The sequence below is a fragment of the Krasilnikovia sp. MM14-A1259 genome (assembly GCF_047159535.1).
In the GTDB taxonomy this organism is placed as follows: domain Bacteria; phylum Actinomycetota; class Actinomycetes; order Mycobacteriales; family Micromonosporaceae; genus Actinoplanes.
The window spans coordinates 1,262,159-1,488,463 of record NZ_BAAGAJ010000002.1 but is presented as its reverse complement, the minus strand read 5'-3'; the positions used below and the strand labels follow the sequence as shown (position 1 = coordinate 1,488,463).

Here is a 226,305-nt window from a genome sequence, read left to right as displayed (position 1 = left end):
TCGCGGGCCACCGCGGCGGCCAGCGCGGGCCCGTGGTCGCGTTCGACGAGGGACAGGGCCAGGTCGATGCCGGAGGCGATGCCGGCGCTGGTGCTCACCGGGCCGTCGTGGACGTACAGGACCGCGTCCTGCACCCGGGCGTCGGGATAATGCATGCGCAACAGGTCGATCACGGACCAGTGCGTGGTGCACCGGCGGCCGGCCAGCAGCCCGGCCTCGGCCAGCGCCGCCGCACCGGTGCACACCGAGGCGACCCGCGTGCCGGCGCGGACGGCCGCCTGCAACCAGGGCACGACCGCCGCCGGGACCAGCGGGTGCTCCGGCGTCGGGGGCCGCAGCCGGGGGCCCGGGACCAGGATCAGGTCCCCGGGGCCGGTGGCGGGCAGCGGGCCCAGACCGGCCAGCCGCAGTCCCTGGGCGGAGGCCAGCTCGCCGGGTTGCGCGGCCACGAACTCCAGCCGGTAACCGGCGCCGTGGTGCGCGGCGGCGTCGAAGACCTGTACCGGACCGCCGAGGTCCAGCAGGTTCACCTCCGGCAGCACCAGCACGACCACCCGGCCGGTACTCCTGTCATCGCTGCTCACGATGGCCACGGTAGGCGTACCGGTGATCGTTGCGCGAGGGTTGTGCGGGTCACCCACCGGACGGATCCGGCACTGCCGGCGCCGTCGTGGCCGACACGGGCTGCGACGGCGAATCGCGAATATGTGCAGATGGCTACCGCCCGGTAACACGGGTGGGTAGCGTGGCGCCTAGCGGGGTCCCGGAGGCGCCCAGCGTCTTCGCGGTCTGGTAGCCGTACCCGGTCAAGGGGGTAAGCCGTGACCACGACGCAGGGCAAGCCGGCCGACGTCTCGGAGAAGCAGGCCCGGCAGGTCGCCGAGGCCGCCCGCGAGGCCGAGTGGCGCAAGCCGAGTTTCGGCAAGGAACTGTTCCTCGGGCGGTTCCCGCTCGACCTGATCGATCCGTGGCCCACAGTGGCGTCCCGGCCGGACGCCGACGACTACCTCGCTCGGCTGGAGACCTACCTGCGCTCGGGGGTGGACGGCGCCCGCATCGAACGCGACGCCCGCATCCCCGACGAGGTGTTCCACGGCCTCGCCGGGCTCGGCGCGTTCGGCATGAAGATCGACAAGGAGTACGGCGGGCTCGGCCTGCCGAACCTGCACTACTGCAAGGCGCTGACGCTGGTCGGCTCGATCAGCCCCGCGGTCGCCGCGTTGCTGTCCGCGCACCAGTCGATCGGCGTCCCGCAGCCACTGAAGATCTTCGGCACGCCCGCGCAGAAGAAGGCGTTCCTGCCGCGGCTGGCGGCGGGCGAGGTGTCCGCGTTCCTGCTCACCGAGCCGGATGTCGGCTCGGACCCGGCGCGCCTGGGCACGGTCGCCGAGCCGGTCGAGGGCGGCTTCCGGCTCAACGGGCTGAAGCTGTGGGCCACCAACGGCACGATCGCCACCCTGCTGGTCGTGATGGCCCGGGTGCCGGACAAGGGCATCACCGCGTTCGTCGTGGAGGGTGACGCACCGGGGATCACGGTGGAACGGCGCAACGCGTTCCTCGGCCTGCGTGGCCTGGAGAACAGCGTGACCCGCTTCCACGACGTGTTCGTGCCCGAGGAGAACGTCATCGGCGGGCTCGGCAAGGGCCTCAAGATCGCGCTCACGACGCTGAACACGGGCCGGCTCTCGCTGCCCGCGATGTGCGTCGGCGCGGGCAAGTGGTCGCTCAACGTGGCGCGCCAGTGGTCCGCGGAGCGGGTGCAATGGGGCCGCCCGGTCGGGCAGCACGAGGCGGTCGCCAAGAAGATCGCGTTCATCGCCGCGACGACGTACGCGATGGAGTCGATGCTGGACCTGTGCTGCGTGATCGCCGACGACGACCGCAACGACATCCGCATCGAGGCCGCCCTGGTCAAACTGTTCGCCAGCGAGATGGCCTGGCAGATCGCCGACGAGCTGATCCAGATCCGCGGCGGCCGCGGCTACGAGACGGCCGAGTCGCTGGGCGCCCGCGGCGAACGCGCGGCCGAGGTCGAGCAGGTCCTGCGCGACCTGCGGATCAACCGCATCTTCGAGGGTTCCACGGAGATCATGCACCTGCTCATCGCGCGGGAGGCGGTCGACGCGCACCTGTCGGTCGCGGGCGACATCATCGACCCGGAGGCTGGGCTCGGCCGCAAGGCCCGCGCGGGCGCCCGCGCCGGGGCGTTCTACGCGCGGTGGCTGCCGACGCTGGCGGTCGGCCGCGGCCAGGTCCCGACCGGGTACGGCCGGTTCGGCCCGCTCGCCGCACACATGCGATACGTCGAAAGAGCCTCACGCAAGCTCGCCCGGTCCACGTTCTACGGGATGTCGCGCTGGCAGGCGAAGCTGGAACGCAAGCAGGGGTTCCTCGCGCGCATCGTCGACATCGGAGCTGAGCTTTTCGCCATGTCCGCGGTGTGTGTGCGCGCCCGCGCCGAACGGCAGGTCCACCCCGAGGGCGTCGAGCTGGCCGACCTGTTCTGCCGGCAGTCGCGCCTACGGGCGGAGGCGCTGTTCGCCGAGCTGTGGGACAACACGGACGCGCGGGACGTACGGGTGGCCCGGCGGGTGCTGGACGGGCGGTACGCGTTCCTGGAGGACGGCATCGTCACGCCGCAGTCCGACGCCGCCTGGGTGGCCGCCTGGGAGCCGGGGCCCGCCACGGTGGACGACGTGCGGCGGCGCATTCCGCCGCCCGCCTGAGCGTGGTCAGTGGGGTGCGGTGGGGTGGCGCGGCTCGTACAGGCCGATCGCGCCGCCGCCCGGCAGGGGGATCGAGGTGAGCAGCCCCCAGCCCCGGTCGTGGATCTCCGCGGGCATGTCCACGCCGCGGCCCCGCAGCTCCGCCACGGTGGCGGCGACGTCGTCGCACATCAGGTAGAGCTCGCACTGCGCCACCGCCCCGGCAGGCGGTGCCGTCCCGGTCGGATGGACGGCCACCTCGGCGGGTGGCAGGGCGAAGATGAGCCAGCCGCCCCCGGCGTCGACCGCGGTGAGGCCGAGCCGGTCGCGCAGGAATGCGCGGTCCTGCTCCGCCGCCGTGCTGAACAGGACCGCATGGGTGCCCGTGATCATGGCGTCCTCCCAGTCAATATCGTCGCCACAGGGTCCGGGCGAACACCAGCAGATGCTGCTCGATCCACGGTGTGACGAGGATGGCCAGCGGCCGACGCCGGCCGTCGGGATCCTCGCCGACCAGGACCTCGGCGTCGTAGTCACCGATCTTGGCCGGCCACACCCCGTCGCCGCCCGGATCCTCGGCGAAGCTGATCTCGTCGACGATGACCTGCGTGGTGCACAGGATCGCGAGCGGCGTGACCGCGCCGCGCGGCTCCACCGCGACCACCGCCGCCACCTCGGTGTCGCCGAGCAGCCCCCGCATGAGCGCCATCATGCGCCCGGTCACGCGCAAGCGCTCCCGTACGGTCGGCCAGAGTTCCCGGTCGCCGGCCTCCAGGCCGATCGCCGATACCGAACCACACATCAGGTCCTCAGGGGGCGGCGGTGTGCGTGGCATCCACGGCGTCGCGCAGGGTGCCCGCCAGCTCCACGGCGTCGGCGTGGGCCCAGAAATGCAGGTAAAACAGGTGCGGACGGTCCCGCAACATGTGGTGGTGCAGCTCGACCACGCCGATCCCGCCGCCGCGCAACGCCCGGATGACCGCCTGCACCTCACCCGCGCGCATGGCGATGTCCCCGTTGACCGCGGCGCCCCCGCCGCCGGTCGGCTGGAACCCGAGCACGGTCGTCGGCCCCATGCCCGGGGCGAGCACCCGGTCGTGGTCGGTGATGATCTCGTGGCGGGCGATGGTGAAGCGGTAGATCCCGCCGTCCCACACGCCGCTGCGGCCCAGCGTCCGATCGAGCGCGGCGGCGTCGAGATCACCGGGGGTGGTGTCGGGCGGCAGCGCGGCCGGGGTGCCGGTGTCATCCAGCGCCGCGCGTACCGCGCGGGCGGCGCCCACCGCATCGCCCAGGGCATGGACGTGCGTCCACCACAACTGCGGCTCGTGCGCCAGCAGATGCTTGTGAATCGCGGTCTGTTCCAGCCCGGCGCCCTGAACCAGATCGGTCACCACCGGCAGCTCGGCCTCGGTCACCACCAGATCGCCCATCACCAGTACGCGGCCGTCACGGTAGCGGGAGAACGCCGCGTACGAGCTCAGCGACAGCGCCGGGCGGACGGTCACGCCGTGGGAGATCACGGTCAGGTCCCGCCGGGGGAACGACGTCCGGTAGACGCGGCCGTCGTCGAGGAGCTTGCCTGGGCGGCCCAGCGCCTGTGCCACCGGCGCCCAGTCCGCCTCGGTCGTCGGCACCGGCCACATGCGACGGACGTACCCATGGTCGTCCTCGGTGCCGGCGGCCCAGGCCGGCGCCCCGGCGGTCAGTGCACCCGCGCCTGCGGGCAGCGCCAGCCCCATCTGGAGCAGGCGACGTCGTGTGGTCTGCATCTGCCACCTCCCTGAACGTCGGCACTGTAACCACGCGCGCGTGGCCGGCGTCCGGCAAACGACAGGGGTTCACGCTTGCGCGTGCTACCCGGCGGTGACGAGGATCCGGCCCCACAGGCCGGTGGAGTCGTGGAAGCTCCGGACCCGGGCGAGGAGCCGGTCGGTGACGATCTCACCGCGCGAGACCAGCAGCAGGCCGAGGGCGGAGTGGATGTCGTCGGCGAGTTCGGCGCCGATGGCCAGCTCGTCCGCGGTGACCTCGCGGACGGCCTGGCGGGGCAGGGCGACTCCGGCGTGCGCGGCAAGCGCGGCGATCAGGTCGGGGCCGTGGGTCTTGCGCATGGTGAGCGTGGCGAGAGCCAGGTCGGCGGGGGTGCCGCGGTGGATGAGCGCGTCGTACTCGCGGATCGCCTGCAGGACCAGCGCGCCGCTCGGTGCGTCGGCGGACAGCGGCCGGATCGGGTCGCGGTCGGTGCGGAGCTGGTGCTGGATGATGGTCCGGACCGGGGTCAGGCCGGGCACGTGGGCCAGGACGGCGGCGGCGCGGCCGAACAGGTCGGCCAGGACGTGGGCTTCGGCGTCGTCGTGCGGGATTCCGGTGATGACCGCGTCCGCCGTGGACTCGGGGAGCGCGACCGCGCCGACCATGGTCAGTTCGGCGGCCAGCTCGATCTGCCACGCCTGCGGCACGTCGAGGGTGGCGCAGACGTCGGCGGCGATGCGGCGCATCCGGTGTGCGCGTTCGACCAGGGCGGGTTGGGCCTGGACGAGCGTGGCCAGCAGAGCTTGGACGCTGCCCTCCAGGACGGCCTGGGCCTTGCGGGGGTCCGTGCGGATGGTGGCCCGGTGCTGGACCGTGGCGGCGGCGACGGTGTTGTGCAGCTCGATCGGCGGGCAGGGTTTGAGCAGCAGTTCGAAGACACGGCCCTGGTTGATCGCGGCGACCGTGTCGGGCAGGTCGACTTCGTCGGCGAGCAGCACCCGCGTGGTGTGCGGTGACACGGCGTACGCCCGCTCCAGCACGGTGATGCCGCCGACGGTGGGCATGTCCATGTCGGCGATGAACACCTCGAACGGGTCGGCTGCCGCGTCGGCGAGCCGCCCGAGGGCCTCGCCGGGGTCGGTGGTGGTGGTGACCTGGTAGCGGGTGTGCAGCATGCGTTCCAGCTCGTTCAGCACGCGGGGGTCATCGTCGAGGCACAGGACGCGGGACCGAGTGGTCATCGAGCGGGCTCTCCTTCGCTGGTGGTTCGCCATGGCATGGAGCCGCCGCGCGGCTTTGGGTTTCCATCGGCGATCTCGGCGCGGCGACTCAGCGACCCGGCACGTGAGGGGAATTACTTAAGGTAGCCAATCCTGCGCGCCGAACACTCGGGCACGGTCGCGAGTGGATCGGTCAGACCGAACATGTGTACGAGCCTGTAGGGGGCGTGCCCCGCTAGGCGGTCGCCTGACGGGCGTACGGATCTTCGAGCTCGGCCGGTGGCCGGCTGGACTCGCGCATGATGAGCGCGGTGTGCAGGAGCTGGCGGGGGTGCTGGTTCTCGCCCCGGATCGCGGAGACGAGGAAGTCGCCCGCAATCCGTCCCTTGGCGGCGATGGGCTGGCGCACCGTGGTCAGCCGGGGTCGTGTCCACTGTGCTTCCGGCAGGTCGTCGAAGCCCGTGACGGAGACGTCGCCGGGCACGTCGAGCCCGAGGTCGCGCAGGGCGTCGACCGCGCCGAACGCCATCTGGTCGGCCAGCACGATCAGCGCGGTCGGCCGGGGCTGCGCGGCCATGATGGCCCGGGCGGCGCGGTAGCCGTCCATCCGGGTGCAGGGCGCCTCGGTGATCGTGATGTCGCGCGGACTCATGCCGACCGTACGCAGTGCGTCCTCGATCCCGGCGATCCGGCGGACCATGGGGTCGCGGTACGTCCGGGCGGGCTGGTCGGAGCGGTGCTCGATGCTCAGCACCGCGATCCGCCGGTGTCCGAGGTCGAGCAGGTGCTGGGTGACGTGGCGGGCGCCGTCACGGTCGTCGACGTCGACGCTGGCGGCGCCGTCGGGCGCATCGCTGTCGACCAGCACGTACGGCAGGGCGCGGCGGGTCAGTTCGGCGATCTCGCCGCGGTCGGAGTCGAGTCCACAGACGACGAAGCCGTCGACCGCCGCGTGCCGGATCACCTTGATCAGGGAGTCGCCGACGGGCGGCATGAGCTGCAATGACATTCCCTCGCGGGTGCACACCTGCCCGATGCCCATGAGGAAGCGGGCGTAGTACGGGTTCTCCATCGCCTTGGGGATGTCGTGGGGGAGCAGCACGCCCAGGCACTGGGTCCGGCGGTTGTGCGCCGTCCGGCTGGACGGGGGAGGGGTGTAGGCCAGGTCCCGGGCCGCGGCGAGGATGCGCTCGCGGGTGGCGGTGGAGACCCGGGTGGGGTCGTTGAAGGCGAACGACACCGCGGAGCGCGACACCCCGGCGGCGGCGGCCACGTCACTGGAGGTGGCTCGGCCCCGGCCGGCGCGTGCATCCTTCGCTGCCAATGCGGCCCCCTCGGCGTGTACTGCGCTCACGCTATCACTCACGCAGTGTGAAGTTTAGTAAACGGTTACTGCCGTCCTGCACTGTTTAGCACGGATTTTGAGCGACCGCGAGCGTGGTTCGGATCCACCGAAGGGTTGAGCACCGGTCCGGAACGCCGGTGAGAAGATCTCGTTAAGAAACAGTTACCTAACACGTTTTACTTGCGTGTTAGCGTGACTCCGGTCACCAGCCGCCGGACGGCGGCGATCCCACCCCTTAGGCCATGACATCCCTCCCCCGGGGCCATGGCACGAGAACCGACAGGAGATCCGATGCGCATTCGTAGCGTCGGTATGATCGCCACCGCCCTGGCCGTGGCGCTCACTGCCGCGGCGTGCGGCGGCAACGACAAGAGCAGCACCAGCAGCGACAACAAGGCCGCGACCGACCCCAAGTCGCTCAACGCCTCGCTGACCTGGTGGGACACCTCGGACCCGAAGAACGAGGCGCCCGCGTTCCAGGAGCTGATCAAGAAGTTCAACGTCGAGTACCCGAACGTCAAGATCGACTACCAGTCGGTGCCGTTCGCCGACGCGCAGAACAAGTTCAAGACGGCCGCCGGCGCCAAGACGGGCGCCCCGGACATCCTGCGCGCCGAGGTCGCCTGGGTGCCCGAGCTCGCCTCGCTGGGCTACCTGTACAACCTGGACGGCTCGGACCTGCTCAAGGACGAGAGCGACTTCCTGCCGACCCCGCTGTCCGCGGACAAGTACGAGGGCAAGACGTACGGCGTCCCGCAGGTCACCGACTCGCTCGCGCTGCTCTACAACAAGAAGATGTTCGCCGCCGCGGGCATCACCGCCGCCCCGAAGACCTGGGCCGAGGTCAAGACTGCGGCCGCGACGATCAAGTCGAAGACCGGCAAGCAGGCGCTGTTCATCAACTCGGGTGGCTACTTCCTGCTGCCGTTCATCTACGGCGAGGGCGGCGACCTGGTCGACGCCGGCGCCAAGAAGATCACCGTGAACAGCCCGCAGGCCGTCGCCGGCGTCAAGATCGCCCAGGACCTGGTCAAGGACGGCACCGCCGTCAAGCCCCCGGCCAACGACGCCTACGGCAACATGATGACCCTGTTCAAGGAGCAGAAGGTCGCCATGATCATCAACGGGCCGTGGGAAGTCAACAACATCAAGGACGCCCCGACCTTCGGCGGCCTCGACAACCTCGGCATCGCGCCGGTTCCCGGCGGCAGCGCCAAGGCCGCGGGCCCGGTCGGTGGCCACAACTACACGATCTGGTCGGGCATGCCGAAGGAGAAGGTCGCGGCCGCGGTCGCCTTCGTCAAGTTCATGTCCTCGGCGGAGTCGCAGGCGTTCATCGCCGGCAAGCTCGGCCTGCTGCCCACCCGCAAGTCCGCGTACGACCTGCCGGGTGTGAAGGACAACGCCACCGTCGCCGCGTTCAAGCCGGTGATCGACGCTGCGGTCGCCCGGCCCTGGATCCCCGAGGGCGGCCAGTTCTTCGACCCGATGGACAAGATGGCCGTCGAGGTGCTGGTGCAGAACAAGGACCCGAAGGCCTCGCTGGACGCGGTCGCCAAGACCTACAAGTCCGAGGTCGTCAAGGACTACAGCAACTGATCGATGGATCGTCTGGCCGCCGGCCCTCGGGTCGGCGGCCAGCCGCGTCGGAGCCTTCCCCCGGAAGTGGAGCAGCGATGAGCACCGCAACGGTCGGACGCCGCACCCCGACCCCCGAGCCGGTCCGCGAGCCGGCCCAGCCGGGGCGGCTGCGGCGTAGCTGGGACAAGCACTGGTACGCCTGGGCGATGGTCACGCCCGTGGTGGTCGTGCTCGGCGTCCTGGTCTTCTACCCCCTCGCCCGGGGGATCTACCTGTCCTTCACGGACCTCACCGAGGCCAATCAGCAGCGCGAGCTGTGCACCCCGTCGATCACCGGGGACCTGAGCTGCCAGGCGAACCCGCACGCCTGGAAGTTCGTCGGGCTCGACAACTACATCAAGGTGCTCACCGGCGAGATCGGCCACTTCTGGCCGCAGTTCTGGACCACCATCATCTGGACCATCACCTGTGTGGTCTTCACGTACGGCATCGGGCTGGGCCTGGCGGTGCTGCTGAACCGGCCGATGCGCGGGCGCAGCTTCTACCGGGTGGCGCTGATCCTGCCGTGGGCGGTGCCCGGCTTCGTCAGCGCGTTCTCCTGGCGATTCATGTTCAACCAGCAGTTCGGGGTGGTCAACGCGCTGCTCAAGGTGCTGGGCATGGATCCGGTGACCTGGTTCGACAACAAGTGGACCGCGCTGTCCACCGCGATCGTCACGAACATCTGGCTCGGCGTACCGTTCATGATCGTGTCGCTGCTCGGCGGCCTGACCGCGATCCCCGCCGAGCTGTACGAGGCGGCCACGATCGACGGCGCCACCGGCTGGCAGAAGTTCCGCAACGTCACCCTGCCCGGGCTGCGCCCGGTCAGCATGACCGTCCTGCTGCTCGGCACGATCTGGACGTTCAACATGTTCCCGATCATCTACCTGGTCACCGGGGGCCAGCCCGCCGGGGAGACCGAGATCCTGGTGACCGGCGCCTACCGGGCCGCGTTCGAGGGCATCCGCAACTACTCGCTCGCCTCGACCTACGGCGTGCTGATCCTGTCCATCCTGCTCGTGTTCTCGGTGTTCTACCGGCGGGCGCTGCGCAAGCAAGGCGAGGTGTGGTGACATGTCCGTGCAGGGACAAGCCAAGCGCAAACCGATGAACCGCCGCTCACCACTGGCATCGCTCGCGATGCACGCCACGCTGATCATCGCCACGCTGATTGCGATCTTCCCGATCGCGTGGGTGGTGCTGTCGTCGTTCAAGCCCGGCGTGTACATCCAGACCAGCGAGCTCAGCCTCATCAAGGAACCCACGCTCGACAACTACAAGTACGTGCTCACCGAGACGATGTTCCCCCGGTGGGCGCTCAACTCGCTGATCGTCGCGGTCGCCACCACAGCGATCGGCGTGCTGATGTCGGCCACCACCGGGTACGCGCTGTCGCGGTTCAACTTCCCCGGCCGCCGCCAGCTGCTGCTGGTGTTCCTGGTGACCCAGATGTTCCCGGTCTCCATCCTGATCGTGCCGATCTACGTGATCATGGCGAGCCTCGGCCTGATCAACACGCTCGGCTCGCTGATCATCGCGTACCTGACGATCGCGGTGCCGTTCTGCTCGTGGATGCTCAAGGGCTACTTCGACTCGATCTCCACCGAGCTGGACGAGGCGGCGCACCTCGACGGGTGCGGGCCGTTCGCCACGTTCTGGCGGGTCATCCTGCCGCTGGCCCGGCCCGGCATCGCGGTGACCGCGTTCTTCTCCTTCCTCACCGCGTGGGGCGAGGTCGCCTACGCCACCGCGTTCATCCAGGAGAAGACGAAGTTCACCCTCGGGTACGGCCTGCAGCAGTTCGTCCCGAAGTTCAATCCGCAGTGGGAGTACCTGACGGCGTCCGCGGTGATGATCACCGTGCCGGCGGCCGTGGTGTTCTTCTTCGCCCAGCGCCACCTCGTGTCGGGGCTGACCGCGGGCGCGGTCAAGGGCTGAACACGAGCGGCTCTGCCGCTCCGCCGATGCGGTACCGGCCCGCCAGCCGGTACCGCATCGTTGTCTCCGTCCACCGCGGCGGGCGGCGCCTCCATCACGGCGCGCTCAACGTCGTCTCCCGTGTCCGCCGGGACTTCGGCGTGCCGGTCCGGTTGGCTGTTCTCTTCGACACCCCGATGGTCGCCGCCCGGGCCGAGGGAGCTCCAGCGGCTGTCGGCCGAGACGAAGGAGCAACCGTGAGCGAACCCGTGACCGTACGCGAGGCCACCGCCGCCGACTGGCCCGCCGTGGCCGACCTGGTGAACCACTACATCGCCACCACGACGGTGAACTTCCGCACGGAAGCGCAGACCCCGCAGGACTGGACCGCCGACTGGACGCAGTATCGCGAACGTTATCCGTGGCTGGTCGCCACGGACGCCGGGCGGGTCGTCGGAGTGGCGTACGCCGGTCCGTGGAAGGCGCGCGACGCGTACGACTGGTGCGCGGAGGTCACCGGGTACGTCGCGGACGACATGCGGGGTCGCCGGGTCGGTCACGCGTTGTACCGCAGCCTGCTCGCGGTGCTGGACGCGCAGGGATTCCGTACGCAGATCGCGGTGCTCGGGTTGCCCAACGACCCCAGCGCGGGTTTCCACGAGTCGTTCGGGTTCCGCCACGTCGGCACGCTCGCCGGGGTCGGTTTCAAGAACGCCACCTGGCTCGACGTCGGCTTCTGGCAGCGCTCGGCCGCGGCGACCGGACAGGCTCCCGGGCCGCTGCTGCCGTGCGCCGAGGTCCTGAAGGACGTGCTGGATGGCATCGGCCGAAATGGAACTGGTACGTGAGCTGGTCGCGCTGACCTCGCCGCACTGCGCAGCGCCCCGGCGGCCATTACGCGGTCAGTGTCGCCCAGACGACCTTGCCGTCGCGCGACGGCAGCGCCCCCCAACTCGTCGCGATGTTGTCGATCAACAACATGCCCCGGCCACGTTCCCGGTCGGCCGGGGCCTGCGGGATCATCCGGGGCATCTCCGGTGAACCGTCGCGGACCGCGATGTGCACCTTGCGGTCGCGGTGGCGCAGCTCCAGCACGATCATCGTGCCGGCGTGTTCGACCGCGTTGGTGACGAGTTCGCTGACGATCAGGCAGGCCGGGCCGACCAGGTGCGGCAGGCCCCATTTCGCGCACGCGTCCGTGGCCAGGTCGCGTGCGTGCCGTACCGCGCCGGTGACCGGCAGCAGGTGATCGATGACCCGCTGCGTCACCGGCGGTCCTTCGGCGATCGCCAGCCGGGCGGCATCGAGGCTGGAATGAACGGCCAGTACGCCGTACCGTCCGCCCTGCAGGCGGGCGGCGACCTCCGGTGGCGCGCACAGCAGTACCGCGGTGCCGGGCCAGGTGGCGGCCTGGCGGGCCACCGCGGTGAACACCGACAACGAGGTCGCTCCGGCGTCCTGCATGTCGGAAAGGTCGACCAGCAGTGCCCCCGGCTGCTCCGCGAGGCATTTCATCAGGGTCTGACGAAGTCTCGACGCGCCGGGCATGTCGAGGCGGCCGTGCACCGTCACGACGGCGTACTGCTCGCCCTCGTCCACGATCCAATCCAACGGCGCGCTCATCGCGTGCACCTTTCGTCTGGTTTCACGATGCCCGCCGGTCCTGAAGATGCCCGATCGGAACCGGCGTAAACCCGAAACGCGCCGGGATTGTCGGACTTCTCGGCGTGCCGGAGGACCCGGATTTCCCCCGACATTCCGGTGCCTCCGTTACGAACGGCACCGACCGGGTACGGGCGTTCGGGTACGGCACATACCGTGCCCTTTCTAGATCATCTGGGTGACCCGTGGAGCGATACTGTGGTGAACATGCCTGCACGTGGGAAGGCAGAGCACCGGGACATGATCGCGGTGGGTGCCTCCGCAGGCGGGGTCGAGGCGTTGCGGGCTCTGGTCGCTGGCCTGCCCGCGGGCTTTCCCGGCGTGGTGCTGGTCGTTCTGCACGTGCCCCGCGATGCACCGAGCGCGTTGCCGGCCATCCTGAGTCGCAGCGGCCCGCTGCCCGCCGCGGCCGCGATCGACGGCGAGGAGCTGGTCCCCAGCCGCATCTACGTCGCCCAGAACGATCATCATCTGCTGGTGCTGGACGGCCGGATCCGGCTGACCCGGGGCCCGGCGGAGAACGGCCACCGTCCCGCGGTCGATCCGCTGTTCCGGTCGGTCGCCCGGGCGGCCGGGCGGCGCGCGGTCGGGGTGGTGCTCTCCGGCTCGCGGGACGACGGTGCCGCCGGTTTGGCGAGCATCTCCGCGCACGGCGGCGCGGTCGTGGTCCAGGACCCGGAGGACGCCCTGTACCCGTGGATGCCGAGGGCCGCTCTCGCGCAGGTGCCGTCCGGGCTCGTGGCTACCGCCGACGAGATCGGCCCCCTGCTGGCCCGCCTCACCGCCCTGGACCTCGCCGGTACGCCGGCCTCCGCGGCCGCCGACGACGTCCTGCTCAACGCCGAGGTCGCCATGTCCGATCTCGAACCGGTGACCACCGACGAGCTGGAACCCGCGTCCGGGTACGGCTGTCCCGCCTGCGGCGGCGCACTGTTCCAGATCTCCACCGATGTGGCACCCCGGTACCGCTGCCGCATCGGGCATGCCTGGTCACCGGAGAGCCTGCTCGACGAACAGGCCATCGCGCTCGAGGGTGCACTCTGGATGGCGTTGCGGGCACTGGAGGAGAAGTCCGCCCTGAGCCGGCGCATGGCCCGCAGCCGTACCCCCCGGCACACCGCCACGGGCGCCCGCTTTCACGACATCGCCGCGGACGCCGAGGCGGCCGGGGAGACCATCCGCCGGCTGATCTCCCAGCTGGGCTCCGTGGCAACACCACCGGTGGAGGCCGAGTCCGCAGGTGCGGCGCCGGGCTACGGTAGCGTCGCCGCGATGGCTGCCCGACCACCTGGGAGACTGGATGGAACCCGCTGATCCGCATTTCGAGGCGCTGCTGATCTACCTCAGGGAGTCGCGTAGTTTCGACTTCACGGGCTACAAGCGGTCCAGTCTCACGCGGCGTGTGAATCGGCGGATGAGCCAGGTCGGCGTCGACGACTACCAGGACTATCTGGACTACCTGCAGGTCCACCCGGACGAGTTCACGGCCCTGTTCAACACCATCCTGATCAACCTCACGGGTTTCTTCCGTGACACCGAGGCGTGGGACTTCCTGCGCGACGAGGTGCTGGGGAACCTGGTCGCGGCCAAGCCGGCGGACTCGGTGATCAGGGTCTGGACCGCGGGCTGTGCTTCCGGCGAGGAGGCGTACACCCTGGCCATGACGCTGGCCGAGATCCTTGGACCGGAGGCGTTCCGGGACCGGGTGAAGATCTACGCCACGGACGTCGACGAGGAGCAGCTCAACGAGGCCCGCCAGGCGACGTACGGCGAGCGGGAGATGAAGGCCGTGCCGCCGCAGCTCGTGGATCGCTACTTCGAGCCGGTCGGCCAGCGGTACACGTTTCGCCAGGACCTGCGCCGTTCCGTGATATTCGGCCGTAATGATCTCGTGCAGGACGCCCCGATCTCCCGGCTCGACCTGCTGACCTGCCGCAACACGCTGATGTACTTCAACACCGAGACGCAGGCCAGGATCCTCGGCCGGTTCCATTTCGCCCTCGCCGACCAGGGCGTGCTGTTCCTCGGCAAGGCCGAGATGCTGTTGAGCCACGGCAACCTGTTCACCCCGATCGACCTGAAGCGGCGGGTGTTCCGCCGCGTGCCCCGGCCCGCACCGGTTCCGGGCACGATCTTCACGGACCCGCCGCAGCCGTCCCCCACCCCGACGACCGGGCTCGATCGGCTGCGCAACGAGGCGTTCGCGGCCAGCCCCCCGGCCCAGCTCGTGCTCACCTCGGACGGTCTGGTCGCGTTGCCCAACCGGCAGCTGGAGAAACTGTTCGGCGTCACGTCGCGCGACATCGGCCGCCCGTTTCGCGACCTGGATCTCTCCTACCGGCCGGTGGAGCTGCGCAGCTACATCGAGCAGGCCCAGGTCGAGCGGCGCACGTTGCGGGTCACCGAGGTCGAGTTCCGGCGCGGCAACGAAACCACGAACCTCGAGGTGCAGATCAGCCCGCTCAGCGACGGCAGCGGCAGCCTGCTCGGCGTCAATCTCGTCTTCCACGACGTCACCGCGGCGCGGCAGCTGCAGGAGGACCTGGAGCACGCGAATCAGCAGCTGGAGGCGGCGTACGAGGAGCTGCAGTCCACGGTCGAGGAGCTGGAGACGACCAACGAGGAACTGCATTCGACGGTGGAGGAGCTGGAGACCACCAACGAGGAACTGCAGTCCACCAACGAGGAACTGGAGACGATGAACGAGGAGCTGCAGTCCACCAACGACGAGCTGCAGAGCATCAACGACCAGCTACGGATCAACACCAGCAAGCTGGACGAGGCGAACGGGTTCCTGGAGGCCGTGCTGACCAGCCTGCGCGCCGGGGTCGCGGTCGTCGACGAGAATCTGCGGATCCGGATGTGGAACCGCCGCGCCGAGGATCTCTGGGGTCTGCGTTCCAGCGAGGCCGTCGGGCAGCACTTCCTCAATCTGGACATCGGTCTGCCGTTCGAGACCCTGCGGACACCGCTGCGCGCGGCGCTCGCGTCCGGCGGCGAGTCCGGGGAGGTCATCGTCGATGCGGTCAACCGGCGGGGCCGTGCCGTCGTCGTCCGCGTCGCCTGCACCCCGTTGGCGATCCGCGACGGCGTCATCGCCGGGGGCGCCATCATCGCCATGGAGACCGAGGACGGAACGTTGCCGAACGCGTCCGACACCGACGCCGACGAACACCGCCGGGGGAGGCTCCCGGCGTCGTAGCCCGTTCGTGGTGGTGATTCCGGATCGTCTCGCTTCGTGTTTCGGATAGCGGAACGCGGCGGTGCCGCGTGACGATCGGGGTGTGACGGCGCTCGGTTGCATGGTGCAGCAGATCGGCGGCAGGTTGCTGGTGCGGCTGTCCGGTGAACTGTCGGTGTCCACAGTCCCGCAGGTCCGCGCCGAACTGCTGAAGGCGCTGGCGGAGCAGCCGGACGCGGTGGTGGCGGATCTGTCCGATCTGGTGGTGCGCGAGCCGTACGCGGTGTCGGTGTTCGCGGCGGTGGTCCGCGAGGCCGCGATGTGGCCGGACACCCCGCTGCTGGTGTGCGTCCCGGACAGGGAGACGGCGCGGCTGCTCACCCGGCGCGGCGACGGCCGGGTGCCGGTGTTCGAGTCGGTCGAGCAGGCCCTGTCGGTGCCGGCCCGGCGCCGGATGACGTTGATCTGTGACACGCTGCTGCCGGTTGCGGACTCCGCGTGCCGGGCGCGGCAGCTGGCCACCGAGGCGTGCGCGCGCTGGGGGCTGCCGCACCTGATCGGCCCGGCGCGTCTGATCGCGGGGGAGCTGGCCACCAACGCGGCCGTGCACGCGGGCACGTTCGCGGCGGTCCGGTTCATGATCGCCCGCCATTTCCTGCTGATCAGCATGCGGGACGGTTCGCCGGTCGAGCCGCGCCTGGGCTGGGCGCCGCCGGAGGATCCGGGCGCCGGGCGGGGCCTGCTGCTGGTGGACGCGACCGCCCACCGGTGGGGCTGGCACGTGCGCGACGACGGCAAGGTGGTGTGGGCCAGCCTGCGTACCCGGAAGACCGCCACCGGCTGAGGCGAGCAGCATGGTCCTGCTTGGCCTGTTCCGGCCGCCCTCACTCGGAAAGCAGCGCGTTAGGGTACTTCGCCCTATTTACATCTATCGAGCACCCGGGCACTCTGGGTGAGGCCCCGTCGCCGTGGCCGACCATAGCTCTCCCGGCTCATCGATCACCTGGGGGTGTCATGAGGCGCGACCAGCCACCGTTCCTGCTGTCCTGTCCCGACCGTGCCGGTGCCGCCCGGGCCGGCGAGCCGTCGGTCACCGTGGTCGGTGATTTCGACACCGGCCTGGCCGAGGTGGCCGTTTCGGGCCGCTGGGACGCCGGCCTGAAGACCACCGTGGCCGAGGTGCTGTGCGCCTGTCTGGTCGCCGAGCCTGCCGGAGTCATCGTCGATCTGCACGATCTGTCGGACCCGGCCGGGGCCAGCGCCGCCCTGTGGGGCGCGGCCCGGCTCTGGGGCGCCCAGACGCCGCCGGCGGTGCCCGTGGTGGTGTGCCTGCCCACCGCGGCGCCGCTGGCCGCGATCCTCACCCGCTGCGGTGCCCGGTGGCACCTGCCGGTCTTCGGGTCGGTGCCGGAGGCCCGAGCCGTCCTGAAAGCCCGGGCCGCCCGGCCGGACCGGCTGGTTCTGCACCTGGCCCCGGATGTCGACGCCCTGCCTCTGGTCGCGCAGACACTCGGCGAGGCGTGCGCCGCGTGGCGGGCGACAGCGCTGTACCGCACGGCCTCCGCGGTGCTCACCGAACTGGTCGCCAACGCCATCGAGCACGCGGGCACCGGCATCGATGTCGCGGTCACCCGCCGACCGGCGGGGCTGCACCTGGCCGTCCACGACCGCGACCCGCGGTTCCCGCGCGGGCCCGGCGACGTGGCCGGTGATCCGGGCGATCCCGGCCGCCGCGGCTACGGGCTACGCCTGGTCCACACCACGACGGCCGCCTGGGGCGCGGTGCCCGCCCGTACGGGGAAGATCGTGTGGGCGACCCTCACCGCGGCCGACGCCAACGCATCCGGCCCGCGGCGGCGTGCCCGGACACCTCATCCGGCGAGCTGACGCCCCGGCGATCACTGCACCGCGTCGAGCGCCTGCGCCAGGTCAGCCCACAGGTCCGCGGGGTCCTCCAGCCCCACGGACAGGCGCAGCACGCCGCCGTCCGGCTTGGCCTCGGCCGCCACGGGCCGGTGCGTGAGCGACGCCGGGTGCTGGATCAGCGAGTCGACACCGCCCAGGGACACGGCGTGGGTGATGAGCCGGCACCCAGCGGCGACGCGCGCTGCAGCGGCGTACCCGCCGGCGACCTCGAACGCCAGCACGGCGCCCGGGCCGCTGAGCTGGCGCCCCACCAGACCCGCCGGGTCGCACTCCGGGCGGCCGGGGTAGAAGACCCGGCTGACCGACGGGTGCCCGGCGAGACGGCCGGCCAGCTTGCCCGCCCCCTCCTGCTGGGCCCGCATCCGGACCGGCAGGGTCTGCAGCCCGCGGTGCAGCAGGTACGCCGCGAGCGGGTGCAGCAGTCCGCCGGTGACCGCGCGGACCCGGCGCAGCCGGGCGGCCCATTCCGGCCCGCAGGCCACGACGCCGCCCATGACGTCGCCGTGCCCGCCGATGAACTTGGTGGCCGAGTGCAGCACGAGCGCCGCGCCGTGGCGGGCGGGCTGCTGCAGCACCGGCGTGGCGAACGTGTTGTCCACCAGCAGCGGCACGTCACCGGCCTGCGCGTGCAGGGCGGCCAGGTCGACCATCTCCAGGGTCGGGTTGGCCGGGGTCTCCACGATGATCAGCCCGGTGTCCGGGCGCACCGCGGCGGCGACCGTCTCCGGCGTCGCCCAGCTCACCTCGGTGCCGAGCAGCCCCGAGTCGAGCAGGTGGTCGGTGCCGCCGTACAGCGGGCGGACGCCGACCACGTGGCGCTGCCCTGCGGCGGCCGCGGCGAGCAGGCAGGCGGTCACCGCCGCCATGCCGGAGCCGAACGCCACCGCCTCGTCGACGCCTTCCAGCTCCGCGAGCGCGGCCTCGAAACGACGCACGGTCGGGTTCGCCAGCCGCTGGTAGACCAGGCTGTCGCCGGGCACCTCGCGGCCGCCGGTGGCCAGCGCCTCGTACGCGTCGCCGCCCGACTCAACATCCGCCAGCGGGTACGTGGTGGACAGGTCGATCGGCAGGGCGTGGACGCCGAGTTCGGCAAGATCGGCGCGGCCGGCGTGGACGGCCCGGGTGTCGAGGCTGCTCTCCATGGCGCAAGGGTGCGTACCGTTCGGCACGCGGACAACAGTTCCGAATTTTATTCGGCACAGGTGGGTTGGTGCTGCAGAATGATTCGGAACACTCGGATCGGGGAGGTCACCATGGCGAACGAAATGCGGCGCGCCCCTGGGCCTGCGCAACGCCCCGCGCCCAGCGGTCTGGACGAGCTCGACCGCCGCCTCGTGGCCCTGCTGGCCGAGGACGGCCGGACACCCAACGCCACGCTCGCCGCCGAACTGGGCGTGGCGCCGTCCACGTGTCTGACCCGGCTGCGGTCGCTGCGCGAGCGCGGCGTGCTGCGCGGCTTCCACGCCGACGTCGACCTCGCGAGGGTGGGGCTGCCGATCCAGGCGATGGTGTCGGTGCGCCTCGCCGTGCACCACCGCGACCGGGTGGCCACGTTCCGGGCCGTGGCGCCGGGGCTGCCGGGCGTGGTCGCGGTCTACCACGTCACCGGGCAGGTCGACTACCTGCTGCACGTGGCGGTGGCCGACCCGGACGCGTTGCGCGATTTCGTGCTCGACCACGTGGTGAGCCGCCCGGAGGTGGCGCATGCCGAGACCAGCCTGATCTTCGAGCACGTCCGGGGCACGGCGGTGGGCCACGCCGGCTGATGGCTCAGGCCGCGGCCAGCAGCGCGACCAGGAAGTCCGCCTCCGGTGTGAACGGGCGCAGGTCCCAGCTGCTGAGCAGCAGCTCGGGCGTGAGCCCGGCCGTCGCGGCGTCGGCCAGGAACGTGTCGAAGCCGTATCCGCGGCCGGCCCCGAATCCGGCCACCACCCGCCCGTCGCCGCGCAGATGCCGCCGCAGCCGGTGCAGGATCTCCGCCCGGGTGGAGGGCGCCACGAACGTCATCACGTTGCCGGCGCAGACGATGACGTCGAAGCCGTCCGGGACGCCCGCGCCCGGCAGGTCCAACTCCGCGAGGTCGCCGACCAGCCACCGCGGCCCGGGATGCTCGGCCTCGGCGACCGCGATCAGGTCGGGGTCCAGGTCCACGCCGACGACGTCGTGCCCCGCGTCGGCCAGGAAACCGCCCACCCGGCCGGTGCCGCAGCCGGCATCGAGGATCCGGGCGCCGCGCGGCACCATCGCGTCGATCATCCGGGCCTCGCCGGCCAGGTCGGCGCCGCGCGCGGCCATGTCCCGGAACCGCTGGATGTACCACTGGGAGTGGCCGGGATTCTCGGCGACCATGCGCAGCCAGAGGTTCTCCTCGGCCATCGGTTCGTCCTTTCCGTCAGGGTGCTTCGGCGACTTCCTCGATCCAGCCGAGCGCGGCGATCGCGGTGGGGAACCCGCACGTGGTGATCGCCCCGAGCGCGACCGCGCGTACCTCGTCGAGGCTCGCGCCGGCCTGCAACGCCTTGCGGACGTTGGAGCGGACCGCGCCCTGCGCCTCGGCGCCGATGGCCGTCGCGAGCTTGAGCAGCCGGTCGGTGCGCTCGTCGAACGGGCTGCGCTCGCGCACCGCCGCGGCCACCGCGCCCTGAGCGTCGGCGACCTCCGGGAAGCGCTCCAGGAACCGGGTGTAGACACCGGGCAGGTAGTCGGACATGGGCCCTCCGCCGCATGATCGGGTCGACGCACTCACCGTAACCAGCCCGGGCCGCGGGCGGGCCCGCGGCCCGGAACTCACGCCGCGGTGGGCCGCGGCCGGGAAACTCAGCGCCGCGCGGCGTCGCGGACCAGCGCCGGTGCCGCCTGCGGCGCCGGGGCCGGTCCCCGCCGGGCGCGGTACACGACGTACGGCCGCCACAGGTACGCCAGCGGCGCGGACCACACGTGCACCAGCCGGGTGAACGGCCACAGCGCGAGGAACAGGAACCCGCCGATCGCGTGCAGCTGGTACACCAGGGGCGCCCCGGCCATCAGCTCGGTGTGCGGCTGGAACCAGAAGATCCCCCGGAACCATACCGCGATGGTCTCCCGGTAGTCGTAGCCGTCGCCGAGCAGGTTGGTGGCGACCGTGGCGGTCATGCCGAGCGTGACCATGGCGGCCAGGGCGGCGTAGAGCACCTTGTCCATGCGGGTGGTGACCCGGCGGACCCGGCCGTTGACGAAGCGCCGGGCGATCAGCAGCGCCAGCCCGACGACCAACATCGTCCCGGTCACGGTGCCGCCCCACACCGCGGTCGTGTGGTAGACGTGCTCGCTGATGCCGACCTTCTCGGTCACCGCGGCCGGGACCAGCAGGCCCATCGCATGCCCGCCGATGACCCCGAACGCGCCCAGGTGGAACAACGGGGCGCCAAGGCGCAGGATCCGGCTCTCCAGCAGTTGGCTGGTGTGGCTCGTCCATCCGAACTGGTCGTGACGCCACCGCCACACGTGCCCGGCGACGAAGACGGCGAGGCACAGGTAGGGCAGGACGATCCAGATGAGCGTGTTCATCGTGTTGCCTCCGACGCGGAGCATGCGGGATAGGGGGCGAGCGTGGCGCCATCCAGGTCGGGGCCGTAGCCGAGGGAGTCCAGTCCGACGGTTTCCACCGGAGGGCCGTCGATGGCGAGGGCGGCGACGGCGTCACGGTCGGCCTCGGTGAGCGCGGGCAGCACGGCCGCGACCGCGTCCAGCAGCAGCCGGTACGGGCTGCCCGACCCGGTCAACGCGGCCCGCAGCAGTTCGATGCCCTGCCGATGCTGGCGCAGCGGTGCCTCCCCGTCGCCGGGACCCGCCGTGGCGGCGAACTCCAGCACCACCGGCAGCAGATCGGGCAGTTCGCCGTCGGCCAGCCGCAGCCCGTGGGCGCGGTACCGCTGCTTGAGCATCAGCAGCGCCAGCCCGCGGCGGCGGGTGTCACCGTGCAGGTAGTACGTGAGGTACAGCCCGGAGCGGCGGCGCAGGTCGAACGTCTGCACGTAGTGGCGCTGCACCTCGATCGGCGCGGTGCCGAGCTGCCAGTCCAGGAACTCGCCGATCCCGGCGCGCACCAGATCGTGTTCGATCTCCGCGGCGGCAGCCCGCAGCTGCAGGCCCGCGTCGAGCAGCTCGGCGTCCGGATAGGTGAGCAGCAGCGACACCAGCTGGAAGATCCGGGCGCGGTCGGCAGGGCAGGCGCTCCCGTTGGGGCGCTCCTTCGCCATCGGCTCGGTGCGGCCGCTCATGGGGTCCCTCCCACGGGGTTGATGGTCAGCCCGCGGCGTCCGTCGGGGCGCTTCGAGAACAGGCCCGGTCGTCCCGGATGCACCTGGTCACCGCCGACCAGGTGGAAACTCTCCACCGTGGCCTGCTGCGACATCCCGGGGCCGCCCTCGCACTCCAGGGAGCATCCGGGCGCGGCGGCGGCCTGCGCTTCCAGAGCGGCGGCGTCCTTGTGGTGCGCGGGCGGGATGACGTACCGCTCGTCGTACTTGGCGATGGCGAGCAGCCGGTACATCGCCTCGACCTGGTCGCCGCTCATGCCGATGCCGTCGAGCAGTTCCTGCGCCACCGTGCCGTCCAGGGTGCGGGCCCGCATGTACGAGCGCATCGCGGCCAGCTTCATCAGTACGCCCGCCACCGCCTCCGCGTCGCCCGCGGTGAACAGCTCCGCCAGGTACTCGACGGGGATACGCAGTTCGCGGATCGTGTGGAAGACGTCGTCGGCGTCGGTGTCGTCGCGGCCGGCCGCGCCGACCGCGTCCAGCACGGGCGACAGCGGCGGCACGTACCAGACCATCGGCAGCGTGCGGTATTCCGGGTGCAACGGCAGCGCGATCTTGTATTCGCTGATCAGCCGCCACACCGGCGAGCGCTGCGCCGCGTCGATCCACTCCTGCGGCAGCCCCGAGTCCAGGGCCGCCTGCTGCACGGCCGGATCGTGCGGGTCGAGGAACACCGCCCGCTGCGCGTCCAGCAGGTCCTTCTCATCCGGTACGGACGCGGCGGCCAGCACGGCGTCCTCGTCGTACAGAACGATGCCCAGATAGCGCAGCCGCCCGACGCAGGTCTCCGAGCAGATGGTGGGCTGCCCGGCCTCGATGCGCGGGAAGCAGAACGTGCACTTCTCCGCCTTGCCGGTGGCGTGGTTGACGTACACCTTCTTGTACGGGCACGCCGACACGCACATCCGCCAGCCCCGGCACCGGTCCTGGTCGACCAGCACGATGCCGTCCTCTTCGCGCTTGTACATCGCCCCGGACGGGCACGCGGACACGCACGCCGGGTTGAGGCAGTGCTCGCAGATGCGCGGCAGGTGGAACATGAACGTCTTCTCGAACTCGAACTTCACCCGCGCCGCCGCGTCGGCCGGCATCCGGGCGATGTTCGGGTCGGTGCCCGCGTGCTCGTGGGCCCCGCCGAGGCTGTCCTCCCAGTTGGCGCCCCACGTGACCGCCATCGGCTCCCCGGTCAGCGCGGAGTGGGGCCGCTTGACCGGGGTGTCCTTCAGACCGGCGGGCGCGTTGACCAGGATGTCCTTGTCGAACGTCGCCGGCTCGTAGTAGTCGTCCAGGCTGGGCAGATCCGGGTTCGCGAAGATCCGGCTGAGCCGCTTGAGGCGGCCACCGGAACGCAACGTCAGCCGCCCCTTGCCGTCGAGCTTCCAGCCGCCGTGCCAGCGGTCCTGGTCCTCGTAGTGCTTCGGGTAGCCGATGCCCGGCTTCGTCTCGACGTTGTTGAACCAGACGTACTCGGTGCCCTCCCGGTTCGTCCAGGTCTGCTTGCACGTCACCGAGCAGGTGTGGCAGCCGATGCACTTGTCCAGGTTCATCACCATGGCGACCTGCGCGCGGATCCGCATCAGTACTCCACCTCCTGCGTGCGGCGGCGGATCACGGTGATCTCGTCGCGCTGGCTGCCGATCGGGCCGTAGTAGTTGAACGCGTACGTGAACTGGGCGTGCCCGCCCGCCAGATGCGTCGGTTTGATCAGCAGCCGGGTCATCGAGTTGTGGTAGCCGCCGCGGCGGCCGCTCTTCTCCGCCTTGGGGACGTTCACGGTGCGCTCGGGGGAGTGGTACTGGAACACCGTGCCCTCGGGCATCCGGTGGCTGACCACGGCGCGGGCCACCACGACCCCGTTGCGGTTGTGCGCCTCGATCCAGTCGTTGTCGCGTACCCCGACCTTCGCGGCGTCCTCGACGCTCATCCAGATCACCGGGCCGCCGCGCGACAGCGCCAGCATCAGCTCGTTGTCGTGGTACATCGAGTGGATGGACCACTTGGCGTGCGGCGTCAGGAACCGTACGGTCACCCCGCCGTCGACCAGCTCGCCCGGCTTGCCGAAGTGGCGCGCCATGTTCAGCGGCGGCCGGAACGCGGGCAACTGCTCGCCCAGCTCCGCCACCCAGTCGTGCTCGACGAAGAAGTGCTGCCGTCCGGTGATGGTGTGCCACGGCTTGAGCCGTTCCACATTGAGCGTGAACGGCGAGTACCGGCGCCCGCCCTTCTCCGACCCGGACCATTCCGGGCTGGTGAACACGGGCTGCGGCGCGTCCTGCGTGTCCGGGTACGTGATCCGGTCGCTCTCGTGCCCGGCGATCAGGTCCACGAACGGCTGCCCGGTGCGCTTCTCCAGCTCGGCGAACCCGGCCGCGGCCAGCGCGCCGTTCGTGGTGCCGGACAGCGCCAGGATCGCCTCGCACATCCGGTCCGCGGTGGCCAGCGACGGCCGCCCGGCGCACGGGCCCTCGGTGATCACCCCGTTCTGGTGGCGCAGGTACTCCAGTTCCGCGGTGACGTCCACGGTGATCGCCTTGGTGGTGGTGCCGAGCTTGTCGAGCAGCGGCCCGACCGCGCGCATCTTCGCGCCGATCAGCGTGTAGTCACGTTCGATCTCGACCAGCTTCGGCATCGTCTTTCCGGGCTCAGGCGCGCACTCGCCGGCCTTCCAGTCCCGGACCCGGCCGCCGGGCGTGGCCAGTTCGTCCGGGGTGTCGTGCTGCAGCGGCGCGGCCAGCACGTCGCGGCGCACCCCCAGGTGGGTCATTGCCAGCGCGCTGACCTTGTCGGCCAGGGCCAGGAACGTGTCGTAGTCGGTGTGCGCGTCGCCGGGCGGTTCGACCGCCGGGCTGAACGCGTGCACGAAGGGGTGCATGTCCGTGGTGGAGATGTCGTGCTTCTCGTACCAGGTGGCGGCGGGCAGCACGAGGTCCGAGTGCAGGCCGGTGTTGGTCATCCGGAAGTCCAGCGCGGTCAGCAGGTCGAGCTTGCCGACCGGCGCCTCGTCGCGCCACGCCACGTCGCGGGGCCGGTGGTCCGGGTCGCATTCCTCCGCGGTCGCGGACGACTCGATGCCCAGCAGATGCCGCATGAAGTACTCGTTGCCCTTGCCGGACGAACCGAGCAGGTTGGCCCGCCACAGCGTCAGGCAGCGGGGGAAGTTCGCCGGGTCGTCCGGGTCCTCCGCAACCCCCTTGAGCGTCCCGGCCTGCAGCTCGGCCACGATGTGCTCGCTGACCGTACGGCCCGCCGCGGCGGCCTCGTCGGTCAGGTCGAGCGGGTTGCGGTTGAACGCCGGGTGCCCTGGGCTCCAGCCCATCCGTTGTGCGGCGGCGACCGTGTCCGCGAACGACATGCCCGCGAACCGGCCGGTGCCCAGCGGCGACGAAAGCTCGTCGGCCGGGACCCGTTCGTAGCGCCACTGGTCGGTGTGCAGATACCAGAACGGGGTGCTGGCCTGGTGCCGGGTCGGCCGCTGCCAGTCGAACGCGAACGACAGGTGCTGCTGCCCGGTGACCGGCCGCGCCTTCTCCTGCCCGACGTAGTGCGCCCACCCGCCGCCGTTGACCCCCTGGCAGCCGGTCAGCGTGACCAGCGCGATGAACGCCCGGTACGTCATGTCGGAGTGGAACCATTGGTTCGCCCCAGCCCCCAGCGCGATCATCGAACGGCCCTTGCTGCGTTCGGCGTTGCGGGCGAACTCGCGGCCGATCCGCGTGGCCAGCGCCGCCGGTACGCCGGTGATGCGCTCCTGCCAGGCCGGAGTGTTCGGGGCGTCCGCGTCGTCGTACCCGGACGGCCACTGCCCGGGCAGGTCGCCGCGGCGTACCCCGTACTGGGCCATGAGCAGGTCGAAGACCGACGTGACCAGGTGCCCGCCGAGGTGCACGACCGGCACGCCGCGGCGGATCGTGGCCCCGCCCTCGGTGTCGCCGACGTCGAAGCGGGCCAGGTCCACCTCCACGGCCTCGTCGGCCTGGCCGAGCAGGCCCAGCGCGGGGACCACGTCGCCGAGGTCGAGGTTCCAGCGGCCCGGTTCGCCGTACCGGAAACCGAGCGAACCGTTGGGGACGACCGGCAGGCCGGTGCGCTCGTCGATCAGGACGGTCTTGTGTGTCCCTTCGTCCGCGCCCAGGTCCGCGGCCGTGAGGAAGCGGTCCGCCGCCCACCCGCCGTCGGCGGTCTCCCGAAGCGTGACCAGGAACGGCAGGTCGGTGTACCGGCGCACGTAGTCCACGAAGTACGGCACCTCGCGGTCGCGGAAGAACTCGGTCAGCACGACGTGGCCCATCGCCATGGCGAGGGCGCCGTCCGTACCCGGGTGCGGGGCCAGCCAGTCGTCGGCGAACTTGACGTTGTCGGCGTAGTCCGGGCTGACCGCGACCACCTTCGTGCCGCGGTAGCGGGCCTCGGCCAGGAAATGCGCGTCCGGCGTGCGTGTCACCGGGATGTTGGAACCCCACATCACCAGGTACGTGGCGTTCCACCAGTCGCCGGCCTCGGGCACGTCGGTCTGGTCGCCCCAGATCTGCGGGGAGGCGATCGGCAGGTCGGCGTACCAGTCGTAGAAGCTGAGCAGGGTGCCGCCGAGCAACGAGTGGTAGCGGGTGCCGGCCGCGAACGACGCCATCGACATCGCCGGGATCGGCGAGAACCCGACGACCCGGTCCGGACCGTACGTCTTGGTGGTGTAGACGTGCGCGGCGGCCATCATCGTGATGGCCTCGTCCCAGGTGGCGCGCACGAATCCGCCGCGGCCCCGCTGCGACTTGTACGCGCGCGCCTTCAGCGGGTTCTCCACGATCTCCGCCCACGCGAGCACCGGGTCGCCGAGCCGCTCGTGCGCCTCCCGGAACATCTCCGCCAGCACCCCGCGGATGTACGGGTGACGGACCCGCGAGGGCGAGTACTCGTACCAGGAGAACGAGGCGCCGCGGGGGCAGCCGCGCGGCTCGTAGTCCGGCGAGTCCGGGCCCGTCGTCGGGTAGTCCGTCGCCTGGTGCTCCCAGGTGATCAGGCCGTCCTTGACGAACACGTTCCACGAGCAGGAGCCGGTGCAGTTGACCCCGTGCGTGGAGCGGACCACCCGGTCGTAGCGCCAGCGGTCGCGGTAGAACGCCTCCCACCCGCCGTCGCCGACCTGGTGCAGCGTACGGCCGTGGTCGCCGACCGTCTCCTTGGTCAGGAACCGGCGGGCGGACAGCAGCGGTGCAGCCCCGGGCACCTGGTCCGTGGCGGGCTGGGGTTGACGGTGCGGTGACACGGGGGGCGCTCCTCGGCCTGACGCTCGACGGCCCGTGCGGGCGTCGGTATCGCGCGGCTGCGCGGTACGAGACCCAGCCTCCGCAGCACTGATCTTTCTGACGGGAGGCAGCGGTCCCGAGCTTGCCGGGACCAAAGTCCCGCCGTGCCCGGCCGAGGAAAACACCCCGTGATCCGCCCCACATTCCGGATCCGCCAGGGGCCGAAGGTCCCTATCCGTTGCGGTTTACGCCGCCGAAGACTGGACCGTGCCGAGAGCAGAGAGGGGGACGTGCATGCCGCAGCATCGGGAGCCGGCCGGGTACGGTACGGCCCGGCCGGCTCCCGCAACGGTGCGGGCGCCACGTCACGCCGCCGCCGACCGGCCGTTCATCGTCATCTGGGAGGCCACCCAGGCGTGCCCGCTGGCCTGCCGGCACTGCCGCGCCTCGGCGCGACCCTGGCGCGACGTCGCTGAGCTGAGCACGGATGAGGCAACCGACCTGATGGCCCAGGTCGCCGCGTTCGGGGATCCGCCGCCGCTGTTCGTCATCACCGGCGGCGACCCGTTCCAGCGCCCCGACCTGATGACCCTCGTACGCCGCGGCAGCGAGCTGGGACTGCCGGTGTCGGTGTCGCCGTCCGGCACACCGACACTCACCCGGACCGCGCTCGCCGACCTCCACGATGCGGGCGCCCGCGCGATCTCGTTGAGCGTCGACGCCGCCGGGCCGGTGGCGCACGACGCGTTCCGCGGCGTCGCCGGGGTGTACGCGGTGACCGCCCGCGCCTGGAAGGACGCGATCGACCTCGGACTCAAGGTGCAGATCAACACCACGGTCACCCGCGACAACGTCGCCGACCTGCCGGACATCGCGGCGCAGGTACGCGACCGCGGCGTTCTGCTGTGGAGCGTCTTCTTCCTCGTACCCACCGGCCGCGGCCGCACATTGCACGAGCTCGACGCGCAGCAGACCGAGGACGTGCTGCACCTGCTCTACGACATCGGCCTGACCGTGCCGGTCAAGACCACCGAGGCGCACCACTTCCGCCGGGTCTACCTGCAACGCAGCATTCTCGACCGCCGCGGCGTGGCCCCCGAACACGTGCTGCACTTGGGACCGCTGTACCACCGGCTCCGGCGCCGGCTCGACGAACTCGGGCTGCTGCGCGCAACCCGGCGGGCGCGCGGCGACCACCGCTGCAGGTCAGCGCCGGAAACGGATTCGTCTTCGTCTCCCACCGCGGCGACGTGCATCCCAGCGGCTTCCTGCCGGTCTCGGCGGGCAACGTACGGAACCGGCGGCTCACCGACATCTACCGCACCGCACCGATGTTCAGCGCGCTGCGTGACCCCGGGCGGCTGCGCGGCCGGTGCGGCTCCTGCGAGTTCCGTACGGTGTGCGGTGGCTCCCGGGCCCGCGCGTACGCGGTCACCGGCGAGATCTACGCCGAGGAACCGGCCTGCGCGTACAAGCCCGGCTCGTTCCCGTTCCCCGACGACGTGGCGGCGTTGCTGCCTACCTGATCACCGGCGGCCGGCCGTTCCGCGTCGGCCGCCGCACCCATCGAGGAGGACGCGATGAGCTCCCAGACCACGGCGCCGGTACGGCGCGGCGGCCGTCCGAACGACGACCTGCCCCTCGTGTATTCGTGCTCCGGATGTTCCAGCGCCGCGCAACTGGCCAACGCGCTCGCGATCCGCCTCGACCGGCTCGGCGCGGCCGAGATGTCGTGCATCGCCGGGCTGGGCGGCGACGTCCCGTCACTGCTGCGCGTGGCGCGTTCCGGGCGCCCGATCCTGGCCCTGGACGGCTGCCCCCTGGTCTGCGTCACCGCGACCCTGCGGCGGCACGGGCTGGACGCCGACCGGCACGTCGTGCTCAGCGATCACGGTGTCCGCAAACGCCGGCACGCCGACTTCGACGAGGGCGACGTCGACCGGCTGTTGCCCGTGGTCGCCGAGGCCGCTGCCGCGCTGGTTGCGCCCGCGCCGGGAAATGCGATCTGAAATACGTTGCCGTCATCGCCTGTTCCGCTTACTGTTTCTGTCACCAGGCAAGACCAACACCTTTGAACGGCAAGGAGCCTTCGATGTCACGGCACACCTCGATCGACCCCCAGCGCGCGGCGCTGTGTGGCGAGGTTGGCGTGTCCGTGCCGAAGCGGGCCGCCAACCCGTACGAAAGCATGCAAACCTACCTGGGATTACGGCGAACGCAACGCTGAGCCACCGCGTTCACTCGCCGCCCTCCCAGCCGGGACCGGGCGGCTTTTCTTTTCCACCCTTATGGGCGTAGCTCAATTCGGTAGAGCAGCGGTCTCCAACACCGTGTGTTGTGGGTGCGATTCCTGCCGCCCGTGCGACACCCCGGCAATGCCGGCGGTCACGAAATTTGAGAATTCCACAGTGGATGGCATAACGAAGATGCCCTCGGCCGTGCGTGGTATAGCGCCGCTCTCGGCCGCGGGTGATCCGGAGCGAGGGAGCTGGGAAACCCGCCTGCTTTGGGAGCAGGACATGCCGGGTTCGATTCCCGGGCTCCGGACTTTCGGGCCGCACGTCACAGGTGTGCGGCGCTGCTCGGCAGGCAGCGCGTGCGGGGTTCGATACCCCGGCGGTCCACGCCAAGGCAACACTTTTCGGGCCGTTGGAGTAGCGGTTATCTCGCCTGACTCTCGATCAGGAGATCACGGGTTCGAATCCCGTACGGCCTACTCGCGCAACCGGTGGGGGCTCAGCTAGGCTGCCTGGCTTTGACCCAGGTCGGGAAGGTTCGAATCCTTCGCCCCCAGCAGATGTCCCTTTCTCGCCGTCGTAGCTCAGACCTGGTCAGAGCGCGGTCCTGGTACGACCGAGGTCACCGGTTCGAATCCGGCCGACGACTCCACGCCAGTGCAGCACGACCGGTGGTGCACCGCTCTCGTAACGCGGAGGTAGGCGGTTCGAGTCCGCCCGCTGGCTCTCTCGCCCGGCTGGGCAAATTGGCAAAGCCGCCGCATTCAAAATGTGGAGTATCTCGGGGTTCGAATCCCCGGCCGGGTACGTCATACGGGCTCGTAGCTCATCAGGTAGAGCGCCGCTCTTGCACAGCGGAGGTGGCCGGTTCGAGTCCGGCCGGGTCCACGCAGCAGCCGGCCGCCCGTACGCGGGTGTCCGACGATGTCCCGTTAGCTCAGTGGTCAGAGCGTCCGCCTGTCGAGCGGAGGGCCGCCGGTTCGAGTCCGGTACGGGGCGCCGAGGGAGGATGGCCGAGAGGCTTAAGGCACCGGCTTGCTAAGCCGGAGACGAGCAATCGTCCGCGGGTTCGAATCCCGCTCCTTCCGCACATTTTCGGGCTGTGGCGCAGCTTGGTAGCGCACCGGTCTGGGGGACCGGGGGTCGTCGGTTCGAATCCGGCCAGCCCGACTGTGGAGGAGCCAGCCGACGTGGTGACGGCACCCCGTTCGAAGCGGGACGAGCTCATGGGCCTTGGCGGTTCGACTCCGCCCTCCTCCGCGCAAATCTGGAAGGTGACCGGCCGGGCGAGGAGCACCGTTGGAAGCGGTGTACGACGCGACATGCGTCGCCGGGGTTCGAGTCCCCGACCTTCCGCGCACACGCGCGCCGCTAGCTGAGTGGTTTAGCACCGCACTCTTAATGCGGGGAGCAGGGTTCGATCCCCTGGCGGCGTACCAACCCCCGGCGGCTCGACGGACGAGCGGCGGCCTCCTAAGCCGACGGGTGCCAGTTCGACTCTGGCCCGGGGGAAGAACATTGGCCGCCCGCGCCTGACTGGACGGGCTCCGGACTTTTACTCCGGACTGTGGGGGTTCGAGTCCCTCGGGCGGCACTGCGGGGAGGAGCACCGGTCGTGCTCAACGGCCTCATAAGCCGAGTCAGGTGGGTTCGACTCCCACCCCCGCTCCCGCTCGGGTAGCTCAGCAGGAAGAGCGCCACCTCGACATGGTGGAGGTCGCCGGTTCGATCCCGGCCCGGAGCACACGAACGCGCGTTCGGCTATGGGTAGGCTCCCGGCCTTTCAAGCAGGGGGAACGGGTTCGAGTCCCGTACGCGCGACTGACCCGGCCCGCACGACATGTGCGGCCGGGCGTAGTTGCCCTGATAGCTCAAGGGCACACAGCATGTTCTGGCCCGTGTAGCTCAGTGGGAGAGCGCCGTCGTCACAAGGCGGTTGTCCCAGGTTCGAATCCTGGTGCGGGTACTGGCCCTTCGGGGCCGCAAGTGTGGCTGTAGCTCAGTGGCAGAGCGCCAGGTTGTGGCCCTGGAGGCGCCGGTTCAACTCCGGCCAGTCACCCCATGCGGGCGCGCCGACGCGGGAGAGTCGGGCCTGCCTGTAAAGCAGGTGCCTTGCTGAGCGGGTTCGAATCCCGCCGCCCGCACCACCTCCGCCCCGTGCCACGGGACGGACGTCGTTAGTTCGCCGCTCTCCGACGGGGGCGGCACCCGCCCTCGTAGCTCAGCGGACAGAGCACCGGGTTCCGAACCCGGGGGCCGCTGGTTCGAACCCAGCCGGGGGTACGCCATGCCCGAATGCCCGAGAGGTAAGGGGCCCGCCTGCAAAGCGGGTGTTCGCCGGTTCGAGTCCGGCTTCGGGTTCTGCCTTCGTCATGCCATCCGCTGTGGGATCAGACGCAGACGGGCGCTGGAGCCCTCCGCCCCTCATAAGGGCGGTCCGCTCGGTTCGAGCCCGAGGTCTGCGACGACGTGGTCCTGCGAATGGGGCCGCGGGCCGGTGCGTTCCCTGTCCGGGAGCTCGTGCCCGGCTACCGTCGCGGGGTGCATGATGATCCGGCGGTGCGCCGTTACCACGACGAGGTCGACGGGCCCGAGGTCGAGCTTCCGCGTGGTGACGTCACCGAGGGTGTGGTCCGGGTGGGCGGCACTGTCCGCCGGCCGTTTCAGCCCCAGAGCCTCGCGGTCGCCGGCTACCTCGACCATCTCGAACGGGCCGGGTTCCCCGCGAGCCCGCGCTATCTCGGGCGCGACAACAAGGGTCGTGACGTCCTGACGTACCTGGAAGGGGACGTTCCGGGGGACCCGCCGCAGCGATGGGCTGCCGATGACGGCCTGCTGGCGAGCGTCGCGCGCCTGGTGCGGCGGCTGCACGAGGCGTCGTGGGGGTACGCGGCGGATCGTCACTTCGCGGCGCCGGCGGGCTCGGCCTGGGGCCGTGATCTCGTGCGGGTCGAGGTGCCGATCGAGGACCCGACGCCCGAGCTGGTGTCGCACGGCGATGTCACCCCGCAGAACGTCGCGGTACGCGGGGGCGTGGCGGTTGGCCTTCTCGACTTCGACCTGGCCGGTCCGACCGGCCGCCTGCTGGATGTCTACAACACCGCCATGCACTGGGTGCCGCTGCGGCCTCCGGAGGACATCTGGCCGGCCTGGCGCGGCCTGGTCGATCAAGCGGCGCGGCTGCGGCTGTTCGCCGATGCGTACGGGCTGTCTGCCGGGCAGCGTGCCGCTCTTCCGGAGTTGGGCATCGTCCGGGCGGAGGTGAGCTGGTTACGCATGAAGGCTGCCGCGGAGCAGCTGGGCGGCGGCTGGGCGCGGATGTGGGCCGACGGGGTCGGAGACGCGATCCGCCGACGCCAGGCATGGCTCACCGCGCGACGAGGCGACTTCGCCGTCGTCCTGCGCTGACCGTACGGACGGCGGGGTCAGCTCACCTGGGTCTCGGCGGTCAGCCATGCCAGATAGGCCGGGTTGCCGGCCGTGACCGGAATGCACAGGATTTCGGGCACATCGTAGCTGTGGCGTTCCCGGATGTGCGCCTCCAGGGCGGCGTACCGGGCGGTCGGTGTCTTGAAGGTGATCCGCCACTCCTCGGCGGTCTCGACCGCACCCTCCCACCGATAGGTGCTGGTGACCGGGCTGCCGACCTGGGCGCAGGCCGCCACCCGGGCCTCGACTGCGCTACGGGCCAGCACGTCGGCTGCCTCGCGGGTGTCCGTGGTGGTCACTACCTGGCAGTACTCGAGCTCGGCCACGTCCGCCCTTCCGTCGTGGGGTGGTGGGGCGAGCCTAGCCACCGCCGAGGCCACCCGGCGCGCAACAGCTCACCCCTCGTGGAGGATGCCCTGTCACCCGAACGGGCCTTTGCTTGGCGACGGGACGCGCTCCGCTGCGCACCGCGGCGGGCCACGGCGACGGCGTTCGATGGAGGTGGGCATCGTGAGCGAGGCCAGTGGCGCGGGGGCGGCACCGCCCGCGACCGGCAGCGGCAGCGGCAGCGGCGAGCATTGGCGCATCTGGGCGGGCGCCGCGACAGCGCTGGTGATCGGCGGCGTACTCGTCGCCGCGATCATCGGGACGGCCAGGACATCGCCGCGGATTCCGGTGTCCGCCGCCGCCGATCTCGGCGTCTGCCCGGCGACGCAGGTCGCCGAGCAGGTACTCCCGACCGTCGTGACGATCTCCGCGGCCAACGGCCGGGCCGCCGGCACCGGATCCGGCGAAGTGATCCGCAGCGACGGCCACATCCTCACGAACAACCACGTGATCGCTCTGGCCGCCGACGGGGGCGAGGTCAGCGTGCTGTTCAACGACGGCCGGTCGGTGCCGGCCGTGATCACGGGCCGCGACCCCCGGACCGACCTGGCGGTGATCAAGGTCGACGGTCAGCCGCCGTTGCCGGTCATCGCGTACGGCTCCTCCAAGGAGGTCGTGGTCGGTCAGCCGGTGGTCGTGCTCGGCGCGCCGCTCGGCCTGTCGAACACGGTCACCTCGGGCATCGTCAGCGCCCTCGACCGCACCATCGAGGTACCGGCGGAGCAGGGCCAGTCCGCCCTGCTGGTGTCGTCGGTGCAGACCGACGCCGCCATCAACCCGGGTAACAGCGGCGGCGCCATGGTCGACTGCGCCGGCCAGCTCATCGGCGTTCCCTCGGCGGGCGCCACCGTGCCGGACTCCGGTGGGGGCAGCATCGGCCTCGGCTTCGCCATCCCGGTCGACCTCGCGAAAGCCGTCTCCGACGAGATCATCGCGACGGGGAAGGTCACCCACGCGTACTTCGGGTTCAGCCTCGTGACCGTGCCGCCCGCCGCGCCGGGAGCACAGCCGCGCGGTGCCTACGTCCGGTCGGTGGTGCCCGGCGCACCCGCAGCCCAGGCGGGGCTGCGCCCGGGCGACGTCATCACCGCCGCCGACGGTCAGCCGGTCCTCACCACCGACGACATCGCCGCGCTGACGCTGACCAGGAACCCGGGCGACCAGGTCGTCCTCACCTACACCCGCGCCGGTAAGCAGATCCAGGCGACCGTGACCCTCGCGGCTGCCCCCTGATCACGCGGCGTCGACCACGGCCCGTACGGCGGGGCAGCGCTGCCGCAGCAGGCGTTCCAGCCGGCCGTGCAGGGTGCTGCGGGCGGCGGGACAGCCGCGGCAGGCGCCGGCCAGCCGTACGGTGACCACGCCGTCGCGTACGTCGACGAGGTCGATGCGGCCGCCGTGCGAGCGGGCGAAGCGGCCGACCGGCCCGTCGAGCAGGTCCCGCACCACGGCGCGCAGGCCGGCGTCGCCGTCCGGGCCGGGCGTGACCCGCCACCCGGCGGGATCGTCCAGGGCGGCGTGGATCGCGGTCCGGATTCGCGGGCCCTCCGTGGACCAGTGGCGGCCCGGGGCCAGCCGGGTGAGCACCGCGGCCGGCTCCAGCCGGATGTCCGTGAGCGTGCCGTCGGCCCGCAACGCCGCCAGCGGCGCGGGGACGGCGGCGGGCGCACCGGCACCCGGCAGGACGCCGGCCGGGACGATCCAGCGCACCCGGCCCGGCTCGCCGGGACACCGCTGCGGGTGAAGCGGAACCATGTCAGCCGCCCAGCAGGACGGTCACGGCGCGGGCCACGTACGCCAACAGCCAGGCCGTCGCGGTGAGGTAGGCGAACGCCACCACCGGCCACCGCCACGTGCCGGTCTCGCGCCGGATGACCCCGACGGTGGCCATGCACTGCAGGGCGAACGCGAAGTACACCAGCAGCGCCGCGAGTGTGGGCGGCCCGAACACCGGCTGCCCGGCACGCGGGCCGTCGCGGTAGGTCACGGCGCGCAGCGCCGTACCCGGATCCTCCGGGTCCTGGGCTGCGGTGACCTGGCCGAGGGTGGCGACGAACGTCTCGCGGGCCGCCTGGGCCGACAGCACGCCCACGGTGATCCGCCAGTCGAAGCCCAGGGGATCGAAGACCGGCGCGACCAGCCGGCCGAGCCCGGCGGCATAGCTGTGGTCGACCACATACGCCGCCCGGTCGGCGGGGCGCACACCGGCCGCCCGCAACTCGGCGTTCGAGTGCAGCGGCAGGTTCAGCAGCAGCCACAGCGCGACCGCGGTAAACACGATGACGGTCGAGCACTTACGGACGAACGCCCGCGCCGGCTGCCACACCGCCAGCAGCACCGACCGGGGCGCGGGCAGCCGGTACGGCGGCATCTCCAGATGGAACGGTGCCGGATCGCCGTGACGGTCGCCGAGCTTCTTGAACGCCCACGCCGCGAGCATCGCCGACACCGCGCCGAGCAGGTACATGCCGAACATGACCAGCCCCTGTACCCCGAACGGCCCGACCCGCGCCGACGGGTCGACCAGCAGGCCGATCAGCAGCACGTACACCGGCAGCCGCGCCGAGCAGGTCACCAGCGGTGCCGCCATCATCGTGGCGATGCGGTCCCGGGCGGACGGCAGCGTCCGGGTGGCCATGATCCCGGGGACCGCGCAGGCGAACGAGGACAGCAGCGCCACGAACGCGCGCCCCTCCAGCCCGGCGCGCGCCATCACCCGGTCCATCAGGAACGCGGCGCGGGACAGGTATCCCACGCTTTCCAGCACGGCGATCAGCAGGAACAGCAGCATGATCTGCGGGACGAAGACGAGTACCCCGCCGACGCCGCCGATCAGCGCATCCCCGAGCAGGCCCGACAGCCACGGATTGCCGACGTGCGCCGCCACCCAGCCCGACGCCTGGGCGAACAGTGCCTCGATCGCGGTCTGAGCCGGGGCGGCCACGGTGAAGACGGTCTGGAAGAACACCGTCATCACCGCGAAGAACACCACCACGCCCCAGACCGGGTGCAGCACGACCGCGTCGATGCGATCGGTGATGCGGTGACGCTGTGCCGCGCGGTATCCGGCGTACGCCAGGACCGACTCCGCCCAGGCGTCGCGTTCGCCGGGGTCCTGTGGTGGCGGCAGCACCGGCACCGGCCAGTCCCGCCAGCCGGACAGCAGCGCGCGCAGCGGTGCGATGCCCTGGCGGCGGTGACCGATCACCGCGACGACCGGCACCCCGAGGGCCTGGCCGAGCGCGTCGGCGTCGACCGCGCCGTGGCGGCGGGCCAGTTCGTCGGTGAACGTCAGCACCACACACGTCGGTAGCCCGCGGGCCAGCACCTGGGCGGCGAACCCCAGCGACCGCCGCAACGTCGTCGCATCGACCAGCAGCAGCAACGCGTCCGGGCGCGGCGCGCCGTCGGTGCCGCCGTCGAGGACGTCGACCATGACCTGCTCGTCCAGGCTGACCGGATCCAGCCCGTACGCGCCCGGCAGGTCCTCGACCACGAAACGGTCCCCGCCCGCCCGGCAGACTCCGACGGAGCGGGACACGGTCACCCCGGGATAGTTTCCCGTCCGTGCGTGGCGCCCGGTCAGGGCGCTGAACACACTGGACTTGCCGGCGTTCGGGGCGCCGACCAGCGCCACGCGCGCCGCGTGCACCGAGCCGGGCAGCCGGCCGCCGCCGTCGTGACAGGAGACGCTCACCGGGAGACCTCGACGACCTGTACGCACGACGCCTGCGCCCGGCGCAGGCAGATCTCGTAGTCCTTCACCCGGTAGACCACGGGATCGCGCAACGGTGCCCGGCGTACCACCTGCACCTCCGTGCCGGTGGTGAAGCCGAGGTCCATCAGCCGCCGGGCGGTCACCGCGGAGCCGGGCACCCGGACGGACGCCACCCGCGCGCGGGCGCCCGGAGGCAGGTCGGCCAACGTCTGCCGTTCCGAATCGTTGCGCCCCGTACCCGTCATGTGGCCCTCCGCCTCGCACCCGTATCCCTCGTGGATAAGGGCAGGCTAAGCTCACGAAACCGGGAGCGGAGGTGACCTTGTACCCGATTTGGCGGGCCTCGGCGCCGCCCTCAGCCGGCGGCGGCGAACAGCGGCGTGCTCAAGTAGCGTTCGCCGCCGTCGGGCAGCACGACCACGACCGTGCGTCCCTCGTGTACGGCCCGGCGCGCGACCGTCGTCGCGGCGTGCAGCGCGGCACCGCCGGACACCCCGGCGAGCAGCCCTTCGGTACGGGCGAGCCGTCGCGCGGCCGCCCGAGCGTGGCCGACGTCGACCAGCACGACCTCGTCGTACACGGTGGGGTCGAGCACCTCGGGTACGAACCCGGCGCCGATGCCCTGGATGCCGTGCGGGCCGGGGGCCCCGCCGGACAGCACCGGTGACTCGGCCGGCTCGACGGCCACCACGTGCAGGTCCGGGTTCTTCTCCTTCAGCACCTGGCCGACCCCGGTGATGGTGCCGCCGGTGCCGACGCCGGCGACGAGCACGTCGACGTCGCCGCCGGTGTCGTCCCAGATCTCCCGTGCGGTGGTGTGCCGGTGCGCGTCGGGATTGGCCGGGTTGTCGAACTGGCGGGGCAGGAACGCCCGCTGTTCGTCGGCGATCTGCCAGGCCCGGCGTACCGCCCCGGACATCCCCTCGGCGGCCGGGGTTAGCACGAGGCGCGCGCCGTACGCGGTGAGCAGGGCACGCCGTTCCGCGCTCATGCTCTCCGGCATGGTCAGCGTCAGCGCGTAGCCGCGGGCGGCGGCCACGACCGCCAGTCCGATACCGGTGTTGCCGCTGGTCGCCTCCACGATCGCGGTGCCGGGGATGAGTTCACCGCTGCGTTCGGCGGCGTCGATCATGGCCACCGCGATCCGGTCCTTCACGCTGCCGCCCGGATTGTGCGACTCGAGCTTGGCCAGCAGGCGGACCGGCAGGTCCGGGTCGAAGCGGGACAACTGCACCAGCGGGGTGCGGCCGATCAGTTCAGTGGCGTCGCGGAAGATCACGTCAGAGCTCCTGGGCGGGTGCCGGCGCGGCGCCGGGGACGGACATGGGTTCGGACCCGGGCCACGGCGGCCGGTGCGCGCAGCCGCGCACCGGCCGGGACGTCCGCCAGCACCAGGCAGTGCGCGCCGATCTCGGCGTCGTCGCCGATGTGCAGCGGCCCGAGCACGGTGGCGCCGACGCCGAGGACGACCCTGTCGCCGACGCTGGGGTGGCGCCGGGCACGGCCGGTGTCGCGCCACCAGCCGCGCCCGCCGAGCGTGACCCGGTGGTACATCGTCACGTCGTCGCCGACGCGGGCGGTCTCCCCGATGACGACCGCGGCGCCGTGGTCGATGAACAGCCGCCGCCCGATCGTGGCTCCGGGGTGGATCTCGACGCCGGTGACCAGCCGGGTGAACTGCGAGAGCGCCCGCGGCAGCAGCGGCAGGCCCCGGCGGTGCAGGCGGTGGGCCAGGCGGTGCGACCACAGTGCCCACAGCCCGGGATACAGCCACGCTTCGATCTTGAGAGCGCCCCGCAGGGCAGGGTCGCGCCGGCATGCGGCGCGCACGTCGTCCAGCACGTGTCCTCCACGCAGGTATCGCGACGTTCGGAGGGCCGACGGTACGGACGCATAACCCCGCCGGACAGGGTCCGTCGCCCCGGCGCGCTGCGCGCCGTGATCGGGTAACGTGCGCGGTGGTCCTGAGTACCAGCGACAAGCCCCGGCTGGCTGGTCGGCAACCCTCCATCCGCGGCGGGGTGCCTCCGGGGACGACCTGGCCCTGCCGCAGCGGCGGGGCAAGCGCGGATCGGCCTGCGCCGGTCCCTGGACACCACGCGGAGTCGACGTGTACCCAACTTCGGTCCACCCCCTGTTGCCGCAGCCCACCGACCTCGACCCACCGGCGCCGACACCCGCACACCCGCTGGCGGTGCTGGGCGGTGACGTGCGGGTCCGGGTCACCGACGGGCGCCTGCTTCCGTACGCGAATCTGGACGTCGCCGCCACCGCCCCGTGTGCCGCGGTGGCGGCCGAGGCGGTCGCCCGGCTGCTGCCGACGTACGCCAGCGTCCACCGCGGGGCCGGGGCCCTGTCCCGGCACTGCACCCGTGCGTACGAGCAGGCCCGCGCCACGGTGGCGCGGTACGTCGGCTGCCGCGCCGGTGACCAGGTGGTCTTCACCCGCAACAGCACGGATGCGTTGAACCTGCTCGCCCACGCCGTGCCGCGCGGTGCCGACGTGCTCACGTTCGTCGGCGAGCATCACGCCAACCTGCTGCCGTGGCGCCGGGCGATCCGTCTGCCGCTGCCCGGTACGCCGGACGACGCGGTCGCCGCGGTGGACCGGGCGCTGCGCCGGCACGGTCCGGCGCTGGTGGCGGTCACCGCGACCAGCAACGTCACCGGCGAGGTGTGGCCGGTCGCCGAGATCGCCCGGGTGGCACGCCGGTACGGCGCCCGCGTGGTCGTCGACGCCGCGCAGCTCGCGGCGCACGGCCCGGTGAGCCTGGCCGCGCTCGGCGCCGACTACGTCGTCCTGTCCGGCCACAAGCTGTACGCGCCGTTCGGTGCGGGAGTGCTGGCCGGGCGCGCCGACTGGCTCGACGACGCCGAGCCGTACCTGCGCGGCGGCGGTGCCACCCGGCACGTGGACGCCGACGCGACGGTTCAGTGGACCGGTGGCCCCGCGCGGCACGAGGCCGGCACGCCGAACCTGGTCGGGGCCGTGGCGCTGGCTGCGGTGTGTGCGGCACTGACGGAGACCTGCTGGGCGGGCCTTGCCCGGCACGAGCAGCGGCTGCTGGATCGGCTGGACGCGGGGCTGGCGGGTGTCGCGGGCGTGCAGCGGCTGGCCCTGTTCGGTCCGGGGCATCCACGGACGGGCATCGTGAGCTTCGTCGTCGCCGGGCTGGAGTCCGCCGAGGTGGCCCGGCGCCTGGCCGACGACCACGGCATCGGGGTTCGTGACGGCCTGTTCTGCGCGCATCCGCTGACCCGTCATCTGCTCGCGGCGGTTCCCGCCGCAGCGACGCCCGCCGCGCCGCCGACGACCGCGGTGCGGGTGAGCATCGGCGCCGGGACCACAGTGGAGCATGTCGACCGGCTCGTCGCCGCATTGGCACAGATCGCCGCGCGCCCTGGCGGCCGGTGCACACAGTCGTTCGGCGCCCGCTAGGGACCAACGGCCTCTGGTGTACGGGACCGCCCGGCGGGTATGCCCTGTAGGTGTCGATCGGGCATTCACATCGACGTGATCTGCCGTTCGAATCCGTCCCGGCCGGTCACGGTCGACGCCCCGCCGCCCGCGACGGGCGGCGGGGCCGGGATGCCACGCCGTACCACGGAGGGGACCGAGGTGCCCGTTGACGATGCCATCCCCGTGCAGCGGTTCGAAGTGGTCGCGGCCGACCCCCAGGAGGTTGTCGAGATAACCCTCAATGCCTGCGCCGGCGCCCGGGTCAGGATCTTCGGTGACGCCGGGACGTTCTTCTACCGGCAGCACACCACGGTGGCCGGTCCGATGGGGATGAGCGCGATCGCCAGCCAGATCGGCGTTCACCTGGACTGCCCGTTCCTCGACCACCTGGTCTTTCTCACCGCCGACCGCGGCCAGGCCGGCTTCCGCACCGGGACCGGCCAGGCAACGCTGGGTCCGGGTGACACTCTTGCCTATCCGGTGGCGGAACCGTTCACCGCGACCGCCGGCGACTTCGACGGCCGGGTGCTGACGCTGGAACTTCCGGTCGGGCCGGTCGCGACGCGGGCCGGGCTGGACCCCGAACGGTTCCGGTTCGCCTCGATGAACCCGGTCACCCCCGCACTCGGCCGCCATTTCCGCGCCACCATGCGGTACCTGCACACGGCGTTGCTGGCCAGGGAGTCGGCTCTGGCCAACCCGCTCGTGCTGACCGGCGCGATCGATGCCGCCGCGGCCGCGGCGCTGGCGGCGTTCCCGCACACACCCCACCACCATGGGCGGCAATGGATCCGGTCGGGCGCGGTACGCCGCGCGGTGGAGTTCATCGACGCCAATCCGGCCCGGCCGCTGACCCTGGCCGACATCGCGGAGGCGGCCGGGACCAGCGTCCGCGCCCTTCAGGCCGGGTTCAGCCGGCACCTCGACACCACACCCATGCTCTACCTGCGCCGGGTCCGGCTCGCCCACGCCCACCGCGACCTGCAGTGCGCCGATCCCGACACGGGCGTGGCGCAGGTGGCCCGCCGGTGGGGGTTCGGCCACCTCGGACGCTTCGCCGCCTACTACCGCACCGCATACGGGCAGTCACCCCGGCTCACGATGCGGCGCTGAGTGCTTCCGAGGGCCCGTCCGACCATGCGCCGAGGAGGGATGCCCGATGGGATCGGCAGCCGGTGACACCGTTCCGGTGCGCCGTTTCGATCTGGTGGCCACCGATCCACAGCTGGCCGTCGCGCTCGTACGAGACCTCTACGCCGACGCCCGGTTGCGGATCTCCGGGGATGAGCGCACGTTCTTTCACCGGCACCGCAGCGCGATCGCCGGGCCGTTGACGGCCGACACGGTCGACTCCGGGATCGACCTCGACGCCGACTTCCCGTCGTTCGACCACCTGTGTTTCATCACGCCGCTCCGTGGGCGCGTCGGCTTCCGCACCGGCGGCGGCTACACCGAGATCGGCCGGGGTGAGAGCCTCGCCTATCCGGTGGCGGAGCCGTTCACGGTGATCGCCCGCAATGCCGCCAGCCAGATCCTGCGGCTGCCCGTCGCCCCGGTCGCGGCCCACGCCGGGGTGGACCCGGACCGGTTCCGGTTCACCTCCCGGAGCCCCGTGACACCCGCACTGGGTCGCCACTTCCGCGCGACGATGCGCTTCCTGCACCAGGTGCTGGGCGCTCCGGACAGCGTCCTGGCCGACCCTGTGCTGCTGGCCGCCGCGATCGACCTGATCGCCGTGACTGCCCTGGCCACCTACCCGCACACGAGTGTCGAGCCGACCGAGCGGCCGCGGGTCCAGGCTGCCGCGGTCCGCCGCGCGGTGGAGTTCATCGACGCCAATCCGGCCCGGCCGCTGACGCTGGCCGACATCGCCGCCGCGGCCGGGAGCAGCATCCCCGCCATCCAGCGCGGTTTCCGCCGCCAGTTGGACACCACGGCACTGCTCTACCTGCGCCGGGCCCGCATCGCGCACGCCGACCGCGCTCTCGCGGCCCGCCGCGAGTCACGGTGACGCGGCGGGCTCGGCGACGCGCCCGGCCCGGGCCGGGGGTGGTTCAGGCGGCCACGGAGTTGCGGTGCAGCCGGACCTGCCAGACGTCCGGCCCGGTTTGCAACCACTGGGCTGCCACCTGCCCGGCGTAGCGGGCGTCGATCTCGGCGAGCAACGGCCGCGGGGCATGCGGGGCCACCAGGACGAGCGCGCCGTCGTCCGGCAGCGCGTCCAGCGCGGCGAGGACCCGGGCGTGGCGTTCACCGTGCGGGATGTCGCGGACGTCGAGCCGCGGATCGATCGTCAGGACCTCCGCGGACGCTTGCGCCGCACCGGCGGCGTCCCCGCCGCACCCGCAGCTGCCGCCGCAGCCGCCGGGTTCCGTCTCGCCGTGACCGCCGATCAGGTCGTGCATCCCGTCGAGGAGCCGGGCCAGATCGACCGCCGGGGCGGAGACCAGCAGCGGAACGATCAGGTCGTTCTCCTTGGCGAGGTGGGCGATGAACAGCACCTGCAGGGCGCGGGCGGTGGCTGCCGCGGCCACCGCGGAACTGGTCGCCTCCAGCTCCTCGACCAGTGCGGTGATGGCGCGGTGCTCGGCGATCATGCCCTCCACCAGCAGACGGCCACCGGGTTCGTCCGCGGCCGCCGGGTACAGCGCGGCCTCCTCCGCGTACGCGTGGGGCAGCAGCTCGTCGTGCAGCCAGGTCGCCAGCGCGTTGCGCCGCTGCCAGACGTCGCGCAGGGTGCCGAACTCGGCAGTGCGGAGCAGGTCGACGACGTGGCCCGTCAAGGTGGCCGCCAACTGGGCGTGGTGGCGCACGACCGCGTGGGCGGCGCGCTGGTCGGCGGTCTGGTCCGGCTGTGACATGGAACCCTCCACTGGTTTTGACGTCGTTTGACGTTATAACGTTAAGCACCATGGAAACCCAGCGGAAAGGCCCCGACGGGGAGACGATCAACACTCACCGGTACCGGGCCCTGGGCTCGGACAGCCGGGTGGAGATCCTGGGCCTGGTCCGCGCCGCGTCCGGCGGTCTCACCGCCGCCGACGTGGCCGCACACACCGGGCAGCACCTGTCCACCACCCGCACCCACCTCGACCGGCTGGTCGACGCGGGGCTGCTGGTCAAGGCGCGCGCCAGCGGCGGGGCACCGGGCCGACCGGCCTGGCGCTACCGCGCCACCGCCGCGGATCCCGCTCCGGCGCCGTACCGGTCACTGGCGGCCGCGCTGCTCGACCACCTGCCCGCCGCGTCCGGCGGGGATGTCCGCGAGGCAGCCGCCCGCGTGGGCCAGGACTGGGGGCGGCAGCTCGCTACCGCTGGCCCGCCCCAGCCCGGCCCGGTGGAGGCGGTCACCGCGGTGCTCGGCGGGCTCGGCTTCGACCCGGACCGGGCACCCGGGCAGCCGCAGGGCGCCGTCGAGCTGCACCTGCGTACGTGTCCTTTCCTGGAGCTGGTCGGGCAGAACCCGGATGCGATGTGCGGCCTGCACCTCGGCGTGGTCCGCGGGGTCCTGGCCCACCACGGTGTCGGCGCCGACGATGCGGTCCTGGAGCCCTTCGGCGCCGCGCACGCCTGCGTGGTCCGCCTGCCCGGGTCGTCGCCGGCCCCGGCCGCCGAGGCCGGCTGATGAACGCCGCACCGCGCCCGCGCCACCCCGGCGCCCCGGCGGCAGGCTCGATCCGGCGGCCGGTTGCGCCTGCGCCGGGCCCGGTCCCGCGGCCGGTTGCGCCCGGCTCGGACCGGCGGCCGGTCGCCTGGCGGCTGCCCGTGCTGGCGGGCGGCGGCCTGTCGCTGGCCGTGGGCCTGTACACCGCCCTGCTGCTGCTCGCATTCCCCGTGCCCGCGCCGTCGGTGCCGGTGGAGCGCGTGCACGGCCCGGTCATGGTGTTCGGTTTCGTCGGCACCCTGATCGCGCTGGAGCGCGCGGTCGCGCTCGGTGCCCGCTGGGCGCTGCTCGCGCCGGCCTGCTCCGTGGCCGGCGCCGCCCTGCTGGTGATCGCCGGCCCGGGGCCGGCCGGACACGGGCTGCTGATGCTGGCCGCCGTGCTCCTGCTGGGCATCTACCGCGCCCTGTGGCAGCGGCAGCCGGGGGCCGCGCTGCTCGCCCAGGCGGCCGGGGCGTTCGCCTGGTACGCGGTCACGCTGCTGTGGCTGGCCGGCTTCCCGGTCGCCGAGACCGTGCCGTGGCTGGTCGTCTTCGTGGTCGCCACGATCGCGGGGGAGCGGCTGGAACTGGCGCACGTGGGGATGCCCGCCGCCTCCGCACCCCGCTGGCTGCTCGCCGCGCTGCTGGCCCTGCTGGCCGGCGCCGCCGCCGCCACGATCGACCCGGCGGCCGGGGCGCACCTGTTCGGAGCCGGTCTGCTGGCGGTCACCGGCTGGCTGGCGGTGTTCGACGTGGCCCGCCGTACGGTCCGGGGCCGCGGGCTGCCGCGGTATGCCGCGGTCGGCCTACTGGCCGGCTACGCGTGGCTCGCGCTGGCCGGACTCGTGTGGGCGGGCGCCGGAGCGGCGCTCGACGGGCCCCGGTACGACGCGGTGCTGCACGCGGTCTTCCTCGGCTTCACGATGTCGATGATCTTCGTGTACGCGCCGGTGATCCTGCCCGCGGTGCTCCGGCGGCCGTTGCCGTACCACCGGCTGCTGTACGTGCCGCTTGCCGTGCTGCACGGGTCGCTGCTCGCCCGCATCGGGTTCGGCGACGCTGCCGGGCTGGCCGTGGTGTGGCGGTGGGCCGGGGCGCTCAACGTCGCCGCGGTCGTGGGCTTCGTCGCGTGCGCCTCCGGGCTTGCGATGAGGCGCGGCCGGTCGCTGCGGCGATCACGCCCGGTCGCCGCGGCTGCCGCCGATGGTGGTGCGGTCATGACACTCCCTGTGTCAACCTCAGGCAACGAGCAAATCGTTTTGTCCGGGTTGGATGAGGCGTTTTGCGTTGCCGTGCCGGGCGGGGTCGTAGGCGGTGCGGTTCTGCCAGCAGCGCCAGATGACGCGGATCCAGGCGCGGGCGAGTACGCGGACGGCGTGGGGATGGTCGTGGCCGCGGGCTCGGGCGTCGGTGTAGACCTTCGCGGCCCATGGGCTGGCGTGGCGGCTGTTGTCGGCGAAAGTGGTGACCGCGACGCGGAAGCGCTTGTTGCAGGCCCAGCGGAAGTGCACAGCTCGGTGTCGGCCGGATTCCTTGGTGACCGGGGTGGCTCCGGCCAGCGCCGCGATGGCGTCGGGGCTGTCGTAGGCTTGCCGGCAGTCGCCCCACTCGGCGAGTATCTGGGCGGCGTTGATCTGACCAGACCTTGGCAGCGACGTGAAGATCGGCGCGTCTGGGTGCTCTCCGAGTGTGGCGATGGTGCTGCGGTCGAGGTCCTTGAGTGCGCCGACCATGGCCTTCAAGATGGTGACCAGGGCGAGGACCGTGTCACGGACCGCCTCGCAGAGCGTCTCGTCCAGGGTGCCGGCGGGTGCGCCGCGCAGCCGGGCCAGGAGTTGCTCGGCGGGGCGCCGGCCGCAGTAGCCGTGCTTGACGCAGAACGCGGCCAGGCGTTTGACGCCCAGGTGCTGGGCGTGGCGGGCGGTCGGGTAACGGGTCAGGAATTCCAGGGCGATCGGCGATTCCACGTCGGCGAAGATCGCTTTGGCGCCGGGCCAGTGCGCGTCGAGCAGCGCGGACAGCTGGTTGGTGGCCGCGACGCGCATCTCGACCAGGTCACCACGGGTGCGGACCACGGTGCGCAAGGCCTTGGTCTGCGCCGAGTACGGGGTGGCCAGGTGCAGCCGGTGCCGACGCAGCCGCAGATACTCGGCGATGACTTCGGCGTCGCCGGCGTCGGACTTTGCGCCGGAGAGCACCTCGGAGTCGCGCCACGCTTTGATGGCGTTCGGTTTGACCGGCACCACCGGGTGGCCGGCTTCGAGCAGCACGTCGACCAGGCGGCCGTCCGGGCGTTCGATCCCGACTGGCATGGTCTCGGGCTCGCCGATGCGGGCCAGCCGCCGGGTCAGGCCGGCCAGGCCGTCGGCGGTGTGCTCAATGGTGAACGCGGCGATCTTCCGGCCGGCTTCGTCCTGCACGCACACGGCGTGAGTCTCGGCGGCCCAGTCGATTCCGACGAAGAAGGATGCTCCTTCGACGTTGAGAGACAACACAACTCCTACAAACGCTGGCAGCGACGTGACTCGACGAGCGGGGCTGACGGCCGGGTGGTCACTAACCGGCGCTCTACGGCGCATCTCCCTGTTGCCGGTCAGGCAGCCCCGGCAAGGCCCGGGAGTGGCGGTGTCATGAAGGCCCTCGAAGGGCGACCGCACCAAGCCATCTCCCGAACCTCGCCGAGATCGACAAGACCCTACTTCCAAGATCCTGTCGAAGGGATGGTGCCCTAGTGACCGCGAGCCCAGGCCCCGCACCGATGGCGGTGCGGTCATGACACTCCCTGTGTCAACCTCAGGCAACGAGCAAATCGTTTTGTCCGGGTTGGATGAGGCGTTTTGCGTTGCCGTGCCGGGCGGGGTCGTAGGCGGTGCGGTTCTGCCAGCAGCGCCAGATGACGCGGATCCAGGCGCGGGCGAGTACGCGGACGGCGTGGGGATGGTCGTGGCCGCGGGCTCGGGCGTCGGTGTAGACCTTCGCGGCCCATGGGCTGGCGTGGCGGCTGTTGTCGGCGAAAGTGGTGACCGCGACGCGGAAGCGCTTGTTGCAGGCCCAGCGGAAGTGCACAGCTCGGTGTCGGCCGGATTCCTTGGTGACCGGGGTGGCTCCGGCCAGCGCCGCGATGGCGTCGGGGCTGTCGTAGGCTTGCCGGCAGTCGCCCCACTCGGCGAGTATCTGGGCGGCGTTGATCTGACCAGACCTTGGCAGCGACGTGAAGATCGGCGCGTCTGGGTGCTCTCCGAGTGTGGCGATGGTGCTGCGGTCGAGGTCCTTGAGTGCGCCGACCATGGCCTTCAAGATGGTGACCAGGGCGAGGACCGTGTCACGGACCGCCTCGCAGAGCGTCTCGTCCAGGGTGCCGGCGGGTGCGCCGCGCAGCCGGGCCAGGAGTTGCTCGGCGGGGCGCCGGCCGCAGTAGCCGTGCTTGACGCAGAACGCGGCCAGGCGTTTGACGCCCAGGTGCTGGGCGTGGCGGGCGGTCGGGTAACGGGTCAGGAATTCCAGGGCGATCGGCGATTCCACGTCGGCGAAGATCGCTTTGGCGCCGGGCCAGTGCGCGTCGAGCAGCGCGGACAGCTGGTTGGTGGCCGCGACGCGCATCTCGACCAGGTCACCACGGGTGCGGACCACGGTGCGCAAGGCCTTGGTCTGCGCCGAGTACGGGGTGGCCAGGTGCAGCCGGTGCCGACGCAGCCGCAGATACTCGGCGATGACTTCGGCGTCGCCGGCGTCGGACTTTGCGCCGGAGAGCACCTCGGAGTCGCGCCACGCTTTGATGGCGTTCGGTTTGACCGGCACCACCGGGTGGCCGGCTTCGAGCAGCACGTCGACCAGGCGGCCGTCCGGGCGTTCGATCCCGACTGGCATGGTCTCGGGCTCGCCGATGCGGGCCAGCCGCCGGGTCAGGCCGGCCAGGCCGTCGGCGGTGTGCTCAATGGTGAACGCGGCGATCTTCCGGCCGGCTTCGTCCTGCACGCACACGGCGTGAGTCTCGGCGGCCCAGTCGATTCCGACGAAGAAGGATGCTCCTTCGACGTTGAGAGACAACACAACTCCTACAAACGCTGGCAGCGACGTGACTCGACGAGCGGGGCTGACGGCCGGGTGGTCACTAACCGGCGCTCTACGGCGCATCTCCCTGTTGCCGGTCAGGCAGCCCCGGCAAGGCCCGGGAGTGGCGGTGTCATGAAGGCCCTCGAAGGGCGACCGCACCAAGCCATCTCCCGAACCTCGCCGAGATCGACAAGACCCTACTTCCAAGATCCTGTCGAAGGGATGGTGCCCTAGTGACCGCGATCCCGAACCCTGCGCGGACCGGCGCCTCGGACGCGGTCCGCGGGCTGACGGTTGGTGAGGACGCGGTCCGCGGGCAGAGCGCCGGTGGCGCGACCGGGCGCGCCGGCTGGCACCGGCGTGCCGCCGCGCTGCCGCTGGGCTACCTCGCGGCGCTGGTGGCGCTCGCGGTGCTGCACCCGTGGCTGCCGGCGTGGCGCTGGCTGGCCATCCATCTGCTTCTGCTCGGTGCGGTGACCAACGCGATCCTCGTCTGGAGTGCGCACTTCGCCGCGGCGATCCTGCGCGTCGCCGCCCCGGTGCGCCGCCGCGGCGAGGCGGTCCGGCTGGCCGTGCACAACGTCGGCGTCGTCGCCGTACTGATCGGCGGCGCCGCCGACCTGCCGTGGCTCGGGGTGGCCGGCGCGGGTGCGGTGTTCGCCGCCATGGCCGCACACCTGGCCTGGCTGTCCCGGCGCCTGCGGACCGCGCTGCCCGCCCGCTTCGCGGTCACGGTGCACTACTACCAGGGCGCCGCGGCGGCGTTGCTCGTCGGCATTCCGGTGGGCGCCTGGATGCTGGTGGTCGACGACTCGTCGCGGCCCCGGCTGGTGCTGTTCCACGCCCACGTCAACCTGCTCGGCGGGGTGACCCTGACCGTGCTGGGCACGCTGCTCACGTTCTGGCCGACTGTGCTGCGTACGCGCATGGCCGACGACGCCACCGCGGCCAGCCGCACCGCGCTTCCGGTCGCGGCGACCGGCCTGGCGGTGCTGGGGATCGGCGTACTGGCCTGGTGGCCCCCGCTGGCCGTCGGCGGCCTCGCGCTGGTGGCCCTCGCCGCCGCGCTGACCGTACGCCCGGCATGGCGCGCGGCTCGCGGCAAACCGCCCGCGTCGTTCGCCGCCTGGTCGATCGCCGCTGCCGGCGGCTGGCTGTTCGTGGCGTTCGCGATCGACGGCGCGAACCTGCTCACCGCCCGCGGCGCGGCCGCGGCGGCCGACCGGTTCGGCGCGGTCCTCACGCCGCTGCTGGTCGGGTTCGTCGCGCAGGTACTGCTGGGATCGCTGGCCTACCTGCTGCCGGTGGCGCTCGGCGGTGGCCCGGCCGCGGTCCGGGACCGGACGGCGGCACTGGACCGGCACTTCGCCCAGCGCGTCGCGATGGCCAACGCCGCCCTCGCCACCTTCCTGCTGCCCGTCGGCCCGTACGTGCGGATCACCACGTCGCTGCTGCTCCTGGCCGCGCTGGTGCAGTTCCTGATCCCGGCCGCCCGTGTGCTGCTCACCGCCCGGAGGTAGACCCGTGTCCACTCCCGACTCCGCCTCCGCCGCACCCCGCTCGCTCGGCGGCTTCGCCACCGGCGTGGCGCTCGTCCTGCTGGCCGTGCTCGTCGGCGCGGCCGCGCAGCGCGTCTCCGGCGGACCGGCGCGGGCCTCGGCCGCCGAGATCGTCGCCACCGGTCACACCACGACCGTCGCGGTCACCGCGGACGGGATGCGTTTCCACCCCGACCGGATCACCGTGCCCGCCGGAGACCGCCTGGTCATCGAACTGGCCAACCACGACCGCCGCCGCCACGACCTGGTCCTCGCCACGGGCGCGAAGACGGGTGCGGTCGGCCCGGACGGCACCGCCCGCCTCGACGCCGGGGTCATCGGCGGCCGCGTGGACGGCTGGTGCTCGCTGCCCGGCCACCGGCAGGCGGGCATGATCTTGACCATCACGGCTTCCGGAACGGACGGCCGGGTGGCGGACACCGCCGGTCACGGCGACCACGCGGCCGGCATGACCGGCATGCCGCACATGGACGCGATGGCCACGCCGGACCCCGGGTTCACCGCCCGCGACGCGACCGCGCCCACCGCCGCTACGGGCCGCCTGCATCGCGTGGAACTGCGGGTCCAGGAGGTGGTGCGGGAGGTCGCGCCCGGCGTACGGCAGAAACTGTGGACGTTCAACGGCACCGCCCCCGGTCCGGTGCTGCGCGGCCGGGTCGGCGACACGTTCGAGATCACCCTGATCAACGACGGCAGCGTCGACCACGGCATCGACTTCCATGCCGGGGCGCTCGCCCCCGACCGCCCGATGCGCCCGATCAACCCGGGGGAGCGGCTCGTGTACCGGTTCACCGCCACGAAAGCCGGCATCTGGATGTACCACTGCTCGACCATGCCGATGCTGTACCACCTCGGCAACGGCATGTACGGCGCCCTGATCATCGACCCGCCCGACCTGGCCCCGGTCGACCGGGAGTACGTGCTGGTGCAGTCCGAGCTGTACCCGGGCGGCGACGGGCAGCCGGGCGACCTCGCCAAGATGCAGGCCGAGCAGCCCGACGCGGTCGTCTTCAACGGCTACCCCGCCCAGTACGTCCACCGGCCGCTGACCGCACGCACCGGCGACCGGGTACGCATCTGGGTGCTCGACGCGGGCCCGAACCGCAGCACCGCGTTCCACGTCGTCGGGGCGGTGTTCGACACGGTCTACGCCGAGGGCCGCCGCCAGCTGCAACCGGGCGACGCGGGGGGCGCCCAGGTCCTGCCGCTCGCCCCGGCGGCCGGCGGCTACGTGGAGACCGTCCTGTCCGAGGCGGGCCACTACCCGTTCGTCAGCCACATCATGGTCGACGCCGAGCGCGGCGCCCGCGGCAGCATCGAGGTGAGCCCACGATGACCACCGTGCCGGAACCGGCGACCCGGCCACGGCGGCGAACCGTACGCCGGTTCGTGCCGCCGCAGCACGGCGCGTGGGCGATGCTGCTGGTGCCGTACCTCGTCGGTGTCCTGGCGGCCGGCTTCCGCTGGCCGCAGGTGCCGCTGCTGGTCGCGTGGCTGGCCGGCTACCTGCTGTCGTACTACGTGCTGCAGGCGATCAAGACGCGCCGCCCGGCCCGGTTCCGCGCCCCGTTGCTGCTGTACGCCCCGGCGACCGCGGTACCGGCGGCCGTCGTCGTGCTGGCCCGGCCGCCGGTGCTGGCGTACGCGCCGATCTTCGCGCTGCTGCTGGCGGTCAACGCCGGCTACGCGTGGCGCCGCGACGAGCGGGCCTTGGTCAACGACCTCGTCTCGGTCGTGCAGAGCTGCCTGATGGTGTTCGTGGCAGCCACGATCGCCGGCGTGGCTCCCGGCGACGTGGCCCTCCCGTTCGTCGCGGTGTTGCTGTATTTCACCGGCACGGTCTTCTACGTCAAGACGATGATCCGGGAGCGCGGGAACGCCACGTTCTACCGGGTGTCGGTCGGCTATCACCTGGTGGCCGCTGCCGTCCTCGCGTGGGTGGCGCCGCCGCTGGGATTGTTGTTCGCGCTGCTGGCGGCGCGCGCCTGGGCCCTGCCGCCGCGGGGTCTGCGACCCCTGCAGGTCGGCCTCGTCGAGATCGCCGCGTGCGTGCTGCTCGCGGTCACCGTACTCACGGTCTAGCCGGTTCGAACGCCAGCTCCACGAGCCGCCCGACCAGCGTGACGTAGTCGATGCCGCACGCCGCCCAGACCTTCGGGTACATCGAGTGCGCGGTGAAGCCGGGCATCGTGTTCAGCTCGTTGACGTACAGCCGGTCGGCGCTCTCGTCCCACAGCAGGTCCACGCGGGACAGACCCCAGCCGCCGACCGCGGTGAACGCGGCCAGCGCCAGTTCGCGTACGCGTGCACTGACGGCCTCGGGGAGGTCGGCCGGGACGGTCATCGGGTCCGCGTCGCCGAAGTATTTCTGCTGGTAGTCGAACCAGCCGCCGGTGACCGCGACCTCGCCGACGACGGACGCCTCCGGCTCCCACCCGCCGAGCACCCCGCACTCGATCTCGCGGCCGTGCACCCCCTGCTCGATCAGCACGAGGCTGTCGTGTTCCAGCGCGGTCTCCACGGCCGCGGCCAGATCGTCGCCGTCGGCGACCCGGGTGATGCCGATCGACGAGCCCATCCGGGCCGGCTTGACGAACAACGGCCGCTGCAGCCCGGTGGCCAGCCCCTCCGGGTCCGGCGTGGTGCGCCACGCATGCCGGTCGAACCACACGTACGGGGTGACCGGCACGCCCTCGGCGACGAAAGCCCGCTTCATCGCGACCTTGTTCATCCCCACCGCCGACGCCGCGATGCCGCATCCGACGTACGGCACCCCCAGCGCCTCCAGCACGCCCTGCACGACCCCGTCCTCGCCGAACGGCCCGTGCAGCACCGGGAACACCACGTCGCAGGTGGCCAGCACCGCGCCGTCGGCGCAGATCGCGAGCGTGCGCGGCGCGCCGCCGCGGCGCAGCTCGACCTCGGGCCCGGTCACCTCCAGCGCGTCGTCGATGGCCCGGGCCACCCCGGAGCGGTCGCGCAGCTTCTCCAGGACGTCATCCGGCACGAGCCGGTATCCGCCGTCGCGGGTGACGCCGACCGCGGACACGTCGTGGCCGCCCTCGGTCAGGGCGCGCAGCACCCCCAGCGCCGATGCGCAGGAGACGTCGTGCTCGGCCGACGGGCCGCCGAAAAGGACCGCGATGTTCATGCGTCACTGCCTTCCATGAGCCGGCCGACCAGGCCGGCCTCGACGTTGCCGCCGGTCAGCACGACGCCGACCGTACGGTGGCCGCCCGCGCCGGTGACCTGCAGCGCACCCGCCAGGGCGGCCGCACCGGACGGTTCGACGAGGAGTTTGAGGTGCATCATGATGAGCCGGAAAGCGTGCGCGATCGCGTCGTCGTCGACCCGGACCGATCCGATGCCGGAGTCGCGCAGGACCCGGAACGGCAGCTCCCCGACGCAGGCCGGGCGCAGGCCGTCGGCCAGCGTGGTGGCCGGGCTCACCGGTACGCGGCGACCCGCGGCGAGGCTTCGCGCGAGCGAGTCGCACCCGTACGGTTCGACGCCGTGGACGGCGATGCCGCGCCCTTCGGCGGCCAGCACGGCGCCCGCCGCTCCGCCGCCCCCGCCGACCGGCACGACCAGGGCGTCCAGGGGTGTGCCCGCGGCGTCGGCCGCCTCGATGAGTTCGAGTGCAGCGGTGCCCTGCCCGGCGACGACATCCGGATGGTCGTACGCGTCGATGACCGCGTAGCCGGTGTCCGCGTGGACCTGCCGGACCGTCTCGTGCGGGTCGCCGTCGGCGCGCAGCACGCACGCCCCGGCGGCGGCGGCCCGCGCGACCTTTCCCGGTGCGGCGTCGGCGGGCAGGACGACGACGGCGGGCAGCCCGTGCCGCTGGGCGGCCTGCGCGACGGCGGCGGCGTGGTTGCCGGTGCTCTGGCAGACGACCCCGGCGGCCCGGCCTTCGGCGGCCAGCCGGCCCACCGCGACGGTGGCGCCGCGCATCTTGTAGGAGCCGCTGCGCTGCAGGTTCTCGGCCTTCAGCAGCAGCCGGGCGCCGGCCAGTTCGTCCAGTTCGGCGCTGCTGAGCATCGGGGTCCGCACGATTTGCCCGTCCAGGTAGCGGGCGGCGTCGGCCACATCGGATCGGCTGAGGTTCCGTTCGGCGACGGCTGGTTGCACGGTGTCACGTCCCTCCTCGGCGGTTGACCCGGCCGAGTGTTACAGCCAGTCACCCGTGGCTGCCTCGGACCGCGGACGGATCATGCCGGGCGGCGGTGCAACTTTCGGCCGAGGCCACCGGGAATCGGGGCCTGGACCAGCCCACCGAGCTGTGTGAGGGCGCGGCCACGCGCGGCTACGGCCGGGCGGGTCCAGCGACGGGATGTTCACCATGCGTGACGGGCCGCGGTCGACGGGGACACCGTCGACCGCGGCCCGTCGAGGGGACCGGCACGCTCAGTGGAACTGCAGCATGTCCGGCTTCGCCGCGAGCTCCGCGATCTCCTCGACGGTGAACGGCATCGTCGTCAGCGACGGCTTCGACCCCCGGGCCTTGCCGGGGGCGTCCAACGGCGCGGTGTGCTCGTCACTGCTGTGGCCCTGGTCGGCCATGACGACCAGGGCGCCGCCCTGCAGGAGCCGGCTGGCCACGATGTGCGCTCCGGCCTTGTCGGTCCATGTGGCGATCTCGATCCGTACGCCGCGGACCTCGCGAACCGTGCAGGTGGTGCGGGCATCGGCCTTGCAGCCCGGGACGCGAGTACCCCCGATCAGGATCTCCGCGGACAGGGCGCCCTCGCGGCCGCCGTCCTGCACCAGGAGTGTGGACCCCGCGATGCCCATGATGCCCTTGGCCGGAGCCGGGTGCGCCGCGTCCGGCAGGACACTGTGCGGGTCGAGACTCGCGTCGTACTTGATCTCCACGGGCTTGGCGTTGGTGCCTGCCGGGACCGCCGTGACCAGCAGCCGCTGCATCGCCTCGCCGTGGTCGGCCGCCGCGCGGGCGGGCGGGAGACCGGCCGGCGCCAGCGCGGCGTTGGTCGCCGGGGCGGGCGCGAGGCCCGTGCCGCCCTGCTCGACGGCCGGCTTGGCGCCCGTGCCGGCGTACATGCCGCCGGCCGCCAGCGCGGTCGCGGTCAGCAGGCCGGCCGCGGCCACCGCTGTCCGCCGGCTGCGCCGCGCCGAGCGGCGGGCGTTCGCCAGCACCGCGTCGCCGCCGCGCAGCGGTGGCGCTCCCTCCACCAGCCGATCGCACATCTGCTTGATGTCGCTCACCGTCGTCCTCCAAGAATGGGTTGGGCCATTTCCGGGTCGGCAGCGGCAAGTGCCTCTCGCAGCGCGGCGAGGCCGCGCGAGGTCTGGCTCTTGACCGTGCCGGTGGCGCAACCGAGGATGTCGGCGACCTGCTCGACCGGCAGGTCGCCCCAGAACCGCAGCACCAGCACGGCTCTGTGGCGGGGCGTCAGGGTGGCGAGTGCGGCGCGGACCAGCATGCGGTCACCCGGTTCGATGCCGCCCGGGGCGACGGCGTCGAGCGCGGGGCTCTCCGGCACGGTGGAATGCTCCCGGCGCCAGGGTCGGCGCCGTTCGTCCAGGAAGGCCCGGACCAGTACGCGCCGGGCGTACCCGTCGAGACTGTCGCGCTGCTCGATCCGCTGCCACGCCCGGTACAGCTTCGTGAAGGCGATCTGGGTCAGATCCTCCGCCAGATGCCAGTCGCCGCACAGCAGGTACGCGGTGTTGCGCAGATGGTTGCCGCGTGCCGCGTAGTACGCGGCGAATGCCTCGTCCACGTCCGTGCGACCGGATCGCCGTAGCAATCTCATGCCGTTGTTCGCTCCCCTCCACCTCGGTCACGGTAGACACGGGACGAAAGGTGCCGCGGGTTCCCGGGTGGACGGAAAACTTTGCGGCGGCGGCCGGCGGGTGGTGGATCCCGCGGACCGCCGCCATCGGGGAGGGGTTCAGAGTACGGAGTTCAGGGCGGGCAGGTAGCCGGACTTGTAGCCGGTGCCGGTCGGGTGGAACGAGTCGGTGGGCGGGATGACCGTGAGGCCGTGCAGCCATGCGCTGGGCCCGCAGATGCCGTGCCCGGTGAACTCGTCGGTCACGTCCGACCAGATGAAGCCGGCGGCTTGGGCGTGCGCCTTGATGGCCTTGTTGAGTTCGACGGCGCCGGCGTTGAGGGACTTGCGCTTGGGGATGCTCATGCCGGCGAAGCCGCAGCTCGGGGCGTTCTCGTCGAACAGGATCGGGTAGCCGAGGACGACGACCTTCGCGTTCGGCGCCTTCGCGCGGATCTGCGCGTACGTGGTGTCGAACTTGGCGGGCATCTGCTCGTTCAGGATCTTCAGCCCGTCGGCGACCTTGGCGGCGCACCCGCTGTCGCTGGACAGCGTGCACGTCATGATGGTCGACGCGAAGCCGACGTCGTTGCCGCCGATGGTCACGGTCACGAAGTCGGTGCTCGCGTTCAGGGCGGACAACTGGGTCGAGCGCAGCGTGTCGGTGGTGGCGCCGCTGCAGGCGACCGACTGGAACGACTTCGGGTGGTTGGCGCTGTTCCACAGCCCGGGGTAGCCGTTGGGGCTGCGCAGGCAGACTCCGGTCTGCCCGGAGGCGCCGACTCCGGACGAGTAGGAATCGCCGAGCGCGACGTAGTCCCAATCGGACGCGCCGGACGCGGCGGCTGCGGGAGCAGCGAAGGCGAGGGTCAGCAGGGTGGACGAGATGAAGCAGGCGAGGGCGGTGGTGGCTCTGCTCATCGGGTGGCCTCCGGATCCACGAGGGAAATGGGGGCCGAAGCGCTCCGGTTACTGACGAGTATGTCAATCTCTTGCGACAATTAATATAGTGACATTGTTGTTAACATGTTGTAACATGCATCAATGTGACCTGCATGAACGTCATGCGGGAATCTTTCCTGCGCCAATTGATATTGGCGGCCGTTCGGCGCATTCCGTGCGCATTCCGGGCTGCTTCCGTGCGCCCTTTTCGGCCAGATCACGTTTCCGCCAGGTTGCCGGTTTCGGGCTGGTCAGCTCGGATTTGTCGGCCACGGGGGCGAGGGCGGCGCCCGGCACGGACGGGCATGCTGGTCCGACTTCTGCCGTCGGTGTCGAGGGGTTCGTGTGGAGTTCGACGAGGGGGACGGCCGCGGGCTGGCGCGCCGCCGATTTCTGAGCCTGCTGGCCCTGACGGTGCCGGCTGTCGCGCTGTCCGCGAGTCCGGCCGTGGCGGCGGTGTCGGCCCCGTTGCGCGGAGCCGTCGATCTCGACCCGGTGGCGTCGGCCGCGGGGGCGTGGGGCGGGCCGGTCCGCTTCCAGCGCGGCAAGGCGATGCTGGGCTCGTACCTGTCGCTGCGCGGAAAGACGCTCACCCAGAGCCTCGCGCTGCGCCAGCAGCAGCTCGGCCGCGGCCAGCGGATCGTGCACGTGTACTACCCGTGGTCCGACTACTACCCGACCTCGCACCCGCAGGTGCCCGCGGACGCGGTGCTGATGATCTCCTGGGCGGGCACCAAGCTCAGCAAGATCAACAGCGGTGCGAGTGACCACCACATCGCCAAGATGGCGCGGCTGATGGCCGGCATGAAACGGCCCATCCTGCTGCGCTGGGGCTGGGAGATGAACGGCAACTGGTTCTCCTGGGACGGCGTGCACAACGGCCGGAAGCCCGCCAACTTCATCAAGGCATGGCGGCGGATGCACCGCATCTTCCGCCAGCACGGCGCCACGAACGTCGCGTGGGTCTGGGCCCCGAACTGGAACTCCGGCCCGGACGTGTCGTGGAACAAATTCACGCACTACTACCCCGGCGACGCATACGTGGACTGGGTCGGTGTCTCCGGCTACAACTTCTCCAAGGAGTCGCCGAAAACGCTGTTCACGCCGATCGTCAAGGCGTACGGCAGACGCAAGCCGATCATTCTGGCCGAGACCGCAGCCGTGGAACACGGCAGGCACACCAAGGCCCGATGGATCAAGAGCCTGTCCGCGTACGTGGCCAAGACGCCGTCGATCGGTGCCGTGGTCTGGTTCGACACCGACAACCAGAAGGGCACGAAGCGTAACTTCCGGCCGGACAGCGACGGCGAGGCGCTGGCCGCCTACCGGACGATGACGCGCGGGACCCGCTTCTCCGGCTGATCAGCCGGCCGTTGCTGCTCGTTGGTGGCGTGCCCTTCAGATCCCCGGACGGCGCGGTCTGCCGTTCGACCCGGACGGCGGGGTAGGGCTGGCCCTACCCCGGGCCCGGCGGCGGGCGGGATGGTGCCCCCGTTGTCCCGGCGCCTAGGTTTGTTGAGCATGACCGCTGTATCCGGACCCCCGCCGACCACCGCCGAACGCCGGCCCGGCATCCCGCACCTGCTGCGCCGCGCCGTGGTGGACACCGTCTACCTGTTCACCGGTTTCCCGCTGGCCCTGGCCGGCTGGATCGTGGCCCTGGTCGGGCTGACCACCGGCGCCGGACTGGCTGTCATCGTGGTGGGGGTGCCGGTCCTCATGCTCACCGTGCTCGCGGTACGCGGCCTCGCGCAGATCGAGCGGCTGCGCATCCGCGGCGTGCTGGGCGACCCGGACACCCGCGCCGCATACCGGCGCGCCGCCCCGGGCACGGCGCCGGTGCGGCGCTGGCTGATCCCGCTGACCGACCTCCAGTCGTGGCTCGACGTCGCGCACACCGTTGCGGTCTTCCCGCTGGCGCTGCTCACCTGGAGCGTCGCACTGCTGTGGTGGGTGACCGCGCTGGCCGGGGTGAGCGCGGTCGCCTGGCGCGGCCGCATCCCGGGCGTCACCTTCTACTTCACCGACGACATCGCAGCCTCACCCGCGATGCGTACCGCCGTGATGACCTGCATCGGCGCGTTCGCGCTGGTCACCCTGCCGTTCGTGACGCGGGCGATGGCCCTGGGGCAGGCCTGGTTCGGCAAGGCGCTGCTCGTCGACGTCGGACGGCTACGGGGCCGGGTCGTGCGGCTCGAGCAGGAGATGGCCACCGCGCAGACCCGCACCGCGGCCGCCGTGTCGGCCGAGGCGACCGCGTTGCGCCGGCTCGAACGCGACATCCACGACGGGCCCCAGCAGCGTCTCGTACGGCTGGCCATGGACCTCGGCCGCGCCCAGCACCAGCTCGACACTGACCCGCAGCGCGCCCGCGACACCGTCGGCGACGCCATCGCCCAGACTCGTGAAGTGCTGGCCGAACTGCGCGCGCTGTCGCGCGGCATCGCCCCGCCCATCCTGGTCGACCGGGGGCTGCTGGCCGCGGTCACCTCCCTCGCCGCCCGCTCCACCGTCCCGGTCGATCTCGACGCCGCGGACCTCGGCCGGCTCGACACCGGCGTGGAGACCGTCGCGTACTTCGTGCTCGCCGAATCCCTGACCAACGTGGCGAAGCACAGCCACGCCACCGAATGCACCGTCACGATGCGCCGCGACGACGACCGGCTGCTGCTCTGCGTGGTCGACAACGGCGTGGGCGGTGCCGCCCTCGCGAAAGGACACGGCCTGGCCGGCCTGAGCGACCGCGTCCACGCGGCCGGGGGAGAGCTGCACCTGACCAGCCCGCTCGACGGCCCCACCACCGTGGCCGCCTGGCTGCCGTCACGATGACCGCGGCCAGCTGCCTGCGGGTCGTCGTCGCCGACGACGCCGTTCTGCTGCGCGAAGGTCTGGTCCGTCTCCTGCAGGAGGCGGGCCACACCGTCGTCGCCGCGGTCGGCGACGGACCGGCACTGGTCGACGCGGTCGAGATGCACCGGCCGGACGTGTCCGTCGTCGACGTACGCATGCCGCCCAGCCACACCGACGAAGGGCTGCGCGCCGCCGTGCAGATCCGTGGCCGGAGCCCCGCCGCGCCGATCCTGGTGCTCAGCCAGTACGTCGAGTCCTCGTACGCCACGGACCTGCTCGCCGATGGCGGGGGCGCGATCGGCTACCTGCTGAAGGACCGGGTCGTCGAGGTCGCCGACTTCCTCGACGCCCTGCAGCGGGTCGCCGGGGGCGGCACCGCGTTCGACCCTGACGTGGTCGCGCAGCTGCTCGTCGGGCGGCGCCGCGACGCGCAGCTGCGCGCGCTGACCCCACGGGAACGCCAGGTCCTCGCGCTGATGGCGGAGGGGCAGTCGAACACCGCGATCGCCCGCCGGCTCGTGGTCACCGACGGCGCGGTCGAGAAGCACGTGCGCAACCTGTTCACCAAGCTCGGCCTGGTACCCGACGACGAACAGCATCGCCGGGTCCTGGCCGTGCTCGCGTACCTGAACGGCGGCGCTACTCCACCCTGAAGTGACACACCACGGTCTTCTCCGAGAACGTCCTGCCGTCCGCGCTGCGGACGTACCACCCGTAGTTGACGCCGGGGGTCAGCGGCGGCGCGGTCACCGTGACCGTGCCGGAACCGGTCACCGGCGTGCTGCGGCCCGCCGCGTCGCCGATGCCGAAGACCTGGACGTTGGGGCCGGTCTCGACGCTCTGCCACAACGAGAACTCGGCGTACACCTGGGCGGTGGGATCGGCGTGCGTGACCTTGGCCGACAGCTTCGGCGTGCGCGTGGCGACGGTGCCCCACGTGCTCTTGTCCTGGCTGCAGCCGGGGTCGGCGGGGCCGGTGGAGGCGGGAACCGTCGTGTTCATCGTGGGGAGCTGCGGCTGCGGGGTCTGGTCGGCAGTGAGCTTGCCGACCTCGGTCGCGGTCAGCGCGTACGCATACGCCCGCGCGTCGTCGACGTCGCCGACGAACCCCGACGTGACAGCCTTGTCCGGGTTGTCCTGGGTGTCGGCGCCCACGGTCCAAGCGCCGTCGGCGGTCCACCGGCTGGTGTGCCCGGCGCTTGCCGCGAGCTTGCCGTCCACGTACAACTGGAGCTTGCCGGCGCCGGCGTCGTACGTGCCGACCAGGTGGGTCCAGACTCCGGCGGTCGCGGGCGCGGTGACCCGGTCGGTGCGGGCACTGGTTGCATCGCTCACCGGCATGACGAACTGCCAGGCGTTGTCCGGCTTGCTGTAGCCCAGCGTGACACCGTTGATCTCCTCGCCGCGCTCGCTGAGCACGGTCCCGGTAGGTGCGCCCGAAGCCAGCCGGGCCCACGCCGAGACGGTCAGGCTCGCGCGGGTCGGCACGAGCGACCCGCGGTCCTTGGCGCCGACGACCATGCCGGTGCCGTCGAAGTGCAGTGCACCGCCCCGCGCCGGGATCCACGTCGTGCCGCCCTTGAGGTGCCCGGTGTACGAGTTCCCCGAGGCGTCGACGGTGTCCGGGCCCGAGCCGTCGCCGAAGTTCCACGTGACGGCCTGACCGCGGGTGTAGCCGATCATGGGCGCGTGGTCGGAGAAGCCGTTCGGGTCGCCCTCGCTGACCGCGTTGCCGGTGGTGTCCGCGTACTCGGTCAGGGCGTCGCAGGCGGCGAAGCCCGCGGTCGAGAACAGGTAGTCGAGCTTGGTGGGTGGCTTCGGTGGCGTGCTGCCGTCCGGGCTGTTGTAGTGCGTGACCTCGTTGACCGCGTCGCCCGGCACGTACGCCTGCTGGTCGCACTCGGCGTAACGGTCGTACAGCGGCGTCAGCGGGTTCGGGGTCGACGGCGAGGAGTTGAAGTCGCCGCCGAGCAGCAGCGGACCCATCGCGGACACCTTGTCGGTCAGGGACGCGACCTGGCGCGCGTACTCGTCGTTGTGACCGTCGCGGTGCGGCAGGTGCACCGTGCACACCGTGGTGTCCCAGCCCCGGACCTTGGCACACAGCAGCGGCTTGCTGCTGCCCAGGACGGTGCCGGAATCGGGGTAGTACACCGGGTCGCCGGGCACGAGCAGCGCCGGGTGCGAGGTGCTGGTGATGGTGCCGTGCACGACGATTGCGCTGCCCAGCGTGCCGACGAGCCCGTCGCGGCACGGTGCGTCGGCGACGGTTTCGGCGCTGCTGCGCCACCGGTCCACGGCCGCGTACGTCCAGCCCGGGCCGAGCAGGCCCATGAGGCTGCCCAGCAGGCTGCCGTCATCCGTATGGGCGCTGTCGGCGGGGAAGCAGATCTCCTGCAGCAGCAGCGCGTTGAGACCTCGTGCGTGTGCGATGCCGGCGATCGTCTCCGCCTTGCTCTGCGGCCGGTTGCGCCAGGGGCAGAACGAGTCGGTGCCCCTCATGCCGCCCGCATCGTTGCAGACGTTCCAGGTCATGGCGCGGATCGACTCGCGTTGGTAGGCCGTCGCAGTGGGGTCGAGCACGGCGGCGGGCTGCAGGGCCGGCGGCGGGCCGGCCATGGGACCGGCGAGCTTGACCAGGCCGACTACCGCGAGCACCGCCAGCGCGGCACCGAGTGACGCCGCGGGCCGGGCGCCGCGGCGGAGGATCCGATGCATTGTTCTCCCCGTAATTGCCGTATGTGCGTCGACCGGCCCCGATGCGGTCACCGGTGAACGTCAGGCGCGAAGGCTAGCATCGACGAACGACAACTCCTGCTGCCGTACAAAACGGACGCGGACGAGCCCATCGAAGCTGCGTCGTGACGGTAGGTAAGCCCTTGCGCGACGATGTGACGTGTCCCACCATCGTTTTCTGCGTACTGCCAAGTAACAATCACTCGACGCGAGCACGGACCGTGCTCGTCGGCAACTTGAGCCAGGCACCTCGAACCGCAAGACCTCGTCCCACGTACTGAACGTCAACCGTCTGCTGCGGAGTCGACTGATGATCATTGGTGTAGTCAGGGAGTTGCGCCCGGGTGAGACGCGCGTGGCGGCCACCCCCGCCACTGTCGCGGAACTCGTGAAGCTGGGATACGAGGTGGTGGTGGAAGCCGGCGCCGGTCTCGCGTCGTCGTTCGCCGACGCGGCGTACGAGTCGTCGGGCGCGTCGATCGGTGATGCACTGGTCGCCGACGTCGTGTTCGCGCTCAACCCGCCGCCGCCCGAGCAGCTCGACCGGCTGGCCAAGGGCACCACCCTGGTCGGCATGCTCAACCCCCGGCTGGACCCGGCCCTGGTCGAGGACCTGGCCCGGCGGCCGATCACGGCCCTGTCGATGGACGCCGTACCGCGGATCTCGCGCGCCCAGTCACTGGACGTGCTGTCGTCGATGGCCAACATCGCCGGCTACCGCGCGGTGGTGGAGGCGGCGCACGTCTTCGGCCGGTTCTTCACCGGGCAGGTGACCGCGGCCGGCAAGGTCCCGCCGGCCAAGGTGCTGGTCGCGGGCGCCGGTGTCGCCGGCCTCGCGGCGATCGGCGCCGCGGGCAGCCTCGGCGCGATCGTGCGGGCCACCGACCCGCGCCCCGAGGTCGCCGACCAGGTCAAGTCGCTGGGTGGCGAGTACCTGTCGGTCGAGGCCGCCGAGGTCGAGGTCTCCGCAACCGGCTACGCCAAGGAGATGTCCGACGACTACAACGAGCGCGCCGCCCGGCTCTACGCCGAGCAGGCCAGGGACGTCGACATCATCATCACCACGGCGCTCATCCCCGGGAAGCCGGCTCCCCGGCTGATCACCGCGGACATGGTGGCCTCCATGAAGTCGGGCAGCGTCATCGTCGACATGGCCGCCGCCAACGGCGGCAACGTCGAGGGCACCGTGCCGGGCGAGGCGGTGGTCACCGCGAACGGCGTGACCATCATCGGCTACACCGACCTGGCGGGACGCCTGCCCGCGCAGGCGTCGCAGTTGTTCGGCACCAACCTGGTGAACCTCATGAAGCTGATGACCCCGGCCAAGGACGGCCGGCTGGTGCTCGACTTCGAGGACGTCGTCCAGCGGTCCATGACGGTCGTCCGTGACGGCGAGCTGACCTGGCCGCCGCCCGCCGTGTCGGTGTCGGCCGCCCCGGCGCAGACCCCGGCCCCCGCGGCCGCCGCGGTCGAGACGCACGCGAAACAGCCGGCGTCGACCGCTCAGCGGCTCGGCGTCGTCGGGGCGGGCGCCGCGGTGCTGTTCCTGCTCGCGGCGCTGTCACCGGCCGCCATGCGGGGGCACCTGACGGTGTTCGCGCTGGCGATCGTGATCGGCTACTACGTGATCGGGCACGTGCACCACGCGCTGCACACCCCGCTCATGTCGGTGACCAACGCGATCTCCGGGATCATCGTGGTCGGCGCCCTGTTGCAGCTCGGGCACGGCGACCACGTGGTGACCGTGCTGTCGTTCGTGGCCATCCTGCTGGCCAGCATCAACGTTTTCGGTGGCTTCGCGGTGACGCGTCGCATGCTCGCCATGTTCTCCAGGAGCTGATCTGATGTCCATCGAACCGGCGGCGCAGGCGGCGTACATCGTCGCGGCCCTGCTCTTCATCCTGGCCCTTGCCGGGTTGTCCAAGCACGAGACCGCCAAGATCGGCAACATCTTCGGCATCGCCGGCATGGCCCTGGCGCTGGTGGCCACGGTCGCGCTGGCCATCGCGAACGAACTCAGCGGCGCCGGCCTCGCGCTGCTCCTCGTGGCCACCGCGGTCGGCGCCGCGATCGGCCTGTACCGGGCCAGCCGGGTCGAGATGACCGGGATGCCGGAACTGATCGCGCTGCTGCACAGCTTCGTCGGCCTCGCCGCCGTGCTCGTCGGCTGGAACGGGTACCTGCACGTCGAGGCGGACCTGAACGGCGCCGAGGCCGGCGTGCTGCGCGGCCAGGAACTGCTCGGCATCCACAGCGCCGAGGTCGTCATCGGTGTCTTCATCGGCGCGGTCACGTTCACCGGCTCGATCGTGGCGTTCCTCAAGCTGTCGGCCCGGATGAAGTCCAGCCCGCTGATGCTGCCGGGCAAGAACTTCCTCAACCTGGGTGCACTGGCCGCGTTCGCGGTGTTCACCGCGTGGTTCGTGATCCAGCCCCAACTGTGGCTGCTCATCGTCGTCACCGTGCTCGCCCTGCTGCTGGGCTGGCACCTGGTGGCCTCCATCGGCGGCGGCGACATGCCGGTGGTGGTGTCGATGCTCAACAGCTACTCCGGCTGGGCCGCCGCGGCCTCCGGCTTCCTGCTGGAGAACGACCTGCTGATCGTCACCGGCGCGCTCGTCGGCTCCTCGGGTGCCTACCTGTCGTACATCATGTGCAAGGCGATGAACCGGTCGTTCATCTCCGTCATCGCCGGTGGCTTCGGCATCGAGGCCGGGCCTGCCGACGACACCGACTACGGCGAACACCGCGACATCACGGCCGAGGGCGTGGCCACACTGCTGACCGCCGCCGACTCCGTGATCATCACGCCGGGCTACGGCATGGCGGTCGCCCAGGCGCAGTATGGCGTCGCCGAGCTCACCCGCAAACTGCGGGAGAAGGGCGTCGACGTCCGCTTCGGCATCCACCCCGTGGCGGGCCGCCTGCCCGGCCACATGAACGTGCTGCTCGCCGAGGCCAAGGTGCCGTACGACATCGTCATGGAGATGGACGAGATCAACGACGACTTCGCGAACACCTCGGTCGTCCTGGTCATCGGCGCGAACGACACGGTCAACCCGGCCGCCGCCGAGGACCCCAGCAGCCCGATCGCCGGGATGCCGGTGCTCAAGGTGTGGGACGCCGACGACGTCATCGTGTTCAAACGGTCGATGGCCTCCGGGTACGCGGGCGTACAGAACCCGCTGTTCTTCCGGGAGAACAGCGCGATGCTCTTCGGCGACGCGAAGGACCGGGTGGAGGACATCCTGCGGGCGCTCTGAGCGCACGGGCGGGCCGGGCCGGCATCGAACGCTGCCCGCCCGGCCCGGCTCCGCGCACAGTGGGCGCGCCGCCCTCCTGCTGGTCGTCACAGCACGTCGGGGATGCGTACCTCGATGGTGGTGCCCTCCTCGGGCCGGGAGCGTACCCGCAGCTCGCCGCCTAGCAGGCGGGCCCGTTCGGCCATGCCGCGCAGCCCGTGCGGCCGGCCGTTCGGGTGCAGCGCCTGGCCGCTGGGCTCGAAGCCGCGGCCGTCGTCGGTGACCGTGAGCATGGCGGTGCGGCCGTGCTTGGCCAGGCGGATGACGGCCCGGCTGGCGTTCGCGTGGCGCACGATGTTGTGTACGGCCTCCTGCGCCACCCGGAACAGTGACGTGCTGACGTGCTCGGGCAGCCGCAGGTCCTGCGCGTCCACCTGGATCGGGAGGTTGGGCACGTTGCGGGCCAGGCTGGTCAGCCCGGCCGCGAGGCCGAGGTCGTCGAGGATCGGGCTGCGCAGCCCGGTGATGGCGCTGCGCGTCTCCCCGAACGCGAGATCCGCCAGCGACCGGGCCGCGTCGACCTGCTGCGCGGCGTCGTCGACGTCGCCGGAGTGCAGTGCCGCCGTCGCGGCCGACAGCCGGAAGCTGAGGCTGGCGATGGCCTGGGTGACGCCGTCGTGCAGGTCGCCGGCGATCCGGCGACGCTCCGCTTCCTGCATCGTGACCGTGGTCGCGACCGCGGTGTTGCGCAGGTCCCGGTATCCGTCGATCGCGGTCGCCAGCGCGGCCAGGTGCACCCGCAACGCCACCAGGTCGGCCACCGCCTGCACCGGGTCGACCTCGGCGCGGCTGAACGCCCGGCGCCGCCTGCTGAACACCGCCAGCACGGCCACGGTGGCGCCGCCCGGCACCCGGGCCGGCGCGCACAGCCTTGACACCGGTTCGCCCGGCCCGAGTCCCATCAGCTCCCGGTGCCGCGCGTTGCGCGGGTGGTCGTCGACCAGCACCACCGGGATGCCGTCCGCGGCCACCCGCCCGGTGACGCCGAAGCCGCGCGGAATCCGCAGGCCCGGGCCGCCCGCCGCGGGGTGCGCGGCGCTGAGCACGAGGTCACCGTCGTCGGCCACCCGGAACACGAGGCAGCCGTCGGCCCCGAGCGTGTCGGGCACCGCGGCGGCGACCCGGCCGAGCACCGTGGACAGATCCGGTTCGCGGGTCACCCAGCGCTGCACCCGGCTCAGCAGATCCGTCAATGGAACAGGGATTCGCGCAGGGCCACGGCGACGGCCGAGCCGCGGTCGTTGACCTCCAGCTTGCGGTACAGCCCGCGCAGGTGCGTCTTCACCGTGTCGTCGCTGACCACCAGCCGTGCCGCGATGGCCTTGTTGGACAGTCCACCGACGAGCAGTGCGAGCACCTCGCTCTCGCGCTGGGTCAGGCCGAGCCGGGCGCCGGGCCAGAACTCGCCCTGGCGTACGTGGGCGGCGGCCGAGGCCACCCGGCCGGCCAGGCCGGGGTCGATGACGATGTCGCCGAGCTGCACGTTCTCCAGATGCCGGACCAGCTCGTGGCCGTCGATCCGCTTCAGCAGGTAGCCGGACGCGCCGGCACGCAGCGCCTGGTACAGGTACTGCTCGTCGTCGTACACGGTGAGGAACACGACCCGGGTGGACGGTGCCGCGGCCCGCACCGCCCGGCACACGTCGAGTCCGCTGTCGCGGCGCAGCCGTACGTCGCACAGCACCACGTCGGGATGGTGGGCGGTGACGGCCTGCACCGCGCCCGCCTCGTCCCCGGCGGAACCGATCACCTCGACCGCGCCCGGGAACCGGGACAGCATCGCCCGCAGTCCCTGCAGCACCATCTCGTGGTCGTCGACCAGCAGCACCCGGATCGGGGTGCGGTCAGGCGGGCGCACCGGGCACCCCGGTAACGGTCACCATGAAACTCCTCAAGCGAGCCCGACGGCCCGCTCGTTGTCGGGGTGTGTCCCACCCGATGCCCTGCCAGGCCCGCTCACCAGGCGCGGGGATTGCCCGCCGATGACGCGGCCTTGGTCGGCATTTGCAGGGAATGGTACGGGTCCCGCCGGTCACTGTCGAGGGACGCCGCGACGCTGCGTGGCCCACCGGGAACCGAGCGCGAGGCCCGCGTCGGGCGCGGTGTGCCGGGTGGCGGCTCGCGGAGCTGCCGGCGTTGCGGCGGATCCGTCCGGGGTGCGCTCACCGGGAATATGCCGCCGAGTGTAGACGTCGCAATGCGTCCACGGTGACCCCGGCGGCGAGGGGCCCGTCACTGTCCACCATGTCCCCGCGCTGATAGCCGGGCACGACCGCGGCAGCCCCCGGAAACGGCAGGTGGCGGTGGTAGGCGGACGTCACGACCAGGCAGCACAGCCCGGCCGCGGTGGCGGCGGCCAGCCCGGGCGGGGAGTCCTCCACCGCGACCGCGTCGCGGGCCCCGATCCCGAGCTCGTGCAGGGCGAGCTGGTAGACCTCCGGGTCGGGTTTGAGCCGGGACACGTCGTCACCGGTGATCACGGCGGCGAACGTGACGTCGCCGAAGAGGCGTGCGAGCAGGACGGTCACCCAGGCGCGGCGGCCGGTGGTGGCGACCGCCACGGGTACGCCCCGCTCGTGCAGCTCGGCCAGCAGTTCCGGTACGCCGGGCCGGGCCAGCAACGGCCCGTCGTGCAGCCACGCGGTGTAGTGGGCGGTCTTCGTGCGGTGCAGCTCCCGTGCCAGCGGTTCGGAGTCGGGGACGCCCTGCCCGGCGAGGTACCCGGCCAGGCGGCGGCGCCCCCCGGTGACCGCGAGCAGGCGGCCGTACTCGGGGACACCCCACTCGTACGGCAGGCCATGGTCGCGGAACGCCCGGTTGAACGCGCGCCGGTGCCCGTCGCGTTCGGTCTCGGCGAGCGTGCCGTCCACGTCGAAGATCACCGCGCGCAGCCCGGATGCCGTCATCGTTGGTAGACCTCCTGCATGAGGTGGAACAGCAGCAGCTCCTGCGTGATCGCGAGCGGTTCGCTGTGCCCGCCGTCGGCGAGCCGGCCCAGCCCGCGCGGGATCTCCCGGTCGTGGCCGACCCCGTCCCACAGTGCCTTCTCCAGTAGCCGGGCCTCGTCCGCGGTGGCGTCGGCGTGCACCCGCAGGCAGTCGACCGGGGTGCCGTCGTCGTCGCGGATGATGTTCAGGTGCAGGGCCGCGCCGACGTCGTCGGTGAGCAGCCGGGTCAGCGGCGGGTGCTGGACGGTCGGGCGCAGCAGCAGCTCGGCGGTGGACGGGGTGTCCGGCCGGTCGGCGCCCTCCGGTGCGGGCGCGAAGCGGACGACGATGTCGGCGAAACGCCGCTGCGGCCGGATGTACGCGGCCGAGTCGGGCTCGCGTCGCGCGAGTTCGTGGCGTACCTGCGCCGTGGTGTAGCCACGGCACGTGGTGTCCCGGTGGATCTTCCACCGGTGCCGGATCTCCTCGGGCGGGTCGAGGAAGACCGTGATGTCGAAGCACGCCCGCGACAGCTTGGAGAACAGCGGGAACAGGCCCTCGACGATGACGAACTGGCGGGGCCGCAGGTACTGCGGCCGGGCGAACGTGCCGGTGCGGTGGTCGTACACCGGTTTGAGGATGGGCTGGCCGGTGGCCAGCATCTGCAGGTGCTGCTCCATGATGTCGAGGTAGTTGGCGTCCGGCGACAGTGCGGTCAGCGGCAGCACCCGCAGCTGGGCCCGATCGTAGCGGTGGTAGTCGTCCACGCAGATGGAGGTGCACCGGTCCGCGCCGATCGCGGCCGCCAGCCCCTGCGCCAGGGTGGTCTTGCCGGAGCCGCTGTCGCCGCCGACCGCGAGCATCACCGGCCGGGCCGCGGCGGGTTCGACGACACGGGAGCGCGCCATCCGGATCGCCTTGTCAGACACCGCGGGCCGCCGCGGTCACACCAGACTCCGGCGCTGCATCAGCCGCAGGATCATCGGCGTGAAGATCAGCTGCATGGCGAGTTCCATCTTGCCGCCCGGGGCGACGATGACGTTCGGCCGCGACATGAACGAGTCGTGCAGCATCGACAGCAGGTACGGAAAGTCGATCCCCTTCGGATCGGCGAACCGGATGACTAGGAAGCTCTCGTCCGCGGTGGGGATCGTCCGGGCGATGAACGGGTTCGACGTGTCCACCGTGGGCACCCGCTGGAAGTTGATGTGGGTCTGGGAGAACTGCGGGCAGATGTGGTGCACGTAGTCCGGCAGCCGCCGCAGGATCGTGTCCATCACCGCCTCGTCGGAGTAGCCGCGCTGGGTCCGGTCGCGGTGCAGCTTCTGAATCCACTCCAGGTTGATGATGGGCACCACGCCGATGCGCAGGTCCGAGTGACGGGCCACGTCCGCGTCACCGGTGACGATCGCGCCGTGCAGCCCTTCGTAGAACAGCAGGTCGGTGCCGGGCGGGATCTGCTCCCACGCGGTGAACGTGCCCGGCTCCTGCCCGTACGGGGCGGCCTCCTCGTCGTCGTGCAGGTAGCGGCGGGTGCGGCCGGTGCCGGTGTTGCCGTACTCCTCGAACAGGGTGGCCAGCTCCGGCAGCAGGTTGGCCTCGGGGGAGAAGTGGCAGAAGTTGACGTTGCCCGCCGCAGCGGCCTCGGCCATCGCCTTCTTCATCTCGTCCCGGTCGTAGCGGTGGAACGAGTCGCCCTCGACGATGGCGGCGGTGAGCCCTTCCCGGCGGAAGATGTGCTGGAACGTGCGGGTGACCGACGTGGTGCCCGCGCCCGACGAGCCGGTGATGGCCACGACGGGGTGCTCGGCCGACATCAGCGGCCCGCCCGGAACATCGACCGGACGTTGAACAGCGAACCGTCGAAGCTGTCGTCCTCGGGTTCGCAGTGGTAACGCTCGATGCGTTCGACCTCGGCGCGGGAGCCGAACACCAGCGGGGCGCCCTGGTGCAGCCGTGCCGGGGGCAGTTCCAGCACCCGGGCGTGGCCGGTGCTGGCGCGGCCGCCGGCCTGCTCGATGAGGTACGCGATCGGGTTGCACTCGTACATCAGGCGCAGCTCGCCGGGGCGGCTGGGGTTGCGGCTGTCGGCCGGGTAGAGCACGACGCCGCCGCGGGTGAGGATGCGGAACACGTCCGCGGCCAGCGACGCCACCCAGCGCATGGTGAAGTCGTGGTCGCGGGGTCCGCTGCGCCCGGCCAGGCACTCGCCGATGTACCGGCGTACCGGCGCGGCCCAGAACCGTTCGTTGGCGCTGTTGATGGCGAACTCGCGGGTCCGTTCAGGGACCCGCATCCGCGGGTGGGTGAGCACGAACGCGCCGATGTCGCGGTCCAGGGTGAAGCCGTCCACCCCGTCGCCGGTGGTGAGGATGAGCATGGTGGCGGGCCCGTACAGGGCGAAGCCGGCGCAGACCTGCTCGGTGCCGGGTTGCAGGAAGTCCTCGACCCGCGCCTCGCCGCCGGGGCGGGGGCTGCGCAGCACCGAGAAGATGGTGCCGACGGACAGATTCACGTCCAGGTCGCTGGAGCCGTCCAGCGGATCGAACAGCAGCAGGTACTTGCCCCGCCGGTACGGCGCGGGGATCGGCAGGATGCCGGCCGACTTGCCGGACGCGATGGCGGCCAGGTGCCCGCCCCACAGTGTCTCCGCCACCATCGCCTCGTTGCTGGCCAGGTCGAGGCGCTGCTGTACCTTGCCGGGCCCCGCACCGTCGGCCAGTTCCCCCCGGTTGACCTGATTGGCAATGATCTTCACCGCGGTGGCGATCGCGTTGAGCAGGCCGGAGAAGTCACCGGTCGAGTCGAGGTGCCGGTGCTCCTGGTCGATGGTGTGCCGGGTGAGGGTGATGCGCCCGAGCGGGCCCGCCAGGCCGTCCGCGGCATCGGTCAGATGGGACACGGTGGATTCCCCATGGTCGGGCCGCGTCGGCGGCGTCCGGTGCGGATGCCAGGACCGTACGGGTGGGACGGTGCCGCCTGCCTCACCCGTGCGGGCGGGTGGACTGATGAGATCGGGCCACCCGGAACACCAGCGCGCCCGCCCGCTCCGGATCCGCCAGGTGGTGCAGGAACAGCTCCGTGGTGGCGGTCGGGGCGGCCGTGGTGACCGCGTGCCACGGCCGGCTCAGGGGGGTGCCGGGCGCAGGCACCCGGTGCAGCGTGCCCGCGCGCAGGTGCTGCGCGACTGCGTCCGTGGAGACCAGGGTGACGCCCAGGCCCAGCGCCGCCGAGGACACCACCGCCCCGACCGAGCCGAGTGTCAGCAGCGGCGGGTCGAGTTGCAGGCGTCGCAGTAGCGCCAGCGTCGCGTCCCGGGTGCCGGAACCGGTCTCGCGCAGCAGCCAGGTCGTCGCGGCCAGGTCGGGCGGCGGGCCGGGCGCGGCCACCAGCACCATCGAGTTGGCCCGGGTGGCACGGGTGACCTGGCCCGCGCCCGGGCGACCGCCGATGACCACGTCGAGCCGGTGGTCGGCCAGCAGCGCCGACACCCGGTCGCGGACGCCGATGTCGAGTGTCACCTCCACCTGCGGGTAGCGCTGCCGGAACGACGCCAGCAGCCCCGGGATCAGTGCCTCCCCGGCCGTGGTGACCGCGCCGATGCGTAGCCGCCCGCGTTCGGCGTCCGCGCCGCGGCGGGCGGCGGCGACGCTCTCGTCGAGCAGGCCGAGGATGCGCCGGGCGTACCCGGCGAACACCGCGCCCGCCTCGGTGAGCCGCAGCCCCCGCCCGCTGCGCTCGAACAGTGCCACCCCCACCTCGGCGTGCAGCGCGGCCAGCGACGCGGAGACGGCCGACTCGGTGACCGAGAGCCGCTGCGCCGCGGCGCGGGCGGACCCGCACTCGTGGATCGCCAGGAACGTCTGCAGCCGGGCCGGAGTCATGACACCACAATAGACAAGCATTGACTCAAGTATCGACGGGGAATGCTCGCTGGACGGATTGACTGTCCGGGCGGCAGTGTCGAGCGCATGACCAATGACGACAGGTGGAACCCCGGCGTTCACAGCTACGCGAGCATGGGTTACTACAACGCCGACTACGTCCCCAAGGACACCGACGTGCTGGCCGTGTTCCGGGTGACCCCGCAGCCGGGGGTGGACCCGGTGGAGGCGGCTGCCGCGGTCGCCGGGGAGTCGTCGACCGCCACCTGGACCGTGGTGTGGACCGACCGGCTCACCGCGAACACGCACTACCAGGCCAAGGCGTACCGGGTCGATCCCGTCCCGGGGCGTCCGGGGGAGTATTTCGCGCACGTCGCGTACGACATCGACCTGTTCGAGGAGGGGTCGATCGCGAACCTCACCTCGTCGATCATCGGTAACGTGTTCGGCTTCAAGCCGCTGCTGGCATTGCGCCTGGAGGACATGCGCATCCCGGTCGCGTACGTGAAGACGTTCCAGGGTCCGGCGCACGGCATCGTGATGGAACGCGAGATCCTCAACAAGTACGGCCGCCCGCTGCTCGGCGCCACGGTCAAGCCGAAGCTGGGCCTGTCGGCGCGCAACTACGGCCGGGTCGTGTACGAGGCGTGCCGCGGCGGCCTGGACTTCACCAAGGACGACGAGAACATCAACTCGCAGCCGTTCATGCGCTGGCGCGACCGGTTCCTCTACTGCATGGAGGGCGTCAACCGGGCGATCGCCGAGACCGGCGAGTCCAAGGGCCACTACCTCAACGTCACCGCCGCGACCGTCGAGGAGATGTACGAGCGGGCCGAGTTCGCCAAGGAACTGGGCAGCGTCATCATCATGATCGACCTCACGGTCGGGTACACCGCGATGCAGTCGATGGCCAACTGGGCCCGGCGCAACGGCGTGCTGCTGCACCTGCACCGGGCGGGGCACTCCACGTACACCCGGCAGAAGACGCACGGCGTGAGTTTCCGCGTCATCGCCAAGTGGTGCCGGCTGATCGGCGTCGACCATGTGCACGCCGGGACCGTGGTGGGCAAGCTGGAGGGCGACCCGGCGACCACCCGCGGCTTCTACGACACGCTGCGGCTCGACCATGTCCCGGCCAACCCGGCCAACGGCATCTACGTCGAGCAGGACTGGGCCAGCATGCCCGGGGTCATGCCGGTCGCGTCCGGCGGCATCCACGCGGGCCAGATGCACCAGCTCGTCGACCTGCTCGGCGAGGACGTCATCCTGCAGTTCGGCGGCGGCACCATCGGGCACCCGATGGGCATCGCGGCCGGCGCCGAGGCCAACCGGGTCGCGCTGGAAGCCATCATCAAGGCCCGCAACGAGGGCCGGGACCTGCTCAAGGAGGGCCCCACCGTGCTGCGCGCCGCGGCCCAGCGCTGCGGGCCGCTCGACGCCGCACTGTCCACCTGGGGCGATGTCACGTTCGACTACGCCGCCACCGATGCCCCCGACGTCGTCGTGACCGCGAGCCGATAGGAGACCACGACATGTACCTGCGCCACGGAGCCTTCTCCTACCTGCCCGAACTGACCGACGACGAGATCGCCGCCCAGGTCCGGTACGCCCTGGACAACGGCTGGCCGGTCTCGATCGAATACACCGACGACCCACACCCCCGCAACGTGTACTGGGACATGTGGGGCCTGCCCATGTTCGACCTCGCCGAACCCGACGCGGTGCTGCGCGAGATCCTGGACTGCCGGGCCGCGTTCCCGCAGCACTATGTGCGGGTGCTGGCGTACGACGCGCGGCTGGGGCGGCAGACCACCGCGCTGAGTTTCCTGGTGCAGCGGCCGGCACACGAGCCGGGCTTCCGGGTGGTGCGCACCGAGGCCCACGACCGGGTGCAGCGGTACTCGTTCCAGCCGTACGCGACCGAGGCGCCCGCCGGCGAACGGTATCCGGCCGAATGACCGCCGGCTTCTCGATGCGGCCCGCCGCCGCGGTCCAGGAGCCGGAGCTGCTGGACCGCGACGCGCGCATCGACCTCAACGCGGACGAGGCGGCCGGCAAGGCCCGCGCGGTGCTGGCCGACTTCGACACCGAGACGGTCGGGCTCACCGCGGTCAAGCGGCGCCTCGCCGAGATCGCCGCGCTGTTGCTGGTCAGCCGCGCCCGGGCCCGGTTCGGGCTCACGGCCAGCAAGCCGTCGCTGCACATGAGCTTCACCGGCGGCCCCGGCACGGGCAAGACGACCGTGGCGATGCGCATCGCCGAGATGCTGCACGCGCTGGGCTATCTGCGGACGCCGCGGGTCGTCGCGGTGACCCGCGACGACCTGGTGGGGCAGTTCATCGGGCACACCGCGCCCAAGACGAAGGAGGCGATCGCCCGGGCGGCGGGCGGGGTGCTGTTCATCGACGAGGCGTACTACCTGCACCGGCCGGAGAACGAGCGGGACTACGGGCAGGAGGCCATCGAGATCCTGCTGCAGGAGATGGAGTCCGGGCGGGGTTCGCTGGTGGTGGTGTTCGCCGGGTACGCCGACCGGATGGAGAAGTTCCTGTCGTCGAACCCGGGGCTCAGCTCGCGGGTGGCCCACCACATCCGGTTCGACGACTACAACCACGACGAGCTGGTGCAGATCGCGGAACTGATGCTGTCGCGGGACAGCTACCAGTTCACGCCGGACGCGCGGGCGGCGTTCGAGTCGTACGTCGACCTGCGGATGGCGATGCCGCGGTTCGCCAACGCGCGCAGCATCCGCAACGCGCTGGAGCGGTGCCGGTTGCGGCAGGCGATCCGGCTCGCGGCGCTGACCGAGCCGATCGGTCTCGCCGAGCTGACCACGCTGACCGCGGCGGACGTACGCGGCAGCAGCGTCTTCGCCCAGGCGGGCTGAGCCCCGCCGCCGGCCCGGAATGTCCCGGGGGTCCCTCACCCCCGGGCGTTCCGGGCCGATGTCTTGATCAAATCCTGAGAAAATGCTCATGACACTCCGTCGCGAGACGATCACTAAGCGCAGTCACCCAGGTTGCAAGGGTGGAGTTGCGGAGTCTCCAAGGAGTTCACATGCTTATCCAGTACATCCAGGCACTGCTGTCGTCCGTCCGGCGGCACGACGACGAAGGCGCCACCGCGGTCGAGTACGGCCTGATGGTCGCGCTCATCGCCGTCGTCATCATCGGCGCGGTGATCCTGCTCGGCGACAACCTCAGCAACATGTTCGGCGGCGTCGCCGACTCCGTGAAGGCCCCGGCCGGACCGTGAGCCGCAGCGGGCGTGGCCGGCCCGCGCGGTCGGCCGCGCCCGCGGGCCGGCCGGGGGGACCGGCCCCGGACCAGGGGGCGGCAGCGGTGGAGATGGCCATCGTGCTACCGCTGCTGCTGCTGCTCCTGTTCGGGATCATCGACTTCGGACGGGCACTCAACGCGCAGATCACGCTCACCGAGGCGGCCCGCGAGGGGGCCCGGGCCACCGCCATGGGCCTCGACGGCCGGGCCCGCGTGACGTCCGCGGCGGGCACCGTGCCCGTGAGTTCGGTACAGGTCACCGTCTGCGGCGCCGACCTGACCCGCGATGCCGTCGTCCAGGTGTCCTCCGGCTTCCGCCCGGTGACCCCCGTGGGGTCGCTGATGGCGATGTTCGGCGGGCGCTCGGACGGATCCTTCACCATCACCGCACGAGGAGTCATGCCATGCGTCGGCTGACGCTGTTTCCCCGGCCCCGCCGCGACGACGACGGCGCGATCGCCGCCACCGTCGCCGTGGTGCTCGGTGTGGGCGTCCTGCTCGGCGTGGCCGCCGTGGTCGTCGACGTGGGCCGCCTGTACGCGGAGCGCGAACAACTGCAGAGCGGGGCCGACGCGGCCGCGTGGGCCGTCGGCGAGGTCTGCGCCGTCACACCGGTGCAGTGCGCCGGCCAGACCGGCACGGCCGGCCGGTACGCGAACAGCAACGCCGCCGACGGCGCCGCGAAAGTGACCGAGATCTGCGGCACCGGCAGCGGCCTGGCGCGGTGCACCGCCACCGCCACCAACCGTACGGGCTGCCTCGGCACCGCGCCGCAGGACGCCCGCTACGCCGAGGTGCGCGTCGAGACCCGGCTGGCCGACGGCTCGACCGTGCTGCCCTCGGTGTTCGCCCGCGCCTTGGCCGGCGGGGACCCCGGTACCACCGTCGGCGGCTGCGCCCGGGTCGCGTGGGGCCCGCCTCGCGTGGCGCAGGGCTTCGCGGTCACGTTCTCGCTCTGCGAGTGGGACACCCTCACCAACGCCGGGGCCACGCTCTGGCCGGCGACCGGAACCCCACCGGCGAGCGCCGAGCGGGTCGTCCACCTCCACGACAGCCAGGGCAACCCGGTCTGCCCGGCCGGTCCGGCCGGCTGGGACCGGCCCGGCGGGTTCGGGTGGCTCGACGACCCGACCGCGTCCTGCACCGCGATCGTGCAGGCGGACGGCACGTTCGACGGCGACACCGGCAACTCGGCGTCGCACCCGTGCAAGGACGCGCTGCAGGCGGCCCGGCAGACGCGCAGCATGGTGCTGATCCCGGTGTACGACAACGTCCGCGGGCAGGGCGCGAACACGGAGTACCACCTCGTGGGCTTCGCCCCGTTCGTGCTGACCGGATACCTGCTCTCCGGCTTCTCGGCGCCCTCCTGGCTGACCAACCTGCAAAGGTGCAGCGGCCAGGAACGGTGCCTGTACGGCTACTTCGTGCGCGGACTGGTTCACGCGACCGGCTCGCAGATCGGCGGCCCCGACCTCGGCGCCGCCGTGGTCAACCTGGTCGGCTGAGTGGGGCGGGGGAGAGTTCGACGATGAGACGGCGGCTTCTCGCGGTGCTCGTGGCGGCCGTGCTGGCGGGCGTCGGCTGCCTCGCCGTACTCACGTACGTGCGCGGCGCCGACCAGCGTGCCCTCGCCGGCCGGAAGGCGGTCTGGGTGCTGATCAGCAAGCAGCGCATCCCGGCGGGCACCAGCGCGGCCGCCATCCGCCGCGGCGGGTACACCGAGCGCGTGGCGATGCCCGCCGAGACCGTCCCCGCCACCGCGCTCGCCGAGATGGACGCCCAGCTCGACACGCTGGCGCTCACCGCCGACCTGCCGCCCAGCCAGCTGCTGCTGCGCGGCATGTTCGCGGAGCCCAGCGAGGTGACCGGCGGCCTCGCCGTCCCGGACGGCAAGCTGGCCGTGAGCGTGCAGGTGACCGCCGCGGGCCGGGTCGCCGGATACGTGCGGCCCGGGTCCCGGGTCGCGGTGTTCAGCACGTTCACGATGCGCGAGGGGCGCGGCCGGGTACCCGCGGGCGACGGGCTGAGCAGCGGTCACGACTACAACCAGGCCACCCGGGTGCTGCTGCCCCGCGTCGACGTGATCGCGGTCGGCGAACGCGGCGTTGCCGGGGCCGCCACCGCGGGCGACACGGCTGCCGCGTCGGACAGCACCGCGTCGGCCGGCAGCGCCGCGAAGTCCGCCGTCACCATGCTGGTCACGGTCGCGGTCAGCCAGCAGGAGGCGGAGAAGCTGGTGCACGTCTCGCTCACCGGGACGCTGTCGCTGGCGCTGCTGGACGACACGGCCACGGTCGAGCCGGACGCCGGCGTCGACAACAACTCCCTCTTCCCATGACGGTGCTGGTGATGACGATGACCATCTACTGTGACCCGTTCGCCCCGCACGACTTCCCGGGGTCCGCGCAGCCCGCCTGCGCCGTACCGGACTCGGCGCAGCTCGGGGCGGCGCTGGCCGACCGGCCCGAGGCCCAGCTCGTGGTCATCGGCGCGGGGGTGCCGCTGGCCGAGGCGGTCGGGTTCGCCGCCCGGCAGCGCGTCGAACGTCCCGCCCTCGGCGTCGTGCTGCTGCGCGAACGCGTCGAGGTGGAAGTGCTCGCCGAGGCCATGCGCGCCGGGGTCCGCGAGGTCGTGCCCGCGGGTGACCGCGGCGCGGTCGACGCCGCCTGCGCGCGGTCCGTCGAGCTGTCCCGGCAGCTCACCACCACCACGCCGCCCGTCGCGGGGGAGCGGGCGACGCAGGTGTTCACGGTCTTCGCCGGCAAAGGCGGCGTCGGCAAGAGCACGGTCGCGGTGAACCTGGCCATGACCCTGGCCGACAACGGCCGCCGCCGGGTCTGCCTGGTCGACCTCGACCTGCAGTTCGGCGACGTCGGCATCATGCTGCAGCTCCCGCCGGAACGCAGCGTCGCCGACGCGGTCGGCATGGCGGGACGGCTCGACGAGGACGGGGTGAGCTCACTGATCACCGCGTACCGCGACGGCGTCGACGTGCTGCTGGCCCCGGCCGGGCCCGCCGAGGGCGACCAGGTCGGCCGGGAACTGGTCGGCGAACTGCTGGACGTGCTCGCCCCGATGTACGACTACGTCGTCGTGGACACCCCGCCGTACGTCAGCGACCAGGTCCTCGCGGCGCTCGACCGTACCGACTGGTACGTGCTGGTCGTGACGCCCGACCTGCCCGCGCTCAAGAGTGCCCGGCTGACGCTGTCCACGTTCGAGATGCTGCAGTACCCGGCAGAACGCCGGCTGGTCCTGCTCAACCGCGCCAACTCGGAGGTGGGCCTGACCGTCGCGGACGTCGAGACCGCGATCGGGCAGCCCGCCGCTGTCCTGATGCCGTCGTCGCGCGACGTGCCGCTGTCGGTGAACCGGGGCGTCCCCCTGGTGATCGAGCGCCCGGGCCACCCGGTGGCCAAGGCCATGCGGGAACTCGCCGCGAAGTGCGGCGCGGCGGACAGCGGCCGGGCCCGCCGCCACCGGGCGCGGCTGTTCGGCCGGGGCCACTGACATGGGACTCGCCGAACACCTGTCGCAGCGGCACCGCCCCGCCGAACCGGTCCGGCCCGACACCGGCCCGGCGCGGCCCGGCGCCGAGCCGGGCGGCGACCGGCTGCGCGGCGCGGCCCGCCCGGGCCCCGACCCCATCACCGAGGTACGGCTGCGCATCCAGCGCCGCCTCGCCGAACTGCTCGGCCCCAAGCTGTACGACGAGATGGGCGCGGCCGACGAACTGGAGCTGCAGGTACGCCGCGCGGTCGCCGAACTGCTCGCGGTCGAGGAAACGCCACTGACCAGCGCCGACCGGGCCCGCATCACGCAGGAGGTGACCGACGAGATCCTCGGGCACGGGCCCATCGAGCCGCTGCTGCGTGACGAGTCGGTCAGCGAGGTGATGGTCAACGGCCCGCACTGCATCTACGTGGAACGCAGCGGCCGCCTCGAACCGGTGGCCGCCGAGTTCGCCGACGAGGCACACCTGCGCCGGGTCATCGACCGCATCGTGTCCCGGGTGGGCCGCCGCGTCGACGAGGCCAGCCCGATGGTCGACGCCCGGCTCCCGGACGGCAGCCGGGTCAACGCCATCGTGCCGCCCATCGCGCTGGACGGCTCGTCGCTGACGATCCGCAAGTTCTCCCGTGACCCGTTCACCGTCGACGACCTCATCACGTTCGGCACGCTCACCCCGCAGACCGCCGACCTGCTGCGCGCCTGCGTACGCGGGCACCTCAACATCGTGGTCAGCGGCGGCACCGGCTCGGGCAAGACGACCACGCTCAACGTGCTGTCCGGGTTCGTGCCCGCCGAGGAACGCATCGTCACGGTCGAGGACGCCGCCGAACTGCAACTGCACCAGGATCACGTGGTCCGCCTGGAGTCGCGGCCCCCCAACGTGGAGGGCCGTGGCGCGGTCACCACCCGGGACCTGGTCCGCAACGCGCTGCGGATGCGGCCGGACCGGATCGTCGTCGGCGAGGTCCGCGACGGCGCCGCCCTGGACATGCTGCAGGCCATGAACACCGGGCACGACGGGTCGCTGACCACGCTGCACGCCAACACGCCACGCGACGCGCTGGCCCGGCTGGAGACGATGGTGCTGATGGCCGGCATGGACCTGCCCGTACGGGCGATCCGGGAGCAGGTCGCCTCCGCGGTGCACCTGATCATCCAGGTCAGCCGCCTGAAGGACGGCAGCCGCCGGATCACCCACGTCACCGAGGTCGTCGGCATGGAATCCGACGTGGTCACGTTGCAGGACCTGTTCCTGTTCGACTTCCGCGCCGGCACGGACGCCGCCGGGCGGTTCCGGGGCGGGCTGCAGCCCACCGGCCTGCGCCCGCGCTTCCTGGAACACCTCGCCGCGCACGGGGTCACGGTCGGCGTCGACGTCTTCCAGACCGGTCCGCGATGAGTACGCCGGGACGTGTGCTCGCCACCGCGTGCCTGCTGGCGCTGGCCGTGCTGCCGGCCGGGCGGGCCGCCGCGGCCCCGGACGCAACGTCCGGTCTCGTGGTCACCGGGGTGCAGCCGTCACCCGGCGCGGTGGAGTTCTTCGTGACCGGACGGTCCACCTCGCTCACCGGCGCGCAGGTGAGCGTGAGCGCCGACGGCGTCGTACTCGAAACCCGTGCCCGGCAGGTCGCCGCCACCTCGGGCGGCGCCCCGCCCCGCGCGGTGGTGCTGGTCCTCGACACCAGCGGATCCATGGCGGGCGCCCGCCTGGCCGCCGCGCGCGCCGCGGCCCTCGACTACGCGGCCGCGGCCCCGCCAGAGGTCCGGCTGGGACTGGTCGCGGTCGCCGAGCAGGCCACGGTCGAGCTGACCCCGACCGCCGACCGCGCCGCGTTCGGCGCGGCCGTCTCCCGGCTGGCAGCCGCCGGGCACACCGCCCTGTACGACGGCATCCAGGCCGCCGAGGACCTGCTCGACGAGCGGCGCAACCGCACTGCCGCCACGTTCGTGGAACGGCGCATCGTGGTGCTCTCCGACGGCGCGGACACGTCCTCCCACGTGGCACCGGACCGCCTGCTGGCCACCGTGACCCGCGCGGAGGCGACCCTGGACGCGGTGGCGTTCGGCCGCGACGCGGACCGTCAGCGACTCGGCGACCTCGCGTCGGCCGGTAGCGGGCGGGTGCTCCGCGCCACCGACGCCACGGCGCTGCGGTCGGCGTTCCGCGGCATGGCGCAGAGCCTGTCCGTCCCGCTGCTGGTCCGCGCCACCGTCCCGCCGCAACTGTCCGGCCGCACCACGACCCTGCAGGTACGGGCCCGGATCGGCGCGCAGACCGTCGCCGCGGCCGTGCCGGTGGCGTTCCGGGCCGACCCGGCCGCGGCGCGTGCACCCCAGCCGTTCCGGTTCGCCGGAGTACGTGGCGGCGGCCCGGCGACGACGATCCTCGTGGTGGCCGTGGTGATCTTCGCGGCGGCCCTGCTCGCGCTCGGCCCGACCCTCGCCGGTCGCCCGGTGCAGCAGCGGCTGCGCGAGCTGGACCGGTTCGCGCCGAGCGGGCGCCGGGGTCCGGAAGGCACCGACGGCAACGGCCTCGTCCGCGCCGCGCTGGCGGTCTCCGAGCGTGCGGTACGCCGCCCGGACCGGCGGCAACGCCTGGAACTGGCGCTCGACCGGGCCGGCAGCCCACTGCGGGCGGCCGAGTGGCAGCTCATCCAGCTCGGCTGCGCGGCCGGCGGCGCGCTGGGCCTGCTGCCGGTGCTGCCCTGGTGGATCGCCCTGCCGGCGGGCGCGCTGTGCGGGTGGAAAGGCTCCGCGCTGTACCTGCGCCTGCGCGCGACCCGCCGCGCCCGGTCGTTCGCCAACCAGTTGCCGGACGCGCTGCAGCTGCTCGTCGGCTCGCTGCGGTCCGGCTTCTCCCTGCCGCAGGCGCTGGACGCGCTGGTCCGCGACGGCGGCGAACCGATCGCGGGCGAGCTGGGCCGCGCGCTGGCCGAGACCCGGCTGGGCGGCGACCTGGAGGAGGCGCTCGACCGGGTCGGCGAACGCAACGCCAGCCAGGACATGTCCTGGCTGGTCATGGCGATCCGGATCCAGCGCGAGGTCGGCGGCAACCTCGCCGAGACCCTCGAAACCGCGGTCACCACGATGCGGGAGCGGGCGCGCCTGCACCGCCACGTACGCGCGCTGTCGGCCGAAGGCCGCCTGTCCGCGATGATCCTGCTCGGCATGCCGATCGTGCTGGGCGCCTGGATGTTCGTGTTCCGGCGTGACTACCTGCGCCCGCTGTACACCGAACCGCTGGGGCTGATGATGCTCACCGGATCCGTGGTCGGTGTCGTCGTCGGCGCCCTGTGGCTGCGCAAACTCGTCCAGGTGGAGGTGTGAGCATGCCACCGTCCATGGTGCTGGTCGTTGGGCTGGTCGCGTTGACCGGTGCGGTCCTCGTGCTGGCGCTGGCCCTGACCGGGGCGCGGGAGGGCGCCGGGGTCGCCCGCCTGCTGGAGTCCGTGCCCCGGCCCGACGCGGCCACGTTCGTCGCCCCGCGCGACCGGCCGCTCGCCGAACGGCTGGGTGCGCCGCTGACCCGGCGGCTGGGCCGGCTGGGCACGCTGATGACCCCGTCCGGCGCGGTCGCCCGGCTGCAGCGCCACCTCGACTACGCCGGCAACCCGGCGGCGCTGCCGTTGTCGCGGGTGGTGCCGCTCAAGGGCGTCACCCTGGTGGCCGGGGCGCTGGTCGGGGCCGGCTTCTGCGGTCTGCTCGGCGGTGCCGGCGGCACGCTGATCGGCGGTGTCGCCGGTGCGGCCTGCGGTTTCCTCGGGCCCGACCTGATGATTTACAACTTGGCGCTGAAGCGGCAGCGTGAGCTGCTGCTGTCCATGCCGGACGTGCTCGACACGCTGGTCATCAGCGTGGAGGCCGGGCTGGCGTTCGACGCCGCGATGGCGCAGGTCGCCTCGCACGTCCGTACCCCGCTGGCGCGGGAGCTGCTGCGGGTGCTGCAGGAGATGCAGCTCGGTGTCAGCCGGGCCGCGGCGCTGCGGGCGCTGGCCGCCCGGACCACCGTGCCGGAGCTGCGGACGTTCGTCACGGCGGTCGTCCAGGCCGGTGAACTGGGCATCCCCATCGCCGGGGTGCTGCGCGAGCACGCCCGCGAGATGCGGGTCAAGCGCCGCCAGCGGGCCGAGGAACTGGCCCAGAAGGTGCCCATCAAAATCCTGTTCCCGGTGCTGTTCTGCCTGTTCCCGGCGTTGTTCGTGGTGATTCTCGGCCCCGGGGTGCTGCAGATCATCCACGCGTTCGCCCGCTGATGTGCACGACAACGGAGAAGGAGACAGAGCATGGCGAAGGTCCTGGTGGTCGACGACGATCCGGCGATCCGTACGCTGCTGCGCGACGTGCTCGAATTGGACGGCCACGAGGTGCACGTCGCCGTGGACGGCGAGGACGGCGTGCACGCGTTCACCGCGCTGCAACCCGACTTCGTGGTGCTCGACGTGATGATGCCCCGCATGGACGGCTACGGCGCCCTGCACTGCATCCGGCAGGACGCGCCACGGGTCCCCGTCCTGATGCTCACCGCGCTGCCCGACTGCGCGGCCCGCGGCCGCGCCGGCGGGGCGGACTACTTCCTCGCCAAGCCGTTCACCGCGGACGAGGTGCTGTATCTCATCGACGGGGTGCTCGGGCACGACAACCCGATCGCGGACGTCCGGGCGGCCGTGGACTACGCGCGCGGCCAGGGCTATTCGGGAAACCTGTGACCGGCCACGCGGCCTGGCTCAATTTCCGCTCAAGTCCACGCCCTGCGCGCCGATGATCTAGGGCATCGACGCCCGGCTCACCCACGTGAGGTGTGTAGCTCATGACTTCGGTCCGCCTGGTGGCTTCCGCCGCCTCCCGCCGGCCTTTCGCCGCCGGAATCGCCGTCGCCCTGGCGGTGTCGGGGATACCCGCGTCCGTCGTGGCCGCCCCGCCCGCAGGGTTCGAGGTCGTCGTCACCGGCGCGAGCGCCGACGGGGCGGCCCGTGCGGTGACGGCCGCCGGCGGCCGTGTGCTCGCCGCGCTTCCGGTCGCGCACGGTGTCGCCGCCCGGCTGCCGCGTACCGGGGCGCTCGGTCCTGACTGGACCGTGGTGCCGCAACGCGAGATCACCGTCGCCGCCGCCGCGTCCGAGGCCACCGGCGCTGCCACCACCGTGCGGCAGATGCTCGGCCTGCCCGCGGCCGGGGACGAAGGCCGCGGCGTGACCGTCGCGGTCGTCGACACCGGCATCGCGGACGTACCCGACCTCGCTGGGCGGGTCGCCCAGCATGTCGACGTCACCGGCACGGGCCGCGGAGACGGGTACGGCCACGGCACGTTCATGGCGGGCCTGATCGCCGCGTCCGGTGCCGCCTCCGGTGGCGCGTACCGCGGGGTGGCGCCGCGGGCCGGACTGGTCGACGTGAAGGTCGCCGACGCCCAGGGGCACACGAACCTGATCGCGGTGCTGCGCGGCCTGCAATGGGTCAGCGACCACCGCAAGGAAGTGCAGGTCGTGAACCTGTCGCTGTCCTCGGGCAGCCCGCTGCCGTACCAGTGGGATCCGCTGAACCAGGCACTGGAATCGTTGTGGCAGCAGGGCGTCACGGTCGTCGTGCCGTCCGGCAACGACGGGCCGGGCGCCGGGTCGGTGACCTCGCCGGGCAACGACCCGATGCTGCTGACCGCTGGCGCCCTGGACACGGCGGGCACGTCCGCCCGCGCGGACGACGTGGTGCCGGACTTCTCCGGCCGGGGCCCGACGTGGCAGGGCGACGCGAAGCCCGATCTCGTGGCCCCGGGCAGCCACATCGTCAGCCTGCGCGCGCCGGGCAGCGTCATCGACGCGGGAAACCCGCAGGCCCGGGTCGGTGACGGCTACTTCCGGGGCTCCGGCACCTCGATGGCGACCGCGGTGACGTCCGGCGTGGTTGCGGCGGCCCTCGCCGCGCAGCCCACGCTGACCCCCGACGCGGTGAAGAACCTGCTGGCCGGGAACACGTACGGCACCGCGGGCCTGACCGGCGGGGCGGGTGCGCTCGACGCCCCGCGGGTGCTCGCTGCGGCGCCCGGCTGGCCGACAGGGAAGTCCCAGCGACGGTACGACGAGGACACCGGCGCGCTGCACCGCGACGCCAAGCGATGGGCCGCCCTCGGGGCGGCGATCGCCGCGGGGGATCCGGCGGCGGCCACCCGGGAGTGGAACGCGCTGACCCCGCCGTCGCGGGACTGGGCGGCCCGGGCCTGGGCCGGGCTCGACCCCGCGGCCCGTGCCTGGGCGGCACGGGCGTGGGCGGCACGCGGCTGGCCGGGCGCGGACGACGGCTGGGTGGCGCGCGCCTGGGCGGCCCGCGCCTGGGCGGCCCGCTCCTGGGCGGACACCGACTGGGCGGCCCGCGCCCGGGCCTGGGCGGATGCCGACTGGGCGGCGCGGGCAAGGGCGTGGGCGGACGCGGACTGGGCGGACCCGGACTGGGCCGCGCGGGCGCGGGCCTGGGCGGACGCCGACTGGGCCGCGCGGTCCTGGGCCTGGCTGCCCCCGTCGTGAGCACCTCCGCGCCGCGCGGCGACCGCCCGGCCACCCGCCGGGTGGCCGCCGCGCTGGCCGCCCGTGTCCGTGATCCGATCCTGTGGCGGGTCGCCGCGGTCGCCGGGCTGGGCGCGATCCTCGCCGCGGTCGTGGTCGCCTGCGCGGGAGACCGCGCGGTGCTGACCGGCATCCGCGTGCCGACCGCGGTGCTGCTGCCGGGCCTGGCCGTGCTCACGTGTCTCGCCGAGGTCACCGTCGTGCGGCTGCGCCACGGCGAGGCCGTGGAGGAACTGAGCCTGTACGAAGCCGCGCTCGTCATCGACGTGCTGCTGCTGCCGCCGCGCGAGGCACTGGTCGCCGCGGCGGCCGGGCTCGTCGCCGCCAGCGCGTGGCAGCGACGTCCCCCGGTCAAGGCGGCCTTCAACGTCGGCACGTACACGGCGGCGGTGTCCGTGCTGATCCTCATCGTGCACCTGGCCGGCGGCACCCCGGGCACGGTGACCCCGCGGGTGCTGGTCGCGGTCGTGGCCGGCACGTTCGCGTTCACCGCGGTGAACCTGTGCTGCCTGGCCCAGGTGCTCGGGTTGATCAACGGGGTCTCGCCGTGGGCCGTCGTGCGCTCCGAGGCGCGGCTGTCGGCGTACATGGCGCTGGGGACGGTCGCGACCGGGCTGATCACGACCGTGGTCGCGCTGCACGCCCCGCTGCTGCTGCCGTTCATGGCGATGCCGGCGCTGGCGGTGACGTACGCGTACCGCGCGGCGGCCCGCGAGGCCGACGAGCGGGCCCGGTCGGCGTGCCTGCTGCGGCTCTCGTACGCCCTGGCCGAACGGGAGGACGTGGTCCGGCAGTTCCTGCTGCTGGTGCGGGAGGCGTTCGACGCCGAGCACGCGGTCATCGTGCTGCGTGACGACGATCTGCGCGACGACGATCCGGCCCTGTCGGTCACGGCCGAGGAGCCCGGGGTGGTGCACCGCGGCCCGGTGCCGTCGTGGCTGGCCGATGCCCGCGACGCCGCAGGTCCGGTTCTGCTGACGGAGAGCCCGGCGTCGGGCCTGCGGCAGGTGGTGATCGTGCCGGTGGAGGCGGGGGGCCGCCGGTTCGGCACGGCGGCGTTCGCCCCGCGGGGGCGCAGCCGCCTGTCCACCGGCGACGTCACGCTGCTGGCCTCGCTCGCCAACGCGCTGGCGGTCGCGCTGCGCGGCGCCGAGCACCTGGGGCGGCTCGTGGAGGAGACCAGCAAACTGCAGGCGGTCGTGGAGCAGTCCGCCGAGGGCATCATGGTGGTCGGCGTCGACGCGTCGGTGCAGATGTGGAACCCGGCGCTGGAGGCGCTGACCCGGGTGCCGGCTGCCGAGGCACTCGGCCGGCCGGTGGCCGACCTGTTCGACGTGGCCGCCGACGCGGAGCAGGGGTCGCTGATGCCGGTGTCGCCGGGGCAGCCCCGGGCGGCCGCGGAGCTGACGATCCGGCGGCCGGACGGCGAGCAGCGCCGGATCCGGATGGCGCATTCGGCCACGTACGCGCAGGGAGAGCTCACCCGTGACGTCATCGTCCTCAGTGATCTCACCCGGGAATACCGCACGGAACGGTTGAAGTCCGACTTCATCGCGATGGTCTCGCACGAGCTGCGCACCCCGTTGACGCCGATCGTCGGGTACGTCGACCTGCTGCGCAAGCGTGGCGACCGGATGACCCCGCAGAAGCGCGCGGACGCCCTCGAACTCGTCGGCGACCGTGCCGCACACCTGTCCCGGCTGGTGGAGGACCTGCTGCTGGCGTCGCGGTTCGGCGACGGCGCGGACGACATCGCGCTCGACGTCTCCGCCTCCGGCCACGACCTACGCACGATCGTCGCCCAGGTCGTGCAGGACCTCGGCTCACCGCGCGTCGTCGTCACGTCGCCGGACGTCGCGGCGCCGGTGTACTGCGACAGCGGCCGTACGCTGCAGGTGCTGGCGAATCTGATCGGCAACGGTCTCAAGTACTCCGCGCCGGACGCCGCGGTCGAGGTCACCGTGCGGCGCACCGGGGACGCGGTGCTCGTCGACGTACGCGACCACGGGCGCGGCATTCCCGCGGACTCGCTGGAGCGCGTGTTCGAGAAGTTCTACCGGGTCGAGGACCCGATGACGATGAGCACGAGCGGCACCGGCATCGGGCTGTTCCTCGCCCGGCGGCTGGCCCGGGCGATGGGTGGTGACGTCACGGTCGTCTCCACGATGCACGTCGGCTCGGTGTTCACCCTCGCGTTGCGCCCGTCGCGTGCGGCAGCCGCCGCACCCGTCAGAGCGTGAACGTGGCCACCAGCGTACGCAGCTCGTCGGCCATCGTGGCCAGGTCGGTGGCCGCGCTCTGCGAGCGGTTGACCCCTTCGGCGGTGTGGTTTGCGGCCGCCGCGACGTCCGCGATGGTGGCGCTGATCTCGTCGCTGGCGGCGGACGCCGCCGCGACGTTGCGGCCCATCTCCGCGGTGGTGGCGCCCTGCTGCTGGACGGCGGACGTGATGAGGTCCTGGTAGCCGCTGATCCGGCGGATGATCGTCGCGATCTGCTCGATGGCGGCCACGGCGCCGGCCGTGTCGGTCTGGATGACCTGGACGCGTTCGGTGATGTCCTGTGTGGCCCGGGCGGTCTCCTGCGCCAGGTCCTTGACCTCGCCGGCCACGACCGCGAAGCCCTTGCCGGCCTCCCCGGCGCGGGCCGCCTCGATGGTCGCGTTGAGCGCCAGCAGGTTGGTCTGCTCGGCGATCGTGGTGATCGCGTTGACGACCGCACCGATCTCGGTGGACGACGCGCCGAGGCGGGTCACCGTGGCGGTGGTGGCCTCGGCGGCGGCGACCGCCTCGACGACGACCGCGGCGGCCTCGGCCGCGTTGGTGGAGATCTCGCCGATGGAGTCGTCGACGCGGGCGCTGCCTTCGGTGACGGTGTGCACGTTGTCGGAGACGCGCTGGGCGCTGCGGGCGACCTCCCCGGCCTGGGCGCTGGTCTGCGCCGCGATCGACGCGATCTGCGTCGCGGTTGTGGTGAGGTCGGTGGAGGCGTCGGACATGTGCTGGGCGTGGCCCGACAGGGCACCCACGGTCTGGCGCAGCGCCGAGGTCGTGTCGTTGAGCGCGTTGCCCAGTTCGGCGAGCTCGTCGTTGCCGGCGACGTCGGCGCGGACGGTGAGGTCACCGGCGGCGAGGCCGCGCAGGGCGCGGACGACGACACGCAGCGGCCGGACGACCGACCGGGTGGTGGCCACGCTCAGCGCGACCGCGGCCAGCAGCGCGCCCACCAGCGCGGAGCCCAGCAGCGCGATGCTGGTCTGGCGCAGGTCCGTCATGTACGCGCGCTCCGCCGCCATCCGGGCGCTGAAGTCCTTCTCCAGCGCGTCGATGATGCCGTCGATCTGGTCGTACACCTCGTGGGTGGTGCCCTGGTTGAAACTCGCCTTGGCCGCGATGACGCCGCTGTGCGGATCCCGCTGGATCGCCTGCAGCAGCGCGTCGTCCTCGGCGAAGTAGGCGTCCCAACCGGACTTGAGCCGGCTCCACAGATCACGCTCGTGGGCCGTGGTGGCTTTCGCGGAGCTCTTCTTCAGCAGGCTGTAGACGCCGGTCTTCGCGTCCAGCATGCCCTTGCGGTTGAATCCGCCCGGTCCGGTCGCGGCCGTGAAGCCGTCGGTGGCGACGTCCACGATGACCAGACCCTGCCAGCCGCTGACGTCGGCCAGTTGCAGGCGGGCCTCGGCGACGTCGTCGCGGGCCTCGACCAGATCGGTGAAGCGCTGCTGGGCTTCGCTGGTCTTCTGCAGACCCCAGCCGCCGGCCACGGAGGCGACCACGATCATCGTGGCGACCATCGCGAACGCCGCACCCATACGCAGACCCACACGCAGGTTTGCGATTCGCATTCATGCCTCCCAGGCGACTTTGCCAAACAGAGCCATCCGGACATATCGGCCGCGATATCGCTGATTCGCTACGTGATGACCGAGGTCACGTGGTGTCAGCGCGTTGTCGCTCTGCGCTCTGGCGTACGAACACATTGACGCCTTAACATGTTTGAAATCTTTTCGCGTTCGTGTGGTCGGAAGGAAGCTTCCATGCGCCGGCGCCTCGTCCCCCTCAGTACCCTGCTCACCGCCGCCCTCGTCGCCACGGCCGGGCTGACCCCCGCGGTCCCCGCCGCGGCCGTGCCGGCGGCCGTCCCCGCCCCCGCCGACTACTGCCTCGGCGAATGCTCCGACATTTTGCCGCCGGGCGAGAACGGTGACGCCGATCTCGTGCAGATCCTGGCGTACCAGACCCTCGGCATCAGGCCGCCGCACTCCGCCGACCAGCTCGGCCCGTACGCTGCGCTGGCCTCCCAGTACACCGGCCTGACCGGCCAGCAGATCAGCACGTTCTTCAACGACAGCTCGTACGGCGTCGCCAGCACCGACGTGGCCAGCACGATCTCCCCGCGCGCCGACGTCACGATCGTGCGGGACAGGTCGCTGGGCATCCCGCACGTGACCGGGACCACCCGCTCCGGCACGATGTTCGGCGCCGGGTACGCGGGCGCCCAGGACCGCCTGTTCCTCATGGACCTGATGCGGCACGTCGGGCGCGGCCAGCTCACCTCGTTCGCGGGCGGCGCCGAGGGCAACCGGTCGCTGGAGCAGAGCCTGTGGCGCAGCGCGCCGTACACCGAGGCGGACCGGCAGGCGCAGATCGACGCCATGCGGGCCAACGGGCCGCGCGGCGCCCAGCTCTACGACGACGTCGTCGCCTACCTCGCGGGCATCAACAAGTACATCGCCGACTGCATGGCCGCCCGCGACTGCCCCGGCGAGTACGTGCTCACCGGGCACCTGGACGCGATCACCAACAAGGGCGGCCCGGAACCGTTCGTCCCCACCGACCTCATCGCGATCACCGGCGTGATCGGCGGCCTGTTCGGCGGCGGTGGCGGCGGCGAGATGCAGTCCGCGCTGGTCCGCATCGCCGCCCGGGCCAAGTACGGCACCGAGATCGGCGACCGGGTGTGGCAGACGTTCCGCACCCAGAACGACCCCGAGACCACGCTGACCCTGCACAACGGACAGAGCTTCCCGTACGGCGAGGCCGACCCGAACGCCGCCGGGGTGGCACTGCCCGACCCGGGTACGGCCAAGGTCGAGCCGATGGTGTTCGACCAGACCGGCTCCGCCGCGCGGGCCGTCACCGGCAAGAGCGCGATCGCCGACTCGCTCGGCAAGCTGGCCGGCGACCCGGCGCGCCACCGCGGCATGTCCAACGCGGCCGTCGTCTCCGCCGCCCACTCCGCGACCGGGCATCCCGTGGCCGTGTTCGGCCCGCAGACCGCGTACTTCGCGCCGCAGCTGCTGATGGTCCAGGAGCTGCAGGGACCGGGGATCAGCAGCCGGGGCGTCGCGTTCGCCGGGCTGAACCTGTACACCCTGCTGGGCCGCGGCCCCGACTACGCGTGGAGCGCCACGTCGGCCGGGCAGGACATCACGGACACGTTCGCGGTGCGGCTGTGCGAGCCCGGCGGCGGCACCCCGACCGTCAACTCGACCGGCTATCTGTTCCACGGCAAATGCCTGGCGATGCAGGCGCTCAGCCAGGTCAACTCGTGGAAGCCGACCACGGCCGACTCGACCCCGGCGGGGTCGTACCGGCTGACCGTCCTGCGCACCAACTACGGGCTGGTCTCGTGGCGCGGCCTGATCGGCGGGGCGCCGGTCGCGTTCACCAGCCTGCGTTCCACGTACCGGCACGAGGTGGACTCCGCGATCGGCTTCCAGATGTTCAACGAACCCGACCAGATGGGCGGCCCGGCCGGATTCACCGCCGCCACCGCGAACATCGCGTTCTCGTTCAACTGGTTCTACGTCAACTCCACCGACACCGCGTACTTCGCGTCGGGCTACGAGCCGGTCCGCGCCGCCGCCGCCGACCCGAACCTGCCCACGTGGGGCGAGCCCGCGTACGAGTGGGCGGGCTGGGATCCCGCCACCAACACCCCCGCGTACGAGCCCGCCTCGGCCCACCCGCAGGCGGTCAACCAGGACTACTTCGTGAGCTGGAACAACAAGCAGGCGGCCGACTTCTCGGCGGCGGACGGCAACTTCAGCTTCGGTGCCGTGCAACGCGCCGACCTGCTCGACCGGCCGATCAAGGCGGCCATCTCCGCCGGGCAGAAGTTCGACCGGGCCGCCCTGGTACGGGTGGTCGAGTCGGCCGCCACCACCGACCTGCGCGGCAAGGAAGTGCTGGGCGACCTGCTCCGGGTGATCGACACCAGCCCGGTCACCGACCCGGCCCAGGCCGCCGCGGTGGCCAAGCTCCGCACCTGGTACGCGGGCGGGTCACGCCGGGAGGAGACCACGCAGGGCAGCAAGGCGTACCGCGACGCCGACGCCATCCGCATCTTCGACGCGTGGTGGCCGCGGCTGGCCGGCGCGCAGTTCGCCGGGCTCGGTGACGACCTGTTCAAGGCGCTGGTCAACGCGATGCAGATCAACGAGTCCCCGTCGGGCGCCCAGACCGGGTCCGCGTCCGACCTGCCCGGCTCGGCCAACGAGAACCAACCCCACAAGGGATCGTCCTTCCAGTACGGCTGGTGGGGCTGGGTGGACAAGGACCTGCGCGCCGCGCTCGGCGAGACCGTGCCGAACTGGCCGCGGACCTGGTGCGGCGCCGGCGACCTCAGTGCCTGCCGGACCGCGCTGCTGACCAGCCTCGGCGGGGCACTGGCCGAGCCGGCCACCACCACGTACCCGGGCGATGCCGGCGGGTGCGCGGCCGGCGACCAGTGGTGCGCCGACACCATCGTGCAGTCCCCGCTCGGCGGCATCTCCCACGAGCGCATCACGTGGCAGAACCGGCCCACGTACCAGCAGGTGATCTCGTTCCCGGCGCACCGCGGCGACGACCTCACCAACCGGGCCGCCGGGGCCGCCGCCACCGTCTCCAGCACCCAGTTCGGGCATCCCGCATCGGATGCGGTCGACGGGGACGCCGGCACCCGGTGGGCCAGCTCGTGGTCGGACAACCAGTGGCTGTCCGTCGACCTGCGCTCGGCCACCCGGGTCGGGCGGGTGACGATCCGGTGGGAGACCGCGTATGCGAGCACGTACCGGCTGGAGGTGTCCACCGACGGCACCTCGTGGCGGCAGGTGGCGGCGGTCGACGACAGCAACGGCGGGGTGGACACCGTGGCGTTCCCCGCGGTGAACGCCCGCTACCTGCGCCTCGACTGCGACCGCCGGGCCACCTCGTACGGCTTCTCGGTGTACGAGCTGCAGGCGTACGCGCAGTGACCCCGACCGGTAGCCCGGCCGTCCGTGGCCGGGCTACCGGACGGATCGGATCCGGGTGACCAGCACCGAACCCAGCACCGTCATGGCCGCGGCGGTCAGGTACAGGGCGGGATAGCCGCCCAGGTGTCCGACCAGCACCACCGCGAGCGCCGGCCCGAGGACCTGTGGTGCCGAGTTGGCGATGTTGATGATGCCCAGATCGCGGGCCCGGTCCTCGGCGCTCGGCAGGACCTCGGTGATCAGCGCCTGGTCGACGGAGAGGTAGACGCCGAAGCCGAGGCCCAGCACGACCGCCGCGACCAGCGCACCGGCCCACGTGGGCCAGAACGCCAGCAGCGCGGTCGCCACGGCCATGAGACAACCGGAGACCATCACGGACGGTTTGCGGCGTCCGGTGCGGTCGGACACCCACCCGCCGGTGACGACGGTCAGCAGTGTCGCCGCGGTGTACACGACGATGAGCACGGCCAGCCCGTCGTCGGCGCGGTGGCCCGGGAACCGCTGCTCGAAATGCACCTGGTCGCGCAGGAAATACAACAGGTACAACGTGGCCAGGGCATTGCCGAGCTGGACCAGGAACCGGGTGGCCCAGGCCCAGGCGAAGTCCCGGCCCGCCCCCCGGATGCCCGCCGGGCGCCACCGCGGCCGCGAGACCGGCCGCGGCGGTGCCGGGGGATCGGGCACGGCGACGACGAACGGGGCCACGGCCAGCACCACCACGAGGCCGGTCAGCAGATAGCCGGTCACCCCGCCGGTGGCCGCCGCGAGCAGGACCGCGACCACCACGCCCGCCGACTGGGTCAGGCCCACCCAGCCCGACACCACGCCGCGCTGCGACACCGGAACCTGATCGGGCACCACGGCGGTGAGCCCGGCTTGCACAGCGTTGAGCCCGGCCTGTGCCAGGCACCAGGCCAGCGCCACCCCGGCCAGATCGTGCTGGACCGCCAGCAGCGCCAGACCCGCACACCCCAGCATCGCGCCGCCCGCGATCCACGTACGGCGTCGCCCCGCCCGTACCGTGGTCGCGTCCGACAGCGCACCGGCGAGCGGGCCGACCACCACCGCGACCAGGGCGCCGAGCCCGGTGACCACGCCGAGGGCGGTGGCCTTGCCGTCCCCGGCGAGCCGCTCCACCTGGTTGGGCAGCAGCATCTGCAGCGGACCGAAGTAGCCGAGCCACAGCCCGAGGTTCGCCAGTGCCAGCAACCCGACCCAGCCGGCGCCCACCCGCCCGGTGACCTCGCCGGGTGGGGAATCAACCCTGGTCACGGGCGGTCGGCGAGGGCCGCGCGCAGCCAGGTGTAGGAGTCCTTCGGAGTGCGGCGCTGGGTGTCGTAGTCGACTCGGACCAGCCCGAATCGCTGCGCGTACCCCTCGGCCCACTCGAAGTTGTCCAGCAGCGACCAGACGAAGTAGCCGCGCACGTCCACCCCGGCGGCGATCGCCCGGTGCAGCGCGCGCAGGTGCCCGTCGAGGTACGCGATGCGGGCCTCGTCGCGGATCCGGCCGCCGGGCTCCACCTCGTCGTGGGTGGAGCAGCCGCTCTCGGTGACCCAGATCGGCGGCAGCGCCGGGCCGTACCGGTCGCGCAGCCCGGTGAGGACGTCGTGCAGTCCGTCCGGGACCACCGGCCAGCCGAATGCGGTCGTCGGCACGCCCTCGACCTCGACCATCCGGAACGGCAGCGGGTCGTCCGGGGCAGGCGCCGCGACGCGGGTCGGGAAGTAGTAGTTGACCCCGAGCCCGTCCAGCGGCGTACCGATGATCTCCAGGTCTCCGTCGCGGACCCCGGCGTCCAGGCCGGGCGGGTACGCAGCGGTGAGGATTGGGTCGAGGAACAGCCGGTTGTGGAACGCGTCGTAGACGGCCGCGGCGGCATGGTCGGCCTCGTCGTCACCGGCCGGGACGACCGGGGTGAGATTGTTGGTGATCATCACCTCGCCGGCGCCGGCCGCCCGCAGGGCACGCACCGCGAGACCGTGGCCCAGCAACTGGTGGTGCGCCACCGGCAGCGCCGCGAGCAGGTGCGTGTGGCCGGGCGCGTGCACGCCGAACGCGTACCCCTGGGCAAGGTGCACCACGGGCTCGTTGAGGGTGATCCAGCGCCGTACCCGGTCGCCCAGGCGCCCGGCCACCAGGGCCGCGTAGTCGGCGAACCGTGCGGCGGTGTCGCGGGCGAGCCACCCGCCGCGGTCCTCCAGTGCCTGGGGCAGGTCCCAGTGGTACAGCGTGGGCAGGGCCTCGACGCCGCGCTCCAGCAGGCCGTCGACCAGGCGGTCGTAGAAGTCGATGCCCTTGATGTTGAGGGTGCCGTCGCCGTCGGGCTGGACGCGGGGCCAGGCGATGGAGAACCGGTACGCGTCCGCGCCGAGGTGCGCGATGAGGTCGAGGTCCTCGGCCCACCGGTGGTAGTGGTCGCACGCGACGTCCCCGGTGTCGCCGTCGCGGGTGCGGCCCGGCGTGTGGCTGAACGTGTCCCAGATGGACCGGCCGCGCCCGTCCTCGTCGACCGCCCCCTCGATCTGGTACGCGGCGGTCGAGACACCGACCTGGAAGCCGACGGGGAACTGGGGGAGCGGATTCATCGACGAACCTCCCTGCCGTTGGCGAGTGCTGCTCACGTTAGCGGCGGCGCTCACTGCCCGGAAGGGCCGTGCACGCCCGGGCCGCGCGTGGCGGGTGGGCGTGACGTGCGGCAAAGGGCCCGGCGGATCGGGTCCAAGGACCCTCCGCGCGGGCTCGCCGGTGCCCAACGCTCAAGGTGCAGGCATGGTCAAGGGGGAAACCATGAAAAACATGAAAAACAGGTCACCCGCGGACAAAATCGAAACGACCACGGTGCCCGCGTGTACGGTCGTGGGCCTGCGGGAGCACGTCGCCGCGGCCGATCTGCCCGAGTTCTTCAACCGCGCGATTCCGGACGTCACCCGCAAACTCGCCCAGCACGGCGCCGCACCGTCCGGGCCGCCGGTCGCGGTGTACAGCCACGAGGTCGACCGCGCGTTCGACGTGACGGTCGGCTTCCCGGTAGAACGCGGGCCGCGCGTCGCCGGCGACCTGGTCGTGGAGAAACTCCCGGCGTGCCGCGCGGTCACCGCCGAGCACATCGGGTCGTACGACACACTGCCCGACGCGTACGCGGTCCTCGGCCAGTGGTTCGGCGACCACGCGGCCTCCCTGCCCGCGATGATGTGGGAGGAATACCTGGTCGGGCCGGGGATGGCCAACGAATCCGGGTACCGCACCCGGATCGTGTGCCCGCTCGGCTGAGGCGGCCGGGGGAGCCGCCCGCCGTTCAGGACGCGCCGAAGCGGCTCCCCGCCGGCATCAGCTCCCGGTCGTCGAAACCGAACTCCACCGCCGAGACCACCTCGACGGCGCCGGGCAACTGCCGGATCAGCCGGGCGACGAGGTCGGCGGCCGACCAGCGATCGACCCGCCCGGTCAGCGTGACGACGCCGTCGAGCACCGTGACCGAGATCGTGGCGGCGTCGTCGGCCAGGAACGGGCGCAGCACGTTCGTCTCGATGTCGCGCAGGATCTCGTCGTCCGGGCGCAGGTGGACCTTCAGCAGGTCGCTGCGGGACACGATGCCCACCAGCCGGCCGAGATCGTCGACGACCGGCAGCCGCTTGACGCCGTCGTGCTCCATGATGCGGGCGGCTTCGGGAATCGTCATGTGCTGCCCGACGACGACCGCCGGCGTGCTCATCAGGTCGCCGGCCGTTCGGGCGGTCGCCTTGGCGCGGTGCTGGCGCCGGCGGCGGCCTTCGAGCAGGCGGGAGTTCCCGTCGCCCACGTACTCGATCTTGCGAAGCAGGTCGGCCTCGGAGACGACGCCGGACACCCGCGCAAACGCGTCCACCACGGGGACCGCGCTGACGTGGTGCTCCATCAGCAGCGTCACCACCTGCCGGTAGGAGTCGGTCTCGGTCGCCGACACGGCCGGCTTGGTCATGACATGGCCGACGGTCCAGTCCTTCATCGCAGGTCCCCTCCCGGGTCTGACGTCCGGATACCGACGTTAGACCCGGGTACGCGCCACGGGGCAGGGCCGATGGGACCGCCGGGGGAGTCCTTCGGCATGGCGCCGGACCGGATCAGTCGTCGTCGCCCTCGTCGTGGTGGTCGCCGCCGTGGTCGTCGTCCTGGTCGGGCTGGTCCTGGTCGTGGTGCTTGTTGTGGCCCTTGTGGTCCTTGAAGCGGTCCTTGCCGTGCCCGCCCCGCAGATCGTCGTCGCCGTTCTGGCCGTCGAGCTGGTCGTTGCCGTTGCCGCCGTCCAGCTCGTCGTCGCCGTCGCCGCCGTTCAGCAGGTCCGCGCCGGAGCCGCCGTTGAGCTCGTCCGCACCGGCGCCGCCGTTCTCGACGTCGTTGCCGCCGCCGCCGAAGACCTGGTCGTTGCCCGGACCGCCGTTGATCACGTCCCGGCCCGACGACCCGCAGATCAGGTCGTTGCCCTTGCCCGCGTTGACGACGTGGCCGCCCGCCAGGAGCACGATGACGTCGTCGTGGGCCGTACCGTGAACGACCTTCTTGCCCTTCTTGACCACGATCGTGGCCTTGTGGCCCGCGCAGGTCGGTTCCGCGCCGAAGGCCGCGGACGCGGGCGCGGTGCAGATCAGCGCCGCCAGCGGAACGGTGATCGTTGCCGCCATGATCCGGCGAACTGACATGTGGGCCCTCCTCGAACGCGAACCGGCCGACCCGCGCCGGCCATCGTCGCCGTTGCATGATCGTGAATTCCTCGTCGGCAGCCACGACGCCGACCTGAGCGTTTCGACTGCTCCCCGGTCAGCCGGGTCATTCGCCGCGGAGGATCCGCGGCGGCGCCGTCGCACGCTTCGATGGCGGGGCAACGCCAGCCAGCAGGGGTGACGGGAGACGCCGATGCTGAAGCATCCCAAGGCCACGCCGCCGAAGCCGGACGAGCTGGCCGTGGCGCCGCGGTACGGGCTGGACGACCTGACGATCCCCCGGCACGAGCTGGCCGCCGGTGAACTGGCGCCCGAGGTCGCGTACCAGATCGTGCACGACGAGTTGATGCTCGACGGCAACGCCCGGCTGAACACGGCCACGTTCGTCACCACCTGGATGGAACCGCAGGCGGACCGGCTGATGGCGGAGTGCTTCGACAAGAACATGATCGACAAGGACGAGTACCCGCAGACCGCGGAACTCGAAGCGCGGTGCGTGCACATCCTGAGCCGGCTCTGGCACGCACCGGACGCCCGCGAGGCGACCGGCTGCTCCACCACCGGGTCCAGCGAGGCCGCGATGCTCGGCGGGCTCGCGCTCAAACGCCGCTGGCAGCACCGGCGCGCGGTCGCGGGCGAGGCGACCGCCCGCCCCAACCTGGTGATGGGCATCAACGTCCAGGTGTGCTGGGAGAAGTTCGCCAACTACTGGGACGTCGAGATGCGGCTGGTCCCGATGGACGGCGACCGGTACCACCTGTCCGCCGAGGAGGCGGTGCGGCTCTGCGACGAGAACACCATCGGGGTGGTGGCGGTCCTCGGCTCCACATTCGACGGCTCGTACGAGCCGGTGGCGCAGATCTGCGCCGCACTCGACGACCTGCAGGCCCGCACCGGCCTGGACATCCCGGTCCACGTCGACGGCGCCTCCGGCGCGTTCATCGCCCCGTTCCTCGACCCGGATCTGCAATGGGACTTCCGGCTGCCCCGGGTGGCGTCGATCAACACCTCGGGCCACAAGTACGGGCTGGTCTACCCCGGCGTCGGCTGGATCGTGTGGCGCGACGCGCAGGCGCTGCCGGAGGACCTGATCTTCTGGGTGAACTACCTCGGTGACAACATGCCCACGTTCGCGCTGAACTTCTCCCGCCCCGGCGCCCAGGTCGTGGCCCAGTACTACAACTTCCTGCGGCTCGGCTTCGCCGGCTACACCCGCGTCCAGGGGTACGCCCGCGACGTCGCCACCCGGATGGCCGCGCAGATCGCCGAGCTGGGCCCGTTCGAGCTGGTCACCCGGGGCGACGAGTTGCCGGTCTTCGCGGTGAAACTGCGCGACGAGGTCACCAACTTCACCGTGTTCGACGTCTCGGAGGCCCTGCGGGAACGCGGCTGGCAGGTCCCCGCGTACACGTTCCCGAAGAATCGGGAGGACCTGGCCGCCCTGCGCATCGTGGTGCGGCGCGGCTTCACCCACGACCTGGCCGACATGCTGATCGACGACCTGGACCGGCACCTGCAGCGGCTGGCGAAACAGTCCGGCCCGGCGCACGACGCCTCGACCGCGTCCGGTTTCCACCACTAGCCGGGGTACAGCCGCGGCCGTGTGGATGGCACTGTCGTTCGCCCTGGGCTCGATCTGCTTCCTGATCGGACCCGTCCCGGCCTACGCCGGGCTGGTCGGCACCACCGCCGACGCGGTCACGTTCTTCGTCGGTTCGATCCTGTTCACCACCGGCGGCGCGCTGCAGTCGCGGGCCGCCGCACCACGCCGCCACGAACCCGGGGCGGGACGGGCGGCCTGGTGGGCGGCGCTCATCCAGTCCGCGGGCACGGTGTTCTTCAACATCTCCACGTTCCGGGCCGTGCAGACCGCCCTGACCAGCCCGGGCTACGACCGGCTGGTCTGGCGGCCGGACCTGTTCGGCTCGATCTGCTTCCTGGTCTCCGGGGCGATCGTGTACCGGGCCTCCGCGCGTCACGGCTGGCGTCCGGCGCGCGGTGCACCGGGCTGGTGGCAGCCCGGCGTGAACCTGCTCGGCTGCGTCTTCTTCGGCATCTCGGCGCTGGCCGCGTACGTCCGGCCCGTCACGGGCGCGATGGTCAGCGAGACGCTCGCCAACGTGAACACGTGCGCGGGCGCGGCCTGTTTCCTGGCGTGCGCGCTGCCCGGCCTGCGCTCAGGTCGCTGACGGCGGGGCGGCGCCCGAGAGGGCGGCGGCGAGCTGCGTCGACCAGGCCCGTACGACGCGTGCGCGGCGCCGCGAGTCGTCGGTCAGCACGTCCGCCAGCGCCAGCCCCCGCGCCAGGTCGAGCGTGGCCTGGATGAGCCCGCGCATGTCCGGGTCGCTGTCGTCGACCCGCAGCAGCCGCACCGCGCGGCGGTGCACCTCGCGGGCGAAGTGACGCTCCAACGGCACCACGGCCGCGCGCAGCTCCGGGTCGGCGGCGGCCACGGTCCACACCTGAAGGGCGGCCCGGAACAGCTCCCCGCCGATCGCCTCGACCAGCCCGCTGACTACGGTGTGGACCCGCTCCGGGCCGGAACCGTCCGGGTCGGGCAGCGCGTCCAGCAGCGTCGTACGCTCCTCGAACATGTGCTCCAGCGCCGCGACGATCAGCGCCTCGCGCGTCCGGTAGTGGTGCTGCACCGCTCCGCGGCTGATGCCGGCCTCGGCGGCGATGAAACCCACGGTCGAGACCTCCCACCCGTGGGTGGCCAGGCAGCGGACGGCCGTCTCCAGCAGGCGCTGCCGCGTGGCGCGGCTGCGGTCCTGCTTGGGCAGCAGGTCGTCAGTCGTCACCGCTCTTCACCACGGCGAGCAGCGTACCCTGGGCGACCTGCTGGCCCCGCGTGACCGGCAGGTCGGTGACCGTGCCGTCCGCCGGGGCGTGCACGGCGTGTTCCATCTTCATCGCCTCCAGCCACACCAGCGGCTGCCCGGCCACGACCGCGTCACCGGCCTGCACCCCGACCCGCACGACCGTGCCGGGCAGCTCGGCGACCAGCGCCCCGGCCGGGACCTGCAACCCCGGTTCGGTGAACCGCGGCACCCGGCGCAGCTCGATCGACGAGTCCGTGCCGTCCACGACCAGCCGCGCCTGGTCGCCCACCGCGAACCGGCCCACGGCGAAGCGCCGCCGCACCCCGTCGACGTCGAGAACGACCTGGTCGGCGGTCGCGTCGACCAGCGCGATCCCGGTCATCCCGGCAACCTCCAGCCCGGTACGGCCGAACCGGTAGCGCACCTCGATCTCGTCGGCACCCGCCGCGTACGTGCGGCTGCGGTAGCCGACCGGGATGTTGCGGAACCCGCTGGGCAGGCCGGGCAGCAGCGGGCCCCGTTCGGCGGCCGCGTCGGACAGCGCGGCGACCAGCGCCCCGAGCGCCGGCGCCGCCGGGGTGCCGGCGGTCAGCTCGGCGGGCGGGTGAGCGGCGTAGAAGCCGGTGTCGGCCGTACCGGCCACGAACGCCGGGTGCCGCAACGTGGCCACGAGCAGGTCCCGGTTGGTGGTCAGGCCGTGGATGCGGGCGCGGCGCAACGCGGCGGCCAGCTGCCGGGCCGCGGCGTCGCGGGTCGGCGCGTACGCGATGACCTTCGCGAGCATCGCGTCGTAGTGGGTGCCGACCACGCTGCCGTTCTCGACGCCGGAGTCGAGCCGCAGCCCGCCCGGCCCGGGATGCGCGAACGTCGCCGTGACCTGCGGGACGTCGAAGGTCACCACGGTGCCGGTCTGCGGGCGCCAGTCGTCGGCGGGGCTCTCGGCGTACAGCCGGGCCTCGATCGCGTGGCCGGTCATCGCCGGTTCGGCGCCGGTCAGGGCGTGGCCCGCGGCCACGTCGAGCTGCAACCCGACCAGGTCCGTGCCGGTGACGCATTCGGTGACCGGGTGCTCGACCTGCAGGCGGGTGTTCATCTCCAGGAACCAGAAGCGGCCCGCCTCGTCGGCGAGGAATTCGACCGTGCCCGCACCCCGGTAGCCGACCGCGGCCGCCGCCGCGCGGCCCGCCGCGAGCAGGCGTTCGCGCAGGTCGCCGCGGATCCGCTCGACCAGCGGTGCCGGGGCCTCCTCGATCACCTTCTGGTGGCGGCGTTGCAGCGAGCACTCCCGCTCGCCCAGCGCCCACACCGTGCCGTGGGCGTCCGCGACGATCTGCACCTCGACGTGGTGACCGGATTCCACGAACCGCTCGCAGAACACGGTCGGATCGCCGAACGCCGCGGCGGCCTCCCGCGACGCGGACACCACCGCCGACTCCAGCTCGGCGAGGCGGCGGACCACCCGCATCCCCCGGCCGCCGCCCCCGGCGGACGCCTTCACCAGCACGGGCAGGTCCGCCTCGGTGACCGCGGCCGGGTCGAGGTCGTCCAGGACGGGCACCCCGGCGGCGGCCATCCGCCGCTTGGCCTCCACCTTCGAGCCCATCGCCGCGATCGCGTCCGGGCCGGGGCCGATCCACACCAGACCCGCCGACAGTACGGCGTGAGCGAAATCCGCCCGCTCCGACAGGAAGCCGTAGCCGGGGTGGACCGCGTCGGCGCCCGCGCGCCGGGCCGCGTCGACGATCAGGTCGGCGCGCAGGTACGTGTCGGCCGGTGCGACGCCGGGCAGGCGCACCGCGGCGTCGGCCTCCCGCACGTACGGGCTGTCCGCGTCGGCGTCGGAGAACACCGCCACGGTGCCCAGGCCCCGGCTGCGGCACGTCGCGAAGATCCGCCGGGCGATCTCCCCCCGGTTGGCGACCAGCACACAAGTGATGGGAACGTCAGTCATGGGTGACCTCACATCCGGAAGACGCCGAAGGAGCCGGAGCCCTGCACCGGCGCGGTGTGGATCGCGGACAGGGCGATGCCGAGCACGTCGCGGGTGTCGCGCGGGTCGATGATGCCGTCGTCGTAGACGAGCCCGGACAGCACCATCGGCATCGCCTCCGCGGAGATCTGCTGCTCGATCATGTGCCGCACCACCTCGGCGCCGTCCGGGTCGAACGGCTTGCCCTGCGCCAGCGCCGACGCCTTCGACACCAGGTACGTGACGTCGGCGAGCTGCTGTGCCCCCATGACCGCCGACCGGGCGCTCGGCCACGCGAACAGGAACCGGGGGTCGTACGCCCGCCCGCACATGCCGTAGTGCCCGGCGCCGTACGAGTTGCCGATGAGCACGGACAGATGCGGGACGGTCGAGTTGGACACCGCGTTGATCATCATGGCGCCGTGCTTGATGATGCCGTTCTGCTCGTACTCCGCACCGACCATATAGCCGGTGGTGTTGTGCAGGAACAGCAGCGGGGTGGCCGACTGGTTGGCGAGCTGGATGAACTGGGCGGCCTTCTGCGCCTCCGCGCTGAACAGCACCCCGCGGGCGTTGGCCAGGATGCCCACCGGAAACCCGTGCAGCTGCGCCCAGCCGGTCACCAGCGACGTGCCGTACAGCGGTTTGACCTCGTCGAAGTCGCTGTCGTCGACGAGGCGGGCGATGACCTCCCGCGGGTCGAACGGCGCCTTCAGGTCCGGCGGCACGATCGACAGCAGGTCCTCGGCCGGGTACCGCGGCGCCCGCGGTGATGCGGTCACCGGACCGGACGCCTTGCGCCAGTTCAGCCGGGCGACGATGCGCCGCCCGATCCGGATGGCGTCGTGCTCGTCGCGGGCGTAGTGGTCGGCGAGCCCGGAGGTCCGGGCGTGCATCTCGGCGCCGCCGAGCGACTCGTCGTCGGATTCCTCGCCGGTGGCCGCCTTGACCAGCGGGGGACCGGCGAGGAACACCTTGGAACGCTGCTCGATCATCACCACGTGGTCGCTCATCCCGGGCAGGTACGCGCCCCCGGCGGTCGAGTTGCCGAAGACCAGCGCGATCGTGGGGATCCCGGCGGCGGACAGCTGGGTGAGATTGCGGAACACCGCGCCGCCGGGGATGAAGACCTCCTTCTGCGTGGGCAGGTCGGCACCTCCCGACTCGACCAGCGAGATCACCGGCAGCCGGTTCTGCCGGGCGATGTCGTGCATCCGCAGCGTCTTGCGCAGCGACCACGGGTTGCTGGCGCCGCCCTTGACCGTGGGATCGTTCGCGATCAGCAGGCATTCCACCCCGCTGACCACGCCGATGCCGGTCACCACGCTGCCGCCGACGGTGAACGGGGAGCCGTACCCGGCCAGGGCGGCGAGTTCGAGGAACGGCGCGTCCGGGTCGAGCAGCAGCTCGATGCGTTCCCGGGCGGTGAGCTTGCCCCGGCCGTGGTGCCGGTCGACCGCCTTGGTCCCGCCGCCGGCCACCGCGCGGGCGGTCTCGGTGGCGATCTCGTCGAGCGCGGCGAGCATCGCCTCGCGGGCGGCGTGGGCGTCGCCGGTCGCGGGGTCGAGGGTGGACCGCAGGATGGTCACGGCAGCTCCCGGTCGTCGGGCCGCGGCGCGGCGGGAAGGTGATCGGGCAGCAGGGACTCGGGAATGTCGACGTGCCGGGCCCGCAGCCACTCGCCGAGCCCCTTGGCCTGCGGGTCGAAGCGCGCCTGATAGGCCACCCCCGCCCCGAGCAGTCCGTCGATGACGACGTTGACCGCGAGCAGGTTCGGCAGCCGGGTCACCCGTACCGGCAGATCCGCCGCCTCCGGCAGCAGCTCACGGACGGTGTCCTCGGTGATCAGCGCGGCCAGCCACGGGTACGCCGCCGCGTCGCGTACCCACAGGCCGACGTTCGCGTCGCCGCCCTTGTCGCCCGACCGGGCCCCGGCGAGCGTGCCCAGCGGCAGCCGCCGTGCGGGGCCGGCCGGTCCCGCGTCCGGCGCATCCGGGCCGGACAGGGGTTCCAGCGGCCGGGTGACCGCCGGGGCGGCGACCTGCTCGACCGTGCCGTCGGGCAGGACCACCTCGTGCGCGACGACCGGCTGCGCCACGAACCCGGCCGTGCACACCCCGTACGGGCGTGCGCCGCCGGGCGCGGTGGTGGCGAAGAAGCCGGGGTACGAGGCGAGGGCCAGCTCGACCGCGGCGTTGGTGAACGCCCGTCCCGCCCTCGCCTCGTCGGGGTCGCGCGCGACCACGGTCAGCAGCGCGGACGCCTGCTGCTCGGTCGCCGCGTCCGCGGTGTCGAGCCGGGCCAGGGTCCAGGTGACCTCGGCGGGCTCGGTCGGGCAGGCGGCGCCGAACTGGCGCCGGAACAGCTCGGCCTTGGCCTCGATGTCCAGACCGGTGAGCACCACGGTCAGCTCGTTGCGGTAGCCGCCGATCGCGGTGCGGCACACCTTGAGGTCGGGCGGTGGGGGTTCGCCGCGTACCCCGGTGACGGCCACCCGGTCGGGCCCGGCCTGGCGCAGCGACACGGTGTCCAAGCGGGCGGTGACGTCGGGTCCGGCGTACCGGGCGTCGCCGATCTCGTACACCAGCTGGGCGGTCACCGTGCCGACCGTGACCGCGCCGCCGGTCCCGGGGTGTTTCGTGATGACGCTGGAGCCGTCGCGGTGCAGCTCGGCGATCGGGAAGCCGGGCCGCAGCGGGTCGGTGATCTCGGTGAAGAACGCGTAGTTGCCGCCGGTGGCCTGGGTGCCGCACTCGATGACGTGCCCCGCGACCGTGGCCCCGGCCAGCGCGTCGAGGTCGGTGCGGTCCCAGCCGAAACGGGCGATCGCGGGCCCGACGGTCAGGGCGGCGTCGGTGACCCGGCCGGTGACGACAATGTCGGCGCCGGCCCGCAGCGCGCGGGCGATGCCGAACGCTCCCAAATAGGCGTGGGCGCCCAGCGGCGCGCCGAGGCCGAGGTCGCGGGCCCGCGCGGTCAGGTCGTCGCCGCGGACCAGCGCGATGCGGGGGGTGAGGCCGTGGCGCGCCGCCATCTTCTCGATCGCGGTGACCAGGCCGGCGGGGTTGACGCCGCCCGCGTTGGCGACCAGACGCACCCCGCGGTCCAGCGCCAGGCTCAGGCAGTCGTCGAGCTGGGCGAGGAACGTCCGGGCGTAGCCGGTCGCCGGGTCCTTCATCCGGTCCCGGGCGAGGATGAGCATGGTGAGCTCGGCGAGGTAGTCGCCGGTCAGCACGTCGAGCGCGCCGTCCTCCAGCATCTCCCGCATGGCCGCGGCCCGGTCGCCGTAGAAGCCGGAGCAGTTGCCCACACGCAGCACGTCAGGGTCCATATCGGGTGACGATGGCACAGCCGAGAAAAACAAGCAAGCGTGCTTGTTTCTGCCGGGCGCCGTCGTTACGGTCGATGGATGCGGCTCACCGAGGACCACCGTGCCTTCGCCGACACCGTGCGGCGCTTCGTCGACACCGAGATCAACCCGCACGTCGATCAGTGGGAGGCGGCCGGACGCGCACCGCTGCACGACGTGTTCCCCAAGGCCGCCGCGCTCGGCCTGCTCGGCCTCGAATACGACCCGGCCTACGGCGGCGAGGGCGCCGAGCACAGCTTCCAGCTGGTCGCCGCGGAACAGTACGGGCGGATGCACGCCACCGGCGTCGGCATGGCGCTCGGGGTCCAGGCGATGATGGCCACCCCATCGTTGCACCAGTACGGGTCGGCGGAGCTCAAACAGCGGTACCTGGTCCCGGCGATCGCGGGCACCGCGGTCACCGCGATCGCGGTCACCGAACCGGACACCGGCTCCGACGTCTCACGCCTGCGTACCCGGGCCGTCCGCGACGGCGACGACTGGGTGATCACCGGCCGCAAGGTGTACATCACCAACGGGGCCCAGGCCGACTGGATCTGCCTGCTGGCCCGCACGTCCGACGAGGGCGGCTACCGGGGGATGTCGCAGATCGTGGTGCCCACCGACCGGCCCGGATTCACCGTGGCGCGCACGTTCGACAAGCTCGGCAACCGGTGCTCCGACACCGCCGAACTGGCGCTCGACGCGGTACGCGTGCCGGTCGCGAACACGATCGGCGAGGTGGGGCGCGGGTTCCAGCAGCAGATGCAGCAGTTCGTCACGGAGCGGATGTTCGCGGCGTACTCGACGGTCGGGCAGTGCCAGTACGCGCTCGACCGCACCCGCGCGTACGTCGCCGAACGCACCGTGTTCGGCCGCCCGCTCGCCGACCGGCAGTACGTCGCGTTCCGGCTCGCCGAGCTGCAGGCCGAGGTGGACCTGCTGCGCAGCCACAACCTGATCACCTGCGAGGCGCACATGGCCGGTGAGGATGTCACCCGGATGGCCACGGTCGCCAAGCTCAAGGCGGGCCGGCTGGTCCGGGCGGTCGCCGACTGGTGCCTGCAGTTGCACGGCGGCATGGGCTACCTCGAGGAGACGTGGACCGCTCGGCTGCTGCGCGACACCCGCCTGACCTCGATCGGCGCCGGTGCCGACGAGGTAATGCTCCAGGTCCTCGCGCGCCTGGACGGCCTGCCCGCCTGAGCCGCCCGGGCCCCCTAGGGCTTGAGCAGGTCGTGCCGGGCCCGGCCCAGCTCGGCCAGCCGGGCGTGGGCCGTCGCGGTGCGCGCCGCCACGTCCTGGTGCACCGCGGTCAGCATCCGCAGCGACTCGGCGACGTTGCGCCGGGCCTTCTTGATGTGATCGCGCACGGCCATGTCGGTGAAGATGTTGTCGAACCACACGTCGACGAATCGCGTCGTGCCGCGCACCCCGACCCGGCCCACCGGCGCCACGATCCCCACATCGGCAAGCTCCGTGCGCAACACCGCCAGGCACCGGTCCGCGTACGCGGCGGCCCGCGCGGCGTTGTCGAGCCGGTGGTGCTTGAACGAGCTGGCCAGGATCCCGCCGCCGAGGAACGTGTCGTACGCCGACCAGTCCGCGGCGCTGTTCAGGTTGTGCTGGACCGCGGTGAGCGCCTGCCGGGCGTTCTCCGCGGCCTGCTGCGCCTCGCCCAGCTCCCGCAGTTCCGCCTCGGTCCGTCCGCGCTCCTCCGCCAGCGCCAGCAGCCGGGCCGCCGACGCGCCGCCGGCCGCCCGCACGTACCGCTCCTTCTCGTCGATCGCGGCCGCGTACCGGGCGGGCACCTCGGCGAGCTGGGCCAGGCGCGTGTCGGCCGCGGCGAGTTCACGCCCGATCGCGTCGAGCCGGTCCTGTGCCTCGGCGGCCCGGTACCGGGCGGCGTCGGCCTCGGCGCGTTCCCGCGCGAGAGCGTCCTGCCGGTAGCGGGCGCCGCGCAACGCGGCCCACACGCGGGTCAGCGACAGTCCTTCCAGGCGATCCACGTCGCGCTGCTCCAGGGCGTACCGGCGCAGCAGCGCGCCGAGGTCGGTGGCCTGCTCGTCGTGGCGCCGCTGCAGTTCGGCACGGCGTTCGGTCAGGATCTCGCGCTCGCGCCGGAATCCGGCCAGTGTGAACAGAAGCTCTTCGATGTCGGCCACCGCTTCATTCGATCATGCGGGGGCAAGCCTCGCCGGGCAGTCACCGCCGATCACTGAGAAAATGTGATCCTCTTCGTATTGACATTGCCGTACATGAATGTGTTTGGCATTTCGACGAGCCTCCCGGTGCACACGGATCCAGATCATGATCCGGGGCGATGCACGTATTTTCAGCGCGATTGCGGCCGTGCCGAACCTGCTCCTAAGCTGGGGCGCCACGACCGTGAAGATCAGACTCCGAGAGGGAGGATCGAATGCCGTGGCGCTCGTACTCGATCGCGTCCATATGCACCATCGGGGAGAGGTCTGGCTCCATGACGTGAGCCTCGACCTGGCCGCCGGCATGACCGTCCTCATCGGTCCCGCGGACGCCGGAAAGACCACCCTGATGCGTGTCGTGGCCGGTCTCCTGCCGCCGGCCTCCGGACGTGTCATCGTCAATGGCCGCGACGTCACCGCGACCTCGGTGCGGAAGCGTTCCGTCGCATTCGTCTATCAGCAGTTCATCAACTACCCCTCGCTGTCGGTGTACGAGAACATCGCCTCCCCGCTGCGGCTCGCACCGGGTCTCGACCGCGCCCGGATCGACGCCCGGGTGCGCGAGATCGCCGACGTGATGGGCATCGGCGCCCTGCTCGCCCGCAAACCCGCCGAGCTGTCCGGCGGCCAGCAGCAGCGCACCGCGATCGCCCGCGCCCTCGCCCGCCCGGCCGACGTGCTGCTGCTGGACGAGCCGCTCGCGAACCTCGACTACAAACTGCGCGAGCAACTGCGCGCGGACCTCAAGGACATGTTCCGCGACGCCCCCGGCGTGGTGCTGTACGCCACGTCGGATCCGGCCGAGGCGCTGGTCTTCGCGGCCCCCACCGTGGTCCTCGGCGAGGGCCGGGTCCAGCAGACCGGCGACGTCGCCGACCTGTACGCGGACCCGCCCACCCTGGCCGTGGCCGCCACGCTGAGCGACCCGCCGCTGAATCGCCTGCCCGGGATCGTGCGCGACGGCCGCGTCGAATGCCTCGGCGCCTCCTTCCCGGTGCCCCGGTCGCACCCCACCGGCCGCACGGTCACGCTCGGCGTGCGCCCGCATCACGTGGCGGTCGACCGGTTCCGCGCCGCCGACCTTCCGTTCTCCGCGGAGGTCCGGCTCGCGGAGATGACCGGCAGCGACACGTTCCTGCACCTGCTCCTGGCGGACCGGCGCCACCTGGTCGCCCAGTTGCCCGGGACGCACCGGTTCACCCCCGGGGATGCGGCGGTGGCCTACGTGGACCCGGCACACGTGCTCGTCTTCGACGACACCGGCGCCCGGCTGGGCGCCCCGGAACACGACGTACCGGAGCGGCCCGCGGCGGAGGCCGATCGGCGTGGCTGACATCCACCTCGACGGCGTGGGCCACAGCTACGACGGCGGCCGGACGTGGGCGCTGCAGCCCATGACGCGGACCTGGCGCGACGGCCGGGCGTACGCGCTGCTCGGGCCGAGCGGATGCGGCAAAACCACGTTGCTCAACATCATCTCCGGGCTGCTGCGGCCGACCGTGGGGCGCGTCTGGTTCGGCAACCGCGAGGTGACCACGGTGCCGACCGCGGCCCGCAACATCGCGCAGGTCTTCCAGTTCCCGGTGCTCTACGAAGGCATGTCGGTGTACGACAACCTCGCCTTCCCGCTGCGCAACCGCAAACATGCCAGGGCGGACGTCGACCGGCGGGTGCGCGCGGTGTCCCGCCTGCTCGGGCTGGACGACCACCTGCCGCGCCGGGTGCGCCGCCTCGACCCGGGGCGGCAGCAGATCGTCAGCCTCGGGCGTGGCCTGGTCCGCTCCGACGTGGCGGCCGTGCTGCTCGACGAGCCCCTGACGGTCGTCGACCCGGGCGTGCGGTGGACGCTGCGCAGCACACTCAAGGAGATCCACCGCGACACCGGGCACACCCTGATCTACGTCACGCACGACCAGACCGAGGCGCTGACGTTCGCCGACGAGGTGGTGGTCCTGCAGGACGGCGCGGTCGTGCAGTCGGGGGAGCCGACCGAGCTGTTCCTGTCGCCCGCGCACGAGTTCGTGGGCCACTTCATCGGCTCGCCGGGCATGAACATGATCCCCGCCGAGCTCGTCGACGGTGTCGTCCGCGTCGGGGACACCGCCGTCGGGCGGGCGGTGGGCGACGACGGCGCGCTCGCGGCCGGACCGGCACGCATCGGGGTGCGTCCCGAGTTCGTCCGGATCCCCGCCGTCCCGGCCCTGCCGGGCCTGCCCGCCCGCATCACCGGGATCGATCGCATGGGCGCGTACCACCTGGTGCACGCGGAGGTGCACGGCCATCACCTCACCGCCAAGGTGGACACCGGCAGCTGGTACGCCCCGGGCAGCCTCGAGTACTTCCATTTCGTCCCCGACCGCGCGTTCCTGTTCCGGGGTGCGGTCCGGTGCGGCTCGATCAGCGCCCTCGACGCGACGGAGGACGCATGAGCGACACCACCGGGCGCCGCCGCGATCCGGACGGCGACGGGCCCGGCACCGACCGCCCGGCGGACCTGCGGCCGAGGGACAACCGGGCCTGGATCCTCGTCCTGCCGGTCGTGGCGTCGGTCGCCTTCACCGCGATCATCCCGCTGATGACCGTGGTCAACTACTCCGTCCAGGACGTCTTCAGCCCGACCGACCGGATCTTCGTGGGGCTGGAGTGGTACCGGTCCGTCGCCCGCGACGCGGAGATCCGGGCCGCTTTCCTGCGTACGCTGATGTTCTCCGTCCAGGTCCTGCTGGTGGAGATCCCGCTCGGCGTGGCGATCGCGGTGGCCATGCCGCGCCGCGGCCGGGCGATGTCGGCGGCCCTGGTGGTCGTCGCGCTGCCGCTGCTCATCCCGTGGAACGTGGTCGGCACCATCTGGCAGATCTTCGCCCGGCCCGACATCGGTCTCGGCGGGTGGACCGTCAATCACGTGTTCGGCGTGGACTTCAACTACACGCTGGACTCGGCCGACGCCTGGATCACGGTCCTGCTGATGGACGTCTGGCACTGGACGCCGCTGGTGGCACTGCTGGCCTACGCGGGTCTGCGCTCGATCCCCGAGCCGTACTACCAGGCCGCGCAGATCGACAGCGCCTCCGCCTGGACGGTGTTCCGCCACATCCAGCTGCCGCGGCTGCGCGGGGTGCTGACGATCGCGGTCCTGCTCCGGTTCATGGACAGCTTCATGATCTACACCGAGCCGTTCGTAGTGACCGGCGGCGGGCCGGGAAACGCCACGTCATTCCTGAGCATCCTGCTGTCGAAGGTCGCGGTCGGGCAGTTCGACGTGGGTCCGGCCGGTGCGTTCTCGCTGCTGTACTTCCTGTTCGTGCAGGTCGTCTGCTTCGTCTTCTTCGTCGTGCTGACGAGAACCGGGAGGTGAGCGTGACCACCAGCGCGCAGCGGCCCCGGTTGCCGTGGGCCCGTACCGTCTTCTGGCTGTACGCGGCCACGCTGATGCTGCCGATCCTGTGGATGCTCGGCATGTCCGTCCGGCCCAACGAGGACATCCTCGGCAGCTTCTCGCTGCTCCCGCAGCGGGTGACGCTCGACAACTACCGGACGTTCTTCACCGACGAGGTGTGGTATTCGAGCTACCTGAACTCGATCGTCTACACGTCCCTGAACGCGGTGATGTCGCTGGTCGTGGCGATTCCGGCCGCGTACGCGTTCTCCCGCTTCCGGTTCGTCGGCGACAAGCATCTGTTCTTCTGGCTGCTGACCAACCGGATGGCCCCGGTGGCCGTGTTCCTGCTGCCGTTCTTCCAGATCTACTCCAGCGTGGGGCTGTTCGACACGCATCTCGGCGTCGCCCTCGCGCACATGTTGTTCAACGTTCCGCTCGCGGTGTGGATCCTGGAGGGGTTCATGTCCGGGATCCCGCGCGAGATCGACGAGACCGCGGCGATCGACGGGTACTCACTTCCCCGCTTCTTCCTGCGCATCTTCCTCCCGCTGATCCGCTCGGCCATCGGGGTCACCGCGTTCTTCTGCTTCATGTTCAGCTGGGTCGAACTGCTCATCGCCCGCACGATCACCTCCGTCGACGCCAAACCCATCGCCGCCACGATGACCCGTACGGTCAGCGCGGCCGGGGTGGACTGGGGGCTGCTCGCGGCGGCGGGCGTGATGACGATCATCCCCGGGGCGATCGTCATCTGGTTCGTGCGCAACTACATCGCCAAGGGCTTCGCCCTCGGGAGGGTCTGACCGTGCTCGACTGGATGGTCTGGACCGTACCGACGGCGGCGGTGTTCATCGGCCTGGTAGTGCTGCTGGCCGGGATGGGGGTGTGGGCCCGCCTGTCGCCGCCGGTCGCCCGACGCGGATTCCTGCGCATCGAGACCGACCGCGGGGACCGGCTCTACATCGGACTGATCGCCGCCGCGGTCGTGCTGGCTGGATGGATCGCCGTCACCGACCTGCCGATGTGGCTCGGGTCGGGGTGCGCGGTGCTCGTCGCGGCCGTCATCGGACGGTGGGGATGACATCACATCGAGGAGGAGTCACCGTGTCACGACGATCGTCGGCCGGATCCCGCATCGGCGGGTGGATAGCATCCCTGGCCGCGCTGAGCCTGGTTCTGGCCGGCTGCACCGGCGGGGACGACGACGCCCCCAAGAGCAACTTCACCGTGGAGGACGGCCGGGCCGCGGCCCGCAAGTGGGTGACCACGGAGTTCACCCCCAGCACCCTGTCGCAGGCGCAGCAGCTGGCGGAGATGGAGTGGTTCATCAAGGCGGCCGCGCCGTACCGGGGCATGCAGATCAACGTCGTCTCGGAAACGCTCAACACCCATCAGTACGAGTCGCAGGTGCTCGCGAAGGCGTTCACCGAGATCACCGGGATCAAGGTCAAGCACGACCTGCTCCAGGAGGGCGACGTCATCGAGAAGTTGCAGACCCAGATCCAGGGCGACAAGAACATCTACGACGCGTACGTCAACGACTCCGACCTGATCGGCACCCACTTCCGCGGTGACTACGTGTTCCCGCTGTCGGACTACATGGCCGGTGAGGGACGCGACGTCACGTCCCCGACCCTGGATGTCGGCGACTTCATCGGCACCAGCTTCACCACCGGCCCGGACCACAAGCTGTACCAGCTGCCCGACCAGCAGTTCGCCAACCTGTACTGGTTCCGCTACGACTGGTTCACCGACCCCGAGATCAAACGGCAGTTCAAGGCCGCGTACGGATACGACCTCGGCGTGCCGGTGAACTGGGCCGCGTACGAGGACATCGCGGACTTCTTCTCCCACAAGGTGAACGGCAACGGGACCATCGACGGCAAGAAGGTCTACGGACACATGGACTACGGCCGCAAGGACCCGTCGCTGGGCTGGCGCTTCACCGACGCGTGGCTGTCCATGGCGGGCAACGGCGACCCCGGCATCCCCAACGGACTTCCGGTCGACGACTGGGGCATCCGGGTGGACGGCTGCCGTCCGGTCGGGTCGTCGGTGAGCCGCGGCGGCGACACCAACGGCCCGGCGTCGGTGTACGCGCTGACCAAGTACATCGAGTGGTTGAAGAAGTACGCGCCGCCGGAGGCGGCCGGGATGAACTTCAGCGAGGCCGGCCCGGTGCCCGCCCAGGGCAACGTCGCGCAGCAGGTGTTCTGGTACACGGCCTTCACCGCCGACATGACCAAGAAGGGACTGCCGGTCGTCAACGCGGACGGCACGCCGAAGTGGCGGATGGCACCCAGCCCGCACGGCGTCTACTGGAAGAACGGCAACAAGCTCGGTTACCAGGACGCGGGCTCGTGGACGCTGCTGAAGAACACCCCCGCGAAGCGCCGCGCGGCGGCCTGGCTGTACGCGCAGTTCGTCACGGCCAAGACGGTGTCGCTGAAGAAGTCGATCACCGGGCTGACGTTCATCCGCGACTCCGACATCCGCAGCGACTACTTCACGCAGAACTCCAAGAACTACGGCGGCCTGATCGAGTTCTACCGTTCCCCGGCCCGCAAGCAGTGGACCCCGACCGGGACCAACGTGCCGGACTACCCGAAGCTGGCGCAGCTGTGGTGGCCGAACGTCGCCACCGCGGTCACCGGGGAGACGACACCCCAGGAGTCGATGGACAATCTGGCCCGGCAGCAGGACGAAATCCTGGCCCGGCTGGAGCGCCGCGGCTACGGCGGTGCCTGCGCACCGAAACTGAACCCGGAGGTGGACCCCCGGTACTGGCTCGACCAGCCAGGCGCCCCGGTCCCGAAGCTGGCCGACGAGCGTGGCCGGCCCGAGACCATCGACTACGACAAGCTGCTGGCCAACTGGAAAGCCATCGGCTGACGCCGCCGGGGCGGACGTCGTCCCCGGACGCCCGCCCCGCCACCCATCCATGCCCATCGACATTTCGACTACGCTGTCCCGACAGGGGAGCAATCCGGCGATACCCGGCAAGGCAGGGATGGCAGAGACGCGGCGGGCGCAGGCCGTGACAGCGGCCCGGATGTACTACGGGGCGGGGCAGTCCACCCAGGAGATCGCCGACTACCTGCGCGTCTCGCGGTCCACGGTCTCCAGGCTGCTCGCGTACGCGCGGGAGGCAGGGGTGGTCGAGGTGCGGGTGCACGAGACCGCCGACGCGTCCACCGGACTCACCGCGGACCTGGTGACCCGGTTCCCGTACGTCAGGTTCCAGGTGATCGGGGTACAGCCGGGTGCCAGCAGCGGCCGAATCAACACCGCGGTCGCCCGGTACGCCGCCCACGCCGTCGCGGCGATGGTCGAGCCGGGCATGACGATCGGCATCGCCTGGGGCAACACGGTCAGCAGCCTGATCGACTACCTGAACCCCAAACCGGTCAGCGATCTCGCGGTCGTGCAGCTCAACGGCGCCGGCAACAGCGCGAACTTCGGCCTCGCGTACGCCGCGGACATCGTGGTGCGGTTCGCCGAGAACTTCGCGGGCAGCCCGCACCTGTTCCCGGTGCCGGCGTTCTTCGACCACGCCGAGACCAAGGAAGCCCTCTGGAAGGAGCGCAGCATCCGGCAGATCCTGGCCCTGCAGGAGAGCGCCGACCTGCTGGTGTTCAGCACCGGCGCGCTGGTCGGCGACCCGGCCAGCCACATCTACACCGCGGGTTTCCTCAGCGAACGCGACGTGCGGGACCTGCGCGGCGCCGGCGTGGTCGGTGACATCGGGACGGTCTTCTACGACGAGAAGGGCTCGGGCGACCTGCCGATCAACCGCCGCTCCAGCGGGCCGCCGCTGTCGCTGTACGCCCGGTCGCGCCGCTCGGTGTGCGTGGCCGCCGGGGCGGGCAAGGTGCCCGGACTGGTCGCCGCGTTGACCGCGGGCTACATCTCCGACCTGATCCTGGACAGCCGGACCGCCGCCGATCTGGTACGCCGTGGCAGAGGTTCCCGCAGTGTTCCGGCGCCGGCGAACCGCCGTACACGCGGGTGACAGGCGCTTCGTCGAGGAAAGTCGAAGAAATCCACCGTCGAGGAGAGGATCGTCATGGACCTGCCGCACGAACCGGCCCTGCGTGCCATCGGCACCACCGCGGCGGATTTCGAACGGGACCTGGTCAGCAACCTGTACTTCGAGCGCGGCACGACCATGGAGTCGGCCAGCACCCAGGACGTCTACCAGAGCCTGGCGGTCACGGTCCGCGACCGGCTCGTCGATCGCCGGGCCCGTACCGCCACGGCCCATCAGGCGGCCAACCCGCGCTGCGTCTACTACCTGTCCGCCGAGTACATGCTGGGCCGCCAGCTGCGTCAGAACCTGCTCTACACCGGCACCGAGGACGTGGCTCGCGACGTCCTCAAAGGACTGGGCCTGTCGCTGGAGGAGGTGGCGGACTACGACGTCGAACCCGGCCTCGGCAACGGCGGCCTGGGACGGCTCGCCGCCTGCCTGCTCGACGCGCTGGCGACCGCGGACATTCCCGCCGTCGGCTACGGCATCCGCTACGACCTCGGCCTGTTCCGGCAGACCATCGTCGACGGGGCCCAGGTGGAACGCCCCGACGACTGGGCGTTCGACGGCAGCCCCTGGGAGTTCCCGCAGCAGGACGACCGGCAGCCGGTCGGCTTCTACGGCCGGGTGGTGGAGGTGGCGGGCCGGCGGCGCTGGATCCCCGAGGAGACCGTGCTCGGCGAGCCCAGCCACCTGCTGGTGCCCGGCTACGGCACCCAGACGGTCAACATCGTGCGGTTGTGGCGGGCGCGCGCCGACAGCGACGCGTTCGACCTGGCCGACTTCGCGGCCGGCCGGTCCGCCGAGGCCGTGCAGGAGGTGGTCCGCTCGGAGAACATCAGCAAGGTGCTGTACCCGGCGGACAGCACCGAATTCGGCCGGGAACTGCGCCTGAAGCAGCAGTACTTCCTGGTCTCCTGCGCGGTGTGGGACATCGTGCGCCGGTTCCATCTGCGCAACAGCGACTGGGCCGCGTTCGCCGACAAGAACGTGATCCAGCTCAACGACACCCACCCGGCCCTGGCGGTGCCGGAGCTGATGCGGCTACTGATCGACGAGTACGAGCTGGACTGGGACACCGCCTGGTCGATCACCCGTGGGACGTTCGCGTACACCTGCCACACGCTGCTGCCCGAGGCGCTGGAGACCTGGCCGGTCGCGTTGTTCGAGCGGCTGCTGCCACGCCATCTGGAGATCGTGTACGCGATCAACCAGGCCCACCTCGACGAGATCGAGTCGCGGTTCCCGGGCGATGTGGAGCTGCGCCGGAGGCTGTCGCTGATCCAGGAGGAGCCGGAGCGCCGGGTCCGGATGGCGCACCTCGCGGTGGTCGGCAGCCACGCCGTCAACGGCGTCGCCGGGCTGCACACCCGGCTGCTCACCGAGACCACGCTTGCGGATTTCGCCCGGCTGTGGCCGGACCGCTTCCGCAACGTCACCAACGGGATCTCGCCGCGTCGCTTCGTGCGGCTGGCCAACCCGCGGCTCGCCGCGCTGATCAGCGAACAGCTGGGCGGCGACGGGTGGCTCACCGACCTGGGCCGGCTGGCCGCGCTGGCGCCGCTCGCCGACGACGCGGACTTCCAGCGGCGGTGGCGCGCGGTCAAGCGGGACAACAAACTCGACCTCGCCGGGTACGCGCGGGCGGCGACCGGCGTCAGGATCGACCCGGACGCGCTGGTCGACGTGCACGTCAAGCGGTTCCACGAGTACAAGCGGCAGCTGCTCAAGCTGCTGCACGTGGTCACGTTGCACGACCGGCTGCGCGCCGACCCGCGCACGGACGTCCCCCGTACGGTCGTGTTCGCCGGCAAGGCGGCGCCCGGCTACCACGCGGTGAAGCGGATCATCCAGCTCATCAACGCGGTGGCCGCGGTGGTCAACGCCGACCCGGCCGTGGCCGGGCGCCTGCGCGTCGTCTTCCTGCCCGACTACAACGTGTCGCGGGCCGAGCTGATCGTGCCCGCGGCGGACCTGTCGGAGCAGATCTCGCTGGCGGGCAAGGAGGCCTCCGGTACGGGAAACATGAAGCTCGCGCTCAACGGCGCCGTCACCATCGGCACCCTGGACGGGGCGAACATCGAACTGCGCGAGCGGGTCGGCGCGGACAACTTCTTCCTGTTCGGCCTGGACGCGGCGCAGGCGGCCGAGATGCGCCGCGGCGACTACCGGCCGGGGGAGCTGGCCCGGGCCGACCCGGAACTGGCCGCCGCCCTGGACGCTATCGCGGGCGGCCGCTACGGCGCCGGCTTCGGCGACGTGCTGGACAGCGTCCTGGGCCGCGACGAGTACCTGACCGTGGCCGACTACCGCTCCTACCTGGACGCCCAGGACGCGGTGGCGGCGGCCTGGAGCGACCCCGACCGCTGGACGCGGATGTCGATCCTCAACGCCGCGTCCTGCGGGTTCTTCTCCGCCGACCGGACGGTTGCCGACTACCGCGACCGGATCTGGCGCGCCGATCCGGTCCGGGTGCCGCCGCGCTGAGCGCGCGCCGGGTGCACGCACGCGCCCGCCCCGGTCTGCGGCGACGCCGTGGCTGAGCGCGCGCCGGGTGCACGCGCCCGCCCTGGCCCGCGGCAACACCGTCGCTGAGCGCGGGCCGGTCGCCGGGAAGGCGGCCGGCCCGCGCGCGGGTCAGGCCACGCCGCGTGCGGCGAGTGACTTGACGACCTCGTGTGCGGTGGCGGCACTGGACTGGGGGTTCTGTCCGGTGATGAGGTTGCGGTCCACGACCACCGTGCTCGACCATGCCGGTCCCGCCTCGACGACGGCACCGAGCTCCCGCAGCCTGCTCTCCACGAGGTACGGCGTCGCGTCCTTGAGGCCGCCCTGCTGTTCCTCGTCGTCGGTGAAGACGGTCAGCCTGCGGCCCGCGAACGTGAAGGTGCCGTTCGGCCCGCCGGTGCTGCTGAGCAGGCCCGCGGGTCCGTGGCACAGCGCGGCGACGATCTTGCCGGTGCGGTCGGCGTCGGCCAGCAGCCGGCCGAGGTCGGCGTCGCGGGCCAGGTCCTGCATCGGGCCGTGCCCGCCCGGCAGGTAGACACCGTCGTAGTCCGTGGCCGCCACATCCGCGAGGACCAGCGGCTTGGCCAGCTCGTCGGCGATGGCGTCCAGGTAGTCGCGGAACTCCGCGCCGGCGGCCTGCGGTACCCCACCGCGCTCGTCGAGGCTGATGGGGTCCACCGGGGCCGGTACGCCGCCCGGGGTGGCGATGTCCACCTCGATGCCCGCCTCCCGCAAGGCCCGGTGGGACGCCACGACCTCCTCCGCCCAGAAGCCGGTGGGGTGGGTCGTCCCGTCGGCCAGTGTCAGGCCGTCCGCGCCCGTGACGACCATCAGGATCCTTGCCATGGTGAGCCTTCTTCCTCGTCGTGGCGCACGTGTTCGTGCGTCGCCCCGATGCAACCCTTCGAGGTTCGCGATTCCTTCCCTTACCCGGGGTTCTACCATCACAAATCTGATGGATGGAGGCTTGCGTGCCGGACCTCGACCTGCTGTCGACCTTCCTGGAGATCTACCGCAGCGGCTCGATCACGGCCGCCGCGGCGCGCCGCGGGCTGTCCCAGGCCGCGGTGAGCGGCCAGCTGGCACGCCTGGAGCACCAGGTCGGCGGGCAGCTGTTCGACCGGTCCCGGCGCGGTGTGGTCCCGACGGAACGCGGCCTCGATCTCGCCGCCCGGATCGGCACCCACATCGACGAACTTCGCCAGGCCGTCGATGCGCCCGCCGGGGACGCGGCCGGCTATCGCGGCACGGTGTCGCTGGCCGGCCCGTCGGACCTGACGGCTCTGCGGATGATGCCGGTGCTCGCCCCGCTCGCGGTGCGCGGCCTGCGACTGCGGATCACGCTGGGACTCGCGGACGACCTGCTGGCGGGGCTGGCGGCGGGCCGTCTCGACATGGTCGTCTCGGCGGTACGGCCGCAGCTCGCGAACGTGGTGGCCACGGCGTTCGCCGACGAGGAGTTCGTGCTGGTGGGCTCGCCCGGCCTGGCCCGTACGGTGGACGCCGGTGCGCTGAGCGCGGAGCCGTTGCGGGCGCTGGCGCACCTGCCGCTGGTCGCGTACGCGGAGGAACTGCCGATCATCCGCAGGTACTGGCGCAGCGAGTTCGGGCGGCGCCCGCCCAACCCGGTCGCGGTCGTCGTGCCCGACCTGCGGGCGGTACTGGCCGCCGTGGTCGCGGGCGCCGGGGTGTCGGTGCTGCCGCGCTACGTCGTGGAACAGGCGCTCGCCGCCGGGTCGGTGGAGCTGCTGCACCAGCCGCGGGTGCACCCGCTGAACACGCTGTACGTGGCGACCCGGGTCGGCGGCCTGGCCCATCCCGCGGTGGCCCTGGTCCACCGCCGGCTGACCGAGCGGTCGAACGAGTGGGCGCTGTGAAGGACCGCGCCGCCCGGTCGGTCTAGCGATGGGGCGGCAGGACCAGGTCCCAGTCGGGGCGCCGGTCGAGCTGTGCCGACGAGGCCAGCGCGGGCTTGGGCGCGTTGATGAGCGACCGCATCGCATCGCGCTGCCCGTGGTCGGCGGGCGCCGCGGCGCGCGCGGGGGCGGGCAGCATCTGCGTGATCTCGGCGGGCACGGTCACCTGAAGGCACCCCGGCCGGCTGGTCATCTCCGCGGGTACGCCCATCAGCCGCGCGGCCCGTACCAGGATCCCGGCCATCTCGTGGTCGCCGAGCCGGACCCCGAGCAGGCCCGCGCGGCGCCGGCGGCCCCCGGCCAGCAGCGCGGCGCGCCAGGCGGCCTGGGCCAGGGTGGCCCGGCGGGCGTTGGCCCGCGCCGACGACCCGAGCGTCTCGTTGCACATCAGCGCCAGGCGCCCCTGGCGCCAGGCCGCCCCCAGCATGACGACCGCCGCGGGGCGCCGCGTCTCGGGCACCAGCACCCGGTGTACGTGATAGCGCCGCCGGCCGCCCCCGCTACGCCCCTCCACGCCGGCGGCGCAGCCCAGGCCGGTGAGCAGCGCCGCCAGCCGCAGGGCGGCGTCGCGCTGGTCGAACTCGGCGAATGCCGTGTCGTCCGAGGGGCCCGGGACGAGCACGTCGCGCCATTCCGGGCGGCGCCGCCCCGGCAGCCGGGAGATGTCCGCGCACTGGACGAGGCAGGCCGACTCGAAGGCGTGCGGTGCCGCGCCGGCGAGTACCCGTTCGTGATCCATCGACAGATCCCTTCCGCGATTTCGGGATACCGTGGCCGATCAGACCGTTCGGCCGGTACACCTACCCCCGGGTTTTGAGAGAAACTTGCGCAGACTCCGACGCCGCGCAGTGGGGAAACGGGTGGCCTTCCAGAGCAGACCGCTGCGGACGCTGACCGCGTCGCGTCGCGCCGTGCTGACCGGTCTGGCCACGATGACGCTCACCGCCTGCGTGGGACGGACCCCGGAGAGTCGCCGCATTCGCATCGCGACCGGCAGCCCCAGCGGGGTCTACTACGCCATCGGCAGCGCCCTGGGCCGCCTCAGCACGCGGGAGCTCCCGGCGACCCAGGCCGACGTGATGGTGACCGCCGCGTCCGCCGAGAACGTCCGGTTGATCACCAGTAACCAGGCGGATGTCGGGTTCACCCAGGCCGACGTGCTGGTCTCCGGGGCCGGCTCGACCCCGGGGGTCGCCGCGCTGGCCCGGGTCTACGACGACCTGCTGCACCTGGTGGTCCGCGCGGACGGCCCGATCAAGACGCTGGAGGACCTCAAGGGCCGCACGGTGTCCGTCGGGGCACACGGCTCGGGCACGGCCGTCACCGTCGGGCGGCTGCTGGCCGTCGCCCAGATGTCCGAATCCGGCGTGATCGACCGGCGGGAACTGGGCCTCGACGACTCCCTGCAGGCGCTGTCGCGGTTCGAGATCGACGGGTTCTTCTTCTCCGGCGGGCTGCCGGTCGCGGGCATCAAGCAGCTCAACAGCCAGTCCAGATACCGGATCGTCGACCTGTCCAAGTGGGTCGGCGACCTGCGAAGCACCTACAGCGAGGTGTACGTGGTGCGCAGCGTGCCGATCTCGGCCTACCAGACCCCGCCCGTGGCCACGATCGCCGTACCGAACCTGCTGGTGGTGTCGTCCGCGATGCGCGAGGAGCTCGCGTTCGACCTGGCCCGGCTGCTGATGGAGCGCCGTGACGTGCTGGCGGCGGCGCATCCGGCGGCGGAACGGCTCGACATCCGCTCGGCGATCGCCACCGAGCCCGTTCCGCTGCACCCGGGCGCGGCGCGTTACTACCGGTCGGTCAAGCCGTGACCGCGCCGTCGCGTTCCGCCGCGACCGGGACCTCCGGGGCCGTCTGACCCCCGACGGGCTCGGCCACCGCCGCGGCCCGTTCGGCGGGGGAGGCCGCCGGGAACCAGATCCGCGCGGCCAGGCCGTGCGGCTGCACCGGGGCCAGCGCGAACCGTCCCCCGGACGCCTCGACCAGCACCATGACGATCGACAGGCCGAGGCCGGCGCCGTCGACGTTCTGCTTGTCGGGGGCGCGCCAGAACCGCTCCGTGGCCAGCCGGCACTGCTCCTCGGTCATCCCGGGCCCGTTGTCGCGTACGGTCACCTCGACCCCGCCGTCGCGCGACGCCACCTCGACCTCGACGCGGCCACCGGCCGGCGTGAATTTCAGCGCGTTGTCGATCAGGGCGTCCAGCGACTGGTCGAGGGCGGTCGCGACGAGCCGGGCGTACTGTGCCTCCTCCGGGACCAGGGTGACCAGGTCGATGTCGCGGCGTTCGGTCAGCGGAAGCCAGGCCACCCAGCGGTCCAGCGTGAGCGCCACGGCGTCGACCACCTCGACGCTGTGCCGGCCGCGCTCGGCCTGCGCCAGGGCCAGCAGCCCGTCCAGTACGTCCGCCAGCCGGTCGGTCTCGGCCAGCGTGATCTCGTGGTCCGCCCGCGCGTGGTCCTGCTCCATGTGCTCGCCCAGGTCCTCCAGGCGCAACCGCAGCACCGTGAGGGGATTGCGGAGCTGGTGGCTGGCGTGCGCGACGAACGAGCGCTGCCGTTCCAGCGCGTCGGCGACCGCGTCGGCCATCTCGTTGAACGTGGTCGACAGGCGGCGCAGCTCCGGCGGGCCCACCGCGGGCGGGACCCGGGCGTCGTTGTCGCCCGCCGCGATGTCGTGGGCCGCCGCGTCGAGCCGGGTCACCGGCCGCAGCACCCACCCGGCCAGCCGGTGGGCGGCGATGAAGCAGGCGACGACCGCGAGCAGGCCGACCAGGCTCAGCTCCAGCCACGTGGAGACGATGACACGGCGGTTGTGCCCGGTGGGGGAGGCGGTCAGCACGATGCCCAGCACCGCCCCGCCGTCACTGACCGGCACCGCGACCACCAGGTCGCGGCTGCTCCACGGCCACAAGGTGTTGGGGGTGCCGACCTCGCGGCCGGCGAGCGCGCCCCGCATCGCGGTCTCGGCGCTGTCCGTGTCCTCCAGCGGCGACCCGAACACGCTCAGCACCTGCTGGTCCTGGTCGACCAGCATCGTGCCCACGTCGTACAGCTCGTGGTAGCGGCGCATCTCGTCGATGAGCGACTCCAGCTCACCGGTCCGCATCGCCGGCGCCGCCAGGGACGCGAAGCGGGTCGCGTCGGCGAGCCGGTCCGCCTGGACGCGGTCGGTCTCCGAGTTGGTCAGCGACACCGCCAGCGGCACCTCCAGGGCGATGAGCACCATCGAGAGCAGCAGCAAGTAGATGATCATCAGTCGCCTGCGCACGCCGCCCCCTCAGCCGGTGTGCAGACGGTAGCCGACCCCGCGAACCGTCTGCACCAGGTCGGGGCGGCGCAGCTTGGCCCGCAGCGAGGCCACGTGCACCTCCAGCGTGTGCCGGCCGTTCCAGGTGGTCTGCCAGACGTCCAGCATGATCCGCTCGCGGGTCAACGCGACGCCCGGGCGGCGAGCCAGCGAGGCCAGGATGTCGAACTCCTTGCGGGTCAGCGTGACCGGTTCGGCATCCACCAGCACCGTACGGGCGGCGTGGTCGATCTGCAGCGGCCCCACCACGACGACCTCGCTGGGCGGCGGCCCCTGCCGGTCGGTACGCCGCAGCAGCGCCACGATGCGGGCCTGCAGCTCGGCCATCGAGAACGGCTTCACGACGTAGTCGTCCGCGCCCACCATCAGGCCGGTGACCCGGTCGCGTTCCTCCCCGCGCGCGGTCACCGCGATGATGCCCAGGTGCGCGTTGCGGGCCCGGAGGGCGCGGCACACGTCGACCCCGTCGCCGTCGGGCAGATTCAGGTCGAGCAGGACCAGGTCGCAGGGGGCGGCCGCGAGGGCGGCGGCGGCTGTCGCGGCGTGCTCGACCTCGTACCCCCGGCGCTGCAGCATCGAGGCCATCACCGCGGCAACCCGCAGATCGTCCTCCACCAGCAGTATCCGCATGTCCGCCCTATCGCCGGTCACCCACGTCGTCGTTCGGAGGACGAATCTATCCAGCCGACGGGCCGGACGGGGACCTGCGGGCGGGCCGCGCTGCGCACCCTAACAGCTGATGGTGGGCATTTGTCGCCACCTTGTGGGGGGCGCTACATCCCGCGGAGTCGATCGATGACCGTTTTTGGACCACCTGTACGGTCTGGCACCTCCCGTCACGATCAGCAGAGGAGCCCAGCCCGTGATCCCTCGCTCGCGCCGTCGCCGACGGCCCGCGGTGATCGGCGCGTCCGTACTCATCGCCCTGGCCGCCGCCGCGGCCGTCCCCGCCTCGTCGCTCACCGCCTGGGCCGGCCCGCAGACGGCCCCGGTCTCCGACGCCACCCCACACCTGGACGCGGTGGAGCAGGCCCTGACCCGGACCGCGCCCGCGCTGGCCGGCCCGGTGTGGCAGCGCACCGCGGGAAACCAGCTCGTCGACCCGGGCACCGGCACGGCCGGGGACGGCTGGGTACTGCAGACCCCCGGCTGCTGGGGCGACGCCGCGTGCGCGGACCGGGCGGGCAGCCGTCGGCTGCTGGCGGGGATGACCGCCACGATCGCCAGGGCGACCCGTACGGTCGACATCAGCTCGCTGGCCCCGCTGCCCAACGGCGCCTTCCAGGACGCCATCGTGGCCGGGCTCAAGTCCGCCGCGGCCCGGCACAAGCTGACCGTACGCATCCTGGTCGGCGCGGTTCCCGGGTACAGCCTGAACGTCGTGCCGTCGACGTACCGCAACGAGCTGAACTCGCGGCTCGGCGCGGACGCGGCGAACGTGTCGCTCAACGTCGCGTCCGTGACGACGTCGAAGACCGGGTTCTCCTGGAACCACTCGAAGATCCTGGTGGTCGACGGCAGCACCGCGATCGTCGGCGGCATCAACGACTGGAAGGACGACTACCTCGACACGACCCACCCGGTGACCGACATCGACATGGCGGTGGCCGGGCCCGCGGCCCGTGCCGCCGGCAACTACCTGGACACGCTGTGGGCGTGGACGTGCGGCCGCAAGTGGGACCCGGCGTACGTGTGGTTCGCCGCCTCGTCCGGGACGTCCTGCATGGCGTCGATGCAACACGACGCCGGCCCGGACCCGGTGCCCACGGCCGGCGACGTGCCCGTGCTGGCGGTCGGCGGCCTCGGCGTCGGCATCACGTCCGGTACCGGCTCCGGACCGCTGCCCGCCCCGCCCGCGGACGTGAAGTGCGGCGCGGCGTCGGCGCACGACTACACCAACACCGACGCGGCGTACGACGCGATCAACCCGGAGGAGACCGCGCTGCGTACGCTCATCGCCAGCGCGACCAGCCGGATCGACATCTCCCAGCAGGACCTCAACGGGGTGTGCCCGCCGCTGCCCCGCTACGACGTGCGGATCTACGACGCGCTCGCGGCCCGGCTGGCGGCCGGCGTCAAGGTGCGCATCGTGGTCAGCGACCCGCGCAACCACGGCGCGGTCGGCAGCGGGGGATACTCGCAGATCCGGTCGCTGGCCGAGATCAGCGACACGCTGCGCGCCCGGCTGGCACTGCTGACCGGTGACCAGCAGTCCGCGCGCACCGCGATGTGCCAGGGGCTGCAGCTCGCGCCGTTCCGCAGCAGCACTGCGGACACGTGGGCGGACGGCCACCCGTACGCGCTGCACCACAAGCTGGTGTCGGTCGACGGGTCGGCGTTCTACATCGGATCGAAGAACCTGTACCCGGCGTGGCTGCAGGACTTCGGCTACATCGTCGAGGACCGCACCGCCGCGGGTCAGCTCGCGGACAGCGTGCTGGAGCCGGAGTGGCGGTACTCGTCGGCGGGCGCGAGCGTGGACTACGCCCGGCAGATCTGCCCGCAGTGACTCGCCGGGCACCGTGCGAGCCGGAAAGGCTCGCACGGTGCCCGCACGGGGTCAGCCCTTGGGCAGGTCCAGGGTCATCACCTTCGCCCATGCGGCGGCGAAGTCGCGGACGAACTTCTCCTTCGCGTCGTCGCTGGCGTACACCTCGGCCAGCGCCCGCAGCACGGAGTTGGAGGCGAAGACGAGATCCGCGCGAGTGGCGGTCCACTTCACCTCGCCCGTACGCACGTCGCGGCCCTCGAACGTCTCCTCGTCGCCCTCGGCGGTCGCCGACCAGGTCGTGTCGAAGGCGAGCAGGTTGACGAAGAAGTCGTTGGTCAACGTCTGCGGCCGCCCGGTGAGTACGCCGTGGCGCGACTGCCCGGTGTTCGCGTTCAGCGCCCGCAGGCCGCCCACCAGCACGGTCATCTCCGGGGCGGTCAGGGTCAGCAGCTGTGCCCGGTCGACCAGCAGCTGCTCCGTGGGCCGCCGGTGCCCCTTGCCGAGGTAGTTGCGGAACCCGTCGTGGGTGGGCTCCAGCACGGCGAACGACTCCTCGTCGGTCTGCTCCTGCGTCGCGTCCGTGCGCCCCGCGGTGAACGGGACCGTGACGTCGAACCCGGCGTCGCGTGCGGCCCGCTCGATCGCCGCGCCGCCGCCGAGCACGATCAGGTCGGCCAGCGAGACCTGCGTCGCGCCCGCACCGGCGTTGAATTCCTGCCGGATCCCCTCCAGGGTGCGCAGCACCCGGGTGAGCTGGGCGGGGTCGTTGACCTCCCACTGGCTCTGCGGCGCCAGGCGGATGCGCGCCCCGTTGGCGCCGCCGCGCTTGTCCGTGCCCCGGAACGTGGCGGCCGAGGCCCACGCGGTGGCCACCAGCTCGGCGACCGACAGACCGGAGGCGAGGATGCTCTCCTTGAGCGCGGCGATCTGCGCCGCCCCGATCAGCTCGTGGGTCACCGGCGGCACCGGGTCCTGCCACAGCTGCGGCTCGGCCGGGACCTGCGGGCCCAGGTAACGCCAGATCGGGCCCATGTCGCGGTGGGTGAGCTTGAACCACGCCTTGGCGAACGCGGCCGCGAACTCCTGCGGGTTCTCGTAGAAGCGGCGCGAGATCTGCTCGTAGATCGGGTCGACCCGCAGCGCGAGGTCGGTGGTGAGCATCATCGGCGCGTGCTTCCTCGCCGGGTCGTGGGCGTCGGGCACCAGCTCGGCCGCGGCCGGGTCGGTGGGCTTCCACTGCTTGGCACCGGCCGGGCTGGTGGTCTGCTCCCACTCGAAGCTGAACAGCGTCTGGAAGTACGAGTTGTCCCACGTGGTCGGCGTCGGCGTCCAGGCGCCCTCGAGGCCACTGGTGATGGTGTCGCCGCCCTTGCCGGTGCCGTGGCTGTTCTTCCAGCCCAGGCCTACCTCCTCCAGCGGGGCGGCTTCGGGCTCGGGGCCGACGTGGGTGTCCGGCACGGCCGCGCCATGGGTCTTGCCGAACGTGTGCCCGCCGGCGATGAGCGCCACCGTCTCCTCGTCGTTCATCGCCATACGGCGGAACGTCTCGCGGATGTCGCGGGCCGCGGCGAGCGCGTCCGGGTTGCCGTTCGGGCCCTCCGGGTTCACGTAGATCAGGCCCATCTGCACCGCGCCGTACGGCTTGGCGAGCTCCCGGTCGCCGCTGTAGCGCTTGTCGCCCAGCCAGGTCTCCTCGGTGCCCCAGTTGATCTCCTCGGGCTCCCAGACGTCCTGCCGGCCGCCGCCGAAGCCGAACGTCTCGAACCCCATCGACTCCAGGGCGCAGTTGCCGGCCAGCACCATCAGGTCGGCCCACGAGATCTTCCGGCCGTACTTCTGCTTGACCGGCCACAGCAGGCGGCGCGCCTTGTCCAGGTTGGCGTTGTCCGGCCAGCTGTTGAGCGGTGCGAAACGCTGGTCGCCGGAGCCGGCGCCGCCGCGGCCGTCGCTGATGCGGTACGTGCCGGCGCTGTGCCACGCCATCCGGATGAACAGCGGCCCGTAATGGCCGTAGTCGGCGGGCCACCAGTCCTGGGACGTGGTCATCACGGTCTCGATGTCGGCCTTGAGGGCATCGAGGTCGAGGGTGTCGAACTCCGCGGCGTAGTCGAACTCGGCGCCCATCGGATCGCCCGCGGAAGGGTTCTGGTGCAGGACGCTCACATCCAGCTGGTTCGGCCACCAGTCCCGGTTCGACCTGGCCGTGGGCGGGCGCACCGGCGCCTCGCCCGAGATGAGGCCCTTGTTCTCACTTTCCACGTTGCTCTCCTTGGGAGTCGAGAAGCGGTGCCGGTCGTGTGGCTTGGACCGGGCGGATACGGGTGGATCAGGCTGCGGGGGCGGAGCAGGCGGGGCACAGGCCCCAGTAGACGACCTCGGCCTCGTCGATCGCGTAGCCGTGGTCGTCCGAGGCGGTCAGGCAGGGTGTGTCGCCGACGGCGCAGTCGACGTCGGCGATCTCGCCGCACGAGCGGCACACCACGTGGTGGTGGTTGTCCCCGACGCGGGACTCGTAGCGCGCCACGGAGCCGGCGGGCTCGATGCGGCGCACCAGCCGCGCGGTCGTCAGGGCGCGCAGTACGTCGTACACCGCCTGGGTGGAGACGTCGCCGAGGTCGCCGCGGACGGCGCGGATGATCGAGTCCGTGTCGGCGTGCGGGTGCTCGTGCACCGCGGTCAGCACCGCGAGGCGGGGCCGGGTGACGCGCAGGGCGGCGCCGCGCAGCAGGGCGTCGGCGTCGAACATCGGTGGCACCGTCCGAGTGTGGACCAGTTTTCTGGAATCAGTCAAGAAAGCGGTGGCGTTTTTCGTCCACGGATGTCTCGTGTGGCGACGGTCACCTGCAGTTCTGGAGCGGTTGCTCTATTATTTGCGGAACCCGCCCACAGCGAGTGAGAGGACACGCAGATGAGCGGCCCGACGAGTCAGCAACCCCCGGTGTTGAGCCTGTACCGGCGCCTGGCCGGCAGGCCCTTCGGCCGCCGGTTGTTCTCCCTGGCGGTCGCGTGGAAGGCGCCGTACTTCCGGTCGATCCGCGCGGTCTTCGTCGATCTGGCGCCGGGCCGCGGCGAGGTGGCCGCCCGCAAGCGGTGGGGGGTGCAGAACCACATCGGAACGTTCCACGCGATCGCCTGCTGCAACCTGGCCGAGCTCGCGGCCGGCACCACGATCGAGGTCACGGTCCCGGCCACCCACCGGTGGATCCCGAAGGGGATGACCGTGGCCTACCTCGCCAAGGCCGAGACCGACCTGCGCGCCGTCGCGGTCGTCGGCGACCTTTCCGGCCTGGCGGCCGACGAGTCCCGTGAGGTCGTCGTCGGCGTGGACGTCATCGACACCCGCGGCACGACCGTCGTGCACGCCGACATCGCGATGTGGGTCTCGCCCCGGCGGCGGAAGGTGGCCGATGCCCCGGCCGCGGGTCCACGCGCCTGAGGCCGTCCTCGACGCCGCGGAGGCGCTGCTGGTCGAACGAGGCCGTGCCAGCCTCACCGTCCGGGCGCTGGCGGAGCGGGCCGGGGTCGCCAACGGCAGCATCTACCACGCCTTCGGCTCGCTGGAGACCGTCGTCGGCAGCGCCTGGCAGCGCCGGGGCAGGCAGTTCCTGGACCTGCAGCGGGCCGCCATCGACAAGGCCCTGGCCGCGAGTGCCCGGCAGGCGGTGCTGGCCGCCGCCGACGCTCCGGCCCGGTTCGCCGACCAGCATCTGCAGGCGGCCCAACTCCTGGTGACGCTGCGCCGCGACGACGTCCTCACCGACGCGGTCGCCCCGGCGGTCGCCGACCAGCTGCGCGCCCTGGATGCTGCGCTGGTCGACACGCTGCGCCTGCTCGCCCGTGCCGTGTGGCACCGGGGCGACGGCGCCGCGGTCGACGTCATCACCACATGCGTGGTGCGTCTGCCCGGGGCGATGCTGTTCCCGGAGATCCGCACCCGGCCGGTCCGGCCGCACACCCGGACCCTGCTCGCCGCGGCCGTCGGCGCGGTCCTCGACTGCGGCCCACCCGCCGCGCCCCGTACCTGATCCAGGTCGGCCGTCCCGCCGCGCTGTCCGGCCACCGCGCGCTGCACCGCCCGCGGCGGTCCGTCGCCGTGCTGCACCGTGCGCGGTTGTCACTCGACGGAGCGGACGATTCGCCCGGAGCGGATGAGGCGCCGCGGTCCGGCGGGCGGCACGGTGAACGGGTCCGATGATCGGGAGGGGACCCATGACGAGCACCAGGGCGGAGTCACGCCACGTGCCCACCGCGACAGTTCTGCTGACCGGAGCCACGCTGACGGTAGTGGGCGGAATCATCGGCCTGGCCGGTGCGGCCCTGACCGCCGTGGCCGCGACCGTGGCCGTCCGGCGGCGGATGGAGCAGATGGAGACGCCGCCGAGTGAGCTGGCGCGCCGCCAGTGGCGCCGGGCGCGGACCGCCGTGAGTGCGGGCGCCGGCGCGTGGCGCGACGGGCAGATGCCCGACCCGCTCCGGATGTCCTGAACAACCCGCCGGGTCTCCGAGCCCGGCCCCAGACTCGCACGCCGGGACGCCACGTCCCGGCGTGCGAGTCGTTCCCGTTTCCCGCCCGCCTGCGCCGGCCGTCCACGACCCATCGCGGACCGTACGCCCGGTGAGGTCGCTGTGCCCGGCGCCCTTGATTGCAGAGCGTAACCAAAACCTGTGATCTTGCTCAAACTCGCGGCGTGACGTCCCCGCCGCCCCCAGGCCCGCGGCCAACCCATCTATCGTCGGCCCGATCCCTGCCGACAGGGCCGCACCGCAATTCACCAGATCCGATGCGTCACGCGCCGGAACCCACGCGCGCCCGGGTACGTCTATGCCCCGGGGTGGCTCCGGTTCGTCCGGGCGACGGTGTGACTGCGGTGCGTGTCCGTTCCTCGGCCGAAAGTCGCAGTTGCTTGCCTGAGGTCCCTACGCTCGGCCGACGTCACGGCACAACGGAACGACCAAGATGTTCAGGGCCATGGATGGGCAGGGAGCAATGTCAGCGATCGAACGAGGTGGTACGACCGTGACGGTGGACCAGGAGGCGGCGGTGCCGACGCAGCGCGAGGCGGCGGAGCGCCCCCGTAAGACCACGAGCCGCAGCCCGTGGCGCCCACCACCGTCGCGGACCGTGGTGGCGCGCAGCGTCCAGATCGTCGGCGTGTTCGACGCGGTGACGGCGATCCTGCCGTCCTGGCACGCGCGGATGGCCTCCCTGGCCGACCTCATGCCGACCGCCGGCATGGTCACCGCGCGGGCGGCCACCAGCGTCGTCGGCCTGCTCCTTGTCTACCTGGGCAGCGGGCTGCGCCGCGGCAAACGGCGCGCCTGGCAGCTGGCCACCGCGCTGTGCGCGCTCAGCGTGGTGCTGCACGTCGCCAAGGCGACGCCCGCGCCCGCACTGCCCGCCCTGGTGCTGTTCGGAGTGCTCATCGTCGAACGCGACCGCTTCTACGCCCGCGGCGACGTCCGCAACCGGTGGCGCGCCCTCGGCGTGTGCCTGGGCTTCCTCGGCGCGGGGCTGCTGCTCGGATTCGTCGAGATCGCGCTGCGTTCCGGCCAGCTGACCGTCCCTTCCGGACCCATGCGGTGGCTGGAGCACGCCGCCCTCGGCATGATCGGCATCACCGGCCCGCTGCGGTTCCGCCACGAACTCGCCAACACCACCGTCGACATCACCACCGGCGCGTTCGGACTGCTCGCCTTCGGCGCCGCCGCGCTGGTGCTGCTGCGCCCAGGGACCCGGCGCCCCCGCTGGGAGACCGGCGACGAGGAACAGGTCCGCGGCCTGCTGGACCGATACGGCAACGGTGACTCCCTGGGCTACTTCGCGCTGCGCCGCGACAAGCTGTTCATGTGGGCGCCCTCCCGCCAGGCCGTCGTGGCGTACCGCGTGGTCAACGGCGTCAGCCTCGCCTCCGGCGACCCGCTCGGCGTGCCCTCGGCGTGGCCCGAGGCGATCGCCGCCTGGCTCGCCGACTGCGACGCCAACGGCTGGACCCCGGCCGTGCTGGCCTGCGGCACCGCGGGTGGCAGCGCATACCGCAAATTCGGGCTGGACGCGCTGGAGCTGGGCGACGAGGCCATCCTCGACGTCACGGCGTTCAGCCTGCAGGGCCGGCCCATGCGTACGGTCCGGCAGGCCGTCGGACGCGCCAAGCGCGCCGGCTACACCTGCGAGGTCGTACGCCAGCGAGACGTCGACGCCGCCGTGCTGGCCGAGGTCCGTCAGTGCGCCGTGGCGTTCCGGGCCGGCGGCACCGAACGCGGCTTCTCGATGGCGCTGTCGCGGCTCGGTGACCCGGCCGACGACGACTGCCTGCTGGTCATCTGCCGCGACACCGACGGGAAGCTGCGCGGGCTGCTCCAGTTCGTCCCGTGGGGACGCAACGGGCTGTCGCTGGACCTCATGCGCGGCGACCGCACCGCCGAGAACGGGCTCACCGAACTGATGATCGTCAGCGCGGTGGAGGCATCCGCCGAGCTCGGCGTCAAGGAGATCTCGCTGAACTTCGCGGTGCTGCGTTCCATCATCGCCCGCGCCGAGCAGCTCGGCGCAGGACCCGTCGTGCGCATCTGGGCGCGACTGCTGCGGGCCATGTCCGGGGTGTGGCAGATCGAGTCGCTGTACCGGGCCAACGCCAAGTACCAGCCGAACTGGCAACCCCGGTTCCTGTGCTTCCCGTCCGCCCGTGACCTGCCCCGGATCGCGGTCGCCGCGCTCAGCGCGGAAGCCTTCCTCCCCTCCGGTACCCGACGCCCCGCGGAGCCCGACACGTGCGACTGACCGGAATTCCCCTCATCCTGCTCGCCGGAACCGCCACACTTCTCGCCGCCGCCGGCACGGTGTTCGCCTGGTCGCGCGGCGGGCGCCTGCGGCGGCTGCTCACCCGTACCGTCGGTCTCACGCTCATGGAAGCGCTGCTGGTCGCGACGATCGGGCTTGCCTTCAACCGCGACCAGTCGTTCTACCCGAGCTGGGACGCGCTGACCGGAGGCAGCGGCGCGCCCCCCAGCGCCGCGGCCGTCGACACGCCCGAAGGTAAACCGTCGCCCGGCACCGGCCAGTTCGCGCCGGTGGCCCAAGCGTGGCACCTGACCGAGCAGCCCGCCCTCATCACCCCGGCCGGCTACGCGACCCGTCCCGACACCACGTACCCGGTCATCGTCGTGCTCAGCACCCCGGCACACCTGGCCGACGTACGTGCCGCGGCGCAGCACCTGCCCGGCGTGGTGACGGTCGCGCTCACGCCCACCGCGGCCACCTCCGCCGCCCTGCTGGCGGGGCTGCCGGCGCAGCTGCGCAAGGCGGCCCGGGTCACCGACCACAACTGGGCCGTCGTCGCCGACCCGCAGTACCGGGCGCTGGGCAACCAGATGCGCGGCGCCGACCGCCGCTTCGGATCCGCACTCGGCATCACCGGCGTCAAGGGCTGGGCAGCCGCCCTCTCCGCCGCGGCCAACGACCTTCCGGTGCCGCTGGCGCTGCCGCTGAAGCCATGAACATCGACGATCCGGTCCTCGTCGTGCTCGGTGTGGCCGCCGTGCTGGCGACCACGCTCGGCCTGGCGTTCCTGTGGGACCGCCGCGGCATCATCATCCGGTCCCTCATGGCCACGACGATCGTGCTGGCGCTGGCCGCCACGTGCGCGGTGCAGCTCAACCAGCTCACCTCGACGTACCCGTCGTGGGAGGCCCTGTTCGGCACGACGTCGGCCAATGCCGGCGCCGATCTGGGGGGCGGCGGGGATGCGCCGCGCCCCGGCGGGGGGCGGCTGCTCAGCGTCTCCGTGCAGGGGAAGTCGAGCGGGCTGACCATGCCGATGGCGGTGTACCTGCCCGCCGCGTACGACACCCCGGACGGGGCGTCACGCCGCTTCCCGGTGATCGAGGCGTTCCACGGATACCCGGGCTCGCCGCGTACCTGGATCGACAAGCTGAACGTGCTGTCGCGGCTGGACAAGGAGATGGCGGACGGGCGCATGGCGCCGACCGTCGTGCTGTTCCCGTACCTGACGCCCCAGCACTTCCTCGACACCGAATGCACGAACATGGTCGGCGGGCCGCAGGCCGAAACGTTCCTCACCACGGACGTGCCGGCGTACGCGGCCGCCCACCTGCGGGTGCGCACCGATCGCGCCGGATGGGGGGCGATGGGCTTCTCGGCCGGCGGCTTCTGCGCGATGAACCTCGGGCTGAAGCACCCCGACCGGTACGCCGCCGCGGTGTCGATGTCCGGCGACGCGGCCTCCGGCATCAAGGTCGGCGACGGCAGCGAGAACACCACCAACAACGTGGCGTGGCGGCTGCGCAACCTGCCCCAGCCGACCCTGTCCCTGTACGTCGTGTGGTCCGCCGACGACAAGGCCCGCACCGGTTCGCGCGAGGTCGTACGCCTGGCAAAGCCCCCGATGACGGTGACCGCGGTCGAGTTGCCGCACGGCGGGCACAATCACGCGTTCTGGCGGCGTACGGAGGGGCCGGCGTTCGACTGGCTGTCGGCCCGGCTCGCCCGCGACCTGCCCGACACGGGCCGGCGCGCGTGCGCGGCGCCCGGCAAACCGGGCGCGGCCGGTAAGCCGGGCGACGCCGGGAAGCCTGGCGCGGCCGGTACGTGCCCGGATGCCCTGCCGGGCTGCACGCTCGCGGGGACGGCGGGCGGGGCGAATCCGTGCCCCCCGGATTGTGTGACGGCAAAGCCGGGAGCGGGGAAGCCAGGCGCCGGGAAGCCGGCTGGCGGAGAGCCGGGATCGGACGAGCCAGGCGACGGGAAACCAGGCGCGGGGAAGCCACACTCGGGGAAGCCCCACGCCGGGAAGCCGGCCGGCGGAGAGCCGGGATCGGACAAACCAGACGCCGGGACACCAGACGCCGGGAAGCCTGTGAGCGGAGAGCCGGGAACAGGGAAACCTGGAGCCGGGAAGCCGGGAGCGGGAGAACCAGGACCGGGCAAGCCAGGACCGGGCAAGCCAGGAGCCGCCGGGAAGCCCGGGGCCGGGAAGCCGGGCGCGGCCAGCGCCTGCGCGTCCGGTGGCCTGTGGCTGCCCGAGCCCCCGGCGTCCAAGGTCACGCCGCGACCAGGGGACCCGTCAGCTCCACCGCCGGGGACACCCGGCCAAACGGCGACCGACCCGTCTCAGCCACCTTCCGTAGCGCCGGAGCCTGCTCGGCCGCCGGCAGGGTGAACACGAAGCGCGAGCCGCCACCGGGGTTGTCGTCGGCGACGATGGTGCCGCCGTGGCGGCTGACGATGCGGTGGCAGATGGCCAGGCCGAGGCCCGTACCCGTGTAGCCGGCGCCGGTGTGGGCGCGGTGGAAGTTGTCGAAGATGGCCTCGTGCTGTCCGGCGGGGATGCCGATGCCGTGGTCCGCGACGGTGACCTGCACCGCGCCACCGACGCGGGTGCTGGTGACCCGTACGTACGGCCGGGCATCCGGTGCCGTGTACTTGATGGCGTTGCCGATGAGGTTCTCCAGCAGCTGCCGGACCGCGCCGGGGTCGGCGTACACCGGGTGCAGGCGGCCCAGCGCCACCTGCGGCGCCGGGCGGCCCGCGCCGGTCGCGGCGTCGGCGCGGCCGGCGGCGACGTCGGCGACCATCGCCCCCAGGTCGACCCGGGCAGGGTGGAGGTCGGCGTCCCGGGCCGCCGTGTAGGCGAGCAGGTCGTTGATGAGCCCGCGCATGCGCACCGCGGCGCGCGACACCCGGGCGAGACCGTCGCGGGCCTCGTCGATCGCGGGCTCCTCGGCGTCCAGCGCGTCGGTGGCCGCCTCGGTCCAGCCCTCGACCGTGGTCAGCGGGCTCTGCAGGTCGTGGGCGACGACACCGGCGAAACTGGCCAGCTGGTCGCGGCGGCGGTGCTCCGCGGTCACCTCGTGGTAGAGCACGACCGCGCTACGGGTGCCGTACCCGTCCGGCAGGGCGGTGGCGCTGACCCGGAAGACCCGCGAGTCACGGCCGCCCGCCTCACGGACCAGCAGGTCCACGGGGTCGATCCGGCCGTGCGCCAGGGCACGCACGTTCGGCAGATCCGCGTCGGCAATCGGAGTGCCGTCGAGGTGGTGCAGCCGGGCGCGCACCTCGGCGGCGGTGAGCGGGCCCGTGGGCCGTTCGAGCAGGCGCACGGCCGCGGGGTTGTTGAACAGCACCTGACCGTGCGCGTCGACCACGGCGAGCCCGTCGGCCATCGAGTCGATGATCGCGCTGGTCAGGGCGGCCTGCCGGGCCTGCTCCTGCTGCTGGGCGAACAGCCTGGCCAGCAGCGCGGACCGCTCGTCGCGGCCCAGCGCCAGCGCCAGCCCCACGGCCGCGATCAGGACCACGTAAACCTGGGCGAACAGGGCCCGCACGTGCGGGTCGACGATGGACGCCATCGGGCCGATTCCGTGCAGCGTGAACAGCACCGTGGCGGTGCCGAACGTCAGGTGGTGCAGCACCACGAAACTGGTGCGCAGCCGCATCGCCGCCCACACCGTCACCGCGATCAGCGGGAACGCCAGCGGCAGCCCGTGGTCGAAGACGAAACCGAGCAGGTACGCGGCGACCGAGCACACCAGCACGGCCAGGTACTCGCCGAGGCGCCAGGCGGGGATCGCGCGCACCGCCCGGCCCGTGGCGTGCCACCATCCGGCGGGTGAGCCGTACCGGGCGCGGAAGCCGGCGACCGCCGGGCCGAACCACAACCCGCACGTGCCCAGCACGAACATTCCGGCGACCTGGCGGGCGATCCAGTACGCCACCTGCAGCCAGGACATGTGCCCGGTGACCAGCCACAGGCTGCCGAGCCCGATCGCCGAGCCGACGAGTGACGCGACGACCGTCATGCCCAGCACACATGCCAGCTCGCGGGACGTCGACAGGCGGCCGTCGCCGCCGGCACCCCACAGGTGGGGCCGGCGACGCCCCAGCAGCCACACGAACGCCGCGGTCTGGGCCAGGTTCGCAAGGGCCAGCCCCGCGCCCAGCACCGGGCCGCAGCCGGCGGCCACGTTCACCGTCAGCACGATCGCGGTCAGGGCGATCACGTCGGTCCACCGGATCGCGGAACGGCGTTGTGCGCAGAACCACACCACCGCCACGCCGGCTGCGGGCCACACCAGCGCGAGCCGGCTGTCGCCCATGATGGTCATCCGGCCGGCGATCGTCGCGGCCGCGTACAGGGTGGCGAACACCGCGGTACGGGCAAGCGAGGTGCGCACGCTCATCGGACTGCTCCTAGATCCGGAGACTGGACGCGCCCGGGACGATGGTCCCTGGTCACGTCACGGCGCGTCACCGGCCGGACGGCGGTGGCACACCGGTGCCCACTCCGGTTCCCCCCGAGCACCAACGTTTCGATCGGCAGGGCGGCTCAGCCGCTGAGCGCCGACCCGCCGACCATGATCGCTTCGGGCGTGCCCGGAGGCGTACGGGCGGCCTCCGCCGCGGGCAGCGGGGCCGTGAGCGTGGTCACGCCGCGTCGCCGGGCCAGCCACCCGATCACCGCGGCGTACCCGAGCAGCACGGGCAGGTCGATGACGACGTACTGCCAGGACATGTCGGCCGCGGTCTGGTCCATGCCGAGATCGCCGAACGCCGCCGACAGCAGCGTGCCGAGCAGGTTGTTCGCGAGGTGCAGCGCGATGGCCGCCTCCAGGCCGCCCGTGCGTACAGTCAGCCAGCCCGCGATCAGCCCGAACGCGGTCAGATCGGCGAACCCCCACGGGGTACCCCAGCCGTGCAGGGCGGCGAAGACGAGGGCCTGCACGGCGATCGGCAGCCACGGGCGGCGGCACCACGCGCCGAGCCCCTGCAGCAGCCAGCCCCGGGTCAGGTACTCCTCGGCGGCTGCCTGCGGCGGCACCACCACCAGCAGCACCAGTGTCGACGCCACGAGCGAGCCCCAGCCGGCCAGGTCGCCGCCCGGCCCGCCGGACCCGCCGGTCGCCGCGTCGACGAACATGCCGGCGGCGAGGAAGATGCCGATCGCGGCGCCGGCGACCGCCAGGCAGGTCACCAGCCAGCGCATCCGCAGCCGCCCGGTCACCGACGACAGGGTTCCGGCCGGGCGGTTCTGGATCCACCGGGCGGCGAGCAAGACAGCCGGTAGCAGCGCCGCGACTGTCAGGAATTCCAGGGCCAGGTCGGCGCGCGGGCCGAAGCTGGGCAAACCCTGCGCGTCGTCCGGCCGCCCGGCGATCGCGGCCGCCGCGGTGACGGCCAGGTAACCGCCGATGCCCAGTGCGCCGCCGCCGACGACGATGAAACCCGTGCCCAGCACCGTACGCCACCAGCGGCTCGCGGGCGTGCGAGCGAGGCGATGATACGGGCTCAGCGGCTCCGCAACAGACAGCATGCGGGAAGTCTGTCGGCCGGGGCTCCGTCCCAGAATCCGCCATCGGCCGGAGATCGAAGTCTGCCCGAGGTTATAGGTTCGCTGCGTGACGAAGACCTGGGTGCTGCCCGCGGTGCTGTGCGCCGGTCAGCTCGCGCTGTGGCCCGGTGCGGCGATCGGCTCCGCGCCGGCGGTCGCGGTGACCGCCACGGTGGTGCTGGTCGCGGCGGCGCTGGGCCTGCGGCGTACCCGTCCGGTCGTGGCCGTGGTCGTGGTGGCGGCCGGGCTCACGCTGGCGACCTGGGTGGTTCCGGCCGGGCAGCAGGCGTTCGTCCCGGGTGACGCGCTGCTGGTGATCTCCGTGGCGGATCTCGTGGCGTTGTTCAGCGTGGCCGCGCGCCGGTCCGCGCGTACGACGGCGCTGGTCCTGGCCGCGCTGGTGGTGTGGCAGGCCGCGCTGACCGTCTGGGAGGACGGCCTGACCGGCGACACCCCGTTCGACCTGGTGACGATGATCGGCATGTACGGCATGGTCGCCGCGTTCGGCCGGATCCGCGGCCGGTGGACCAGCCAGCGTGCGGCGGCGGCGCGGCGCCTGGCGGATGCCGAACGGGCCCGCCGCGACGCGGCCGACGCCGAGCGACGGCGCCTCGCGCGTGAGCTGCACGATGTGACCGCGCATCACCTGACCTCGATCGTCGTCAACGCGTCGGCCGCGCGGATGCTGCAGGACACCCGGCCCGAGCTGTCCGCGCAGGCGCTGGAGTTCGCCGCCCGCACCGGTCACGACACGCTCGCCGCGTTGCGCCGCCTGGTGACGATCATGCCGTTGGCGGCGGAGGACGACGCGCTCCCCGGGCTGGCCGATCTGGCCGACGACTTCCGGCAGCTCGGCCAGGTGATGACCGTCGATGTTCCGGCCGTCGATCTGCCGCCGCCGCTGGCCGCGGCGGTCCACGGCATCGCGCGGGAGGCGCTGACGAACACGCTGCGGTACGCGCCCGGCGGCACGGTCCGGCTGCGCCTGTCGCAGACCGGCGAGCACATCGAGCTGGTCGTCGACGACGACGGTCCCGGCTGGACCGCGACGGAAGTGGCCACCGGGCTGGGTGGCGGGCGCGGATTGAGCGGGATGCGGGATCGGGCGGCGGCGCTCGGCGGCGCGTTAACCGCGGGGCCCCGCCAGGGCCGCGGGTGGCGGGTCCGGGCGGTGTTCCCGCCGCCGGGCGGCCCGCATCGCCGGGCCGGGTCACGCCCGGCGGGCGGCTCGCACCACAGGGCCGGTCTGCGATGGCTGCGTGCCGGGCTGCGCAGCCAGGCCGTGCTCGACGCCGGGCTGGTGTTCCTCGCCGTGATGCTGCCGCTGACCGGACTGGCCGTCGGCGTCGACGAGGACGGCCTGTCCCGTGCGGTCGCGACCCTGATCCTGCTGGCGCTGCTCGCCCACGCGGTGCCGCTGCTGTGGCGGCGCAGCCGTCCGTGGTGGGTGCTCGGTGCGGTGACGGTCACCGCCTGGCTGGCGCCGCTGCTGTCCGTCACCACGGCGATACCGGCCGCCGGTGGCTGGCCGTTCCTGTTCGGCGGGGGAGCGGAACTTGCTGCGGTGTACGCGGTCGCCGCCTGGGGCAGCCGTCCGCGCCTGACGTGGCTCGCCCCGGTCGCCGCCGTGGTGTCCACCGCGCCGGCGTTGGCGGTGCTGGTCGTGGTCGGCACCGCCGACGATCCGCAGGGGCCGGGCGCCGACGCGGGCACCGCGGACGGTGCGGCGACGATGATGGTGCAGTTCGCCGTGACGGCGCTGCTGTTCGGCGGGTTCCTCGCGGTCCCGGCGGCGGCGAGCTGGCTTGCGGGCTGGGTGGCCCGGCGCCGGCGGTCGCGGCGGCGCGCCCGGGAGGAGGGCGGGGTCGCGGTCGCGATGGCGCAGGCCGCGCTGCGGGCGCGGGACGAGCGTGCCAGGATCGCGGCCGGGCTGCGCGACGCCGTGCTGCACCACACCGCCGCGGTACCGCGGGCCGCCGAGAACGCGGACCTCGACGCGGTGCTGGGCTCGGCCCGTCAGGCGCTGGCCGCGATGCGCGGCCTGCTCGACGGCCTGGGGCGAGGCGCGGCGGCACCGGAGGAGGAGGTGACACCATCGGGATCCGCGTGATGGTTGTCGACGATCAGGTGATGGTCCGGGCCGGGCTGGTCGCGATCGTCGGCGCGCAGGCCGACCTGGACGTGGTCGGCGAGGCGGGAGACGGCGGTTCCGCCTTGGACGTGGCGGCCCGCGCCGAGCCCGACGTCGTGCTGATGGACATCCGGATGCCCGGAATGGACGGATTGACCACGACTGCGCGGCTGACCGCCGGGCCGCAGCCACCGCGGGTGCTGGTGTTGACCACGTTCCACCAGGACGCGTACGTGTTCCAGGCGTTGCGGGCCGGGGCGTCGGGGTTCCTGCTCAAGGACGCCGAGCCCGAGGAACTGGTCGCGGCGATCCGCGTGGTCGCGTCCGGGGAGGCGATGCTCAGCCCGGTGGTGACCCGTCGGCTGATCGACGCGTTCGCCACGGGGGCGCTGACCGCGGCGCCGGGCGCCGACCCGCGCCTGGACGCGCTGACCCCTCGCGAACGTGACGTGCTGATCCACCTCGCGCAGGGCCGGTCGAACGCGGAGATCGGTGCGGCTCTGGGCATCGCCACCGGCACGGTGAAGGCACACGTGTACGCGCTGCTGCCCAAGCTCGGCGTCCGTGACCGCGTCCAGGCCACGATCGCCGCGTACGACCTGGGCCTGGTCCGGCCCCGTTGACCCGCGCGCTTCGGCCCGCTGACCCGCGCTTCGGCCCGCTGACCCGCGCTTCGGCCCGCTGACCCGCGCTTCGGCCCGCTGACCCGCGCTTCGGCCCGCTGACCCGCGCTTCGGCCCGCTGATCCGCCGCGCGGGCGCGCCGGGGTTCAGGCCGCTCCGGCGGGCCGGCGCATCCGCCGGAAGCCGTCCAGCGCGCTGCCCGCGGGCGCGGGCCGTTCCCCGGTGACCACCCAGCCGAGCCGTTCGTAGAGGTGCTGGGCGCGCGGGTTGGTGTACGACACGTCGAGCTCGACCGCGGCCAGCCCGCGCGCGGCTGCCAGCGCCCGCGCGTGCTCCATCATCGCCGCCCCGTAGCCGCGGCCGCGCGTTTCCGGCGTTACGCACAGGTTCGCGAGGAACAGGCTGTCCGGCCCGGGCGGCGCGAACAGCCGCGCCAGCCCGGCCGTGCGGCGCACCGCCCGCGCCAGGGCGCGCGGCCCGAGCACCGCGGCCGACCGCAGGGTGTGCAGGCTCAACCGCCGGTAGTCGCGCCCCCGGTACGCGGTCAGTGTCGCCACCACCTGCCCGTCGCCGCTCAGCGCGACCAGCTGGTACGGGTGCCCGAAGACCCCCTTGCCCTGCAGGAAGTCGCGGCGCACCACCACGGACGCGCTGTCGCCGAAGGTCGCCGCGAGGAGCTCGGGGGAGGAGCCGAGCATCAGCGGCACCACCGCGTCGACGTCCGCCGCCGTGGCCGGCCGGATGTGCACCCCGCTCATGCCGCACCGTTGTCGACGGCCACCGTGTCCCCGGTCGCTGCATCGCCGGTCGCCGTTGTGGCGGCCAGCGCCGCGCTCAGCGTCGCGGGCGTCGGGTTGCGGATCACCGCGCCGGCCAGTGTGTCGCGGGTGGACGGATCGGGCAGTTCCGCGGCCAGCACCGCGAGCATCTCGATCATGGAGAGCGAGTCCCCGCCGAGCATGTGGAAGTCGCTGTCCGGCCCGATCATGGCTGGATCGAGCCGCAGGATCCGCGCCCAGATCCGGCACACCTGCTCCTCGATCTTTTCGCGGCCGGTCCGGCCGCCCGCGGGCGTGCGCTGCGCGGGCGCGATGCCGCGCCGCGTGAACGGGTCCGGCAGGGCCCGGACGTCGATCTTCCCGTTGGTGGTCTGCGGCAGTTCCGCGACCACGACGACCGCGGCGGGCACCATGTATCGCGGCAGGCGCCGCGCCAGGTGGTCGCGGACGTCCTGCTCGGACACCACCTCCCCGATCACGTACGCGCACAGCACCGGATCGGCCCCGGCGCGTGGTGCCCGGCCGGTCACCACGGCCCGTTCGACCCCCGGGTACGCCTCCAGCGCCGCCTCGATCTCGGCGGGCTCGATCCGGTGCCCGTGGATTTTCAGCTGCTCGTCCGTACGGCCGAGGTATTCGAGTACGCCGTCGCGGATCCGGGCCAGGTCGCCGGTCCGGTAGACGCGGGTGCCGTCGGCCAGCCGTACGAAACGGTGGTGGTCGAGGTCCGGCCGCCCGCGGTAGCCGCGGGCGAGCTGGGTGCCCGCCAGATGGATCTCGCCGGTCTCGCCCGGCGCGACGTGCCGCCCGTCGCCGTTGAGCAGGAACACGGACGTGTTGGCGACCGGGCGCCCGATTGGCACCGCCGTCCCGGTGTCGCGCGTGGGGTCGAAGACGTGCACGACGCAGCCGATCGTCGCTTCGGTCGGCCCGTACTCGTTGACGATCCGGCAGTCCGGCCCGAACGTGCGCTGCGCCGCGGCCGCGACCGGCCCGCGAAGCTGCTCCCCGCCGACGACCAGGGTGGTGATGCCGCGGGGGACCAGCCCCAGGCGGCCGATCAGGTCGAGGTGGGCCGGGGTGAGCTTGAGGGCGGTGGCGCCGGAGTGCGCCAGCATGTCGCGCAGGCTCTCGTGGGTCAGCTCGCCGGGCACGAGCGCCACGCTGCCGCCGGCGAGCAGCGGCAACAGGATCGCGGTGCCGGTCAGGTCGAACGCCAGCGAGGTGAACAGCGCGAACCTGGTCCGGGCGTCGACCCGGTACAGCTCGGCCGCCCAGGTGATGTAGTTGACGAGGCTGTGGTGCTCGATCTGCACACCCTTGGGCCGGCCGGTCGAGCCGGAGGTGTAGATGACGTACGCGAGGTCGTCCGGTGCGGCGTCGTCCCCGGCGGGCGGGGCGCCGCCGGTAGGCAGGTCTTCGAGGATCAGGTGCTCGATGCCGATCCGCCCGGCGTGGCGGCGCCCGAGCAGACACAGCGGGGCGCCCGCGTCGCGCAGGACGTCGTCGATCCGGGCGTCCGGGTGCTGCGGGTCCAGCGGCAGGTACGCCGCCCCCGCCTTGAGCACCCCGAGGATCGCCGCGACGGCCTCCACCGTACGGTCGGCGAGCAGCCCGACGACGGCGCCGCGGCCCAGTCCCCGCGCGCGCAGCGCGTGTGCCACCGCGTCCGCACGCGCGTCCAGGCCGGAGTAGCTGACCTCGCCGAAGCCGCCGGTGAGCGCCACGGCGTGCGGGGCGGCCGCCACCTGCCGGGCGAACAGGCCGGTCAGGGTCGCCGCGGGCACGGCGCGCCGGGTGTCGTTGCCGGCCCAGTGCCGGTGCGGCGCGAGCGCGGCCTCGATCGCGTCGAGCAGCGCCTCGGCCCGATCGGGCGGGCCGTGGTAGGCCACGGTCAGCTCGGTACGCCCGGGCGGCGCGGTGGCCACGATGGACAGCGGGGACAGCGGCGCGTGGGTCGGCAGGGAGTAGACCGTCGACGCCCGGAAGCCGTCGGCGCTGAAGTCGGCCGGGTCGACGCGGCCGAGGTGGGACAGGATGGCGGTGCACAGGTGCCGGTTTCCTGCCACCCGCAGTGACCGCGCGAGCAGGCCCAGCGGCAGCCGGTACGCGGCCCGTTCCGCGGCGCCCCCGACAACCTCGCGCCGCTCGACCAGGGCGCGCAGGATCTGCTTGTGCAGGGACTGCCACGCCTCGCCACCGCCGGTGGTGAGGAACACCGGCAGGCTCAGGTTGGCGGTGCTGCGCAGCGCCGGGTCGTGCCGGCGCAGGTCGACCGGCACCATGAAGCGGGACCGGCCGGTGCCGGTGAACGTCGCCACCGCCGCGGCGAGCTTCGCGACCAGCCCGGGGTGGTTGCCGTCGATGCTGCGGCGTGCCCAGCCCGGCGCGTCGGCCGGCGCGCCCACGGGGGAGCGCCAGCCCACGGTCATCCGGGGGCGGCGGCCCGGCGCGCCCAGCCGGTCGGCCAGGCCGTAGTCGGTGAGCGCCGCGGACGCACCCAGCGGCGGCTCGCCACGCAGTACGCGGAACACGTCCGCGGCCCAGGCCAGTACGCCCCGGCCGTCCATCACCGCGTGCGACACCCGGAACATCACCGCGCCCTCGGCGAGCACCACCTCGCACGTACGCTCGAGCGCGGCGTGGGCCCGCTCCGGCCACAGGGGACCGGATCCGGCGATCGACACGGGAGGCGCTTCGCCCGTGTCGACCCACATGCGTCCGCGCCGCGCGAGCCGGGCGCCGGGGCACGCGGCCGACGCCACCCGCACCGCCTCGGCCAGCGCCGCCGGGTCGAGATGCCCGTCGCCCTCGACGACCAGCTGGATCGCGAACGGTGGCATGATTCGCTGCCCGGCGAGGTACAGCCACTCGGTCGGCGACACGGGCCGCTGGAAGGCGCTCACCGCGCGTACCGGGTGAACGCGTCGACGCCGCCGATGCTGTCGACCCACTCGTGGAGCTGACGCAGGCCGGTCTGCTGATCCACGACGGGCGCGTACCCGAGATCGCGGGCCGCGGCGCTCGTGTCGTACGTGCTCGACCGGGTCAGCAGCGCCACCGAGTAGCGCGACAGCGGCGGCGAGTGCCGGTCCCGCAGGTACGGGATGCGCCACACCGTCTCGATCGCGGCGACCAGCACGTCGCGGACTCCGGCGGGCACGCGGCGGGTGGGCGGTGCCGCGCCGTACATGGCGGCCACCTCGGCGATCAGCGTCCACACGTCGCTGATCTCGGCGTCCGCGATGAAGTACGCCCGCCCCCCGGCCCGGTCCGAGGCGGCCGCGAGCAGGCACGCGTGCGCCGCGTTGGTGGCGTGGCACAGCGAGGCCAGCACGGTACGCCCGCCGGACAGGTCGGGCAGCCGTCCCGCACGCAGCTTGGCGATCAGACGGGGCATGAAGCCGTGCCAGTCGCGTGGCCCCCAGATGCCGCGCGGCCGCAGCGCGCACGTGGTGAAGCCGGGCTCGTTCGCGGCCAGCACGAGGCGTTCCGCCTCCGCTTTGGTCCGCGAGTACAGGTTCAGGTACGTCGCCGGGTACGGCGTGCTCTCGTCGATGTCGAGCTGGTCGCCGCCGTCCATCACCGCGCTGGGGCTGCTGACGAACACGAACCGGGACACCCCGCCGGCGCGGGCCGCGGCCAGCAGCCGCTCGGTGCCGGCGACGTTGGTGTCGTGGAACTGCGCGGGGCTGCCGTGGTCGGTCACCCGGGCCGCCGAGTGGATCACCACGTCCACCCCGGCCGTGGCCGCGACCAGCGACGCCGGGTCGGCCAGGTCGCCGCGGACCGGCTCGACCAGGCCGGCTCCGATGTCCATGGACAGGCTCGCGGTGGGACGCAGCAGGGCCCGCACGTCGTCGCCGGCCGCGACGGCCGCCTCGGCGATGTGCCCGCCGAGGAATCCGGAGGCGCCGGTCACCAGGATCTTCACGGCAGCCCCTTCCACCAGGTCGCGCCGAACACGACGGTCAGCGCGGCGGCCCGGCCTCCCGCGATGCCGGCCCGGGAGGCCCGGCGTACCGCGACCGGGATCTGCAGTCCGTGCGCCACGATGCTGAGGAACGCGTCGATCCACCACAGTGCCCACAACGCCGGGTGGGGCATCGGCCCGACCAGCCCGTACGCGAGGAAGGCCCAGCCGGCCAGCGGCACGAGCCGCGGCGCGAGCTCGCGCAGGCGGCGGGGCCGCAGCCGCCACGCGGCCCAGGCCGACAGGTACTCCCGGTTGATCTTGGCGTTGTGCCGGATGTCGACCGGGAACGACGGGTGGAACAGGAACTCGTCCAGCGGCTTGGTCACCGGCTGGCTCGCCGCGAGCTCGTGCAGCTCGTGGCGCAGCCGGTCGTGGTCGGTGACGCCGGGGCGCGGCTCGACGCACACCACCGGGCGGCCACCCGCGTCGACCAGGGCGGTGCGGTACACCTGCGGGTGGCTGTCGAGCACCCCTTCGCACTGCACGGTGTGCAGGTCGCCGACCCGCTGGCTCTTGCGCCCGCAGAACCAGATCCGGCCCGCGTCGTCGATCCAGCCGAGGTCGCCGGTGCGGTGCCACCGCCGGTCCCCGTCGGCGATCTTGGCGGCGGCGTCGGCCCGCGGCAGCCGGTGGTAGCGCGGGCTGACCGTGGGCCCGGCGATCGTGATCTCGCCGACCTCGCCGACCTCGCCGACCTCGCCGGGCGCCACCCGCAGGTCGTCGCGCCACACCGGCAGCGGTTCGTCGGTGACGCGCACGATGCGGACGTCCATCCCGTCCACCGGGCGGCCCACGCAGGTGCCCGCCCCGGCCCGGCTGCCGTCGTGGGTGTCGCGCAGGATCTCGCGGGACTCGATCGAGGCGATCGGCAGCGCCTCGGTCGCCCCGTACGTCGTGTGGAACTGCAGGCCGGGCCGGTGCAGCGTCTGCACCACCTCGTCGGAGACCGGGGCGCCGCCGGAGACCAGGGTGCGCAGCGTGGGCAGCGCGCGACCGGTGTCGCGCAGGTACCGGCCGAACGGGTCGAGCAGGGCGGGAGAGGCGAACATCGCGGTGACGCCGTACCGCTCGATCGTGTCGGCGATCGCTGCCGGGTCGGCGGCGCCCACCCGGGTCGGGTCGACCGGCGCGAGCACGCAGGTCGAGCCGATCAGCAGGTGCAGGACCCCGAACAGCGGCGAGGTCACCAGCGCCACGTCGTCCGGCGTCTGGCCGTGCAGCGCGATCACCTGCGCGACCATCGCCTCCAGGCCGCCGTGGGTCGACTCGACGCCCTTGGCCGGGCCGGTGCTGCCCGTGGTGAAACCGATCGTCAGCAGATCGTCCGGGCCGGGCCGTCCGGCGGGCGCCGGGTGCGTGCGCGCCAGCAGCGTACGCAGCGTCGCCCCGCCCCAGCCCCACCGCCGTCCCGCGGTGACCAGGATGCGCACCCCGGCGAAGGCGCGCCGGTTGAGCACTCGCACCACGTGGGCCACGCCGATGCCGATGAACGCCTCGGCCCCGGCGCTGCGGTAACAGTGCAGCATGCGGCGCACCCCCATGCCGGGGTCGACGACGACCGGCACCGCGCCGAGTTTGAGCAGCGCGAACAGCACCGGGTACAGCTCCAGGCCGGGGCGCAGCATCAGCACGGTCTTGGTGCCCTTGCGGATGCCGAGCGCGTGCAGCCCGGCCGCGTACGCGTCGGACCGCTCGTCCAGCTCGCGGAACGTGATCCGGCCGTGGCCGGGCTGGACGACCGCGTCCCGGGTGCCGTGGGCTTCGGCGTGGGCGGCCAGCCGGGCCGCCACGCCGGTCGTCGTCGCGAGCGCCATCAGCCGGCGCGGTGGTAGACCGAGCACGCCACGGACAGTCCCGCCCCGGCGGCCACGAACAGCACCTGCGGGTACGCCTGCGCCCGGCCCGCCTCGACCGCCTGGTGGTACGCGAGGGTCAGCGCGGAGGTGTGCGGGTCCCCGTCGACGTCCTGCACCGTGACCACGGCGGCGGGCGCGATGCCGAGCCGCCCGGCCAGCTCGGCCGCGAACGTCGGGGTCGGCTGCGAGGCGACCAGCAGCGTTTGCGACAGGTCGAGGCGTTCGGCGGTGGCGTAGCGCTGCGCCTCGGCAGCGGCGAACTCGACCAGACGCGCCGCGTAGTCCGGGTCGCGGCGCACCCAGATCATCTCGCGCCCCCGGGTGTCCACGGCGTCGAGGTCGGCGTACCCGACCACCCCGGGCGCGTCGGCGTCGGCGCTGGCGACGCTGACCCGGCCGAACCCGGCGCCCGGCTCGGCCGTACGCGACAGCAGCATCGCCGCGCCGACGCTCGCGTACCCGAAGCCAGGGTCGTGGCGGCCGGACGGGTGGGTGTCGCCGGAGACGACCAGGGCGAACTCGGCGTCGCCGGTGGTGAGGAATGCGTCCGCCACCTGCACCGCGTTGAGTACGCCGCAGGCGCCGTTCATCAGGTCGAACGACAGGGCCGGGGTGCCCGAGCGCAGGTAGTCGAGGTTGGTGCCGACGTTCTTCTGGATCAGCGCGGACATGGCGGGCTCGGCCATGTTCTCGTCGCGGTAGACGCCGACGTTGATGAGCACGTCGACCTTGTCGGGGTGGACCCGGGCCCGTTCGAGGCAGGCGGTGGCGGCGGCCGAGGCGCGGGCGATCGACCCGGACAGCCGCGGGTCGGCGTTCACCGCGGTGGAGGCGATGGCGGCGGGCATGGTCAGACCTCCAGGGAGCTGATGGTGGCGGAGACGCAGCCGGTGACCACGCCGGAGGCGGCCGGCACGAGCAGGTACTTGGCGCCCGGGCGCGCCTGGCCGCTGCGCAGGTGGTCGTGCAGGACCACGAAATGGGAGGTGGAGGACGTGTTGCCGTACTTCTCCACCACCGACAGCGACTCCGGCATGGCGGTGCCGAACGCGGCTTCGCCGTGCTTGTTGACGTTGCGAATGAACTTGCTGCCGACCTGGTGGTGCACGACGTAGTCGTAGCTCTCGTCGGCGAACGTCGTCCCGCGCTTGGCCAGGAAGTCGGTCTGGAACCGGCTCCACAACCGGGAGCGGTCCTCCTTGTGCATCTGGTGATTGTCGGTGTAGAGCGCGATCCCTTGGTTACGATCGCTCGGCTTACCTATGCACAAGTGTGAATATTCTGAGCAGGTCATCAGCTCGACGTAGTGGATCCGGTCGGTTTCCGAGGTGGACTCGTCCAGGATCACGGCCGCGCCGGAGTCGCCGACCGTCAGCGAGCCGAACTGCGGGTCGTACAGCTCGTTGATCTCCTTGACCGCGGTCTCCGCGATCGCGGTGATCCGCTCGCCGCTGACCACCAGGCCGTTGCGGACCACACCGGCTTTGATCATCCGGTCCAGGACCGCGACGCCGGTCAGCATCCCGGCGCAGGCGTTGGAGACGTCGAAGTGGATCGCCCGCCGGGCACCGAGCGTCCGGGCGAGCTGGTGCGCGAACGACGGCTCGAATTGGAAGACGTTGCCGCCGTGGTACCGGGTGATCGAGGCCGAGATGATGACGTCGAGGTCGGCCGCGGCGTACCGGGACCGGGAGAGGCAGTCCTCGGCTGCGCGCCGGGCCAGGACGAACGAGTCCTCGTACGAGTCCGGGCGCTTGTCGTGCACCCGGCGCTCGGCGATGCCCGTGATCTGCTCCAGGTCGAAGGGGGGCTGGTAGCTCATCTGTGCGACGAGGTCTTGGGTGGAGACGACGGTCGACGGCAGGTAGGCGCCGATCGACTCGAACCGGGTGTGGGTCACCAGAACCTCCGTGGTGAGGCGGGGCCACCCGGGGCGGCCGCGCTTGATCTCATCTAAGTAGACCGATTGATATAGTTTCCCTACCCGCTCAGCGGGGCAAGTCGGTGAGAGGTGTGTCATGCCGAGGCCCAAGTCGGACACCCGGGCGCGAATCATTGCCAGTGCGCGTACGCTGCTGCGCCGGCACGGCTATCACGGGACCGGCCTGACGCAGATCGTCGAGCACAGTGGAGCGCCGCGCGGATCGGTGTATTTCCTGTTCCCCGGTGGCAAGGAAGAAATCGCGGTGGCGGCGGTCGACGACTGGGCGATCGAGGTGGACCGGCTGATCCACGACCGTCTGGCGGACAGCCCAACCGCCCGGGCGTGGGCGGTTTCGATGGTCGAGCATTTCGCGCGCGACCTGCGCGAGTCCGACTTCACCGAAGGCCTGCCGGTCACCACGATCACGCTGGACTCGGTGCCCGCCTCACCGGCGCTGACCAGGGCGTGCCGGGCAGCCTACGACACCTGGCTGACCTCGGTCACGAACGGGTTGGTGACGTTCGGCGCCCCGGTCCGCCGGGCCTCCGGGCTGGCTGCCCTGATGCTGGCGACCCTGGAGGGGGCGGCGGTGTTGTGCCGGGCTTACCGCACCACCGGCCCGCTGGAACAGGTGGCTCCCTACGTGCTCGACCAACTGCCCGGGTGAGCACGATAGCACTCTAAACCTATGGGAATTGCGGTGAGCTGGCTCACGCCTGGCGCGCTGCGGCCTCGTGATGGAATGGCCGCACACCGACGACGATCCGCAGGAGGAACCATGGGTGAGGTCACCGGGTTCGCCGACATCCCGCCGACCACCCTGGCGGATGTGCTGAGCCGCGAGCAGGTCATGGACATCGGCATCCGCCCGCTCTGGACGCCGGTGCCGCGGATCGCCGGGCCCGCGTTCACCGTGCGCTGCGCGCCTGGCGACAACCTGATGCTGCACGCCGCCATCCACCGCGCGCAGCCCGGCGCGGTCATCGTCGTCGAGTCCGGCGACCTGGACTACGCGCTGGCCGGCGGCAACGTCTGCGCGGTGGCCCACCGGCGCGGCGTCGCCGCGTTCGTGCTGGACGGCGTGGCCCGCGACCTCGCCGAGATCCGGGAGATGGGCTTTGCGGTGTTCGCCCGCGGGGTCATTCCCATCCCCGGCACCAAGCAGGCGGCGGCGCCGCTGAACACCCGGATCCGGTGCGGCGGCGTCGACGTCGGGCCGGGCGACATCGTGGTGGCCGACGAGGAAGGCATCGTCGTCGTTCCCGCAGCCAGGGCCGACGAGGTCCGCGCCGCCGCCGAGCGCAAGCTCGCCAAGGACGCCGCGGAATCCCTCGACGACTGGGCCGCCGCCCACCGCATCCGCATCGACAAGGCGCTCGCCGAGGACGGTTACCAGGACTGAGGTGATCCCGGCCGGACCACCGCGCGGACCGGTCGGTCAGCGCAGCCGTGGGTCGGCCAGCCGGACCAGCTCGATCGCCTGCTGGGGGAACCAGGCGCCGGCGGCCGGGTCGGGCTGGTCGCCGCGGGCCGGGTCCAGCCCGGTGCCGGTGCCGCGGTCGCACTGGCCGTCCGACTCGCCCGGGACCTTGATCCAGAGGAACGCGTCGATCAGCGGGTCACCGGTACGGGTGGTCGGGCGCGCGCCGAGGCCACGGTCCGGCGGATTGCACCAGGTCATCGGGTCGGGCCAGGTGTTGCCGGCCGGCGGGGTCCACGAGCCCTGCCCGTTGCGGCTGGTGTCGACCACGAAATGGGACAGCCGGCCCGGTGCGACGTCGCCGACGTGGGCGTCGTACCACTGGTCGCTGAGCGTCCAGGTGCTGAAGTCCTTCGGGTCGGCCGGGTGGTACTGGCTGGCGCAGTCGCGGAACCGGCCCTGCGTCGATTCCTGCGTGCCGTAGTGGATGCACTTGGCGACCCACGTGCCGTACTTGCGCAGACGCTCGGTGGCCTCGAAGTTGGAGACGTTGAGGAAGAAGCCGTCGGCCCGCTGCACCCCGGCGCGCACGAGCCGGTCGGCGGCGTCGCCGGAGCTCAGCCAGTTGCTGTTGGTGCCGTCCAGGTAGACGCTGGTGTGCCGCAGCGCCTTGAACCGGTCCACCGCGTAGTTGAGCATCGCGAACCGGTCGCGCTGCGCGGTTGCCGGGTCGGCCTCGGCCGGCTTGCACCACTCCGGCTTGCCGTTGATGTCGGTGTACCACGGGATGATGCCCAGGCTGTCCGGTTCGAGCATCACCGCGGCCCGGCTGTCGCCGAGCCCGGCGGCGAACGCGTCGATCCACGCCCGGTATTCCGCCACGGTCCGCGCCCCGCCGGCGGAGTAGGCGCCGCAGTCGCGGAACGGGATGTTGTAGGCCACGAAGACCGGCATGCTCCGCGTACGGGCGGCGGCGCGGACGTGGTCCCGGACGACGCGGGTCAGCTCGGCGCCGGACAGCTGTGTCACCCAGACCGCCTGCGGGGTCTCGACCATGGTGGCGAGTTTGCGCGCGAGTCCCCAGTGGCCGGTGACGGCGAGCGAGCGGATCTGCTCGACCGCGCCCGGGTTCGGTGCGGGGGTGTAGAACCTGGCCCGGTCCGGGATCGCCGCGTGCGCCGGGGTGGCGGCGAATGCCGCTGCCGCGAGCGCCGCGACGGCCATGGCGGCGAGTGTGCGGGGCCCACGGCGTACGGGGGACGGCGCCACGGTGTCGCTCCTCTGTGGTCGGAGGGAGGCTGTGAGAGCGCTCCCATGCAGTGGGTGTGAGCGTGCCCGCTCGTGTGACATCTGTCAATAAGCTCGCCCGCAACCCGCCCGGCGTACCGTGATTTCGCCCGGATCGACGGGAGACAGGGCCGACGGGAGGAGACATGGCCGGGACCGCAGCCGTCGACATCGCCCGCACGGTGGCCGAGCTGTCCGCCTCGGCCCCGCACGCCGAAGCGCGGCTGAGCGCCGCACTGGAGGCCATGGAGCTGGACTCCAAGGATGATTTCCGGACAATCGCCCGCGCAGCCGAGCGGGCTGAGGAGATCGCCTCCGGGCTGGGCCGTACCGACCTGCGGATGCGGGCACGGCTGGTCCGCGCCGAGGCCCTGCTGTGCGAGGGGGACGCGAGCGCCGCGGGCCGGATCGCCCACGAGGTCCGCGATTGGGCCCTCGAGGACGGCGACGCGTACGTACGGGCGCGCAGCCACCTCATGGTGTCCGCGTTCCGCCGGCACCTCGGCGACCTGTCGGACGCGCTCGCGTACGCGGTCGAATGCGTGGCCAGCACCGCGGACGACGTGCCCGCCGGCATCCGGGCGCGGCACCTGTCCCACCTCGGTGTGACGCTGTGCGAGGGCGGGTCGCTGGACGAGGCCCGCCGCCGGTTCTCCGAAGGGCTCGACATCGCCGCCACCACCGGCGACGCCGAGCTGTCGCTGCGGCTGCTCAACAATCTGGCGTACGCGGCGCTCAAGAGCGACGACGGTGCGGAGGCGCAGCGCCTGGTCGCCGAGATGCGCGCGATCTCCTCGCGGCACGACACGCCGTTGAGCGGCCCGTACCTCGACACGATCGCCCGGGTCGAGCTGGTGCACCACCAGTACGCCGAGGCCGAGGCGACGCTGCGTCCGATCCTGGACGGCGGCACCGGGTCGGTCGACGACCTCACGCTGGCCGAGTCCCTGTTGACCGTGGCGCAGGCGCGGCGGCTGCGCGGGGCGGTGGCGTCGGCCCAGGCCGGCCTCGACGAGGCGGTCCGGGTCTGTGTGGACAGCGACCTGCAGTCCGTACGGGCGCGGATCCGCGACGAGCAGGCCCAGCTGCATGCGGCGACCGGCCACTACCGGGAGGCGTACGAGGAGTACCGGCTCTTCCACGCGGAGACCGAGGCGCTGCACTCCGCCCAGCGCGAGGCGCGTGCCCGTACGCTGCAGGCGGTCTACGAGGCGGAGGAGGCGCGCCGGGAGAGCGTCCGGTTCCGGGAGATGGCTCAGCGTGACCCGCTGACCGGCCTGCACAACCGCCGCTACGTCGACGAACAGCTCGCGGTGCTGCTCGAGCGGGCGGCCAACCGGGGCACCCCGCTGTCCGCGGCGCTGATCGACCTCGACTACTTCAAGCGCATCAACGACACCCTGTCGCATGCCGCCGGCGACGCGGTGCTGCAGCACGTCGCGGAGCTGCTCGTCGGCAGCGACGCCGGCTCGGGGGTCGTGGCCCGGCTCGGCGGTGAGGAGTTCGTGCTGCTGCTTCCGGACACCGGCGCCGACGCGGCGCTGCGGCACTGCGAACGCGTACGCGAGGCGATCGCCGGGCACGCGTGGCAGCCGGTCACCGGTGCGCTGCCGGTGACCGCGAGCATCGGCGTCGCCACCACCGCGGTGGGTGGCGACACCACCCCGTCGGCACTGCTCGCCCAGGCGGACCGCAACCTCTATGCGGCCAAGCGCAGCGGCCGCAACCGGGTCGTGGCCGACCCGGTCGACAAGGTATCGATACGCTTCGCTCCTCGATAGGCTGCGGTGGGTTCGCAGTCGACAGAGGAGGATCCTTGCGTAAGGCAGTCATCCCCGCGGCAGCACTGTTGCTGGTCGCGGTGGGGGCGTCCCCGGCGGGCGCCGTCGACCAGGTCGACAGCAAACGGTTGCGCGACGCCGTCACGGTCAACGGCATCCTGGGCCACGAGCGGGTGCTGCAGCGCATCGCGAACCAGAACGGCGGCACCCGGGCCTCCGGCACCCCGGGCTATGCGGCCTCGGCCGAGTACGTCAAGCAGACCCTGACCGCGGCCGGGTACCGGGTCAGCGAGCAGGAGTTCACCTTCCCGTTCTTCCGGGAGCTGGCCCCGGCCACCCTGGCCCGGGTCGCGCCGACGCCGGCCGACTACCCGACCGGCACGTTCGAGTTCTCCGGCAGTGGTGACGTCACCGGCGCCGTGGTGCCCACCAAGGACGTCCAGGTCCCCGCGCCGGCCACCCCGAGCGCCACCTCCGGGTGCGAGGCGTCGGACTTCACGCCGGCGGGCGACGCCCCGGCGATCGCGCTGATCCAGCGCGGCACCTGCACGTACCGGATCAAGGTGACGAACGCGGTGGCGGCCGGGTATGACGCGGTCATCATCTTCAACGAGGGCCAGCCGGGCCGGACCGACCTGGTCACCGGTGACCTCGGTGCCGTCTTCGGCGTCCCCGTGGTCGGGCTGAGCTACGCCGACGGCGCCGCGCTGTTCGCCGCCACCCAGCAGGATGCGGTCACGGCGCGGGTCACCACCGCCACGTCCGCCGACGAGGCGGCCAAGACCACCCACGTCATCGCCGAGACCCCCGGCGGGGATCCGGACAAGGTCCTCGTGGTCGGGTCGCACCTCGACTCCGTGGCCGCCGGCCCGGGCATCAACGACAACGGCAGCGGCGCCGCCACCAATCTGGAGATCGCCGAGCAGTTGGCCGCGCTGAAGATCAGGCCGCGGCAGAAGGTCCGCTTCGCGTTCTGGGGCGCCGAGGAGGCCGGCCTGCTCGGCTCGGAGCACTACGTGGCCACGCTGCCCGACGCCGAGCTGGGCCGGATCTTCGCGAATCTGAACTTCGACATGCTCGGCTCGCCGAACTACGTCCGGTTCGTCTACGACGGAGACGGGTCGCAGACGAGCGTGGCGGGCCCGCCCGGGTCCGGTCAGATCGAGCGCATCTTCACCGACTACTTCACCGGCCAGGGGCTGGCCTCCGAGCCGAGCCAGTTCAATGGCCGCTCGGACTACGGCCCGTTCATCGCGGTGGGCATCCCGGCCGGCGGGCTGTTCAGCGGCGCCGAGGGCCGGAAGACCGAGGCGCAGGCCACAGTGTACGGCGGGACCGCGGGCGCGGCGTACGACGCGTGCTATCACCAGGCGTGCGATACGACGAACAACCTGAACCCGGCCGCCCTGGCCGAACTGTCCGACGCCGCGGCGCACGCGGTCTACACGCTGGCGGTGACGAAGACCGGGTTCTTCCCGGACGGCTCGTTGCGGGCGGCCCGGCGGCCCATGCCCGCGTTCGCCCACGCCACCAGCGCCCTGCGCTGAGCCAGCCGGTAACCCGGGTCCTCGCCGTGTCGATGCTCGTGGCCGCGGCGCTGGCCTGGGCGGGGTCGCCCGCGCTGGCCGGCCCCGCTCTGGCCGGCCCTGCGCTGGCCGGCCCCGCTCTGGCCGGCCCTGCGCTGGCCGGCCCCGCGCTGGCCGACCCTGCGCAGGCCGACCTTGCCCGCGGTGGCACGGCATGCCCCGAGGTGCGGCTCACGTCCGACCTGCCGGCCCCGCCGGCCGGCGCGCAGGTCCGGCAGAGCATCACGATCGGCGACGACTGTGTCGCCCACCCGGGGCCTGTCGAGGTCGTGGCGGCGCCAAGGAGTCTGGCGCGTGTGGGCGCCCGCGAGCAGGCGGAGCAGGCGGCGGCGTCGGCCGAACAGGCCGCCGCGACGCCGCGCACGCTGCACTCCTACTCGCAGATGTACGACTGCTGCAACATCCTGATGACCGCGCTCTACTCGGACCACACGTGGAGCACCGCCGACGGCCTCGTCTCGGCGGCCGACTCCCGGGTGAGCACCCACGCCAACCGGGAGCCGTGGGACGCCGGCTGGACGGCGCACGACGTCACCGGCGCGGGTGGCTGCGCCGCGGCCTGCCCCACGGCCACGTACACGGCCCGCGCCGGGTTCAGCTACCGGGGCATCTTCGACGTCACCGGGGCATGGTATGCGAACACGCACGACTCCACGGTCGTGCTTACCGGCGACGGCGCCGCCACCTGCCGCCACAGCGTCGACCTGCGGCACACGTTCGTCGGCTGGCATTGGGAGCACGGCTGCTCCTGAGCCGACTGCGCCTGATCCGGTCGTGGTCAGGGCCGACAACGCCGTCGGCCCTGACCATGCCGCCGTTTTCCGTTACGCTGCGCGTTATGTTCGGGACGCCGATCAGGTGACGCCGCCGGCCACGGGCACGCTGACCCGCTCGGCGTCCATCGTGCCGCTCGTTGCGCTGATCGCCCTCATCCTGGTCTGGGGCCGCGGGCTGCCCCCTGCGGTCGAGATCGTCGTGGTGCTGCTGCTGGCCGGTGCGGTGCTCGCGGCGGTGCACCACGCCGAGGTGGTGGCGCACCGGGTCGGCGAGCCGTTCGGGTCGCTGATCCTCGCGGTCGCGGTCACCATCATCGAGGTCGGCCTGATCATCACGCTGATGATCTCCGGGGGTCCCGGCACCGCGTCGCTGGCCCGGGACACCGTCTTCGCCGCCGTCATGATCACCTGCAACGGCATCGCCGGGCTGTCCCTGCTGGTCTGCGCGCTGCACCGGGGGGTGGCAGTCTTCAACGCCGAGGGCACCGGCGCCGCACTGACGACCGTGATCACCCTGGCCACGCTCAGCCTGGTGCTGCCCGCCTTCACCACGAGCCGCCCCGGGCCGCAGTTCAGCGGCGCGCAGCTCGCGTTCGCCGCGGTGACCTCGCTCGTCCTGTACGTGCTGTTCGTGTTCGTGCAGAGCGTCCGCCACCGTGACTACTTCGTGCCGGTCCGGGGTGCGGGCCGGCGCGACACCGCGGAGCCCGATCCCGACGAGCACGCCGCCAGCCCGACGGCGCGCGCCGCCCTGTTCAGCCTGCTGTTGCTGGTGGTGGCGCTGGTCGCGGTCGTGGGGCTGGCCAAGGTGGAGTCCAAGACGATCGAGCAGGTGGTTGCGGGCGCGGGTCTGCCCCACACCGTCGTCGGTGTGGTGATCGCCCTGCTGATCCTGCTGCCGGAGACGATCGCCGCGGTCCGCAACGCCCGCCGGGATCGGGCCCAGATCAGCCTCAACCTCGCCCTGGGGTCGGCCATGGCCAGCATCGGCCTGACCATTCCCGCGATCGCCATCGCCTCCATCTGGCTGGAGGGCCCGCTGCTGCTCGGGCTCGGCTCCACCCAGGTCGTACTGCTCGCGCTCACCGCGGTCGTCGGGGTGCTGACCGTCATGCCCGGCCGGGCCACGGTGCTGCAGGCCACGGTGCACCTGACGATCTGTTCCGCCTACCTGTTCCTGGCCGCCAACCCCTGATCCGGTCCGGCGCCGAGACGGCACCGGACCGGAGGGCGCAGCGTCAGGGCTGCATCTCGTACGCGCCGCTGAGCGCCTCGACCTGGGCCCACACGCGGGCCGTGCGCGCCGCGTCCTGGACCGGGCGGCGAACGTGGGCGAGTGCCCATGCGGCCTGCGCCTCGGTGGTCGCGGCCTTGCCGTGCAGTTCGGTGGCACCGGCGGAGAAGTCCCGCACGAGGATGTCGAAGATCTCGTCCAGCACGTCGCCGTCCAGACCGGTCAGCTCGGCCTGCTCGAGGATCAGCTGACCGTAGACGATCAAGGCGAACAGGTGGCCGACGGCCAGCAGGAAGTCGAGGTCCTCCTGCTGGGCCTTGCCGGGGGCGTTGGCGAGCAGCAGCGCGCAGAACCCGTCTGCCTGCTCGCGGAAACGGGCCACGTTCGACACCGCGGCGTGGACGTCGTACGCGGCGCGCCAGTCGTGGAACCGGATGTCGCCCAGGCCGCGGGCCGGGCCCTGCCGGAACAGGAACTCGTCGTCGGCGGCGTCGTGGCGGGTCGGCGCCGGCGGGTACGCGACCGGGCTGAACAGGTAGTTCGCCATGAACTTGAGGATCAGCGCCAGGTTGACGTGCACCGTGCCCTCAAGCTTGGGCAGGCCCCGGATGTCGCGGGCGGCCTTGTCGAAATACGTGTCCGCCTCGAAGCCCTTCGCGGCGATGACGTCCCACAGCAGGTCGATGACCTTCTCGCCCTCGGTGGTGACCTTCATCTTGGTCATCGGGTTGAACAACAGGTACCGGCGGTCGTCGGGGCCCGCGCTGCGGAAATAGTCGACCGCCCGGTCGCTGAACAGCTTCATCGCCACCAGGCGCGCGTACGCGTCGGTCAGCTCCCGCTTCACGTGCGCGAAGTCGGTGACCCGCTTGCCGTACAGGACGCGGTTCTGCGCGTGGGTGACCGCCTCGAACATCGCGTGCTCGCAGATGCCGATGGACGCGGTGCACAGGTTGAACTTGCCCACGTTGACCGTGTTCAGCGCGGCGTCGAACGCGGCCTTGCCGGTGTGCAGGACGTCCTCGGCACGCACCGGGTAGTCCTCCAGGCGGAACTCGCTGACGTACATCTGCGCGTTGACCACATTCTTGACCAGGTGGTACGCGGGGTGGCGGCTGTCGGCGGCGAAGAAGACGTAGCCGTCCGGGCCCTCCACGTCGGCACGCCGCCCGAAGACCGAGACCAGCCCGGCGACGTTGCCGTTGCCGATGTAGTACTTGCTGCCGGTGGCCCGGAAGCCGCCGTTCCCGTCGTCCGTGAGGACCATGTCGGTCGAGTAGATGTCGGCGCCGTGGGTGCGCTCGGAGAGGCCGAACGCCATGACGTGGCCGTCGTCGAGCAGTTGCGCGGCGCGTGCGCGGGCCGCGGGGTTGTCGCTCTGCCACACCGGGCCGAGGCCGAGGACGGTGACCTGCCAGGTGTACCAGTATCCGAGGCCGTAGAAGCCGAGGATCTCGCTGAGGGCCGCGTTGCGGGCGGTGTCCCACCGCTTGGCGCCGTCGCCGTCCGCGGCCGGGGTGAGGAACGTCGCGAACAGGCCCTCCTTCGCGGCGAACTCCAGGAAGTCGCCGTACCACGCCTGCCGGTTGTAGGTGTCCACGAGCGCCTGCTTGCCCCGGGCCTCGAACCAGTCCACGGTGGCGCGCAGGAGCCGGCGGCTCTCGTCGTCGAGGTGCGTGGGGTCGTAGGTACGCGGGTTGAGCAGCGGAGAGTCCGCCATGACAGCGTTCCCCTTCCTGGGGGTGTGGGTGTGGTGGAGCCGGGTCAGTGATCCAGGGCGCGCAGGGTGCCGATCACGTCGTCGAGCCAGGTGAGCACCATCCGCTCGTACGCGATGCCGCCGCGCAGCACCACGTGCTGAAGCGACCGCTGCACGTCGCGGTCGGCCGGCCCGGGGAAGTCGCGGCGTTCCCCCGCGAGGTAGCGCTCGAGCGTGGCCTCGTGGGTGGCGCGGTAACGCTCGACCTCGGCGAGCAGCGCCGTACGCCCGGCGGCGTCGTCGAACGCGGCCCCGCGGATCTTCACGGCGAGCTCGTGCCGGACCGCTTCGGGCTGGACCGGGTCGTGCAGCCAGGCCGTCAGTGCGCGCCGCCCGGCCGGGGCGACCCGGTAGGACCGCTTGTCGGGGCGGCCCTCCTGCCCGACCTGTTCGACCGTGACCCAGTCGTCGGCCTCCATGCGCTTGAGCACGCGGTAGATCTGCTGGTGGGTCGCCGTCCAGAACCGGCCGATCGACCGCTCGAAGCGCCGGGCCAGCTCGTAGCCGGAACCGGGCTGCTCCAGCAACGAGACGAGGATGGCGTGTTCGAGGGCCATGCCTCGCATCTTGCTATGCAACTTGTTGCATAGCAAGCCCGCATCGGGACGGCGGCCGCCGCCGGACGGTTCCCTGCCCGCGCGGCGACCATGGTCACGGCCGCAGGGCACCACCGCACGACATCGACCTGGCAGAATGTTCGGCCGGGCAGCTCAAGCTCACCCGCACGCCCGTCGACCGCAGGGAGGGCAGTCTGATGGCCGTGTCGAGCGGGTGCTCCACCCTGGTCGGACGCGAGGCGGAGTCGGCGATCCTGGGGGAGGCACTGCGCGCCACCACCGGGAGCGCCCAGGTCGTCGAGGTGGTCGGCGAGCCGGGCATCGGCAAGACCCGGCTCCTGGCCGAGCTCGCCGAGCAGGCCCGGCGCCAGGGCTTCCACACGATCACGGGCCGCGCCACGGAATTCGAGCAGGAGGTCCCGTTCGCGCCGCTCGTGGAGGCGCTCGACGACCACGTCCGCCGCGACGGGTCCGGGCCGCGCGACGCGACCGTCGACCTGCAGCCGGTGCACGACATCCTCGGCGGCCTGCTCGCCGCACCCGCCGGGCCGGGCGCCGACGACAGCGCGGTCCAGCGGTTCCGGTCCATGCGCGCGCTGCGCCGGGCGCTGGAGACACTCGCCGACCCGGCCGGTCTGGTGCTGCTGCTCGACGACGTGCACTGGGCCGACCCGTCGTCGGTCGACCTGCTGGAGTTCCTGCTGCGCCGCCCGCCGGTCGCCCGGGTGCTGCTGGCGGTGGCGTACCGTCCCGCGCAGGTGCCCGCGCGCCTGGCCGCCGCGCTGACCGCCGGGCAGTCGCACGTGCACCGGCTGCGGCTCGCGCCGCTTCGCGAACCGGACGTTCGCGCGCTGCTCGGCGCCGGTGCGGACACCGTCCGGGTGCGACAGCTGCACCGCCTCAGCGGCGGCAACCCGCTGTATCTGGAGGCACTGCGCCGCGCCGACCTCGCGCCGGGCCGGGACGGGCCGGCCGATGCGGCGGCGACCGTACCCGAAGCCGACGGCGAAGCCGTCGATGACCTCATCGGCGAGCCCGAGCTGCCCCCGGAGGTCCGGGCGGCGCTCATGTCCGACCTCGCGGCGGTCGGCGAGCTGGACCGCGCGGTCGCCGCCGCCGCGGCCGTCTGCGGGTACGAGATCGAACCCGCGCTGCTGGCCGCGGTGGCGCAGCTCCCCGCGGACGCGACCCTGCGCAGCATCGACGCGCTCACCGGCCGGTACGTGCTGCAGCCGGTGCCCGGTGCGGGCCGGTTCCGGTTCCGGCACCCGCTGATCCGCCAGGTCGTGTACGCGTCCACGCCCGCCGGTTGGCGGCTGGGGGCACACGCCCGCGCGGCGGTGTACCTGGCGCAGGTGGGTGCGCCGCCGCGGGTGCGGGCGCCGCACGTGGCGCGGTCGGCGTCACCCGGCGACACCGAGGCGGCGGGCACGCTGGTCGCCGCCGCGCGGGCCGTCGGCGTGCAGGCACCGGCCACCGCGGTGGAGTGGCTGCGGGCCGCCCTGCGGCTGCTGCCCGCCACCATGCTGGACGAGCGCACCGACCTGCTCACCTACCTGGCCGGCCGGCAGGTCGCCGGCGGGCGGCTGGACGACGCCCGCGCCACGATGGGCGCCGTGCTCGACCACCTGCCCGGCGGCCATCCGCGGCGGGCGGACGCCGTGGCCTGGACCGGCACCCTGCTGCGGCTGCTGGGCCGGCCCGATGACGCCCGGATGCTGCTGGCCGACGAACTGGCCCGGCTGCCCGGGCGCGCCGCCCCCGACGCACTGGACCTGTGCCTGCAACTGGCCACCTACGGCGTCATGCAGGGCCGGCTGCGCGAGGCGGGGGAGCTGCTGCACCGGGTGATCGAGCTCGGGCCGGGCACCGCACCGGCACGCATCGCCACGGCATTGCAGCAGATGACCGGGTACGGGTCGCCCGACGCGGCGGCACCGGGGCACCTGATCGACGCGCTCGCCGACGAGGACATCGCCCGGCAGATCGACGTCTTCGCCTGGCTGTGCTGGAGCGGGCTGTATCTCGACGGCCCGCACGAGTCATTGCGCCGGCTGCACCGGTGCCGCCGGGTCGCGGTGGCGGCCGGGCACGGGTACATCCTGCCGTACCTGCTGGCCGCGCAGGCGTTCGTCGAGGCCCGGCTCGCGCGGATCGGGGCGGCGCGGCGTACCGCGGAGGAGGGCACCACCATCGCCCGCCTGCTCGGGGCCGACGAGCCGCTGGCGCTGGCGCTGCTCACGGAGTGCTGGCTGCTGCGCTGCGCCGGCGCGTACCCGGAGGCGATCGCGGTGGGGGAGCAGGCGGTCGCGGCGGCTACCTCCAGCCGGGTGTGGCTCGCCACGGCTCGCGCGATGCTGGCGTTCGCCCGGATCGCCGCCGGGGACGTCGACGGTGGCCGGGATGCGATGGTCGCCGCGGGCGGCGGAGCCCCGCTACCCGACCTCTACCCGCACAACCGGCTCATCGCGTGTTCGGTGCTCGCCGAGGCGGCCGCCGGCCGCGGCCATCCTGCCGAGGCTGCCCGGTGGGCCGATCTCGCCGAGCAGGTCGCCGACCCGGGCCGCGACGTCGGCCAGGGCCTGGCCGCGCTGACCCGCGCGTACGCGCGCAGCCAGACCGAGCCGGCCGCCGCGGCCCGGCAGGCCACGACCGCGGCGGCCCTGCTGGTGCGGGCCGAACTGCTGATGGAGGCGGGCCGCGCCTGGCAGCTCGCCGCCGCGGCGCACGGCCGGTGTGGCGACCTGTCCGCCGCCCGTGGCTGCGTCGAGCACGCCCTGGCGATCTACGCCGACGACGGCGCCGCCGGTCTGCGCCGCGAAGCGCTCGACCTGCGGCACCGTCTCGGCCTGGACGACGACTCCCCGGCGGGTTTCGAGCTCACCGCCCGGGAGACCGAGATCGCCGAACTGATCGCCGCGGGCCGTTCCGACGTGGAGATCGCGAACCGGCTGTTCCTCAGTGTCCGGACGGTGCAGACACACGTCGCGCAGATCTGCGCGAAGGCGGGCGCAGCCGACCGGTCCGCCGCCGCGAGCCGGCTGGCGCGGATCCTGCCGCCGCCCGCCGGGTCCGCACCGCGGTGAGCGGCGGCGGGCCGGGCCGGGCCGTTACTGCGCGATCGTGAACCGGTAGTTCGCGCCGTACCGGGAGTCGTACTCGTGGCAGCCCGCGCGGTCGCCGGAGACGAACCACAGCTCCAACTCGTGTGCCCCGGCGCCGAGCGGCAGGGACGCCAGCACCTTCTCCTGCCGGCGGTTGCTGTTGAGCTGGGTGACCGGTTGGCGCTGCACCGCCGAACCGTCGACCCGGTACTCCACGTTGATGCTCCACGCGTCGCCGCCGGCGTACTGGGCGCGGCAGGTCGGCAGGCGGGACGGGTCGTAGTCCACGAGGACCGGGCTGTTCGCGGTGACGACGCCGTCGACCGTGGTGGTCCAGCCGGCCTGGAACCGGATGACCGGGCTGGCGGTCGCCGCCGACGTGCTCACCACGGCGCCGGGATCCACCGGCGCGGCGGATGCGGGGGCGGGAGCGGCCAGCACGGTGGCTGCCACACCCGCCAGAAGCAGGCTGACGGCCCGCGCGGAATGCTGCGGTGCGGCGGCGGGGCTCGGGTGGGGGGTGGTGGATCGCATGCTGGTCTCTCCGCATCGACGACGTCCAGGGTCGCGATCAGCCTGCAAGTTCTTGCAAGAACAGTCAACTTCATGCAATTCCGGGCCGGGTGCGGCCTTTCGGATCCAGTCCCAGGTCAAGGGCGAGCTAATGGGTCGCGGGGTGACCGCCGGCTTGTGCGCCGAATCACGGATGCTCATCGCAGGATGATGAAAATCCTTGCAGAATGCGGCAGGATGTCGCCATGCACCGCGTCCTCATCGTGGGCCCGGCGTCGTGGAACCTCGTGGTCCACGTGGCCGAGTTGCCGCCCCCGCAGCCGCACACCGTCTTCGCCCGGTGGCACCACGAGACCCTGGGTGGCACCTCCGCCGGCAAGGCCCTCAACCTGGCCCGCCTCGGCGTGCACGTCACCCTGGCCACGGTCGTCGGCGCCGACGACCACGGCCGCCGCATCACCGACGCACTGCGCGACAACGGCATCGAGGTACTGGCCACTCCTGCGCACGAGGGCTCCGAGCGGCACGTCAACCTGATGGACGACCAGGGCCACCGGCTGTCGGTGTACCTGAGCCTGCCGCGGGCCGCCGAGAACCCCGCGGTCACGCCGGAGCTGATCGCGCGAGCTGACGCTGTCGTCGCGGACCTCGCCGATCACTCCCGCCCCGTGCTGCAGGCCGCCCGCCGCGCGGGCCGACCGGTCTGGTGCGACCTGCACGACTACGACGGCACCAGCGAGTTCCACCGGGAGTTCCGCGACGCGGCCGACTACCTGTTCCTCAGCGGCGAACGCCTCGACGATCCCGAGGCGTTCCTGCGTTCCCGGGTCGCGGCCGGTGCCCGCCTGGCCGTGTGCACGCAGGGTGACCGGGGCGCACTCGCCTGCACGCCGGACGGGCAGGTCCTGCACGTGCCCGCCACACCGGTCGGCGAGGTGGTCGACACCAACGGCGCCGGCGACGCGTTCTTCGCCGGTTTCCTCGCCGCCCATCTCGGCGGCGCCCCGCTGACCGAATGTCTGCGCCAAGCGTCGCGGGCCGGTGCCGCCGCCGTGCGCAGCCGCGACCTGGCCGCACCGGCGCTGAGCCCCGCGCTGCTGCGCGCCGACACGCCCGTGACCTGACCTGGCCTGCCTTGCGGCGCGGCCCCGCGCCCCTGACCTGCACCACGGCGTGCCCCGCGCCCTAGCGGCAGCGGGGCACGCCGCAGTCGTCCTCAGCCGAGCAGTTTCGCTTTCTGGGCGTTGAACTCGTCGTCCGTCAGCACGCCCTGGTCCCGCAATGCCGCCAGCTGCTTGAGCTGGTCGATCACGTTGGCCTGTGGATCGGCCGCCGCGGGCGGGGGCGGCGGTGGGGCGGCCTGCTGGTACTGCTGGTACTGCCCGGCCATCCGCTGGTCGTACGCCGCCGTACGGTCGGCGTAGATGTTCGCGTCGCGGTCGGCGAACTTTTCGGCCTGGTGGCGCTGGACCCGTCCGGCAACCGCGCTGGCCGTACCGGCCACCACCGCCGTACGGGCGATCCCTCGCAACAGTCCTGGCATGGCATCCTCCGTGCTGTCAGGGGTCAGCGGATAGCTTCGAGCTGGTCGAGTGCGTCTACCACGGCGGTCGCGGGGATCCGCTGGCTGGCGATGACCTCGCCGCCCGCGTCCAGCGCGGCGCTGACGAACCGGCCGGCCCACGTGTTCTCGAAGACGATCATCGCGGCCATCGTCCCGGGCTCCATCACGTCGACGGCCTGCGCGAGGTCGTCGTCGCCGATGAGGCCCGACTGCGCGCCGGCGAACGCGGTGAACCCGGCGGCGCCCTCCGAGGTCACGTCCGTCAGGTCCACGCCCGAGTAGGAGCCGTCGAGCGCCTTACGGATCACCATGAGGTCGTACAGGTGGATCACGTCTCGCTCGATCAGGTCCATCAGGGCAGCGGCGCACGCCGACGTGTCGGCGTCGCCGGGGAACTCGAACAGCACGAAATCGATCGGCCCGAAGGCGGCCTGATCCGGCATGACTGGTTCACCTTCCCGTGGTAACCGCGCTGGTCGGGCCAACCGTAAGACGCGGAACCACCCCCGGAAATCACCCTCCAGGGATTACTTCGGCGCCCTCACGAGCGTCCTCGCCCGCGACGCCGGTCGCGCCGCGGCACCGACCCGGCCTCCGGCGTCTTGTACGTGACCAGCGGCACCGTGACCGCCACCGGGGTGGCCAGCTTGTGGCCGACCAGATCCGCGATCACCTGGTCGATCCGCTTGTACGCCGTCGGCGCCTCCTCGAACAGCAACTGCCGGTCACCGCACACCACGACCGACCCCAGCGGCGTACGGCGCAGCTCCTCGACGGTGTGCTTGGCCCGTCCGCGGCGCAGCGCGTCGGCGCGCGACATCTTGCGGCCCGCCCCGTGCGCCACCGAATGGTTCGCGTCCGGCCCGGCGTGCGCGGCCACCAGATAGGACCGGGTGCCGCGGGTGCCGGCGATCAGCACGTCCCGGCCGTCACCCGGGGCGGCCCCCTTGCGGTGCAGGTAGTTCCCGTCGCGCCGCTCGACGAGGTTGTGGCACTGGTCGACGACCGGTTCGGTGATCTGCGCGCCGAGCGCACCGGCGACCCGGGCGGCGATCAGCCGCCGGTTCAGCGAACCCCACCGCACTGCGTCGTCGTGCTGCGCCAGGTAGGCGGCCGGATCGGCAGCGGGACCGGCGCCGTGCAGCTCGGTGTGCGCCCGCAGGATCCGCTCGCCGAGGCCACGGGATCCGCTGTGCACGAGCAGCACGAGGTCGCCCTGCGCGAGCCCGAGTTGCCCCGCCCGGCCGGGCTCGCACACGGTCTCGATCCGGGCCAGCTCCACGAAGTGATTGCCGCGGCCGACCGTCCCGAGACCGTCGAGGTGACCGGCGGGGATCTCGCCGGTCAGCACCGTCCAGGCCGGATCGTCGGCGTCGTCCTTCGGGTGCAGGGCCCGGTCGAGGTCGGGAAAGCGGGCCGCGATCCGCTCCGGGACGGCGCGTTTGAGCCGCAGCGGGAACACCGCGATCCCGCATCCGATGTCGGAGCCCACCAGGAACGGATACAACACGGTCGAGGACATGGCGGCGCCGATCGGCGCGCCCTTGCCGGGATGCAGATCCGGCATGGCGGCCACGTGGATCATGCCGTCGAGTGCGGCCACCTGGTGGCACTGGGCGAGGGCGGTGGACTCGATCCAGCTCGCCTCGGAGGCGAACACGGAGACGGAGGCGGGGGCGGCGGATCGCGGCAGATTCTCCTGCCGCGCCGGGGACACAGACACAGACGCTCACTTCAGATACGTACGGGCGGACGGCGCACCAGGCGCAGATTGCGCCGCGGGCCGGAGAGACAGCGGGGTGTGCCGGTCAGAACGTCATGGACAGCACCCTGCCCGCCGGCCACTCGGCCCGGCAACCGGATTTCCGGCGCCGCCGCAGCGTTCGCTCAGGCCGCCACGCGGTTGCGGCCGCCCCGCTTGGCCCGGTACAGGTTCGTGTCGGCGGCGTGGAACAGGTCGGCGGCGGTCATCCCGGCGCGCAGTGTGGCCACACCCGTACTGATGCTCACCGGGGTGCCCGGGGTGAGGTGGCCGAAGTCCGTCGCGGCGACCGCGGCGCGGATCCGCTCCGCGACGGCCGCCGCGCTGGCCAGGTCGCCGTCGAGGAACACGGTGAACTCGTCCCCGGCGTACCGGACCGGGGTGTCGATGTCGCGCCGGCAGTGCGCGCCGATGATGGCCGCGATGTCGCGCAGCACCCGGTCGCCGGCGGTGTGCGAATGGGTGTCGTTGATGGTCTTGAAGTTGTCCACGTCGATGAGCACCAGGCTCACCGGCGGGATGCCGTCGCCGGGCCGCAGCCCGCTCATCACCTGGTCGAAGCGGCGCCGGTTGCCCAGCCCGGTGAGCGGGTCACGCAGCAGGGCGTCGTGGGTGCGCGCATGGGCGATCTCCAGTTCCTCCCGCTGGCGCGCCTCGTGCAGCATCGCCAGCCGCTGCCGCCGCTGGCGCCACAGGTGCTTGGCCTCCGCCTGCAGAGCGACCAGCAGGTCGCCGCACGCCTCCCGGCCGAGCGCGTCCGCGTTGAGCACGGCCAGTTCCCGCTGCACGAGCAGCCGGTCATCGGCGGCCATGATGTCCTGGCACACCAGGTAGTCGGCGGCCAGCGACTCGCGGCGGGCGGCCTCGTGCTCGCCGCGGGCCCGCAGCGCGACCGCGAGCGCCAGGTGGGCCCACCACACGTCCACCGCGGTGTACGGGCCGGTGTGCCGGGCGACGACCACGGGCTGGGCCAGCGCGATGGCCTCGTCGTGGCGGCCGAGCTTGGCCAGGGCCAGCGCTCGGGCGCTCGTGATGACCTCGACGTCGTTGGCCGCGGCGGCCGGGCCGAGCGTAGTCAGCCACGCGCCGGTGATCTCCTCCAGCCGGCGCCACCGGTGGCCCGCCTCGAAGCTCTGGCCGACCTGGTCCAGCCACAGCCCCCAGGACACCAGCAGGCTGCCGTACCGGTATTCGAAGACCGCACGGACCGTCGACGCGCAGTTGGCGTGGAATTCCTCGTAGAACGCGGCGGCCACGTCGTACAGCCCGGCCGCGGCGGCCGCGTCGCCGTACGAGCACAGCGCGCCGTGGTAGCCCTCGTTGTGGCGGGTCGTGCTCTCCAGGAGCAGGCCGGCCCGCGCCAGGTGGCGCATCCCCTCGGTGACCCGACCTCCCAGCAGGCACAGTTCGGCCAGGTCGGCGCCGGTGCGAGCCTCGCCCGGCAGGTTGCCGACCGCGCGGTGGCGAGCCATCAGCTGCGCGCCGACCGCCAGCGCCGCGGAATACTGCTGCAGCTCCAGGTACGTGTACATGCGGCGCTGGATCAGCAGGTCGACCGTGGGGCGATCGTGGAACGCCGCGGCGACCCACTGGAGCTCATCGGTCATGACCAGTGCCTCGTTCAGCCGGTCGTGATCGACGAGCTCACGCACCTGCTCCACGAACCGGAAGAACGGCCCGACAGGGGACATCCGTACCAGATCGGTGCTGATCGTCATGGTGTCCCTTCCGGTCGGCGCAGCCCTCATCCATTGGCCCATCGGCCTGGGATTGATCAAGCTGAGCCGTTGCCGGTCAGAACCGGGAGTTCGTGCACCACCGCGTGATGAGCGCCTCGTCGCCGAGACGGGTGACCGCGCGGCCGGCCGGGGCGGGCCGGCCGTACACGAACAGCAGCAGGTCCGCGGCGGTGGCCCGGATGCTCGCGTGCGGTGCTTCGCCGTCCGGGTCGAGGCCGAACCCGTCGGGGCGCAGGCGCACCGCCCACTGCCGATCGACGTCGGTGCACTCGAAACGGATCACTTCGTCGGCGCCGCGCAGCCCGGCCACCTGCGGGGCGAACGGCAGGGCGGAGGGCAGGTTGGTCAGGAACTCGTCGACCCCGTCGGCGGCGAGCTCGGCGTCGATGCCGGGGTTCAGGCCCAGCGCCAGTTCCGCGTCGGCGCGGTGGACCAGCGTCTCGAACAGCATCCGGCGCGCCCAGAACCGGGCGTGCTTGTCGGGGCCCCACGCCCACATGGGTGCGTCCGGGTCGGTGACGCGCAGAACCGCACCGGCCGCGGTGACGCCGGCGGTCAGCCAGCCCGGGTACGCCGCCGGATCGGACGGCAGGTCCGGGTCGATCTCGGGCCGGGCGGGCCGCTGCTGTGCCAGGTCGCGCAGCAATACCGTGAACCACCGCTGGAGGTTGCCGGTGTGCCGGATCAGGTCGGTCAGCGCCCAGCCCGGGCAGGCGGGGACCGGGGTGGCGGGATCGGCGCCCGCGGTGACCTGGACGAACCGGTGCGTCTCCCGTTCGATCGCGGTGCAGTAGGTGACATAGGACAAGCTCATGGTGTGCTGCCTCGCCCGTACGGTGGACCGGCCTGCCCGGCCGCGCTTGCCCCGTACGCTGCCACCGGCGGCCGGGGTCGCCGCCACGCCCTCGGGCGAATGTGACGGCGGCCCCTTCGGACTCCCTCGCGTTGACGGGTCAGGGTGCTCGGCAACGGCTGCGGGGGCCGGGTGGTTTTGTCCGTCGATCGTGATCGGCGTCGAAGGCTCGGCCCTCGCCCGGTTTGGGGTGGCGATATGCGGGTATTCGGCGGCGATCGCCCGCCGCGACTCGTCCCCGGAGGCTGCGATGACCGCGACCGTTCCCCGCCCGACCGTGACGCGGGCCTATCCGGTCCGTCCGATGGTGCGCGGCTCGGCCCTGGCCCGTGTGCTGCGCACCACGGACGCGAAACAGATCGGGATCATGTACATGATCACCGCGTTCGTGTTCTTCATGCTGGGCGGCCTGATGGCGCTGCTGATGCGCGCCGAACTGGCCCGCCCGGGCATGCAGTTCCTGTCGCCGGAACAGTTCAACCAGCTGTTCACGATGCACGGCACGATCATGCTGCTGCTGTTCGCGACGCCGATCGTGTTCGCGTTCGCGAACTTCGTGGTGCCGCTGCAGATCGGCGCCCCGGACGTGGCCTTTCCCCGGCTCAACGCGTTCGCCTACTGGCTCTACCTGTTCGGCGGCATCATCACGGTCGGTGGGTTCCTCACCCCGGGCGGCGCGGCGGACTTCGGCTGGACGGCGTACACACCGTTGAGCGACGCCCTGAACTCGCCCGGGGTGGGCGGCAACATGTGGGCGTTCGGACTGGTGCTGTCGGGTCTGGGCACGATCCTCGGGGCGGTCAACATGATCACCACGATCCTGACGCTGCGCGCCCCCGGCATGACGATGTTCCGGATGCCGATTCTGACGTGGAACATCCTGGTCACCAGCCTCATGGTGATCCTGGTGTTCCCGTTCCTGGCCGCCGCGCTGCTGGTGCTGGAGGCCGACCGGATTCTCGGCGCCCACGTGTACGACGTCGCCACCGGCGGGCCGCTGCTGTGGCAGCACGTGTTCTGGTTCTTCGGCCATCCCGAGGTGTACATCGTGGCGTTGCCGTTCTTCGGCATCATCACCGAGGTCATCCCGGTGTTCAGCCGCAAGCCGGTGTTCGGCTACAAGGGCCTGGTGTCGGCGACGCTGCTGATCGCGGCGCTGTCGATGAGCGTGTGGGCGCACCACATGTTCGTCACCGGCCAGGTGCTGCTGCCGTTCTTCAGCTTCCTCAGCTTCCTCATCGCGGTGCCGACCGGCATGAAGTTCTTCGTGTGGATCGGCACGATGTGGAAGGCGCAGATCAGCTACGAGACGCCGATGCTGTTCGCGATCGGTTTCCTCGTCACGTTCCTGCTGGGCGGACTGTCCGGGGTGCTGCTGGCGTCACCGCCGCTCGACTTCCAGGTCTCGGACACCTATTTCGTCGTGGCGCACTTCCACTACGTACTGTTCGGGACGATCGTGTTCGCGGTGTTCGCCGGCATCTACTTCTGGTTCCCGAAGATGTTCGGCCGCATGCTCGACGAACGCCTCGGCAAGGTCCATTTCTGGCTCACGCTGATCGGGTTCCACACCACGTTCCTGGTCCAGCACTGGCTCGGTGCCCGGGGGATGGCGCGCCGCTACGCCGACTACCTGCCCGGCGACGGCTTCACCACGCTGAACACGATCTCCACCATCGGCGCCTTCGTCCTCGGCGTCTCCACGCTGCCGTTCCTGTACAACGTGTGGAAGTCGTACCGGGCGGGCCGGACCGTGCACGTCGCCGATCCGTGGGGGCACGGCAACTCGCTGGAGTGGGCGACGAGCTGCCCGCCGCCGCTGCGCAACTTCGACCGCATGCCGCGGATCCGCTCGGAGCGCCCCGCGTTCGACGCCAAGTTCCCCGAGCTGGCGGTCGACACGCAGCAGATCGCCACTCCCGGTCCGCGGGCCGTGCCGTCATCGGATCGATAGGCGGCCTCGGCCCTCGTGCGTGTCGACGCGGTCCCGTGCGCACCCGAGGCTGACCCGTTGCGTGGCACACGGGTGCGGGCGGGCAAGATCGCTGTGCCGGTTCGTCCCGGCCGTGGCCCGTCGACAACAGGGAGTGACACGGTATGCCATTGCGATGCGCCATCCTCGACGATTTCCAGAACGTCGCCACCGAGTTCGCCGACTGGTCGGTGCTGGCCGACGAGGTCGAGCTCGTCACGTTCAGCGAGCACTTCGCCACAGCCGACGACCTTGTGGCGGCCATCGGGGACTGCGACATCGTCGTGACGTTGCGGGAGCGGGTCGCCTTTCCCGCCGAGGTGCTGGGACGCCTCGACCGGCTGCGGCTGCTCGTCGCCAGTGGCATGCGCAACTCGGTCATCGATCTCGCGGCCGCCGCCGCGCGCGGCGTCACCGTCTGCGGCACGGCCAGCTCCTCGACTCCGCCCGTCGAGCTCACCTGGGCGCTGCTGCTGGGCCTGGCGCGCAACGTCGTCGCGGAGCACGATGCGCTGCGTACCGGCGGGCCGTGGCAGAGCACCGTCGGCGCGGATCTGCACGGCCGCACCTTGGGGCTGCTGGGTCTCGGCAAGATCGGTAGCCGGGTGGCCGCGGTCGGTCTCGCCTTCGGCATGGACGTGGTGGCCTGGAGCCAGAACCTCACCCGGGAACGCGCCGACGAGGCGGGCGTCCGGCTGGCGGCCATCAAGGAAGACCTGTTGCGGGAGAGCGATTTCGTCTCCGTCCACCTGGCATCCAGCGACCGCACCCGGGGCCTGATCGGCGCTGCCGAGCTTGCGGTGATGAAGCCGGGCGCGTATCTGATCAACACGTCCCGCGCCGCGATCGTCGATCAGGAAGCCCTGCTCGGGGCGTTGTACGAGGGCACCATCGCCGGCGCCGGGATCGACGTGTTCGACGTCGAGCCGTTACCCGCGGACCACCCGATGCGTACCGCACCGCGGTTGCTGGCCACGCCCCATCTGGGATACGTCTCCCAGGCCAACTACCACGCCTACTACGGCCAAGCCGTCGAGGACATTCAGGCATACCTGGCCGGGAGGCCGCTGCGCCGCCTCAACTGACCCGTACGAGCTCAGCGCAGGAGAGCGGCGAGCCGGGCGGCGGCCGTAGCGTCGCCCGCGGCCATGGCCTCCCGGCAGAGCCCGGCGGCTTCGGCCGTGCGGCCCTGCCGGTCCAGCAGGTCGACGAGCCGCCGCCGGGCGCGCGCATCCCCGGCGTCGGCCGCGGCCCGCCACCACCCTTCGGCCGCGGCCAGCTCGCCCCGCTGCTCCATCAGTACGGCCAGGTGGATGCGCGCCACCGCATCACCCGCCGCGGCGGCCTCGCGCCAGATCTGCTCGACGTCGCCGGTGCGGCCGAGCCGTTCCAGCAGCCCCGCGAGCCGGAACCGCGCGAACCGGGCCAGCTGCTCCGGTCCCGCCAGGGCGCCGCGCCACAGCCGCTCGGCGTCGGCCAGCCGGCCCGCCCCTTCGAGGTCCTCGGCCTGCCGCGACAGCGACAGCGGGTCGCGGCCGGCGGCCATCGTGCTGCCCGTCATCGCATCACCTCCGTGTCCGGCTCGCCCGTCAGGCTCCGCCGCGGGCCAGCATCTGGCGTGCCATCACGACCCGCTGCACCTGGTTGGTGCCCTCGTAGATCTGGGTGATCTTCGCGTCGCGCATCATGCGTTCGGCCGGGAAGTCCTGCGTGTAGCCGTATCCGCCGAGCAGCTGCACCGCGTCCGTGGTGACCTTCATGGCGACGTCCGACGCGTAGCACTTCGCGGCGGCGCCGAAGAACGGCAGGTCGGGGTCGTTGCGCTCGGACTTGGCCGCGGCCACGTACACGAGCTGCCGCGCCGCCTCCAGCGTCATCGCCATGTCGGCGAGCATGAACTGGATGCCCTGGAAATCGGCGATGCGCTTGCCGAACTGGCTGCGCTCCTGGACGTACTCCAGCGCGCAGTCCAGCGCGCCCTGGGCGATGCCGACCGCCTGGGCGCCGATCGTGACCCGAGTGTGGTCCAGCGTCCGCAGGGCGATCTTCAACCCCTCGCCGGGCGCGCCGATCATCCGGTCGGCCGGCAGGCGTACGTCGTCGAAGTGCAGCTCCCGGGTGGGCGAGCCCTTGATGCCGAGCTTGCGTTCCTTGGCGCCGAACGTGAACCCGGGGTCGGACTTCTCCACCACGAACGCGCTGATGTTGGCGCCCCGGCGGCCGTCCGGGTCCGTCACGGCCAGCACGGTGTAGTACTCGGAGAAGCCCGCGTTGGTGATCCACGACTTCTGCCCGTTGAGGATCCACTCGTCACCGGCTCGGACGGCCCGGGTGGTCATCGACGCGGTGTCACTGCCCGCCTCCCGCTCCGACAGCCCGTACGAGAACGCGGCCACCCCCTGCGCCAGCGGGGTGAGATACCGCCGCTGGAGGTCCTCGGAACCGCCGAGCATCAACGGCAGGCTGCCCAGCTTGTTGCAGCCGGGGATGAGCGACGACGTGGCGCACACCCGCGCCACCTCCTCGATCACGATGCAGGTCGCCAGCGCGTCCGCGCCCACCCCGCCGTACTCCTCGGGCACATGGGGAGCGTGGAAGTCGGTCGCGACCAATGCGTCGTACGCGGCCTGCGGGAACTGCGCCGCCTGGTCGACCTCGGCCGCGTGCGGTGCGATCTTGTCCTGGGCGACCGCCCGGACCGCCTCGCGCAGGGCCTCGTGGTCCTCGGACAGGCGAAACATGTCGAAGTCGATGTTGTGCATTGGTGGTCTTCCCATCGGTTCTGCGGTGATCGGCCCGATCAGCCGTGGACGAAGAGCAGGGTCGCGCCGAGCGCGACGCCGGTGACGAACAACGTGGACACCGCCGCGAGCGCGATCGCGCCCGGGCTGCGGCGTACCAGCGAGGCCAGGTGCACGCTGGCGCCCATCCCGAACAGGGCGGCACCGAGCGCGGTCACCTGCAGGGTGCTGATCCAGCTGAGCGCGATCTGCGGGACGATGCCGGTGCTGCGCAGGCCCGCGCAGGCGAGGAAACCGAGGACGAACAGCGGGACCATCGGGGGGCGCTTCGTGCCCGCGCCCGCCAGCGGCGACCGGAGCCGGCGTACCACGCTGACCCCGGCTACCACCGGCGCCAGCAGCAGCACCCGGGTCAGCTTGACGATGACCGCGACCGTGACGACGGCCGCGCCGGCCGGGCTGGCGGCGGCTACCACCTGGCCGACCTCGTGCACACCCACGCCGGTCCAGACGCCGTACTGTACGCCGCTGAGCCCGAGCGGGCCGCGCAGCAGCGGGAACGCGACCAACGCGACCGTGCCGAACAGGGTGATCATCGCAATGGCGGCGGTCACGTCCTCGTCGTCGGCGCCCGCGGCGTCCTCCATCGCGGCGATCGCGGACGCCCCGCAGATCGCGACGCCCGTGCCGATCAGCAGGCTGCGCGGGCCGCCCAGTTTCATCCGGTTGCCCAGCCACGTGGTGAACAGCAGCGTGGACAGCAGCGTGCCGGCCACGATGGCGATCACCGGCGCGCCCAGCGCCACGATGGACCCGATCGACACCGAGAACCCGAGCAGCATCACCCCGGCCCGCAGCAGCTTCTTGGTCAGCAGCCCGAGCGCGACCCGGCACGCGCCGGGCAGCACCCGCAGGTTGGCCGCGGCGACGCCGAGGGCGACCGCCCAGGTGAGCACGCCCACCTTCGGCACGAGCTGGTGGATGGCGAAGGCGCCGCCGAGGCCCACGGCGGCCGCGACCAGGCCGGGGATCAGACCGGCGGGGCGCTGCCGCGGCGGGACCGCGACGGCGACCCCGACGTTCACCGCGGTCACCGTCCGGCCAGCTCGCGCTTGAGGATCTTGCCGGTGGCGGTCATCGGCAGCGCGTCGACGAACTCGACGATGCGCGGGTACTTGTAGGCCGCCATGGTCTCCCGGCACCAGGCGATCAGCTCGTCCTCGGTGATCTCGCCGCCGCGGATGACGAACGCCTTGACCTCCTCGCCGTGGGTGTCGTGCGGCACCCCGACGACCGCGGCCAGCGAGACGGCCGGGTGGGTCAGCAGCACCTCCTCGATCTCCCGGGGGTACACGTTGAACCCACCCCGGATGATCATGTCCTTGGCGCGGTCGACGATGTAGTAGAATCCGTCCGCGTCGCGCCGGGCCAGGTCGCCGGTACGGAACCAGCCGTCGCGCATCACCTCGGCGGTGGCCTCGGGCCGGCGGTAGTAGCCCTTCATGATGTTGTGCCCGCGGATGGCGATCTCGCCGACCTCGTCGGTGCCCTCGATCGTCTTCCACTCCGGATCGATCAGCTTGACCTCGATCCCCCAGATCGGTACGCCGATCGAGCCGGGCCGCGGGTCGCGTTCCGGGTCGCTGAACGTGGCCACCGGGGACGTCTCGGACAGCCCGTACCCTTCGAGGATCTGGACGCCGAACCGCTCCTTGAACTGCTTGATGATCTCCACGGGGAGCGACGCGCCGCCGGAGACGGCCACCCGCATGTTGCGCGCGATCTCCGCCACGTCGACGCCGTCGTGCAGCGCGCCGAGCAGGCCCCAGTACATCGTCGGCACCCCGGCGAAGAACGTGATCTTCTCCCGGTGCAGCAGCTCCACCGCCTGCTCCGGCTGGAACCGGGGCAGCAGTACCAGCGTGGAGGCCACCGAGATGCCCGCGTTCATCTGCACCGTCGAACCGAACGAGTGGAACAACGGCAACGTGATCAGGTGCCGTTCGTGCTCCGTGGCCAGCGAACCGAACAGACGGTTGCAGGTGAGCGCGTTGAGCACCAGGTTCGCGTGCGACAACTCGGCGCCCTTCGGCTGCCCGGTCGTGCCGCTGGTGTAGAGGATGACCGCGGTGTCGGTCTCGTTCGTGCCGGCCGTGGCGAACGTGGCGGGCTGTCCGGCCAGCGCCGACCCGAGCGTGGTCGCCCCCTCGATCGGGGAGGCCGCGGCCGGATCCGCCGTGACGAGGAAGAAGTGCTCACAGCCCGGCGCCTGCTGGAAGCCGGCGAAACCCTCGGCGCCCATCGGCAGCTCGGCGGTGCCCTCGAAGCACAGGTACGCCGTGGCCTGCGAGTCGGCCAGGTGGTAGGCGACCTCGCGGCCCTTGAGCAGCACGTTGAGCGGGACGACCACCGCGCCGGCCTTGAGGATGCCGTAGTAGGCGATCGGGAAGTACGGCAGGTTCGGGCAGGACAGCGCGACCTTGTCACCTGGCCGCACACCGCGGTCGGCCAGCACGTTCGCCACCTGGTTGGCGGCCGCGTCGAGCTGGGCGTACGTCAGCCGGGTGTCGCCGAGCACGACCGCGTCGCGGCCGGGGTGCCGGCGGGCGCTGTCCTCCAGCAGGGTGGCCAGGTTCAGGGTCATCGCAGGGCCTCCAGGGTGCACAGTTCCGTGATCAGAGGTACGGCCTGCGGCCAGTCGCCGTACCCGGACGCGGGGTTGAGGTGGCCGACCGGGCCGATCTCCTCGATCCGGCTGCCCCACGCCGCGGCCATGGCCCGCACCCGCACCGGGTCGCCGAGCGTGTCGTTGCTGCTCAGCGCGACGATGCTGGGGAACGGCAGCCGCTGCAGCGGGATCGGCAGCCAGCCCAGACCGGCCAGGGTGGCCAGGGACGGGTACTCCGGGGGCAATTCCGTGGCCAGGTCCGGCGGCGTGGCGAGCAGCGCGCCGCGAATGCGTCCCGGCATCGATTCGCCGTGGCGGGCCGCCCAGTGGATCGTGGTGACGACCCCGCCGCTGTGCGCGACGAGCACCACGGGACCGTCGGCCGCCTCGATTGCCTCGTGCAGGTCCACGACCCGTTCGTCCAGGCTGGGGTTGTCGCGCCCGAGCGGCGGGACGGACCGGACGTTCGGCGTGGTGGCGGCGAGGCGGGTCTGCCAGTGCTCCTCGACGTGCCCCCGGAGCCCGGGCACGGTGATGACCACCGTGCCCGGGTCCGTCGTCACTGGGCGCCCGCCTCGGCTGCCCGGTCGAGCTTCGCGACGCTGGACGGGTAGGCCGCCCGGCCCGCGATCAGCAGTCCGATGGCGGCCACGGCCACCAGCGGGACGCACTGCATCGCGAACTCCAGGCCGTACCGGTCGGCCAGGATGCCGGTGACCAGCGGCCCGGCCGCCAGGCCCAGCAGGTTGTTGAAGAACGTGTACGTGCCGAATGCGGTCGCCCGGATCGACTCGTGGGTCAGCCGCGCCACCATCGCGCCGGTCGGACCGGTCGTGCCGCCGGCGAAGAAGCAGCCGACCGCGAGCAGCAGCATCTGCAGTCCGCCTGGCTTGATCGTGAAGGCCGCGGCGAGGAAGACGACGGTCACCGCGGAGAACACGATGGCGGTCGTCCACTTGCTGATCGGCCGTACCTTGCCGGCCCGGTCCGCGATCGCCCCGCAGACGATCATGCCGATGCCCATCAGCAGGATGAACACCGCGGCCACCTTCGCCGCCTTGGCCGGCGCCATGTCGTAGCCCCGGTTGAAGTAGCTCGGCAGCCACGCGAACAGCGCACCAGCGACGAACAACTGCAGGCCACCACCGAGGTACGCCAGCACCACCGCGGGCGTGGAGAACAACGTGGACAGCTTGGCCCGCTGCTGCGTGCCGGCGAGCCGCGGTCCGGCGTCCGCATCGTCGTCGATCTTGTGGGTGGCGAGCCGGCGCTCGCTGATCACCGCCCAGTACCCCAGTGCGAGCACCATGCCGAAGATGCCCATCGCCGCGAACGCCCAGCGCCAGCCGAACTGCGCCGCGAGCGCGCCGCCCAGCGCCACGCCCAGCACGGAACCGAACGACCCGCCGGCCATGAACGCGCCGGTCAGCGACGCCCGCTTGCTTGCGGCGAAGACCGCCAGCACGATCGCGAGGCCGACGCTGCCGTAGGCGGCCTCGCCCACGCCGACGAGCACACGCGCCGCGAGCAGGTGCCCGTACCCGGCGGCCAGCGCGCAGCCGATGGTGGCCAGACTCCAGACCACGGCCATCAGTACGACCGACTTCGCCCGACCCCAGCGGTCGCCGACCAGCGACAACGGCACGGCGAGCACCCCGACCGTGAGCGCCACGATGCTGGTCAGGCTACCGAGTTGGGTGTCCGAGAGTCCCCACTCCTGCTTCAGGAACGGGAAGACCGCCGAGAGAACCTGCCGCGACATGTAGTCGGACAGCAGCAGTCCGAACGTGAGTGCGAACACGACCCACGGGAAGATCCGGCGGGTCCGCGCGAAGGGGGTTGCTGGGGCGGTGACACCTGCACTGACTTGCATGGCCATACGTCGCTCCAAGGAGATGTGCCGAGAGGGGTTGGGGGAGGTGGCCTTGGGGAGGAGCGTGCGTGGGGTGCGGACGGCCGCACCCCACGCAAAGGTGGTGGTGGTGACGTGTCAGGCGTGGAACGTGAAGCCGAGCTGGCCGGGCTTGCGGTTGGGCGCGAAGCCGAGCTTGGCCAGTGCCTCGTCAGCGCTGTCCCAGTACTCGCCGATCTTGTAGATGTCGCGGGCTTCCTTGCCGTCGGCCACCTTGCGGCCGAGTTCACCGGCGATACGGACCAGCGACTCGATCTGCCGTACCGAGGTCATCTTCTGGCCCTTGAGACCCCAGAGGTTGTCCTCGTTACCGCAGCGGGTGTGCAGGCCCATCGCGATCGCCATCGTGTTGATCGGCAGCACGGCCCGCATGATCGATTCCAGGGTGAGGATCGCGCCGTCCGGGACCCGGCGGATGAACTCCATCATGTTGTACGGGTTGGGACCGTCGAACCCGCCGCCGATGGCCACCCACGTGACGTTGAGCGGTCCGGTGTAGACGCCGCGGCGCACGAGCCGCTCGACGGTCTCCAGCTGGGCGACGTTGGCCAGCTGGAAGTGTGGCTGGATGCCGGCGGCACGCAGCCTCTTGAGGTGCTCCTCGACCCAGGCCGGCTCGGCCGGGACGACCATGTTGCGGAACGCCTCGTGCAGGGCGGGCCGCTCGAAGGAGGTGCCGGCGATGTCGTCGGCGGTCATCAACTCCACGATGTTCATCTGGTTGGTGTTGATGGCGATGGTGACCTGGTCGGGCGCCGGGTCCAGCGTGGTCAGCAGGTGCCGGGCCTCGTCCTCCAGCCACTTGGCCTGCTCACCCTCGTTCTCCGGGGTGAAGGAGATGGAACCGCCGATCTGCAGGATCATGTCCGGCACGGCCTCGCGGAGCCGGCCGAGCAGCTCGTTGAACATCGACATCCGCTTGGAGCCCTTGCCGTTGAGCTCACGTACGTGGATGTGCAGGACCGTGGCGCCCGCGTTGTAGCAGTCGATCGCGGCCTGGACCTGCTGGTCCATGGTGACCGGGATGTCCTCGGGGAAGTCGCCGGGCTCCCATTCGGGGCCGTAGGGAGCCGCCGTGATGACCAGCTTCTCCTGGGTCTCCGGCCACAGCGAGTCGTCGAGGAAGTGCATGGGGGAGTCTCCTGTCCGGGGTGGTGGTGGGAAATCAGTACGTCTTCTCGCCGATGACCCCGGCGCGCTCCATCTTGCGGACGGCGGGCCAGTAGTCCTGGACGGCGTAGTGCTGGGTGTTGCGGTTGTCCCAGATCGCGAAGCTGTTCGGGGTCCAGCGCCACCGCACCTGGTACTCGGGTACGGCCGCCTGTCGGATCAGGTAGTTGAGCAGCTCGCTGCCCCCCGGGGTGTAGTCGAACCCGAACCGCACGTTCTTCGGCGTGTGGAAGTTCGTGAAGTGCGTGGTGAACGCGTTGACGAACAGCACCTTCTCGCCGGTCTCCGGGTGGGTGCGCACCACGGGGTGCTCCGCGTCGGGGAACCGTTCGTGCAGCGCGAGCCGTTGCTCGGCCGGCATGTTGGCGCCGAAGCTGGCCTCGATGCTGTGCCGGGCCCGCAGCCCCTCGATGCGCTCCTTGACCTCGTCGGGCAGCCGCCGGTACGCCTCGACCATGTTCACCCAGATCGTGTCGCCGCCCACCGGCGGTCCTTCGACACAGCGCAGCACGCACCCCATGGGCGGGGCCTCGCGCCAGGTCGCGTCGCAGTGGTACGCGTTCTCGTAGTGCTCGGCAGGGCTGTCCAGGTCCTTGTAGATCCGCACCAGGCCCGGGTGGTCGGGGTCGCTGCCGGCCACCGGGTGGTCCTCCAGCGGGCCGAACCGTTCGGCCAGCGCCACGTGCTCGGCCCGGCTGATGTCCTGGTCGCGTACGAACAGCACCTTGTACTTGAGCAGCAGCGCCTTGAGCTCCGCGAACAGGTCGTCGCTGCGGGCCGCCTCGGCGAGGTTGACGTTGCGCAGCTCGGCACCGATGTGCACGGTCAGCGGGTGCGCCTCGATGGAGCCCGCGGAGACTCGGACCGTGTCGTCGATGATGTCCGTCATGGGGACCTCCTAGGGGGGAGTGGGTCAGTTGCCTGCTTCGAGGCTGAAGACCGAGGAGCCGATGCTGCGGCCCGCTTCCAGGTCGCGGTGGGCCTGGACGGCGTCCTCGAGCGCGTACCGCTGATTGATCTCGATCGTGATGCGGCCGGAGCCGACGTGGTCGAACAGCTCCCCGGCGAGCGCCGCCCGCTCGGACTCGTCCGCGATGTAGTCGGCCAGCGCGGGGCGCGTGACGAACAGCGAACCCTTGATCGCCAGTTGCATCGCGTCGATCGGGGGGATGGGGCCGCTGGCCGTGCCGAAGCAGACCAGCAGCCCCCGCCGCCGGAGCGAGTCCAGCGACTGCGCGAAGGTGGTGGCCCCGATGCTGTCGTAAACCACCGGCACCCCGTGGCCGTCGGTCAGTTCACGCACCCGGGCTGCGACATCCTCGCGCCGGTACACGATGGTGTGGGTGCAGCCGTGGCGGCGGGCCACCTCGGCCTTCTCGTCACTGGACACCGTGCCGATGACGGTGATGCCCAGCAGCTTCGCCCACTGACAGAAGATCAGGCCGACGCCGCCCGCGGCCGCGTGCAGCAGCACGGTGTCGCCCGCCTTCAGCGGCGCGATTCGCCGCAGCAGGTAGGACGTGGTCAGTCCGCGCATGGTCATGGCGGCGGCGGTCTCGAACCCGATGGTGTCCGGCAGCTTGATCAGCGGCGCCACGGACATCACCCGCGACGTGCTGTACGCGCCCAGCGGGCTGCCGGTGTAGGTGACCCGGTCACCCTCGGCGAATCCGGTGACGCCCGGGCCGACCGCCTCGATGATCCCGGCCGCCTCGACACCCATCCCGGCGGGCAGGGCGGCCGGGTAGAGGCCGCTGCGGAAGTACGTGTCGGCGAAGTTCAGCCCGACGGCCATGTGCCGTACCCGGACCTCACCCGCGCCGGGCTCGCCCACCTCGACCGACTCCCACCGCATGACCTCCGGACCACCGGCGGTGTAGAAGCGGATTGCCTTCGCCACGAGCTGCCTCCTCACGAAGCGGCGGGATCCCCCGCCGCCTGTTTTTGCGTGGGCTCCCTATCGACCACTGGGGCCGTGATGGAGGCAACAGTAGGCGTGATGCGTGCCACATGCTTTACTCCTTGGGACACATTTCTTATCCCTCGGGGACAGCGGGGAGGGTGTTTTGAGGCCTTGCATCCGGTATGCCTCACTTAGTGGGTACTTGCAGCTCACCCAGTCGTTCGGGGGCGATCCGGCCGCCCTGATGCACGCCGTCGACCTCGACCCGGCCGACCTCGCCAGCCCCGAGAAATGGGTTCCCGTGGTGCGCGTCGCCCGGCTGCTGGAGCTGTCGGCCCGCGCCTGCGAGCACGCCGACTTCGGGTTGCGCCTCGCCGAGTTCCGGCGGCTGTCGACGCTCGGCCCGCTCAGCCTGGCGCTGCGCGGCGAGCCCACCCTGCGTGATGCACTGGGCCTGCTCATGCGCTACGAGCACAGCTACAACGAGGCGCTGCGGATCCGCGTCGCGGAGACCGAAGGGCTCGCCACCATCCGGTTGTGGTTCGAGATGGGTGAACCGGCCCCCTCCACCCAGGCCGAGCAGCTCGCGGTGGGCGCGCTGCACGGCATCGTCCGCGAGGTGCTCGGCCCGCAATGGCAGCCCCTGTCAGCCTGCTTCTCCCAGGCCGCGCCGGCCGACACCAGCACCTACGCGCGGGTGTTCGGCGGGCGGGTCCACTTCGGCCACGACTTCACCGGCCTGGTCCTGTACGCCAAGGACCTCGGTGCGCCGAACCTGCTGTCCGGCCCCGAATCCGAGACCCACGGCCAGGAAATGCTCAAATCGCTGGCCGCCCCGCGCGGTGCCACCACCGCGGACCAGGTCAGGGACCTCGTGGAGATGCTGCTGCCGGCCAAGCGGTGCGGCGTCGACCAGGTTGCCCGCAGCATGGGCATGGACCGCCGCACCCTGCACCGGCACCTCGCCGCCACCGGCGACACGTTCACCTCCATCGTGGACTCGGTGCGCGCCGGGCTGGCCGAGCGGTACCTGTCCAGCGAGCGGTACCGGCTCACCGAGATCTCCGACCTGCTCGGGTTCGCCGCCCCCAGCGCGTTCTCCCGATGGTTCCGGCAGCAGTTCGGCGAGAGCCCCCGCCGGTGGCGGGCCCGCCGTACCGACCTGCCCGCCGCGTAATGCGGCTCGCCTCCAAACACCTCATCAGGCCGGGGAGGATCGATGCGGGCGTCGCTCAATGTGCGACGCAGCAAGGCAGTAGGCAGCACCAACATGTCCCGGGACGGCATGATCGCCGACCTGCGCGCCCTGTGCGCGCGGGAAGGCTTCGTGGAGATCGTCCTCCGCGTCGATGACGGCTACGCGGGCTCGCTGCGGTGGCGCGGGAGGCCGCTCGGGAGTTCATTCGCACGAACGAGCGTCCGACGTGCCTCGCATGGCCGACCGTGCCGTGTGACGTAACCACATCAAGAGGGCGACTCCCGATCAGTTGGGGAGCCGCCCTCATGCGAGTAACGCAACGAGGTCAGGGTGTTGGAGGATCAACCCAGGTGGTCATGTCAAACACCTTGGAACAGTATGTATCCTCAGCGTCTAATTCCGGCTGGACGAATAGCGTCTCGGTGTTGATGAGGGACGTAAGCGCTTGCGGAAGGCTGCCCGCCATACCCGATCGAATCCGCCCATCAGACCGCATTAGCGGAATCCGAAGACCACAGGTTTCATTGGTCCTAGCAAGCCGGACGTAGATACGACAGGTGCTTGGGCTGTCAATCATGAACCCTGCGAGCGTGTAAACGTCCTCAAACCACGGGGCGCCGCCGCCATGAATAAATGTACTGAGCAGGCTGAATAGGTTGTGATCGTGCCACGGTGAATACCCTGTTGACCTGAATCCCTGCTCGGCTGCATCGAAAATGACGTTGGCAAAGCTGTCGGTATCGATCGCGCCTTGCGTGGAATCCGCGCGCACCGAAGCCGTAGCTCTCAGCCAATCGATCGCAGCGTCAACCTCAAACTCTTCTTCGCCATCGAGCGAGAACTGAAAACCAATTCCGGACGTCATCTGAGCATCTTTGGAAAAGACAACACGGGCATGACAGTGGTCTGCCCGGACCACTCCTCGGATTTGCGGCCCGGTGGGAGGAAGAGGGCCCGGAGGCGCCATCACGAGGGGGGCTATCCTGCGAAGCAGAAAACTAAACTTGTAGTCTTCCAAATTCTCTGCCAACGCACTACCACCTGGTTAAATAGGTTATTTGATGTCGTTGATCCAGTTCGGGCACACATTAGCGCCTACGCAGTAGGCTGTGATGACACCAATGTTGTTGCCATCAGGAGTTCGCCAGCGGCGGTCTTCCGTGGCACTGGCGGCCTGGCCGAGGATGTGCACCTTGGCGCGGACGTCTCCATTGTCCAACTTGGTAGCCCAAGCCTCGTACTCTACACGCGCTCCGGACGAGCTGACCGGCCGCTGTCCGTTGATGGCGGCCCTGAACGGCGCCGTGGTGTAAATGTTGTGCCCTGCGGCGTAGTGGTTGTAGCCCAGCTCGGAGTTCCCCAGGCGGATGGGAATGAAGTGCCCACCCCTGTCGGTGAACTTAAAGAGGACGGTGACATCACGCTTGCGGCGAACACACCCGGCGGGTGGGCGGTCAGGGCGCCAGTTCCGCGCCGACCGTCGGCGCCGGGCCGGTGAACCCGACGGCTCCCCGGCCGTCCAGTTTCCGCACGCTCGCCGGGTACGCCTGCCGCCCGATCAGCAGAGCGATCATGGCCAGCAGCGCGGCCAGCGGGACACAGCGCAGCGCCGTCGCCAGCCCGAACCGGTCCGCGAGGATCCCGGTCACGAACGGCCCCGCGGCCAGCCCGAGCACGTTGGTGAACATGGTGAGCATGCCGAACGCGGTGGCCCGGACGGACTCGTGGGTCAGCCGGGCCACCATGACACCGGTGGGGCCAGTGGTGCCGGCGGCGAAGAAACAGCCCGCGGCCAGCACCGGCAACTGGGCCCCGCCCGGCGGCATCGCGAAGCTGATGCTCAGCAAGACCAGCGACAACGCCGAGAAGACGATCGCCGCGCTCCACTGCCGTATCGGGCGGTGCCGGCGGACCCGGTCGGTGATCAGCCCGCAGCCGATCATGCCGGCGCCGAGCACGAGGATGAGCAGCGCGGCGACCGACGCCGCGCGCGGCGGTGTCATATGGTGCGCCCGGTTCAGATAGCTCGGCAGCCACACCACCAGTGAGGCCGCGACGAACAGCTGCGCGCCGTTGGCGACGTACGCCAGCACCACCGACGGGGTGGAGAACAACGTGCCCAGGCCGGCACGGTGTGGCCGGGCCCCCCGCGGCGGCCCGGTGTCCGCCTCGGGGACCCGGTGCGCGCCGAGCCCGCGGTCGGTGATCAGCATCGCGTACATGATGGCGAGCACGAGACCGGCGAGGCCCATCGCGGCGAACGCCCAGCGCCAGCCGAACTGCGCGGCGAACGCGCCGCCCAGCGCGACCCCGAGCACCGACCCGAACGAGCCACCGGCGGTGAACGTCCCGGCCAGCACCGCCCGGCGGGCCGGGGAGAACACCGACAGCACCACGGCGAGGCCGACGCTGGCGTAGGCCGCCTCACCGATCCCGATCGCGGCGCGGGCCGCGAACAGTTGCCCGTAACTGCTGGCCAGCGCGGAAACGACCGTGGCGGCACTCCAGACGAACGCCATCGCGACGATCGCGCGGGCCCGCCCCCACCGGTCGCCGAGCAGCGACAGCGGCACGGCCAGCAGGCCGACCATCAGGGACACGATGCTCGTCAGGCCGGCCAGCGCGGTATCGCTCAGCCCCCAGTCCGCCTTCAGGTACGGGAAGACCGCGGCGAGCACCTGCCGGGACATGTAGTCCGACAGCATCAACGCGAACGTGAGCGTGAAGACCAGCCACGGGAACCGCCGCGACATCCGGCGCGACGGCTGTGCCCGCACGCCCGTGGATGCGGCCATGATCCTCCCGACGCGGCGAGTCGCCGCTGCGCAACGAGGTGATCCCTCAGCCTACGACCGGAGCCTGCGGCCGAGACGGCTTCGCGGCACGAGCCCGCGGCCCCGCATCAGTCGAGGCGGAACTCCCGGACGAGGTTGCGCAGCTGGACCGCCAGCCGGGCCAGGTCGGTGGCCGCGCTCTGGGTCTCGCCGGCACCGATGCGGGTCTGTGAGGCATCCTGCATCACCGCCTGCAAACCGTGGGTGATGCCGGTGACCGCGGACACCGCCTTGGAGACGCTGTCGGTGATCTCGGTGGTGGCGCGGCTCTGGTCGTCGACCGCGATCCCGATGACGTCCTGGGTGCCGTTGATGTCGCCGACGATCCGGGCCACCTCCGCGGTGGCCTGCCGCATCGCCTGCGAGTCGCGCTGGATCGCCTCGATCCGCCGGGAGATGTCCTCCGTGGCGGAGGCGGTCTCCCGCGCCAGGTCCTTGACCTCCCCGGCGACCACCGCGAAGCCCTTGCCGTAGTCGCCGGCGCGGGCCGCCTCGATCGTGGCGTTCAGGGCGAGCAGGTTGGTCTGCTCGGCGATCGAGTTGATCAGCTTGACGACGTCGCCGATCTCGGCGCTGGACGTGTCCAGCTGGTCGGCGAGGCGGCCGGAGGTCGCGGCGGCTGCGGCGGCGTCCGCGGTGATCTGCCGTGCGTCGGTGGTCCGGGCGGCGATCTCGCCGATCGAGGCGCTGATTCGCCCCACGCCCGCGGCGGCCGAATCCACCACCTCGTGCACCGTGCCCGCGGCCTCGGCCAGCGAGTCCGTACGGGCCACGGTCGACTGCGCGCCGTCGGTCAGGCTCGCGCTGGTGGCGTGCAGTTCCTCGGAGGCGCTGCTCAGCGTCGCCGCAGCCTCGTCGAGGTCGAGGACGGCCGAGCGCACGTTGTCCGTGGCGCGGCCCATCGCGACCGTCAGCTCGGTCAGCTCGTCCGACCCGGTGATCCGGGGGTGCACCGACAGGTCCTTGTCGGCGATGGCGTTGGCCACCTTGAGGCAGTCGGCGAGGCGGCGGCCGATGTGCCGGGCCAGCAGCACGGCCGAGCCGAGCAGCAGCACCGCGGCCAACACGCTTGCGACGATCGTCAGGATACGGGCGGAGCTCTGCACGGAGACGGCGTCGGCGCGGGCCTGCTTCGACTCGGCCGCGATGGCGGTCTCCACCGGCTTCAGCGCCGCGATCAGGGCGTCGGAGGACTTCTGGAACGCGGGCAGCGCCGCCCGGGCCTGGTTCTGGGCCGGGTCGGTGACCCCGAGGTTCGCCAGGCTCACCAGGCGCTGGCTCAGCGTGATGAGCTGCTCGACCTTGTCGTCCAGGCCGGCGGCGGCCGCCCGTACGGAAGCCGGGGTCGAGCCGGCGTGCAGCGCGCCGATGCTGTCGCGCAGCGTCGTCGCGTCACCGCCCAGGCGGTCGAGGGCACCCCGGCGATCTTCGGCGCTGCGGGCCACCATGGCGGAGAGCACGTCGCCGCGCAGCACGGCCTGGGCGGCGGCCACCGCCCGGTCGGCGCGTTCCGCGTCGGTCGCGCGGATCAGCCGGTCCTGCGCCTGCTGCTGCCGAGCCGCCGCCAGCACGCCGATCCCGCCGACGGCGAGCACCAGCACCAGGCCGGCAGTGGCCAGTGCGACGATCTTGCGGCCAAGGCTGAGCCGAGGCATAACCCGAAACATGGAGTCTCCCCATCAGTGCTGCGACACCCCTCCGATCGGTCGGACTGAGCAACTCTTGAGGATCGAAAACCCTCAACCATCGTGGCGACCTGCCGATTGAGCAGACAATTCCGCCAGGTTCGGGAAAGGAGGGGACGTGCGCGCCAGACCAGCCGTCACGACGCTCGCCGTTGTGGCCGTCCTCATCGGCACTGCCATCACCTACACGTCCGCCCCGTCCGCGGCGGCGGGCAGCAGCAAGCAGAACCCGGCCGCCGCGGCCGTGCCCGCCGACATCCGCAAGGCCGGGACGCTCGTCGTGGCCTCGGAGATCGCGTACCCGCCGTTCGAGTACTACGACGACCAGAAGAAGCCCCAGGGCATCGACGTCGACATGGCCGCCGCGCTCGCCGACAAGATGAACCTGCGCCTGGACTTCCGCAACGTCGCCTGGGACGACCTGATCCCCACGGTCGCCGACCACAAGGCCGACGCGGTCATGTCCGGGATGACCGACAACGCCGAGCGGCAGCAGAAGCTCACCTACATCGACTACCTGATCGAGGGCTCCCAGGTCGTTGTCGCCAAGGGCAACCCGGCCCACATCAGCGGCATCGACGCCATCTGCGGCAAGCGGATCGGCCTGCAGTCCGAAACCACCCAGGACGACCTCGCTCAGGCCCAGGCCGCGCTGTGCGCCGCCGCCGGGCGCCCCAAGCCGATCATCACCGGGCTCGGCTCGGGTGAGGCGTACCCGCTGATCAAGGCCGGCAAGCTCGACGCGGCCGTGGACGGCTACACCAGCGCCGCGTCGCAGGTCAAGGACGGCAACGGCGCGTTCGAGCTGGCCGGGGTCCAGGTCGAGGCGAGCCCGATGGGCGTCGGCATGGCCCGGGACCGCACCGACCTGCGGCACGCCGTGCAGCTCGCGCTGCGCGAGATCATCGCCGACGGTACGTACCTGAAGATCCTCGACAAGTGGGGCCTGAAGGGTGAGGCGCTGACCACCGCCGCCATCGACGGCGGAGTCTAGGCCGGGACGCAGCCGCCGGGCCCGGGGTCAGAACCCCGGGCCCGGCGGCTGCACCTGCAGGACCGCGCACTGGAAGTTCATGCCGTACCCGGCGACCGGCAGCACGAGCCGCTGACCCGGCGTCAGGGCGCCCGTGGCGTCCAGCTCCGCCAGATTGATCAGATTGTCCCCGGCGATGACATGGCCGAGGCGGCCCGTGGCCGGGCGGTGCAGGCGCTGCTCCGGCAGGCCCAGCAGCCGGCCGAGGATCTCCACCGCCCGCACGTCGGTGTTCTGCGGGACCAGCCAGTCCGCCTCGCCCGGCGCCATCTTCACCTCGTCGCACGCCTGCCGGACCACCTCGCACGTGTTGCTGAAGTAGCTGCCCACGACCTCGTCGTCGATCGCCTCGGCCAGCGCTCCGTTCGTGACGTGCCGCACCGACAGCAGGCCGAACCGGCCCGGCGCCCGCGACACGACGCAGCCGACCGCCCCGTCGGACACCAGGTTGTACGTCTGCTCGTAGCGCGCCCCGGCCGGGAACCGGTCCGCGGTCACGCACACCACCGGGTCCAGGTCGGGTTCGGCGATCAGCAGGGCCCGGGCGACCCGTACGGCACCCAGCAGCCCCGTGCACCCCTGCTGCCCCACCCCGACCGCGATCGCGTCGTCCCACCCGAAGTCCGCCTGCAACCGGCTCGCCGGATACCGCATCAGGTGCTTGACGTCCCCGGTGGCCTCGAACTCGGCCGTGCTGCCGGTCGTGGCGTTGCCGGGCAGGCAGGTGGCGTAGACGATCGCGCCGACCCGGTCCAGCCGTTCCCGGACCGGGGTCAGCGCCCGCACTGCCAGGTCGTACGCGTCGGTGTCCGGGCCGCACACGTGATGATCGGCGAAACCGGCCGCGCGCAGCTGCTCGGCCGTGGACACCGTGCCGCCGGCCGCAACCGTCGCCTCCACGGTGCGCGGGTGCTCGCCCAGCGCCCAGCTGATGTGATCCAGGCTGACCAAGGGTTCAGCCATCCCGCCCTCCTCGCGCCCGGATCAGTGCGGCCAGGTCCCCGACGGTGTGCAGGGCACGCATCTCGTCGTGACCGAACCGGACCCCGTACAGCTCCTGCAACTCGATCACCAGCTCCACCAGGGCGAAGGAGTCGACCGGCAGCGCCGCGATCTCCGTGTCGGCCGGTACCGGGCCGTGCTGGCCCAGGATCTCGCCGATCCGCCGGTACAGGTCCTCGTCCGCCAGCTCGTACACGTCAGGCACGTCGGCTCCCCTCGTCGAACAGAAATTCCACCCGGCCGGCGTGCTCGGCCAGCGTGGCCGCGTACACCGCCTCGTCGGCCTCGGTCATCCGGCGCAGCGTCGCGGCGATGTGGTCCCGGCCGTACTCCGGTTCCATCGCGATCAGCTCCTCGCGCACCCACTTCACGTGCCAGCGCTCGTCCTCCATGATCTTGCGCAGCGTCTGGTCGACCAGCGGGTGCTGGTCCGGCACGGCCAGGTGCCGGGCGTACTGGCGCATGACGCGCTGCTCGAAGACCGAGGTGATCGCGAGCACCTCCATCAGGTTGGCCGGCAGGCCGGTGGCCGCCAGGTACTGGTCCTGGTACGCCGCGCCCAGCGGCAGCGGCTTCTCGCCGAGCTGTTCCAGGCAGTCCGTCCAGTACCGGGCGTGCTGGGCCTCGTCGGCGAAGTGGCGGGTCAGGTCGCTGTGCACCGGGCCGGGCCGTTGCGCCCGGGCCAGGCGGCCGAAGAACAGCGCGCCGCTGAGCTCCGAGATGCGGTAGAAGCTGAGCAGCCAGCGCTGGGAATCGCCCGAGCTGCTGCGCGCCGGGGCCAGCGAGGCCGGTGCGGGACGTGCCGTGGTCATGCGGTGCGCTCCTCGTGGACGGCCACGGACACCAGGTGCCCGGGCAGCTCGACGGTGCGGTAGCGGAACCGGGCCGCACCCCGGGTGGCCCGGCCGGACCAGGCGGCCGGCCGGCACAGCTCGTAGTCGGCCAGGATCCGGCCGCCGTTGCCGGTGTCGGCCTTGAACACCGCCTCCTTCACGGTCCACAGTCGCAACAGGACATCCGGTGGCGCCTCGCCGAGGTGGGCCCGTTCGGCGGGGGTCAGGAACAGCCGGGCGATGCCGGGGTTCACCGGCCGTACGGCCTCCAGGTCCACGCCGATCCCGGTGCTGAACCGGCTTCGGACACCGACCGCGACGGCCACTCCGGCACAGTGGGTCAGCGACAGGCGGGGGTGCGGCAGGACCAGCCGGTCGGTGTCCACCCGTTCGCCGAGGCGGTCGGCGACGCAGCGCAGCGCCGCCCGCCCGCGCCGGTGCTCCACCCGGTGTGCCCGGGCGTCGTGTGCCGGACCGGCGGGAGCGGGACCGGCGACGGACACGACGAACTCGGGCCCGAGCAGGGTGGCCAGCTCCGCCTCCAGCAGATCCGGGTCAGCGGCGGACATTCGGGCTCCGCGAATCGGCCAGCAACTGCCGGCAGGTCGCGCCGAGCAGCGCGGCCGCATCCAGCGGCCGGTACCCGGGCAGCAGGGCGCGCAGGCGTTCGTTGCCGACGTCCTTGCCGACGTACAACTGCGCGGCGAACGGCAGCAGGCTGGTCAGCGCCTGGCCGAGCACGCTGGCGCCGAAACCGCGGGCGCTGTCCGCCAGCAGCCGGTACGAGTGCAGGTCCGCGTACTCGGGCCGGGCCACCCGGCGGCGTGCGAACCCCGGGTCCGCGCCGAACACCTCGAACGCCACGTCCAGCGTGCGGGCCAGCGTGAGCGAGTCGGCCGCGCGGTCCGCGACATGGAACACGCCCGTCTCCGCCCGGCTCACCGCCGCGGCAGCAGCCCGCGCCACCAGCTCCGCCGTGGTCAGGTACACCGGCGTGTCCGGCAGCCCCGGCATCAGCGCCAGCATGCCCAGCCGCAGCAGCCGCAACGTGTTGTGCACCGCGTTGTGCTGGCCGGCCCGGCCGGTGGCGTCGTCCGCCAGGACCGTGGCCACCCGCAGCACACTCACCGGCAGGTCGGTCTGCCCGAACGCGTACGCCTCCGCGGCCCACTTCGACCGCTCGTACGCGTTGGCGAACCCGGCGGACGGCACCGGCGCGGGCAGTTCCATGATCGGCCCCGCCTGCAGGCCCGTGGCGTACAGCGAGCTGAGCAGGCACACCGAGCGCAGCCGGGGGCTGCGGCGGGCCAGGTCGAGCAGCCGGGCCGTGCCTTCGGTGTTCACCCGCTGGGCGACGTCCTGCTCGACCGTGAACGAGGTGACCGCCGCGGTGTGCACGATCGCGCCGAGATCGTCCGGGACGACCGCGCCGAACGGGTCGTCGCCCGACAGGTCGCCGCCGGTGCACCGGACCCGGCCCGCGGCGCCGGGCAGGTCGCGCAGCAGCGGGGCGCACTTGGCCTCGGCCTCGGCCGCGGTGGCGGCCCGAACCCACAGCAGCAGCGGGTGATCGGTGTGGGTGAGCAGGTGGCGCACCAGGTGGCGGCCCAGGTAGCCGTCCGCGCCGGTGACCATGATCCGGCCGTCAGTCATCGCTTCCCTCCGCGGGATCGGGCCAGCGCCGCGGGTCGGGCCCCCACCGGTCGGCGACGACGCCGAGCCACCGTTCCAGGCCGAACGCCACACATCCGGTGTGCGCGGCGGCCTCGCCCCGGCCGATCTCGAACGCGGCGCCGAAATGGTCGTGGTGCAGGTTCACCGACGCGATCGCCAGCGTGCCCGCCAGCGCCTCGTGCTTGACCGGGTCGAGCTGCTGCATCAGGTGCGCGCCGCTGCGCTGCGGCCGGAAGAACGGATCCGTGGCGACCTCCCACGGGCCGGGCACGCCCAGCCGTTCGCGCAGGGCGTCGACCGCGGCGCGGCCGGAGTTCAGGAACTCGCGCACCTCCGCCGCCGTCCCCACGCAGACGATCTCCCGCATGGTGAACGCCCACTGCCGGCGCAGCGGCTCGAAGCGTTCCTCGCGGCGGTAGCAGGTTGCCGCGGTGGTCACCAGCACTGGACGGTCGGTGCGGTGCTCGCGCAGCATCGCGTACACGGGGTAGCAGGCGGCCGGGGTCAGCGCGTGCCGCATCGGGGCGAGCCGGTCCACCGACACCGAACCGTCGGCGCCCAGCGCGTACCCGTCGACGAACCGCTGCACCTCGGCCTCGTCGCCGGGCAGCGTGGCCGGCATCGTGACCAGGTGCGGGAACGCCGTGAAGTACCCCATCCGGTCCAGGTCGGCGGCGGGCACGAGTGGCGGGAACTGATGCGCGGTCGCACCCCAGCCGGCGGCGATGTCGGCCACCGCGCGATCGAGGCGGTGCAGCCAGGCCAGCGCGGGCCCGGACAGTACGCAGGAGCCGTGCGTGGACACGGTCACGCCGTCGGGCAGACGGGTCGGTACGGTCGTGGCGGCGGTCATGAGTGGGCTCCCGACGTGGCGTGGGTTTCGTCCGGTGCGAAGAACGCCTGCGCGATCGTGCCGATGTCGGCGAACGCGCCGGGCGCGAGGCTGCGCGGGTCGACCGGTGCCGCCCGCAGTTCCTCGATGAACAGCAGCAGCTCCACGATGTGCAGCGAGGTGACCAGCCGGCTGGAGATCAGCGGGGTGTGTTCGGTCAGCGTTTCCGGGTCCAGTCCCGGATTGCGCGCCACGACCCACTCCCGCAGCGCAGCCCGGATGTCAGTCATGCTGGCCCGGCTGGGCATGCGCTCGCGGCCCTCGCTGCGCTCGGTGCACTCGCTCATGCCGCACCTCCGGTGAGGATGCCGTGCTTGTGCAGGAAGCGCAGGCAGCGGCGGCTGATCGCGGCCCGGTGGGCCTCGGCGGCCGGATCGGCGAACGCGTCCGCGGCCAGGCGCCACGGCTCGTCCAGCCCGGCATCGGCGTAGCACTGCGGGTTGTAGAACGTGCGCCAGACGGCGTGCACGTACCCGGCCAGGGCCGCGCGGATCTCGTCGAGCAGCGGCTGCGGCCAGTCCCGCAGGCCGTCGGCGAACAGCCGCAGCACCACCCGGCGGCCGAACGCCAGATGGCGGCGCTCCTCGTGATGGTGGTCGTGGTTGATCCACCGGGCGACCGCGACGAGGCGGTCGTCGGCGGCCATCCGGACGTTGAGACAGTCCACGATGTCCTCGAAGATCATGACCCGGGCGAAGAACAGGAAGTCCGCGGCTTCCGGCGGGTCCTGTGCCAGCGTCAGCATCCGCTCCGGGTAGATCCGGCCCGCGTACCGCTCGCAGAATTCGGTGAAGTACGCGCTGTGCCGTTCCTCCTCCTCGATCATCCGGGCGAGGTACGGCGCCAGGAACGCGGTCGCGGGCCGGTCCAGCCGGGCGCGCAGCCCGTCGATCAGCAGCCGCTCGCCGTGGATGTTCTGGCTGTAGAAGTTCACCGCCTCCCAGAAGCTCAGCAACCGCCGCTGCGGCTCGCCCATCGCGGGCCAGCGCGCGGTGGCGTACAGCGAGATCAGTTCGGGGCTGGTGAACCACTGGTGCTTCTCCAGCGCGTCCGCCGCGGGCCACGGCCCGGGCTGCGGCTGCTCCTCGCGCGCCGACTCGGCGCACAGGTGCCGCACGAGCTCGCCCAGCTGGGCGTCCGCCGGGCGCGCCGGCGCGGCGGTGACGGGGTGGGTCATCTGCGGGTCTCCCGGTCGGGTGGTCGTGGGCCGCCGCCGCGGGGTGGTCCGCGGGGCACCGGCCGTGGGCCGTCGGGGTAGAGGAGCGCGGCGACCCGCCGGTGATACGGCCCGGCGGGACGTATTCGCGGGCCGGGTGAACGCATCTGTTTCCGCAAGACCCGCCCACGGGCAAGGCGATGGAGGAGACATGACGCAACTCGACGCCGTCGGCGTTCCCGCACAGGCGCCCGGCTGGCAGCCGGACCCACGGGACGGCGGACACCGGCTGATCTTCGGCCGGATGTACGAGGACAGCGAGGTCGAGCGCACCGTCCTGCCGAGGCAGGGGCGGATCCTGTGCATCGCCTCCGCGGGCGACACCGCCCTGGCGCTGGCGGGGCAGGGGCGGCAGGTCACCGCGGTGGACGCCAACGCGGCGCAGATCGCATACGTGCGGGAGCGGCTGCGTGGCGCACCCGCCCGGCCCGGATCGACCGAGCGGTTGCTGCGCCACGCCCGCCGGGTGCTCGCCTGCGTCGGGTGGCGCCGCGCGGAGCTGGCGGCGTTCTGTGAGCTGGACGACCCGGCCGAGCAGTTGGCCCGATGGCGGGAACACTTCGACAACCGCCGGTTCCGGGCCGTGCTCGCGGCGACGCTCGGGCCCGCAGGGGTGCGCGCGGGCGGGTTCGGGGCGTTCACCCGCGACGCGTCCGGCCCGGCGCACCGCTTCGACCTGGTCGTTCGACAGCGCCTGGAACGCGGCCTGGGACGCCATCCCAACCGCACCAACCCGTACGTGCGGGGGCTGCTGCTCGGCGAGGCACCGCCGCCGGTGGAAGCGGTCGAGGCGGAGCGGCTGGAGCTGATCTACGCGGATGTCGCCGCGTACCTGGAATCCGTGCCGTCGGGCACGTTCACCGGGTTCAGCCTGTCCAATGTGCTCGACGCGGTCGGGCCTGCGTACGCCGCCCGGCTGCGTACCGCGGTGCACCGCGCGGCCGCGCCCGGCGCGGTCGCGGTGTGGCGCAGTTTCGGCCCCGGCGACGGCCGCCCGGCCGAGCAGAAGTGGGCCGGGCGCGACCGCGCGATGCTGTGGGGAAGCCTGCGGGTCGAGCGGATCGGTACGGCCGCGTGAGCGCACCCGCCCCGCAGCGCCGCTGGTGGGTGCTCGCCCTGGTCTCGCTGGCGCTGTTCATGGTGACCCTGGACAACCTGGTCGTGACGACCGCGCTGGCCAGCATCCGGGCCGGGTTGTCCGCCTCGCTGCCGCAGTTGGAGTGGGTGGTCAATGCGTACACGGTGTCGTTCGCGGTCCTGCTGCTGCTCGGCGCGGCCCTGGGGGACCGGTTCGGGCATCGGCGGATGTTCGTCGCCGGCCTGGCGGTGTTCACCGCGGCGTCCGCGGCGGCTGCCGCCGCGCCCAGCGCGGGTCTGCTGATCGCGGCCCGGGCCGTGCAGGGTGCCGGCGGTGCCATCGTGCTGCCGATCAGCCTGACGTTGCTGGCCGGGGCGTTCCCGGGGCGGCAGCGGGGGCTCGCGTTCGGCGTCTTCTCCGGCGTCAGCGGCCTGGGGGTGGCGCTGGGCCCCGTGGTGGGTGGCGCGATCACCCAGGCCGCCTCATGGCCGTACGTGTTCGCCCTGAACGTGCCGGTCGGCATCGTCGGGTGCCTGGCGGCGCCGTTCGTTCTGGCCCGCAGCGCGGGACCGGCGCGCCGGCTCGACGTGCCCGGCGCGGTGCTGGTCACCGGCGGGCTCGCCGGGGTCATGGTGGCGCTGGTCGCGGTGCCGGAGCACGGCTGGGCGTCCGGCCGGGTGACCGGCCCGCTGACCGTCGGGGTGGCGCTGCTGGCGGGGTTCGTGGCGTGGGAGCGGCGGGCCGCCGAGCCGATGCTGCCGCTGCGGTTCTTCACGAACCGTGTGTTCACCGCGGTGAACCTCGCCGGCGTGGCGATGTACTTCGGCATGTTCGGTGGCATCTTCCTGCTGGCGCCGTTCCTGCAGACCGTGCAAGGACATGATCCGCTGGATGCGGGACTGCGGATCCTGCCGTGGACCGTGATGCCGCTGGTGGTGTCGCCGCTGGCCGGGATGGTCAGCGAGCGCTGGGGGGCGCGGCGGCTGATCGGCGGCGGGCTCGTACTGCAGGCGCTCGCGCTGGGCTGGCTCGCGGTGGTGCTGACCCCGCAGTTGTCGTTCGCGGCGCTGCTGGTGCCGGCGGTGCTCGGCGGGACCGGGATGGCCCTGGTCTATCCGCCCGCGGCGAGCACCGCACTGTCCGCGGTACGGCCACACGAGGCCGGCGCGGCGTCCGGGGCGATGAACGCGCTGCGCGAGGCCGGGGGAGCGTTCGGGATCGCGGTGCTCGCCTGGGTCTTCACCGCCAACGGCGGCGGGACCGCTCCGAATGCGTACGTCTCGGGCCTGGTTCCGGCACTCGCCGTGGGAGCCCTCGTGCTGGCCGCGGGGGCGGTCGCCGCGTGGTGGCTGCCCGGCCCGGTCACGCGGCGCGACCCTGCGCCGGCCGAAGCCGTCGCCGCGCCGGGGTGAGCGGGCGCACCCGGCCCGGCGCCGGCCATTCGGCCGACGTGGACGCCGCCGGTCGCAGTGCACCCCATTGACACCGGATTCGTACCCCCGGTCCCCAACCGAGCGCTGCCATCGTGGCGGAGTTCCGACACTGTCGTCGGGCCTGCTGCGAAGGGATCGAGATGCGCGCCCGCTCAAGGCTCACCCTGGCCGCTGTGGTGTCGGCCATGATCGGACTCGCGGGCACCGCAGTCGCAGCCAGACCCGCAACCGCAGGGTCGGCCCCGGTGCCGTGCGCGGCGCGGCCCACGGCCGCCGGGTACGTCAAGGCCGAGAACCGCCGTCCCGGCTCGGCCGGGTGGAACTACAGCACGCGGGTGGACACCGGGCTGCAGGCGTTCGCGAACACCGCCTCTGCCAGCTGTGGCCAGCTCGTGCGCCTGATGGTGTCCACCCGGGCACCGCGCGCAAGGATGACCGCCTGGCGGATGGGCTATTACGGTGGCGCCGGCGGCCGCGCCGTCTTCACCACCGGCTTGTTCCGGACGAAACTCCAGCCCGCCGCGGTCGTCGACCAGACCACCCGTACGCCGCGGGCGCCGTGGGACACGACCCTGATGTTCCGCCTCGACGGCCGTTTCATCCCCGGCTCGTATCTGCTGAAGATCACCGACTCCAAGGGCGGCCAGACGTTCGTGCCGCTGACCGTCACCGATCCGGCCTCGACCAGCCCCCTGGTGTTGATGTCCGAGCCGCTGACCTGGACCGCGTACAACGCGTGGGGAGGGTACAGCGCCTACGGGGGTCCGCGGAGCAGGAACGAGCGGAGCCTGATCGTCTCGTTCGACCGGCCGTACAGCTACAACCACGGCATGGCCACGTACCTCACCGACGAATACCCGCTGGTCCGGCTCGTCGAGCAGCGTGGCCTGGACACGGCGTACGTGACCGACACGGATCTGCACACCAACCCCGCCCTGTTGCAGGCGCACAAGGGGGTGCTGGTCGGTGGGCATGCGGAGTACTGGTCGCAGCCGATCCGTGCGGGCTTCGAGCAGGCCCGCGACGCCGGGGTGAACATCGCATTGTTCGGTGCCAACACCGCGTACTGGCAGGTCCGGATGCGGCCGACGCGGTTCGGGCCGAACCGCGAGTTCGCGATCTACCGCGAACCGCAGCTCGACCCGGTGACGGCCAGCGACCCGCAGGGGAGCACGGTCCGGTTCCGTGATCTTCCGTCCGCGCAGCCGGAGGGGAAGCTGTTCGGGCAGCAGTACATGGGTTGTCCGGGCCGTTTCGGCGACATGGTGGTGTCCAACCCCGACTGGCCCTTCCCGGCCGGTACGCCCGCAGGCACCAGCCTGCCGATGGGGGTACAGCAGGAGTTCGACGTCGCGGTCCGTGATGCGATGCCGGACAACACGCCCGTGCAGATCCTCGCCGACTCGCCGATCAGCGGATGTGGCGCCCCGATGTCGGCGAACGTCAGCTACTACACCGCTCCCTCCGGTGCCGGCGTCTTTGCCGCCGGGACGCTGGGATGGGTCTGCCACCTGTACGGCACCACCTGCGCGTACAGCGGAGTGACGTACCCGAAGACGCGCGCGATGTTCGTCGCCACGACGATCAACCTGGTGGAGGCGATGGCCCAGCAGCCGCTGGGGGCCAGCCACCCGAGCAAGGCGAGTGACCCGCCGGCCGTGTCGGAACCCGACGACGACCCGGGCATCCTGTCGGGCGACGCCGACGCCGACGCGGACAACGACGCGAGCGATGACGACGATGACGACGACGCGGCGCAGTCGTGGTTGTCCGCCGAGGTTCCGGTGGGCGACCTCTGGGCAGGCGCCCACCGGTAGGCGCCGGCACGGTGCGACGCGGTCAGCGTCGCACCGTGTTGACCGGCGCCGGTCCGGTCGCCGCCCAGTGCCCGCGTGGCAGATCGCCGGTGCCGTCCGGTCCGCCGGTCGCGCCGCCGTCATGATCGGGTGCCGACGCCGGTGCGGTGGGCGCGGGTAGCAGCGCGCCCAGCCACTTCGGCAGCCACCAGTTGCGTTCGCCCAGCAGCACCAAGGTCGCCGGGACGAGTAGCAGCCGCACCACACTCACGTCCAGCAGCACCGCCACCGCCAGGCCGAACCCGATGGCCTGGATCGGCACCAGGGTGGTGAACGCGAACCCGCCGAACACCACGATCATGATCGCGGCGGCGGGGCCGATCACCCCGGCGGTCCCGGTCACCGCGCGCACCACGGCGTCGTTGGTGCGGTAACCGTCCAGGTGTGCCCGGCGGACCGCGGTGAGCAGGAAGACCTCGTAGTCCATGGACAGGCCGAACAGGATGCAGAACAGGAACAGCGGCAGGAACACCTCGACGTAGCCGGGGGCGTGCACCCCGAGCAGTGAGGCGCCGTGGCCCTGCTGGAACACCCACACCAGCACGCCGTACACGGCCAGGACCGACGCCAGGTTCGTCAGCACCGCCTTGAGCGCGATCGGCACGCTGCGGAACGCCACCATCAGCAGCACGAACGACAACACCAGCACCAGGGCGATCACCTTCGGTACGCTGCCGCCGACCTGGGTGTTGAGGTCGACGTTCTGCGCCGGCTCGCCGCCCACCAGCACGGTGGTACCGGCCCCGGCCACCCCGGGCAGCGTGGCCCGCAGGCGGTGCACGAGGTCGATCACCTGGGCCGACTGGGGGCCGTGCCGGGTCGCCACGGTCAGCGCCGCGACCCGCCCGTCCGCGCCGATCTGCGGCGCCGCCACGTCCACCACCTCCGGGTCGGTGTGCAGCCGGGCCGACAGCGCGCGGGCGATGCGTTCCATGGTGGCCCGGGTGTCCGGCGCCACCGGTGCGGGATCGGCGCCTGCGGCGGCCGGCGCCGCGACCAGCACCCGCAGCGGCCCGGCCCGGCCCGCGCCGAACCCTTCGGCGAGCCGCTGCGCGGCCACCCGGGGCGCCGCGTCCGCGGCCAGGATGTCCGGGCCGGACGTGCCCAGCTTCAGGTGCAGGGCGGGCAGCGCGAGCACGGTCAGCAGCGCCACGGTCGCGCCGACCACCCACCAGGGGCGGCGCACCGGCAGCTCGACCACGGCGCGCAGGCGGCCGGAGCGCGGCTCGTCCCCGTACGTGCGGCGGCCCAGGCGCCCGGGCAGCCGCAGCGCGTTCACCCGGGTCCCGAGCATCGCCAGCGCGGCCGGGAACAGTGTCAGTGCGGCGGTTGCCGCCACCGCCACCGCGATCATGGCGCCGAGCCCCATCGACCGGTACGCGGGCACGTCGACCAGCTGGGTGCCCGCCAGCGCGACCACCACGGTCAGCGCGGACACCAGCACGCCGTGGCCGCTGCTGCCCAGCGCCTCACCGACCGCCTCCTGCGGGCTCAACCCCCGGGCCAGCGCCCGCCGGAACGGCCGCAGCACGAACAGCGCGTAGTCGATGCCCACCCCGACCGCGATCATCGTGGCCAGGTTCTGGGTGAAGATGTTCACCGTGGTGGTGGCGGCCAGCACCGAGATGAGCGACAGTCCCACGGCGGCGGCGATGCCGGCCAGCGCCAGCGGCAGCAGCGCCGCGACCGCGCTGCCGAGCGCGAGCAGCAGGATCACCAGCACCAGCGGCAGCACGATGCGTTCCGCGGTGGCCAGGTCCTTGGAGCCGGTTTCCTGGAACGCGGCGTAGAACGGGGCGTCACCGGTCATCGCGCCGTCGGCAGCGGTGCCCGCCAGCGTCCGGTCGACCGTCTCCTGCAGTTTCGGGGCGTGCGCGTACGCCGCGTCCTGCGGCTCGTTGATGCCCACGGACACGACCGCGGTGTGCCGGTCGGGGGAGATCTGGCCGGTCTTCAGCGGGTCGGTCACCTCAGCGACCCCGGGGGCGGCGGCCAGCGCCGCGCGGACCCGCTGCAGGGCCGAGGCGTACCCGGGGTCGTCGACCGTGACCCGATCGGAGTGCACCACCAGCACGCTGGTCCGGTCGAAGCGTTGCGGCAGCGCCTGATGTTCCAGCGCGGCGACCTGCGCCGAGCCCGAACCGGGCACCTCGAAACCGCCCGCGGTCAGGTTGTCGGCAAGCCGACTGAGCGCCGGCACCCCGGCCAGTACCGCCAGCAACCACAGCGACAGCACGAGCCGGCGGTGCCGGCCGATCAGCCGTCCCCAGGCGGCGAAGCCGGGGCGGGGCAGTGCCCGCCGCCCGGTGGTGCGAGGTGCGGGTTTCGTCGCGGTCCGCGTCACGATGTCTCCTTCCGGCCGGTGGCCCGCAGTGGCAGAGCCACGGGCGACGGTCGGTGATACGTCAGGTCGGCGGCGGTATCAACTCCTCGGCCCGGGCATCTTCCCTCCTGCAGACGCGCCCTGCCGGACGCGCCGAAGCCAGCGAGAAAGCCGGGAGCCAATGAGTACGACCATGGACCTGCGGGACCGTTACGCCGTCATCGGTGCCGGCCCGTCCGGACTGGCCGCCGCCAGGAATCTCATGGCCGAAGGGGTGGCCTGTGAGGTGCTCGAAGCCCACGACGGAGTGGGCGGCATCTGGGACCGGGCGAACCCGCGTAGTTCGGTGTACGCCAACACCCACACGATCACCTCGAAGAAGGTGACCGAGTATCCGGACCTGCCCCTCGCGGGTGACCTGCCGACGTACCCGCGGCACGACGCGATTCTGGACTACCTGCGAGCGTACGCCGCGCAGTACGACCTGACCTCGCTGATCCGGTTCGGCCAGGAGGTCACGGAGGTGACCCCGGACGGCGAGCACTGGCTCGTACGGACCGCGGACGGCACGACCCGCCGCTACCGCGGGGTGGTGATCGCCAACGGGCACAACTGGCAGCCGCGGTTCCCCGGGTACCCCGGCAGCTTCGACGGCGAGACGCTGCACTCGCGCGACTACGACACGTCCGCGGGCTTCGCGGGCAAGCGGGTCCTCGTGGTGGGGGCGGGCAACTCCGGGTGCGACATCGCGGTGGAGGCCGCCCAGACCGCCGAGTCCGTGATGCTGAGCATGCGGCGCGGCTACTACTTCGTACCGAAGTACATCCTCGGCAAGCCCGCCGACCAGGTCGGGGATGCCAGCCAGTCGCTGCGGCTGCCGATCGGGCTGGTCCGCCGCATGTACAAGCTCGTGCTGCGTGCCACGGTCGGCCGCCCCCAGGACTACGGGCTGCCGGTGCCGGACCACAAGCTGCTGGAGTCCCCGCCGATCGTGAACTCGCTGCTGCCGTACTACGTGGGGCACGGCCGCGTGAAGATCCGCCCGGAGGTCAAGGAGCTGGACGGCGACAAGGTGGAGTTCGCCGACGGCCAGGTCGACGCGGTCGACGTGATCGTCTACGCCACGGGCTTCCAGGTGCACGTGCCGTTCCTCGACCCGGAGCACCTGAGCTGGCGCAACGGCCGCCCCGACCTGTACCTGATGGCGTTCTCCCGCCGCCACGACAACCTGTTCGTGGCCGGGCTGACCGACGGCACCGGCGGCCATTTCCCGACCGTGCACCTGCAGACCCAGGTGATCGCGAAGTTCATCGCGGGACGGGACCGGGGCAGCGCGGCGGCAGCCGAGCTGGCCCGGCGCAAGGCCGGCGACCATCCGGATGTCAGCGGCGGCATCAAGTTCATCGACTCGCCGCGCAGCCTCACCCAGTTCGAGCTGCACACCTACCTGCGGCAGCTGCGCCGGCACCGCGACGACCTGTCCTGAGGAGAACGCCATGACCGTCACCGACAAGGCGACCGCCGGACCGCTCGCCGACGTGATCTTCGACGTGCCGTACTGCAGCGTGTCGCAGTACTACGAGTATTACGGCGACGCGCCCGCCCCGTCCGTGTACGGGCTGTCCTGCGTGTGGCAGACCTTCGAGGTGGGCCGCCGCCTGGAGGAGTCGGGCCTGGGCCCGGTGCGGTACCTGGTCGACGGGCGGCACGTGGCCGCGGTGACCACCACCGCCGACGGCATGGACGTGTACGACCCGTACCTGCTGCACCTGGAGCCGCTGCGGCTGCGGCGGGCCGACGCCGGTCCGAACGGGACCGTGACGGCGGTGCAGGAGGCGGCGCCGTTGCGGACCACGGCGCAGGGCGGGTCCGCGCCGGGCCGGGTCCGGGCGGTGTGGACGCCGGAGCGCAACCGGCTGCGCCTGGAGTACACCCGGTTCAGCCCGCGGCGCGGGCACCACGTGGTGTCGCGGATGTTCACGTTCGCGACCGACCGGGTGCTCGGTGCGGTGCCACCGCCTGCCGAGGTGGTGCGCCCGCTGCTGCTGCACCCGGAACAGAACAACCTTTCCGTCCGGGTGGTCGACCGCGACCTGGGTATGCATGAGCTGGTGTACCCGCTGGCCGGCGGCGCGCCGGTCCGCGCGCAGGACCTGCTGACCCGCGACAACGACGGCCGGTGGGCGCGGCACGGCCGGCGCGACTTCGACGCCGTGCTCGGCGCGATGGCCGGCACGCTCGCGGTCAGCACCCGTGAGCTCGTCGACTTCGTGCTCGGCGGCGTGGACATCTACCGCCGGGTGGCCCCGGCAGACCTTGACATCGCGGCGTACTCGCTGGAGGACGAATGACATCCTTTTTCCTTGCCGGGCTCATGCAGGGCTCCCGCAACGGCAACGACACGGCCGACCAGTCGTACCGGGGTCAGCTGCGCGACCTGATCCTCGCGCACCATCCACAAGCGACCGTGTTCGACCCGGGTGAGCTGATGGCGCAATGGCTGTCGGCGGACGCCGACGACCTGCGCCGCAGCCACGGCGAGCTGGCCGCCACGCCGGTGCTCACCAGCACCGCACTGGCCCCGCCGGTCACCCGCCTGGTCACCACGTTCCACGATCTGGTCGGGCTGGCCGCCGCCGCGGACGTCTGCGTGGCGTGGCTGCCCGGACACGAGGCCAGCATGGGCACCGCGGTGGAGATGTACGCGGCACACCAGTCGGGCCGCCGCGTCGTCGCGATTACCGAGATGCGCCAGAACCTCGCCGTGCTCGCGTGTGCCACGCACATCGTGCCGACGCTCGCGGCGTTCGCCGAGCTGCTGGCCTCGGGGGACCTGGATGCCTAGCGGCGGCGCGCTGGTGCCCGCGGACGGCCACGCCCGGCCCCGGGACGCGTGCGGGGTGGTCGGCGTGATCGCCGCCGACCCCGCCACGGCCGGCGCCCCCGGCGGCGGCCTCCGCGGCGGGGTGGCCGATCCCGCGGTGGCGGTGCGGGCGTACGGCGGGCTCGGCGCGCTGCAGCACCGCGGCGACCAGAGTGCGGGGATCGTGGCCGGGGCGCGGGGCTGCCGTACCGGGAGGGTCGCCGGGCCCGGCCCGGTGCGCGAGGCCTTGGCCCGGGCGGACGTCGACGCGCTGCGCGGCGACGTCGCGGTCGGTCACGTCCGGTATGCCACGGCCGGCGGCCTGGGCGAGGGCAACATCCAGCCGATCGAGCGGCAGGTGGGGCCGGTCTGGTTCGCGCTGGCCCACAACGGCAACCTGGTCGGTGCGCCGCAGCCCGCCGACGGCAGCGAGCTGGAACCGGGCGCCAGTGACAGCCTGACCGTGGCGACGCTGCTCGCGGAGGCGCTCGCGGGGGGCGGCTCCTTCGAGGACGCGCTGTGCGCCCTGCTGCCGAAGCTCACCGGCGCGTACTCGTTCGTGCTGACCGACGGCACCCGCCTGTACGGCCTGCGCGACCCCAAGGGCCTGCGGCCGCTCTGCCTGGGCCGCAGCCGCGACGGCTGGGTGTTCGCCTCGGAGACCCCGGCGCTGGCCGAGATGGATGCCGAGTTCGTCCGCGAGGTGGAACCGGGCGAGGTGGTGATCGCGGACGCGGCCGGGATCCGCTCGGTGCACCCGTTCCCGGCCGGCAGCGTGCAGCACCGGCTGTGCCTTTTCGAATTCGTGTATTTCAGCCGCCCCGACGGGCATCTGTACGACCGGTCCGTGTACCTCACCCGGTGGCGTGCCGGTGCGGCACTCGCCGCCCACGCCCCGCTCCCGAGCGACGAGAACCGTCCGGAACGGGAGGTGCTCGTGCTGCCCCTGCCGGACTCGGCGATCCCGGCCGCTCAGGGGTACGCGGCACACAGCGGACTGCCGTACGGCGAGGGGCTGGTGCGCGACCGCGCGCTGGGCCGCTCGTTCCTGGCCGCGGCGCAGGGGGAACGGGAGCGGCGGGCGGCCTCGAAGTTCCGGCTGATCCCGGAGCTGATCCGCGGCAAGCGGCTCGTCGTGGTCGACGACTCGCTGGTCCGGGGCACCACCACCCGGGCGGTCACCGCCCAGCTGCGGGCGGCGGGCGCCGCGGAGGTGCACCTGCGGATCGCCTCGCCGCCGTGGCGCTGGCCGTGCCCGCTCGGCATCGACGTGGGCAGCCACGGGGAACTGGCGGCGGGCATTTCGACGCTGTCCGCGATCCGTGACGAGCTGGGCGTGGACAGCCTCGCCTACCTGCCGCTGGACCAGCTGCTCGGCGCGGTCGGGGCGCCTGCCGGGAAGTTCTGCACCGGCTGCCTCACCGGGGACTACCCGGTGCGGGTGCCGGTGGTGCCCAGCCAGCGTCCCGACGACGTGCTCGTACCCGCACCGGCCGGCTGTGTCAGCCGGACCGGCCGAACCGCCAACCACCGAAGCATTCGGAAGGAACCTCAACGATGACCAGTGACACGTTCACCCGACCCGTCGTGGCGGCACCGGCCGCCCGCCCGTCGACGCTGATCCGGTCGCTGCCGGCCACCGTGCACGAGGAGGCGGTACGGAACCCGGATCGCACCGTGCTCACCGCCCTGGACCGTGACGGGCAGACCGCCGAGGTGCTGACCTGGGCCGAGCTGGACCGGCAGGCCCGGGCGCTGGCCACGGACCTGCGCGCGGTGGCCGTGCCCGGCGACCGGGTGCTGGTGCCCGCGATGCCGGACCTGCGTTTCCACGTGGCGTTCCTGGCCTGCCTGTACGGCGACCTGGTGGCCGTGCCGGTGCCGCCGATCCGGCCCGCCGGGCTGCGTTCGGCCGCCACCGGCAAGCGGGCGAACCGGCTGGACCGACTGCTGGCGATCTGCGCGGACGCCGCCCCGGCCGCGGCCGTGGTGCCCGGCGCGGTGGTGGACGCGCTGGCGCAGGTCGCGGCGGGCGAGCCGGTGCTGCGCCGGATGCACCTGGTCGCCGCGGAGCCGCACGAGACGACCGACCCGATTGCCGTACCGCAGTGGGTGGACCCGGCCGAGGTGGCGTTCCTGCAGTACACGTCGGGTTCGACCGCCGCGCCGCGCGGTGTCGTGATCACCCACGGGGCGATGATCGCCAACCAGCGGATCATCGCGGAGCACCTGCGGATCACGTCGCAGTCCACGGTGGTCAGCTGGCTGCCGGTCTACCACGACATGGGGTTGTGCGCGGGGCTGCTGCAGCCGGTGTACGTGCGCGGCGAGGCCGTCGTGATGGCGCCGGAGACGTTCATGGTGCGCCCGGAACGGTGGTTGCGGGCGATCTCCGGGCGCCGCGACGTGATCTCCCCGGCGCCGGACTTCGCGTACGCGCTGTGCGCCGCCCGGATCGGCCCGGAGGTGCGCCGCGAGCTGGACCTCAGTGGCTGGCGGGTGGCGCTCAGCGGCGCCGAGCCGGTGCGCGCGGACACGATGCGGGCGTTCACGGAGGCGTTCGCCGACAGCGGCCTGCCCGCCACGGCCCCGACCGCCGGGTACGGCCTGGCCGAGTCGACGCTGTTCGTCAGTGGCGGGCGGGCCGGGGAGCCGCTGAAGGTGGGCCGCTTCGACCGGGAGGAGCTGGCGCACGCGCTGGCCAGCGCCGCCGGTCCCGACGCCGCGGCGGCCGAGGTGGTGGGCTGCGGTGGCCCGGTCGCGGAGGTCGAGGTGGCGATCGTCGACCCGATCACGTTCCGGCGGTGCCGTCCCGGCACGGTCGGGGAGATCTGGGTGGACTCGCCGAGCAACGGCACCGGGTACTGGGGCCAGGAGGAGAGCAGCCGGGAGATCTTCGCGGCCGAGCTGGCCGACGAGCCGGGGCGCGGCTGGCTGCGTACCGGGGACCTGGGGTTCCTGGAAGGCGCGGAGCTGTTCGTCACCGGCCGGCTCAAGGACGTGGTGATCATCCGCGGGGCGAACTACTACCCGCACGATTTCGAACGCCTCGTGCAGGCCGCGGATCCGTTGCTGGCCGGCGGCATCGCGGCAGCGTTCGGTACGAGCGGGACGGACTCGGTGACCGTGGTGGCCGAGGTGGCCCGCGACGTGACCGACTCGGAGGCGCACGCGCTGACCGTGGCGGCGGCGCGGGCGGTTGCGGAGCACCTGCCGGTGGCCACCGGGATCGTGCTGGTGCCGCGGGGCAAGGTGCCCCGGACGACCAGCGGAAAGGTGCGCCGCGGTGAGTGCGCGGCCCACCTGTCGCAGGGCAAGCTGCCGGTGCTGGCGAGGTGGCCTCGTGAAGCCGCGTGAGCTGGGCGCCGCGGTGGCCGCGCCGGACGGAAATCCCGCAGTGTCCGCCGAGGCGGTCGTAGCGTGGCTGCGTACCCATCTCGGCGACACGCTGGGCGTCGCCCCCGAGTCGCTGGACGGCGACGCACCGCTGGCGGTGTACGGGATGACGTCGCTGGTGAGCGCGATCCTGCTGGCGGATCTGGAGGACGCCTTCGACATCGCGGTCGACCCGGCCGACGTCCCGCCGGACGTGACGCTGACCCAGGTCGCCGAGATCGCCGTTGCCGCGCAGGGCTGATCACACGGAGCTGAGCACACAGGGAGAACTGGATGCCACTGGAACGTTTCGGGTTCATCGTCACCGGCGCCGGGCTCGATCCGCAGCAGCATCGCGCATCGATCCGCAGCGACCGCTTCGACGGGGTGATGGTGGGGGTGAGCAGCCCTGAGCAGGGTGTGGCGGCCGCCCGCGCCCTGGTCGCCGACGGGGTGCAGCTGATCGAGCTGTGCGGCGGGTTCGGGCCGGTGTGGACCGCCAAGGTCATCGAGGCGGTCGGTGACGCGGTACCGGTCGGTTCGGTCGGTTACGGGCCCGAGTCGATCAGCGCCATGCACGCACTGTTTCCCGACTGAGCCGCACACGACCGCTCGACGGCCCGGGGCCCGGACACACCGATGTCCGGGCCCCGGGGTGTTTCCCGGGCGCACCCGCGGCCGGATGTATCAATGCCTGAGTTCAGCCATCTTGCTCATCGGATGCCTGGCCCGCAGGCGCAGTCCGTGAGCAAGGAGACCTCGGATGAACGCAGAGCCCCGCCCCACCGGGCGCCGGAGCTGGTGGCGCGGCCCCCGGCTGTACGCCGCGGTGTCCGTACCGGTGGTGCTGGCCGGGGTGTTCGCGGTGACCCGGGCCGGGCAGGGCGCTTCCGGGTGCACGTCGCCGCGCCCGGTGCTGCAGGTGGCCGCGGCCCCGGACATCGCGGGCGTGGTGGGCGAGATCAGCCGGCGGCTGGTCCGCGTCGCGGGCCGGTCCGGCTGCTTCGAGATCGCCGTGAGCGCCCGGGCCTCGGACGAGGTGGCCGACGCGGTGACCCGCGCGAGCACCCGCCCGCCGGACGTGTGGATCCCGGAGTCCGGCGTCGTGCTGCGCCGGCTCGGCGCCGGCGTCGTCGGCAGGCCGGACCCGGCCCGCTCCGTCGCGACCAGCCCGATGGTCTTCGCGGTCGCCCCGGACGTCGCCGCCCGGTTCACCGGCGCACGGCCGTCCCTGGACGATCTGGTCGCCGCCGCGGGCGGGGCCCGGCCGGTGCCGCTGCGGCTGCCCGCACGCCGGTCGGCGGCCACGGCCGGCGCCGTACTGTCGCTGCAGGGCGCGCTCGCGCAGCGGGCCGACGCCCGGGCCGCGCTGACCGGTGTGCTGCGCACGGCCGAGCCGGACGCGGAGGCGGCCGCGCTGAGCCCGGCGGCGCTGACCGCCGGCCACGCCGCGGCCCCGATGACCGAGCAGGCGGCGTGGGCCGCGCGCGGCGGGCCGAACCCGCTGGTGGCGCTGTATCCGCGGCGCGGCGGATTCGACTTCGACTACCCGTTCACCGTGCTCACGCTGGACGGCTACCGCCAGCAGATCGCGGGACTGCTGTTCGACGCGCTGCGCGGCGAGGCGGGCCAGGAGCAGTTCCGGGCCGCAGGGTTCCGCGACGTCTCCGGCCAGGCCGCCGCGGCGGTGGGCGGCTGGGGCGAGCCCGGCCCGGTCCCGGCCACGCCGGTGGACGACGCGGCCCTGCAGCAGGTCGACCGTATGCTCGACACGGTACGGCGCGACGCGCGGCTGCTGGCCGTGCTGGACGTGTCCGGGTCGATGGGGCGTGCGGTCGCGGGCATGCCCGGGGCCACCCGGATGGACCTGGCGAAGGACGCGGCGGCGCGGGGCCTGGCGCTGTACCCGGACAGCACCGAGGCCGGACTGTGGATCTTCGCCACGGATCTGACCCCCACCACCGACTATCGCGAACTGGTCCCGGTGGGCCCGTTGGCCGACGGCGCCGACGGCACCGGCAACCGGTTCCGGCTGGTGGACGCGTTCAGCAAGGTCCACCCGATCCCGGGCGGCAACACCGGGCTGTACGACACGACGCTGGCGGCCGTGCAGGCCGTACGGCGGGGCTGGGACCCGAGCCGGGTCAACGCGGTCGTGCTGATCACGGACGGGGCCAACGACGACCGGCACGGCCTGAGCCGTGCGCAGTTGCTGACCCAGCTGCGGGCCGGGCAGCGCGGCGGGCGTCCCGTACCCGTGATCACGGTCGCGCTCGGCCCGGACAGCGACGTCCAGGCGCTTCGCAAGATCAGTGCGGCGACCGGGGGTGCCTCGTACGTGGCGCGTGATCCCCGCGATGTGCGCGAGGTCTTCCTGGACGCGCTGGGACAGCGCGCCTGCCGCCCGCACTGCGCCGCGGCGCCGACCCGCTGACCCGGGATCAAAGCCATGCAACCGGCATACGGGACAATAGGATGTGAAGCCTTGTCGACCGCCCTCGTGAACGAGGAGGTAAGGGCATGGACGACGCGAATCCCATCGGCGCCCTGGTGGCTGCCGCGGGGCGCGGCGACTCCGCCGCCTGGGCGTCCCTGGTGTCCCGCTACACCCCACTGGTGGCATCCGTGATCCGCGATCACCGGCTGCGTGGCAGCGACGCCGAGGACGTGGGCCAGACCGTGTGGCTGCGCCTGGTGGAGAACCTCGGCAAACTGCGGGAGCCGCAGGCCCTGCCAATGTGGATCATCACCACGACCCGCAACGAATGCCTCCGGCTGATCCGCAACAGCAAGCGCATGCGCCCGTTCGACCCCACCGACGAACGCGGGGCCGTCGAGGCGACGGACACGGCCCAGCCGGACGAACGGCTCCTGGAGTCCGAACGGCACCGGGCGCTGCTCACCGCGTTCGCCGAGTTGCCCGAGCACCAGCGGGAACTGATGCTCCTGCTGGTCGCCGACCCGCCGATCCCGTACGCGGAGATCAGCCAGCGGCTGGGCATCGCGATCGGAAGCATCGGTCCCACCCGTGCGCGGGCACTGCAACGGCTACGGGAGTGCTCTTCCATAGCGAGGTACCGCGACCCGGAAGGGTCGCACGACAAGGAAGGTGGTCGGCGTGGCGTCGCAAGCGTGGAACGATGACGAGCTGCTGCTGCAGGATCTGGCAGCGGCGCTGCGGACGGCGCAACCCCTCACCCCGGCATTGCGCCGGGCCGGTGAGGCAGCGTTCGCGTGGCGCACCATCGACGAGGAGCTGGAACTGGCCAGCCTCGTCTTCGACTCCGTCCTGGAGACGGAGCCGGCCGGGGTGCGCGGCCCGGACGTGGAGAACTATCGGACCGTGCTGTTCGAGGGCCGGTCCGTCTCCGTGCAGGTGGAACGCAGCGGCGACGTCGTGGTCGGCCAGGTGATGCCACCACAGGCCGGCAAGCTCACCGTCGAGGGCGCCAACGGGCACACCGCGAGCGTCGACGTCGACGAGCTGGGCTGCTTCAGCCTCGACGAGCTGCCCGCCGAGCCGATCCGGCTGCGCTGGGAGGCCGACGCCGCGCGCCTGGTCACCGGCTGGATGCGCTTCTAGCCCCAGTCACTGCAGCCCGGCGCCCAGGCACACGAAACCGGCCGCCGCGGCCAACGGCAGGATGCCCTCCGCCCGGGTGCGTTCCTGGGCGTGCGCGAGGGCCTCGGCCGGCGTGCGGCCCGCCCGCAACTGGGCGTGGTACGCCCGCATCAGCGGCGCGGTCTCGCCGTCCGGTACCGGCACCACCGGGGCCACCAGGGTCGCCGTGCCCTGGCTGAGCAATGCCGCGGTCAGCCCCAGCACCTCCTCACCGGCGACCACGTGCGAACGCCCGGTGTCACACGCCGCCAGCACCACCTGATGCGGCGGGCTCGGCAGCAGCTCCAGGTCGTACACCGTGTACGGCCCGTCGGCCAGCCGCAGCGCCGAGAACAGCGGGTTGTCCGAGCGCAGGTGACCGTGGGCCGCCACATGCACCAGCCCCGCCCCGCTCATCGCGGTGGACACGTGGCCCGCGTCGGCGGACTCGTCGAACAGCCGTACCGATCCGGGGTAGAGCTGCGCGACCGCCTCGGCCTCGTCGCGTGCCCCCGGCAGGCCCGGGCCGGCGACCACCACCACCCGCGGTGACGGCGACATCGCGGGCCGCCGAGCCGACCGGTACCACCGCGCCGCCGACGGCGCGACCGTGACCGGACGGCCCACGCACGAGGGCAGCACCGACCAGGGCAGCGACTGCAGCAGCCCGGTCGGTACCACCACCAGCGGCCGGTCCCCGACGATGCGGGCCAGCGGCTGCATGAGCACTCGGTCGAAGGCCTCCCGCACGTGGTCGAGGACGGACGTCGCCGACGACGCGCTGAGCTGCGGGGTGCGGGCGCTGGCCATCCGGTGCAGGGCAAACGGCAGGTGCCGCAGCCCGGTGCGGATCTCGGTGAGCGGGCCGAGCCGGGTCAGCCGGGCCCGCCCGTCGACCACGGTGACCGCGTGCAGTTCGTCGTCGAGCTCGACGTACTCGATCAGCGCCGCCGGGCCCAGGACCGCCGCCAGCTCGTCGATCTCCGGTGGTGCGGCGCCGCCGTCGGTGCCGGGAGCGGCCGCCTTGCGGCAGTGGTCACGGATCCGGCGTTCCGTGGCGACCTGGTGCTGCACCAGGGCGGCGGTGGGGCGGCCCGCGCCGCGGTGCTGCTCGATCTCGGTCATGGTGGCGCGCAGGTCGGCGAGCATGCGGGCCAGCACCGGGTCGGACGGCGGGTGGGCCGGGCGCACCAGTACGGCGATGGCCCGGCCCCGTTCGGTCCACTGGTAGACCCCGCGGGCGTTGCCGGCCTCCAGGCAGATGCTCACGCCGAGCCGGGCCAGCGCACCGCGATGGGCGGAGACGTGTGCGCGCAGTTCGGTGGCGCCCATCGTCGCCTGATGCTCCTGAAGGATGTGCAGGCCCGCCGACAGGGCGCGCAGGGCGCCGTACCGGTGGCCGCCCGCGCGACGCAGCAGCGCCTCGGCGAGCCAGGCGCGGGCGCGGGCGTCGGCGGGCCCGGCGGTGCGGGCCCGGCTGGCCAGCGTCAGGTCCTGGCGGGCCGTGCCGGGCCGGCGGCGTTCGAGGGCGAGCCGGCCGGCCATGACCCGGGCCTCCAGCGCGGGCACCTCCCACCCGGCCGCGGCCAGGTCGTCGGCCGACCGGCGCGCCAGGCCCGCGGTGACCCGCGCGGGGTCGCGGACCAGCAGCGCCTGCAACCGGGCGTACCGGGCCAGCGCCAGCCACTGGTGACGGCCCTGGCGGCGGAACTCGCGGGCGGCGTGGTTCGCAGCCTCCTCCGCGGTGCGCAGGTCACCCTCGACCAGGGCCACGGTGGACAGCAGTAGACGCGCCTCGGGCAGGTGGATCCGCTTCTGCCGGGAGTACGCCTGCACCGCCGCCTCGGCGGCGGCCCGCGCCTCGCCGACCAGCCGTACCGCCAGCAGGACCCGGGCGCGGTCGACGAGCAGCGAGCTGACCTCCACGCCGAGGCCGCGGTAGCGGTGCTCGGCGCGTTCGAAGAACTCCAGCGCCGCGGGCACCTCACCCTTGCTGGCCTTGAGGCAGCCGAGGTTCTGTTCCACGTACGCGCGGGGCAGCTCCAGGCCGTGCCGCTCGCACAGGTCCAGCGCGGTCATCAGGTCCGCCTCGGCGGCGGCGAACGCACGCCGTTCCAGGTGCAGCAGGCTGCGGTTGCTCAGCGCGCGGGTCTCCCACTGGGCGTCGCCGAAGCGGCGCAGCAGCGGCAGCGCGGGGCGTACCGCGTCCAGGGCCTCGTCGACGCGCCCCATCTCCTGCAGGATCGCGGAGCGCTGGACCATGGCCCGGGCGGCGGAGACTCCGCTGAGCTCCCGCAGGGCGTCGTCGATTTCCCGGAACGCGTGCCCGGCGCGCCCGCGCAGCGCCAGGGCCGAGGCCAGGCTCATCCGTGCCTCGCCGGCCAGCTGGGCGGACCCGGCGCGCCGGGCGGCGGAGACGGAGCCGCGCAGCTGGGTCATGGCCTCGTCGAGGTTGCGCAGCTGCATGGCGGCGACGCCGTGGGCCCGCCGGGCCACGCTGAGGTCGGCCCAGTCACCGGTGTGCAGGGCCGCGCGTTCGGCCTCCATGGCGAGCCGGCGGGCGTGGCCGGGCTGGACCGTGGCAAGCCGCATCGCCTCGGCCGAGGGTGCTTCGGCCCGGCTGAGCAGCACAGGAGCTGCGGTCATCGGCCATCACCGTCCTGCGAAGGCGATGGCAGCATGATACGCACCGGGATCTGTCACAAACAGTACTTATCACGCCAGGTCGCCCATCAGTCAGTAGCCTGGACCCTGCGCGGACGCTCGGTGTACTGGAGGGTTGATCACGGTGGTGCAGCAACGGCTGGACGAGGTAATCGTGGCTCTGCCGCATCTGGATGCGGTGCTCAGAGCGTTCGACGTCGCCCGTAAGTGGGACGACCGGCCGGGCGACTCCCGCCCCCTGTACGCCGACGTCGAGGGCGCCGACCGCAGCGAGGCGCTGGGCCTGGCCCGGATCGCGGTGACCGACCTGCCCGGCCTCGCCACCGCCCTGGAAGGGTGGGCCGACAGCGAGGGCGCGGGCCCGGTCTTCAACGGCTTCGGAAAACCCGCCGCGGACGCCGACCCCCTCGACCGCGTGCTGTGGAACCTGCGCGCCGGATTCGGCGCGCAGTACTGCAACTGGACCCCGACGGTCGGCAAGAACCGCGTGGTCGGGTGGGTGCCCGGCGCGCAGAACCCGGACGGCGGCGTCGGCGGCGTCGGCGAGGTCTCGCACGGCGGCGGAAAGCCACCGCGGGCCGTGCAGGACGTCCCTGCCTGGGCGAACCAGCTGCCCGCCCGCCGGCCTACCGGCGTGCAGGTCGGGGTGGTCGACACGAGGATGGTGGCGCACGACGACCTCAGCGGCTTCTGGGTCGGCCCCGCCGAGATCGGCCGCCCGGTGCACGCCGAGCAGGGCCACGCCACGTTCATCGCCGGGCTGATCCGCCGCTACGCCCCCGGCGTCACCCTGCAGGTGCGCCCGGTGCTCGACAAGGACGCCGCGGCCACGGTGTGGGACGCCGCCCGCGCGATCGTCGAGGCGGGCGACGCCGGCATCGACGTACTCAACCTGTCGTTCGTCTGCTACACCGCGGACGGAAAGTGCCCGATGGTGCTCTCCGCCGCGCTCGACCGGCTCGACCCGGACACCGTCGTGGTCGCCGCGGCCGGCAACCACGGCTACCTGCCCGACGGCAACCGGCGCAAGGCCGCATGGCCCGCCGCCGCGCCGGACGTCATCGCGGTCGGCGCCAGCAGCGCCCGCGGCGACGGCCGGCCCGCCCCGTTCTCCCCGGACGGCCCGTGGATCGACGTGCTGGCGCCGGGGGAGGACCTGGAGAGCACGTTCATGGACGGCACCGTGCAGGTGTGGGAGGACCCGGACGGCTCCGGCCCGGCCAAGCCGGAACGCCGGCCCGAGAAGTTCAACGGGTACGCGGTGTGGAGCGGGACGTCGTTCTCCTCCGCCCTGGTCAGTGCCGCCATCGCCGGCCGCACGGTGCCCGGCCGCGTGCCCGCCCGCAAGGCGTGGGAGGACCTGTACGCCTCGGCCCGCAACGCCGCCTCCGGCACCCAGGCACCCGTGCCGCTGACGCTCCCGTGACGCCGGAGGCACGGCAGCGCAGGGCCGGGGTGGCATGATTCAGCAGGTGGCCAGCAAATCCGCCCCCGCGCCGCACCTGCGCGACCTCAAGCTGCTGCGCCGCGTCCGCGACCGCATCGACCGGGAGTACGCGCAACCCCTGGACGTCGAGGCGCTGGCCCGCGGGGTGAACATGTCGGCCGGGCACCTCAGCCGCCAGTTCCGCCTCGCGTATGGCGAGTCGCCGTACGCGTACCTGATGACGCGCCGCATCGAGCGGGCCATGGCGCTGCTGCGCCGCGGCGATCTCAGTGTCACCGAGGTCTGTTTCGCGGTCGGGTGCGCGTCGCTGGGCACGTTCAGCACCCGCTTCACGGAGCTGGTCGGGGTGCCGCCCAGCACCTACCGCAGCCGGGTCACGCGCGACACCGCGGACATGCCCCCGTGCGTCACCAAACAGGTGACCAGACCGGTCAGGAATCGAGAAGCGCGCGCCGCGAAGCCGCAACTAGCGTGACGGGCATGGACATCACGATTCACGCGAGCTTCCTGCCGCAGGACGACCCCGACGCCGCCCTGACCTTCTACCGCGACACCCTCGGTTTCGAGGTCCGCAAGGACGTCGGCTACGAGGGGATGCGCTGGATCACGGTCGGCCCGCCCGGCCAGCCCCAGACGTCGATCGTCCTGCACCCGCCGGCGGTCGACCCGGGCATCACCGACGACGAGCGCCGCACGATCACCGAGATGATGGCCAAGGGCACGTACGCCACGCTGTTGCTGGCCACCAAGGACCTCGACGGCGCGTTCGAGCGGCTGCAGGCCCGCGACGCCGAGGTGGTCCAGGAACCGACCGAGCAGCCGTACGGGATCCGTGACTGCGCCGTGCGCGATCCCGCCGGTAACCTGATCCGCCTCCAGGAGCTGCGCTGATGGCAAAACCGGTGCACCGGGCCGACAGTCACGATCTGATCCGCGTGCACGGCGCGCGGGTCAACAACCTCAAGGACGTCAACGTCGAGCTGCCGAAACGCCGGCTCACCGCGTTCACCGGCGTGTCCGGCTCGGGCAAGAGCTCGCTGGTGTTCGGCACGATCGCCGCGGAGTCGCAGCGGCTGATCAACGAGACGTACAGCGCGTTCGTGCAGGGCTTCATGCCGACGCTGGGCCGGCCCGACGTCGACGTCCTGGAGGGACTGACCACCGCGATCATCGTCGACCAGGAGCGGATGGGCGCCAACCCCCGTTCCACGGTCGGCACCGCCACCGACGCCAACGCGATGCTGCGCATCCTGTTCAGCCGGCTCGGCAAGCCGTACATCGGGTCGTCGCAGGCGTTCTCGTTCAACGTCGCGTCGATCTCGGGGGCGGGCGCGGTCACCATCGAGCGCGGCGGCAGCACCACGAAGGAACGGCGCAGCTTCAGCATCACCGGCGGCATGTGCGCGCGCTGCGAGGGCATGGGCTCGATCAACGACTTCGACCTGTCCGCACTGTACGACGAGACGCTGTCGCTCAACGAGGGCGCGCTGTCGATCCCCGGCTACAGCATGGACGGCTGGTACGGCCGGATCTATCGCGGCAGCGGCTTCGTCGACCCGGACAAGCCGATCGGCAAGTACACCAAGAAAGAGCTGCACGCGCTGCTCTACAAGGAACCCACCAAGATCAAGGTCGACGGGATCAACCTGACCTACGAGGGCCTGATCCCGAAGATCCAGAAGTCGATGCTGTCCAAGGACGTCGACGCGATGCAGCCGCACATCCGCGCGTTCGTGGAGCGGGCGGTGACGTTCCAGACCTGCCCCGACTGCAACGGCACCCGGCTCAGCGAGCTCGCCCGGTCATCCAAGATCAAGGGAAAGAACATCGCCGACGTCTGCGCGATGCAGATCAGCGACCTGGCCGAGTGGGTCCGCGGCCTCAACGCGCCGTCGGTGGCCCCGCTGCTGACCGGACTGCAGCACCTGCTGGACTCGTTCGCCGAGATCGGGCTCGGATACCTGTCGCTCGACCGCCCCTCCGGCACGCTGTCCGGCGGGGAGGCCCAGCGCACCAAGATGATCCGCCACCTCGGCTCGTCGCTGACCGACGTCACGTACGTCTTCGACGAGCCGACGATCGGCCTGCACCCGCACGACATCCAGCGGATGAACGGGCTGCTGCTGCAGCTGCGCGACAAGGGCAACACCGTACTGGTGGTCGAGCACAAACCGGAGGCGATCGCGATCGCCGACCACGTCGTCGACCTCGGCCCCGGCGCGGGCGGGGCGGGCGGCCAGGTGGTCTTCGAGGGCACGGTCGAGGGACTGCGGCGCGCCGACACCATGACCGGCCGCCACCTCGACGACCGGGCGAAGCTCAAGGACACCGTACGGTCGTCCACCGCAGCTCTGCAGGTCCGCCGCGCCGCCACGCACAACCTGCGCAACGTGAACGTCGACATCCCGCTCGGTGTGCTGTGCGTGGTGACCGGCGTCGCGGGCTCCGGCAAGAGCTCACTGATCCACGGCTCGATCGCCGGGCGCGACGGCGTGGTGGTGATCGACCAGGGCGCGATCCGCGGTTCCCGGCGCAGCAACCCGGCGACCTACACCGGGCTGCTCGAACCGATCCGCAAGGCGTTCGCGAAGGTCAACAACGTGAAGCCGGCCCTGTTCAGCGCCAACTCGGAGGGCGCGTGCCCGACGTGCAACGGCGCCGGGGTCATCTACACCGACCTGGCGATGATGGCCGGTGTCGCCAGCGTCTGCGAGGAATGCGAGGGCAAGCGGTTCCAGGCGGCGGTGCTCGACTACCACCTCGGCGGCAAGGACATCAGCGAGGTGCTGGCGATGCCGGTCACCGAGGCCGAGCAGTTCTTCGGCGACGGCGACGCGCGCGTACCGGCGGCCCACAAGATCCTCGACCGGCTCGCCGACGTGGGCCTGGGCTACCTCAGCCTGGGACAGCCGCTGACCACCCTGTCCGGTGGTGAGCGGCAGCGGCTGAAGCTGGCCGCCCAGATGGCCGAGAAGGGCACGGTGTACGTGCTCGACGAACCGACCACCGGTCTGCACCTGGCCGACGTCGCGCAGTTGCTCGGCCTGCTCGACCGGCTGGTCGACTCCGGCAAGTCGGTGATCGTCATCGAGCACCACCAGGCGGTCATGGCGCACGCCGACTGGATCATCGACCTCGGCCCGGGTGCCGGCCACGACGGCGGCCGGATCGTCTACGAGGGCACACCCGCCGACCTCGTCGCGTCCCGTTCGACCCTTACCGGTGAGCACCTCGCCACGTACGTCGGCGCCTGACCGGAATTGCAGCTCCGGGGCCGGGAAAGTGGTTCCACAATGCATACCGGCGCAATTCCGGGTGCATTGTGGAACGGTGCCGACCGTGCAGCCGCGTACCCGCGCACCGACGAATGCGCTGGGTACGTGGCTGCTGGACGACATGTCGGCATTGCGGACCGTCGGCGGACCGGCCCGGGAGATACGATGCCCCAATGAATTCGGTCGAGGCTGGAAAGATATTCCGGGAAGCGTGGATCGAGGGCGTCCAGAAATACCATCCCGGTGAGCCGGGCAGTTCCGCCGTCGCCGAGTGGGAGGACACGCCGGAGTGGGAGAAACACAGCTCCGCCGCGGTCTTCGGGCAGATCCGCGAGTTCGTGCTCGCCAGTGACGGGAACACGGCGAAGCTGAGCCGCATCCAGCGCGGCCGCTTCGTCGCACTGTGCTGGATCGCGCAGATCCACCGGCACTTCCCGGCGCCCGCCCCGGGCCAGATCGCGGACTGGGATGATCTGCCCGCCTGGCAGCAGGAGACCGACGCCGAGATCTTCGACCTGGTCGAGCAGGAGGTGCTGGCCACGCTGTGACCCCTGCTGCGGCGAATGACGTACCCGCGGCACGCGACTCCCGAGTCGCCTCGCGCACCACCGGTCACAGAAGTGCCGTCAGACACCGGACAGCCGCGCGCATCTCGGGGCCGGGATAAGGGTTTCTACGGATGTGCCGCCCCCGCCCGCGGGCGCAGTCTGAACCGGTCAGCCCATCAACCATCGGAACGGTTCCCCGAGGAACGTGATCACGATGAGTCTCACCGACCAGGCCGCCGCCCTTTTCGCCAGCCGTCTGCAGCCGTCCGAGCACCCCGGTCGTGCCGGGGTGGTCGCCGCGATCCGGTCCAGCCTGCTCACCAACGGCGGGACGCGGGGTTGCGCTGCCGTCGTGGCCGTCGAGTACGGCGAGCACCCCGAGACCGCCGCGGCGCGGATGCAGTGGGCACTGCGCCTCGCCTCCGCCGCGCCGGCCGCCATGGCCGCCTGACCGGACGGTACGGATCAGGCTCGGGTGCGCCTGCGCATTCGGCCGGGCCGGCGCCGGGTTCCGGCGTACCGTGTCAGGTTGGATCCCTGGAGTAAAGGATCGACATGCGCACGTTCGGCACCACCAGCCACACCCCGCAACTGGTGGTGCAGGCGCAGGAGGAATCGAGCTCCGCGGCGACCGTGACCGTGACCGGTGAGGTCGACACGGACACCCAGGCGGAGATGCAACGCGTCGTGGTCGATCTGCTGGACCACCACCGGGGCGGCCGCCTCGTGCTGGACATGGGTGGCGTGACGTTCCTCGACGCGGCCGGGGTCCGGGCGCTGCTCGCCTGCCACGACGCCGCCGAGCGGCTCGGCACCGGGCTGGAGATCTGCGCGGCGCACGACTGTGTCCGCCGCGCACTCGGGATCTGCGGCGTGGCGGAGATCTTCCACCTGCAGGGAGTGTGACGCCCCGCTACGACGCCCGCGGCAGCGCGGTGGTGACCGCGGGCGGCGGTGGCAGCGCATCGGCGGACGGCGGATCGGCCGTCCGGTAGCGGCGGTAGAACCACCCCCAGTACGCCCTCTTCCGGCACGCCCGCGGCGTCTTGCAGACCGTCGCGTCGTGCTGCGCGTACGCGAGGAAGACCCCCATCTTCGCCCTCGCGGCGGCCAGGGACAGGTTCTCCGGCTGGTCGGAGACGCGATAGCCGCGGTAGGCGTAGAGCCGGTGTGCGGTGGCGTACGCCTGGTGCGCGGCGTACGTGACGTAGGCGGCGGACTGGTGGTCGCCGTGGTCACCGGGTCCGTAGCCCACGGTGTAGTCGAGCGTCCGGACCACGTCCGGCCGCCACACCCGCATCGCGTCGCCGACCGTGTCCACCAGCCCGTCGCGGCTGTACGCGACGCCCGAGTCGATGCTGTGGACCGCCGGGATGCTGCCCTTCCACAGCTGCGCGATCGTCTCCCAGTCGTGGTTCGCGTACCCGTGGCCGTCGGGCAGACGCAGGAACAGCAGGGAGATCCGGCGGCCGACGAGCGTGACCCGGGTGACCGGGTGCCCCGCCAGCGTGACCGGCTTGCTGACCCACCGATTCGGCCGGCCCGCCATCGTGGCGTACGCCGCCATCGCGCCGGCCTCGCGCCCGCGCCAGTACGCGGTCGGCCGACCGGCGTCGCCCGCGGTGAGGAACATGGCCACGATGCAGCGTCCGGATCTGATGTCGCCCTGCAGGTCCGGGTTGATGAACAGGATGTCGTCGTCCTGGTGTGCCACCACGCTGAGCGTCGTCGGGCAGGTGGCCGCGCCGCGCGGGGGCGCGGCCGGGGCCGCGGTCGTGGGCGCCGCCAGGGCGACGACCGCCACCGCCGCGCACAGCGCACCGGCGGCCGACCGGGCACGGCGGCTCGCTGCGGCGATGCGGTACCTCATCACGCGGGCTCCTGACGAAGGGATCGGGGGAATCAGTAGGCGACCCATCGCAGGACGCGCCGGGTCCTGGTCGCGTACGTCGCGGCCACGTGGACCTTCACCCTCCTGGTGACGTACCGGCCGTGGACCTTCACGCGTCTGATCCGGTACCCGTCGTGCGCGGGCACCACGACGACCCGGTGTTTCTCGAGGACTGAGCGGCGTACCTGCCAGACGCGCTTCGTGGTGGTCTTGCCGCCCACTGTGGAACGCACCGCGCGCAGGTAGGTCCAGGCGCACTCGACACGGTTGGCCGGGCCGTGCGAGGAGTGCACGACCCGCAGCGCACACCGGTACGCCCGGGTGGCCAGGTACGGGTTCACGCCCTGCGGCCAGGCCGTCGTGGCGTAGACCTTCGCCATCGCCCGGTACCAGTTGTAGGCCATCTTGGCGTAGCCGAAGTCGTGGGGGTGCACGCTGTCGCGCAGGTCGATACCGCCGATGGAGGACTGGTCGACCAGGTGCACCCGAGGGCCCTTGCGCGCCACGACACCCGGGACGGCCGCGTTGAACGCGCTGATCCGTTGCTGGTAGCCGGCGATCTTCGCCGACGGGATCCTGGCCACGAAGACCTGCGCGCCGGGGCGGGCGGCCCGGATCTGGTCGATCAGCGCCGACAGCCGCGCGGGTGCCCCGGGCACGTCGACTCTGCGGACCATGTCGTTGGTGCCGATCTGCAGGAGCACGACGTCCGGGCGGTAGGCGGCGAGCCATTGATCGGCCTGCGCGGCGATCTGGCCGATCGTCCAGCCCGGGTGGCCCTCGTTCTCGCGGTCGTCGCCGGTGCCGGAGGCTTTCGAACCGACGAAGTCCACGCTCAGCCCCGCGGTCGCCAGACGCTGCCGCAGATCCCTGCGGTACGAGTCCAGGGTTGCCGAGCCGATGCCGAACGTGATCGAGTCACCCAGCGGCATGATCCGCAGCGGCGTCGCATCGGCCGCGGCCGGGGATGAGCCCGCCACCGGCCCACCCGGTGGTGCGTCAGCCGCCACCGGGCCGCCCGGCAGTGTGCCGGCCGCCAGCGAATTCCGCAGCGCGGTCGCGGCGACCGGGGCCGCGCAGCCGGTGACACCGGCCGCCAGCCCGGCGGCCAGCAGCGCAGCCAGCGCCACCCGGCGGTGGGGTGACACACGGGTCATGGGGGAACGCACTCCGTCTCGTCCGCACCGGGGAACCGCTGCCCGGCTCCCCGGCGCAGCGTCTTTCTCCGGTACCGATCGGCAGGCACACGCTCACACGAGCGTTCCGCCGGGTTGCCGTCCGGTTGCCGCGGCGGTCCGACCGCGTACGCTTCGGTGCCGTGACCTCGCCCGTGCCCGGTGCGCTGCACCACGTCGAGTTGTGGGTGCCCGACCTGGACCGCGCGGTCACCGGCTGGGGCTGGCTGCTGGGCGCCCTGGGATACACCGAGTTCCAGGGCTGGTCCGCCGGGCGCAGCTGGCGCCTCGGTGACACCTACCTGGTCGTCGAGCAGTCTCCCGACCTGCTGCCCGGGGGCCACGAACGGCGCCGGCCCGGCCTCAACCACCTGGCCTTCCACGTCCGGGATCGCGACCGCGTCGACGCGCTGGTGGCCGAGGCGCCCCGGCACGGCTGGCGGCTGATGTTCGCCGACCGCCACCCCCACGCCGGCGGCGCCCACCAGTACGCCGCCTACCTGGAGGACGCGGACGGGTTCGAGATCGAACTCGTCGCCATCGACGGCCGGGAGGCAATGTCATGATCGGGTCATGACGTTGCCTCTGACCCCGGACGAGTTGCTCACGACCACCCGCACCGTGCGCAAGCGTCTCGACCTGTCCCGCCCCGTCCCGCTCGCACTGGTGCGGGAATGTGTGGAGATCGCCTTGCAGGCGCCCTCCGGTTCCAACGAACAGTCCTGGCACTTCATGGTCGTCACCGACCCGGACAAGCGCGCCGCCGTCGGCGAGATCTACCGCCAGCAGGTCGCCCGGTACGCCGAATCGGCCCGGTTCGCCGGCCGGATGTTCGCCGACCGCCCCGAGCGGTCCCAGGTGCAGCAGCGCGTCGGCGACAGCGTGATGTGGCTCGGCGAGCACATGGGCCGTGTGCCCGTACTGGTGATCCCGTGCCTGCGTACCGGAAGGCCCGTGCCGGACGGCAACCAGGCCGGGCTGTGGGGTTCGTTGTTGCCCGCGGCCTGGAGCTACTGCCTGGCCGCGCGGACCCGCGGCCTCGCCACCGCGTGGACCACCCTGCACCTCGGTCAGGAGGACGAGGTCGCGCGGATCCTCGGCATCCCCGACGGGGTGCACCAGGGCGCGCTGCTGCCGACCGCCTACTACACCGGCACGACGTTCCGGCCCGCCGCCCGCGAACCCGTCGACGCTGTCTGGCACCACGACACCTGGTGACCGACGGCCTTGTGCCCTCTCCGTACATTGACCCGCATGGTCAGCCAGGGGCGTGCTCTTGCGGTCGCCGCGGCGTGGATCGTCGTCCCGTTGACCGCCGCGGGGGGCGCGCTCTGCGTCGCGTTCCCCGCGCGGGACGGATGGAACGGGCTCATTCCGTGGATCGCGCTGGCCGGGGTCCTGTTCATGACGCCGATCGCCCTGCTGGCGGCCGCGGTCTGGGTCGCCCGTCAGAGCGGCAGCGCACGATCGGCGAGCGGACTGGGGGCGCAGGCCGGGCTGATCGGACTCGTCGTCGCCGTCGTCTTCGCGGCAGGCTACGTCGCGGTCCATACCGGGTGAATCCCGCACCCCGCACGGGTACGCCACCGTCGGCACGGCAATGCATTCCTCGCCGAGATCGCCGGATGAGCCGGGCCCACGCGGTCAGGACACGCGGGCGCGGGGGACCCGGCCGTCGGGCGTGGGCCGCGCGCGCAACTGTGCGGCGGCCTGCGCCGGGTCGAACCCGAACGGCAGCTCCAGCCGATGCCGGTGCAACAGCGCCGGATCGGTCAGCAGGTCCTCGGTGGGCCCGTCCGCGGCGATCCGGCCGTCGTCGAGGATGACGGAGCGGTCGCAGAGCTGCAACGCGTACGGCAGGTCGTGGGTCACCATCAGGATGGTGATCGGCAGGCCTTCGAGGATCTCGGCGAGCTCGCGCCGGCTGGCCGGGTCCAGGTTGGACGAAGGTTCGTCGAGCACCAGCACGTCGGGCCGCATCGCGAGCACGGTGGCCACGGCGACCCTGCGGCGCTGCCCGAAGGACAGGTGGTGCGGGGCCCGGTCGCGGTACGCCGCCATGCCGACCGAGGTGAGCGCCTGCTCGACACGCTCGGTCAGCTCGTCGCCGCGCAGGCCGAGGTTGGCCGGGCCGAACGCGACGTCCTCGGCGACCGTGGGCATGAACAGCTGATCGTCGGGGTCCTGGAAGACGATGCCGACCCGGCGCCGGACGTCCGCGAGGCGTGACCGGTCCGCGGCGTCGACCGCCAGCCCGGTGACGGTGACGGTGCCCGCTCCGCCGTGCAGGATGCCGTTGAGGTGCAGCACCAGGGTGGTCTTGCCGGCGCCGTTCGGGCCGAGCAGAGCGACCCGCTCGCCCTGCCCTACCGTGAGGTCGACTCCGCGCAGCGCGACGTTGCCGTCCGGGTACGTGAAGTGCAGCCCGTCGACGTGCAGCGATGCGGTCACGACAGCACCGCCGTCAGGGCGATGCCGGTCGAGGCGACCGGCAGTAGCGCGGCGGCGATCCAGTGGGCGCGGGGCGCGCGGTCGTCGCCGGGGCGGGGGAGACGCCCCGTGTATCCGCGCGACACCATGGCGAGATAGACCCGCTCGCCGCGCTCGTACGCGCGCAGGAACAGTGACCCGACGCCGACCGCGAACGCCTTGACCTGCCAGAGGAAACGCGGATCGTAGCCGCGGGAGAGCCGGGCGATGCGCATGCGGCGGGCGTCCTCGGTGAGCACGTCCAGGTACCGCAGCATGAACGTGGCGATCAGGGTGAAGACCTCCGGGCATCGGAGCCGGTCCAGCCCGAGGATCAGGTCACGCATCGTGGTGGTCGCGGCCAGCAGCAGGGAGGCGAGTACGCCGAGGGTGCCCTTGGCGACGATGTTCCACGCCCCGTAGAGGCCGTCGACGGACAGCGACATCCCGAGCCAATGGATGCGTTCCCCGTGCCCGGCGAACGGCAGGGCGACCGCGAGCAGAATGAACGGCAGCTCGATCGTCGCGCGTTTCAGCAACCACGGCGCGGGGACCCGGGCGGTGGCCGCCACGGCGGCCAGCAGCAGCGCGTACCCGGCGAATGCGGCGAACTCCGCCCGCGGGGTCACCACCACGACGATGGTGAACGCCAGGGTTGCGACGATCTTGGTTTCGGGTGCCATCCGGTGGACCGGGCTCTCGCGCTGCAGGTGCAGCGGGTGGGCGTGGCCCGCCCCCATCAGGCGTCCTGCCGGCGGCGCCGGGCCAGCCAGAACAGGCCGCCGCCGAGCGCGAACGTGACCAGTACCCCGGCCGCCCCGGACAGGCCGGTGGACAGGTACGTGTTCCCGACGCCGCGGATGCCGTACCCGGCGAGCGGGCTGCCGGCCGCCTGGTGGCTCTGTTCCCGCTGGGCCATGCAGGTGCCGCCGGTGATCCGGCCCGCCGCGTCGACCGTGCAGCCGCGCAGGGCGGTGGCGTCCAGGCCGTCCGGGCTGGACGAGGCGAAGTTGCTCACCACCCCGGCGAGCAGCAGGGCGACCAGCAGGCCGCCGGCGAGGAACCAGCCGAGTCGCTTGCTCACGGGGTGCCGGCCTTTCGGGTGGGCTCACTCGTCCGAGGCGCCTGTACGGGGGTGCGGAAGCGACGCAGCGCGTACACCAGGTCGGGCCGGATCCGGGCGACCGTGGCCACCGTCGTGGCGGCGATCAGGCCCTCGCCGATGCCGATGAGCACGTGGACGCCGGCCATGGTGCCGGAGACCACGGGCAGGGGCACCTGGGTGGTGCCGCCGAGTGCGTACTCCAGGACGAAGCCCTGCGAGGCGGCGACGACGCTGACGACCGAGGCGACGGCGGCGGTGGCGGCGAGGCCGGCCGGGGTCTTCGGCAGAACCTTCAGCAACGCCACGACCAGGAGGTATCCGGCGGCCGTCCCGATCAGCGCCATGTTGGTGATGTTCAGCCCGAGGGCGGTCAGGCCGCCGTCCGCGAACAGCAGGCACTGCACGATGAGCACGGTCGACACGCACAGGGCGCCGACCCACGGCCCGACCAGGATGACCGCCAGGGTGCCGCCGAGCAGGTGGCCGGAGACCCCGGGCAGCACCTGGAAGTTGAGCATCTGCACCGCGAAGATGAACGCCGCGACCAGCCCCGCCATCGGGGCGAGGCGCTCGTCCAGGTCGGCGCGGCCGCGCCGGACGCAGTAGGCGAGCGCCACCACGGCGACGACCGCGAAGATGCCGGAGGTCGGGCCGTCCACGATCCCGTTGGCGATGTGCATCGCCTGCGTGTCCATGCCGCCTCCCGGACTGGTGGGGGTGGAGAAGCCTCCCGGCGGGGCTCAGCATATTAGGCGATCTTCGCTGTTGCAAAAGTTTGGCAACTGGCGGCGCGGCGGGTGCACCGCGCGCACCCGGACTGCACCGCTATCGGGCGACTTCGGGCAACGCGGTCGTCCTACCGTCTGTCGCCGTGGACAAGACGTTGATCGCCGAGGAGGCCGGTCCGGCGGTGCCGGCAAGCCGCTACGCCGACCTCTTCACCGGGGTGTCGCCGGGCGCGCCGCAGGCCGATGAGCGGCTCGCCGCGGCGCTGCACGCGCTCGAGATGGTCCGGATCGAGGAGATCCGGACCACCGGCCCGGCAGCCGAGTACGCCGAGCAGCTCGCGGTCACCCTGCACCGCCCGGACCTGCAGATGCGGGCCCGGCTGATCCGCGCCGACGTGCTGCGCCGCGACGGCGACGCCGCCGAGTCCGGCCGCATCGCCCAGCAGGTCAACGCCTGGGCCACGGAACACGGCGACACCGCGGTGCTGTCCCGCAGCCACGTGCTGCTGGCGGCGTTCTTCCGGCACGTCGGTGACCAGGCCGACGCGCTGTCGCACGCGGTGCAGGCGGTGGCGTACACCGAGCCGGACATGCCGGAGCGTATCCGCGCCCGGCACCTGCAGTTCCTGGCGATCATGCTGCATGAGAACGGCTCGCCGCAGGAGTCGCGGCGCCGGGCCGAGCAGGCCCGCGACATCGCCAGGGCCGCCGGCGACCACGAGATGGTGCTCCAGATCCTCAACAACCTTGCCTACACGGCGTACGAGGACGGCGACGACGAACGCGTGCAGGCGCTGCTCGTCGAGATCCGGTCGGTCAGTGCCCGCCACGAGCTCACCCTCGGCGCGCACATCCTCGACACCATCGCCCGCATCGAGATGGCGAACGGACGCTACGCCGAGGCGGAGGCGGTGCTGCGCCCGATCCTGCAGGGCGAGGCCGAATACCTGATCAGTGAGGGGATGATGCTGGCCACCACGCTGCTGACCGCGGCCGAGGCCCAGCGGCTGCGCGGCGATTTCCCCGCCGCGCAGGCCACCCTCGATCGTGCCGCCCAGTTCTGCGACACCCGCGGCGTGGTTGCCGGGCGGGCCCACGTACGCCACGCACAGTCCC

The 226,305-nt window shown here is 72.3% G+C and carries 198 protein-coding genes, 24 tRNA genes, 1 pseudogene and 1 riboswitch (2 of these 224 only partly in view); of the genes and pseudogenes, 124 read left to right on the top strand and 99 right to left on the bottom strand.

The annotated features are described in order from the left end of the window. Positions 1-584: the 5' portion of a GlxA family transcriptional regulator gene (locus ACMCNK_RS06450; RefSeq protein ID WP_412735465.1), read on the bottom strand. The gene continues 385 nt to the left of window position 1, outside the view; 584 of the gene's 969 nt are visible here — the first part of the coding sequence; its start codon is at positions 582-584; its stop codon lies beyond the left edge, outside the window. 237 nt (positions 585-821) lie between these two features. Between ACMCNK_RS06450 and ACMCNK_RS06445 the strand changes: the two genes are divergently transcribed. Continuing rightward, the gene (locus ACMCNK_RS06445) at positions 822-2,726 is read left to right on the top strand and encodes an acyl-CoA dehydrogenase family protein (RefSeq protein WP_412735464.1); all 1,905 of its coding nucleotides are present in this window, start codon (positions 822-824) and stop codon (positions 2,724-2,726) included. A 6-nt stretch (positions 2,727-2,732) separates the two neighbouring features. On the opposite strand, the gene ACMCNK_RS06440 is transcribed toward ACMCNK_RS06445, so the two are convergent. The 5 genes from ACMCNK_RS06440 to ACMCNK_RS06420 all read right to left on the bottom strand — a co-directional run bounded on the left by ACMCNK_RS06440 (position 2,733) and on the right by ACMCNK_RS06420 (position 7,034). Continuing rightward, positions 2,733-3,098, bottom strand: a complete 366-nt coding sequence (locus ACMCNK_RS06440) for a VOC family protein (protein WP_412735463.1) — start codon at positions 3,096-3,098, stop codon at positions 2,733-2,735. Between the two features lie 13 nt (positions 3,099-3,111). Further along, positions 3,112-3,507 carry a hypothetical protein gene (locus tag ACMCNK_RS06435; RefSeq protein WP_412735462.1) on the bottom strand — a complete coding sequence of 132 codons (396 nt, stop codon included), beginning with the start codon at positions 3,505-3,507 and terminating at the stop codon, positions 3,112-3,114. A 7-nt stretch (positions 3,508-3,514) separates the two neighbouring features. Continuing rightward, positions 3,515-4,477, bottom strand: coding sequence for a DUF1259 domain-containing protein (locus ACMCNK_RS06430; protein ID WP_412735461.1), 963 nt, complete (start codon positions 4,475-4,477; stop codon positions 3,515-3,517). Positions 4,478-4,561: 84 nt separating this feature from the next. Further along, entirely contained in the window at positions 4,562-5,701 is a 1,140-nt protein-coding gene (locus ACMCNK_RS06425) for a response regulator (protein ID WP_412735460.1), read from the bottom strand. A gap of 214 nt (positions 5,702-5,915) precedes the next feature. Then, positions 5,916-7,034: a LacI family DNA-binding transcriptional regulator gene (locus tag ACMCNK_RS06420; RefSeq protein WP_412735459.1), complete on the bottom strand. Its 1,119-nt coding sequence runs from the start codon at positions 7,032-7,034 to the stop codon at positions 5,916-5,918. Between the two features lie 282 nt (positions 7,035-7,316). On the opposite strand from ACMCNK_RS06420, the gene ACMCNK_RS06415 reads away from it, so the two are divergent. The 4 genes from ACMCNK_RS06415 to ACMCNK_RS06400 all read left to right on the top strand — a co-directional run bounded on the left by ACMCNK_RS06415 (position 7,317) and on the right by ACMCNK_RS06400 (position 11,413). Then, positions 7,317-8,624: an extracellular solute-binding protein gene (locus ACMCNK_RS06415; protein ID WP_412735458.1), complete on the top strand. Its 1,308-nt coding sequence runs from the start codon at positions 7,317-7,319 to the stop codon at positions 8,622-8,624. A gap of 77 nt (positions 8,625-8,701) precedes the next feature. Then, positions 8,702-9,721, top strand: coding sequence for a carbohydrate ABC transporter permease (locus ACMCNK_RS06410; protein WP_412735457.1), 1,020 nt, complete (start codon positions 8,702-8,704; stop codon positions 9,719-9,721). 1 nt (position 9,722) lies between these two features. Beyond that, a complete protein-coding gene (locus ACMCNK_RS06405; protein ID WP_412735456.1) occupies positions 9,723-10,586 on the top strand; it encodes a sugar ABC transporter permease in 864 nt (287 codons plus the stop codon). Positions 10,587-10,822: 236 nt separating this feature from the next. Continuing rightward, a complete protein-coding gene (locus ACMCNK_RS06400; protein WP_412735455.1) occupies positions 10,823-11,413 on the top strand; it encodes a GNAT family N-acetyltransferase in 591 nt (196 codons plus the stop codon). Between the two features lie 46 nt (positions 11,414-11,459). On the opposite strand, the gene ACMCNK_RS06395 is transcribed toward ACMCNK_RS06400, so the two are convergent. Further along, entirely contained in the window at positions 11,460-12,188 is a 729-nt protein-coding gene (locus ACMCNK_RS06395) for an ATP-binding protein (RefSeq protein ID WP_412735454.1), read from the bottom strand. Positions 12,189-12,434: 246 nt separating this feature from the next. Here ACMCNK_RS06395 and ACMCNK_RS06390 point away from each other — a divergent pair, with 246 nt between their 5' ends. The 4 genes from ACMCNK_RS06390 to ACMCNK_RS06375 all read left to right on the top strand — a co-directional run bounded on the left by ACMCNK_RS06390 (position 12,435) and on the right by ACMCNK_RS06375 (position 17,295). Then, the gene (locus ACMCNK_RS06390; protein WP_412735453.1) at positions 12,435-13,541 is read left to right on the top strand and encodes a chemotaxis protein CheB; all 1,107 of its coding nucleotides are present in this window, start codon (positions 12,435-12,437) and stop codon (positions 13,539-13,541) included. Next, positions 13,528-15,429, top strand: a complete 1,902-nt coding sequence (locus tag ACMCNK_RS06385) for a CheR family methyltransferase (RefSeq protein WP_412735452.1) — start codon at positions 13,528-13,530, stop codon at positions 15,427-15,429. The genes ACMCNK_RS06390 and ACMCNK_RS06385 overlap by 14 nt, the downstream gene beginning before the upstream one ends. An 82-nt stretch (positions 15,430-15,511) precedes the next feature. After that, entirely contained in the window at positions 15,512-16,252 is a 741-nt protein-coding gene (locus tag ACMCNK_RS06380) for an STAS domain-containing protein (protein ID WP_412735451.1), read from the top strand. A gap of 170 nt (positions 16,253-16,422) precedes the next feature. After that, entirely contained in the window at positions 16,423-17,295 is an 873-nt protein-coding gene (locus ACMCNK_RS06375; protein ID WP_412735450.1) for an ATP-binding protein, read from the top strand. 11 nt (positions 17,296-17,306) lie between these two features. Here ACMCNK_RS06375 and ACMCNK_RS06370 read toward each other — a convergent pair whose 3' ends face one another. Beyond that, positions 17,307-18,476, bottom strand: a complete 1,170-nt coding sequence (locus ACMCNK_RS06370; RefSeq protein ID WP_412735449.1) for a trans-sulfuration enzyme family protein — start codon at positions 18,474-18,476, stop codon at positions 17,307-17,309. A 123-nt stretch (positions 18,477-18,599) separates the two neighbouring features. Between ACMCNK_RS06370 and ACMCNK_RS06365 the strand changes: the two genes are divergently transcribed. Next, positions 18,600-19,100: an Lrp/AsnC family transcriptional regulator gene (locus tag ACMCNK_RS06365; RefSeq protein WP_412740762.1), complete on the top strand. Its 501-nt coding sequence runs from the start codon at positions 18,600-18,602 to the stop codon at positions 19,098-19,100. 4 nt (positions 19,101-19,104) lie between these two features. Here ACMCNK_RS06365 and ACMCNK_RS06360 read toward each other — a convergent pair whose 3' ends face one another. From ACMCNK_RS06360 to ACMCNK_RS06335, 6 genes are all read right to left on the bottom strand, one after another. Next, positions 19,105-19,710 (bottom strand): class I SAM-dependent methyltransferase, encoded by a 606-nt coding sequence (locus ACMCNK_RS06360; RefSeq protein WP_412735448.1) that lies wholly within the window; start codon positions 19,708-19,710, stop codon positions 19,105-19,107. 16 nt (positions 19,711-19,726) lie between these two features. Beyond that, positions 19,727-20,044, bottom strand: coding sequence for a carboxymuconolactone decarboxylase family protein (locus ACMCNK_RS06355; protein ID WP_412735447.1), 318 nt, complete (start codon positions 20,042-20,044; stop codon positions 19,727-19,729). A 107-nt stretch (positions 20,045-20,151) separates the two neighbouring features. Next, complete coding sequence (gene narI, locus ACMCNK_RS06350) at positions 20,152-20,880, bottom strand: respiratory nitrate reductase subunit gamma (RefSeq protein WP_412735446.1); 729 nt, start codon at positions 20,878-20,880, stop codon at positions 20,152-20,154. Continuing rightward, positions 20,877-21,572 carry a nitrate reductase molybdenum cofactor assembly chaperone gene (narJ, locus tag ACMCNK_RS06345; protein WP_412740761.1) on the bottom strand — a complete coding sequence of 232 codons (696 nt, stop codon included), beginning with the start codon at positions 21,570-21,572 and terminating at the stop codon, positions 20,877-20,879. The genes narI and narJ overlap by 4 nt, the downstream gene beginning before the upstream one ends. A 17-nt stretch (positions 21,573-21,589) precedes the next feature. Continuing rightward, on the bottom strand, positions 21,590-23,209 hold the full coding sequence (gene narH / locus ACMCNK_RS06340; protein WP_412735445.1) for a nitrate reductase subunit beta: 1,620 nt from the start codon (positions 23,207-23,209) through the stop codon (positions 21,590-21,592). Beyond that, on the bottom strand, positions 23,209-26,892 hold the full coding sequence (locus ACMCNK_RS06335; RefSeq protein ID WP_412735444.1) for a nitrate reductase subunit alpha: 3,684 nt from the start codon (positions 26,890-26,892) through the stop codon (positions 23,209-23,211). The genes narH and ACMCNK_RS06335 overlap by 1 nt, the downstream gene beginning before the upstream one ends. A 274-nt stretch (positions 26,893-27,166) precedes the next feature. On the opposite strand from ACMCNK_RS06335, the pseudogene ACMCNK_RS06330 reads away from it, so the two are divergent. The 27 genes and pseudogenes from ACMCNK_RS06330 (at position 27,167) to ACMCNK_RS06200 (ending at position 32,517) form a co-directional block, all read left to right on the top strand. Continuing rightward, positions 27,167-28,398: pseudogene (locus tag ACMCNK_RS06330) on the top strand (TIGR04053 family radical SAM/SPASM domain-containing protein). Positions 28,399-28,452: 54 nt separating this feature from the next. After that, positions 28,453-28,881 carry a putative zinc-binding protein gene (locus tag ACMCNK_RS06325; RefSeq protein ID WP_412735443.1) on the top strand — a complete coding sequence of 143 codons (429 nt, stop codon included), beginning with the start codon at positions 28,453-28,455 and terminating at the stop codon, positions 28,879-28,881. 279 nt (positions 28,882-29,160) lie between these two features. Beyond that, a tRNA-Trp gene (locus ACMCNK_RS06320) sits at positions 29,161-29,234 on the top strand. A gap of 112 nt (positions 29,235-29,346) precedes the next feature. After that, positions 29,347-29,419 (top strand) — tRNA-Pro (locus ACMCNK_RS06315). 96 nt (positions 29,420-29,515) lie between these two features. Then, positions 29,516-29,588, top strand: a tRNA-Glu gene (locus ACMCNK_RS06310). Between the two features lie 13 nt (positions 29,589-29,601). Further along, positions 29,602-29,666 (top strand) — tRNA-OTHER (locus ACMCNK_RS06305). A gap of 16 nt (positions 29,667-29,682) precedes the next feature. Then, positions 29,683-29,761, top strand: a tRNA-Thr gene (locus ACMCNK_RS06300). A gap of 1 nt (position 29,762) precedes the next feature. Beyond that, positions 29,763-29,835: transfer RNA gene (locus ACMCNK_RS06295), tRNA-Thr, on the top strand. 5 nt (positions 29,836-29,840) lie between these two features. Further along, positions 29,841-29,916: transfer RNA gene (locus ACMCNK_RS06290), tRNA-Leu, on the top strand. A gap of 8 nt (positions 29,917-29,924) precedes the next feature. Further along, positions 29,925-29,997: transfer RNA gene (locus ACMCNK_RS06285), tRNA-Ala, on the top strand. Between the two features lie 38 nt (positions 29,998-30,035). Then, positions 30,036-30,108, top strand: a tRNA-Asp gene (locus ACMCNK_RS06280). A gap of 4 nt (positions 30,109-30,112) precedes the next feature. Continuing rightward, a tRNA-Ser gene (locus tag ACMCNK_RS06275) sits at positions 30,113-30,197 on the top strand. An 8-nt stretch (positions 30,198-30,205) separates the two neighbouring features. Further along, positions 30,206-30,279 (top strand) — tRNA-Pro (locus ACMCNK_RS06270). A 4-nt stretch (positions 30,280-30,283) separates the two neighbouring features. Beyond that, positions 30,284-30,369: transfer RNA gene (locus ACMCNK_RS06265), tRNA-Ser, on the top strand. Positions 30,370-30,378: 9 nt separating this feature from the next. Then, a tRNA-Ser gene (locus ACMCNK_RS06260) sits at positions 30,379-30,465 on the top strand. A 9-nt stretch (positions 30,466-30,474) separates the two neighbouring features. Then, positions 30,475-30,548, top strand: a tRNA-Lys gene (locus ACMCNK_RS06255). 1 nt (position 30,549) lies between these two features. Continuing rightward, positions 30,550-30,621: transfer RNA gene (locus ACMCNK_RS06250), tRNA-Arg, on the top strand. A gap of 9 nt (positions 30,622-30,630) precedes the next feature. Further along, positions 30,631-30,703, top strand: a tRNA-Lys gene (locus ACMCNK_RS06245). Between the two features lie 2 nt (positions 30,704-30,705). Continuing rightward, a tRNA-Met gene (locus ACMCNK_RS06240) sits at positions 30,706-30,777 on the top strand. Positions 30,778-30,780: 3 nt separating this feature from the next. Further along, a tRNA-Val gene (locus tag ACMCNK_RS06235) sits at positions 30,781-30,853 on the top strand. Between the two features lie 6 nt (positions 30,854-30,859). Further along, positions 30,860-30,930, top strand: a tRNA-Glu gene (locus ACMCNK_RS06230). A gap of 73 nt (positions 30,931-31,003) precedes the next feature. Beyond that, positions 31,004-31,075 (top strand) — tRNA-Val (locus ACMCNK_RS06225). Between the two features lie 22 nt (positions 31,076-31,097). Next, positions 31,098-31,171: transfer RNA gene (locus tag ACMCNK_RS06220), tRNA-His, on the top strand. 1 nt (position 31,172) lies between these two features. Next, positions 31,173-31,256: transfer RNA gene (locus tag ACMCNK_RS06215), tRNA-Tyr, on the top strand. 63 nt (positions 31,257-31,319) lie between these two features. Further along, positions 31,320-31,392: transfer RNA gene (locus tag ACMCNK_RS06210), tRNA-Arg, on the top strand. Positions 31,393-31,398: 6 nt separating this feature from the next. After that, a tRNA-Cys gene (locus ACMCNK_RS06205) sits at positions 31,399-31,470 on the top strand. A 180-nt stretch (positions 31,471-31,650) separates the two neighbouring features. Beyond that, entirely contained in the window at positions 31,651-32,517 is an 867-nt protein-coding gene (locus ACMCNK_RS06200; RefSeq protein WP_412735442.1) for a phosphotransferase, read from the top strand. A 17-nt stretch (positions 32,518-32,534) separates the two neighbouring features. Here ACMCNK_RS06200 and cutA read toward each other — a convergent pair whose 3' ends face one another. After that, positions 32,535-32,864 carry a divalent-cation tolerance protein CutA gene (gene cutA, locus ACMCNK_RS06195; protein WP_412735441.1) on the bottom strand — a complete coding sequence of 110 codons (330 nt, stop codon included), beginning with the start codon at positions 32,862-32,864 and terminating at the stop codon, positions 32,535-32,537. A gap of 184 nt (positions 32,865-33,048) precedes the next feature. Between cutA and ACMCNK_RS06190 the strand changes: the two genes are divergently transcribed. Next, complete coding sequence (locus tag ACMCNK_RS06190) at positions 33,049-34,158, top strand: S1C family serine protease (protein ID WP_412735440.1); 1,110 nt, start codon at positions 33,049-33,051, stop codon at positions 34,156-34,158. On the opposite strand, the gene ACMCNK_RS06185 is transcribed toward ACMCNK_RS06190, so the two are convergent. The 5 genes from ACMCNK_RS06185 to epsC all read right to left on the bottom strand — a co-directional run bounded on the left by ACMCNK_RS06185 (position 34,159) and on the right by epsC (position 38,485). Further along, positions 34,159-34,680: a NifU family protein gene (locus ACMCNK_RS06185; protein WP_412735439.1), complete on the bottom strand. Its 522-nt coding sequence runs from the start codon at positions 34,678-34,680 to the stop codon at positions 34,159-34,161. 1 nt (position 34,681) lies between these two features. Further along, a complete protein-coding gene (gene feoB, locus ACMCNK_RS06180) occupies positions 34,682-36,622 on the bottom strand; it encodes a ferrous iron transporter B (RefSeq protein WP_412735438.1) in 1,941 nt (646 codons plus the stop codon). Then, entirely contained in the window at positions 36,619-36,888 is a 270-nt protein-coding gene (locus tag ACMCNK_RS06175) for a FeoA family protein (RefSeq protein ID WP_412735437.1), read from the bottom strand. The genes feoB and ACMCNK_RS06175 overlap by 4 nt, the downstream gene beginning before the upstream one ends. A gap of 110 nt (positions 36,889-36,998) precedes the next feature. Next, positions 36,999-37,922, bottom strand: a complete 924-nt coding sequence (gene cysK / locus ACMCNK_RS06170) for a cysteine synthase A (protein WP_412735436.1) — start codon at positions 37,920-37,922, stop codon at positions 36,999-37,001. After that, on the bottom strand, positions 37,919-38,485 hold the full coding sequence (gene epsC, locus ACMCNK_RS06165) for a serine O-acetyltransferase EpsC (protein WP_412735435.1): 567 nt from the start codon (positions 38,483-38,485) through the stop codon (positions 37,919-37,921). Before epsC ends, cysK begins: the two co-directional genes overlap by 4 nt. 118 nt (positions 38,486-38,603) lie before the next feature. Beyond that, a riboswitch (SAM riboswitch) is annotated at positions 38,604-38,716 on the top strand. 37 nt (positions 38,717-38,753) lie between these two features. Between epsC and ACMCNK_RS06160 the strand changes: the two genes are divergently transcribed. From ACMCNK_RS06160 to ACMCNK_RS06150, 3 genes are all read left to right on the top strand, one after another. Further along, positions 38,754-40,082, top strand: a complete 1,329-nt coding sequence (locus tag ACMCNK_RS06160) for an aminotransferase class V-fold PLP-dependent enzyme (protein WP_412735434.1) — start codon at positions 38,754-38,756, stop codon at positions 40,080-40,082. Between the two features lie 180 nt (positions 40,083-40,262). After that, positions 40,263-41,216: an AraC family transcriptional regulator gene (locus ACMCNK_RS06155; protein ID WP_412735433.1), complete on the top strand. Its 954-nt coding sequence runs from the start codon at positions 40,263-40,265 to the stop codon at positions 41,214-41,216. Positions 41,217-41,262: 46 nt separating this feature from the next. Then, positions 41,263-42,114, top strand: a complete 852-nt coding sequence (locus ACMCNK_RS06150; RefSeq protein ID WP_412735432.1) for a hypothetical protein — start codon at positions 41,263-41,265, stop codon at positions 42,112-42,114. 43 nt (positions 42,115-42,157) lie between these two features. Here the strand turns inward: ACMCNK_RS06150 and ACMCNK_RS06145 are convergent, their stop codons facing one another. After that, on the bottom strand, positions 42,158-42,964 hold the full coding sequence (locus tag ACMCNK_RS06145) for a DUF2249 domain-containing protein (protein ID WP_412735431.1): 807 nt from the start codon (positions 42,962-42,964) through the stop codon (positions 42,158-42,160). Between the two features lie 50 nt (positions 42,965-43,014). On the opposite strand from ACMCNK_RS06145, the gene ACMCNK_RS06140 reads away from it, so the two are divergent. Beyond that, positions 43,015-43,728, top strand: a complete 714-nt coding sequence (locus ACMCNK_RS06140) for a helix-turn-helix transcriptional regulator (RefSeq protein ID WP_412735430.1) — start codon at positions 43,015-43,017, stop codon at positions 43,726-43,728. Between the two features lie 433 nt (positions 43,729-44,161). Here the strand turns inward: ACMCNK_RS06140 and ACMCNK_RS06135 are convergent, their stop codons facing one another. The 4 genes from ACMCNK_RS06135 to ACMCNK_RS06120 all read right to left on the bottom strand — a co-directional run bounded on the left by ACMCNK_RS06135 (position 44,162) and on the right by ACMCNK_RS06120 (position 47,793). Then, positions 44,162-44,476: a hypothetical protein gene (locus ACMCNK_RS06135; RefSeq protein ID WP_412735429.1), complete on the bottom strand. Its 315-nt coding sequence runs from the start codon at positions 44,474-44,476 to the stop codon at positions 44,162-44,164. 87 nt (positions 44,477-44,563) lie between these two features. After that, on the bottom strand, positions 44,564-44,965 hold the full coding sequence (locus ACMCNK_RS06130; protein ID WP_412735428.1) for a hypothetical protein: 402 nt from the start codon (positions 44,963-44,965) through the stop codon (positions 44,564-44,566). A gap of 19 nt (positions 44,966-44,984) precedes the next feature. Beyond that, the gene (locus ACMCNK_RS06125; protein ID WP_412734627.1) at positions 44,985-46,238 is read right to left on the bottom strand and encodes an IS110 family transposase; all 1,254 of its coding nucleotides are present in this window, start codon (positions 46,236-46,238) and stop codon (positions 44,985-44,987) included. Positions 46,239-46,539: 301 nt separating this feature from the next. Beyond that, positions 46,540-47,793 carry an IS110 family transposase gene (locus ACMCNK_RS06120; RefSeq protein WP_412734627.1) on the bottom strand — a complete coding sequence of 418 codons (1,254 nt, stop codon included), beginning with the start codon at positions 47,791-47,793 and terminating at the stop codon, positions 46,540-46,542. Positions 47,794-48,032: 239 nt separating this feature from the next. On the opposite strand from ACMCNK_RS06120, the gene ACMCNK_RS06115 reads away from it, so the two are divergent. The 3 genes from ACMCNK_RS06115 to ACMCNK_RS06105 are packed head-to-tail and all read left to right on the top strand — an operon-like array spanning position 48,033 to position 51,440. Further along, a complete protein-coding gene (locus ACMCNK_RS06115) occupies positions 48,033-49,319 on the top strand; it encodes a hypothetical protein (protein WP_412735427.1) in 1,287 nt (428 codons plus the stop codon). Positions 49,320-49,323: 4 nt separating this feature from the next. Continuing rightward, entirely contained in the window at positions 49,324-50,694 is a 1,371-nt protein-coding gene (locus tag ACMCNK_RS06110; RefSeq protein ID WP_412735426.1) for a multicopper oxidase domain-containing protein, read from the top strand. After that, on the top strand, positions 50,691-51,440 hold the full coding sequence (locus tag ACMCNK_RS06105; protein ID WP_412735425.1) for a YwiC-like family protein: 750 nt from the start codon (positions 50,691-50,693) through the stop codon (positions 51,438-51,440). Before ACMCNK_RS06110 ends, ACMCNK_RS06105 begins: the two co-directional genes overlap by 4 nt. Here the strand turns inward: ACMCNK_RS06105 and ACMCNK_RS06100 are convergent. The 5 genes from ACMCNK_RS06100 to ACMCNK_RS06080 all read right to left on the bottom strand — a co-directional run bounded on the left by ACMCNK_RS06100 (position 51,430) and on the right by ACMCNK_RS06080 (position 56,074). Next, complete coding sequence (locus ACMCNK_RS06100; RefSeq protein WP_412735424.1) at positions 51,430-52,509, bottom strand: D-alanine--D-alanine ligase family protein; 1,080 nt, start codon at positions 52,507-52,509, stop codon at positions 51,430-51,432. The two genes, ACMCNK_RS06105 and ACMCNK_RS06100, sit on opposite strands and share 11 nt — an antisense overlap. After that, a complete protein-coding gene (locus ACMCNK_RS06095) occupies positions 52,506-53,489 on the bottom strand; it encodes a threonine/serine dehydratase (RefSeq protein ID WP_412735423.1) in 984 nt (327 codons plus the stop codon). Before ACMCNK_RS06095 ends, ACMCNK_RS06100 begins: the two co-directional genes overlap by 4 nt. Positions 53,490-53,765: 276 nt before the next feature. Beyond that, positions 53,766-54,584, bottom strand: a complete 819-nt coding sequence (locus ACMCNK_RS06090) for a hypothetical protein (RefSeq protein WP_412735422.1) — start codon at positions 54,582-54,584, stop codon at positions 53,766-53,768. After that, entirely contained in the window at positions 54,581-55,135 is a 555-nt protein-coding gene (locus ACMCNK_RS06085; protein WP_412735421.1) for a SigE family RNA polymerase sigma factor, read from the bottom strand. Before ACMCNK_RS06085 ends, ACMCNK_RS06090 begins: the two co-directional genes overlap by 4 nt. A 138-nt stretch (positions 55,136-55,273) precedes the next feature. Continuing rightward, on the bottom strand, positions 55,274-56,074 hold the full coding sequence (locus tag ACMCNK_RS06080; protein ID WP_412735420.1) for an SGNH/GDSL hydrolase family protein: 801 nt from the start codon (positions 56,072-56,074) through the stop codon (positions 55,274-55,276). A gap of 366 nt (positions 56,075-56,440) precedes the next feature. Between ACMCNK_RS06080 and ACMCNK_RS06075 the strand changes: the two genes are divergently transcribed. The 3 genes from ACMCNK_RS06075 (at position 56,441) to ACMCNK_RS06065 (ending at position 59,598) form a co-directional block, all read left to right on the top strand. Further along, positions 56,441-57,457 carry a glycoside hydrolase family 26 protein gene (locus ACMCNK_RS06075; protein WP_412735419.1) on the top strand — a complete coding sequence of 339 codons (1,017 nt, stop codon included), beginning with the start codon at positions 56,441-56,443 and terminating at the stop codon, positions 57,455-57,457. A 159-nt stretch (positions 57,458-57,616) separates the two neighbouring features. After that, positions 57,617-58,924 (top strand): sensor histidine kinase, encoded by a 1,308-nt coding sequence (locus ACMCNK_RS06070; RefSeq protein ID WP_412735418.1) that lies wholly within the window; start codon positions 57,617-57,619, stop codon positions 58,922-58,924. A 14-nt stretch (positions 58,925-58,938) separates the two neighbouring features. Beyond that, entirely contained in the window at positions 58,939-59,598 is a 660-nt protein-coding gene (locus ACMCNK_RS06065) for a response regulator (protein ID WP_412740760.1), read from the top strand. On the opposite strand, the gene ACMCNK_RS06060 is transcribed toward ACMCNK_RS06065, so the two are convergent. After that, a complete protein-coding gene (locus ACMCNK_RS06060) occupies positions 59,585-61,663 on the bottom strand; it encodes a LamG-like jellyroll fold domain-containing protein (RefSeq protein WP_412735417.1) in 2,079 nt (692 codons plus the stop codon). The genes ACMCNK_RS06065 and ACMCNK_RS06060 overlap by 14 nt on opposite strands. A 328-nt stretch (positions 61,664-61,991) precedes the next feature. Between ACMCNK_RS06060 and ACMCNK_RS06055 the strand changes: the two genes are divergently transcribed. Then, the gene (locus tag ACMCNK_RS06055) at positions 61,992-63,521 is read left to right on the top strand and encodes a Re/Si-specific NAD(P)(+) transhydrogenase subunit alpha (RefSeq protein ID WP_412735416.1); all 1,530 of its coding nucleotides are present in this window, start codon (positions 61,992-61,994) and stop codon (positions 63,519-63,521) included. A gap of 4 nt (positions 63,522-63,525) precedes the next feature. After that, positions 63,526-64,944, top strand: a complete 1,419-nt coding sequence (pntB, locus tag ACMCNK_RS06050; protein ID WP_412735415.1) for a Re/Si-specific NAD(P)(+) transhydrogenase subunit beta — start codon at positions 63,526-63,528, stop codon at positions 64,942-64,944. 86 nt (positions 64,945-65,030) lie between these two features. Here pntB and ACMCNK_RS06045 read toward each other — a convergent pair whose 3' ends face one another. The 7 genes from ACMCNK_RS06045 to ACMCNK_RS06015 form a co-directional block, all read right to left on the bottom strand. Beyond that, the gene (locus ACMCNK_RS06045; RefSeq protein ID WP_412735414.1) at positions 65,031-66,176 is read right to left on the bottom strand and encodes a GAF domain-containing protein; all 1,146 of its coding nucleotides are present in this window, start codon (positions 66,174-66,176) and stop codon (positions 65,031-65,033) included. Then, complete coding sequence (locus ACMCNK_RS06040) at positions 66,173-66,841, bottom strand: response regulator (protein WP_412735413.1); 669 nt, start codon at positions 66,839-66,841, stop codon at positions 66,173-66,175. The genes ACMCNK_RS06045 and ACMCNK_RS06040 overlap by 4 nt, the downstream gene beginning before the upstream one ends. A 304-nt stretch (positions 66,842-67,145) precedes the next feature. Further along, positions 67,146-67,889: an HAD-IA family hydrolase gene (locus ACMCNK_RS06035; RefSeq protein ID WP_412735412.1), complete on the bottom strand. Its 744-nt coding sequence runs from the start codon at positions 67,887-67,889 to the stop codon at positions 67,146-67,148. Next, entirely contained in the window at positions 67,886-68,818 is a 933-nt protein-coding gene (locus ACMCNK_RS06030; protein WP_412735411.1) for a phosphoribulokinase, read from the bottom strand. The genes ACMCNK_RS06035 and ACMCNK_RS06030 overlap by 4 nt, the downstream gene beginning before the upstream one ends. Before the next feature lie 36 nt (positions 68,819-68,854). Continuing rightward, on the bottom strand, positions 68,855-69,727 hold the full coding sequence (locus ACMCNK_RS06025; RefSeq protein WP_412735410.1) for a phosphoribulokinase: 873 nt from the start codon (positions 69,725-69,727) through the stop codon (positions 68,855-68,857). Beyond that, positions 69,727-70,812 carry a class 1 fructose-bisphosphatase gene (locus ACMCNK_RS06020; RefSeq protein ID WP_412735409.1) on the bottom strand — a complete coding sequence of 362 codons (1,086 nt, stop codon included), beginning with the start codon at positions 70,810-70,812 and terminating at the stop codon, positions 69,727-69,729. The genes ACMCNK_RS06025 and ACMCNK_RS06020 overlap by 1 nt, the downstream gene beginning before the upstream one ends. A gap of 82 nt (positions 70,813-70,894) precedes the next feature. Further along, complete coding sequence (locus tag ACMCNK_RS06015; RefSeq protein WP_412735408.1) at positions 70,895-71,794, bottom strand: LysR family transcriptional regulator; 900 nt, start codon at positions 71,792-71,794, stop codon at positions 70,895-70,897. An 87-nt stretch (positions 71,795-71,881) separates the two neighbouring features. On the opposite strand from ACMCNK_RS06015, the gene ACMCNK_RS06010 reads away from it, so the two are divergent. The 14 genes from ACMCNK_RS06010 (at position 71,882) to ACMCNK_RS05945 (ending at position 87,378) form a co-directional block, all read left to right on the top strand. Continuing rightward, positions 71,882-73,315, top strand: a complete 1,434-nt coding sequence (locus ACMCNK_RS06010) for a form I ribulose bisphosphate carboxylase large subunit (RefSeq protein ID WP_412735407.1) — start codon at positions 71,882-71,884, stop codon at positions 73,313-73,315. Positions 73,316-73,326: 11 nt separating this feature from the next. Beyond that, the gene (locus ACMCNK_RS06005; RefSeq protein WP_412735406.1) at positions 73,327-73,752 is read left to right on the top strand and encodes a ribulose bisphosphate carboxylase small subunit; all 426 of its coding nucleotides are present in this window, start codon (positions 73,327-73,329) and stop codon (positions 73,750-73,752) included. After that, positions 73,749-74,681, top strand: coding sequence for an AAA family ATPase (locus ACMCNK_RS06000; protein ID WP_412735405.1), 933 nt, complete (start codon positions 73,749-73,751; stop codon positions 74,679-74,681). The genes ACMCNK_RS06005 and ACMCNK_RS06000 overlap by 4 nt, the downstream gene beginning before the upstream one ends. A gap of 170 nt (positions 74,682-74,851) precedes the next feature. After that, on the top strand, positions 74,852-75,049 hold the full coding sequence (locus ACMCNK_RS05995) for a Flp family type IVb pilin (protein WP_412735404.1): 198 nt from the start codon (positions 74,852-74,854) through the stop codon (positions 75,047-75,049). An 86-nt stretch (positions 75,050-75,135) separates the two neighbouring features. Further along, positions 75,136-75,489, top strand: coding sequence for a TadE family protein (locus ACMCNK_RS05990; RefSeq protein WP_412735403.1), 354 nt, complete (start codon positions 75,136-75,138; stop codon positions 75,487-75,489). Then, positions 75,477-76,577 (top strand): pilus assembly protein TadG-related protein, encoded by a 1,101-nt coding sequence (locus ACMCNK_RS05985; protein ID WP_412735402.1) that lies wholly within the window; start codon positions 75,477-75,479, stop codon positions 76,575-76,577. The genes ACMCNK_RS05990 and ACMCNK_RS05985 overlap by 13 nt, the downstream gene beginning before the upstream one ends. A 23-nt stretch (positions 76,578-76,600) precedes the next feature. Continuing rightward, positions 76,601-77,410 (top strand): RcpC/CpaB family pilus assembly protein, encoded by an 810-nt coding sequence (locus ACMCNK_RS05980; RefSeq protein ID WP_412735401.1) that lies wholly within the window; start codon positions 76,601-76,603, stop codon positions 77,408-77,410. Continuing rightward, on the top strand, positions 77,407-78,582 hold the full coding sequence (locus ACMCNK_RS05975) for an AAA family ATPase (protein ID WP_412735400.1): 1,176 nt from the start codon (positions 77,407-77,409) through the stop codon (positions 78,580-78,582). Before ACMCNK_RS05980 ends, ACMCNK_RS05975 begins: the two co-directional genes overlap by 4 nt. A gap of 1 nt (position 78,583) precedes the next feature. Beyond that, positions 78,584-79,984 carry a CpaF family protein gene (locus ACMCNK_RS05970; protein WP_412735399.1) on the top strand — a complete coding sequence of 467 codons (1,401 nt, stop codon included), beginning with the start codon at positions 78,584-78,586 and terminating at the stop codon, positions 79,982-79,984. Then, the gene (locus tag ACMCNK_RS05965; RefSeq protein ID WP_412735398.1) at positions 79,981-81,912 is read left to right on the top strand and encodes a VWA domain-containing protein; all 1,932 of its coding nucleotides are present in this window, start codon (positions 79,981-79,983) and stop codon (positions 81,910-81,912) included. The genes ACMCNK_RS05970 and ACMCNK_RS05965 overlap by 4 nt, the downstream gene beginning before the upstream one ends. A gap of 2 nt (positions 81,913-81,914) precedes the next feature. Beyond that, positions 81,915-82,838 (top strand): type II secretion system F family protein, encoded by a 924-nt coding sequence (locus tag ACMCNK_RS05960; protein WP_412735397.1) that lies wholly within the window; start codon positions 81,915-81,917, stop codon positions 82,836-82,838. 30 nt (positions 82,839-82,868) lie between these two features. Further along, positions 82,869-83,291, top strand: a complete 423-nt coding sequence (locus ACMCNK_RS05955) for a response regulator transcription factor (protein ID WP_412735396.1) — start codon at positions 82,869-82,871, stop codon at positions 83,289-83,291. Between the two features lie 101 nt (positions 83,292-83,392). After that, complete coding sequence (locus ACMCNK_RS05950; RefSeq protein WP_412735395.1) at positions 83,393-85,099, top strand: S8 family peptidase; 1,707 nt, start codon at positions 83,393-83,395, stop codon at positions 85,097-85,099. Beyond that, positions 85,096-87,378 (top strand): ATP-binding protein, encoded by a 2,283-nt coding sequence (locus ACMCNK_RS05945; RefSeq protein ID WP_412735394.1) that lies wholly within the window; start codon positions 85,096-85,098, stop codon positions 87,376-87,378. Before ACMCNK_RS05950 ends, ACMCNK_RS05945 begins: the two co-directional genes overlap by 4 nt. Here the strand turns inward: ACMCNK_RS05945 and ACMCNK_RS05940 are convergent. Beyond that, the gene (locus ACMCNK_RS05940) at positions 87,368-88,981 is read right to left on the bottom strand and encodes a methyl-accepting chemotaxis protein (RefSeq protein WP_412735393.1); all 1,614 of its coding nucleotides are present in this window, start codon (positions 88,979-88,981) and stop codon (positions 87,368-87,370) included. The two genes, ACMCNK_RS05945 and ACMCNK_RS05940, sit on opposite strands and share 11 nt — an antisense overlap. 192 nt (positions 88,982-89,173) lie before the next feature. Here ACMCNK_RS05940 and ACMCNK_RS05935 point away from each other — a divergent pair, with 192 nt between their 5' ends. Next, positions 89,174-92,377, top strand: coding sequence for a penicillin acylase family protein (locus tag ACMCNK_RS05935; protein ID WP_412735392.1), 3,204 nt, complete (start codon positions 89,174-89,176; stop codon positions 92,375-92,377). Positions 92,378-92,410: 33 nt separating this feature from the next. Here ACMCNK_RS05935 and ACMCNK_RS05930 read toward each other — a convergent pair whose 3' ends face one another. Together ACMCNK_RS05930 and ACMCNK_RS05925 are read right to left on the bottom strand one after the other, a co-directional pair. Then, positions 92,411-93,649, bottom strand: a complete 1,239-nt coding sequence (locus tag ACMCNK_RS05930) for an MFS transporter (RefSeq protein WP_412735391.1) — start codon at positions 93,647-93,649, stop codon at positions 92,411-92,413. Further along, a complete protein-coding gene (locus ACMCNK_RS05925; protein WP_412735390.1) occupies positions 93,646-94,965 on the bottom strand; it encodes a GH1 family beta-glucosidase in 1,320 nt (439 codons plus the stop codon). Before ACMCNK_RS05925 ends, ACMCNK_RS05930 begins: the two co-directional genes overlap by 4 nt. 211 nt (positions 94,966-95,176) lie before the next feature. On the opposite strand from ACMCNK_RS05925, the gene ACMCNK_RS05920 reads away from it, so the two are divergent. Continuing rightward, positions 95,177-95,650, top strand: a complete 474-nt coding sequence (locus ACMCNK_RS05920) for a GyrI-like domain-containing protein (protein ID WP_412735389.1) — start codon at positions 95,177-95,179, stop codon at positions 95,648-95,650. Between the two features lie 25 nt (positions 95,651-95,675). Here ACMCNK_RS05920 and ACMCNK_RS05915 read toward each other — a convergent pair whose 3' ends face one another. Further along, positions 95,676-96,365 (bottom strand): CBS domain-containing protein, encoded by a 690-nt coding sequence (locus ACMCNK_RS05915; RefSeq protein WP_412735388.1) that lies wholly within the window; start codon positions 96,363-96,365, stop codon positions 95,676-95,678. A gap of 115 nt (positions 96,366-96,480) precedes the next feature. Next, a complete protein-coding gene (locus ACMCNK_RS05910) occupies positions 96,481-97,053 on the bottom strand; it encodes a calcium-binding protein (RefSeq protein WP_412735387.1) in 573 nt (190 codons plus the stop codon). A 214-nt stretch (positions 97,054-97,267) separates the two neighbouring features. Between ACMCNK_RS05910 and ACMCNK_RS05905 the strand changes: the two genes are divergently transcribed. After that, positions 97,268-98,656 (top strand): glutamate decarboxylase, encoded by a 1,389-nt coding sequence (locus ACMCNK_RS05905; RefSeq protein WP_412735386.1) that lies wholly within the window; start codon positions 97,268-97,270, stop codon positions 98,654-98,656. A gap of 19 nt (positions 98,657-98,675) precedes the next feature. Beyond that, positions 98,676-99,263, top strand: coding sequence for a hypothetical protein (locus tag ACMCNK_RS05900; protein WP_412735385.1), 588 nt, complete (start codon positions 98,676-98,678; stop codon positions 99,261-99,263). Here the strand turns inward: ACMCNK_RS05900 and ACMCNK_RS05895 are convergent. The 4 genes from ACMCNK_RS05895 to ACMCNK_RS05880 are packed head-to-tail and all read right to left on the bottom strand — an operon-like array spanning position 99,252 to position 105,196. Beyond that, complete coding sequence (locus ACMCNK_RS05895) at positions 99,252-99,875, bottom strand: TetR/AcrR family transcriptional regulator (protein ID WP_412735384.1); 624 nt, start codon at positions 99,873-99,875, stop codon at positions 99,252-99,254. The genes ACMCNK_RS05900 and ACMCNK_RS05895 overlap by 12 nt on opposite strands. Further along, complete coding sequence (locus ACMCNK_RS05890) at positions 99,865-101,847, bottom strand: biotin carboxylase N-terminal domain-containing protein (protein ID WP_412735383.1); 1,983 nt, start codon at positions 101,845-101,847, stop codon at positions 99,865-99,867. The genes ACMCNK_RS05895 and ACMCNK_RS05890 overlap by 11 nt, the downstream gene beginning before the upstream one ends. 8 nt (positions 101,848-101,855) lie before the next feature. After that, positions 101,856-103,454 carry an acyl-CoA carboxylase subunit beta gene (locus ACMCNK_RS05885; RefSeq protein WP_412735382.1) on the bottom strand — a complete coding sequence of 533 codons (1,599 nt, stop codon included), beginning with the start codon at positions 103,452-103,454 and terminating at the stop codon, positions 101,856-101,858. Next, positions 103,451-105,196 (bottom strand): acyclic terpene utilization AtuA family protein, encoded by a 1,746-nt coding sequence (locus tag ACMCNK_RS05880; RefSeq protein WP_412735381.1) that lies wholly within the window; start codon positions 105,194-105,196, stop codon positions 103,451-103,453. The genes ACMCNK_RS05885 and ACMCNK_RS05880 overlap by 4 nt, the downstream gene beginning before the upstream one ends. Before the next feature lie 78 nt (positions 105,197-105,274). Between ACMCNK_RS05880 and ACMCNK_RS05875 the strand changes: the two genes are divergently transcribed. Next, on the top strand, positions 105,275-106,420 hold the full coding sequence (locus ACMCNK_RS05875) for an acyl-CoA dehydrogenase family protein (protein ID WP_412735380.1): 1,146 nt from the start codon (positions 105,275-105,277) through the stop codon (positions 106,418-106,420). Between the two features lie 14 nt (positions 106,421-106,434). Here ACMCNK_RS05875 and ACMCNK_RS05870 read toward each other — a convergent pair whose 3' ends face one another. Then, positions 106,435-107,379, bottom strand: coding sequence for a hypothetical protein (locus ACMCNK_RS05870; RefSeq protein ID WP_412735379.1), 945 nt, complete (start codon positions 107,377-107,379; stop codon positions 106,435-106,437). A gap of 319 nt (positions 107,380-107,698) precedes the next feature. Between ACMCNK_RS05870 and ACMCNK_RS05865 the strand changes: the two genes are divergently transcribed. From ACMCNK_RS05865 to ACMCNK_RS05830, 8 genes are all read left to right on the top strand, one after another. After that, positions 107,699-108,751: an ABC transporter ATP-binding protein gene (locus tag ACMCNK_RS05865; RefSeq protein ID WP_412735378.1), complete on the top strand. Its 1,053-nt coding sequence runs from the start codon at positions 107,699-107,701 to the stop codon at positions 108,749-108,751. Beyond that, a complete protein-coding gene (locus tag ACMCNK_RS05860) occupies positions 108,744-109,847 on the top strand; it encodes an ABC transporter ATP-binding protein (RefSeq protein WP_412735377.1) in 1,104 nt (367 codons plus the stop codon). The genes ACMCNK_RS05865 and ACMCNK_RS05860 overlap by 8 nt, the downstream gene beginning before the upstream one ends. After that, positions 109,844-110,773 (top strand): carbohydrate ABC transporter permease, encoded by a 930-nt coding sequence (locus ACMCNK_RS05855; protein ID WP_412735376.1) that lies wholly within the window; start codon positions 109,844-109,846, stop codon positions 110,771-110,773. The genes ACMCNK_RS05860 and ACMCNK_RS05855 overlap by 4 nt, the downstream gene beginning before the upstream one ends. Before the next feature lie 74 nt (positions 110,774-110,847). Then, entirely contained in the window at positions 110,848-111,600 is a 753-nt protein-coding gene (locus tag ACMCNK_RS05850; protein WP_412740759.1) for a carbohydrate ABC transporter permease, read from the top strand. A gap of 2 nt (positions 111,601-111,602) precedes the next feature. After that, on the top strand, positions 111,603-111,878 hold the full coding sequence (locus tag ACMCNK_RS05845; RefSeq protein ID WP_412735375.1) for a DUF2160 domain-containing protein: 276 nt from the start codon (positions 111,603-111,605) through the stop codon (positions 111,876-111,878). Between the two features lie 23 nt (positions 111,879-111,901). Then, positions 111,902-113,689 carry an ABC transporter substrate-binding protein gene (locus ACMCNK_RS05840; RefSeq protein ID WP_412735374.1) on the top strand — a complete coding sequence of 596 codons (1,788 nt, stop codon included), beginning with the start codon at positions 111,902-111,904 and terminating at the stop codon, positions 113,687-113,689. A 118-nt stretch (positions 113,690-113,807) separates the two neighbouring features. Continuing rightward, positions 113,808-114,809, top strand: coding sequence for a sugar-binding transcriptional regulator (locus ACMCNK_RS05835; RefSeq protein WP_412735373.1), 1,002 nt, complete (start codon positions 113,808-113,810; stop codon positions 114,807-114,809). Positions 114,810-114,863: 54 nt separating this feature from the next. Continuing rightward, positions 114,864-117,314 carry a glycogen/starch/alpha-glucan phosphorylase gene (locus ACMCNK_RS05830; protein ID WP_412735372.1) on the top strand — a complete coding sequence of 817 codons (2,451 nt, stop codon included), beginning with the start codon at positions 114,864-114,866 and terminating at the stop codon, positions 117,312-117,314. A gap of 150 nt (positions 117,315-117,464) precedes the next feature. Here the strand turns inward: ACMCNK_RS05830 and ACMCNK_RS05825 are convergent, their stop codons facing one another. Beyond that, a complete protein-coding gene (locus ACMCNK_RS05825) occupies positions 117,465-118,181 on the bottom strand; it encodes a type 1 glutamine amidotransferase domain-containing protein (RefSeq protein WP_412735371.1) in 717 nt (238 codons plus the stop codon). Positions 118,182-118,306: 125 nt separating this feature from the next. Here ACMCNK_RS05825 and ACMCNK_RS05820 point away from each other — a divergent pair, with 125 nt between their 5' ends. Then, positions 118,307-119,212, top strand: coding sequence for a LysR family transcriptional regulator (locus tag ACMCNK_RS05820; protein ID WP_412735370.1), 906 nt, complete (start codon positions 118,307-118,309; stop codon positions 119,210-119,212). Positions 119,213-119,234: 22 nt separating this feature from the next. Here the strand turns inward: ACMCNK_RS05820 and ACMCNK_RS05815 are convergent, their stop codons facing one another. After that, complete coding sequence (locus ACMCNK_RS05815; protein ID WP_412735369.1) at positions 119,235-119,990, bottom strand: hypothetical protein; 756 nt, start codon at positions 119,988-119,990, stop codon at positions 119,235-119,237. 193 nt (positions 119,991-120,183) lie between these two features. On the opposite strand from ACMCNK_RS05815, the gene ACMCNK_RS05810 reads away from it, so the two are divergent. Then, positions 120,184-121,068, top strand: coding sequence for a TAXI family TRAP transporter solute-binding subunit (locus ACMCNK_RS05810; RefSeq protein ID WP_412740758.1), 885 nt, complete (start codon positions 120,184-120,186; stop codon positions 121,066-121,068). Here ACMCNK_RS05810 and ACMCNK_RS05805 read toward each other — a convergent pair. Continuing rightward, positions 121,058-122,527 carry an ATP-binding protein gene (locus tag ACMCNK_RS05805; RefSeq protein WP_412735368.1) on the bottom strand — a complete coding sequence of 490 codons (1,470 nt, stop codon included), beginning with the start codon at positions 122,525-122,527 and terminating at the stop codon, positions 121,058-121,060. The genes ACMCNK_RS05810 and ACMCNK_RS05805 overlap by 11 nt on opposite strands. 9 nt (positions 122,528-122,536) lie before the next feature. After that, positions 122,537-123,196: a response regulator transcription factor gene (locus ACMCNK_RS05800; protein WP_412740757.1), complete on the bottom strand. Its 660-nt coding sequence runs from the start codon at positions 123,194-123,196 to the stop codon at positions 122,537-122,539. A gap of 232 nt (positions 123,197-123,428) precedes the next feature. On the opposite strand from ACMCNK_RS05800, the gene ACMCNK_RS05795 reads away from it, so the two are divergent. After that, positions 123,429-125,075, top strand: coding sequence for a phospholipase D-like domain-containing protein (locus ACMCNK_RS05795; protein ID WP_412735367.1), 1,647 nt, complete (start codon positions 123,429-123,431; stop codon positions 125,073-125,075). Between the two features lie 51 nt (positions 125,076-125,126). On the opposite strand, the gene katG is transcribed toward ACMCNK_RS05795, so the two are convergent. Continuing rightward, positions 125,127-127,316 carry a catalase/peroxidase HPI gene (gene katG / locus ACMCNK_RS05790; RefSeq protein WP_412735366.1) on the bottom strand — a complete coding sequence of 730 codons (2,190 nt, stop codon included), beginning with the start codon at positions 127,314-127,316 and terminating at the stop codon, positions 125,127-125,129. Between the two features lie 67 nt (positions 127,317-127,383). Beyond that, positions 127,384-127,803, bottom strand: coding sequence for a Fur family transcriptional regulator (locus ACMCNK_RS05785; protein WP_412740756.1), 420 nt, complete (start codon positions 127,801-127,803; stop codon positions 127,384-127,386). A 162-nt stretch (positions 127,804-127,965) separates the two neighbouring features. Between ACMCNK_RS05785 and ACMCNK_RS05780 the strand changes: the two genes are divergently transcribed. From ACMCNK_RS05780 to ACMCNK_RS05755, 6 genes are all read left to right on the top strand, one after another. Next, positions 127,966-128,493 (top strand): hotdog fold domain-containing protein, encoded by a 528-nt coding sequence (locus ACMCNK_RS05780; protein WP_412735365.1) that lies wholly within the window; start codon positions 127,966-127,968, stop codon positions 128,491-128,493. Further along, positions 128,465-129,082 (top strand): helix-turn-helix domain-containing protein, encoded by a 618-nt coding sequence (locus tag ACMCNK_RS05775; protein WP_412735364.1) that lies wholly within the window; start codon positions 128,465-128,467, stop codon positions 129,080-129,082. The genes ACMCNK_RS05780 and ACMCNK_RS05775 overlap by 29 nt, the downstream gene beginning before the upstream one ends. Before the next feature lie 184 nt (positions 129,083-129,266). After that, entirely contained in the window at positions 129,267-129,542 is a 276-nt protein-coding gene (locus ACMCNK_RS05770; RefSeq protein ID WP_412735363.1) for a hypothetical protein, read from the top strand. A gap of 532 nt (positions 129,543-130,074) precedes the next feature. After that, a complete protein-coding gene (locus ACMCNK_RS05765) occupies positions 130,075-131,835 on the top strand; it encodes a phosphatidylglycerol lysyltransferase domain-containing protein (protein WP_412735362.1) in 1,761 nt (586 codons plus the stop codon). Next, positions 131,826-132,551: a hypothetical protein gene (locus tag ACMCNK_RS05760; RefSeq protein ID WP_412735361.1), complete on the top strand. Its 726-nt coding sequence runs from the start codon at positions 131,826-131,828 to the stop codon at positions 132,549-132,551. Before ACMCNK_RS05765 ends, ACMCNK_RS05760 begins: the two co-directional genes overlap by 10 nt. Continuing rightward, entirely contained in the window at positions 132,548-134,233 is a 1,686-nt protein-coding gene (locus ACMCNK_RS05755; protein ID WP_412735360.1) for an alpha/beta hydrolase-fold protein, read from the top strand. The genes ACMCNK_RS05760 and ACMCNK_RS05755 overlap by 4 nt, the downstream gene beginning before the upstream one ends. Here ACMCNK_RS05755 and ACMCNK_RS05750 read toward each other — a convergent pair. Both ACMCNK_RS05750 and ACMCNK_RS05745 read right to left on the bottom strand, forming a co-directional pair. Beyond that, on the bottom strand, positions 134,115-136,253 hold the full coding sequence (locus ACMCNK_RS05750; RefSeq protein ID WP_412735359.1) for an ATP-binding protein: 2,139 nt from the start codon (positions 136,251-136,253) through the stop codon (positions 134,115-134,117). The two genes, ACMCNK_RS05755 and ACMCNK_RS05750, sit on opposite strands and share 119 nt — an antisense overlap. Positions 136,254-136,399: 146 nt before the next feature. Next, positions 136,400-137,383 carry a CPBP family intramembrane glutamic endopeptidase gene (locus tag ACMCNK_RS05745; protein ID WP_412735358.1) on the bottom strand — a complete coding sequence of 328 codons (984 nt, stop codon included), beginning with the start codon at positions 137,381-137,383 and terminating at the stop codon, positions 136,400-136,402. Positions 137,384-137,468: 85 nt separating this feature from the next. Between ACMCNK_RS05745 and ACMCNK_RS05740 the strand changes: the two genes are divergently transcribed. Together ACMCNK_RS05740 and ACMCNK_RS05735 are read left to right on the top strand one after the other, a co-directional pair. After that, entirely contained in the window at positions 137,469-139,511 is a 2,043-nt protein-coding gene (locus ACMCNK_RS05740) for a histidine kinase (protein WP_412735357.1), read from the top strand. After that, a complete protein-coding gene (locus tag ACMCNK_RS05735; RefSeq protein WP_412740755.1) occupies positions 139,496-140,155 on the top strand; it encodes a response regulator in 660 nt (219 codons plus the stop codon). Before ACMCNK_RS05740 ends, ACMCNK_RS05735 begins: the two co-directional genes overlap by 16 nt. A gap of 146 nt (positions 140,156-140,301) precedes the next feature. On the opposite strand, the gene ACMCNK_RS05730 is transcribed toward ACMCNK_RS05735, so the two are convergent. Genes ACMCNK_RS05730 through ACMCNK_RS05705 form a run of 6 tightly spaced genes read right to left on the bottom strand, consistent with a single transcriptional unit; the run spans position 140,302 to position 148,666 of the window. Then, positions 140,302-140,913, bottom strand: coding sequence for a GNAT family N-acetyltransferase (locus ACMCNK_RS05730; RefSeq protein ID WP_412735356.1), 612 nt, complete (start codon positions 140,911-140,913; stop codon positions 140,302-140,304). Next, positions 140,910-143,840: an amino acid adenylation domain-containing protein gene (locus tag ACMCNK_RS05725; RefSeq protein WP_412735355.1), complete on the bottom strand. Its 2,931-nt coding sequence runs from the start codon at positions 143,838-143,840 to the stop codon at positions 140,910-140,912. Before ACMCNK_RS05725 ends, ACMCNK_RS05730 begins: the two co-directional genes overlap by 4 nt. Further along, positions 143,837-144,868, bottom strand: coding sequence for an NAD-dependent epimerase/dehydratase family protein (locus tag ACMCNK_RS05720; protein WP_412735354.1), 1,032 nt, complete (start codon positions 144,866-144,868; stop codon positions 143,837-143,839). Before ACMCNK_RS05720 ends, ACMCNK_RS05725 begins: the two co-directional genes overlap by 4 nt. After that, positions 144,865-146,751 (bottom strand): fatty acid CoA ligase family protein, encoded by a 1,887-nt coding sequence (locus ACMCNK_RS05715; protein WP_412735353.1) that lies wholly within the window; start codon positions 146,749-146,751, stop codon positions 144,865-144,867. The genes ACMCNK_RS05720 and ACMCNK_RS05715 overlap by 4 nt, the downstream gene beginning before the upstream one ends. Beyond that, positions 146,724-147,614, bottom strand: a complete 891-nt coding sequence (locus tag ACMCNK_RS05710; protein WP_412735352.1) for a 3-oxoacyl-[acyl-carrier-protein] synthase III C-terminal domain-containing protein — start codon at positions 147,612-147,614, stop codon at positions 146,724-146,726. The genes ACMCNK_RS05715 and ACMCNK_RS05710 overlap by 28 nt, the downstream gene beginning before the upstream one ends. 2 nt (positions 147,615-147,616) lie before the next feature. After that, complete coding sequence (locus ACMCNK_RS05705) at positions 147,617-148,666, bottom strand: 3-oxoacyl-ACP synthase III family protein (RefSeq protein ID WP_412735351.1); 1,050 nt, start codon at positions 148,664-148,666, stop codon at positions 147,617-147,619. 118 nt (positions 148,667-148,784) lie between these two features. Here ACMCNK_RS05705 and ACMCNK_RS05700 point away from each other — a divergent pair, with 118 nt between their 5' ends. Continuing rightward, positions 148,785-149,357 carry a TetR/AcrR family transcriptional regulator gene (locus ACMCNK_RS05700; RefSeq protein WP_412735350.1) on the top strand — a complete coding sequence of 191 codons (573 nt, stop codon included), beginning with the start codon at positions 148,785-148,787 and terminating at the stop codon, positions 149,355-149,357. Positions 149,358-149,468: 111 nt separating this feature from the next. After that, positions 149,469-150,092, top strand: a complete 624-nt coding sequence (locus tag ACMCNK_RS05695) for an RraA family protein (protein WP_412735349.1) — start codon at positions 149,469-149,471, stop codon at positions 150,090-150,092. A 36-nt stretch (positions 150,093-150,128) separates the two neighbouring features. Here the strand turns inward: ACMCNK_RS05695 and ACMCNK_RS05690 are convergent, their stop codons facing one another. Further along, positions 150,129-151,379, bottom strand: coding sequence for a glycoside hydrolase family 6 protein (locus tag ACMCNK_RS05690; protein ID WP_412735348.1), 1,251 nt, complete (start codon positions 151,377-151,379; stop codon positions 150,129-150,131). Positions 151,380-151,543: 164 nt separating this feature from the next. Here ACMCNK_RS05690 and ACMCNK_RS05685 point away from each other — a divergent pair, with 164 nt between their 5' ends. The 4 genes from ACMCNK_RS05685 to ACMCNK_RS05670 all read left to right on the top strand — a co-directional run bounded on the left by ACMCNK_RS05685 (position 151,544) and on the right by ACMCNK_RS05670 (position 156,735). Further along, positions 151,544-153,178, top strand: coding sequence for a diguanylate cyclase (locus ACMCNK_RS05685; RefSeq protein ID WP_412735347.1), 1,635 nt, complete (start codon positions 151,544-151,546; stop codon positions 153,176-153,178). A 35-nt stretch (positions 153,179-153,213) separates the two neighbouring features. Further along, a complete protein-coding gene (locus ACMCNK_RS05680; protein WP_412735346.1) occupies positions 153,214-154,725 on the top strand; it encodes a M28 family metallopeptidase in 1,512 nt (503 codons plus the stop codon). Positions 154,726-154,751: 26 nt separating this feature from the next. Next, positions 154,752-155,516, top strand: coding sequence for a hypothetical protein (locus tag ACMCNK_RS05675; RefSeq protein WP_412735345.1), 765 nt, complete (start codon positions 154,752-154,754; stop codon positions 155,514-155,516). A gap of 106 nt (positions 155,517-155,622) precedes the next feature. Next, complete coding sequence (locus ACMCNK_RS05670; RefSeq protein WP_412735344.1) at positions 155,623-156,735, top strand: calcium:proton antiporter; 1,113 nt, start codon at positions 155,623-155,625, stop codon at positions 156,733-156,735. Positions 156,736-156,778: 43 nt separating this feature from the next. Here the strand turns inward: ACMCNK_RS05670 and ACMCNK_RS05665 are convergent, their stop codons facing one another. After that, complete coding sequence (locus ACMCNK_RS05665) at positions 156,779-158,494, bottom strand: acyl-CoA dehydrogenase (protein WP_412735343.1); 1,716 nt, start codon at positions 158,492-158,494, stop codon at positions 156,779-156,781. Positions 158,495-158,538: 44 nt separating this feature from the next. Next, positions 158,539-159,090, bottom strand: a complete 552-nt coding sequence (locus ACMCNK_RS05660; RefSeq protein ID WP_412735342.1) for a PadR family transcriptional regulator — start codon at positions 159,088-159,090, stop codon at positions 158,539-158,541. A 197-nt stretch (positions 159,091-159,287) separates the two neighbouring features. Between ACMCNK_RS05660 and ACMCNK_RS05655 the strand changes: the two genes are divergently transcribed. Continuing rightward, positions 159,288-162,176, top strand: coding sequence for an ATP-binding protein (locus ACMCNK_RS05655; protein WP_412735341.1), 2,889 nt, complete (start codon positions 159,288-159,290; stop codon positions 162,174-162,176). 24 nt (positions 162,177-162,200) lie between these two features. On the opposite strand, the gene ACMCNK_RS05650 is transcribed toward ACMCNK_RS05655, so the two are convergent. Beyond that, positions 162,201-162,728, bottom strand: a complete 528-nt coding sequence (locus tag ACMCNK_RS05650; RefSeq protein ID WP_412735340.1) for a DUF6209 family protein — start codon at positions 162,726-162,728, stop codon at positions 162,201-162,203. Positions 162,729-162,934: 206 nt separating this feature from the next. Here ACMCNK_RS05650 and ACMCNK_RS05645 point away from each other — a divergent pair, with 206 nt between their 5' ends. Continuing rightward, positions 162,935-163,831: a carbohydrate kinase family protein gene (locus ACMCNK_RS05645; RefSeq protein WP_412735339.1), complete on the top strand. Its 897-nt coding sequence runs from the start codon at positions 162,935-162,937 to the stop codon at positions 163,829-163,831. A gap of 92 nt (positions 163,832-163,923) precedes the next feature. Here the strand turns inward: ACMCNK_RS05645 and ACMCNK_RS05640 are convergent, their stop codons facing one another. From ACMCNK_RS05640 to ACMCNK_RS05620, 5 genes are all read right to left on the bottom strand, one after another. Then, complete coding sequence (locus ACMCNK_RS05640) at positions 163,924-164,250, bottom strand: SHOCT domain-containing protein (protein WP_412735338.1); 327 nt, start codon at positions 164,248-164,250, stop codon at positions 163,924-163,926. A 23-nt stretch (positions 164,251-164,273) separates the two neighbouring features. Then, entirely contained in the window at positions 164,274-164,714 is a 441-nt protein-coding gene (locus ACMCNK_RS05635) for a DUF6325 family protein (RefSeq protein WP_412735337.1), read from the bottom strand. Positions 164,715-164,812: 98 nt separating this feature from the next. Beyond that, positions 164,813-165,994, bottom strand: coding sequence for an RNA ligase RtcB family protein (locus tag ACMCNK_RS05630; protein WP_412735336.1), 1,182 nt, complete (start codon positions 165,992-165,994; stop codon positions 164,813-164,815). Positions 165,995-166,158: 164 nt separating this feature from the next. After that, entirely contained in the window at positions 166,159-167,751 is a 1,593-nt protein-coding gene (locus tag ACMCNK_RS05625) for a diguanylate cyclase (RefSeq protein ID WP_412735335.1), read from the bottom strand. Between the two features lie 76 nt (positions 167,752-167,827). Continuing rightward, positions 167,828-168,586, bottom strand: a complete 759-nt coding sequence (locus tag ACMCNK_RS05620) for a maleylpyruvate isomerase family mycothiol-dependent enzyme (RefSeq protein WP_412735334.1) — start codon at positions 168,584-168,586, stop codon at positions 167,828-167,830. A 289-nt stretch (positions 168,587-168,875) separates the two neighbouring features. Here ACMCNK_RS05620 and ctaD point away from each other — a divergent pair, with 289 nt between their 5' ends. Beyond that, positions 168,876-170,579, top strand: coding sequence for a cytochrome c oxidase subunit I (ctaD, locus tag ACMCNK_RS05615; protein ID WP_412735333.1), 1,704 nt, complete (start codon positions 168,876-168,878; stop codon positions 170,577-170,579). A gap of 143 nt (positions 170,580-170,722) precedes the next feature. Next, complete coding sequence (locus ACMCNK_RS05610; RefSeq protein ID WP_412735332.1) at positions 170,723-171,682, top strand: D-2-hydroxyacid dehydrogenase family protein; 960 nt, start codon at positions 170,723-170,725, stop codon at positions 171,680-171,682. A gap of 11 nt (positions 171,683-171,693) precedes the next feature. Here ACMCNK_RS05610 and ACMCNK_RS05605 read toward each other — a convergent pair whose 3' ends face one another. The 9 genes from ACMCNK_RS05605 to ACMCNK_RS05565 form a co-directional block, all read right to left on the bottom strand. Continuing rightward, positions 171,694-172,158, bottom strand: coding sequence for a hypothetical protein (locus tag ACMCNK_RS05605; protein ID WP_412735331.1), 465 nt, complete (start codon positions 172,156-172,158; stop codon positions 171,694-171,696). Positions 172,159-172,186: 28 nt separating this feature from the next. Continuing rightward, positions 172,187-173,374, bottom strand: a complete 1,188-nt coding sequence (locus ACMCNK_RS05600) for an acyl-CoA dehydrogenase family protein (protein WP_412735330.1) — start codon at positions 173,372-173,374, stop codon at positions 172,187-172,189. Between the two features lie 23 nt (positions 173,375-173,397). Further along, a complete protein-coding gene (locus ACMCNK_RS05595) occupies positions 173,398-174,423 on the bottom strand; it encodes a YeiH family protein (protein WP_412735329.1) in 1,026 nt (341 codons plus the stop codon). Between the two features lie 5 nt (positions 174,424-174,428). Continuing rightward, complete coding sequence (locus tag ACMCNK_RS05590; protein ID WP_412735328.1) at positions 174,429-175,982, bottom strand: long-chain-fatty-acid--CoA ligase; 1,554 nt, start codon at positions 175,980-175,982, stop codon at positions 174,429-174,431. After that, positions 175,979-176,569 carry an RBBP9/YdeN family alpha/beta hydrolase gene (locus tag ACMCNK_RS05585; protein ID WP_412735327.1) on the bottom strand — a complete coding sequence of 197 codons (591 nt, stop codon included), beginning with the start codon at positions 176,567-176,569 and terminating at the stop codon, positions 175,979-175,981. The genes ACMCNK_RS05590 and ACMCNK_RS05585 overlap by 4 nt, the downstream gene beginning before the upstream one ends. Continuing rightward, positions 176,566-177,885, bottom strand: a complete 1,320-nt coding sequence (locus ACMCNK_RS05580) for an MFS transporter (protein ID WP_412735326.1) — start codon at positions 177,883-177,885, stop codon at positions 176,566-176,568. The genes ACMCNK_RS05585 and ACMCNK_RS05580 overlap by 4 nt, the downstream gene beginning before the upstream one ends. Before the next feature lie 111 nt (positions 177,886-177,996). Continuing rightward, on the bottom strand, positions 177,997-179,049 hold the full coding sequence (locus ACMCNK_RS05575) for a 3-keto-5-aminohexanoate cleavage protein (RefSeq protein ID WP_412735325.1): 1,053 nt from the start codon (positions 179,047-179,049) through the stop codon (positions 177,997-177,999). A 34-nt stretch (positions 179,050-179,083) separates the two neighbouring features. Further along, positions 179,084-179,977: a TauD/TfdA dioxygenase family protein gene (locus tag ACMCNK_RS05570; RefSeq protein WP_412735324.1), complete on the bottom strand. Its 894-nt coding sequence runs from the start codon at positions 179,975-179,977 to the stop codon at positions 179,084-179,086. Positions 179,978-180,001: 24 nt separating this feature from the next. Further along, positions 180,002-180,988: a quinone oxidoreductase family protein gene (locus tag ACMCNK_RS05565; RefSeq protein WP_412735323.1), complete on the bottom strand. Its 987-nt coding sequence runs from the start codon at positions 180,986-180,988 to the stop codon at positions 180,002-180,004. Between the two features lie 205 nt (positions 180,989-181,193). Here ACMCNK_RS05565 and ACMCNK_RS05560 point away from each other — a divergent pair, with 205 nt between their 5' ends. Further along, positions 181,194-182,168, top strand: coding sequence for an AraC family transcriptional regulator (locus ACMCNK_RS05560; RefSeq protein WP_412735322.1), 975 nt, complete (start codon positions 181,194-181,196; stop codon positions 182,166-182,168). Between the two features lie 346 nt (positions 182,169-182,514). On the opposite strand, the gene ACMCNK_RS05555 is transcribed toward ACMCNK_RS05560, so the two are convergent. From ACMCNK_RS05555 to ACMCNK_RS05545, 3 genes are all read right to left on the bottom strand, one after another. After that, positions 182,515-183,054 (bottom strand): hypothetical protein, encoded by a 540-nt coding sequence (locus ACMCNK_RS05555; RefSeq protein ID WP_412735321.1) that lies wholly within the window; start codon positions 183,052-183,054, stop codon positions 182,515-182,517. A gap of 589 nt (positions 183,055-183,643) precedes the next feature. Then, complete coding sequence (locus tag ACMCNK_RS05550; RefSeq protein WP_412735320.1) at positions 183,644-184,984, bottom strand: MFS transporter; 1,341 nt, start codon at positions 184,982-184,984, stop codon at positions 183,644-183,646. A gap of 107 nt (positions 184,985-185,091) precedes the next feature. Beyond that, on the bottom strand, positions 185,092-186,678 hold the full coding sequence (locus ACMCNK_RS05545) for a methyl-accepting chemotaxis protein (protein WP_412735319.1): 1,587 nt from the start codon (positions 186,676-186,678) through the stop codon (positions 185,092-185,094). 148 nt (positions 186,679-186,826) lie between these two features. On the opposite strand from ACMCNK_RS05545, the gene ACMCNK_RS05540 reads away from it, so the two are divergent. Then, entirely contained in the window at positions 186,827-187,702 is an 876-nt protein-coding gene (locus ACMCNK_RS05540) for an ABC transporter substrate-binding protein (protein ID WP_412735318.1), read from the top strand. A gap of 27 nt (positions 187,703-187,729) precedes the next feature. Here the strand turns inward: ACMCNK_RS05540 and ACMCNK_RS05535 are convergent, their stop codons facing one another. The 8 genes from ACMCNK_RS05535 to ACMCNK_RS05500 are packed head-to-tail and all read right to left on the bottom strand — an operon-like array spanning position 187,730 to position 193,319. After that, a complete protein-coding gene (locus ACMCNK_RS05535; protein ID WP_412735317.1) occupies positions 187,730-188,704 on the bottom strand; it encodes a 3-oxoacyl-[acyl-carrier-protein] synthase III C-terminal domain-containing protein in 975 nt (324 codons plus the stop codon). After that, positions 188,697-188,948 (bottom strand): acyl carrier protein, encoded by a 252-nt coding sequence (locus tag ACMCNK_RS05530; protein WP_412735316.1) that lies wholly within the window; start codon positions 188,946-188,948, stop codon positions 188,697-188,699. The genes ACMCNK_RS05535 and ACMCNK_RS05530 overlap by 8 nt, the downstream gene beginning before the upstream one ends. Beyond that, the gene (locus ACMCNK_RS05525; RefSeq protein WP_412735315.1) at positions 188,941-189,555 is read right to left on the bottom strand and encodes a ferritin-like domain-containing protein; all 615 of its coding nucleotides are present in this window, start codon (positions 189,553-189,555) and stop codon (positions 188,941-188,943) included. Before ACMCNK_RS05525 ends, ACMCNK_RS05530 begins: the two co-directional genes overlap by 8 nt. Beyond that, positions 189,552-190,145: a 4'-phosphopantetheinyl transferase family protein gene (locus tag ACMCNK_RS05520; protein WP_412735314.1), complete on the bottom strand. Its 594-nt coding sequence runs from the start codon at positions 190,143-190,145 to the stop codon at positions 189,552-189,554. The genes ACMCNK_RS05525 and ACMCNK_RS05520 overlap by 4 nt, the downstream gene beginning before the upstream one ends. Continuing rightward, a complete protein-coding gene (locus ACMCNK_RS05515; RefSeq protein ID WP_412735313.1) occupies positions 190,132-191,229 on the bottom strand; it encodes an SDR family oxidoreductase in 1,098 nt (365 codons plus the stop codon). The genes ACMCNK_RS05520 and ACMCNK_RS05515 overlap by 14 nt, the downstream gene beginning before the upstream one ends. Then, positions 191,222-192,103 carry an aminoacyl--tRNA ligase-related protein gene (locus ACMCNK_RS05510; RefSeq protein WP_412735312.1) on the bottom strand — a complete coding sequence of 294 codons (882 nt, stop codon included), beginning with the start codon at positions 192,101-192,103 and terminating at the stop codon, positions 191,222-191,224. Before ACMCNK_RS05510 ends, ACMCNK_RS05515 begins: the two co-directional genes overlap by 8 nt. Further along, positions 192,100-192,429 carry a hypothetical protein gene (locus tag ACMCNK_RS05505; RefSeq protein WP_412735311.1) on the bottom strand — a complete coding sequence of 110 codons (330 nt, stop codon included), beginning with the start codon at positions 192,427-192,429 and terminating at the stop codon, positions 192,100-192,102. Before ACMCNK_RS05505 ends, ACMCNK_RS05510 begins: the two co-directional genes overlap by 4 nt. After that, entirely contained in the window at positions 192,426-193,319 is an 894-nt protein-coding gene (locus tag ACMCNK_RS05500) for a diiron oxygenase (protein WP_412735310.1), read from the bottom strand. The genes ACMCNK_RS05505 and ACMCNK_RS05500 overlap by 4 nt, the downstream gene beginning before the upstream one ends. Positions 193,320-193,509: 190 nt before the next feature. Here ACMCNK_RS05500 and ACMCNK_RS05495 point away from each other — a divergent pair, with 190 nt between their 5' ends. The 3 genes from ACMCNK_RS05495 to ACMCNK_RS05485 all read left to right on the top strand — a co-directional run bounded on the left by ACMCNK_RS05495 (position 193,510) and on the right by ACMCNK_RS05485 (position 197,686). After that, entirely contained in the window at positions 193,510-194,436 is a 927-nt protein-coding gene (locus tag ACMCNK_RS05495; protein ID WP_412735309.1) for a DUF3419 family protein, read from the top strand. After that, a complete protein-coding gene (locus ACMCNK_RS05490) occupies positions 194,433-195,848 on the top strand; it encodes a DHA2 family efflux MFS transporter permease subunit (RefSeq protein ID WP_412735308.1) in 1,416 nt (471 codons plus the stop codon). Before ACMCNK_RS05495 ends, ACMCNK_RS05490 begins: the two co-directional genes overlap by 4 nt. Before the next feature lie 206 nt (positions 195,849-196,054). Continuing rightward, entirely contained in the window at positions 196,055-197,686 is a 1,632-nt protein-coding gene (locus ACMCNK_RS05485; RefSeq protein WP_412735307.1) for a N,N-dimethylformamidase beta subunit family domain-containing protein, read from the top strand. 22 nt (positions 197,687-197,708) lie between these two features. Here ACMCNK_RS05485 and ACMCNK_RS05480 read toward each other — a convergent pair whose 3' ends face one another. Further along, entirely contained in the window at positions 197,709-200,069 is a 2,361-nt protein-coding gene (locus tag ACMCNK_RS05480) for an MMPL family transporter (protein WP_412735306.1), read from the bottom strand. Positions 200,070-200,241: 172 nt separating this feature from the next. Here ACMCNK_RS05480 and ACMCNK_RS05475 point away from each other — a divergent pair, with 172 nt between their 5' ends. The 10 genes from ACMCNK_RS05475 to ACMCNK_RS05430 all read left to right on the top strand — a co-directional run bounded on the left by ACMCNK_RS05475 (position 200,242) and on the right by ACMCNK_RS05430 (position 209,869). Next, positions 200,242-201,534 (top strand): flavin-containing monooxygenase, encoded by a 1,293-nt coding sequence (locus ACMCNK_RS05475; protein ID WP_412735305.1) that lies wholly within the window; start codon positions 200,242-200,244, stop codon positions 201,532-201,534. Between the two features lie 10 nt (positions 201,535-201,544). After that, positions 201,545-202,399 (top strand): hypothetical protein, encoded by an 855-nt coding sequence (locus tag ACMCNK_RS05470; RefSeq protein ID WP_412735304.1) that lies wholly within the window; start codon positions 201,545-201,547, stop codon positions 202,397-202,399. After that, entirely contained in the window at positions 202,396-202,893 is a 498-nt protein-coding gene (locus ACMCNK_RS05465) for a hypothetical protein (RefSeq protein WP_412735303.1), read from the top strand. The genes ACMCNK_RS05470 and ACMCNK_RS05465 overlap by 4 nt, the downstream gene beginning before the upstream one ends. Continuing rightward, positions 202,886-204,472: an amidophosphoribosyltransferase gene (locus ACMCNK_RS05460; protein ID WP_412735302.1), complete on the top strand. Its 1,587-nt coding sequence runs from the start codon at positions 202,886-202,888 to the stop codon at positions 204,470-204,472. The genes ACMCNK_RS05465 and ACMCNK_RS05460 overlap by 8 nt, the downstream gene beginning before the upstream one ends. Next, the gene (locus ACMCNK_RS05455) at positions 204,469-206,268 is read left to right on the top strand and encodes a fatty acyl-AMP ligase (RefSeq protein WP_412735301.1); all 1,800 of its coding nucleotides are present in this window, start codon (positions 204,469-204,471) and stop codon (positions 206,266-206,268) included. The genes ACMCNK_RS05460 and ACMCNK_RS05455 overlap by 4 nt, the downstream gene beginning before the upstream one ends. Next, on the top strand, positions 206,255-206,548 hold the full coding sequence (locus tag ACMCNK_RS05450) for an acyl carrier protein (RefSeq protein WP_412735300.1): 294 nt from the start codon (positions 206,255-206,257) through the stop codon (positions 206,546-206,548). Before ACMCNK_RS05455 ends, ACMCNK_RS05450 begins: the two co-directional genes overlap by 14 nt. 32 nt (positions 206,549-206,580) lie before the next feature. After that, positions 206,581-206,883 carry a DUF6506 family protein gene (locus ACMCNK_RS05445; protein ID WP_412735299.1) on the top strand — a complete coding sequence of 101 codons (303 nt, stop codon included), beginning with the start codon at positions 206,581-206,583 and terminating at the stop codon, positions 206,881-206,883. 166 nt (positions 206,884-207,049) lie between these two features. Next, positions 207,050-208,720 carry a substrate-binding domain-containing protein gene (locus ACMCNK_RS05440; protein ID WP_412735298.1) on the top strand — a complete coding sequence of 557 codons (1,671 nt, stop codon included), beginning with the start codon at positions 207,050-207,052 and terminating at the stop codon, positions 208,718-208,720. An 86-nt stretch (positions 208,721-208,806) separates the two neighbouring features. Continuing rightward, complete coding sequence (locus ACMCNK_RS05435) at positions 208,807-209,430, top strand: RNA polymerase sigma factor (RefSeq protein WP_412735297.1); 624 nt, start codon at positions 208,807-208,809, stop codon at positions 209,428-209,430. Beyond that, positions 209,405-209,869 carry a hypothetical protein gene (locus ACMCNK_RS05430; RefSeq protein WP_412735296.1) on the top strand — a complete coding sequence of 155 codons (465 nt, stop codon included), beginning with the start codon at positions 209,405-209,407 and terminating at the stop codon, positions 209,867-209,869. Before ACMCNK_RS05435 ends, ACMCNK_RS05430 begins: the two co-directional genes overlap by 26 nt. Before the next feature lie 6 nt (positions 209,870-209,875). Here ACMCNK_RS05430 and ACMCNK_RS05425 read toward each other — a convergent pair whose 3' ends face one another. Next, positions 209,876-212,533 (bottom strand): CHAT domain-containing protein, encoded by a 2,658-nt coding sequence (locus ACMCNK_RS05425; protein ID WP_412735295.1) that lies wholly within the window; start codon positions 212,531-212,533, stop codon positions 209,876-209,878. A gap of 142 nt (positions 212,534-212,675) precedes the next feature. Here ACMCNK_RS05425 and ACMCNK_RS05420 point away from each other — a divergent pair, with 142 nt between their 5' ends. From ACMCNK_RS05420 to ACMCNK_RS05390, 7 genes are all read left to right on the top strand, one after another. Continuing rightward, a complete protein-coding gene (locus tag ACMCNK_RS05420) occupies positions 212,676-213,977 on the top strand; it encodes a S8 family peptidase (RefSeq protein ID WP_412740754.1) in 1,302 nt (433 codons plus the stop codon). A 46-nt stretch (positions 213,978-214,023) separates the two neighbouring features. After that, positions 214,024-214,473, top strand: a complete 450-nt coding sequence (locus ACMCNK_RS05415) for a helix-turn-helix transcriptional regulator (RefSeq protein ID WP_412735294.1) — start codon at positions 214,024-214,026, stop codon at positions 214,471-214,473. A 5-nt stretch (positions 214,474-214,478) separates the two neighbouring features. Further along, positions 214,479-214,889: a VOC family protein gene (locus tag ACMCNK_RS05410; protein ID WP_412735293.1), complete on the top strand. Its 411-nt coding sequence runs from the start codon at positions 214,479-214,481 to the stop codon at positions 214,887-214,889. Beyond that, entirely contained in the window at positions 214,889-217,252 is a 2,364-nt protein-coding gene (locus ACMCNK_RS05405) for an ATP-binding cassette domain-containing protein (protein ID WP_412735292.1), read from the top strand. The genes ACMCNK_RS05410 and ACMCNK_RS05405 overlap by 1 nt, the downstream gene beginning before the upstream one ends. A gap of 194 nt (positions 217,253-217,446) precedes the next feature. Then, positions 217,447-217,821, top strand: coding sequence for a hypothetical protein (locus tag ACMCNK_RS05400; protein ID WP_412735291.1), 375 nt, complete (start codon positions 217,447-217,449; stop codon positions 217,819-217,821). A gap of 214 nt (positions 217,822-218,035) precedes the next feature. Next, positions 218,036-218,272 (top strand): hypothetical protein, encoded by a 237-nt coding sequence (locus tag ACMCNK_RS05395; RefSeq protein ID WP_412735290.1) that lies wholly within the window; start codon positions 218,036-218,038, stop codon positions 218,270-218,272. 104 nt (positions 218,273-218,376) lie between these two features. Next, positions 218,377-218,727: an STAS domain-containing protein gene (locus ACMCNK_RS05390; protein ID WP_412735289.1), complete on the top strand. Its 351-nt coding sequence runs from the start codon at positions 218,377-218,379 to the stop codon at positions 218,725-218,727. 7 nt (positions 218,728-218,734) lie between these two features. Here ACMCNK_RS05390 and ACMCNK_RS05385 read toward each other — a convergent pair whose 3' ends face one another. Continuing rightward, positions 218,735-219,691 (bottom strand): PIG-L family deacetylase, encoded by a 957-nt coding sequence (locus ACMCNK_RS05385; protein ID WP_412735288.1) that lies wholly within the window; start codon positions 219,689-219,691, stop codon positions 218,735-218,737. 32 nt (positions 219,692-219,723) lie between these two features. Then, a complete protein-coding gene (locus tag ACMCNK_RS05380; protein WP_412735287.1) occupies positions 219,724-220,869 on the bottom strand; it encodes an SGNH/GDSL hydrolase family protein in 1,146 nt (381 codons plus the stop codon). 161 nt (positions 220,870-221,030) lie between these two features. Between ACMCNK_RS05380 and ACMCNK_RS05375 the strand changes: the two genes are divergently transcribed. Genes ACMCNK_RS05375 through ACMCNK_RS05365 form a run of 3 tightly spaced genes read left to right on the top strand, consistent with a single transcriptional unit; the run spans position 221,031 to position 222,447 of the window. After that, positions 221,031-221,453 carry a VOC family protein gene (locus ACMCNK_RS05375; protein WP_412735286.1) on the top strand — a complete coding sequence of 141 codons (423 nt, stop codon included), beginning with the start codon at positions 221,031-221,033 and terminating at the stop codon, positions 221,451-221,453. A 7-nt stretch (positions 221,454-221,460) separates the two neighbouring features. After that, complete coding sequence (locus ACMCNK_RS05370; protein ID WP_412735285.1) at positions 221,461-222,105, top strand: nitroreductase family protein; 645 nt, start codon at positions 221,461-221,463, stop codon at positions 222,103-222,105. Positions 222,106-222,141: 36 nt separating this feature from the next. Beyond that, entirely contained in the window at positions 222,142-222,447 is a 306-nt protein-coding gene (locus tag ACMCNK_RS05365; RefSeq protein WP_412735284.1) for a hypothetical protein, read from the top strand. 84 nt (positions 222,448-222,531) lie between these two features. Here ACMCNK_RS05365 and ACMCNK_RS05360 read toward each other — a convergent pair whose 3' ends face one another. From ACMCNK_RS05360 to ACMCNK_RS05345, 4 genes are read right to left on the bottom strand one after another with little or no spacing between them, the layout of a single operon-like run. Further along, a complete protein-coding gene (locus tag ACMCNK_RS05360; RefSeq protein WP_412735283.1) occupies positions 222,532-223,338 on the bottom strand; it encodes an energy-coupling factor ABC transporter ATP-binding protein in 807 nt (268 codons plus the stop codon). Continuing rightward, on the bottom strand, positions 223,335-224,096 hold the full coding sequence (gene cbiQ / locus ACMCNK_RS05355; RefSeq protein WP_412735282.1) for a cobalt ECF transporter T component CbiQ: 762 nt from the start codon (positions 224,094-224,096) through the stop codon (positions 223,335-223,337). Before cbiQ ends, ACMCNK_RS05360 begins: the two co-directional genes overlap by 4 nt. Continuing rightward, positions 224,096-224,440 (bottom strand): PDGLE domain-containing protein, encoded by a 345-nt coding sequence (locus tag ACMCNK_RS05350; protein ID WP_412735281.1) that lies wholly within the window; start codon positions 224,438-224,440, stop codon positions 224,096-224,098. The genes cbiQ and ACMCNK_RS05350 overlap by 1 nt, the downstream gene beginning before the upstream one ends. Beyond that, positions 224,437-225,156, bottom strand: coding sequence for an energy-coupling factor ABC transporter permease (locus ACMCNK_RS05345; RefSeq protein WP_412735280.1), 720 nt, complete (start codon positions 225,154-225,156; stop codon positions 224,437-224,439). Before ACMCNK_RS05345 ends, ACMCNK_RS05350 begins: the two co-directional genes overlap by 4 nt. Before the next feature lie 176 nt (positions 225,157-225,332). Here ACMCNK_RS05345 and ACMCNK_RS05340 point away from each other — a divergent pair, with 176 nt between their 5' ends. Further along, on the top strand, positions 225,333-226,305 hold the 5' portion of the coding sequence (locus ACMCNK_RS05340) for a diguanylate cyclase (RefSeq protein WP_412735279.1). The gene runs 671 nt beyond the window's last position; 973 of the gene's 1,644 nt are visible here — the first part of the coding sequence; it begins with the start codon at positions 225,333-225,335; the stop codon falls past the right edge of the window.

Bases quoted from the DNA above. Each gene is read 5' to 3' on its own strand.
- ACMCNK_RS05590 (WP_412735328.1), bottom strand. From the start codon at position 175,982: ATGACCCTGAACCTGGCCACCCTGCTGGAGGACAGCGCCCGCCGGCAC.
- ACMCNK_RS05640 (WP_412735338.1), bottom strand. From the start codon at position 164,250: ATGCCAGGACTGTTGCGAGGGATCGCCCGTACGGCGGTGGTGGCCGGT.
- ACMCNK_RS05620 (WP_412735334.1), bottom strand. From the start codon at position 168,586: ATGAGCTTGTCCTATGTCACCTACTGCACCGCGATCGAACGGGAGACG.
- ctaD (WP_412735333.1), top strand. From the start codon at position 168,876: ATGACCGCGACCGTTCCCCGCCCGACCGTGACGCGGGCCTATCCGGTC.
- ACMCNK_RS05555 (WP_412735321.1), bottom strand. From the start codon at position 183,054: ATGACGTCCGGAATTGGTTTTCAGTTCTCGCTCGATGGCGAAGAAGAG.
- ACMCNK_RS05650 (WP_412735340.1), bottom strand. From the start codon at position 162,728: ATGCGATCCACCACCCCCCACCCGAGCCCCGCCGCCGCACCGCAGCAT.
- narH (WP_412735445.1), bottom strand. From the start codon at position 23,209: ATGCGGATCCGCGCGCAGGTCGCCATGGTGATGAACCTGGACAAGTGC.
- ACMCNK_RS05440 (WP_412735298.1), top strand. From the start codon at position 207,050: ATGAACGCAGAGCCCCGCCCCACCGGGCGCCGGAGCTGGTGGCGCGGC.
- ACMCNK_RS05780 (WP_412735365.1), top strand. From the start codon at position 127,966: ATGAGCGGCCCGACGAGTCAGCAACCCCCGGTGTTGAGCCTGTACCGG.
- ACMCNK_RS05645 (WP_412735339.1), top strand. From the start codon at position 162,935: ATGCGGCAGGATGTCGCCATGCACCGCGTCCTCATCGTGGGCCCGGCG.
- ACMCNK_RS06435 (WP_412735462.1), bottom strand. From the start codon at position 3,507: ATGTGTGGTTCGGTATCGGCGATCGGCCTGGAGGCCGGCGACCGGGAA.
- ACMCNK_RS06425 (WP_412735460.1), bottom strand. From the start codon at position 5,701: ATGACCACTCGGTCCCGCGTCCTGTGCCTCGACGATGACCCCCGCGTG.
- ACMCNK_RS05345 (WP_412735280.1), bottom strand. From the start codon at position 225,156: ATGGACACGCAGGCGATGCACATCGCCAACGGGATCGTGGACGGCCCG.
- ACMCNK_RS05380 (WP_412735287.1), bottom strand. From the start codon at position 220,869: ATGACCCGTGTGTCACCCCACCGCCGGGTGGCGCTGGCTGCGCTGCTG.
- ACMCNK_RS05400 (WP_412735291.1), top strand. From the start codon at position 217,447: ATGAATTCGGTCGAGGCTGGAAAGATATTCCGGGAAGCGTGGATCGAG.
- ACMCNK_RS05390 (WP_412735289.1), top strand. From the start codon at position 218,377: ATGCGCACGTTCGGCACCACCAGCCACACCCCGCAACTGGTGGTGCAG.
- ACMCNK_RS05365 (WP_412735284.1), top strand. From the start codon at position 222,142: ATGGTCAGCCAGGGGCGTGCTCTTGCGGTCGCCGCGGCGTGGATCGTC.
- ACMCNK_RS05730 (WP_412735356.1), bottom strand. From the start codon at position 140,913: ATGAGCGGGGTGCACATCCGGCCGGCCACGGCGGCGGACGTCGACGCG.
- ACMCNK_RS06390 (WP_412735453.1), top strand. From the start codon at position 12,435: ATGCCTGCACGTGGGAAGGCAGAGCACCGGGACATGATCGCGGTGGGT.
- ACMCNK_RS06440 (WP_412735463.1), bottom strand. From the start codon at position 3,098: ATGATCACGGGCACCCATGCGGTCCTGTTCAGCACGGCGGCGGAGCAG.
- ACMCNK_RS05545 (WP_412735319.1), bottom strand. From the start codon at position 186,678: ATGCCTCGGCTCAGCCTTGGCCGCAAGATCGTCGCACTGGCCACTGCC.
- ACMCNK_RS05770 (WP_412735363.1), top strand. From the start codon at position 129,267: ATGACGAGCACCAGGGCGGAGTCACGCCACGTGCCCACCGCGACAGTT.
- ACMCNK_RS05550 (WP_412735320.1), bottom strand. From the start codon at position 184,984: ATGGCCGCATCCACGGGCGTGCGGGCACAGCCGTCGCGCCGGATGTCG.
- ACMCNK_RS05880 (WP_412735381.1), bottom strand. From the start codon at position 105,196: ATGGACCCTGACGTGCTGCGTGTGGGCAACTGCTCCGGCTTCTACGGC.
- ACMCNK_RS05980 (WP_412735401.1), top strand. From the start codon at position 76,601: ATGAGACGGCGGCTTCTCGCGGTGCTCGTGGCGGCCGTGCTGGCGGGC.
- ACMCNK_RS05975 (WP_412735400.1), top strand. From the start codon at position 77,407: ATGACGGTGCTGGTGATGACGATGACCATCTACTGTGACCCGTTCGCC.
- ACMCNK_RS06145 (WP_412735431.1), bottom strand. From the start codon at position 42,964: ATGTCACAGCCGGACCAGACCGCCGACCAGCGCGCCGCCCACGCGGTC.
- ACMCNK_RS05825 (WP_412735371.1), bottom strand. From the start codon at position 118,181: ATGGCAAGGATCCTGATGGTCGTCACGGGCGCGGACGGCCTGACACTG.
- ACMCNK_RS05600 (WP_412735330.1), bottom strand. From the start codon at position 173,374: ATGGGAAGACCACCAATGCACAACATCGACTTCGACATGTTTCGCCTG.
- narJ (WP_412740761.1), bottom strand. From the start codon at position 21,572: ATGGCGAAGGAGCGCCCCAACGGGAGCGCCTGCCCTGCCGACCGCGCC.
- ACMCNK_RS06140 (WP_412735430.1), top strand. From the start codon at position 43,015: ATGGAAACCCAGCGGAAAGGCCCCGACGGGGAGACGATCAACACTCAC.
- ACMCNK_RS06100 (WP_412735424.1), bottom strand. From the start codon at position 52,509: ATGAACATCGCGGTCCTTTTCGGCGGCCCGTCGGCCGAGCACGACGTC.
- ACMCNK_RS05960 (WP_412735397.1), top strand. From the start codon at position 81,915: ATGCCACCGTCCATGGTGCTGGTCGTTGGGCTGGTCGCGTTGACCGGT.
- ACMCNK_RS05460 (WP_412735302.1), top strand. From the start codon at position 202,886: ATGCCTAGCGGCGGCGCGCTGGTGCCCGCGGACGGCCACGCCCGGCCC.
- ACMCNK_RS05785 (WP_412740756.1), bottom strand. From the start codon at position 127,803: ATGTTCGACGCCGACGCCCTGCTGCGCGGCGCCGCCCTGCGCGTCACC.
- ACMCNK_RS05610 (WP_412735332.1), top strand. From the start codon at position 170,723: ATGCCATTGCGATGCGCCATCCTCGACGATTTCCAGAACGTCGCCACC.
- ACMCNK_RS06385 (WP_412735452.1), top strand. From the start codon at position 13,528: ATGGAACCCGCTGATCCGCATTTCGAGGCGCTGCTGATCTACCTCAGG.
- ACMCNK_RS05955 (WP_412735396.1), top strand. From the start codon at position 82,869: ATGGCGAAGGTCCTGGTGGTCGACGACGATCCGGCGATCCGTACGCTG.
- ACMCNK_RS05370 (WP_412735285.1), top strand. From the start codon at position 221,461: ATGACGTTGCCTCTGACCCCGGACGAGTTGCTCACGACCACCCGCACC.
- ACMCNK_RS06325 (WP_412735443.1), top strand. From the start codon at position 28,453: ATGAGCTCCCAGACCACGGCGCCGGTACGGCGCGGCGGCCGTCCGAAC.
- ACMCNK_RS05405 (WP_412735292.1), top strand. From the start codon at position 214,889: ATGGCAAAACCGGTGCACCGGGCCGACAGTCACGATCTGATCCGCGTG.
- ACMCNK_RS06410 (WP_412735457.1), top strand. From the start codon at position 8,702: ATGAGCACCGCAACGGTCGGACGCCGCACCCCGACCCCCGAGCCGGTC.
- ACMCNK_RS05850 (WP_412740759.1), top strand. From the start codon at position 110,848: ATGCTGCCGATCCTGTGGATGCTCGGCATGTCCGTCCGGCCCAACGAG.
- ACMCNK_RS05755 (WP_412735360.1), top strand. From the start codon at position 132,548: ATGAACATCGACGATCCGGTCCTCGTCGTGCTCGGTGTGGCCGCCGTG.
- ACMCNK_RS05710 (WP_412735352.1), bottom strand. From the start codon at position 147,614: ATGCCCGCCGCCATCGCCTCCACCGCGGTGAACGCCGACCCGCGGCTG.
- ACMCNK_RS05910 (WP_412735387.1), bottom strand. From the start codon at position 97,053: ATGTCAGTTCGCCGGATCATGGCGGCAACGATCACCGTTCCGCTGGCG.
- ACMCNK_RS06030 (WP_412735411.1), bottom strand. From the start codon at position 68,818: ATGGCGCGCTCCCGTGTCGTCGAACCCGCCGCGGCCCGGCCGGTGATG.
- ACMCNK_RS05940 (WP_412735393.1), bottom strand. From the start codon at position 88,981: ATGCGAATCGCAAACCTGCGTGTGGGTCTGCGTATGGGTGCGGCGTTC.
- ACMCNK_RS05985 (WP_412735402.1), top strand. From the start codon at position 75,477: ATGCGTCGGCTGACGCTGTTTCCCCGGCCCCGCCGCGACGACGACGGC.
- ACMCNK_RS06370 (WP_412735449.1), bottom strand. From the start codon at position 18,476: ATGGAGAGCAGCCTCGACACCCGGGCCGTCCACGCCGGCCGCGCCGAT.
- ACMCNK_RS05800 (WP_412740757.1), bottom strand. From the start codon at position 123,196: ATGCGGATACTGCTGGTGGAGGACGATCTGCGGGTTGCCGCGGTGATG.
- ACMCNK_RS05475 (WP_412735305.1), top strand. From the start codon at position 200,242: ATGGACCTGCGGGACCGTTACGCCGTCATCGGTGCCGGCCCGTCCGGA.
- ACMCNK_RS05925 (WP_412735390.1), bottom strand. From the start codon at position 94,965: ATGAATCCGCTCCCCCAGTTCCCCGTCGGCTTCCAGGTCGGTGTCTCG.
- ACMCNK_RS05970 (WP_412735399.1), top strand. From the start codon at position 78,584: ATGGGACTCGCCGAACACCTGTCGCAGCGGCACCGCCCCGCCGAACCG.
- ACMCNK_RS05625 (WP_412735335.1), bottom strand. From the start codon at position 167,751: ATGACGATCAGCACCGATCTGGTACGGATGTCCCCTGTCGGGCCGTTC.
- ACMCNK_RS05575 (WP_412735325.1), bottom strand. From the start codon at position 179,049: ATGCACTTCCTCGACGACTCGCTGTGGCCGGAGACCCAGGAGAAGCTG.
- ACMCNK_RS05695 (WP_412735349.1), top strand. From the start codon at position 149,469: ATGGGTGAGGTCACCGGGTTCGCCGACATCCCGCCGACCACCCTGGCG.
- ACMCNK_RS05745 (WP_412735358.1), bottom strand. From the start codon at position 137,383: ATGCTGTCTGTTGCGGAGCCGCTGAGCCCGTATCATCGCCTCGCTCGC.
- pntB (WP_412735415.1), top strand. From the start codon at position 63,526: ATGTCCATCGAACCGGCGGCGCAGGCGGCGTACATCGTCGCGGCCCTG.
- ACMCNK_RS05635 (WP_412735337.1), bottom strand. From the start codon at position 164,714: ATGCCGGATCAGGCCGCCTTCGGGCCGATCGATTTCGTGCTGTTCGAG.
- ACMCNK_RS06005 (WP_412735406.1), top strand. From the start codon at position 73,327: ATGTACCTGCGCCACGGAGCCTTCTCCTACCTGCCCGAACTGACCGAC.
- ACMCNK_RS06355 (WP_412735447.1), bottom strand. From the start codon at position 20,044: ATGTCCGACTACCTGCCCGGTGTCTACACCCGGTTCCTGGAGCGCTTC.
- ACMCNK_RS05915 (WP_412735388.1), bottom strand. From the start codon at position 96,365: ATGAAGGACTGGACCGTCGGCCATGTCATGACCAAGCCGGCCGTGTCG.
- ACMCNK_RS05890 (WP_412735383.1), bottom strand. From the start codon at position 101,847: ATGACTGACGTTCCCATCACTTGTGTGCTGGTCGCCAACCGGGGGGAG.
- ACMCNK_RS05855 (WP_412735376.1), top strand. From the start codon at position 109,844: ATGAGCGACACCACCGGGCGCCGCCGCGATCCGGACGGCGACGGGCCC.
- ACMCNK_RS05750 (WP_412735359.1), bottom strand. From the start codon at position 136,253: ATGAGCGTGCGCACCTCGCTTGCCCGTACCGCGGTGTTCGCCACCCTG.
- ACMCNK_RS05775 (WP_412735364.1), top strand. From the start codon at position 128,465: ATGCCCCGGCCGCGGGTCCACGCGCCTGAGGCCGTCCTCGACGCCGCG.
- ACMCNK_RS06130 (WP_412735428.1), bottom strand. From the start codon at position 44,965: ATGACCGCACCACCATCGGCGGCAGCCGCGGCGACCGGGCGTGATCGC.
- ACMCNK_RS05495 (WP_412735309.1), top strand. From the start codon at position 193,510: ATGACGCAACTCGACGCCGTCGGCGTTCCCGCACAGGCGCCCGGCTGG.
- ACMCNK_RS05965 (WP_412735398.1), top strand. From the start codon at position 79,981: ATGAGTACGCCGGGACGTGTGCTCGCCACCGCGTGCCTGCTGGCGCTG.
- ACMCNK_RS05435 (WP_412735297.1), top strand. From the start codon at position 208,807: ATGGACGACGCGAATCCCATCGGCGCCCTGGTGGCTGCCGCGGGGCGC.
- ACMCNK_RS05665 (WP_412735343.1), bottom strand. From the start codon at position 158,494: ATGGCGGACTCTCCGCTGCTCAACCCGCGTACCTACGACCCCACGCAC.
- ACMCNK_RS06000 (WP_412735405.1), top strand. From the start codon at position 73,749: ATGACCGCCGGCTTCTCGATGCGGCCCGCCGCCGCGGTCCAGGAGCCG.
- ACMCNK_RS05935 (WP_412735392.1), top strand. From the start codon at position 89,174: ATGCGCCGGCGCCTCGTCCCCCTCAGTACCCTGCTCACCGCCGCCCTC.
- narI (WP_412735446.1), bottom strand. From the start codon at position 20,880: ATGAACACGCTCATCTGGATCGTCCTGCCCTACCTGTGCCTCGCCGTC.
- ACMCNK_RS05655 (WP_412735341.1), top strand. From the start codon at position 159,288: ATGGCCGTGTCGAGCGGGTGCTCCACCCTGGTCGGACGCGAGGCGGAG.
- ACMCNK_RS05535 (WP_412735317.1), bottom strand. From the start codon at position 188,704: ATGGCTGAACCCTTGGTCAGCCTGGATCACATCAGCTGGGCGCTGGGC.
- ACMCNK_RS05580 (WP_412735326.1), bottom strand. From the start codon at position 177,885: ATGGCCATGCAAGTCAGTGCAGGTGTCACCGCCCCAGCAACCCCCTTC.
- ACMCNK_RS05500 (WP_412735310.1), bottom strand. From the start codon at position 193,319: ATGACCCACCCCGTCACCGCCGCGCCGGCGCGCCCGGCGGACGCCCAG.
- ACMCNK_RS05410 (WP_412735293.1), top strand. From the start codon at position 214,479: ATGGACATCACGATTCACGCGAGCTTCCTGCCGCAGGACGACCCCGAC.
- ACMCNK_RS05395 (WP_412735290.1), top strand. From the start codon at position 218,036: ATGAGTCTCACCGACCAGGCCGCCGCCCTTTTCGCCAGCCGTCTGCAG.
- ACMCNK_RS05470 (WP_412735304.1), top strand. From the start codon at position 201,545: ATGACCGTCACCGACAAGGCGACCGCCGGACCGCTCGCCGACGTGATC.
- ACMCNK_RS06375 (WP_412735450.1), top strand. From the start codon at position 16,423: ATGAGGCGCGACCAGCCACCGTTCCTGCTGTCCTGTCCCGACCGTGCC.
- ACMCNK_RS06025 (WP_412735410.1), bottom strand. From the start codon at position 69,727: ATGTCGGCCGAGCACCCCGTCGTGGCCATCACCGGCTCGTCGGGCGCG.
- ACMCNK_RS05520 (WP_412735314.1), bottom strand. From the start codon at position 190,145: ATGTCCGCCGCTGACCCGGATCTGCTGGAGGCGGAGCTGGCCACCCTG.
- ACMCNK_RS06010 (WP_412735407.1), top strand. From the start codon at position 71,882: ATGACCAATGACGACAGGTGGAACCCCGGCGTTCACAGCTACGCGAGC.
- ACMCNK_RS05465 (WP_412735303.1), top strand. From the start codon at position 202,396: ATGACATCCTTTTTCCTTGCCGGGCTCATGCAGGGCTCCCGCAACGGC.
- ACMCNK_RS05830 (WP_412735372.1), top strand. From the start codon at position 114,864: ATGGACCTGCCGCACGAACCGGCCCTGCGTGCCATCGGCACCACCGCG.
- ACMCNK_RS06035 (WP_412735412.1), bottom strand. From the start codon at position 67,889: ATGACGGCATCCGGGCTGCGCGCGGTGATCTTCGACGTGGACGGCACG.
- ACMCNK_RS05815 (WP_412735369.1), bottom strand. From the start codon at position 119,990: ATGGATCACGAACGGGTACTCGCCGGCGCGGCACCGCACGCCTTCGAG.
- ACMCNK_RS05525 (WP_412735315.1), bottom strand. From the start codon at position 189,555: ATGACCACGGCACGTCCCGCACCGGCCTCGCTGGCCCCGGCGCGCAGC.
- ACMCNK_RS05445 (WP_412735299.1), top strand. From the start codon at position 206,581: ATGCCACTGGAACGTTTCGGGTTCATCGTCACCGGCGCCGGGCTCGAT.
- ACMCNK_RS06360 (WP_412735448.1), bottom strand. From the start codon at position 19,710: ATGGCCGAGGAGAACCTCTGGCTGCGCATGGTCGCCGAGAATCCCGGC.
- ACMCNK_RS06365 (WP_412740762.1), top strand. From the start codon at position 18,600: ATGCGGCGCGCCCCTGGGCCTGCGCAACGCCCCGCGCCCAGCGGTCTG.
- ACMCNK_RS05995 (WP_412735404.1), top strand. From the start codon at position 74,852: ATGCTTATCCAGTACATCCAGGCACTGCTGTCGTCCGTCCGGCGGCAC.
- ACMCNK_RS06105 (WP_412735425.1), top strand. From the start codon at position 50,691: ATGACCACCGTGCCGGAACCGGCGACCCGGCCACGGCGGCGAACCGTA.
- ACMCNK_RS06070 (WP_412735418.1), top strand. From the start codon at position 57,617: ATGACCGCTGTATCCGGACCCCCGCCGACCACCGCCGAACGCCGGCCC.
- ACMCNK_RS06175 (WP_412735437.1), bottom strand. From the start codon at position 36,888: ATGACGGGTACGGGGCGCAACGATTCGGAACGGCAGACGTTGGCCGAC.
- ACMCNK_RS06015 (WP_412735408.1), bottom strand. From the start codon at position 71,794: ATGACTCCGGCCCGGCTGCAGACGTTCCTGGCGATCCACGAGTGCGGG.
- ACMCNK_RS05570 (WP_412735324.1), bottom strand. From the start codon at position 179,977: ATGACGGACATCATCGACGACACGGTCCGAGTCTCCGCGGGCTCCATC.
- ACMCNK_RS06150 (WP_412735432.1), top strand. From the start codon at position 41,263: ATGGGATCGGCAGCCGGTGACACCGTTCCGGTGCGCCGTTTCGATCTG.
- ACMCNK_RS06395 (WP_412735454.1), bottom strand. From the start codon at position 12,188: ATGAGCGCGCCGTTGGATTGGATCGTGGACGAGGGCGAGCAGTACGCC.
- ACMCNK_RS05515 (WP_412735313.1), bottom strand. From the start codon at position 191,229: ATGACTGACGGCCGGATCATGGTCACCGGCGCGGACGGCTACCTGGGC.
- ACMCNK_RS05605 (WP_412735331.1), bottom strand. From the start codon at position 172,158: ATGACGGGCAGCACGATGGCCGCCGGCCGCGACCCGCTGTCGCTGTCG.
- ACMCNK_RS05505 (WP_412735311.1), bottom strand. From the start codon at position 192,429: ATGAGCGAGTGCACCGAGCGCAGCGAGGGCCGCGAGCGCATGCCCAGC.
- ACMCNK_RS05385 (WP_412735288.1), bottom strand. From the start codon at position 219,691: ATGAGGTACCGCATCGCCGCAGCGAGCCGCCGTGCCCGGTCGGCCGCC.
- ACMCNK_RS06405 (WP_412735456.1), top strand. From the start codon at position 9,723: ATGTCCGTGCAGGGACAAGCCAAGCGCAAACCGATGAACCGCCGCTCA.
- ACMCNK_RS05485 (WP_412735307.1), top strand. From the start codon at position 196,055: ATGATCGGACTCGCGGGCACCGCAGTCGCAGCCAGACCCGCAACCGCA.
- ACMCNK_RS05685 (WP_412735347.1), top strand. From the start codon at position 151,544: ATGGCCGGGACCGCAGCCGTCGACATCGCCCGCACGGTGGCCGAGCTG.
- ACMCNK_RS06185 (WP_412735439.1), bottom strand. From the start codon at position 34,680: ATGGTTCCGCTTCACCCGCAGCGGTGTCCCGGCGAGCCGGGCCGGGTG.
- ACMCNK_RS05510 (WP_412735312.1), bottom strand. From the start codon at position 192,103: ATGACCGCCGCCACGACCGTACCGACCCGTCTGCCCGACGGCGTGACC.
- ACMCNK_RS05700 (WP_412735350.1), top strand. From the start codon at position 148,785: ATGCCGAGGCCCAAGTCGGACACCCGGGCGCGAATCATTGCCAGTGCG.
- ACMCNK_RS06430 (WP_412735461.1), bottom strand. From the start codon at position 4,477: ATGCAGACCACACGACGTCGCCTGCTCCAGATGGGGCTGGCGCTGCCC.
- ACMCNK_RS05660 (WP_412735342.1), bottom strand. From the start codon at position 159,090: ATGGCCCTCGAACACGCCATCCTCGTCTCGTTGCTGGAGCAGCCCGGT.
- cbiQ (WP_412735282.1), bottom strand. From the start codon at position 224,096: ATGGGGGCGGGCCACGCCCACCCGCTGCACCTGCAGCGCGAGAGCCCG.
- ACMCNK_RS05425 (WP_412735295.1), bottom strand. From the start codon at position 212,533: ATGACCGCAGCTCCTGTGCTGCTCAGCCGGGCCGAAGCACCCTCGGCC.
- ACMCNK_RS05950 (WP_412735395.1), top strand. From the start codon at position 83,393: ATGACTTCGGTCCGCCTGGTGGCTTCCGCCGCCTCCCGCCGGCCTTTC.
- ACMCNK_RS06415 (WP_412735458.1), top strand. From the start codon at position 7,317: ATGCGCATTCGTAGCGTCGGTATGATCGCCACCGCCCTGGCCGTGGCG.
- ACMCNK_RS06060 (WP_412735417.1), bottom strand. From the start codon at position 61,663: ATGCATCGGATCCTCCGCCGCGGCGCCCGGCCCGCGGCGTCACTCGGT.
- ACMCNK_RS06080 (WP_412735420.1), bottom strand. From the start codon at position 56,074: ATGAGCAGAGCCACCACCGCCCTCGCCTGCTTCATCTCGTCCACCCTG.
- ACMCNK_RS05455 (WP_412735301.1), top strand. From the start codon at position 204,469: ATGACCAGTGACACGTTCACCCGACCCGTCGTGGCGGCACCGGCCGCC.
- ACMCNK_RS05920 (WP_412735389.1), top strand. From the start codon at position 95,177: ATGAAAAACAGGTCACCCGCGGACAAAATCGAAACGACCACGGTGCCC.
- ACMCNK_RS06055 (WP_412735416.1), top strand. From the start codon at position 61,992: ATGATCATTGGTGTAGTCAGGGAGTTGCGCCCGGGTGAGACGCGCGTG.
- ACMCNK_RS05810 (WP_412740758.1), top strand. From the start codon at position 120,184: ATGACGCTCACCGCCTGCGTGGGACGGACCCCGGAGAGTCGCCGCATT.
- ACMCNK_RS05835 (WP_412735373.1), top strand. From the start codon at position 113,808: ATGGCAGAGACGCGGCGGGCGCAGGCCGTGACAGCGGCCCGGATGTAC.
- ACMCNK_RS06085 (WP_412735421.1), bottom strand. From the start codon at position 55,135: ATGAGATTGCTACGGCGATCCGGTCGCACGGACGTGGACGAGGCATTC.
- ACMCNK_RS05905 (WP_412735386.1), top strand. From the start codon at position 97,268: ATGCTGAAGCATCCCAAGGCCACGCCGCCGAAGCCGGACGAGCTGGCC.
- ACMCNK_RS05875 (WP_412735380.1), top strand. From the start codon at position 105,275: ATGCGGCTCACCGAGGACCACCGTGCCTTCGCCGACACCGTGCGGCGC.